The sequence below is a fragment of the Acidaminococcus sp. HCP3S3_G9_1 genome, from assembly GCF_052122455.1.
In the GTDB taxonomy this organism is placed as follows: domain Bacteria; phylum Bacillota; class Negativicutes; order Acidaminococcales; family Acidaminococcaceae; genus Acidaminococcus.
In genome coordinates this window covers 1-217651 of record NZ_JBQKCH010000002.1, presented here as the reverse complement: position 1 = coordinate 217651, position 217651 = coordinate 1, and the positions used below count along the sequence as shown (strand labels likewise).

Genomic DNA, 217651 nt, shown 5'->3' with positions numbered 1-217651 from the left:
TGGTAGAACCTCTGAAACTGAGAGGCATTATCTAATAGAACCCTACAAACGGAGCTTGTGCCCAGACGGCACAGCAAAACACCCCGGACAGTGGCTGTCCGGGGTGTTTTGCTGTATTTCTGCAGACGGGCGGCTCTGGCAACATTTTGCCAAAGGCAAAAGTCTTGAACCGACCCTGCGGATTCGGCTTATCCATTTCAAAAATTTGCCTGTAAATTTTTCGTTGGCTGTAGGCTGGTGACTGCTGACTAGTGACTGGAAGGGGGTATTCACACCTCCCTCGGATACACCGTCAAAAAATGGTTCTGGGCGTCTTTCAGGGCGGCGATCACCGCCTTCTGGGACAGGGCCAGGAACCGGCTGCGGAGTTCTTCCACCATCCGGTCCATGTCCTTCAGCAGGTTTTTCCCGATCAGGATGTCCTGGAGAAAGGCGATGGTGTCCGCCATGATCATGTTGGCGCTGCAGTGGAGGATCAGGCCGGTGTTCCGCTGGATTACCAGGCTCAGGGTGAAGGTGCCGTACAGGGTATTGATCACGTCTTCCCGGGATACTTTGGCCACCCCGGTGACAAAAATGGAATCAGAAGGATAGTGTTTGTCCATAGAGGAAAGCTCCTTTGCAATGAATTGATTTTAGGGTATCACAAAAAGCCGGCAGAGGTCAATGACAGGACGAAAAATTCACAAAATTCTGTTGCACTGCTGACGGGAATATGCTATACTAAACATGTTATGAAGAAAGTATAAGACAACTGGATAAATCCTTATGGATCTGGGAACAGTTTCCCCTGTTTCTGACCGTCTGTAAGGCCTGGATTGGCAGTCCTTCCCCATGGGACTGTCTGTTCAGGCCTTTTTTGTTTGAGTTCGGGAGGTAAAGTATTATGATGCAGGCAAAGCAACCCATTGGCGTAATCGATTCCGGCGTAGGCGGGCTCACCGTCCTGAAATGGCTCCAGGCCAAGCTGCCCCACGAAGATTTCATCTTTATCGGGGATACGGCCCGGACCCCTTACGGCAACCGGCCCCGGGAAGAAATCACCCGGTTTGTGGGAGAGATGACCGACTGGCTGGACAAACGGCACATCAAACAGCTGGTGGTGGCCTGCAATACCATTACGGTGCTGGGGCTGGACGTGATTAAGGGGAACCATTCCTTTGACGTGATCGGCATGGCCAAAGGCGCCCGGATGGTCCCGGGAGTGACGAAGAACAACCGGGTGGGCTTTTTTGCCACGGATTTCACCGTATCCACCGGGGCCCACAAACGGGAAATCCAGCGGATCAGCCCGGAAATCCAGGTATTCGGACAGGGGTGTCCCAAGTTCGTGCCGCTGATTGAAGGAGAAAAATTCGGCACGCCGGAACTGAAGGCGGCCATCCACGAATATGCGGACAAGCTCCGGGAACATCATGTGGATACGGTACTTCTGTCCTGCACCCATTATCCCTTTGTCCGGAAGGAAATCGAAGAGGAATTCGGTCCGGAAGTGACCATCCTGGATCCGGCGGAACGGACCGCCCAGGATGCTCTGGAAAACCTGGAAAAACGGGGGCTGGCACGGACGGATGGCCTGGGCCGGGCGGAAGTGTGCTTTACCGCCGACCTGGAACGGGGACGGCGGCTGGCGGCCCGGATGCTGGATCTGAGCAAGTGCAGCTTCCATCTGATCGATTTGAAAAAAGATCCGGAACAACCGGAAAAAGAAGGAAAAACGGCGTGAAAAATAAGGGATTGTTGCCTGGGCAACAATCCCTTATTTTTTCAAAACAAGATAAATTGTGATGGAATGTGGAATTTTTAGAAATGTTCGTATATAATAAAAAGAAATGAAATAATCATTATCAGGCGGGGAGTGAAAAATTATGGAAAACAAAGAACGACGGGATACCATCCTGGCCATGCTCCGAAAAGCCGACAAACCGGTGACCGGAACGGACATGGCCAGGGTATGCCAGGTAAGCCGTCAGATCATCGTAGGAGACATTGCCCTGCTGCGGGCCAGCGGAACCCCCATCATTTCCACCCCTCGGGGCTATCAGCTCCAGGAGTTCCGGAAACACGGGGTGCAGGAATCCTTCTTGTGCCGCCATGGGGCGGACCAGGTGGAGGCGGAACTGAACGCCATTGTGGATAACGGGGGAGTTGTCCACAATGTGGTTGTGGAACATGAGGTATACGGCTTCATGGAAGGGGAGCTGAACCTCCGGTCCCGGAGAGACGTGCAGCTGTACATCCAGCGGATGAAGGAGACAAAGGCACCGCTGCTGTCCACCATGTCCAACGGAATCCACACCCATCTGGTGGAAACCAACACCGAAGAAGAAATGGAAGCCATCCGCAAAGCCCTGGAGAAACTGGGGGTGCTGGTGGAATAAGCAAAAAGGCTGCTGCCCGTGTGAAACCCGCACACGGGCAGCAGCCTTTTTGTCAGCGGTCAATGGTCAAAGGGGCTGTTGCTCAGGCAGCAGCCCCTTTTGCATCCATCACCATCCCTGCCAGGATGATGGCGAAGCCGGCAAGGACCATGGGACCCGGGTACTGGTGGAGGAACAGGGCCACCCACAAAGGTCCCAGGATCATCTCCCACAGGGCCAGCACCGAAGCTTTCCGGGCAGGGATTTTCTGGACTCCCAGGTTGAAAAATCCGTAGCCCCCGGCCACCTGGACCACCCCCAGGATCAGCATCAGCCCCCATTCCTGGCCGTTCATGGACGGCAGGGCAGCCCGGGCGGTGGGGAACAGGAGAAAGACCGCCAGGGCGGTGAACAGGTTCCCGATGGCGGTGATCCCCAGAGCATTGGTCCGGGTGGCTTTCTTGGAGGCCAGGCTCATGCCTGCAAAGAAAATCCCTTCCGTGAGGGCAATCAGGTTCCCTAGAGGATGGGAATCCCCGCTGCCTCCGGAGAGCATGAAGCACAGGACCCCGGCCATGATCACCGCCACCGGCAGGAAGGCCCGGCGGCTGAAATACCGGGTCTGGAACCAGTACAGCAGGAACAGCCAGATGGTGGCGGTGTACTGCATGCCGATGGCAATGGCGGCGGAAGTCAGGGACAGGGAAACAATCACGCTGAGACACAGGGCACAGTAGGCCAGGACATAAGCCAAGAGGTACCGGTTCCAGGCGATTTCCCGGGGCCGCACAAAAGGCAGCAGCACCAGCCCGGCAATCAGGGACCGGAGTCCGCAGATCAGGAAGGGGTCCAGGGTCAGATACTTCACCAGAGGGGAATTCAGGCTCCAGCAGACAGCTCCCAGAAGGACCAGGGCGCTGCCGGACAGGGCAGGGAGACGGGGCATGGGGATACCCTCCTTTCCAATGAGGAAAAATTCGTACTTGACGTTTAATCACGATTAAAATATAATCATGATTAGAAATCAGCTATATTATAAAAGCGGCCTGAAAAATTGTCAACCATCTTCCCGGAACGGGAATCAGGATCAGCAGTCAGGAGGTGCCCTGCCCCATATGGAAAACCAAAATCAGGAAATCCAAAAACAACAGCGAAAGGAACTGACTCTCCGGCAGAAGCGGAACATGATGTATTTCGTGGAAGCTACGGAGAAAATCCTCAAGGAAGAGGGAATCCCCGGAGTGACCATCCGGCGGATCGCCGCCGAGGCCGGGTACAACAGTGCCACCCTCTACAACTATTTCCAGGACCTGGACGAACTGATCCTGTTCGGATCGGTGTGCTTCCTCCGGGATTACCTGCTGAGCCTGGCCAGGCACCTGGAACCGGAGATGGCTGCCCTGGAACGGTACCGGACCATCTACCGGTGCTTCAATGAAAGAGCCTTCCGGTTCCCGGAGATTTTCTACAACATGTTCTTTGGCCGGTACAGCGCCAAACTGGGCCATGTGATCCAGGTCTATTATCTGGACCTGTTCCCGGAAGAACTCCAGGGACTGCCGGCGGATGTCCGGGAAATGGTGGTCCGGGGCACCCTGGTGGAACGGGATCAGGTAATGATGAAGAGTCTGGTGGAAGAAGGGTATGTGGCCGGAAACCGGGCTTCGGAAACCCTGGAAATCATCGTGGCTCTCCATGGCAGCTACATCCACCGGGCCTGCCTTTTGGGCAGCAGCCTGGACCGGCCCCTTCTGGAAAAGCAGTTCCTGCACATTTTCGACTATGTCCTGGCAGCAGCCAGACCCGGGGAATCCACCCGGGGCAACCGTGATCAGACAGTCTGAAAAAGGAGTGGTACAAAATGGCGGAAGAAAAGAAAAAAGGCTTCAAGCTCCATGCTCTGAACCCCATGGTCCTTCTGGGCATCATCATGTTCCTGGCTTTCCTGGCCTCTTACATCGTCCCGGCCGGGGAATACAGCCGGGTGATGAACCCCGTCCTCAACAAGGAAGTGGTGGATCCCGCCACCTTCCATTACATCCAGCAACAGCCGGTGAGCCCCTTCTATCTGTTCCAGTCCCTGACCCTGGGACTCCAGAACGCAGCGGAAATCATTTCTTTCCTGTTCATCATCGGGGGCATGTTTGCCATTATGGACGCTACCGGAGCCATTAACGCCGGACTGTCCAATGTGGTGGAAAAAATGAAGGGCCGGGAACTGATGATGATCCCGGTGTGCATGGTGCTTTTCAGCCTGCTGTCCGCCTTTGCCGGCTGTTTTGAAGAATTCCTGGCCTTCACCCCTCTGGTAATCGGGGTTTCCGTGGCCATGGGGTTCGATTCTCTGACCGCCATTGCCATTGTGTTCTGTGCGGCGCCGGTGGGCTATGCGGGAGCCATGACCAATCCCTTTACCATCGGGGTGGCCCAGGGCATTTGCGGTCTGCCCATGTTTTCCGGTATGGGACTCCGGGCTGTGCTGTTTGTGGTGATGAACATCGTAACCATTCCCTATGTGATGTGGTATGCCAACAAAGTCCGGAAGAATCCGGAACTGAGTACGGTCCGGGAAGAAGACCTGCTGTACAACAGCCATCTGAAACTCCAGGAAACTCCAGTGATCACCCTCCGGCACAAACTGGTGCTGGTGCTGTTTGTGGCCACCATCGGCGCCGTGGTCCTGGGCGTACTGAAATTTGACTTCTACATCAACGAAATGGCCGGGCTGTTCCTGGTGTGCGGGATCCTGGCCGGGATCATCGGGGGCCTGTCCTCCGGGGAAATCGCCGATGCCTTCCTGGCCGGCTGCAGCAACATGCTGTTTGCCAACCTGGTCATTGGCATGTGCAACGCGGCGGTGCTGATCATGCAGAACGCCCACATTATGGATACGGTGATCCACTACATGGCCAGCCTGCTGAACGGGCTGCCGCCCACCCTCAGTGCCTGCGGCATGTTCATCGTCCAGGATCTGTTCAACGTGCTGGTGCCTTCCGGCAGCGGCAAGGCGGCCATTACCATGCCTCTGTTTGCCCCGCTGGCGGATCTCATCGGGGTCACCCGGCAGACGGCTGTGCTGGCCTTTCAGATGGGGGATGCCTTCACCAACGTGTTTGCTCCCACCAGTGGGGAAGTGGTGGCCGCCTGTGCCATGGCCCACATCTCCTTCGGGAAATGGTTCCGCTGGCTGGCGCCTCTCTTTGCCATCTGGTGCGTGGTGGCCATGGTGTTCATGGTGATTGCCGTCCAGATCCACTATGGTCCGTTCTGACAAGGAGGCAGTATGATGGAAAAAGAAAATTTCGGCAGCCTGGAAGAACTGCTCCGGCATCCGGTGTTCCGGCACTTTGCCAGGATCTGCCAGATCCCTCACCCTTCCTTTAAGGAAAAGGCCCTCAGCGATGCCCTGTTCCAGTGGGCCCGGGAAAAAGGCTATGCCGTCCGTCAGGATGAATGGAACAATGTGCTGCTGCGGAAGCCGGCTTCCCCTGGATACGAAAACCGGCCGGGGGTCATGCTCCAGGCCCATCTGGACATGGTCTGCCAGAAGGCAAAGGGGGTGGAACACGACTTCCTGCAGGATCCCATCCATCTGGAACTGGAGGGGGATATCCTGTCCACCGGAGGGCGGACCACCCTGGGGGCCGATGACGGCATCGGGGTGGCGCTGGCTCTGGCCCTTTTGGAAGACGGGTCCTTTGCCCATCCGGAACTGGAAGTGTTGCTGACCACCGCCGAGGAAGAAGACCTTAGCGGGGCCCAGAATGTGGACGCCAGTGATTTCCGGTCCCATTACCTGGTGAACATCGACAATGCGGTGGAACGCCATTCGGTAACCGGCAGCTGCGGAGGCTTCGGGGTGAACTTCCACCTGCCGGTGACCTGGGAAGCGGTGCCGGAAGGGTCCCGGTTCTTCCATCTGAAGGTGGAAGGGCTCCAGGGAGGCCATTCAGGGGAAGACATCCACCGGGGCCGGGGAAACGCCAATATTTTCCTGATCCGGATGCTCCTGTCCGCCCGGAAAGAAATGCCCCTCCGGCTGTCTTCCCTTCATGGAGGCACCTTCCGGCTGGCCATTCCCCGGGATGGGGAAGCGGTGGTGCTGGTGCCCCGGGGCAAGGAAGAAGCCTTCCTCCAGGCGGTGAACGCTGCAGCGGAAGACCTGCGCCGGGAATACAAGGCCGTGGCTGCCAATCTGAAGATTTCCGTGGAAGAGACCCAGGGACCGGACAACGGACTGGTGGTGTCCCGGGAAGTGACGGACAAGTTCATCCAGGTGCTGGTGCTGTCTCCCAACGGAATTTCGGAAATGAACGCCGCCGTGCCCGGGGTGGTCCAAAGCTCCGACAACCTGGGAGAAATCCGTCTGGAACGGGAACAGAACCGGCTGGTGGTGGTCTACGAAATCCGCACCTCCTTCCGGTCCAAGGCGGAATACATCTGGGACAAAATCCATCTCCTGGCCCAGATGGTGGGGGGGACCTGCGAGAAATTCGCCGCCTATCCCGGCTGGCCCCATGATCCGGATTCCCGGCTGACGCCCCTGGTCCAGCAGGTGTATGAGGAAACCTTTGGAGAAAAAATGGACGCCACTCCCATCCATTCCGGCCTGGAGTGCGGATGCCTGATCGAGAAGAAACCGGACCTAGACGCCATCTCCCTGGGCCCCGACTGCTGGGACCTCCATTCTCCCCAGGAAAGGCTCAGCGTAAAGAGCACCATCAGGATGTATGAGTTTTTGAAGAAGCTTCTGGAACAAATTGCATAAAAAATAAGGGGCTGTGAAGAAAGAAAAGATTCACTTCTTCACAGCCTCTCTGGTCGCAACCTGCGACCGGGGGTGTGGATTTTCCACACCCCCTTCTTTTATTTTCCCAGCAACTGGATAAAGGCCCGGACTGCGTATGGGGTAAATTCCCTGTCCGGCAGCAGGGCATGGAAGGTGCGGATGCAGTCCCGATCAGAAAGCCTGAAGAACAAAAGGGCTTCGCTGTCCCGGGAAACCATGGCATCACTGACAAAGGTGGCGGCCAGTCCATGCTCTGCCAGCCGGTAGGCGGTGGCCAGCTGGGAAAGCATCAGTTTGACATGGGGAGTGAAGCCGGCTTCCCTGAACAGGATCTGACAGCGCTGATGGAGGTTGTTTCCTGGGGTCAGAAGGATGAAGGGCAGATCCTGGAATCGGGCCAAAGGGAGGGAGGGGCAGTCCGGCTGACCGGCCCGGCCTTCCAGCACATCCTGGCAGGTCAGGGCACTGGGCAGCAGCGGATCAGGCAGTGGATAGGAACGGGGCACAGCCAGCAGGATCTGGTCCTGAAAAGCCCGGTAGTGATGGCTGTGGCGCCGGATGATGGTTGGATCGCAGCTGAAGGTCAGATCCAGGTCTTCTCTTTCCAGAAGGGATAGAAGGGCATCAGAACCTTCTTCAATGAGCTTCAGCTGAATCCTGGGGTATGTTTCTGCAAAGGCTGTCAGCAGGTTGGGGATTTTGTAAGAAAGGATATAATGGCTCCCTCCGATGGTGAGACTGCCTGTCTGGAGATCTTTCAGCTGCTGGACTTCCCGGTCCAGATCTTTTTCCAGGTGCTGCATTTTCCGGATGGCTTTCAAATAAAGGACACCGGCTGGGGTCAGCTGTATCGGGCGCCGGTTCCGGATGAACAGAGGCATGCCGATCCGGGCTTCGATCTTCCGCAGGGCGATGCTCAGGGCAGGCTGGGTGATAAACAGTTTTTCTGCGGCCCGGGTAAAACTGCCTTCCCGATAAATGGTGTAGATGTATTCATAGTCGGCATTCATGGAATCCACCTCTTCTTATAAAACTAGTTTATAGAATTATATATATGATAAATTGGATTATATAGCAAAAGAATGATATTGTAAATATAAGAAAAATCAAGGAATTCCGAAGGGGAGGAAAAGTATGAAAATCAATGGACTGCTGATGGACGACCAGGACAATGTGGTCACCTGTGTGGCCGAAATCCGGAAAGGGGATCAGGTGGTTTATCAGAAAGATGGAAAAATGGAAACGCTGGAGGCAAAGGAAGACATTCCGTTCTGTCATAAAATCGCCCTGGTGGATCTGCCCAAGGATGGTTCGGTGATCAAATATGGAGAATTGCTGGGAAAGACCCGGGAACCCATCGGGAAGGGCCATTGGGTCTCTGACAAAAATATCTTCAGTGTGCCCAGAGATTATGAACAGGAATTTGTAAAGGAATAAGGAGTGACAATCATGGAATTTTGGGGATATAAGAGAAAAGAAGGAAGAGCCGGGATCCGCAATCATGTCCTGATCCTGCCCACCTGCGCCTGCGGCAGTGAAACGGCCCGTATCGTAGCCAGCCAGGTCAAGGGAGCCGTAAACATCATTTTCAATACCGGATGCTCCGATGTGGCGGCCAACACGGCCATGTCCCAGAAGGTGCTCACAGGATTTGCCTGCAACCCCAATGTGTACGGGGTGGTGATCATTGGTCTGGGCTGTGAAACCGTACCTCATCTGAAACTGAAGGAAAAAATCCAGCAGATGACCTCCAAACCGGTTGTTTCTTTTGGCATCCAGGACGAGGGAGGCACCCTGAAGACCATCGAAAAAGCAGTCCGGGCGGCCCGGGAAATGGCAGCGGAAGCAGCGCTCCAGCAGAAAGAACTGTGTGACATTTCCAATCTGCTGCTGGGCATCGAATGCGGCGGATCCGATGCCACCAGCGGCATTGCCAGCAACCCGGCTGTGGGAGAACTGAGTGACCTGCTGGTGGACCTGGGGGCTTCTACCATCATGAGCGAATCCATCGAATGGATCGGTGCGGAACATGTACTGGCCAAACGGGCAGCCACTCCCCACATCCACAACCAGATCATCCAGATCTGCAAAGACTATGAGGCCCATCTGATGGCCGCCGGCCAGGACTGCCGGGCCGGGCAGCCTACCCCGGGGAACAAGGCAGGGGGACTTTCCACCCTGGATGAAAAGAGCCTGGGCTGCATCCGCAAAGGCGGTACCCGTCCCATTGTGGAAGTGCTGGAACAGGCAGCACGGCCTTCCTGCCAGGGCGCCATTGTGATGGATACGGCAGGGTACGACATTTCTTCCGTAACCTCCATGGTAGCCGGGGGCTGCAATGCGGTGATCTTCACCACCGGCCGGGGGACTCCCACCGGGAATGCCATTGTACCGGTCATCAAGGTTACGGGCAATGAACGGACCTACCGGAAAATGGAAGACAACATGGATGTGGATGTAAGTGCCATTGTCCGGGGCGAAAAAACCTTCAAGGAATGCGGCAAAGACATGCTCCAGGTGATCCAGGATGTGTGCAACGGCAAGATGACCAAAGCGGAAGCTTTTGGCTTCTCGGATATTGCCGTGGATCATGTGTGCCGGTTTGTCTGATGGAAAAAGGGAAAAGGAGAGCGATGAAAAATGGGATTTATTTGTAAACCGTGGAATCGGCTGAGCCTTTTCACCCGGATCATGATCGGGTTTGTCCTGGGGATTGTCCTGGGACTGGTCCTGGGACCCCGGGCCGAAGTACTGAAGCCCCTGGGGACCATCCTGACCAATCTGCTGACCATGGTGGTGGCTCCTCTGGTATTTACCCTGCTGGTCTGTGCGGCAGCAGATGTGGGAGACGGCAAACGGCTGGGACGGATCGGCATCAAAACGGTCATCATCTTCCTGGTCAGCACGGCATTGGCCATTGTCCTGGGGCTGGTGGTGAGCAACATGATGAACATTGGTGCCGGGGTGGAACTGAGCAATGTGGCAGCTCCTCAGCCCAAGGGACAGGCACCGGCTTCCATGCTGGATACGGTGATCAATATCATCCCGGTGAACATCTTTGCTTCACTGGCCAAACAGAATCTGCTCCAGATCATCTTCTTTGCCCTGATCATGGGTTTCGCCCTGCTGAAACTGGGTGACAAGGGCAAGCCCCTGCTGGATTGCTGCCGGGCAGGCCAGGAAGTAATGAAGGAAATCACCAACATGGCTCTGGAATTCACTCCCTACGGGGTGCTGGGACTGATGGCCTCCGTTGTGGGGAAAAACGGGACGGCCATCCTGATCCCCTACATCAAGACCATCGGGGCTATGTATCTGTGTGCTGTGGTGTATCTGCTGGTGGTCCAGGCTGTTCTGATGGTGGGCGTATTCGGCCGGGTCAGTCCCCTGAAATTCCTGAAGAACATGAAGGAAGCCATGACTTTTGTGTTTGCCACCTGTTCCAGTGTGGCCACCATCCCCCTGAACCTGGCCTGTGTAAAGAAAGTGGGGGTGGATGAAGAAACCGCCAATTTTGTGATTCCCTTCGGCGCTGTCATGAACATGAACGGGACGGCCATTTATGAAGCGGTTGCTGTGGTGTTCACGGCCCAGATCTTCGGGGTGGAACTGACCTTTACCCAGCAGGTGATGATCATGCTGACTGCCACCCTGGCCTCTATCGGGACGGCGGGAATTCCCGGGTCCGGGCTGGTCATGCTGACCATTGTGCTCAGTTCGGTGAATCTGCCCATGGAAGCCATCGGCCTTTTGGCAGGGATCGACCGGATCCTGAACATGGCCCGCTGCGTACCCAACATCGTGGGAGATGCGGCAACAGCGGTCATCGTGGCCCAGTCGGAAGGAACGCTGAAAAGATAAAAAAAGAAGAGGGTGCTGTACCTTGCGTGCAGCACCCTCTTCTTTCATTCTGCTGTTTTGGCTGCTTTTTCCACGGCTTCCGGCAGGGTCACGTCTTTACCCTGCTGGTAGTCGAACTGGAAGGCGAAGACCAGGGTGGAGCTTCCCAGCAGGCTGGTGAACATCTGCTGCTGCTCCGGGGTGATCTTTTTGGTCTTGGCGGCGGCATCCAGGATGTAACCGCCGGTGGTCTGGAGCACCGGGGTCATGTCCATGCCCAGCCGTTTCATCCGCCAGGTCTTTTTATCCAGCACCACTGTGTAGGGCACGTCCTTTACCTGGGCCACCAGGGACTGGATCTGTTCTGCATCCTTCTGCTTTTTGAATTCCGGATCCTGGGCCAGCTTATTGGCCAGCTTCTGGCCGTCCAGGGTGAATTCCAGGGTCTTTTCCCGGCTGGTTTCCTTGGTTACCTTGGCGGAAGACAGGTACTCCAGCAGTTCCTTTTCGGCTTTTTTGCTGTCCGGATTGGGCAGGAGAGGCAGGGTGTAGGGACGGACACTTTTGGCCCAGCCTTTGCCGCTGTTGATGTACTGGGTCAGCTGGCCTTTTTCCGCAAAGAAATAGGCGTCAATGGGCTGGCTGGCGGTCTGCTGGCCGGTGAGCAGGGTCAGCTCCCCGGTGCCGTGGAGATCTCCGCTGAGCTTTTCCATCCGGGTATTCTTTTTGTCTGTTTCTTCCACTCCGTTCCCGGTAAGGGACAGGTTCCCCACTCCGATGGGGCTGAACAGGGTGCCCTTCATTTCGTACTGGATGTATTTTTCCTTGGCCATGACGCTCTGGACACGGACCATGTCTTTCACCACAGCCTTGTCTACGGGAGAAGCAGCCTGGGCCAGGGAGCCGGCGGAAAGCACCAGCAGCAGGGACAGGCCTGCCGCACGGATTTTCGATAACAATGCCATAAAAAAAGCCTCCTTTTCAGATCAACGTCTGTTTGTTCCTTATTCTATCCTCTTAGCATGTCACATTCAAGGAGGAAAGTCAAAGGAAAAAGTTTTGAACTTTTCGGGAAGAACCGGTGCGAGGGCCGGGGGATATGGTATCATGACAGCAGATAACTGGAAAAGGAGAGGATACCATGAACAACGAAGTACTGGAAGCCATGCAGCTCCGCAGGAGCATCCGCAGTTTCAAACCGGACCCGGTGCCGGAAACCGATCTTCAGGAAATCATCAAGGCAGGACTCTATGCCCCCAGTGGCAGAGGCAGCCAGGATACCATCATCCTGGCCATTACCAACCCGGCCATGGTGAAGCGGCTGAGCCGGCTGAACTGTGAAATCGGCGGCTGGGCTCCGGATTTCGATCCTTTTTACGGGGCACCGGCCGTGCTCATCGTACTGGCGGACAAGACGAAGCCCACGGAAGTGTATGACGGGTCCCTGGTCATGGGGAATCTGATGCTGGCCGCCCATTCTCTGGGCCTGGGCAGCTGCTGGATCCATCGGGCCAAGGAAGAATTCGAACGGCCGGAAGGCAAAGCTCTGCTGAAAACCCTGGGTATCACCGGCGAATGGGAAGGCATCGGCCACTGCGCAGTGGGCTATGTAAAGGGAGATATCCCCATCGCTCCCCTGCGGAAGGAACATCGGGTGTATTGGATGAAATAAGGAGCATATTGCAGAGGCAATATGCTCCGGTCGCGGGTCGCGACAAAAGGGGTGCTGCGTCAGCAGCACCCCTTTTAAAATACTTCCGATTCCGCCGTCCTCTGGTAATTCTTCTCCAGCATGGCTTTGTGGGAGAGAAAGCGGGGATCGTCGAAATATTTGGCCCCTTTGGGACAGTATTTGATGCAGGCCTGACATTTGATGCAGATGCCGGGGACTTCATCGGTGTTTTCCGGATTGATGGACCCCATGGGACACACCTGGGCGCATTTGCCGCAGTGATCGCATTTGGTCAGGTCCGTTTGGGGCTTGGCTTTCAGGAACTTGGCAGGCTGGCCGTCTTCTCCCAGAGGGATGTAGTAGGGGGCCACCGGGGCGTCTCCGTTGATGCTCACTCTTTCCAGAGGCTCTCCGCTCCGGAGTTTTCCTTCCACCCGGTCCAGCAGTTCCTGGAATTTTTCTTTGTCTTGAACCGTGGGATGATCCCGGCCGATGGCGGCAAAGGCGTGGGGAGCGGCAAAGGCACCGGCAGCGAACACCCGGAAATCCTTCTTTTCCAGTTCATCCCGAAGTTCCGTCAGAGAGCTGTCGTAACTCCGGTTGCCGAAGGTCACCAGGGCCACAGCCGGGGTCTTGTTTTCCGGATCTCCGGAAAACAGCTGCTGGACAAAGGGCAGGGCCTTGTTGGGAATCCGGCCGGCATAGGTGGGCATCCCGAAGATCACCAGGGTGGCGGGACCGAAGGTATGGAGAGTCTGCTGATCCTGGGGCAGGGTGAAGGAATGATGGGACAGGGTGACCCCTTCTGCCTGGAAACGGCGGGCCAGCTGTTCCCCGAATTCCCGGACCAGGGCTTCCGTCTGACCGGTGGGACTGAAAGAAATGGCGGCAATATGGGTAATCAAGAACAAGACCTCCCTAAAGAACTGAATTTTCAGCCAATGGATTTTCTTTTTATCATACCCTATTTTCAAGAGAAAAGCCAGTGCCAGGGCCTTCCTTTCAAAAAATTTGCTACCGGTCCCGGAAATGGCCTATAATAAAAACAGCAAACCTACCAAAGACAGGGGGAATACCCATGAGTGAACTGATGATCCGGGAGGCCACGGCGGAGGACGCAGCGGCCATCCGTTCTGTTTATGCACCCTATGTGGAAAGCACGGTGATCACCTTTGAATACCAGGTGCCCAGTGTGGAGGAATTCCGGCGGCGGATCGCCCATACCCAGGAACGCTATCCCTATTTTGTGGCGGTGGAGGACGGCCGGGTGCTGGGGTACGCCTATGCCGGACCCTTTGTGGGCCGTCCGGCCTATGACTGGTCCGCGGAACTGAGCATCTATGTGGACTGCCATCTTCGGAAAAAGGGACTGGGAAAGAAACTCTACGGCGCCCTTCTGGAAGCCCTGAAAAAAATGGGGATCCTGGATGTGTACGCCTGTATCGGCTATCCGGAACAGCCGGACGAATACCTGGACTTCAACAGCGCCCAGTTCCATGCCCATCTGGGGTTTGAACCGGTGGGGCTCTTCAAAAACTGCGGCTACAAGTTCAACCGCTGGTACCATATGATCTGGATGGGGAAGAACATCGGGGAACACGGGAAGAACCAGCCGGCTGTCCGGCCCTATCCGGAAGTCCAGGCCGGGGAATAGAAAGGGAGGGGGAACCATGGAACAGCAGGTGGTGCTGGTCACCGGGGCCAGCAGCGGCATCGGCCGGGAAACCGCCATCCTTATGGCCCGGACCGGCCATGTGGTGTACGGGGCAGCCCGGCGCCTGGACAAACTCCAGGAACTGTCCAAATACGGGGTCATCCCCCTGGTGCTGGACGTGACCAAAGACTATTCCTGCCAGAACGCCCTCCAACAGATCCTGAACCAGCACGGGACCCTGGACATCCTGATCAACAATGCCGGCTACGGATCCTATGGAGCGGTGGAGGACGTGCCCCTGGCGGAGGCCCGACATCAGATGGAAGTGAACGTGTTCGGGGCCATCCGGCTCACCCGGATGGTGCTGCCGCTTTTCCGCCGGCAGCACCAGGGACGGGTGATCATGGTTTCGTCCATTGCCGGACGGGTCACAGGTCCTTTCGGGGGCTGGTATCATGCCAGCAAATATGCCCTGGAAGCCCTCAGTGACGCCCTGCGGATGGAAACCGCCGGCCAGGGAATCCAGGTGAGCATTGTGGAACCGGGGCTGGTGCGGACGGCCTGGGGCCACATTGCCGCTGACCATCTGGCAGAAGTGTCCCGGCAGGGAGCCTGCAGGGCCTGGGGAGAGAAAATGGCCCGGGGGCTCCATCGGCTCTACGACCAAAAGTGGCTGAACACCCCCCAGGATGTGGCCAAAACCATTTTCCTGGCGGCCAACGCCTCCCAGCCCCAGGCTCGGTATCTGTGCGGCAAGGACGCCTGGCTGCTGCTTTTGGCCCATACCCTGCTGCCTACCGGACTGTATGATATGGCGGCCCGGTGGGTCATGAAAAAACTGTCCTAGGGAGGCGGTGCCATGGATATCTATCGACTGGGGAATCTCCAGCTGTCTCTCTTCCTGCTGATTCTCATTGGTCTGTACCTGCGGAAAAAGAATATTGTGGATGAACCGGGGAAACGGTGTCTCACCGATGTGTGCGTCTATGTGATCATTCCCTGCAACATCATCAAATCCTGTCTCATGCCCTTTGAAGGAAATATCTTCCTGACCTGCGGCCGGATCCTGGGGGCAGGGGCTGTGCTCCAGGTGCTCTTCATGATCCTGAACCATTTCCTGTTCAACCGGTATCCGGATACCCGGAAAAAGGTGCTCCAGTACGGCACCCTGGTGTCCAACAGCGGCTTTCTGGGCTATCCGGTGGCGGAAGGGGTCTATGGGGACCTGGGGCTGTTCTATGCCTCTGTGTTCCTGATTCCCCTGCGGCTGGTCATGTGGTCCGTGGGCACCGGATATTTCATGGCCCGGCAGGAAAGCCGGAAAGAAGTGCTGAAAAAGGTCCTGACCCATCCCTGTCTGATCGCTGTGTACATCGGGATCGTATTGATCCTGACCCAGTGGCGGCCTCCGGCTTTTCTGGACATGACCATCCGGTACATCGGGGGGTGCAATGCGGCCATTACCATGTTCATCGTGGGGACCATCCTGGCGGATGTGCCGCTTTTGACCATCTTCAACCGGGACAGCATCCTCTACAGCATCCTGCGGCTGATCCTGCTGCCCGGGCTGGCCTGGGGGGTCAGTGCCGCACTGGGGCTGGATCCGGTGGCCACCGGGATCGCGGTGCTCATGACCGGCATGCCTGCCGGAGCCACTACCGCCATTTTCGCCGCCCGGTACGGCAGCGACGCTCCCTTTGCCACCAAGCTGACGGTACTGTCCACCCTGCTCAGCATGTTCACCATCCTGTTCTGGTGCATGGTGCTGCCGGAGCCGTGAGACAAGGGGCTGTTGCATGCGCAACAGCCCCTTTGTTCATCCTTTTGCCTCTTTTCTGCCTTATTTATTCTGCATCTTGGGATTATAATGTATAGTCAGTATTCTATGCATCACAGAAAGGCGAAGAAGGTATGCGTTTCCTTTGGAATTTCATCAAATATCTGGTGTTCCTGACCCTGCTGCTCCTGCTGGGAGCCGGATTCTATGCCGGGAATGCCGCGTACACCCAGCTGTTCACCCAGCCCTGGGACAAACTGCTGGCCATCGAGAACCATCGGAATGACCTGGACATGATCCATGGGCTGGAACGGAAATACGGCTGGGAACGGGTGGCCGTCACCTCCAAGGACGGTACCCGGCTCCAGGGCACCTACATTGAAAGCCCTACAGGAGGCCATAAAACCGTTATCCTGCTCCACGGCCTGTACCAGAACCGGACCATGTGCGTTCCCTATGCCCGGATTTACCTGGCCCGGGGATACAATGTGCTGATGCCGGACATCCGGGGCCATGGGGAAAGCGGCGGCAATACCAATGACTGGGGAATCCACGATCCGGAAGACATGGACAGCTGGGTGGCTCTGCTCCGGCAGCAGGATCCTCAGGTATCCATCGGGTTCCACGGCATTTCCCTGGGGGCCGCCATGAGCCTGATCTATGCCGGCACCCCTCAGGGCCGGGACATGGCTTTCTACGTGGCAGACAGTTCCTATGGCAATGTACTGGAACTGGGCCGGGAAAAGCTCATGAACTATACAGAGGACCAGCGGATCCTTACCGGCATGGAAGTACTGGATCCCTTTTTCCAGGCTTCCATGTACTACCATACCCGGAAGACCCTCCGGGATGTGGACCCGGCTTCCTGCGTCCAGAGGATGACCACTCCGGTACTGTTCCTCCACGGAGATGTGGACCGGCTGATTCCCCCTCACATTGCGGAAGAACTGATGGACCGGTGCACCAGTCCCCATAAAAAGCTGGTCTATTTCGAAGGATCCGGCCACGCCAATGAAATAGTAGACAATCCGGAAGGATATGCCCAGGCAGTGGGAAGCTTTTTGGAGAGCTTGTAAAAGGAGCTGTGAAAAAATGATTCTTCATTTTTTCACAGCCCCTTTTTTACGCGTATTTCTTCAACAGTTCCAGGAACGCCTCTTCATGGTCCGGATACCACTGGGTAAAGGGCTGGCCGGCTTCCAGGAGGATCTGGTTCAGGTCCAGGAAGAACTGGGGCAGCCGGGCGGTGGCAATCAGGCCCAGAGGCTCGCTGATCTTTTCCTTTCCGTAGGCGTAGCTGCCTCCCGCGTACACCTGGAAGGCACTGGCCCGTTCCCCGTTCACCAGGGTGAAGGCCCCACGGAAGCCCAGCGCCGCCAGGGATTGGACAGTGCAGGTGGAAGGGCAGCCGGAGAAGTGGCATTTGGGCAGATACCGGGTATCCACGCCCTTTTCCTTCAGGAAGGAGGCAATCCGGGCCAGGGTCCCATGGGAATCACACAGGCCCTGCTGGCATACAGCTGCGCCGATGCAGCTGACGGAATGTTCAAAGAGGGTGTGGGCGGTGTCCTTTTCTGTCAGGGCGGCCACCTGCCGGGCTTCTTCCGCCGTCAGGTTGATGATGTAGCAGGTTTCGTCTGCGTTGAGCCGCAGCTGGGCGCCTTCCATCTGAGAAGCTTCTCCCAGCAGCTGCCGGAACACCTGGATATCCGGCACCCCGCCCAGGGGCTTGTATTCCACATAGTACAGCCCTTCCTGTTTCTGGCTGTGGATCCGGGGATCGGCCAGGACGGAATCATCTTTTCCGGATTTGGTCAGGGGAGGGATGGGTTCCAGTTCCAGACGGGGGATCCCTTCTTCCCGGCACCGGGCCACGGCATCCCGGACCGCTTTCCGGAAGGGTTCTTTTCCCATTTTGGTCAGGATGAACCGGGAACGGGCGGTCCCCCGGTGTTCATAGTCCCCGTATTTCATGTACACGTCCCGGGCATAGCCCAGGATATACCAGGACAGGTCATGGGGATCCACCTGGGTGTCAATGAGCACCCCGAACCGGCTGCCGTTGACCCCGAAGCCCCCGCCGGCGTAGGCATCGAAGGTGCCGTCAGGACGGGCTACAAAGCCCAGGTCCTTGAAAGTGGCATGGCCTTCATTGTCGATGCCGTTGGAAAAGCTGATCTTGTATTTCCGGGGCAGTTTCAGTTCCGGGATCAGGCTGATGACGAAATTGGCGGCTGCCCGGATGGCCGGGGTCATGTCAAAGGGTTCTCCCTTTTCCACCCCGTGGAGAGGGCTGGCCGTGATGTTCCGGGGATTGTCTCCGCCGGCGCCTGCGCAGTAGATTCCATGGTCGAAGCAGTCCTGGTACAGCCCCAGTACTTCCTGTTCCTGGAGATGGTGGAGCTGGAGGGCTTCCCCGGTGGTGAAATGGGCCAGGGTCACATGGTATTTGTCGATGGCCTGGGCCAGGAAGGCCATATGGGCCTGATCGATGGCCCCGCCGGAGAAGCGCAGCCGGAGCATGCTGCTGTTCGCGCCCCGTTCTCCATAGGAACCGAATTTGCCGGAAGTCCCTTTATATTTTCCGGGAGCCAGCTCTTTGGCATAGAAAGCCCGTGCGGCTTCCTGGAAGACCGGGAACTGGCTTCGGATCTTCTCTTTGGCAGTTTCAGAAATCTGAGTCATGGACGGATTCCTCCTTTGTGTGCTTGTAAATCCGGATGGATGGAATAGAAAAAGAATAACACATCCTAATTCATAGTGCAATAGTGTGATATAAGCAGCAGCCCCTCCTACCGCAGGGTCAGCAGACACACGGTCTCCACATGGCTGGTATGGGGGAACATGTCCACGGGCTGGACTTTCCGGACCACGAAGCCTTTGTCCCGCAAAATGGCCGCATCCCGGGCCAGGGAGGCCGGGTTGCAGGAAACATACACCACCCGCTGGGGACGGACTTTGGCAATGGCGTCCAGCACCCGTTGTTCACAGCCGGCCCGGGGAGGATCCAGCACCACCACATCGGGGCGGCTGCCCTGGCGGACCAGTTCGGGCATTTCTTTGGCCGCATCTCCGCACAGGAACTCTGCATTAGTCACCTGGTTGTCCCGGGCATTCTGCCTGGCATCCCGGATGGCCGGAGCCACGATTTCGATTCCCAGGGCCCGCTGAGCTTTCTGGGCCAGGAACAAGGTAATGGTGCCGGTGCCGCAGTAGGCGTCGATGACCTTCTCCTTTCCTGTAAGGGACGCGTACTGGAGGGCTGTTTCATAGAGCTTTTCCGCCTGGAGGGTGTTCACCTGGAAGAAGGAATGGGGAGAAATGGCAAAGGTGAATTTTCCCAGCCGGTCATGGATTACGCCCGGCCCCCAGATCACTTTGTTTTTGGGGCCCATGATCACATTGGTATGACGGGTGTTCAGGTTCTGGACCAGAGTGGTGAAGCCGGGGATTTCCTGCCGGAGCATGGCCGTCAGATCCTTCAGATGGGGGACCTGAGGTTCGTTGGTCACCAGCACGGCCATTACTTCCCCGGTACGGACTCCCACCCGGCCCATAATGTGCCGGACAATGCCCCGCCGGGCATCTTCTTCCAGAGCCGGGATCCGGAATTTTTCCATCCAGGCCCGGACCACCTGGACGATTTTGTTGTTGGTCTGCTGCTGGATCAGACAGTCTTTCACATCAATGACCCGGTGGGTGCCCTGGGCGTAGCAGCCAATGGCCAGGGTGTGGTTCCGTCCCTGGGCAGCCGGTACCTGCATTTTATTCCGGTAATGCCAGGGGTCCTCCGCTCCCAGGGTTTCCTGGACGCAGAGTTTGGAAAAATGGCCGATCCGTTCCATGGCATCCACCACCGTCTGGCGTTTCAGGGCCAGCTGGGCCGGATAGGACAGGTGCTGGAGCTGGCAGCCGCCGCACTGGGCATACACCGGGCAGGGTGGGGTCACCCGGTCTGGAGAAGGCACCAGCAGTTTCAGCAGCCGGGCCTGGCCGTAGCTTTTCTTCAGCAGGGTCACCTGGGCCTGGATCCGCTCTCCCGGCAGGGCTCCAGGGACGAAGAAGGTAAAGCCGCTGACTTTGCCCACCCCTTCTCCGGAGCTGCCCAGACCGGTGATGGTCAGTTCGATGTTCTCTTTGATTTTGAAGGGTAATTTGTTTTCTTTCATAATACTGTCATTATACCGTTGTCCCCGTTCCGGTGCAATGTTTCCGGCTGAAAAGTCGGGAAAGAGAAGGAAAGGATGGATAAAGAAAGAGAAAGAATCTTTTTGAACAATTTTCAAATGAATTGACAAAATAAACGGTTTTTACTATCATATTATTATGGAAGGACGCTGGTAGTGGATTCAGCGCCCGTTTTTTCAAATGGGGAAAAAGAGTCCAGCAGGGAGGCGTGATTTTACTGTTATTTCTATTGAGGGGGAGAAGTTTATGATGTGGAAAGAAGATGCATTGCTGCTTGTCTATGTGGCTTTGGGCGGCGCCCTGGGATCGGTGGCCAGATACCTGGTGGCTGGGGCCCTGAAGGGAGTTTGGAGCAATCATTTTCCTTGGGAAATGGTCTTTGTGAATACCTTCGGATGTATCCTGGTAGGCTTTTTCGCTGCCTTCCTGTATACCAAATTCCCACACCCCAAATGGGCCATGCTGCTGTACTGGGGGTTTATCGGCGGCTTTACGGCCTTTTCTTCCTTTATTAAGGAAGGGCTCCATTTCTTTCTCCACGGGGAACATGTAACCGGGTTCCTGTATCTCCTGCTCCAGAATACCCTGGGCCTTCTGGCAGCCAGTGTGTCCTTCTGGGCGGGAAAAACGCTGTTGTAAAGGGATGATGTTCTCGTGAAATCCTTCTTTGTGACCCTGCTGCTGGTGGGACTGGGTGGCTCCATGGCCATCTGGGCCATGTACCGGGCGGGGCTCTCTTTTTTGCGGTCCTGGTGGACTCTGGTGCCTTTTTGGGTACTGCCTTTGTGTTTTGTGTTCAGCAATGTGTATCTGAATGCGGTGCCCCGGCCTCTTTTGCGGTTCCTGGCCTGGGCAGGGGGCCTGTGGATGGGCTTCCTGTACTATTCCGTGCTGGGGATGGTTCTGTTCCTGGTGGCTTTTCTTGTAGGGAAACTGGGGCACTGGCCGTTTCTGGCGCCCCGGGCAGCCCAGGTGCTTTTTGCGGGGACGGTGCTCCTGGTGGCTGTGGGCTGCTGGCAGGCCCTCCACCCGGTGGTCCGGAAGCTGGAATATGCCACGGATAAAAACATCCCTGGCCCCTATCGGATCGTGTTTGTGTCCGACCTTCATTTTGGCGGTCTTTTCGGCACCTCCTATGGGGAAACTCTGGTCCGGAGGATCAATGAGCAAAAGCCGGATCTGGTCCTTCTGGGGGGCGATATGGTGGACGGGGACCTGCCCTTTGTGCTCCAGGAAGGGAGCCTGGGCACGTTCCGGAAGCTGCGGAGTACCGACGGGGTCTATGCGGTGTTTGGCAACCATGACAAACGGCTGGGTTCCGGAGCTGTGGAACGGGAATTCCTGGAAGAGGAAGGCGTCCGGTTTGCCGTGGATGAAAACCGGATGGTGAATCCCTGGCTGAACCTGACGGGGATGGACGATTACCTGTTTGGAAACCGGCGGGCGGACTATCATCCGGAACCCGGGAAGTTCAACGTGTTCATGGAACATGAACCCCGAAGGATCCCGGAAGCGGCGGGTAAAGGATACGATCTGTATTTTGCCGGCCATACCCATGCAGGCCAGATGGCTCCCAACCGGCTGATCACCCGAAAAATGTACTTCCTGGATTACGGATCAGAAATGGTGGAGGGGATGCTGGCCACAGTCTCCAGTGGCTACGGCCTCTGGGGCGTCCCGGTGCGGACGGGCCCAAAACCGGAAATCGTCGTTGTTGACATCAAAAAAGCAGATTGAGCGGCAGGCTCAATCTGCTTTTTTCCTTTGGCCGCTGACCGTTGAACGTTGACAGCTGACGGGCGGTGCTGCTTCAAGCAGCACCGCCCCATACATCTCCGCTTTCTTTTCCAGCTTCATGGGATAGGCCCGGGAAGTGGAGGGGAGCCGGGAAAGAAGCAGTTCCCGTCCGTCCAGGGTAATGGGCAGGGTGGTGCCGGTCCGGGGCAGTTTGGGAGGATTTGTGCACTGGCCAAGGAGGATTTCCGTAGCCTTTTCTCCGGTGGTGATCAGATGGCGGCAGTTCGGGATCTGCCGGACCATGGCGGCCAGGGAGGCTTCTTCCACCACATGGAGGAGTTTGTCCGAGGCATTGCCTTTCTGCCGCTGGGCCCGGAGCACCGTGGGCCCCAGGGCGATGCCCGTCCGGGTCAGGAAGGCCTTGATGGCTTTCGGGTCAAAGGCTTTTTCCGTCCCTTTCCGGAAATGGTCCGGGTCTTTGAAATATATCATTCCCATGATCCGCCAGATGTCGTTCTGGAAATTGGGATAGTAGAAATCCATGGCCCGCTTTTCCGCTGCCGGGGGAAATGTCCCCAGGATCAGCACTTTGGCTCCCTCCGGCAGGAAAGGTGGAAAAGGATGCTCCTCCACCGGGATCCCCGGCAGGATCTTTCCTGTAAGTTCCATTTGCTCCATAGCAACCTTACTCCTTTATATCATTCAGAACCGGCTGAAAGCCGGCTTCCAACGGCCATTGACAATTGACCATTGACTATTGACAGTCCTCATTCTTCTTTCAGCAGCTTGAAGCTTTCCTTGTGGTATTCCAGGAGGCCTTCCTTCTGCATCTTGCTCAGTTCGTTGCTGAGGGCACTCCGGTCCACACTCAGATAATCCGCCATCTGCTGCCGGTTGAAGGGGACGGTGATGATCTTCCGCTTCTGCTGGGCTGCCAAAAAGGACAGGTAGGACAGCACTCTCCCCCGGATGGATTTGGAGGAGGTGTGGAGAATCCGCCGGGCCAGGGACAGGTTCTTCCGGGCCAGGATGTGGAGCAGGTTGTCGCTGATCTGCTGGTGCTGGGGACAGCTCCGAGAACAGGTGTGGAACACCTTGGACAGGTCCATCATCAGCACGGTGGTGGGCTCCACCGCCAGCACATTGATCAGCAGGGGTTCGTTTTCCGCACAGGCATAGGCTTCTGCAAACAGCTCCCCGGGGCCCATCTGCCCCAGCAGGTTCCGGTTGCCCCACAGGTCGTCGTTTTCGATGATGACCCTTCCTTTCAGTACCATGCTTACCGTGTGGACCACATCCCCGGCGTAATGGATGTAGGTTCCCTTGTCGTAGGAGCGGACTACACCTCCCAGACAGTGTATCCGGACCTGGATCTCTTCCGGGGGAACATTTTTGAACAAAGCCGTTTTGGCCAGAAATTCCGTATCCATAGTTTTCCTCCGTTGTTTTAACAACATCAAATCTGCATCCAGTATACGGCCAAAAGGAGAAGATTGCAAGGGGGAAACCTCTTGACGAACCGGGTTTTCTGTGCTAAATTGAAAGCAATTTGATAGACAAACCTGCAATGAAAAGAAGAGTACCCTTTGCAGGCCGGCACAGAGAGCTTCCATTTGGGTGAAAGGAAGAGCGGCGGAGAAGGGGAACATGGCCTTGGAGCAGATGATTGAACGGCAGTAGGTCATCCGGGGGTGCCCGTTACAGCACTGGAGCATCCGCCTTGCGTGTGCTCGAGAGGCCTGGGCAACCAGGCGAAGCCGGGTGGTACCACGATGCTTTCGTCCCTGCAGGGGCGGAAGCTTTTTTTATTCATGAAGAAGGAGTGATTTCCATGCCAATCAAAATCGACAGCCATCTTTCCGCCAAGGAAAAGCTGCGTGAAGAAAATATCATCACCATCGACAATGACCGGGCCCTGACCCAGGACATCCGTCCTCTGAAGATCCTGATCCTGAACCTGATGCCTTTGAAGAAGCCTACGGAAGTGCAGCTGCTCCGGCTTTTGGGGAATTCTCCCCTCCAGCTGGAAATCGATTTCTGCCGGCCGGTGAGCCGGGTGGGGACCCATACGGACAATTCCTACCTGGAATCCGCCTACCTGGAATTCAGCGATGTCCAGGACCGGTATTACGATGGGCTCATTGTCACCGGGGCTCCTGTGGAAAAACTGGAATTCGAGGATGTGGAATACTGGGGAGAAATCGAGGAATACCTGGAATGGGCCCGGACCCATGTGTATTCCGTGCTCCATTACTGTTGGGGCGCCCAGGCCGGCCTGTACTATTATTATGATGTGCCGAAGATCATGTTCCCCCAGAAGCTCTGCGGCATCTATCCCTATGGGCTCACGGTCCGGAACCATCCGCTGCTCCGGGGCTTTGACGACCGGTATTTCATTCCCCAGTCCCGGTACACCACCGTGGATGACGCCAAGGTGTACAGCAATCCGGATCTCCAGGTGCTCAGCCGCAGCGTGGAAAACGGTATCAACATCTGTGCCACGGAAGACATGCGCCGGATCTTCGTCATGGGCCATTTTGAATATGACCGGATGACCCTCCGGGATGAATACGTCCGGGACCGGGAAAAGGGCCTGAACCCTTCCCTGCCCAAACACTACTATCCCACGGACGACACCACCCAGGAACCGCTGTTCAAATGGTGCAGCTATGCCCATCTGTTCTACCTGAACTGGCTGAACGTGGTGTACCAGGATACTCCTTACGATCTGCACAAGCTGACCAAGAGGGAGTAGGAGGGTTTGCTGCACGGTCCGCCTGCCGCCCCAGTGGATCTTTGGAAAAGGAGAAAAAACAAGATGGCGCAGATTACCAAGAACTCGCTTGCCGGACAGACCGATGTTCATTTCATGGAAATGGCCCTGGAGGAAGCCCGGCAGGCAGCCCGGGAGGGGGAAATCCCCGTGGGGGCTGTGCTGGTCCGGGAGGGCCAGGTGCTGGCCCGGAACCACAACCGCCGGGAGCAGGACCGGGACGCCACGGCCCATGCGGAAGTGCTGGTGCTCCGGGAAGCCTGCCGGCAGCTGGGCCGCTGGCGGCTCAGCGACACCGCCCTCTATGTGACTCTGGAACCCTGCCCCATGTGCGCCGGAGCCATCTGGAATGCCCGGGTGGGCCGGCTGGTGTACGGGGCCTGGGACAGTGCCGCCGGGGCCTGCGGATCCCAGTTCAACCTGCCTGCCCATCCTTCTCTGAACTTCCGGACCCAGGTAACGGCCGGAGTAATGGAGGAGGAGTGCCGGAAAATTTTGCAGGATTTTTTGAAAGCACGGCGGTAAGTATGGTATAATAAAATTCTCATGGATGGGTGTCCGAGTGGTCGAAGGTGCTTGACTCGAAATCAAGTGTACCGCAAGGTACCGAGGGTTCGAATCCCTCTCCATCCGCCAGCCATGGGGCTGCTGCTCGTGCAGCAGCCCTTTTTTACTGTATAAAAACTGCAGAGGCCGCGAAAGAAGGAAGGAAGCATGAAAATCTATCAACCCATGACCGGGAAAGTCCTGGACGCACTGCGCAGCATTGTAGGAGAGAAGTATGTCTGGACGGATCCGGATCACCTGGAACAGTACAAGACCGATGAGGAAACCGACCCCCGGAAGTTCCATCTGCCGGAGGCAGTGGCTGCTCCCGGCTCTACGGAAGAGGTTTCCGCCATCCTGAAACTGGCCAACCGGGAACAGTTCCCGGTGACGCCACGGAGCGGGGGCACCAGCGTATCGGACGGGGCCATTCCCGTGTGCGGCGGCCTGGTGCTTTTAATGGAACGGATGGACAGGATCCTGAAAGTGGATCCGGAAGGCATGTATCTTGTGGCCCAGGCCGGGGCCCGTACCGCAGCCGTCCAGCAGGCCGCCAGGGAAAAGGGCCTGTTCTATGCCGGGGATCCCTGCAGCGCCGACAGCTGCCTGATCGGCGGGAACCTGGCCACCAATGCCGGGGGAGACAAGGCCGTCCGGTACGGCACCACCCGGAACCAGGTCCATGCCATCGAAGTGGTGCTGCCCAACGGGCAGATTGCCCGTCTGGGCACCCGGAGCAAGAAGAACACCACCGGCTACTGCCTGGATCAGCTGGTAATCGGCAGCGAAGGTACCCTGGGCATCATTACGGAAGTGACCCTGAAGCTGCTGCCCCAGGCTCCCTATAAAGCCGATGTGCTGGCCATTTTCACCGACCAGGCCAAGGCTACAGGCATTGTGCCCGTACTGCTCCGGGAAGGGCTGAATCCCACCAGTGTGGAATTCATGGACAATGCCTTCGTCCGGTCCGCCAGCGACTATTCCCAACTGGACCTGGGCCATTATGAGGATGGGTCCTATGTGATCCTGACTCTGGAAAGTTTCGACGAGGACGAACTGGATAAAAAACTGCTGAAACTGGACGAATTGTGCCGGAGCCACGGAGCGGCCGATGTGTCCATGGCCGATGAACGGGTGTGGACCCTCCGGAAGAACTGTCTGGAATCCGCCCGGGTGCTGAGCAAGGTCATGACCAGTGACGACTTTGTGGTGCCCCTGGACAAAATCGCCCAGGCCCTGGACGAACTGTCCGCGGAAGCCAAAAAATATCCCTTCCGGGTGTTCACCTTGGCCCATGCCGGGGACGGGAACCTTCATTTCGCCATGCTGAAGGGAGATCTGTCCGACCGGGAATGGGAAGAGGCCCTGGATGCCTTCCACGAAAAGGCCTATCAGTACATCTATGCCCTGGGCGGCAAGCTCAGCGGGGAACACGGCATCGGGGCCAAAAAGGTGAAGCAGCTGGCCCAACTGGCGGACCCGGGAGAACTTTATATGATGGAAACCATCAAGCGGGCCCTGGATCCGTTGGATATTTTGAATCCGGGGAAGGTACTGGAGGTGTTTTAAGGGCCTTCTTGTGTGCAGGGAAGCAATCGTTGACCGATGACAAAAAAAGAGCCGCCGCCCCAAGGGGCGGCAGCTCTTTTTTCTTTATTTTCCCGGCGGGCTGCAGGGGCAGGCACCCCTGCGGCACATGGGGGTATCCGCTTATTGCTGCTTCCTTCCGGACCTGACAAGGTTCACAGGCCTCCATTGCGCAGGACCCACTCCTGCAGTCCGCCGGAAAAATAAAAGCCGCTGGACGCGGCTGATTGGATAAAAAATGGCGGAGAGTGAGGGATTCGAACCCTCGATACGGTTATCCCGTATACACGCTTTCCAGGCGTGCTCCTTCAACCACTCGGACAACTCTCCAGGTTGAATTGCTGACAGACAGCTATTCAGTTTTCAGCTGCCTGAACGACAACTGCGAGATTTAGTATAACGAATTTTACATTCTTTGTCAAGGGATTTTTGAAAAAAGAAAAGAATCCTGTTGAAAGCGTCCATGGAAAAAAGGTATAATAGCAAAGAAGCACTGCAGAAAGGATGGGAAAGATGGCATACGTAGCATTGTACCGGACCTGGCGTCCCCAGGATTTTGACGATCTGGTGGGCCAGGGTCCCATCAAGAAGGCTCTCACCAACGCCCTGGAAACCGGGCGGATTTCCCATGCCTATCTGTTTGCCGGTCCCCGGGGTACCGGGAAGACCAGTACCGCCCGGATCCTGGCCAAGGCACTGAACTGCAGGGAAGGCCCCACAGCCCATCCCTGCAACGACTGTGAAAGCTGCCGGGAAATCACCGAAGGCACCTGCCCGGATGTGGTGGAAATCGACGCGGCTTCCAACCGGGGCATCGACGAAATCCGGAAACTCCGGGAGCAGGTGTATTTTGCGCCCTCTTCCTGCCGGTACAAGGTGTACATCATCGACGAAGTCCACATGATCACCACCGATGCCTTCAATGCCCTGCTGAAAACCCTGGAGGAACCGCCGGAGCATGTGGTGTTCATACTGGCCACCACCGAGCCCCAGAAGATCCTCAATACCATCCTGTCCCGATGCCAGCGGTTCGACTTCCGCCGGGCCACTGTGGACGAGATTGCAGCCCATCTGGCCAAAGTGGCCAACGGCAGCAAAATCCAGGCGGAACCGGAAGCCCTGCGGCTCATGGCCATCCAGGCGGACGGGGGACTTCGGGATGCCCTGAGTCTCCTGGACCAGTGCAGTGTCATGGCCAGTCCTGTTACGGCGGAAACGGTCCGGCAGGTGCTGGGCCTGGTGGGCCGGGAAAAACTCCGGGAACTGGTGACCCGGATCGGCCAGAAGGATCTGTCCGGGGCCCTGGATGCCCTGGGCCAGCTGTTGGAACAGGGCAAGGAAATGGAGCAGATCCTGGCGGAACTGATGGAATATTTCCGGGCCCTGCTGCTGTACCAGGCAGACCGGGAGTATCAGGAAATTTACCTGACGGATACCCCGGAAGCCCTGGGGGAGACGGCGGCCCTTTTTACTTCCAGCCAGATTGTGGCCAGTGTGGAGCGGATCCACGAGGCCATCCGGGAAAGCAAATTCTCCCTGCGGAAAAAGATCGTAGGGGAACTGTGCCTCTTTGACCTGTGTGAAACCCGGGGCCATACGGAGGCGGCTCTCCTGGCCCGGATCGACAGTCTGGAACAGCAGGTGGCCGCCCTCCGGCAGGGAGGCATCACGGCGGCACCGACTGCAGCCCCGGTAATCCGGCCGGCAGCCGTACAGGCCTCCGTATCCCGGCCGGCATCTCCTGGCCCCACGGCTGTCAGGCCGAATTCCGGGGTGAAGGATGCCTTTGCCCGGATGGCGGCAGCCGCCCGGCAGGAAGAAGCCCGGCGGCCCCAGGAGACAGTTCCCGCTGCTCCCGCGGCGGAACCGGCTGCGCCCCCGGCACCACCGGCCCCGGCTGTACAGCCGGCCCGGCCGGAACCTGCTGCCGGGGAAGTGCAGTTTGACGGCAGCGGACGGGCCAAGGCCCAGCAGCTGTGGCAGCTGGTGCTCCAGGGTCTGAAACGGCGCCGGAAGCGGACGTTCCTGGTCTATGCGGAAATGGCCCAGGCAGCGGATTACCAGGACCAGGAACTGCTCCTGGCCGTCAGCTCCGCCTATGGAAAGGAAAAAATGGAAGAACCTTCCTTCCGGAATCTGATCCAGGATATCTTGAAGGAAGCGGTGGGGCAGCCTATCGGGCTCCAGGTGGTCCAGCAGGAAGGAGAGATTTCCCTCCACCGGCCCCAGGAGAAACCGGCGGCTGCACCGGCACCGGTCCAGGCGGCACCGCCGCCTCCTCCCGTGCCGGATCCCATGCCGGAACCTCCGGCGCCTCCGGAGGAGGAAATCCCGCTGCCCCCTGAACCGCCGGAGGAAGAGGAAATACCGGAACCTGTTCCGGCCCCTTCCCCGGCCAGCCAATCAGCAAGTCCCGCCCCTCACCCGGTCAAACCAGGGGAACTCCCTGAGGGTGTGAAGAAAGCCATGCAGGTTTTCGGCGGAGAAGTCTATAAAGAATAAAACAAGGTCCCTGTTGGGACATAAGGAGGAAACCAAATGTTCAAAGGTGGAATGGCAATGAACGGCATGCAGGGCATGCTGAAGAAAGTACAGAAGATGCAGAGCGAAATGACCAAGCTCCAGGAAGAACTGAAGGAACGGGAAGTGGAAGGCACCGCCGGCGGCGAAGCCGTCAAAGCTGTGGTCAACGGGAACAAGAACCTGGTGAGCCTGACCCTGTCCCCGGATGCAGTGGATCCGGAGGATGTGGAAATGCTCCAGGACCTGATCGTCACCGCTGTCAATGATGCCATGAAGAAAGTGGACGAAATGACGGAAAAGGAACTGGGCAAAGTGACTGGCGGACTGAAGCTGCCGGGGATGTTTTAAGGAACGGTCTCAGGCATGCGGATGGTAAAACCCCTGGCACGGCTCCACGAACAGCTGCGGCGCCTGCCGGGAATCGGCTCCAAATCGGCCCTGCGTCTGGCCTACCATGTGCTGGACATGAAGCGGGAAGATGTGGAGGAACTGGCCCGGGCTCTCCTGGACGTAAAGGACAATGTCCATCTCTGCCGTCAGTGCTTTGACCTGTGCGAAGGGGATCTGTGTGAAATCTGTCAGGATGAAAAACGGGACCGGAGCCTGGTGTGCGTGGTGGAACAGCCCCAGGATGTGGCGGCCATGGAAAGGACCCGGGGCTACCAGGGCCTGTACCATGTGCTCCACGGGGTCCTGTCTCCTCTGGACGGGGTGGGCCCGGATCAGCTGAAGATTCGGGAACTGCTGCTCCGGCTCCAGAAGGGGACGGTGAAGGAAGTAATCATTGCCACCAATTCCGATGTGGAAGGGGAAGCCACAGCCAACTATCTGGCCGGGCTGATCCGCCCCACCGGGGTGAAGGTGAGCCGGATCGCCCATGGGCTTCCGGTGGGCGGGGATCTGGAATATGCCGATGAACTGACTTTGTACAAAGCTCTGGAAAACCGGCGGGAAATCTGATCCTTTCCGGCAGGCAGAAGACTGCCTGGAAAAAACGGATTATGCAGAAAAGGCGGTTAAACAATATGGAAATATGGCTGGTGGGCGGGGCAGCCCTGGTTGTCCTGTTCCTGATCATCAATATGTTCTCTCTTTCCCTGAAGCTCCTGTGGAACGGGATCTGCGGGGTGGTGCTGCTGTGGTTGTTCAACATCCTGGGAGGCCTTTTCGGAGTGACCATTCCCATCCACTTCATTTCAGCTCTGGTGGCCGGCTTCTTCGGAATCCCGGGAGTGGTGGTCATGCTGCTGTATCAGCTGATGGGGCACTGAAATGCTCCAGAAATCCAAAAGTGAAAAGATCCGTGTCCTCTGTTATCTCTGCATCGGGGGCACGGCTGCTTTGTTTGAGTGGGCCCTGGTCTATCTGTTCAACAGTCACTGGGGCTGGAACTATCTTGTAGCCACAGCGGCGGCTTACCTTTGTTCCACGGTGTGCCACTACATCGCCACCAACATCTGGGTGTTCACCAGCGGAGTCCGTTACAGCAAAGGAAAGGAATTTTCCCTGGTACTCCTGGTGTCCACCCTGGGGCTGTTGTACAACGTGCTGCTTATGCGGCTGTTTGTAGGCAGCCTGGGTCTGCCGGTGATGGGATCCAAAGTGGGGGCTTCGGCACTGGTGACGGTTTGGAATTATTTTTCAAGGAAAAAATGGATTTACACGGAATAATGGAAGAAAAAGAGTAGGTGGAGATGCACATGCTTCGTCATAAAGTCGATATTGAAGGATTCCAGAAAGTCCTTCTGGTCCACAACCGCAACTCCGGAAAGCAGACCCTTTTCAGCGGAATCCACAGCAATGTGGAAAGCATTGCCCGGCAGCTGATGCGGCTGTACGGTGCGGAAAAGTTCCAGTATGTGACCGTGGGCACCTTTGCGGAAACCCAGGCTGTGGGAAAAAAGATCTGTGCAGAACAGATCCAGTGGGTGATCGTGGCTGGGGGAGACGGCACCCTCCGGGCCCTGGTGGAAGAATGCGTGGACCAGGACTACTGGCCCTATGTAAGCATCTATCCGGCAGGAACCGTGAACCTGGTGGCCAAGGAACTGATGCAGAAAACCGATGTGCACAACTGGATGTACCGGGTTTCCAAAGGAGTCACCACCCCGGTGTGCCTGGGCAAGGCCAACGACCGGATCTTCCTCACCGTGGCCGGGATCGGGGTGGATTCCATGGTGGTCCAGCAGGTGACCCCCAAACAGAAAAAGTACCTGTCCACCCTGGCCTATGTGCGTCAGAGCGGCCGGGTGCTGGGGAATGAAATGCTGCTCCACAACTGGAAATACCGGTTCCAGGTGATGATCAACGGGGACGGGGTGTGGCACCAGGCCAGTTCGGTGATCGTCACCAAAAGCCGGTACTATGCCGGCCGGTTCTCTCTGGTCAACGGAGGCTCCCTGTCCAATCCCACCATGCATGTGTGCCTGTTCACCAAGGGCCGCTGTGTGGACTTCCTCCGGTATACGGCACTGATTGCCGCAGACATGCTGACCCTGGACAAAAGCGTGGAAATCTATCCCGCCACCCAGGTGGATGTCCGGTGCAATGTAAGTAAATTCGCGGCGGAACTGGACGGGGATGCGGTGGTCAATTCCCCTCTTTCCATTGTCCTGCTGCCCAAATCCCTGCAATTCATATCCTGAGAGGCTGCGTTGTGAAAAAGAAAATCCTGTACGGAGTCTTTGTGCTCCTGAGTTTTCTGGCGGAAGCCGGGTACCGCTGGAACTTTTTGAAAGAAATCGTACCCTTTCCCTGGGCGGAATTCTGGTACCACACCCTGAACTATTTCTGCCGGGACCTGCTGCTGTCCTGGGTGGTCCTGTTCCTGTACGCCCAGCGCCGGCGGATCCGGGACCGGGTGAAACGGTATTTCCCGGTGGTGGTGGTGGGCACCCTGTATCTGATCGATGCGGTGTTCATGGTCAGCTATCTGGAACTGGACCCCGGGTTCATGACGGTGCTTTCGGTGCTGGCCGGGCTGTTCAACAACATCGTGTTGGTGCTGCTGGCTGCCATGTGCTACCATCACTGGCCCAACCGGGCCATGAAGGCGGTCTATTTCCTGGTCTACTATGTGACCTGCCTTCTGATCCTGGGAGACGGGATCTATTTCTGGAACACCTCCATGCACGTGGAAAGCGTGCTGTTTGACAACCTGAACATCTACGCCGCCAAAGGGATCCTGAGCACCACGGAAAACTGGCAGCTGGGTCTGATCGCTGCCGTGATGCTGGTGTTCGTCCCCCTGTTCCGGGTGGTCCATCCCCGGCGGCACAAGCCCAACCTGCCCTGGTCCCTTTTGTGCGTGGTGCTGTTTGCCATGGGCCTCAACGGCTCCTACCTGCTGCTGGCAGAAGGGGTCTACCATGCCACGGACAGCGTCAGCGGCCTGGACATCGAAGTGGATATGGAAAAGAGCCGGAAACCCACCCGGGCCATGGTGTCTTATCCCATCAACGTGAACTTCTTCCAGAAAGCCTTCTTCAAGACCGACAAGGTGGTCCATGATCCCTGGAAATACCAGGAACGGACCCTGACGGACAAGGACCAGGCAGCCCTGACGGAATTGGGGATCCTGCCCAAACAGGAAATCGTGCCCCGGAAGCAGCCGGCCTACGACCGGGTGGTGATGCTGATCCTGGAAAGCGTCCATCGGGACTACCTCCATCACTACAACCCCAACATCCCGGCGGATGCCACGCCCTATCTGGATTCCCTGGTGGAGAAGTATCCCCGGATCGATCATTACTATTCTTCTGCGGTGCCCACTACCCAGGGGCTCAATGCTACCTTCCGGTCCCAGCTGATCTATGACAAGGACCTGCCCGGCGAAAAGCAGCCCTCCCTGTTCCGGAGTCTCCAGCAGGCCGGCTATGAAGGGTACTTCATCAATGCCTCCAGCCGGTACTATGCCAACGAATACCGGGAATATCCCGCCCAGTTCGGCATGGAACACTACCTGGCCAAGGAGGACCTGGGGAACATGGGCTACAAGGGGGCCAGCGGCTGGGGCTTCCACAACGACGTAATGTACGATGTGGCTCTGAAGACCCTGGCGGAACACCGGGACCAGAAACTGTTCCTGGTGTGCAAGACCCTGGACATGCACCAGCCCTATCCCTATTACGGGTACACCTATGCAGAGATGCCGGAAGATGTCCGGGACCACGGGACCGCCACAGTCTGCGGCATGTACTGGGTGGACAAGACCATCCAGCATTTCTTTGAGGAAGCCTCGAAGCAGGGACTGATGGATGACCGGACCCTGTTCATCATCACTTCGGACCATAACCCCCATTCCGGCGGGGAATACAAGACCCTGGTAAGCAATCCCCAGGACAAACAGAGCGTGGCTCCCATTCCGGTGATCTTCGTTTCCAAAAATCTGGCTCCTCTGGCGGACCTGGATGAAACCATGTACGCCAGCCAGGAAGACATGGCACCCACTCTGCTGACCCTGCTGGGCCAGCCAGTGCCGGCAGAATTTTTGGGCCGGGATCTGCTCCAGCCAGTGCCCCATCCCTATGCCCTGGGATATTTCGGAGGCAAGGCCTACTATTATTCCGCCGACCGGAATTTCGTGGCTACCCTGGACGAAGAAACCCCGGATACAGAAGAAAAAAACGCCCTGGCCAACTACATTATGTACGGCTATGTGAAAAGGCATATTGAGTTTATGAAGTGAAAAAGGAGGCTGCTGCCCGGGCAGCAGCCTTTTGATTTAAAGGAGTTGATTTGTTGACTGCAATGACCATGGCGGGTAACGGGACCTTCCGTTCCCGTCTGAAAAAGATCCTGGGGGTGATGATCCCCATCCTGATCACCCAGCTGTGCATCACCGGCATGAGCCTGTTCGACACGGTGATGAGCGGCCATGCAGGCACTGTCCAGCTGGCCGGGGTGGCTATCGGTACCAATGTTTGGATGCCGGTGTTCACCGGTCTCAATGGCATCCTCCAGGCCCTGACTCCCATTGTGGCCAATTACCGGGGCGCCCGGGAATTCCACAAAATCTCCGGCGCCGTGGTCAGCGGCCTGGCCCTGGCCTGCGCCCTGGCGGTGACGGTAATCGGGGCCGGCTCCCAGCTGCTGCCCCGGATCCTGGACACCATGAGCCTGGCTCCGGAAGTCCGTACCGTGGCCTTCCGGTATCTGGGCTTTGTGGCCTGGGGAATCCTGCCCCTGTTCTGTGCCAGCATCCTCCGATCTTTTGTGGATACCCTGGGCTACACCCAGGTGACCATGAAGCTGTTCCTGCTCACCATGCCGGTGAACGCCTGCATGAACTATATCTTCATCTTCGGCAAACTGGGAGCCCCTGCCCTGGGCGGTCCGGGAGCCGGGGTGGGGACGGCCATTACCTGCTGGCTCCTTTGCCTGTCCTTTGCCCTGCTGGTGCTTCGGCTGAAGGTGTTCCGGGATTTCCACGTGTTCCGGACTTCCGGCTTTTCCTTCCATCATGTCCGGGAACATCTCCGGATCGGCATTCCCATGGGGCTGGCCATTTTCCTGGAAACCAGCTTCTTCGGGGTGGAATGTCTCCTGGTGTCCCGGTTCGGCACCATTGCCGTGGCGGCCAACCAGGCGGCCATGAGTTTCTGCAACATGCTGTACATGGTGCCCCTGAGCTTTTCCCTGTCCCTTACCATTATTGTGGGGGCCTATGTGGGAGCCCGGGATTTTGTTCAGGCCAAGGCCTATGCGGACACGGGACGGCTGTCCAACATCCTGATCGGGGCTTTTTTCGGCTGCTGCCTGTTTTTGGGACGGGGGCTCATCGCCCGGCTCTATACCTCCGACCCCAATCTGCTGGAACCCATCATGCACTTCCTGACCTTTGCCGTGGCCTTCCAGTTCTTTGACAGCACCGCCGCTCCCATCCAGGGGGTGCTCCGGGGGTACAAGGACGTAAAAGCCACTTTCTATTCCGCTCTGGCTGCCTATTGGGGCATCGCCCTGCCCTTCGGCCTGTTCCTGGACCATGGGCTGGACAAGGGTCCGGACGGCTACTGGCTGGGGCTCATTACCGGAATCTTCTTCTCCGCCGCCTTCCTGAGCCTGCGGCTGAGATATATGGAAAAGAAAAAAAGAGAGGCTGTCTGAGGCAGCCTCTCTTTTTCTGGTGTTTAAAAGCCAGCGGTGCTGGCTTCCTTTGCCCGTTGCCCGTTGACAGCTGACCGCTGACAGGTCTGTCGCTCTTGCGACAGACCCTTCCAATTCACAAACCCCAGCCCGGTGAGGATATACACCGCTCCCAGGATCCCGGCGGGGCCGAAGGTCTCTCCCAGGACCCAGTGGCCCAGGAGGCTGGCGAACAGAGGATTGATGGCACAGTAGAGACCCGCTTCTTCCGGGGTCAGATACCGTTGGGCCTTGGGCTGGAAGGCAAAACCGAAGCAGCTGCACACCAGCACCTGGAAGGCCAGGGACTGCCAGGTAAGAGCCGCCTGGGGCACCGGGATCCCTCCGTCCAGCACCAGGGCCGCACCGAAGCTCATGAGTCCCATGATGCCCATCTGGAGGGTGCCCAGGGCCAGAGGGTCAGCGGAATGGGACAGTTTCCCGATGGCGATGATGTACCCGGCGTAGAAAACCGCCGCCAAAAGGGCCCAGCCTTCGCCGCCTGCCAGGGTGAACCCGGCGGTGCCGATGGTAAGGGCCGCCACCCCCAGCAGGATGAAGCCCACTCCCTGGAGGATCCGGTCACCGGGGAGCCGACGGTACCACAGGGCCAGGAACAGGGGCACCAGGGCCAGGGACAGGTTTTCCAGGAAGGCTACGGTATGGATTTCCGCCGTAAGCAGGCTGCGCATTTCGCATCCCATGACGGCAAACAGCAGGAGCCCCAGGAGCAGGCTCTTCCGGCCCAGGCTTCGGTGTTCGTCCCAGGCCCGGACCAGAGGGCGGCGGAGCACCAGGGCCATCACCAGGAATGCCAGGGTGAACCGGTACCCCAGAGCCTGGAACGGCGTCAGTTCCTCCATGATGAATTTGGAAAAGAGAAAGGCACTGCTCCGGGTCAGGATGATCAGCGCCATAAGGATTTTGGCGGCAGTGGGTTTCATACTAAGACCTCCCTGTAATTTTTTTCTTCTTTCTGGTTCCATTATAAAAAGAAAAAGGCGTTGCAGGAAGCGCATATTCTGCAATATACTGTTGCTGAATATGCAATACGAAAAGCAGAACAGGAGGGATTTCATGGATACGGAAAAATACCAGGCCCTGGTCCAGGCAGCAGAGCAGGGGAGCATTACGGCAGCGGCCCGGTCGCTGGGCTATTCTCCCTCCGGGCTGACCCGGATGCTGGACAGTCTGGAACGGGAAGTGGGCTTCCCGCTATTGGCCCGGACCTCCCAGGGGGTACGGCTGACCCGGGAAGGGGAGGGACTGCTGCCGTCCATCCGGGGACTGCTCTACTGGAGCCGGCAGATCCGGGAACAGTGCAACGGGATCCTGGGCCTGGACCAGGGGGAACTGTTCGTGGGCAGCTATTACAGCATTGCCTCCTGCTGGCTGCCGGGGATCCTCCGGGAGTTCCAGAAGGATTATCCGGGGATCCGGGTCCATGTCCAGGAAGCCGGGAACCAAACCCTGCTGGAGGGTCTCCGGGAACACCGGCTCAGCTGCTGTCTGTTCAGCCGCCATCCCGGGTACCAGGGGGACTGGGTGCCTCTGTATGAGGATCGGCTGGTGGCCTGGGTGCCGGAAGACCATCCTCTGGCACAAAAAAAGGCCCTCCTGCCGGAGGACCTGGAAGGCCAGCCTTTTATCGAACCCCTGCCCCAGCAGGAAACAGACACAGACCTGTTCCTGGATAAATACCAGGTCCATCCGGATTTCCGGTTCACCACCAGCAACATGTACACCTGCTGGACCATGGTGGAGGCGGGACTGGGGCTGTCCATGGACAACGCCTTCAGCAGCCGCCGGTGGAACGGAAAGGTAAAGGTGCTGCCCTTTGCCACCCCGGACCGGCTGGAACTGGGCATGGCTCTTCCCAGCCTGGCCCAGGCTTCCCCGGCCCTGAAGAAGTTCCTGGAGTATGTGAAGAAAGGGGTGGGGTGATCCTTTCTTACTGTCCAAACCCGAAGACCACGCCCACTACAGCCGAGGCAGCCAGGAAGGCGATGGGGTGGACCTTTTTGTATTTCCCGGTAAGGAACACCAGCACCAGGGCCAGAAGGAGGGAACGGCCATTCAGCACCCCGGCCAGGTCACCCTGCTTCCAGGCTTCCGGATGGAGCAGGGTCACCCGGGCCACCATGAGCCCCGCTGCGGCGATCAGACCGGCGGAAGCGGCCCGGAGCCCGTACATTACCGCTTTCACGTATTTGCTGTCCCCGAACTTCTTCAGGAACTGGGACACGATGATGATCACGATTACCGACGGGGTGATCAGTCCGAAGGTGGCGTCCACTGCCCCGGGGATCCCGGCAATGTGATAGCCCACATAGGTGGCGGTATTCACCCCGATGGGGCCGGGAGTGGATTCAGATACGGCGATCATGTTCAAGAGATCCGTTTCTGTGAACCAGCCGGTGGCAGTAGCCAGCTTGGCCAGGAAGGGAATGGTGGCCATGCCGCCGCCGATGGCGAACAGGCCGATTTTGAAAAATTCCCAGAACAGCTGCACAAAAAGGCCCATTACAGCTCACCTCCCGCTTTTTTGGCCAAAAGACCCACCACGCCGGCCAGGACCACCAGCCAGGCGGGAGAAATGCTGGAGAACAGGTTGATCCCCATGACCAGAAGGAACAGACCTATGGTCAGTTTATCCACCAGAGCCCCTTTTGCCAGTTTTTTGATGGCGTTGAAAATCAGCACACAGACGCAGACCCGGATCCCGGCAAAAGCGTCCCTGACGAACTGGAGCTGGGCAAAGTTGGACAGGAAGGCGGCGATTACCGTAATGATCACCAGAGAAGGGAACACTACCCCCAGGGTGGCAATGATCCCTCCGGTTACCCCTTTCCGTTTCATGCCGATGAAGGTGGCCGTATTCACCGCAATGACCCCAGGGGTACACTGGCCCACCGCATAATAGTCCGCCAGTTCTTCCTCGCTGGCCCAGTGGTATTTTTCCACCACTTCCGCCTGGAGGATAGGGAGCATGGCATAGCCGCCCCCGAAAGTGACCGCCCCGATCCGGGCGAACACCGTAAACAGCTGGATCAGTTCATTCATGGAAACACCTCCGATTCTTTTCAGTGTAACACGGAGCAAAGAGCCTGTAAACAAACTGGCACCAAATGGCTGGAGGAGAAAAAGAACGGGAAGAAAAATGGAGAAAATGTCACAAAGGAAACAGGGGAACAAATTGTAGATTTTCCAAAACTGTACTATAATAACTTTGTATGAGCAAAAGTGCAGAGAAAATTTTCCAGGAAAAGGGAAAGCAAATTTCCCTGGGCGGGCAATCCGCAGAAAGGCTTGTTTTGTGAAAACGTATTTACTGGCATTGAGCATTTCCCTGATCATCAGTTGGGTCCTGACTCCTTTTGTGAAGAAGCTGGCTTTCCGCATCGGCGCTGTGGACCGGCCCAACGCCCGGAAGGTGCACCACAGGATCATGCCCCGGATGGGGGGCCTGGCCATTTACATCGGGTTCATGGCTGCGGCTGTTTCCACCATGGAACTGACCCGGGACGTGGTGGGCATCCTCCTGGGAGGTACGGTCATTGCCATTGTGGGTATATTGGATGACATGTTCCAGCTGGCCGCCAAGGTGAAGCTGGTGGGCCAGATCATTGCGGCCCTGGTGCCGGTGTTCTTCGGAGTCCGGATCGAATGGCTGAACAATCCCTGGGGCGGGTATTTCTATCTGAACTACCTGTCCATCCCTTTTACCGTGTTCTGGATCGTCAGCTTCACCAATGTGGTGAACCTGATTGACGGGCTGGACGGCCTGGCAGCCGGGGTGTCCGCCATTGCCTCTGTCACGGTGATCATGGTGGCCCTCCAACAGGGACTGTATCCGGTGGCGGTGATCACCGCGGCCCTGGCCGGAGGCATCATCGGCTTCATCCGGTACAACTTCAATCCGGCCACTATTTTCATGGGGGATACCGGGAGCCTGTTTCTGGGCTACATGCTGGCAGCCATTTCCATTTTCGGCGCTGTGAAAAGCGCGGCCACCATTGCTCTTCTGGTGCCGGCCATTGCCCTGGGGCTGCCCATTATGGACACGGCCTTTGCCATTGTCCGCCGGTACCGGAACGGACGGCCTATTTTCAGTCCGGACAAGGGACATATCCATCACCGCCTGCTGGCCATGGGCTTCAGCCAGCGGCAGGCAGTGATCTTCATGTATCTGATCAGTGCAGGACTCTGCCTTACGGCAGTGCTCCTGACGGAAATGGAGGGGATTTATGCCATTGCACTGCTGGTATTCCTGCTGGCGGTGATCTTCATTGGCGCAAGAAAAATCGGGATTTTACAGGATAGATCATGAAATAGGGGCGAAGGAAAATGAAAAAATTGAAAGTCATGACGATTTTTGGGACCCGGCCGGAAGCCATCAAAATGTGTCCCCTGGTGCTGGAAATGAAAAAGTACCCGGATATGCTGGAACCCATTGTGGCAGTTACCGCCCAGCACCGGGAAATGCTGGACCAGGTGCTGGAGCTGTTCCAGATCAAACCGGATTATGATTTGAACATCATGACCGCCGGTCAGACCCTGTACGATGTGACCAGCCGTGCCCTTATGGGGCTGAAGGAAGTACTGGAAGAAGCCCAGCCGGATCTGGTGCTGGTCCATGGGGATACCACTACCACCTTTGTGGGGGCGCTGGCTTCTTTTTACAAACAGATCCCCGTTGGCCATGTGGAAGCAGGACTGCGCACCGGCAACAAATATTCTCCCTTCCCGGAGGAAATGAACCGGAAACTCACCGCAGCCATTACCGACTGGCATTTTGCTCCCACCAGCAACGCCAGAGCCAACCTGCTGAAGGAAAACATCAAGGAAGATGACATCTACGTCACCGGGAATACGGTAATCGATGCCCTCCAGGCCACGGTGAAGGATCATTTCGATTTCCACAACCCCAAACTGGAGGAAGCCATCCGTTCCGACCACAAGCTGATCCTGATGACCACCCACCGGCGGGAAAACCTGGGGGCTCCCATGCGCCACGTATACCAGGCTCTGAAGGAAGTGCTGAAGGACAATCCGGAAGCGGAAGCCATTTTCCCCATGCACAAGAATCCCAAGGTCCGGGAAGTGGCAGAAGCGGTCCTGGGCAAAATGGAACGGGTCCATCTGCTGGAACCCATGGACTATGAACCCTTTGCCAACCTGATGGCCCGGGTGGACATTGTCCTCACCGATTCCGGCGGCATCCAGGAAGAAGCACCGGCCCTGGGGAAACCGGTGCTGGTGCTCCGGAACACCACGGAACGGCCGGAAGCCGTTACCGCCGGCACGGTGAAGCTGATCGGCACCGGCAAGGAAGATGTGTATGCTGCCACCTGCCGGCTGCTGAACGATGAAAAATACTACCGGTCCATGGCAGAAGCCGTGAATCCCTATGGGGACGGCCAGGCTGCCAAACGGATCGTCACCTATCTGCTCCATACCCATGGGTATCCGGTGGATCTGATGCCGGAATTCCATGGGGGACAGGAAAAGTAAGACCCTATGGAAAACCTGTTCCAGCGCCTGGGCCGTCAGCTCCGGTCGCTGTTTCTGAAACAGCTGGCTCTGGGGCTGGCCTTTCTGCTGGCGGTGCTCCTGCTGGGAGGAACCCTGCCCGGGGCCCTTCTGGGCTCCGCCGCCGGCCTGGCGGACACGGCCCTGTTCCTCTGGGGCGTCCGGCGGGGGATGGAAAAGGAACCGGCCCAGGCCGCCCTTTCCATGCACCGGCTCATGTTCCTGCGGATCGCCGTACTGCTGGGGTTCACCCTGGCGGCGCTCCGGGGAAAATGGCAGCCGGTGCTGGTCCTTTCCGGTTTCCTGATCCTGAATCTTGGCTTGGTCATCCAGCTGGCCCGCAGCCGGCCCGGATGCCGGAAACCCTGAATTGTCAGAGTTTCCTATAAAAAACAAGAAATAATACAAAGGAAGTGATAAGTCTATGGGAATTGCAGAAGCTGCCGGTTCAGAAGTCATCCACTACGGGACCACACAGGTCCTGCCGGGGATCACCCTGAACATGCAGACCATCTATATGTCCTGGCTTACCATGCTGATTGTGGCAGCCATCGTCTTTGCCGCTACCCGGCGGGTGCAGGAGATTCCCTATGGAATCCAGAACCTGGTGGAAATGATCGTGGAGTGGCTGGAAAAACTGATGGATGCCAACCTGGGGGTGGAAGGCCGTCGGATGGCCACGCCCTTCATCCTGACCCTGTTCCTGTACATCTTTGTGGGGAACGAACTGGGCCTGATGCCTTCCCTGGGGGTCCATCTCTCTTCGCCCACCAATGACATTAACGTGGCCCTGGGGCTGTCCATTACCGTGGCTGTGGCCACCTACATCATCGGGATCATCCAGCAGGGGCCCAGCTATTTCAAGCATCTGGTGACACCCTTTGCCCTGATGCTCCCTCTGAATATCATCGAGGAGCTGGCCAAGCCCCTGACCATGGCCTTGCGTCTTTTCGGGAATATCCTGGCCGGGGAAATCCTCCTGGCCGTGCTGTACATGCTGGTACCCTGGGTGGTGCCCAACCTGTGGATCGGATTCAGTCTGGTTATCGGTTTCCTCCAGGCCTTCATCTTTACCATGCTGACGGTAATCGCCCTGGCGCCGATCTTCAAACAGGTCCATTCCAAAAAATAAGAATCTGGAAAACAGAAAGGATGTAAAAAAATGATAGACAACAATACCCTGATCATCGTGGCTTCCATCCTGGGAGCAGCAATCATTGGCGTAGGGGCTTCCCTGGGGGCCACCAAAGGGGACTCCACCGTGGCTTCCAAGGCTCTGGAATGCATGGCCCGTCAGCCGGAACAGGCAGGCAGCTTCCAGGTGAACATGCTGATCGCCATCGGCCTGGTGGAATCCATCCCCATCATCGCCTCCGTTATCGCCATTGTGCTGGTGTTTGCCAACCCCTTTGTAAAATAAGAGGCATGCACCCCTTTGGGGAGAAAGGAAGCGATAGGGAATGGTAAGTATCAATTATACGCTGGTGGCCCAGGTGGTGAACTTCATCATCCTGCTGTGGGTCCTGGCCAAATTTGCCTACAAACCCCTGCTGAAGGCCATGGATGACCGCCGGACCAAGATCGTCAAGGATATGGACCAGGCGGATCATGCCCGGAAAGAGGCGGAAGCCCTGAAGCAGGAATATGTGCAGCAGCTGCAGAACGCCAAGAAGGAAGCCAACGACATTGTGTCCAAGGCCAACGCCATGGCCCAGCAGCTCCATGATGAAGCCCTGGCCAACGCCCAGAAGGAACGGGAAGAACTGCTCACTTCCGGACGGCAGGCTGTGGAAATGGAACGGAAGAAAGCACTGCTGGACGTGCGGGAGCAGATCATCGCCCTGAGCACGGAAATCGCAGGCCGGGTTCTCCAGGAAAAGCTGGATTCTGCAGAAGACCAGCAGCGGATCACCCGGATTACCGATGAAACCCTGGCAGAACAGAAAAAATAAAAGTCCCTTCAGAGGAACTGTGGAGGCAGTATCAACCTATGAACAGTAAAAACAAGGAAGCTCTGTGGAAACAGATCCTGGACCGGCTGACCCTCACCGAGGACGACCAGGCTCTTTTTGCAGGAGAGTCTCTCCTCTCCCTGACGGTGACCACGGCCCAGCCTCTGGCTCCGGAAGAAGCCCAGCTGCTCCAGGAGCTTCTGGCAGAGAAATTCGGAAAACCGGTCCGGCTCCAGGAACAGAAAGTGGATGCCCGGCTGGTGGGTGGCGTACTGATCCAGTACGGCGACCATATCTTTGATGCCACCATGAAACGGCAGCTGGAAAAGATGGATGCCCTGATGAAGGAAATCCATCTCAGCGACCAGGATCTGGACCATACCCAGAACATCACCCAGGCCCTGACCCAGGGGGTCCAGTCCTTTAAGGACGACGTGGACCTGGAAGAAATCGGCGTGGTGGAAAAAGTCGGTGACGGCATCTGCACGGCCTCCGGGCTGGGCGGTGCCATGAGCGGGGAACTGGTTGCCCTCCATGACGGGGTGTACGGCATGGTCCAGAACCTCCGGGAAAAGGAAGTGGGGATCGTCCTTCTGGGCGGCGCCACGGAAATCAAGGAAGGGGACCTGGTCCGGCGTACCGGTGAAATCATGGAAATCCCCGTAGGGGAAGCCATGCTGGGCCGGATCGTGAACCCTCTGGGCCAGCCCCTGGACGGGAAAGGGGCCATCAAGACCTACGCCCATTATCCCATCGAACACCAGGCACCGGGCATTGCCGCCCGGCAGCCGGTGGATGTGCCCCTCCAGACCGGCCTCAAGGCCGTGGATGCCCTGGTGCCCATTGGCCGGGGCCAGCGGGAACTGATCATCGGGGACCGGGGCACCGGGAAAACCGCCATTGCGGTGGATACCATCCTGAACCAGAAGGGGAAGGGTGTGATCTGCATCTATGTGGCCATCGGCCAGAAGGCCTCTTCCGTGGCCCGTCTGTTCCATACCTTTGAACAGTACGGGGCATCGGATTATACCATGATCGTGGCGGCCACCGCCGCGGATACGGCCCCCATGCAGTACCTGGCTCCCTATGCCGGGGCGGCTGTGGGGGAATATTTCATGGACCAGGGCAAAGATGTACTGATCGTCTATGACGACCTGAGCAAGCACGCGGTGGCCTACCGGGCCATGAGTCTGCTGCTCCGCCGTCCGCCGGGACGGGAAGCCTACCCTGGGGACGTGTTCTACCTCCATTCCCGGCTGCTGGAACGGGCCTGCCGCCGGAATGCCAGACACGGCGGCGGCTCCATGACCGCTCTGCCCATTATTGAAACCCAGGCTGGGGACGTGAGCGGGTACATTCCCACCAACGTGATTTCCATCACCGACGGCCAGATCTATCTGGAAACGGACCTGTTCAACTCCGGTGTCCGGCCGGCCCTGAACTCTGGGCTGTCCGTATCCCGGGTAGGGGGCGCAGCCCAGACCAAGGCCATGAAATCCGTGGCCGGCACCCTGCGGCTGTCTCTGGCCCAGTACCGGGAACTGGCGGCTTTCGCCCAGTTCGGTTCCGATCTGGACCGGGAAACCAAGGCCCAGCTGGACCGGGGCGCCCGGGTGACGGAAATGCTGAAACAGGGTCAGTACCAGCCCCTGTCCATGGCCCAGGAAGTTATTTCCCTTTACGCTGTGAACAACGGGTTCCTGGATGAGATCCCGGTGGAGGATGTGACCCGGTATGAACATGAGATGCTGGGGTATCTGAACAACCACTGTTCCATCATCCTCACCACCCTGGAAAAAGAACAGAAATTCACTGATGAACTGAAGGCCCAGCTGGACGACGCCCTGGATGACTTTGGCAAAATGTTTGCGCCCGGCAGCGCAGACGGCATGTAAGGCAGGTGATCCCTGATGGCAAATACCAGCGGCATCCGTGCCCATATGAAAACCGTCGGCAGCATCAGCAAGATCACCGGGGCCATGCAGATGGTGGCCTCTGCCCGGATGCATCAGGCCCAGCAGCGGGCTGACGCCAGCCTTCCCTATGCGGAGAAACTCAAGAGCCTGCTCCAGGAAGCCGTCAGCGATCCTTCAGTGATGGCCCATCTGGACATGAAATCCAATCCCCTGCTGGAAAAACGGCCGGTGTACCGGACCGCCTATGTAATCATGGGCTCCGACAAGGGGCTGGCAGGCCCCTACAACAACAACGTGGTGAAATACGCCGGAGTGGAGCTCCGGGGCCGGGAGGATTCTCCTCTCCTGGCGGTGGGGAAGCAGATGAAGATCGGGCTGAACCACTGGGGCTACCACATTGCCAAAAGCTGGAGCGGATTTTCCGAAAAGCCCACCTTTGAGGCGGCGGAAGACATTGCAGACACGGTGGAATCCATGTTCATCCACGGAGAAGTGGACGAAGTGGACGTGATCTTCACCTATTTCAAATCTGCCATGATCCAGATCCCCAAAACCGTGCAGCTGCTGCCGGTCCAGCCCAAGGCCAAGGACAGCCTGGAGGTACAGGCCCAGGAAGTCTGGGAGGACGATGATCCCACCGATTATCCCACCCTGATCTTCGAACCGGAACCGGCCCAGATGCTGCCCTACCTGGCCCGGTATTATCTGCGCAGCCAGATTTTCACGGCGCTGATCCAAAGCTCCGCCTGTGAACTGGCTTCCCGGATGACGGCCATGAGCACGGCCACGGACAATGCCCAGAACCTGTTGGGCAAGCTCCAGGTCTATTACCAGAAGGTGCGGCAGGCCAGCATCACCACAGAAATCAATGAAATCGTCAGCGGCGCGGAAGCGCTGAAATAAGGGAGGCACCCATCGTGTCGGAAGAGCAGAAACAAGCAATCGACAGGGCCGTTGCCCATCTCTCCGCCAAACAGCGGGGCCATGTGGGCAGAGTGGTCCAGGTCATGGGCCCGGTGGTGGATATCCGGTTCCCGGATAAGGAACTGCCGGCCATTTACAATGCAATCGTCATCGATGCCCAGGCATCGAAAAATATCCATGTGCATCTTACCGCGGAAGTGGTCCAGCACATCGGGGATGATGTGGTCCGTACCGTAGCCATGAGTTCCACCGACGGGGTTACCCGGAACATGGAAGCCAGGGATACGGGGAAACCCATTACGGTCCCGGTAGGCAAGGGCTGTCTGGGCCGGGTGTTCAACGTCCTGGGAGAAACCGTGGATGATGATCCCACCCCGGTCCAGGCAGCGGACCACTGGCCCATCCACCGGCCGGCTCCGGCTTTGGCGGACCAGGCCACGGAAACCAAGATCATGGAAACCGGCATCAAGGTGGTGGACCTGATCGCCCCGTATTCTCTGGGGGGCAAGATCGGTCTGTTCGGCGGGGCCGGCGTAGGCAAAACCGTGCTGATCATGGAACTGATCCACAATGTGGCCACCAACCACGGGGGCTATTCCGTATTTTCCGGGGTCGGGGAACGGACCCGGGAAGGGAATGACCTGTGGGGAGAAATGAAGGAATCCGGGGTCATCGACAAAACGGCCCTGGTGTACGGACAGATGAACGAACCCCCGGGAGCCCGTATGCGGGTGGGGCTCACCGGTCTTACCATGGCGGAATATTTCCGGGATGTGGGAGGCCAGGATGTACTGCTGTTCATCGACAACATCTTCCGGTTCATCCAGGCCGGGTCTGAAGTCTCCGCCCTGCTGGGCCGTATGCCTTCCGCCGTAGGGTACCAGCCCACCCTGGCCAACGAAATGGGTGCCCTGGAAGAGCGGATCACCTCCACCCGGAGCGGCTCCATCACCTCCGTCCAGGCCGTCTATGTGCCTGCCGACGACCTGACTGACCCGGCACCTGCCGCCACCTTCGCTCATCTGGACGCCACCACGGTGCTCAGCCGTGAAATCGTGGAACTGGGCATTTACCCGGCAGTGGATCCCCTTTCTTCCACCAGCCGGATCCTGGATCCTCTGGTCATCGGCCAGGAACACTATGAAGTGGCCCGGGGAGTCCAGAAAATCCTCCAGCGGTACAAGGAACTCCAGGACATCATCGCCATCCTGGGGATGGAAGAACTGAACGAACAGGACAAACTCACCGTATCCCGGGCCCGGAAGGTCCAGCGGTTCCTGAGCCAGCCCTTCTTCGTGGCCCAGCAGTTCACCGGCCAACCGGGAAAATACGTTCCCCTGTCCGAAACCATCCGGGGCTTCAAGGAAATCCTGGAAGGCAAACACGACGATCTGCCGGAAAGCGCCTTCTACATGGTAGGGTCCATTGATGAAGCCGTGGCCAAGGGCAAGAAACTGAAAGGCGCATGATCATGGCCAGGTTAATGAAACTGGAAGTCCTCACACCGGAAAAAATTTTGGTGAAAAGGGAGGATATTTCCTATGTCTTGTTGAATACAGTCAATGGGGGAGTTGGCATCCTGGCCAACCATGGCCCCATGATTGCAGTCTTGGGGGAAGGTGCACTGAAACTGCAGGATAAAGACAATCAGGTGATCCTGGTCTATGTGGAAGGGGGATTCGCAGAGGTCAAGGACAACCAGGTTGTGATCCTGACGCCCAGAGCCCAAAGAGCAGAGAAAATCGATGTGGCCAAATATCAGCAGATCCGGGACGAGGCCCAGGCCAGACTGGACCATCCCGACGCGCTTACCGACGTGGCCCATACGGAGAAGATCCTGCGGCGGGCGGAAGCCCGGCTCAGGACGGCATCCCTGGTGGGAAAGGTACAGCCCTATCCCGTAGAAGGAGAATGATCCTGTAGCACAAAGTCACTGCAGCAGGCAGAGGGGGGATCCGCTGTGGACTTTATCAGCAAAATGGCTGCCAGTAAAATGGGGCAGCTGCGGCTGGAACTGGTCGAGCTCAATGAACGGCTGGAAGCCGCAACAGACGAAGAACAGATCCGCAAGCTACGAAAGACCATCCAGGAAAAAGAAGTCTACTACAACATCCTGGCGGATCGGCTGCGGACCCATACGAGGAATTTTTAAAGGGGGTGCCAGTAGGCACCTCCTTTGCCCGTTGACAACCGACCGTTGACGGGGCTGTTGCTTATGCAACAGCCCCTTTTTTTATTTCCCTCTATGGAAAACAGAACGTTCTATGGTATAATAATCTAGTTATAAAAATGGACAGAGAAGGGAAGTTCCGTAGACATTAAGGGGGGTGCCGTACGGTTTGTCCAATATGATTGTTTTGGTGGTCTGCTGTCTTGTGACCTGGGTGGTTTTTCTGGACAGCCACAGCATTGGCATGAAGCACAAGAACCTGTGGGTATTGGGAACCTTTCTGCTGATGCCGGTGGCGGTGCCGCTGTATCTGATCCGGCGGGCCCAGTTCTTGTATGACCATAAATTGACGCCCCGGCAGAAACGGGAAGCCCAGGAACGGGCCGCATCCCGGAAACGGCGGGAAAAGGCGGAACGGGAAAAACAGCAGTGGGAACAGCAGCAAAGGCAGCTGGCCCAGGCCGATCCGGAAGAAGTGGCCCGGGAAAGGGCCGCCCGGTATCGGGAAAAGCATGAAATGAGACTCCGTCTGGATGAACAGCTGAGCAATCAGCAGAAACGTCATGCCAGACAATGGGGCATCCATCGACAATAGAGGCAGGAAAAAGAGGGAAGCCCGGCTTCCCTGCAGGCAAGGAAAGGTGTGGAATCAGGCGTGGAGAAACTGGTGGTAAAGGGTGGTCATCGGCTGACAGGAACTGTGCGGGTCAGCGGGGCCAAAAATGCAGTGCTGCCCATCATTGCAGCATCCGTTCTGGGGACGGAGGGCAGTACAATTTTGGAAGTTCCGGAACTGGAGGATGTAAGCACCATCTGCAAAGTGCTGGAATGTCTGGGGCTGAAGGTGGATCATTCCATCCCCCATGTACTGAAAATCGACAGCCACAACATTACCGGCTGGGAAGCTCCCTATGATCTGGTCAGCACCATGCGTGCCTCTTTCCTGGTCATGGGATCCCTGCTGGCACGGATCGGCCGGGCCAAGATTTCCCAGCCCGGAGGCTGTGCCATCGGCACCCGGCCCATCGATATCCATCTGAAAGGGTTCGAAGCCCTGGGGGCCACCATCGAACAAGGTCACGGCTACATTGAAGCCTTTGCCCCCCACGGTCTGGTGGGCACCACCATCTACCTGGATTTCCCCAGTGTAGGAGCCACGGAAAACCTGATGATGGCGGCGTCCATGGCCAAAGGCACCACCATCATTGAAAATGCGGCCCAGGAACCGGAAATCGTGGACCTGGCCAACTACATCAACGTGATGGGAGGCAAGGTAAGAGGCGCCGGTACCACTGCCATCCGCATCGACGGAGTGGAAAGCATGAAAGGCGGGGAACACGCGGTGATCCCGGACCGGATCGAAGCCGGCACCTATATGGTGGCGGGAGCCATGACCCAGGGGGATATCCTGGTGGACAATGTGCTCTGCGAACACATGAAGCCGCTCATTGCCAAGCTCCGGGAAGCAGGGGCCATTGTGGAAGAAGACATCAGCAGCGTCCATGTGGTGGGACCTAAGGAACTCCAGCCCATTACCATCAAGACCCTGCCTTATCCCGGGTTCCCTACGGACATGCAGGCCCAGGTCATGGCCATGATGTGCATTGCCAAAGGCCAGAGCTCTGTATTGGAAACCGTGTTCGAGAACCGGTTCATGCATGTGGATGAACTGCTGCGGATGGGGGCCAATATCCGGACCAACGGCGGCCGGGCCGCCATTGTGGAAGGGGTTCCCAAACTGTACGGCTGCCAGGTACGGGCTACGGACCTGCGGGCCGGTGCAGCCATGGTGCTGGCCGGTCTGGTGGCAGACGGGGTGACGGAAATCACCGATATCTACCACATCGACCGGGGCTACGAAAACCTGGTGGACAAGCTGACCGGACTGGGAGCCGACATCCAGCGGGTTGGCTGATGCGCCATGAAGCACACTGAAAAAAGCCTGTTCGCCCGGCTGTTCAATCCGGTGGACGTGGGCATCGACCTGGGGACTTCCTCCACCCGGGTGTTCATGAAAAATCGGGGGATCGTGCTGGAAGAGCCTACGGTGGTGGCCATCGATCCGGCTACCGGGAAGACGGGTGCCATCGGTTCCCGGGCCCGGGAAATGAACGGCCAGGGCCAGTGGGAAGTGGTCTGGCCCTTGGAAAACGGGGTCATTGCAGATTTCGACGCTTCCGTAGGCCTTCTGGAAACAGTGTTGGACCGGGTGGTGGGGAAGAATCTGTTCTTCAAGCCCAGAGTCATGGTCTGTGTGCCCACGGGAGTCACCGGCGTGGAACGGCGGGCGGTGACGGAAGCGGCTCTTTTGGCGGGAGCCGCCCGGACTTATCTGATCGAGGGGCCTCTGGCGGCGGCCCTGGGGGCCGGGCTTCCCATCCAGGAACCCAGAGGCCGGATGGTGGTGGATATCGGCAGCGGTACCACCAGTGCAGCGGTGATGAGCATGGGACGGATCATCCAGGCAGCCTCACTCCGGATGGGAGGGGAGGCCTTCAACGAAGGGCTGATCCGTCATCTCCGGGACCGGCTGAACATCCAGATTGAACGGCCCCTGGCAGAAGATATCAAGCTGGAAATCGGTACCGTGAGCCGGCGGGGGCGCCGGAGCACAAAGATTATCCGGGGCCGGGACAACATTACCGGCCTGCCCACCAGCCTGCGCCTGTCCTCCCAGGATACGGTGGCCGGACTGGAGGAACCCCTCACCGCCATTTTGTCCTGCATCCATCAGGTGCTGGAAAAGACCCCGCCGGAACTGGCAGCGGACCTGCTGGAAGAAGGCATCGTCCTTACCGGCGGGGGCGCCCTGCTGGAAGGGCTGGATGAGTGCATCGAAGCCGGGACCCACGTAAGGACCCGGGTGGCGGCCCATCCCAGGGAATGTGTGGCCCGGGGGGCCGGCATGGCCCTGGATGATCCGGGGCTGCTGGAAATTTTGGAAGGAAAATAAAGGGGGTGTTGCCTGCGCAACACCCCCTTTTTACGAAAGGAACGCGATCAATCACAATGAACCACAGTTACAGACAATGGATGGCACGAATTCTTCTGGCGGGGGTGCTGCTGACGGCTTCTCTGCCGGCGGCCCAGGCAGCCCGGGTCAGCGCTCTCCGGGGCGGGGTCACCCCCAACCGGGCCCGGGTGGTCATGAACCTGGACAGCCCTCTTTCTTATACGGCCCGGGTCACCGGGAACCAGCTGATCGTTGACCTGAAGGGAAAGGCGGACCGGACGGAAATGGTCCGGCTCCGGGATCCCCGGATCCAGAAGGCCTATCTGGAACCCCAGGGAAAGAACAGCCGGCTGGTGGTGGTCTTCCGGAAGACGGTACCGGTGTACAAGATTTTCCTGCTGAAGAATCCCCAGCGGCTGGTAGTGGATTTTCCCCGGTCCGGAACCAGCACCGGTACGGCCGGAAAACCGGCGGCGGGAAGTTCCCAGTGGCTGGGAAAGGGGCTTACCTACCGGGAAAGCACCGTGAATCTGGGAGCCGGCCGGGTGAAGACTTATCTTTTGACCCTGGCCCCTTCCAGTGACTTCCGTCTGGATTTCATCCCCGGCTATGGGAAGACCATCCAGCGGGGGACCCTGTCCATGATCCAGAAACGGTCCGGGGCTGTGGCTCTGGTGAACGCCTCCTATTTCGACAGCGACATCTGGGTGGTAGGAAACCTGAAAATCCAGAACAAATGGCTGGGCATGGAAAGCACGCCCCGGACCGGGCTGGTGATTCCCCGTACGGGAACTCCTTCCATCCAGCCCGGGCTGTCCTATACCGGCACTGTAACCCGGCCGGACGGAAAAAGTTTCGCCATCGGCGGATTGAACCGGATGCGGCTGCAGAACGAACTGATCCTGTACAACGACGGGTATGACGACACGACGGACACCAATGCCTACGGCACGGAAGTCCTTCTGAATGGCGGGATTGTCCGGGATATCCGGAAAGGGGCCGGCAGCATGGCCCTTGCCCCCGGCACCACGGTGCTTTCCGGCAACGGCAGTGCCGCCTCCTTTTTGAACGGCCTGCGGACCGGAGACAAAGTCACGGTGACTCAGACCCTGGGAAACCAGGCTGCGGACAGTGCAGCTTCCGTAGGGTCCGCAGGGCCTCAGCTGGTCCGGGACGGCCGGGTCCAGGTGACCAGTGAGGAAGAAAAAATCGCCGATGACATCGCCCAGGGACGGGCTCCCCGGACCGGGGTGGGCATCAAAAAAGACGGCACTGTGCTGATTGTAGTGGCTGACGGCCGGTCCGACAGCAGCGTGGGCATGACTCTCACCGAATTCGGCCGGTACTTCGTCCAGCTGGGGGCTGACCGGGCTATGAACTTCGACGGAGGCGGCTCCAGCGAAATGGTGGTCAACGGCAAAATCATGAACGATCCCAGCGACGGCAGCGAGCGCCCGGTTCGGGTGGCTCTGGGGGTGTTCAGGAAATAAGTGCCGCCAGAGGCGGCACTTATTTCAGTCTTGAGTCGGGAGTCTGAAGTCTGGAGCCGAATGATAAATTTGCAGGCAAATTTTTGAATGTGTAAATCGGTACCGTAGGGGCTGCACGCCGGGCAGCCCGCCAAATCATCGATGATCTGCGCATTTTGCGGGGCGCCGGGCCTGCGCCCCCTACGGTTATATACAATAAGAAGAACCTGGCCGAAGGACAGGTCCTATCCAATGGCCCGAGACTCATGACTCGGGACCCGAGACCTGAAGAGGGGGCTGCTGCCCTACCGGCAACAGCCCCCTTGCATCTCCCCTCTCCTTCGGTATATAATAAACAAACGAAAGAAAAGAGGTGCTGATCATGTTACACAAAATCCTGAAAAACAGAAAAATATGGGCAGCAGCCTTGCTGATGGTATTGCTGGCTTTGGGCATTGCTCAGGCGGCAGGGGTGCAGTCCCAGAAAAGCAGTCTTTCCGGCCAGGTGGCAACGGTGGTTTCCGTGGGCACCCAGGTATCGGAAGGTTCTGTGCTGGTTACGGTGAAGACCCTGACCGGGACGGCACCGGCAGCCCGTGCCAACTGCAGCGGGAAAGTGGTTTCCGTGGAAGTGGCTCCCGGCAGCCAGATTGCAGCGGACCAGGTGGTGGCCACCATCCAGCCCTGATGCAGGCAGTTTTTTCCATTATTGATAATTACAGGAACCAGAGGGTGTGAAATACACAGTCACACCCTCTTTTTTACAGGAGGAATTATGCGTTGTTTCAAGTGGAAGCGGCTCCTGGTGCTGACCCTGGGCTGCCTTGTGGCGGCGGTTTCCCTGGTAAGTGCCGCCATTCCCACCATTGCCGTGGAAGAGCTGAAACCGGGCATGAAGGGATATGGGAAAACAGTGATCCGGGGAGCGGACATCGAAACCTTTGATGTGGAAGTCCTGGGGGTCACCGGTACGGAAACCGGGGGCTACAACATCCTGATCAAGGCGTCCGGCCCTCTGCTGAAGGAAAGCGGGGGCATCGCCCAGGGCATGAGCGGCAGCCCGGTGTACATCGACGGCCGGCTGGCCGGAGCCGTGGCCTATGGTCAGGCTTTTTCCGACCCCAACTACTGTTTCCTGACCCCCATCAACGAAATGCTCCGGCTCTTTGACGAGACCGATCCCCGGCCTTCCGTCTTCCTGCCCAAGAGCACCCCTCTCATGGTCAGCGGTTTTACCGCTGACGGGGTGGCCCATCTGAACGAAAACCTGTCTCCTTTCGGCCTTACCTCCTATGCCGTGCCGGGAGGGACGGAACAACTGGACAATGTGAAGCTGGAACCGGGAAGTTCCGTGGGGGTTTCCATGGTCCGGGGAGATATGGTCATCGGAGCCATCGGCACGGTGACCTGGACTGACGATGAAGGACGGATCCTGGCTTTTGGCCATCCCTTCCTCCAGCATGGAGATTCCAACTATTTCATGACCAATGCCTGGATCTTTGCTTCCGTGCCCAACATCCAGAGCGCTTTCAAAGTGGGGACCCTGGGCAAGACCCTGGGACGGATCAGCCAGGACCGTCTCAGCGGCATTGCCGGGAAAGAAGGAGAGAACGCTCCCATCATCCCCATGTACGTGTCCGTCACCGACAAGGACCGGGGACTGCACAAAAGCAGCAATGTCCAGCTGATCACCGATGAGGACCTGGTGCCCAGCCTGGTGGACGGGGTGACCTACAACACCGTCAGCATGGCCAAGGACAGAAAGGGAGGGGGCACCTCCCGGATCCGGTTTACCATCACCGCCCAGGGGGAAAAGGAAGGCCCCATCCGGCTCCGTCGGGAGAACATGTTCTACAGCGCTTCGGACATCGGGAAGCTTACCGATTCGGAACTGAACGTGGCTACGGATATGCTCATGAACAACAGGTTCGACAAGGTGACCATCCAGGACATCAATGTGGATGTGGAAACCACCTCCAGCTGTGAAGTGGCGGAGATGGTGGGAGCCTCGGCACCTCTCACGGCAGTCCAGGGAGGGAACCTGCCCATTACCCTGACCTTTAAGCCCTACCGGTCTGAGGAAATCACCCGGACCATCAACTTCAAGATCCCGGACAAGCAGCCGGCGGGCCCCATGAACCTGATCGTCCGCAGCGGCAATGCCACCACCTGGATCAGCAAGGCCCTGGCCAAGCGGAACAGCCGGAACGGGGCCAACACCGCCCAGGGACAGGATGCAGGGGACGGCACCGGAGAGGACGACAGCGCCATGTTCCAGTCTTCCCAGCGCCAGTTCAAGGATTTCCTGACGGAATTCAATGAAATGGATGCCAACAACGAAGTGGTGGTGGACCTGATGCCCTCCTACGGGGACAGCCGGCCCAGCAGACGGGCTGCGGCCCGGGCGGCGGGAACCACCTCCGGCAGCATGAGCAGCGCCATCACCGGCCTGCTGAAAGGCAGCAAATACAAGCAGAAATTCCCCCTGGATTTCATCATAACCGGGGAAAGCAGCATTACTGTGGATGTGAAGAAGAGATAGTAAAAGAGTTGCTGCACGTGTATGGATTCCACACGTGTAGCAACTCCTTTTTTCTACATTTTTTCATCCAGATAGGTTATAATAATCAGTAACGTATTTTTGAAATCATGCAGGGAAGGAGTTGTTTCCATGGGATGTCGTGATCTTTGCCGCTGGGTGGGCCGTAAAATGGTGGACCTGTGCGCCCGTACAGGCCGGGTGGTCAACCTGTTTCTGGCGGCCTGTCAGGCGGCCGGCAGTGCGGACCGGCGGGAAGTCCTCCGGCAGATGGCACGGCTGGGGGCTGATTCCCTGCCCATTGTGAGCATGACCATCCTGTGCACCGGTATGGTCATGTCCGTCCAGACCGCCAAGGAATTCGTCCGTTTTGGGGCGGCGGATTCCGTAGGGGGCATCGTGGCCATTGCTATGGGCCGGGAACTGTCTCCCATCCTGACCGGGGTGGTGGTGGCCGGCCGGATTGGGGCGGCCATTGCGGCGGAAATCGGGACCATGAAGGTCACGGAACAGATCGATGCCCTCCGGGTCATGGCCGTGAGCCCCATCCGCTATCTGGTGGTGCCCCGGCTCCTGGCCATTGTGCTCATGATGCCCGTGCTGGTGGTCTATGCCAACCTTGTGGGGGATGTGGGGGGCTGGTTCGTGGCGGAAAACTACGCCGGGATCAATTCCCACATGTTCCTGGAAAGCATCAGGGGATTTATTGAACCCTGGGACATTATCGGCGGGCTGATCAAAGGAGCCGTGTTCGGCGCCATCATCGCCATCATCGGCTGCCACAAGGGTCTGAACGCCCAGCAGGGGGCTGAAGGTGTGGGCATGGCCACCACCAAATCCGTGGTGCTGTCCATTATCCTGATCTTTATCGCCAACTATTTCCTGTCGGTGATCCTGTATGTCCATGGAGGCTGAAATGGAACGACCTGTCATTGAATTCCGGAATGTGGAGATGGCCTTCGGGCCCAAGGTGATCCTGGACCGGGTGAATTTTTCCGTGGCCAAAGGGGAGACCCTGGCGGTAATCGGTCCCTCCGGTACCGGCAAAAGCACTGTGCTGAAGCTGCTGATCGGCCTTTTGAAGCCCCAGGGGGGCCAGGTGCTGATCCAGGGCCAGCCGGTGGAAAAATATACGGAAGACCAGTGGAACCAGCTGCGCCAGCACATGGGCATGGTGTTCCAGTATTCCGCCCTGTTCGATTTCCTGGATGTGGGAGAAAACGTGGCCTTCGGCCTGCGTCAGCACACCAGCATGTCGGAAGAAGCCATCCAGAAGCGGGTCAGGGACCTGCTGGAAGCGGTGGGCCTTGCCGGCAACGAGCATGTGTACCCGGCCCAATTGTCCGGGGGCATGCAGAAACGGGTGGGCCTGGCCCGGGCGTTGGCTCTCCAGCCGGACATTATCCTGTACGATGAACCTACTGCCGGGCTGGACCCCATTATGGCCACCAACATCAGTCAGCTGATTCTGGATACCAAGAAAAAACTGGGCATCACCGGGGTACTGGTGACCCACGACATGGCTTCCGCCTTCCTTTGTGCGGACCGGATCCTTATGCTCAGCCATGGGCACATCGTCTTTTCCGGCACGGTGGACGAAGCCAGACATACCCGGGAACCCCTGGTGCGGGCGTTCCTGCGCAGTGATATTTTGGAAGACAAGGAGTAAGATCATGAAAGCAGATGAAGTCAAAGTCGGTGCCGTCACCCTGGGGGGCATCGTGATCCTGGCCCTGATGCTCACCTTCCTGGGGGTGTTCAGTTTTGCCGGCCGGACCTACAAACTTAATGTAATGTTCGACGATGTAAACGGCCTGAAAGTGGGCAATGAAGTCCGGTTCGCCGGGGTCCCGGTAGGGAAGGTGGATGACATCATCGTGGACGGGTCCAAGGTGAAAGTGGTCATGAAGATGGACGAAAAACAGAAGATTCCCCGTAACTCCCAGTTCAGCATCGGTATGGACGGGGTCATGGGCACCAAATTCGTCACCATCGCTCCTCCCAAAATCGCCACCGGCCTGGTGTTCAAGGCAGGGGAAACCATTACCGGCCAGCAGGCAGGGGGCATCGACAAACTGATGGATTCCTCCGGCCGGGTGCTGGACAAGCTGGAAGTGGTGGTGGATGCCTTCAGCAATGTGTTCGGAGACAAGAACGTGCAGAAATCCATGCGGGAAGGCTTTGTCCAGACCGGGGAAGTGGCCAAGAACATGAACGACTTCACCAAGGCCCTGGCCACCATGGCCCAGCAGAACCAGGGTGATATCCGCACCATGGTGGGCCAGATGAAGGAAATGTCCGTCCATATGAACAGCATTATGGACAAGGCGGATGCTGATGGAGCCACCGGTCAGAACGTGGCAGCCATGGCAGCCAATATGGCGGATGCCAGCAAGAAGATCCAGAACACGGCGGAGGCCCTGCAGAATGTGGTCACCGACCCTCAGACTCAGCAGGACCTGAAGGAGACCATCCACCATGCCAAATCCACCACTGTGAAGGCGGACAAGATCCTGGGAGTGGTCACCGATGCCCAGGTCCAGGCGGATGTGCTGTACAATGACAAAAAAGGCAAATGGCGGACGGACATGGGAGTGAAGCTGCCCCTGAAGGAAGATACCTATGCCTATCTGGGGGTTTCGGACATCGGGGACCGGGACAAAGTGGACTTCCATTACAACAAAAAGCTGAACAAGTACATCTGGGGCCGGGCCGGTGTTATGGAAGGAGAATTCGGCGTGGGAGCCGACTGGATCCTGTCTCCCAAATTCAAGCTGTTCACCGATTTCTATGATTTCGATGATGCCAAACTGAAAGTGGGGGCGGAATGGGCCTTCAGTCCCAAACTTTCCCTGATCGGAGAGAGCATGGACGTGCTTGATCATGGTTCCGACACCACCTACCTGGGGCTTCGGGCCAGATTCTGACAAAAAGTTTAAAAAGTGTTTGGTTGACTTTACTTTTTCAACTGATTATAATAATAAAAGCTGACTAGGTAGTCAGAAAGTACAGGAGGGTCTGATTGTGAAGCATTTCCATACCAAAAGCATGATTCTGAGCGCTGTCATCCTGAGCGCCCTTTCTATCCATACAGTGGGGGCCGCCACCCCGGAAACCGTAAACCTGGATCTGGGGAAAACTGTCCGCATGGCCCTGGACAACAACTCCAGCGTCAAGATCTCTGCCGCTGAACTGGATGCGGCCAAGGCGGAACTGGACCAGGCCAAGGGGGCCCGGTGGGGGAGCATTGATTTCTCCCATACCAGCGGCCGTACAGAAAAATACCAGTCCAATGTCATCGGCAACAATCATTCCAATCAAGTGAGCATTACGGTGCCCATCTATACCGGAGGCCGTCTGGAAGGGGTCATCGACCAGGCCAAAAAGAACCTGGACTACTACCAGTATGGGATGAGCAGTTCCTACCAGACCACCCGGTACAATGCGGAAAAGGGGTACTATGATGTGCTCCAGGCCGCCAACACCGTGAACCTGGACAAGGAAACCGTGAACCGTCTGGATGAACATCTGAAGAACACCCAGGCCCAGTTTGCCGTAGGGGTAGTGGCCAAAGCCGACGTGCTCCGGTCCCAGGTGGAACTGGTCAACGCCCAGCAGACCTTGACCCAGGCGGAAAACAACTATGAAGTGGCTGTTTCCTCCCTGAACAACGTAATCGGGCTGCCCACTGCCACCCGGCTGAACCTGAGCCAGGGACTGGAATACAAACCCAACGACTACACCCTGGACAACTGCGTAACCTATGCCATGGCCAACCGGCCGGAAATCCACCAGGCGGAAGCCTCCGTGGGTATGGCTCAGGCCGCCCAGAAGATTGCCAACTCCGGCAGCCTGCCTCAGGTAAGCTTGGGAGCTTCCAACGCCTGGAGCAATGATACCTTCCCGGGCCAGAACCGGGACAACTGGACGGTGGGGCTCAACATCACCCAGAACATCTGGGACTACGGGGTCAACGCCGCCAAAGTCCGGGAAGCCAAGGCCAATGTGGTGAAAGCCCAGGAAAGCTACCGGCAGATCAGTGATCAGGTGCGCCTGGCCGTACGGACCAGTTACCTGAGCATGCGGGAAGCGGAAAAACGGATCAAGACCACGGAAGTGGCTGTGGCCCAGGCGGAAGAAGATTACCGTATCGCCCAGCTCCGGTACCGGGCCGGCGTAGGGACCAACACCGACGTAATGGATGCGTCCGTGGCTCTCACCACCGCCAAGAACAACTACATCCAGGCCCTGTATGACTACAATACTTCCACTGCCCTGCTGGAACAGAGCATGGGTGTTCCTGTGGAAAACGAATAAAAGAGCAAAGAAGAGGCTGTTGCGCAGGCAACAGCCCTTTTCTTTTTCCCTCTATACCTGTTATACTTATGTTGTGTATGATAAATTAATTAATTTGCATTTCCCTTGTAAGCGCCGGGCAGCAGCCCGCGCTTTATATCCGCCCTTTTCAAGGGCGGGGGACCATGCGCAGCATGGTGGTGGGTTTCGCGATGAACGACCCACGATTCACGACAATCGATATGGAGGCCCTGATGGGTACCAAAGGTAAAAAACGGCTGGCCGTTCTGGCCGGAGTGCTGGTCCTGCTGTACCTGGTCCTGTGGAAGCTGCTCCTTCCTACAGGGCTGGAGCGGGCCGTCCCTCTGGTGGAAAACGCCGCCGGGGAATACATTAACGGACAACTGCAGATGGAAACCATGGAAGTGAGCCCGGACCTGACCTTCACCGCCCGGAACCTCCAGCTGACCGATGCCGGCGGGAACCTGGTGGCCAAAATCCCGGCCCTGTCCCTCCAGGTGGATCCTTTGAAGTTCCTTTCCGGGAGCAGTTCGGTGGGGATCCTGACCCGGATCACCCTGGATGAGCCGGAATTGTACCTGGTCCAGGACGACAAACAGGAATGGAATGTGGCCCATCTCCTGAAGGAAAGCCAGAGTTCCAGCACCGATTTCAAAGCTCTCATTGCCATCCATAACGGCCGGGTGGAACTTCATCTGCCTTATGGCACCTGGGATGCCAGGGTGGAAGGGACCATCGATCCGGCCCGGAACCCGGACTTTGCCCTGGATCTGACGGTGACCCGGAAAAATCAGTCCATCCATGTAGCCGGTAACCTGGACACGGACCGGCAGGGAACCCTGACCGCCCAGACAGATCTCATGGGACTCCAGGATTTCAGCCCTCTGGCGGAACAGTTCCTGCCGGTGACGGAGCTTACCGGGGCTTTGACGGATGCTTCCATCACCTGGACCAACAACGCGGCAGGCAGCCAGCTTTCCGGCCGGGCCCAGCTGCGCCAGGTGGGGGCCGTCTACAGCTGGAATGGCCATGATCTGGCTCTGGGAGCCGATGGGGGCCTTTCCTTTGATCAGCTGCGGCTGAAGGCCCGGGATCTGGAAGTGACGGTGGACGGGCAGAAAATCCGTGTATCCGGGGGCGTGGATCTGACGGATCTCCAAAATCCCCGGGCGGAAAAACTCCAGGCGGATCTGGACGATTTTGACCTGTCCGCTCTGCCTCTGGATCTGCCTGTAACCGGCACTGTCAGCGGCACTCTGGCTGTGGACGGGACCAAAGAGGATCTTACCGGCAGCGGCACCTTCACCAGTCCGGCCCTGACGTTCCAGGGCTATGAGGCGGACCAGGTGACCCTGCCCTTCTCCTTCCGGGATCACCGGGTGGAAACCGATGGGGCCAAAGCCAGCCTGGGAGGGGGTTCTGTTACGGTCGAAGCCTCCTATGACTGGGAAGCCCAGGAGGGGCAGGCGGCCCTTACGGCAGACCAGGTGGACGCCGGAACCTTTGTACCCCGGTTGGGCAGCCTGATCCTGGACGGCACCCTTTATGCCGCAGGAAAGTATCAGGACGGGACGCTCCAGATGGAAACCCTTTCCAGTGATCTGTCCCTTGCCTGGGGGAACCTGAAGCTCCAGCAGATTGCCCTGGATGGATCCGTGGACGGCAGCAATTTCACCCTCAGCCGGATTTCCGGCTATACGGAAGAAGGGGGCGCCCTGGCCGGCACCGCCAGTCTGAAGGGGGGGCAGCTCCAGGGAGATATCTATATTACCGACCTGCCGGTGGATCCTCTCCTGGCCGCTGTGGGCCAGGAAGGCAAAGGTCTGCTTTCCACCCACCTGCTCCTGTCCGGTACCGCCGACGCACCGGGAGCCTTCGGGGCCTTCTCCTTCCGGGAGGGAGAACTGCTGGGCCAGACCATCCAGGAAGCCCACGGAGCTCTGGAATGGAAGGACCGGAAAGCCAGCTTCCACAAGGTGGAAGTAAACCTGGCCCAGGGCACCCATGCACTGGACGGCAGCGTGGACCTTTCCGGCAGCGAGCCTCAGCTGGACCTGACCCTGGAAACCCGGGGCATCCGGCTGGAGCCCTTCAGCGAAGCTTTCCATTCCCCCTGGCCGGTTACCGGGAATCTGACCAATACCATTGCCGTGAAGGGGCCCCTGTCCAATCCTTCTTTCACCGGCCATGTCCACGCCTGGGACGGGTCCGTAAACAAATTCCTGGTGGACGAAGTGGACGGAGACTACACCTATGACGGGAAGCTCCTTCTTCTGAAAGATTTCCATGTCCAGGCTCTGACCTGCGCTGCCCAGTTCAGCGGCACCGTCAGCCGGGACGGGTTCCTGGATCTGGGGATGGACGCCAAAAACATCAACCTGCTCCGGCTGCCCTGGCTGAAGGACAGTGTGGACCTGGCCGGATTCGTGAACTTCAGCGGCAGCATTACCGGCCACACCAGCCGGCCCCTGTTCCAGGGGGTCCTGTCGTCGGATTCCGTGCTGATCAACGGAGTGGAATTCACCGGGCTGGCCCTGTCCTTCCAGAGCCAGGCCGGCCATGTAAACACCTTCCAGGGAACCTTCCAGCAGAAAACCGGCGGGGACTATGCCCTGAAAGCCAAATTCGACTTTGACCGGAAGCTGTTCCAGTGGACCGTGGACGTAACCAAAGGCAATGTCCGGTCCCTGCTCCAGATGGGGGGCATCAAAGCGGACGTGGACGGCTATCTGTCCGGACGTATTGAAGCCAATCCGGACGGCCCCCGGACTGGCATGACCATCATCGGCAAAGTGGAAGACGGGAAAGTGGCCGGAGTGCCCTTTGCTTCGGCGGATTTCGATATTTACACCCATATGGGTCTGTGGCAGATCCGGAAGCTCCAGGCCCAGGAAAGCGGCGGCGGGCTCCTGGCCGCCCAGGGGAACTTTGACATGCGGAAACGGACTATCGACCTGGAACTGGCCACCAGTGACGCCAATGCCAAGCTGCTCACCGTGGGCATGGACAATCCTCCGGATGTGAACGGAAAACTGAACATTGTGGCCCAGCTGAAAGGGAACCTGGACGATCCCAACGGGAACTTCTCTCTGGAAATGAAGGAGGGAAGCATCAGCGGAGTGGCTTTTGACAATGTGTACGGCATGGTTACCCTCCGGAATGACATGTTCCATCTGGACCAGTTCCTGATCCAACGGGATGTGTACAAGATCAGTGCCTACGGCACTTTCCCCATGGACCTGCTCCGGCCGGTGGCCAAACGGAAGAATCCCCAGTCCCGGATGAACCTGGAAGTCCGTCTGGACAACGGGAACCTGGCCATCCTGCCCACCCTGACCAAATGGGTCCAGTGGGCGGACGGCCCCACCAGCGGCCGGGTGGATATTACCGGTACCCTGGAGGACTACAGCCTGAACGGATCCATTGATCTGGACGGGGGTACCGTAAAGTTCCGGGGCCTGGACAATACTTTCGACAACATGAAGTTCCATGGGGAATTCAGCGGCAAGACCATTACCCTGAAGGAATTCTCCACCACTACCGGGAAAAACGGCAGCATCACCGCATCCGGTTCCTATCTTCTCAATGATGTGTCCGGGAAACCCTACCATCTGAATCTGGCCATCAAGGATGTGGAACTGGTCTCTTCCATGGTGAAGGGGAAACTCAACGGGAACTTCGACCTGGAGCACAAGGAAAACAAACCCTTCCTCAGCGGGAACATCAAACTGGACAAAGGGTATCTGGGGCTGTCCGCCATCCCGGAATTCGGGGAGGGAAATTCGGACATCGGACTGGATATCGACGTGGACCTGGGGAACAATCTCCATTTGTACAATGCAGCCTTTATGGACCTGTGGCTGAAAGGCCAGTTCCACATTATGGGCAGCACGGCCTTCCCCCAGATCAACGGCAGCATCCGGGTGAACCGGGGCAGCCGGCTGAAATATCTGGGCACTCCGTTCAACATCGGGTTCGGGGAAATCTACTGGCCACGTCCCGGGACCTTTGTGCCCAATGTGAACATGTCGGCCTTTACCCGTCTGGGACAGTACAATATCCTGGCCAAGGCCAGCGGGCCGCTCAGCCTGGACAACATTGTGATCAAACTGTCCAGTGATCCGCCCCAGGATGAAAACACCCTGAAGCGGTTCCTGACCCTGAAAACCGACGACGCCAGCCTGGGGGACGATGCCTGGAGAGGTTTGGTGGATGCCGGGCTCCAGATGACCTTCCTGGCGGATGTGGAAGACGCCATCAAGGACGCCCTGGGTCTGGACGAACTGCGGATCTACAGCGGCAATGTCCAGAACCTGGTATCCTTCTCCGCAGATACCAACCGGGCCAACGAAGCCACCGGTCAGGAACGGCGCCAGTACAACGTGCTGCTGAGCCGGTATTTCGGCCGGAAGCTGCTGCTGGGCTATACCACCAGCTTCGACGGAGAAGAACATAACCTGTACGCCGGGTACCGGGTGGCTCCCAAAGTCCATCTGGGTGTATCCATCGATGAAGACAACAACCGGTGGTATGGGGTACAGTATCGGACGAGGTTTTAAAAGAAGGGACTGTTGCCTTTGCAACAGCCTGTGACCGGGGTGTGAATTTATTCACACCCCTTTTTTCACACTCCAGGACTGGAAATATTATCCCATAGAAGGTATAATAAACGGGATATGGTATAATTAATCGTTGATTTTCAAGTAGATACTGACAGCAAAAACCTGTACGGAGGGTACTCTATGAAAAAACATGTAAACTGGCGGCAGCTGTCCGTCGCTGTCCTGGCATCTCTGGCCATGACCACTCCGGTCTATGCCGCAGAAATCACCCACAGCCAGGAAGTGGAACTGGGGCCGCACAAAACGGCCGCCAAAGAAGGACAGGGCATCGGAACCATCGAGGTGGCTCCGGAGAGCCAGACTGCTGCCCAGCCGGCGGGAGCGGCTGCTCCAGCAGCTCCTGCTGGAGAAGAACAGCCCAGATATCGGGAAGTCCGCCGGAACGGTGTCACTTATATCGAAAAGGTCGGCAAGAAGAAACTGGAACAGGAACAGGAAAAGGCCCAGGCTGATGAAGAACAGCTGGAAGCCCGGATGACCCAGCAGAAGGAAATCCAGGAAGCCCAGAACAAGCAGCTGCCGGGCCGGAGCATCCTCCAGCAGTCCGTCCTGTCCGACTATGATATCACCACCCAGGAAAACCAGTATGCCAAAGTGGAAAAGGAATCCCTTCCCTTTATCGGCCAGACAGTGACCAAAGTGACCCTGGAAGGCGCCTCCCATGAGGATCCGGCCAAACTGGCAGACGTGCTGAAGATGCCGGCCGGCACCAAGTTCACCAAGGAAGGGCTCCAGGATGATATCCGGGCTCTCTACGAAACCGGCTGGTTCTACGATATCCGTCCGGTGTTCACCAAAGTCCCGGAAGGGGTCCAGATCAAATACCAGCTGGAAGAAAATCCTGTGCTTACGGACCTGGATATTGAAGGAAACACGGTGATCTCCACCGGGGACATTAAAAAAGAACTGGATCTGCCCATCGGGAAGGTCCTGAACTCCCGGGATGTGAACATCGGCGCCCGGAAGGTGGAAAGCCTTTACAGCCAGCAGGGCTACATCCTGGCCAAAGTGGCCGATGTGCGGATGCAGCCGGACGGACGGCTTATCGTCCAGGTGGCGGAAGGGGTCATCGAAGATTTCCGGGTGAAGGGCAACACCAAGACCAAGGATTACGTGGTTATCCGGGAAATGCGCATGAAGAAGGGCGAACCCTTCAATGCCAAGAAAGCCCGCCGGGCCATGCAGAAGATCTACAACCTGGGCTTCTTTGAAGACGTGAACATCCGTCTGAACCCGGGCCAGATGCCCAACACTGTTTCCGTGGAAGTGTCCGTGGTGGAAACCAGCACCGGTACCTTCGGGATCGGCGCCGGCTACAGTGATGCCGACGGCTTCCTGGGTATGGTCAGCATCGGGGACAAGAACTTCATGGGCACCGGGGACAGTGTCAGCGCCCGTTGGGAATTCGGCGGCGACTCTGAAACCAAGGCCAACTTCGAAGTGTCCTATGTGAAGCCCTGGATCGATGACAAGGAAACTACTGCCGGCTTCACCTTCTACAACATGACCAACGAGTACGTGGACTACAATCGGGACGGGGATGAAATCGCCCGGTACTACAAGAAACGTACCGGTGAGGAACTGTTCTTCAGCCGGGTCACCGACAACGAATTCATCACCAACAGCATCACCCTGAAGAACCGGGACGACAAATACAAGAAACCCGTCAGCGGCTACGGCACTCAGTGGTTCGAAGCCGGACAAAATGGCTATGACTATATCCACGAATATCCTGACGACTTCGATTGGGACAAACACGAACGGATGAAGAAGAACTTCGGGATCACCCGGAGCATCACCTTTGCCCGTACCCTGGATACCCGGGACAACATCTACGATCCCCGGGAAGGGAAACGGACGGCCTATTCCGTGGAAGTGGCCTCCTTCGGCGGGGACTTCAACTTCCAGAAATACCAGGCCGACTACCGGTACTACTACCGGATGGGCAAGGACAATGTGTGGGCTCTCAACCTGGGAGCCGGCTATGCCAACGGGGATATGCCTCTGTCCCAGCGCTTCAGCTTAGGCGGCAGCGACATCCTCCGGGGTTACCGGGATGACCAGTTCAAGGGCAACAGCATGGTGAAGGGATCCCTGGAATTCCGGTATCCCATCATCAAGAAAGTCCAGGGGGTATTCTTTACCGATGCAGGCTACGCCTGGAGCAAGGAATACGACGAATCCAATTACGACCTGGGCAAACTGAAGAACTCTGTGGGTATCGGTCTCCGGATCAATTCCCCGCTGGGTCCCATTAAGCTAGACTATGGCTACCGGCTGGAAAGCAGCGACCGTGGAGGCCGCTTCCACTTCAGCTTTGGCGGTCAGTTCTGATAAACAAATTGCATAACAAGGAAGCAGGGATAGTAAAATGATGGAATTGGCCCACAAGAAAAATGTCAAGGTCATTTCTCTGGCTATTGCGGCCATTATGGTGGTTGGGATCTTCGTCCTGGCCATCCAGGGCAAGAACCTGGGAGGCGGTGACGCCACCATGAATTCGGCCATCGGCAAAGTGAACTACAACCAGGTGATGGCTGCGGCTCCCGGTCTGGCAGATGCCCAGACCCAGCTCCAGCAGGCTGCTGAAGACAGCCGGAAGGAGTTTGAAGAAAAGTCCAAGAACATGAGCGATGCGGACAAACAGAAACTGGCTGCGGAATACCAGAAAAAACTGGAAGACAAGCAGAAGGAACTGATTGAACCGGTCAAGAAAGAAGTGGATGACGCCATTGTGGCCGTAGGCAAGACCAAGGGCCTCACCGTGGTGGTCAACCAGGGTGCTGTGGTCTATGGCGGTCTGGACGTTACGGCGGATGTAACCGCCCAGCTGAAAAAAGCCAAGAAATAATTCCGGGACAGGAGGGGATGGCTCATGGGCAGATGGCTCAGTCTTCTGCTGGCAGGTCTTCTTCTCCTGTCCGGCTGCGGTTTTTCCCGGTGGCAGCTTCCCTTCCGGCAGGACAAGCCACGGTTCGCCGTGGTGGACTGGGACCGGCTGGTGGAACAGCACCCCAAGTACAAGGAATGGCAGCGCCGGAAGGAACAGCTGGAAACCGCCAAATGGCTGCGGGAACGGCAGAAGGAAAACGGCCAGCAGCAGCTGGCTCTCCTGGGACAGATGAAGAAAGTCCGGGAAGCCGGCAAGGGCCAGTTCCAGTCAGCCCAGTGGTCTGCCCAGGTGGCGGAGAAACGGGCCCAGGAACAGGACCTGCTCCGGAAAAAACGGGCAGCCTTGAAAGAGGAAGCGGAAAGCCGGGTGAAGGCGGACCGGGATGCGGTGGAAGAAAAATACCGGATCCCTCTGTTCAACCTGCGGCTGAAGCTGAGCAGCGTGAAAATGAGCGATGAAGCCCAGAAAGCGCTTCTCCAGGAACAGCAGGAACTGTTGGACAAACGCCAGAAGGACCGGGCGGATGTGGAAGCGGAAAAGGAGCAGTGGCTCCAGCAGCAGATGGCTGCGGACGTGGCTGCTTCCCAGGCACGGCTCCAGGCCTTTTCCAAGGAACTGGCCGTTCAGGTGGTCCAGGAACAGACAGGGCTTTCTCTCACCGGGAAAACTCCCCAGAACCAGGAAGGCCAGCCGGAACTGGATAAACTGCTCCAGTCCATGGACAAGGAGATCCAGCAGCAGGAAGACAAGGAAAAACAGATGCGGGAGGAAATCGACAGTGATATCCTCAGCGCCATTAAGAAAGTCAATCTCAGCCGGAAATACACGCTGATTTTCCGGAATCCGAGAGCCAATATCAGCGCCGACGACATCACTGACGAAGTGAACATGGTCGTCCAGCAAATTGTTTACTAAGAGGGATGGAACAACATGAAAAAAGCAATGATTCTCTGTGTAGTGGCAGCAGCCATGCTGTCCTTTGGCTGCGGGCGGAACGCCCAGTTCGGTGTGGTGGACATGAATAAGGTCCAGACGGAAAGCCAGGTGTTCAAGGATGCCACCCAGGACCTCCAGACCAAGGGCAAGGCCATGGAAGAGGAACTGAACCAGGAAACCGCCGGCAAGAGCCAGGAAGAAGCCCAGAAGATTCTGACGGAAAAGAGCCAGAAGATGCACAGCCTCCAGGCAGAAGCCCAGGCCAAGGTGAAAGGCAGTTTTGACGCGGCCGCCGCATCCGTTGCCAAAGAAAAGAACCTGAGCGCCATCCTGGTGAAGGAAGCCGTCCCTCAGGGCGGTGTGGACGTCACCGATGACATCATCAAAGCAATGAAATAAGATTCGATAAGGGCGGACACTGTTCGCCCTTTTTCCCGTACCATCATGAAATGGAAAGGATGCTGGAAATGGAAAAAACCTTACAGGAACTGGCAACATTGTTGAAAGGGGAAATCCTCCAGGGTGACCCCGGAATGGTCCTCAAGGGGGTCAATGGACTGGAAGAAGCCCAGAAGGATCAGATTTCCTTTGCGGTGCCTCCCTATCTGGAAGTGGCCGGACGGTCCCGGGCCGGGGCCATCATGATTCCCCGGGGAGCGGAATTCAGGGGAGAACAGGCTGTACTGGCCGTGGAAAATCCCCGGGCCGCTTTTGCGGTGCTGCTCCAGATGTTCCGTCCCCCGGAAGCGGTGAAAAAGGGCATCAGCCAATACGCCTTCATCCATCCCACGGCCAAAGTGGGGAAGAATGTGGCCATCCTGCCCTTTGCCTATGTGGCGGAAGATGCGGAAATCGGGGACAACACGGTGATCTATCCCCATGTGTACGTGGGACGCCATGCGAAGATCGGTGCTGACTGCACCCTGTATTCCAACGTGACGGTGCGGGAAGACTGTGTGGTGGGGGACCGGGTGATTCTCCAGGCCGGCTGTGTCATCGGCGGAGACGGCTTCGGGTACATCACCGCCAACGGCAAACACACCAAAGTGCTCCAGACCGGGAACGTGGTCCTGGGAGACGATGTGGAAATCGGCTGCAACACCTGCATCGACCGGGCTACCGTGGACAGCACGGTGATCGGCAAAGGCACCAAGATCGACAATCTGGTCCATGTGGGCCATAATGACATCATCGGCGAAAACTGCATCCTGGTGGCCCATGTGGGCATTTCCGGCAGTGTCACTGTTGGGAATAACACCACCTTCGGGGGCCAGGCTGCTACCGCCGGCCATCTGAAAATCGGCAGCAACTGCACCTTTGCCGGCCGTACCGGGATCATCAGCGACGTGCCGGACAATGTGGTGTGGGCCGGCTTCCCTGCCCAGCCCCATGTGGACTGGCTGCGGCAGACCGCCAATGAACGGAAGCTGGGAGCTGCCCTGAAACGGCTCCGTCAGCTGGAAAAAACCGTGGAAGCACTGGAAAAAGGAAAGAAGGAACAACCATGAAGAGACAACTGACCGCTGCCCTGCTGTGTGCCCTGGCGGCGCTGCCTTTTGGGGCTGCAGAAGCCAAAACCACTCCCAGCGGCACCAGCGGCATCATCAATGCCCCTTCCGGCTACGTCCGGATGCCCGGCCATGTTTCCGCCGGTCTGGACTGGACCAAGGAAGGCCGGAATGTACGGGGCAACATCGCCCTGCCTCTGGGCATCGAAGTGGCCGGCAGCCATGTGGATACCAAACATGACGGATCCTACGGCACCGTCAGCGCCAAACTCCAGGTGCTCCGGGAAACCCCGCTGACCCCTGCTATCGCCATTGGCGTGGAGGATATCGGAGACCGGAATGACCGGCGGGGCTATGTGGCTGTCACCAAGGCCCTGGCCGCCGGCTGGAAGATCCACGGCGGGGTGGGCACCGGAGACCAGTACAAACACGGTTTCTACGCTGTGGAAAAAGAAACCAGACTCCTGGGTCTTTCCATGAATCTCATGGGAGAATATGACGGCAGCCATTTCAACTACGGCGCCGGCATCCCGGTGGGGAAATTCATCCAGGCCCAGGTGGGTGTGAGAGACCATCACCTGTACGGAGGGATGGACCTTACCTTTTAAGGAGGATGCAGGATGGCTGCGTACAAGCTCATGGAGTTCATCAGCTGGCTGGTGTGCCACCAGCCGGACTGTCTGAACCGGGCCCTGGCCTGGGTGCTGGGGCATTTGGGATGGCGGGTGGTGCCGGCCTGGCGCCGGTACATGGCCCGGGAAAACATCCGGGACTGCCTGGGGGTGGATGAAGCGCAGGCGGAACAGATCGCCCGGGAAAGCGTCTACCGCTTTGGCCGGATGCTCATCGAAGTGCTGAAATATCCTCTGATCACCAAAGACAATTTCCGGCAGCTGGTCCATTTTGAAGGACTGGAGAACCTGGAAAAGGCCTATGCCGAAAACAAAGGGGTGATCATGTGCACTGCCCACTACGGCAACTGGGAGATGCTGGGGGCTTCCATGGCCCTTCTGGGCTATCCCATCCTGTCCATTACCCGGAAGCAGAACAACGGGGCCATGGATAAATTCATCAACGACTACCGGCAGATGGTGGGGCAGCATGTAACCTACAACCATGGGGAAAACAGCATGCTGGCCATCGGCCGCTATCTGAAAAAGAAACATCTGGTAGGAATCCTGTACGATCAGGATTCCGCCCATACCGGAGAACATCTGCTGTTTTTCGGCAAACCTTCCCGGGTTCCCCAGGGGGCAGCTCATCTGTCCCGGATGTTCGGTTCTCCCATTGTGCCCTTGTTCATGCACAACAATCCTGACGGAACCCTGACCGCCCGGATCTATCCGTCCCTCCATACGGAGAAAACGGCTAACCGTTCAGAGGACGTCCGTGTTATAATGGAAGAACTGGTAGCCATCGCTGAGCGGGAAATCCGGTTGGATCCGGCCATGTGGTTCTGGGTCCACGACCGCTGGAAGGATGGCCGCAAACGGTATGAAAAGTATAAGAAAGGCGTGTGATTTATGACCATTGAAAAACAGCACACCCTGAAACAGGCGGCTTCCTGTGACGGCATCGGGCTCCATTCCGGGAAGCTGGTGGAAATGACCCTGCGCCCGGCGCCGGTGGATACGGGGATCGTGTTCATCCGCACAGATATGGAAGGCCGGCCCCAGGTCCGTGCCGTGGCCTCCAACATTACAGCCACCACCAGGGCCACCACCCTGACAGAAAATGGAGCCAGCGTCACCACCATCGAACATCTCATGGCGGCTCTGGCCATATTGAAGATCGACAACTGTTACGTGGAAATGTCTTCTGCCGAACCCCCGGTGGGGGACGGCTCCGCCCAGGCCTTCATCGATGAGATCCTGAAGGCGGGCATCGAGGAACAGGACGGGGAACGCCAGGTGTACCATGTGGACCGGGCCTTCTCCCATTATGACGGAGACCGCTCCATTGTGGTGCTGCCCTACGAGGGCTTCCGGATCACCTTTACCTCCATCAATCCCCATCCTCTCCTGGGAACCCAGGTGATGGACGTGGAAGACAAGGGAGATAATTTCCTGAAGGAAGTGGCTTCCGCCCGGACCGTGGCCTTTGAAGACGAAATCGCCCAGCTGCGGAAAATGGGCCTGGGCCTGGGAGGCAACCTGGACAATGTGGTGGTGTTCGGCAAGGAAAAGATCCTGTCCACCCCCCGGTTCCCGGATGAACTGATCCGGCACAAGATCCTGGATGTGATCGGGGACATGTACCTGTTGGGCCCCATCCATGCCCATATCATCTGCATGAAGAGCGGTCACGCCTTCAACGACAATGTGTCCCGGCAGATCGATGAATATCGGCGGCTCCATGAATATCATCCCAGACATACCCCGGTTTCCGGAAAAGAGAAAAAAGAAATAAGGAGTAAGGATATGATTACATTAGACATTCAGGAAATCCAAAAGATTCTGCCCCATCGGTATCCCATGCTGCTGGTGGACCGGATCATCGAACTGGAACCCATGAAGCGGGCCGTGGGAATCAAGAACATCACCATGAATGAGCCCCAGTTCATCGGCCACTTCCCTGGGAATCCCATTATGCCCGGGGTGCTGCTGATCGAAGCCATGGCCCAGGTGGGCGGCGTTACCCTGCTGTATCCGGAAGAAAACCGGGGCAAGATCGCCGTCTTCGGGAAAATCGACAAGGTGCGTTTCCGCCGTCCCATCAAACCGGGGGACCAGCTGGTGACCACCGCCATCATCACCAAAATCAAAGGCAATATGGGTGTGGCCCACTGTGAAGGTACAGTGGACGGAGAGCCGGCCTGCGAAGGGGACTTCTTCTTTGCGCTGGCGGAAAATAAACAATAAAGGTGGAGTGAAACAATGACAGCAGATTCTAGTATGATACATGAGACAGCCATTATTGCACCGGGTGCGGAAATCGGCCCCAACGTGAAAATTGGCCCGTACTCTGTTATCGGTGAACATGTCAAGATCGGTGAAGGTACCATCATTCATCCCCACGTTGTGATTACCGGCCGGACCACCATCGGGAAGAACTGCGAATTCTTCCAGGGTGCCAGCATCGGCGAAGTCCCCCAGGACCTGAAATACAAAGGCGAAGATACGGAAACCATCATCGGTGATCACGTGACCATCCGGGAATGCGCCACGGTCCATCGGGCTGTGGGAGAAGGCAATGAAACCCGGATCGGCAACAATGTGTTGATGATGGCCTATACCCACGTGGCCCACAACTGCATCGTAGGCAACAACGTGATCATGAGCAATGTGGCCACCCTGGCCGGCCATGTGATCGTGGAAGACCGGGCCGTCATCGGGGGACTTACCGCTGTGCATCAGTTCACCAAAATCGGCCGGAACTGCATGTGCGGCGGCATGAGCCGGATCTCCCAGGATGTTCCGCCTTTCGTCATCGTGGCCGGGAACCCGGCCTATGTGGCAGGGCTCAACAGCGTGGGAATCTCCCGGGCAGGCATTCCCATGGAAGTCCGCCGGGAGCTGAAGAAAGCCTACAAGATCCTCTACAAGAGAGGCCTGTCCCTGTCCGATGCCATCAAGACCATGGAACTGGAACTGGACAGTTACGAAGAAGTGGAACACTTCATGCGCTTCCTGCGCACGGTGGAAAGAGGCATCTGCCGGGCTTCCGCCCACGGTATCCGGGAGTAAGCCTATGGGGAAGACCTTAGGGGTGCTTTCCGGGGTGGGCCATCTGCCGGTGGATGTGGTCCGGGGGGCGAAAAAGGCCGGTTATCGGACGGTGGCTGTGGCCCTGGTCCCCGGCACCCATGAAGACCTGGAAAAAGAGGCGGATGCTTTCTATGCCATCAACATCGGCAAAGTGGGGAAAATCTTCAAGACCCTGAAGCAGGAAGGGGTGGATGAAGTCACCATGATCGGCAAGGTGACCAAGGAAATCCTCTATTCCGGAGGTATCCTGGTCCCGGACTGGCAGGCCATCAAGATCCTTATGTCCCTGCCGGACCGGCACGATGACACCATCATGAACGCCCTGGTGGCCAAGCTGGAAGACATGGGGATCCATGTAATGGACCAGACCCTGTTCCTGACGGATCTCATGCCCCTGGAAGGGGTGCTGAGCAAACGCCAGCCCACACCGGAAGAATGGGAAGACATGAAGTACGGCTTTGCCATGGCCAAGAAGATCGGAGGCCTGGACATCGGCCAGACTGTGGTGGTGAAGAACAAGGCCATCATGGCTGTGGAAGCCATTGAAGGCACCGATGCCTGCATCCTCCGGGGCGGCAGACTGGGCAAAGGGGCCATTGTGGCCAAAACCGCCAAACCCGCCCAGGACAACCGGTTCGACATGCCGGGAGTCGGGGTGAAGACCGTGGAATCCATGATCGAATCTGGCTGTGCCGGCATCGTCATGGAAGCCGGACGGACCCTCCTGGTGGAACGGGAAAAGGCCCTGGACCTGGCCAACCGTCACAAACTGACGGTGGTGGCCATGAAGGATCCGGAAGGAAAATAAAAATGGGCTGTGAAAAAATGATCTTCATTTTTTCACAGCCCATTTTGGCTTCGGTGGAGGGGGTGTGAATTTTTTCACACCCCCTTTTTTGTTATGTGATATAATAAACTGTACATTTATGTTCAGATGAGAGAGGAGACAACAGGGTGACAAAAGTTTTCATTTCTGCGGGGGAGGCCTCCGGCGATCTTCATGCCGCTGCACTGACCCGTGCCATCCTGCAGCAGGACCCCACGGCCCAAGTCTTTGGCATGGGCGGTGATGCCCTGGCAGCAGCCGGTGGGCAAGTGGTGTTCAATTATAAAGATTACAGCGTCATGGGCTTTGTGGAAGTCCTCCAGGCCCTGCCCCGTCTGCTGGGGCTGAAGAAGGCTTTCCGCCGTCTTATGGAGGAACGGAAGCCCGATGTGTTCGTAACTGTGGACTACCCGGATTTCAACATGCGGGTAGCCAAAGAAGCCAAAAAGCTGGGGATCCCGGTATTTTCCTACATCCCTCCTTCCGCCTGGGCCTGGCGCCGGGGGAGGGCCAAAGACGTGGCCCGGCTGGCCGCCAAAGTGGCCTGCATCTACCCCTTTGCAGCGGAAGTCTACAAAGCAGCGGGAGCCCCGGTGGAATTTGTGGGGAATCCGCTGGTGGATATTGTCCAGCCCACCCTGAGCCCCCAGGAGGCGGAAGCCCTGATCGGCAAACGGCCCGGCCATCCGGTGGTGCTGCTGCTCCCGGGCAGCCGGGTGAAGGAAATCACCGGGGTGCTGCCGGTGATGCTCCGGGCCCTGCCGAAAATCCGGAAGCAGCGGCCGGAAACGGAATTCGTCCTCCAGAAGGCCCCGTCCATTGACGCCGGCCTGCTCCAGTCCATCCTCCAGACCAGTCCTGTGCCGGTGAAAGTGGTGGAAGGACACAACTATGATGTGATGGGGGCCTGCGACGTGGCCCTGGCCACCAGCGGCACCGTGACCCTGGAAGCGGCTCTCTGCGGGCTGCCCAGCGTTATCTGCTACACCGCCAGTCCTCTCAGCATGTGGATCGCCAAACACATGGTCTATGTGAAATACATCGGCCTGCCCAACATCCTGGCCGGGAAGGAAATCCTTCCGGAACTGATCCAGGAAAACATGACCCCGGACCACATGGCTGCCGCCGTCCTCCACTTCCTGGAGCCGGCCAACGCCGCCGCTGTCCGGGAAGAAATGCAAAAGGCCGTTGCCAAGCTGGGTCAGCCCGGTGCCGTGGAACGGACCGCCCGTCTGATCCTTGAAACAGCAAAGGAGAATCCATGAACCTCTATCTGCGAATTTTGCGCTTTATCAAACCCTATCTGCCCCGTCTGGCCCTGGCAGGGGTCTGCACCGTGCTCACCTCCGCCGCCAACCTGTACGTGCCCTGGATCGTCCGGGACGTAATCGACAAGGTGTTCATCAACAACGATGCCCAGCTGCTGAACCTGATCGCTCTGGGAATCGTGGTGATCTTCTTTGCCCGGGGCATTACCTACTACGGTCAGAACTACCTGATGAACTATGTGGGGGAAAGCGTGGTCATCGACATCCGGGGCCTGGTGTTCAAAAAGATGATGGAACTGGATACCCGGTTCTATGACACCAACAAACTGGGCACCATCATGAGCTATGTGACCAACGACGTCCAGGCCATGCAGAGCGCCATGGTGGACAACTCGGTGGAAATCATCACGGAAACTTCCGTCCTCATCGGCTCCATCTGTGCCATGGTCTATCTGGACTGGAAACTGACCCTGTTCGCTTTCTGCACCTTCCCGGTGGTACTGTTCTTCATGGATTTCTTCGGCAAGAAGATCCGGAAGACCGGCCACCGGATCCAGCAGGCCACCGCCGACATCACCTCCGTGCTCCAGGAAACCCTGTCTTCCAGCCGGGTGGTGAAGTCCTTCGTCCGGGAGCCTTATGAAATCGCCCGGTTTGAACGGACCAACCGGAAGAACTTCGATGCCAACATGAAAAGCGTCCGGCTCATGGGCACCCTGTCCCCGGTGATCGAATTCATCGCCGCCCTGGGGGTCACCGCCATTATCTGGTTCGGGGGCCGGGGGGTGCTCAGCGGTGACATTACCGCCGGGTCCCTGATTGCCTTCCTGGTCTATGCCGTGAATATCTCCAACCCCATCAAGCGGATCGCCCGGGTGCTGGGGAACATCCAGAAAGCCCTGGCCGCTGCAGACCGGGTGTTCAGCATCCTGGACCTGGACGAAAAGATCCCGGAAAAGGCCGATGCCATTGCCCTGCCTCCTGTAAAAGGGAAGGTGGAATTCCGTGACGTGTCCTTCTCCTACAATCCGGATGAACCCATCCTGAAGCACCTGACCTTTACCGCCCAGCCCGGCCAGGCCATTGCCCTGGTGGGGCCCAGCGGTGCCGGCAAATCCACCATCGCCAACCTGCTGCCCCGGTTCTATGATGTGACCGAAGGGGCCATCCTCATCGATGACCACGACATCCGGGACGTAACCGTATCTTCTCTCCGGGAACAGGTGGGCATTGTGCCCCAGGAAACCAACCTGTTCAACGATACGGTGTACAACAACATCCTCTACGGGCGGCTGGATGCCACCCGGGAAGAAGTGCTGGCCGCCGCCAAGGCCGCCAATGCGGACGAATTCATCCAGAACCTGCCCCAGGGGTATGACACCTACCTGGGAGACCGGGGCATCAACGTGTCCGGGGGACAGCGCCAGCGCATTGCCATTGCCCGGGCCATCCTGAAGGATCCCCGGATCCTGATCCTGGACGAAGCCACTTCCGCCCTGGATACGGAAAGTGAACGGATCGTACAGGAAGCCCTGGACCGGCTCATGGTGGGCCGTACCTCTTTTGTGATCGCCCACCGGCTGTCCACCATCCAGAACGCCAGCAAGATCCTGGTACTGGATCATGGGGAAATCGTGGAAGCCGGCACCCATGAGGAACTGATGGCCCGTCACGGGCTTTATGCTCACCTACACGATATCCAGTACCGGGAAAAAGCCGAACAGGCGGAAGTCCGGAAACTGGAAGACCAGGAAACGGCACCGGCCGGGACGGAGGTCCCTGCCCGCTGATCAGCCGCTTTCCTTCCAAGCAAGCCAAGCCCAATGAAAACGAGGTCAATGTATGTACTATATTTATAACTTCCTGGCCACAGTTTTGTTCATCTTTGTGATCCTGCCCTACTTTACCTGGCGGTATTTCCGGGAAAAAGGCTTTCCCCGCCGGTTCCGTCAGAGCCTGGGGTTCATCCGGGATGAAGAAATCGCAGCCGTTGCCCATAAAAACTGCATCTGGATCCACGGTGCTTCCGTAGGGGAAATCGTGGCCACCAGCCCGCTGGTGAAAGAAATCCGCAAGGCCATGCCCGATGCCAAGATCCTGGTGTCCGCCGTGACCACCGGGGGCTACAACATGGCCCACCAGATCATCCCGGAAGCCGATGCCATCATCTACTTCCCCCTGGATCTACCCTTTGTGTCCGAATCCTTTGTGAAGCGGATCATGCCCCGGATCTTCATGCCGGTGGAAACGGAACTGTGGCCCAACTTCCTCCGGGCCATCAAGCTGCGTCGGATCCCGGTGATGATGGTCAACGGCCGGATCTCCGACAAATCCGTGAAAAGCTACCGGTATCTGTTCGGCATCCTGGCCGACATGATGGGCAGCGTCACCCGGTTCTGCATGCAGTCCTCCATCGATGCGGAATACATCCAGCATCTGGGGGCGGAAAAACGCCGGATTTTTGTGACCGGCAACACCAAATTCGACCAGACCTATGCGGAAGTGACCCCGGAAGATCTCCAGCAGTACAAGGATGAACTGGGGCTGGAAGAGGACTACCCGGTGATCGTGGCCGGCAGTACCCATCCTACTGAAGAGGAAACCCTGTTCCAGAGCTTCCTGGACATTCGGAAGGAATTCCCCCAGGCCCGTCTCATCATCGCTCCCCGGAAGCCTGGCCGGATCCATGAAATCACCCGGCTGGCGGAAAAATACGGCCTTTCTCTGGGCCTTCGGTCCTCTCTGAAGGCCATGAGCAATCCTCGTCCCAAATACCAGGTGGTCCTGATCGACACCATCGGGGAACTGGGCCGGATCTATGCAGTGGGGGATGCGGTGTTTGTAGGCGGCAGCCTGATCAACCACGGCGGCCACAATGTGCTGGAACCGGCAGCCCATGCCAAACCCATCATTGTGGGGCCCAGCATGTCCAACTTCAAGGATTCCTTCGCCCTTTTGAGCAAAGTGGGGGCCTGTGTCCAGATCCATGACGGCAAGGAAATGACGGACATGTTCCTGAAGATCTTCAAAGACGATGCCCTGCGGAAAAAGATGGGGGATGCCTCTCTCCAGGTGATCCGGGAAAACCGGGGCGCCGCCGTGCGGACCATCGGCTACCTGAAGGAGCTGCTGGAACTCACTGCTACCGAAAGCATGGTGAACACCCATTACAAGATCAATACCCGGAACATCAACGACGAAGTGAGCCCCCGGATGCGTCCCGGGGATGCGGTGACCCAGTACCTGATCCAGCTTTCCCACGGGGAAGACAACGGAATCCTGGACTGGTGCGTCCTGGCCTTCCTCCGGATCCTGTCCGTGCTCTATGAAGCCGGGGTCCGGCTGAAGCTGTTCTGTTACAACGCCGGGCTGGTGCCCCGGACCAAATTGGACTGTTGCGTGATCAGCATCGGCAACATTACCGTAGGGGGCACCGGCAAGACCCCCACCGCCCAGAAAGTGGCCCTGATGATCCAGAAACTGGGCTACCGGGTGGTGATCCTGAACCGGGGCTACCGGTCCCACTGGGAAGAAAAGATCGGGGTGGTGTCCGACGGGAAGAAAATCTACATGACCGCCTATGAAGCCGGGGACGAAGCGTTCCTCATGGCCAAGCAGCTGCCGGGGATCCCGGTGGTCATCGGCAAGGAACGGGCCATTACCGGCCAGTTCGCCGTGGACAAGTTCAAGGCGGAAGTGATCATCCTGGATGACGGCTACCAGCACTGGCAGCTGTACCGGGACCTGGACGTGGTGCTGGTGGATACCCTCAACATGTTCGGCAACGGCTGCATCCTGCCCCGGGGCACGCTCCGGGAGCCCCTCAGCAACCTGAGCCGGGCAGGGCTGTTCCTCCTGACCAAATGCGACCAGAGTTCCCCCATTTCCCGGGCCACTCTCTGCGACACCCTGCACAAATACGCTCCGGCGGCTCCTATCGCCGAGAGCATCCATAAACCCTGCGACTACATCGAGATCGCAGACTGGTACAAGAACGACATGTCCAAGGCCCTGCCTCTGGAAGCCCTCCGGGGCAAGCATGTGATGGTGTTTTCCGCTATCGGCAACCCGTCTTCCTTTGAGCAGACCATGAACGCCGAAGGCCTGAACATCGTGGAAGCCATCCGGTATCCGGACCACCACGATTACGGCATGGTGGAAATGCAGTACATCATGGACCGGGCCATCAGCCGGGGCGTCAAAGCCCTGGTCACCACCGGGAAAGATGCGGTGAAAATCCCCACAGAGTTTATTTACCTCCACCGGGATGTGCCTCTGTACATCCTGGATATGGAAATCCAGATTACCAGCGGCGAAGAAGCCTTTACCGATACCATCAAAGCCGCCATTAAAAAGGAGAATCCGTCCAAATGAAAGTACTGTGTGTAATTCCGGCCCGTTACGGGTCCACCCGTCTGCCAGGGAAACCCCTGGCCCTGATCCATGGCAAACCCGTGATCCAGCGGGTCTATGAACGGGCCGCTCTGGCCCGGATCCCTGATGAAGTGCTGGTGGCCACCGACGACCAGCGGATCCTGGACTGCGTCAATGCCTTCGGCGGCCGGGCTGTGATGACCTCCGAAGATCATCCCAGCGGCACCGACCGGCTGGCGGAAGTGGCTCTCAACTTCGAGGATGTGGATGTGATCGTCAACGTCCAGGGCGACGAACCCATGATCCCGCCCCAGGTCATCGACGACCTGGCCCAGGCCTTTGCAGACAATCCCGACCTGGAAATGGCCACCTGCAAAACGGAAATGAATCCGGAGGACTACCAGAACCCCAATGCGGTAAAGGTGGTCACCGACCAGAACGGCTACGCCTTGTATTTTTCCCGGAGCCTGATTCCCTATCCCCGGAATGAAGAACCGGAAGTGAAGGTATGGAAGCATATCGGCATCTACGCCTACCGCCGGGACTTCCTGCTGAAGTTTGCGGCGCTCCTGCCCACGCCCCTGGAACGGGTGGAAGGGCTGGAACAGCTCCGGGCCCTGGAAAACGGCGTAAAGATTAAAGTCCTGGCTACGGACTTCCAGGGCGTGGGCATCGACACCCAGGCTGATCTGGACCGGGCCAACGAAATCTTCGCCCAACTGGACCAGGAAGGAAAGGAGTAATCCCATGGAAATCGTCAAGATCGGACCCTACCAGGTGGGACAGGGTCACCCGCTGCTGATCATGGCCGGCCCCTGCGTGCTGGAAGGCTACGAACGGAGCCTGGCCATCGGGAAACGGGCCAAGGCCATCTGTGAAAAGCTGGGCCTGCCCTATGTGTTTAAAGCTTCTTATGATAAAGCCAACCGGTCTTCCCTGGATTCCTTCCGGGGCCCGGGCATCGAAGAAGGTCTCCAGATCCTGGCCCAGATCAAGAAAGATCTGAATGTGCCGGTGATCAGTGACGTCCACGAAACCTGGCAGGTGGAAAAGGCTGCCGAAGTCCTGGACATCATCCAGATTCCCGCCTTCCTGTGCCGGCAGACGGACCTGCTGGTGGAAGCTGCCCGGACCGGGAAAGTGGTCAATGTGAAGAAAGGCCAGTTCCTGGCACCCTGGGACATGAAAAATGTGGTGAACAAGATCGTGGGTTCCGGAAGCCGGAATCTGATGCTCACCGAACGGGGCGTTAGCTTCGGCTACAACACCCTGGTGACGGATATGCGCAGCCTGCCCATTATGCGGGACCTGGGCTTCCCGGTGATCATGGACGTGACCCACAGTGTCCAGATCCCCGGCGGACAGGGCACCAGCTCCGGGGGCCAGAGCAAATATGCGCCCCATATGGCCCGGGCGGCAGCTGCTGTAGGGGTTGACGGGCTCTTCATCGAAACCCACGACAACCCGAAAGAAGCCTTGTCCGACGGCCCCAACATGATTGCCTTGGATGATCTGGAACAGGTCCTGGCGGACGCCAAAGCCATCGACGCCATCGGCCGCAGGGAGGCGTAACCGGTATGTTTGAAAAAGCCAAAGAAGCACTGCAGATCGAAGCGGATTCCATCCTGGAGCTGCTGCCCCGGGTGGATGACCATTTCGGCGCCGCGCTGGAGATGATCCTCCACTGCAAAGGCCGGATCATCGTCACCGGCATGGGCAAATCCGGGATCATCGCCCGAAAAATCGCTGCCACCCTGGCCAGCACCGGCACCCCGGCCTTTTTCCTCCATCCGGCGGAAGGCATCCACGGGGATCTGGGCATGGTCACGGACATGGATGTGGTCCTGGCCCTGTCCAACAGCGGGGAAACGGGAGAAGTCCTGAACATCCTGCCCTCCATCCGGCGGATCGGCGCCAAAGTCATCGCCATGGTGGGGAATCCGGAATCCACCCTGGCGAAAAATGCGGATATCGTCCTGAACGTGGGTGTGAAACGGGAAGCCTGCCCCCTGGGCCTGGCTCCCACCAGCAGCACCACGGCAGCCTTGGCCTATGGGGATGCCCTGGCCATGGAACTCCTCAGCGCCCGGAAATTCACCCCGGAAGAATTCGCCATTTTCCATCCCGGGGGCAGCCTGGGACGGAAGCTGCTGCTTACGGTGGACGATGTGATGCACAAAGGGGACGAAAATCCCCTGGTCCATGCGGACATCAGCGTCAAGGATGCCCTGTTCATCATTACCGACAAGGGCGTGGGGGCTGTCTCTGTTGTGGATGACAACCAGCATCTTCAGGGACTTTTGACCGATGGGGACATCCGGAGAGGCATCGCCAAGGATCTGGACTGCCTGAACCGGCCGGTTTCCCAGATGATGACCCGAAATCCCAAGACCATCCTGGATCACAAACTGGCCGCCGAAGCCCTGCACCTTATGGAATCCAACAAACCCCGGCCCATTACCGTCCTGCCCGTAGTGGATCAGGACCGGAAAGTGGTGGGGCTGCTGCATATTACTGATCTGGTACACCAGGGAGTGGTATAAATGATTACAGAAGAACAACTGGCCAAGATCCGTCTCCTGGCCCTGGATGTGGATGGGGTCATGACCGATGGCAGCATCATCATCGGACAGGAAGGAGAACTGTCCAAGCATTTTGACGCCCGGGACGGCATGGGCATCAGCCTGGCCCTCCGCCACGGCATCCAGGTGGCCCTCATTACCGGCCGCCACAGCGAAATCGTTCTCCACCGGGCCATGGAACTGGGCATCAGCTCCATATACGAAAACGTGGTCTACAAAGGCAAAGTGCTGGAGCAGGCTTCCAACGAACTGGACATTCCGCTGGAAGAAACCGCCTTTATGGGGGATGATCTCAACGACCTGCCCGCTTTCGGACGGGCGGCGGTGACCTTTGCTCCTGCGGATGCCGCCCCGGAAGTCCGGGAACGGGCCATGCTGGTTTCCGCCTGCAACGGCGGCCACGGGGCCGTCCGGGATGTGATCGAACGGATCCTCAAGGCCAAGGGCCTGTGGGATGGCATCGTCCGCAGTTACGAAATCCAGGGACAGGGAGACAGACAGTAATGCTTTACGGATTTTTGAAAGGCCTGAGCCGGTTCCTGTCCCTGCTGCCCTACAAATTCGTAGTGCGGCTGGGACGGAATTGTGGTAAACTATACTGGCATATTGCCAAAAAACAGCGGGTGCGGGCGGAAAAAACCATCCAGGAACGGATGGGGGTCACGGCCCGGGAATCCCGAACCATCATCCACCGGCTCTTTTTGAACCTGGGCATGACCGCCATGGAGATCCTCTACATGCCGGCTCTCAACAAGGACAACATCCGGGGTCTTGTAAGCTTCGACCGGCCGGATATCCTGTGGGAGGCCCTGGCCAAAAAGCGGGGGGTCGTGATGCTGGCCTGCCATATGGACAACTGGGAATGGCTGGGAGCCGCTCTGGCCCTCAACGGATTTCCCCTCAGTGCCGTGGAGAAACCCCAGCCCAACCCGGTATACAGTGATTTCCTCAATGAGCTCCGCCGGGGCGTGGGACAGGAAATCTTCGCCCGGGGCACCAACGAGATCCTGGGCTGCGCCCGTGCCATGAAAAAGGGACGGATGCTGGGGCTCATCGCCGACCAGGACGGAGGCTATCACGGGATTTTCGTTCCCTTCTTCGGGAAGATGGCTTCCACCCCGGAAGGGCCGGCCTATTTCGCCCGGAAGTTCAAAGCTCCGGTGGTGCCCATCTTCATGGTCCGCAAACCCAGCGGCTACGGCCACCAGGTGTTTGTGAAAGAACCCATTTACTATGAAGATACCGGCAATCGGGAAAAAGATGATTATAAGATTACCCTGAAAATGACCCAGGAAGTGGAAAAGATCATCCGCCAGTATCCGGACAACTGGATCTGGTTCCAGCACCGCTGGAACACTCCCTGGAACGGGTAAAGAAAGGATGTCTCCATGCTCGCAGAAAAACATCGTACACTGCTGGTGATCGCAGCCGCTGTGCTCCTGATGGGGGGCGTCATTGCCTGGCTCCTGAGCAGCAAGCCCACCGCGGGCACTGTAAAGGACAACGGCAAGGATGTGCTCCAGGAAGTGAACGGTTCCACCATCCAGGAAACGAAAAACGGGAAAAAAGTCTGGGAACTTACCGTCCAGTCCCTGCTCTATGACAAAAAAGCCCAGCTGGCCCACATGAAGGGCATCAGCGGGACCTTTTACCAGGACGACGGCCGGACCATGACCGTGACTGCTGACGAAGGGGAAGTCCACATGGATACCAAGGACGTGGTCCTTACCAAGAATCCTCACGGCACCACCTCCGATGGAGGGGACGCAGTGGCGGACAAATTCACCTGGATTAACAAAGATCAGATGGTGGTGGGTGAGGGCAATGTCCGGCTGAAGAAAGACGATACGGTGGCCACGGCGAAAAAGGCAACCTTCAATGTTGCCCTGGACCAGGCCAAACTGGAAGAGGATGCTCACGTACAGAAGGGAGAATTTTAATGCTGAAAGTGAAAAAATTTGCAGTGCTGGGACTCCTGGCAGGCCTTCTGTCCGTTACTTCTGCCTGCTGGGCGGCATCCGCCATCAGCGGGGACCAGGTCCAGTACGATTTCAAGACCGGCCAGGCTGCTGCCGTGGGGAATGTGAAGATCCGTCACGATGACGGCACCGCCAGTGCGGAAGAAGCCGATTACAACACCAAGACCGGGGAAGGGAAACTTACCGGGTCCGTGGTGGCGGACCAGAAGGATGCCCATCTGACCAGCTCTGAACTGATCATCAAAAACAAGGGAAAGTTCCTTTCCGCCATTGGCAATGCGGTGCTCCGGAAAGAGGATAAGACCCTCCGGGCCGCCCAGGTGGATTACGATTCCGATGCCCAGTTTGCGGAGACCATTGGATCCTGGGCCCAGCTCACCATGGATGACGGGTCCAGCCTGGATGCCGCCAACATGAAATACAACATGGGCACCGGCGTGGCCAACGCCGACGGCAACGTGCGGCTGATCAGCCCGCCCCGGAACCTGACTGCCAGAGCAGACCGGGCCATCTACAATACCAAGGAAGCCGACGGCACCATCCGGCTCATCGGCCATGCCACCGCCACCCAGAATGACGACACCGTCAGCGGGGATACCCTGACCATTACCGGAGCCGGCGGCAAAGTGGCCATGGGCGAAGGGAACGTGAAGATGGTGGTGATGCCCCAGGACAGCACCTCCCAGAAGGAGGAGAGCGGGGCACAGCCGGTATTCAGCCTGGCAGGGCTGGCCAATGTGCCGGAATTCCTGTATAAGTTTTACAACTGGCCCGGCCATCTCATGACCATCGGCCAGACTGAAATTGGATAAAGGGAGTCAAGAGTGAAGATACGTGCGGAAAAACTGGTAAAAGAATACGCCGGGCGGCGGGTGGTCAACGAAGTCAGCCTGGAAGTGGAACAGGGGACCATTGTGGGACTTTTGGGGCCCAACGGTGCCGGGAAGACCACTTCCTTCTACATGATCGTAGGACTGGAACATCCGGATACCGGCCATGTGTACCTGGATGACGAGGACGTTACCGCTCTTCCCATGTACAAACGGGCCCTGAAGGGCATTGGCTATCTGCCTCAGGAAGCCTCCATCTTCCGGAAACTTACCGTGGAAGAGAACATCATGGCCATCCTGGAAGAAATCGAACCGGACAAGGACAAACGCCGGCAAAAGATGGAAGACCTGATCCAGGAATTCCACATCGGCCACATCCGGAAAAGCAAGGGCAGTGCCCTGTCCGGAGGCGAACGGCGGCGGGTGGAGATCGCCCGGGCCCTGGCCACGGACCCCGGCTTCATCCTGCTGGACGAACCCTTTGCGGGCATCGACCCCATTGCGGTGGCGGATATCCAGGTGATGGTGGCCCATCTGGCCAAACGGGGCATCGGGGTGCTGATCACCGACCACAACGTCCGGGAAACCCTCAGCATCGTGAACCGGGCCTATATCCTCAGCGCCGGGAAGATCCTGGTGGAAGGCACCAGCCAGCAGGTGGCCGAAGATCCGGTGGCCCGGAAGTTCTATCTGGGCGATAATTTCAGAATGTGAGGCTGCTCATGTCCATTTTAGATAAGTACATTTTAAAACAGATGATGCAGCCCTTCCTGTTCGGGGTGGCTGCCTTTTCCACCATTTTTGTGGCCAGTTCCTTCCTGTTCCGGGTGACTCAGTACATCACCCAGTACGGGGCTTCCTATTCTTCCCTGATCCGGCTGTTCCTGTGTCTCATGCCGGAAGTGATCAACTATACCTTCCCCATGTCCATGCTGCTGGCGTCCCTGCTCACCATGGGGCAGCTGTCCAGCAACAGTGAGATCACCGCCATGCGCAGCGGGGGGCTCAGCTTCCGCCGGATTGCCGCTCCCATCCTGGCTGCCGGGTTCGTGGTGAGCCTGTTTTCCGTGGTGTGGGCCGAAAAGGTGGTGCCTCCTGCCAAAAGCGAATATGAACGGATCATCAAAGTGGAGATCAAGCGGGACACCAAGCCCCGGACCCAGAACCATGTGCTGATCAAGCAGGTGTCCAAGGGCCAGCTGGTACGGCTTACCTATGCCCGGACCTTCGACGAGAAGCAGGGGATGATGAAGGACATTACCATCGAAGACTGGGACAACGGAAAAGTGGCCCGGATCCAGCGGACCCCCCAGGCCAAATGGACCCAGGGGACCTGGATCATGGAAGGGGGCACCATCACCGACCTGACCGGGAAAGACGGGGTGGCCCGGACCATGACCTTCGACAAACAGGTGCTGCCCATCAGCGAGACCCCCAAGGCCATTACCCTGGACCAGAAAGATCCGGACCAGATGACCATTGGGGAACTGAAGATGTACATCGACATCCTGAAACGCCAGTACATGCCCACCAGCAAGTATGAAATGGAAATCTACCGCCGGTTCACCGTGCCTCTGGCCAGCTTCTTCTTTGCCCTCATCGGGGTGCCGTTGGGGGTCCAATCCCAGCGGACCGGGGCGTCCATGGGCCTGGGCTTCTCCGTGGTGCTCATCTTCATCTATTATTCCATCATGACCTTCATGACCGGACTGGGCCAGGGCGGCGTGATCCCGCCCCTGTTGGCCGCCGCCACCCCCAACCTTCTCTGCGGAGCCTTTGGGTGCTGGATGATTTATAAAAAGGATAATGTATAGCAAAAAGCTGCCGGAAGGCAGCTTTTTTGCGGTCGCGGGCCCTGAGCCGCGGGCCGCGGGCCAATTGTTCTGCAAATCCGAATGAAACGTGAACTTTTGTTCACGGTATGATATAATAAATACCATATATGGACAAGCAGCCGTACTTCCGGCTGCACCAACAAAGTCCGCAACCCGCGACCTGTGGCTCGCGACCTGCCAAGGAGGGAAATCCCATGCTTCTCATCACTGCCGTCGATGATTCCGGCGGCCTTTTGTTCAACCACCGGCGCCAGAGCCAGGACCGGCTCCTCCGGGCCCGTATCCTTGCTTTCACAGGGGATGCACCTCTGTGGATGGATGCATATACCGCCGGCCTTTTCGACCCGCCAGCGGCCAATATCCGCGTGGCGGAAGATTTCCTGGACCAGGCCGGACCCGGGGAATACTGCCTGCTGGAGGACCGTTCTGCGGCTCCCTATCTGGACAAAATCGAAAAGATCATCCTCTACCGCTGGAACCGGGCCTATCCCGGGGACTTTTTCTTCGACATCGACCTGAATCAGGGCTGGCAGAAGGTGTCCACCGCCGATTTTGCCGGTTCTTCCCATGACAAAATTACAGAAGAGGTATACGTAAAATGAAAAAACTCACAGCGTTCCTGTCCGCCCTCCTGGTTTCCCTGTCCCTGGTCTTAACCGCCTGCGGATCCACCAAACCTGCCGCCAAAAAAGCGGCTCCCAAAAACAGCACAAAGGTGACCCAGCAGGTGGGGAAGAATCAGCCCTCCTTTGACCTTTCTTCCATCCCTGCCTTTACCAACAAGCCCTATGTGGTGCTGAACAACAATGTGCCTGATTTTCCCGACAAGGACAAGACCAAAAAGTCTTTTGAACGGTACAGCGACCTGGACAGCCTGGGCCGCTGCGGCCCCGCCTATGCCAATGTAAGCCGGCAAACCATGCCTACGGAGAAACGGGGCCCCATCGGCAGCGTCAAGCCCTCCGGCTGGCAGACCGTGAAGTATGAGGGCATTGATGGGAAATATCTGTACAACCGGTGCCATCTCATCGGGTATCAGCTGACAGCGGAAAACGCCAACCCCAAAAACCTGATCACCGGCACCCGGTATCTCAATGTTACCGGCATGCTGCCCTTTGAAAATATGGTGGCCGACTACGTAAAAGAAACCAACCATCACGTGTTGTATCGGGTAACTCCCATTTTCCAGGGGAATGATCTGGTGGCCCGGGGCGTACAGATGGAAGCATGGAGCGTGGAAGACAAAGGGGCCGGCGTCCAGTTCAACGTGTTCGTCTACAACAACCAGCCCGGCATCACCATCGATTACAAGACCGGGAAGAGCCGGAAAGGGTGATCTGATTCCTTGACTGTGAAACCCGCAGGCCGGGAAGGGCGTGCCTTTGGCGCGCCCCTACCTGGTTGGGATCAGATGTTCAATCCTACGGTCCGGGAAACGGATTTTTTGCTGCATCTTTGACACCAACGTTGTAGGGGCTCCCCGCAGGCCGGGAAGGGCGTGCCTTTGGCGCGCCCCTACCTCGTTGGGATCAGATGTCCGATCCTACGGTCCGGGAAACAGATTTTCCGCTGTATCTTCGACACCAACGTTGTAGGGGCTCCCCGCAGGGGAGCCCGTCCCGGCCGCCCGGAGGGCAGATATATTCAAAAGCAGATGCGGCAGCATCTGCTTTCCATTGGCCGCTGACCGCATAAAACCGGAGCTCATCCACGAGCCCCGGTTTTATGCTATAATGTACAGGATAATATACACACGAAAGGAGAGCGCATCCCATGACCGGCATTACCCTGATCCTGGTTCTGGCCCTGATGGGCGGACTGATCGCCTATCTGGGAGACAAACTGGGAAGCAAAATCGGCAAAAAACGGCTCCGGCTTTTTGGCCTGCGCCCTCATGACACCTCCGTGGTCATGACAATTGTCAGCGGCATGCTGGTTGCCGCCCTGACCATCACCGTCCTGACCATTGCCTCCAAGGAGGTCCGCACGGCTCTGTTCGGCATGAAGCAGATGCGGGCGGAAATTGCCTCTCTTACCGCCACCCGGGACAAGGCTAACGAAGAACTGTCCGCCCAAAGTGCCAAAATCGAAGAACTGGACCAAAAAATTAGCGAAGCCACCCAGGCTGCGGAACAGGCACGGCAGCAGAAGGCTGCTGCTGAAGCCCAGATGAAGGACGCCCAGGCCCAGATGCAGCAGGCCCAGGCCGACCTGGGACAGCTCCAGGCCCGGTATGCGGAAGCCAGCACCCGTCTCCAGGAGGCCCAGGAACAGGTGCGCCAGGCAGAAGCCGCCCGTGACCAGCTCCAGCAGGACGTGAAATCCCTGGAAGACACCGCCAAAAAACTCCGGGAAGGCATTGTGGCCGTCCGGGAGGGCCATGTGGTGTTCCGCAGCGGCGAAATCCTCTATTCCGGGGTGCTGAAAAGCGGCCAGAGCGAAGAAAACACCCAGAAACAGCTCCAGGAATTCCTGAACCAGGCCAACATCCAGGTAGCCGGCCGCATCGGGATGGATCCTTCCACACCGGTGATCTGGCTCAGCCGGGAAGCGGTGGAGAATGCTGCTTCCAACCTGGAAAAAGCCAAAGGGGACATGTACGTCCGGCTCTGCGCCGCCGGCAACATCCTGTCTGGAGAAGTGGTGGTATCCCGCCTGGAAATGGTGGGGGACAAGGTGGTCTATCCGGAAGATACCCTGATCCTTACCCAGTCTATTACCGTGGATCCCAATTCCAACGAATCCGACCTGGCCCTCATGGCCTTCCTGAAGGCCGTGAACCGGGCAGCCCAGGCCGACGGGGTGATCCCCAATCCCATTACCGGGGACGTGGGGGCCATTACCAGCACCGAACTGTCCAACGCCAGCGAAAAGATCCGCAGCCTGGGCGGCAAAGTGGTAATCACCGCCAAGGCCCGCCGGGATATTACCGTGGCCGGGCCTGTATTGCTGGATCTGGAAATCCGTCCCGTGGGAGGTCTGCCTCGTGAACAAAACTGAGCTTTATCTGGGGGTGGATCCGGGCCGGGACAAAACTGGGGCCGCCCTGGTGGCCGGGGATGGAACCCTGGTCCGCCAGGCCATCCTGCCTACGGCAGGGTTCCTGGACCATCTGAAGGATTTTCTGGGCGATGACCGTCCTTCCGGCTGCGTGCTGGGGGATGGCACAACTTCAAAGACCATGCATCGGCAGCTGGCGGAGGCGTTTCCCCAGCTGCCCCTTTATGAAGTGGATGAATACGGCAGCACCCAGGAAGCCAAAAAACTCTACTGGCAGCTGAATCCGCCCCGGGGATGGAAAAAGCTGCTGCCCACGGCCCTGCTTTCTGAACCGTCCGCAGTGGATGGACTAGCAGCCGTGGTACTGGTCAAAAGATTCCTTTGTGATAAAACAGTGAAACAACGGACTGGTAAGTCACAAAAATGACTCCTGTAAAATACGAAGAAACAAGGCATAATCAGGCGAAAGTGGAAACTTTCCCCCAGGTGTCTTGTTTCTTTTTTGTCCAAATGCTACACTGGCAGTGTGAAGAAATTCACACAGTCCCGCTGATGGGCCAATGGATGGAAGAATCCGGAATGTGTACGTAGAGGAAACAAGGATACTCGCACGGAAAAATCTGGAGGATGCCGGAAAGGAAACCCGGGGGCAGGACAAATATCATTCAAGGGAGTGTTTTCCTATGAAAAAATCCTTAGTATTTGCCATGGCTATGGCTCTGGGCGTAAGCGCTACTGCTTTCGCTGCCAACCCGTTCTCCGACCTGCCTGCTGGCCACTGGGCTTACGGCGCTGTTGCCAAACTGGCTGCTGCCGGCGTAGTTGACGGTTATCCTGATGGCACCTTCAAAGGCGACAAGACTATGACCCGTTATGAAATGGCTCAGATCGTTGCCAAGGCTCTGGCCAAAGGCGCTATCGGTGCTGATGACAAACTGGTCAGCGAATTCGCTGACGAACTGGACAACCTGGGTGTTCGCGTTGCCAAACTGGAAAAGAACGCTGACAACGTAAAGATCACCGGCAACGTCCGTGCCAGCTACTACAACAATGAAGGTGGCAAGACCACCGGCAAAGCCGACAAATCCCAGTCCCGTCTGCGTACCCGTCTGTTCCTGACCGGTGAAGTCAACGACAACTGGCATTACGTTTCCATGCTGGAAAACAACCAGTACTTCCAGGGCAAGAACGAATCCGGCGATTCCGACACCTCCTTCCAGAGAGCTTACCTGGACGGCAACATCGGTGTCTGGAATATCCAGGCCGGCCGTTTCAACAAGACCATTGCTGAAGGCAATGTGTACGATGACCGTGTAGATGCGGTTCAGTTTAAAGTTCCTTTCGGCCAGGCTTATTTGAGCGCTGCCTACGGCAAGATGGCCAGCAAGGATACCTATGGCTGGACGGATGGCGATCTGGGAACCATCGCTGGCCGTAAATGGACCAAAGATGATTCCGTAGCAGACAAGTTCTGGAATGCCGAACTGGGCGGCAGTATCGGCAACCTGGACCTGGCTGCCACTTACACCAAGGCCGATGATGTAAACCCGTACATCGACAACGGCCTCACCGGGGACAACAAGATCTGGACCGTTGGCGCCAACTACAAAGCCGGCGACTTCAAGATCGGGGCCATGTACCTGAAGGGTGACGATGACACCCTGGCAAACAGCGACTACAAGAACGGCGATGATGACGGTTATGTAGTATCCCTGGGCTACAAGGGTGCTGCTGCTTCCAAACCTGGTTCCTGGGGCCTGTTCGCCAAGTACTATGATCAGGGAGCTCCCACCATCATTTACCATACCATGAACGGTATGTGGGATTCCTTCAACGGGGAAGGCTTCAAAGGCTACAACGTTGGCGGCAACCTGACCCTGGCCAAGAACATGGTGGCTCAGGTGGAATACTACGACCTGAAGGGCAAAGAATCCGATCAGCATGCCCGGACCCTGTGGTCTCAGATGGTAGTAACCTTCTAATTCAATCATTCCTCCTTGGGTATCCATCCCTTTAGGATGGAACCCAGCCAGTCCCTCTATATCCGCCCTTTTTAAGGGCGGGGGACCCAGCCAGTCCCTTCTATATCCGCCCTTTTTAAGGGCGGGGGATCATGCGGAGCATGGTGGTGGGTTCTCCATCACCAATACAAAAAGGACGATTCTTTGGAATCGTCCTTTTTTCGTGCTATAAATTTTAAAATGTGTGATAAAAACATGAACTATAAAGAATAAAATAAATAATAATGTAATCTATAGCCAAAATAAGTTCACAAATTTGCTTTTTTCTGTAATCTTGTGTTAAAATAACACCGTGACAAGAAGTTGTCACAATAGTATTGTGAATTTCACAGGGACAGAGTGCTGAAAGAGCCAGAGGAAACAAGGATACTCGCGGCAGAGGTCAGCCGGACGTTCCAGGGGAATTCACTCTGTGATTCCTAAGGAGGAATATCCCATGAAAAAATCTTTAGTATTTGCCATGGCTATGGCTCTGGGCGTAAGCGCTACTGCTTTCGCTGCCAACCCCTTCTCCGACCTGCCTGCTGGCCACTGGGCTTACGGCGCTGTTGCCAAACTGGCTGCTGCCGGCGTAGTTGACGGCTATCCTGATGGTACCTTCAAAGGCGACAAGACCATGACCCGTTATGAAATGGCTCAGATCGTTGCCAAGGCTCTGGCCAAAGGCGCTATCGGTGCTGATGACAAACTGGTCAGCGAATTCGCTGATGAACTGGACAACCTGGGTGTTCGCGTTGCCAAACTGGAAAAGAACGCTGACAACGTAAAGATCACCGGGAACATCCGTACCCACTATGCTCATACTACCGGCGACTTCGGTAAGAAGAGTGTGACCAAGACCCGGTCCCGTCTGTTCTTCACTGGCGAAGTGAACGACAACTGGCATTATGTTGGCATGCTGCAGAACGAACAGCAGTGGAACAACAAAGGTACCAATGATTCCGGCGATAACGACACTGACTTCCAGCGCGCTTACCTGACCGGTAACATCGGCGTTGTGAACATGACTGCTGGCCGTTACAACGGCACCTATGCTGAAGGTAACGTTTATGATACCCGTGTGGATGCTGTAAACGCCAACACCAAATTCGGTGCTACCTATCTGGGCGCAACCTGGGGCAAGATGGCCAACAGCGATACTTATGGCTGGACTGGCTTTGATAAGACCACTGCTGCTGATAAAGCCAAAGCTAAAGAATCCAAAGCCGGCGAATTCACCCAGGCTGTACTGGGCGGCGACATCGGCAACCTGAATCTGGAAGCCAACTACCTGCATGTAAAAGACCTGGATACCAACTGGGTTAAAGGTTCTGACAACATCTGGACCGCTGCTGCCAACTACAAAGCCGGCGATTGGAAGATCGGCGCTATGTACCTGCACGGCGATGCCGATGAAAAGATTGATGGCGTAGAACCCGACAATGATGGCTGGGTAGCTACTCTGGCCTACAAGGGTGCTTCTGCTGCTAAAGCTGGTTCCTGGGGTCTGTTCGGTAAATACTACGATCAGGGCGGCGCTACCTACATTGCCCACACCATGAACGGCAACTATGATGCTTTCGGTCCGGACGGCTTCAAAGGCTGGATGGTCGGCGGCAACCTGACTGTTGCCAAGAATATGGTGGCTCAGGTTGAATATTATGATCTGAAAGACAAAGGTTCCACCAGCGATCACAACAAGACTCTGTGGTCTCAGATGGTTGTTACCTTCTAATTACAGAACAAACCAGAAGACGGTTCCTTCGGGAACCGTCTTTTTTTATAAAAATACATGCAAAATTGTTTCAAACAGTATAATAAACAACTTCTGTAATATCATTTACCTTGCTTCGTTGCATTCACATTCAAAATATGGTAAATTTATGAAAGATGACAAATAATTCACACTTGCTTTATCCCGGTCAGGGACCGGAATTTTCTGCCAGGAACAGAGGAAACAAGGAGACTCGCGGGAATGGAGAAAACAGAAGGAACTGCCTGGATAAAAATAACATCAGGGAGGAATCTCCAATGAAAAAATCCTTAGTCTTTGCCATGGCCATGGCTCTGGGCGTAAGCGCTACCGCTTTCGCTGCCAATCCCTTCTCCGATCTGCCTGCTGGCCACTGGGCTTACGGCGCTGTTGCCAAACTGGCTGCTGCCGGCGTAGTTGACGGCTATCCTGATGGCACCTTCAAAGGCGACAAGACCATGACCCGTTATGAAATGGCTCAGATCGTTGCCAAGGCTCTGGCCAAAGGTGCTATCGGTGCGGATGACAAACTGGTCAGCGAATTTGCCGATGAACTGGACAACCTGGGGGTCCGGGTGGCCAAACTGGAAAAGAATGCGGACAACGTACAGGTGACCGGGGCTGCCCGTATCAGCTATGCAGATCGCAGAGGCGGCGGCTTCAAGAATTGGGATGACAAATCTGAAGCCCAGTTGCGGACCCGTCTGTGGTTCACCGGTGAAGTGAACGACAACTGGCATTACACCGCTATGATCCAGAACCAGCAATACTTCGAAGGCAAGAACGAATCCGGCGACAGCGATACTGACTTCCAGAGAGCTTATCTGACCGGTAATATCGGCGCTGTGAACATCACTGCCGGCCGGTTCAACGATTTCATCGCCGATGGGAACGTATTTGATGACCGGGCTGATGCTGTCCGTGCTGATGTGAAATTCGGCCAGGGCTATCTGTCCGCTGCCTATGGTAAGCTGGCCAACGCTGATCGGTATGGCTGGCAGGATAAAAATGGTTCCGTAGGGGATACCTACTGGAGCGCAGCCCTGGGCGGCAACTGGGGCAACCTGCACGGCGAAGCCACTTATACCAAGATCAATGACCAGGACTTCGGCGCCATGAATGAAGGGGAAAGCACCCTGGATAAGACTGACAACAAAATCTGGACCGTTGGGGCCGATTATACCGCCGGCAAATGGAATGTGAACGCCATGTACCTGAAGGGTGACGCTGATTCCAAGAACAACAGCTGGGTCAACAATGTGGATGATGATGGTTATGTAGTGGGGCTGGGCTATGCCGGTGCCGATGAAAAGAAACCGGGCACCTGGGGCCTGTATGCCAAATACTATGACCAGGCTGCTGTGACCGTGGCCTCCCACACCATGAACGGCGACTGGTACGTATTCCCGTACACCGGATTCAAGGGCTACATGGTGGGCGGCAACCTGACCGTGGCCAAGAACATGGTGGCTACCGTGGAATACTATGATCTGAAGAATAAAGATGCAGAAAACGGCATCGATGCAGGCAACAAACACGCCCGCACCCTGTGGTCCGAACTGAACATCACCTTCTGATCAACCGATTGGAAGCAAAAAACGGCTCTCCCCAAAGGAGGGCCGTTTTTATATGCCGAAAAACCAGTGCAGCCGGTTCGCCCGTACCGGGCAACAAACGGCGAACACCGCTGTTGTCGTCTGTTAGACAGCGACGGCGTAGGGGCTGCCCGCAGGGAAGCCCGTCCCGGCCGCCCGGAGGGCATGACAAGAAACCAGAAACGGCCCTGACGTCTTACTATAAATCCGGAGTCCGGGAAGGGCGCGCCCTACAGATGGCAATCGGCTAATCGATGAAAATTTCTTCGGTGTGAAATGAGGGAGAATCCAATGGTACCGTTGGTTTTGCTTGGTGATTTTGCTATAATGGAAGAAAAGGGGGGATGACCAATGCCTGAAATCAGTTTGTTTTTTGGAATTCGGATTACCATATATTACAACGACCACAATCCTCCACATATCCACGCCGAATATGCTGGTCAGAAGGCTTTGATTGATATTCAGAATGCATCGGTATTAAAGGGATTTCTGCCAGGTAGACAATTAAAAATTGTCCTTGCCTGGTGTGTTTTGTATCAGGATGAATTGATGCAGAATTGGGAACTGGTGAAAGAAGGAAAAGAACCCAATCCGGTACCTCCAATGCGGAAGGGGTGATACAATGGAAAAACAGTTGATACCTGAAGTCTTACAGGTGGTTCCAGGAAAAGGATACAGTTTTTACGCGTATTTTAATGACGGAACGGTTCATTATTATGATGCATCGTCCCTGGTACAGAACCCCGGAGTATTTCAAAAATTGAAGGATCAAAAGGTGTTTCACGACTGCCTTACGGTCATGAATGGCACAGCCGCGTGGGACTTGGAAGGAAAACGGAATCCGCGAAGATGCATAGATTTGGATCCTTATGACGTCTATGAGGCCCCTGTTGTAAAGGATCCGCTGGAGACGGTTGCATAAGAGATAAAAGAAAAGGGGGTGTTGCACGTCCTGTGCAACACCCCCTTTCTGTCGCCTGCCGTTGACCGCTGACTGCCGACCGTTGACAGCCTCATTCCCTTCTTGCCAAATCCATTGGCAGATTGTATAATTTATGACGTGAAGTTAGAAGAAACTAACTAAAATTCAAGGAGGGTTTTCCAATGAACAAGAAACTGATCATGGCCCTGGCTATGGCCCTGGGGGTCAGCGCAACGGCTTTTGCGGCCAATCCTTTTTCCGATCTGCCGGCAGGCCACTGGGCCTATGGGGCAGTGGCCAAACTGGCGGCGGCCGGAGTGGTGGACGGGTTCCCTGACGGCACTTTCAAAGGGGACAAGTCCATGACCCGGTACGAAATGGCCCAGATCGTGGCCAAAGCCCTGGCCAAAGGGGCTATTGGCGCCGATGACAAACTGGTCAGCGAATTTGCCGATGAACTGGACAATCTGGGTGTTAGAGTATCCAAACTTGAAAAGAATGCGGACAATGTCCAGGTCACCGGAGAAGTCCAGATGAGCTACCGGAATGATTCTGGGGCCGCCACCGGCAAGGGCAGCGAATCCGACCTGCGGACCCGTCTGTGGTTCACTGGGGAAGTGAACGACAACTGGCATTATGTGGCCATGCTGGAAAACCACCAGTACTTCGGCGGCCGGAACGAATCCGGGGACAGCGACACGGACTTCCAGAGAGCTTTCCTGGACGGCCGGATCGGGGCTCTGGAACTGAAGGCCGGGCGGTATGATGAGTTCCTGGCGGACGGGAACATCTATGACAGCCAGGTGGATGGAGTGAAGGCAAAGGTGAATCTGGGCCATGCTTCCTACCTCCAGGCAGCCTACGGGAAAATGGCGGATGTATCCGGATTCGGCTATATGAGCGATGACGAAAAAATTTCCGTGGCTGACAAATTCTGGACGGCGGAACTGGGCGGGGATACGGGCAACCTGCACCTGGCGGCCACCTACACCAAGGCGGACAACATCACCTTCCTGGACGGGGCAGACAATGAAATCTGGACCGCCGGGGCCGGGTACCAGGCCGGGAAGCTGGGCATCAACGCCATGTACCTCCGGGGCAGCAATGACTACGAAAAAGCCCGTGACTGGGACAAGGACGGCTGGGTGGCTGGCCTGACCTACGGCGGGGCAGAAAGTGACAAACTGGGCAGCTGGGGCCTTTTGGCCACTTATTATGACCAGAGCGCTTCCACGGTGATCGCCCACACCATGGACGGCAGCTGGGATGCTTTCATTCCCGGAGACAACGGAGTCACCAACGGGTTCAAAGGCTGGAAAGTAGGGGGCAACCTGACCCTGGCCAAGAATATGGTGGCCGAAGTGGACTATTATGATCTGAAAGGCAAAGAAGGGGACCAGAACGGCAAACACGCCCGGACCCTTTGGAGCCAGCTGGTAGTGACGTTTTAACGGTCTGCAGCCAAGCAGCAGACCGTGTCAGCGGTCAACGGTCAATTGTCAATGGCCGTTGGAAAGAAAAACGCAGCCTATGGCTGCTAACCCACCACCATTGCGCAAGCGCAACGGTCCCCCGCCCTTGCAAAGGGCGGATATACGCTCGGGCTAGTGCCCATTGCTTTCCGTGACACTCGGGCTACGCTTTTACCCTGTCCGTAAAAATCGGGTTGAGCCCTTGCTTTCCGTGACACGCGGGCTACGCCCTAGTGTCACTATCCGTCCCTTTTCAAGGGCGGGGGACCATCCGCAAGGATGGTGGTGGGTTAGCAGCGTCAGCTGCGTTTTCTTTCATTAAAATTTGCCTGCAAATTTTATCATTCGGCCGTTGACCGCTGACCGTTGACAGAAATAAAGCGCCCTGCGCTTTATTTCCATGTATTGCATTGTGTCATCTGATCCACCAGGGGCGTTCCGCTGCCGGCCAGCAGATCCACTTTGCTGACCACCACCTGCATGATCCGGTTCTTTACCACGCCGCTGGAAGTCTCCATGCCGTAGGAGGCCAGGGAATGGATCATGTAGGGAGTGCCGTTGTAATTCCCCAGCACCATCATAACATGGTAGGGGGTGAACAGGAGGGACCCCGGTGCGGCGGTTTTGATGTAGGCCAGCTTCTCTGCATGGGTCATGCCCTGGAAGCTTTTCCCCGGGAAGGACTGGGCCTGTTCGTCTCCGTTCCGGGGCAGCTGGATTCCCATGGTCTTGTACACATCCTGGACAAAGGCGGAGCAGTCCACACTGTTGTGCATGCCGCCCCAGCCATAGGGGGCCCCCAGATGCTTGAAGGCCATTTCAATGGTGTTGTTGGCGGTGTAGGGCAGGTAGCCCTGATGGAGATCAGCCCCGTAGGCGGCTTTCACCGGGACAATCTGGAGATAGCCCTGATGGTTCCGGGTGGGCAGCAGCAGGTTCCCGCCCTGGGTGGGAATGGCGGTGCCCATCTGGTACAGCTGGGGCTGGGTGCCGGCCTGGAGGGTCAGTACCCGCCCGGTGACTACAGCAGGAGAGGCAGGGTTGGCGTAGGTCTGCCAGGTCTTGGCATCGGTGATGGCTACCTTGTTCCGAGGGACCCATCCCCGATAATGGGGGGTACGGACGAAAATGAAGTTCCCTTGGGGATTGGTGTGGTACACCCGCACCGGAGTGGCCGGATCCACGGCGGTTTCCTGCCAGTTGTCGAACTGGGTGTCGGAGGCGGAATCAAAGGCCCGCTGAAGGGTGGGGAAGGAGCGGAGATCCACCCGGTCCACCACCACTCCGTATTTTACTGTATTGGTGGGACGGATATTGGCTTTGGCATCTTGGACCAGCTGGGAAGCAAAAGAGTGGCTGATGGGAGCCCTCTGGATGTACTGGTCTTCATCCATGCCGAAGGAATTCACATAGCCGGTGAGCTTGTCGCCGGAAATGGAGGCTCCCAGGTCCTGGATGGAATCGCCAAAGGTGGCCTTGTCCATCTGGGCGTTCATGGCTTTAATCCGTTCCGGAGTGGCCAGGACGGTGTTCCCGGCAGCCGTGGTCCAGGCGGAAGCTTTGGTGAGAGCAGCCGGTGTGCCAGGCATGGCCGCCGCAGCCAAAGCCACGGAAGCGGACAGGCAAAGGGCACCGGTCAAAAGGGATATACGATGAAAAGCATGCAGCAAAATGATGACCTCCTTTATATAGCGTTCCTATTATACCATAAGAAAAGGGGACCGCGGGTAGGGTGAAAAACGGCGGGCCGTTTTTCAGTCTTGCGCTTAACGTCTCACGCCGATGGAAACCATCTGCCCCAGGCAGATGCTGTTGATTGAAAACGCAGCCCCAAGGGCTGCTAACCCACCACCATTGCGCAAGCGCAACGGTCCCCCGCCCTTGCAAAGGGCGGATAGATTGCATGGCAGGCCGAGACCATGGATAAGCAATGGGCCAGCGGCCCGAGCGTATATCCGCCCTTTTCAAGGGCGGGGGACCATCCGCAAGGATGGTGGTGGGTCAGCTGGCAAATTTTTTCCATCAGCCGTTGACCGTTGCCCATTGGCCGCTGACCGGGTTTCTTATGGTATAATATCCCCTGTGATACACCTAACGGAAAGGACGGAAACGGCAATGGGAAAATATGTGATCGCCCGGCCTGTGGTCAGTGAGCTGGTGGTGGAAAAATCCCGGTTCCTGTGCACCTTGGCCCGGGTAGAAACGGAAGGGGAGGCCCAGGAATTTGTCCGGGCCATGAAAAAGAAATACTGGGACGCCACCCACAACTGTTCTGCCTATATCGTAGGTCCTGACAACCGGGTGGAGCGGTCCAATGATGACGGGGAACCCAGCGGCACAGCCGGTTCTCCCATGCTGGAAGTCCTCCGCCGGAAGGAGCTGTACAACACGGCGGCAGTGGTGACGAGATATTTCGGGGGCATCAAGCTGGGAGCCGGGGGCCTGACCCGGACCTACGGGAAATGTGTGGCCCAGGCCGTGGAGGAAGGGGGCCTGGCGGAAATGGTGCCCATGGGGGACTATGCCTTCCTCTGGACCCTGGACGATGTGGGCCGGGTGCTGAACCTGCTGTACCAGCAGGACCTTTTTGCCGTGGGGGACGTAGAATACGCCAACCGGGCCAAAATCCACTTGGTGATGCCCCGGGACCGAAAAGAGAAGGCGGAAGCCTGGCTCACTGAGTCCCTCAGCCGTCCGGTGGCCTTGGACGAAGAGAAAACTTTCTTTGAAGAATGTCCGGTGGAGCCGGCCCAATCTTGATTTTCCCTCCGGATTACAGTACACTTATACTTATTGTACATCATGAGATGATGGGGAAAGAATATGGTAGAAAGCAGGCATGATCAATGCTGAAAAAAACTTGTGCTGTCCTGATGAGCTGTCTGGTCCTGGGGGCCGCTACAGTTCCTGCATGGGCGGCGGAAACCGGCGTATCCGTCAAGACGGTGAGCCGTACGGAAAATAAAGTAGATGTGGAATGCCCTCAGGTCAGCGGCGGCAGCCGCACGGCAGATGACAAAATCAACCGGGCCCTCAGCAGCCAGGTGGCTTCTTTTGTCAGTGAAGCCTCCACCCTGGGAGGGGGCAAAGTCCATTACGATGTGCACAAATCTGACGAGGATCTGGTCAGCTTCACCCTGGTGATGACTCCCAATATGGGTGTGGAAGAAAGCGTGGGCATGACCTTTGACCGGAAAACCGGTGAACTGCGGCCTCTCAGCTATTACTACACCAAAGACCAGCTGGCTGTGCTGGCCCAGAACGGGCTCCAGTATCTGTATGATGTGGATCCGGCCAAACTCCAGACCATTCCGGATACCTATTATGTGGACCGGGACGGGAGCCTGATCGGGGTATACCATGCCGGGGCGGTGCTGGATAAAAGTGAAGGGGAAATCGAAATCAACCTTTCGGCAGCCGGTATGGATGCGGAAGGGAATGTGACCGAAGCCCCCATCGACCACAGTGATGGGACGGCCGGAGAAACGGCGGCTCCCGCCGACACAACGGCCAAACCGGCGGAAAAACCGGCAGTCGGAGAAAGCACCGGCAAGGGGCTGGAACGGATCCGGGCCCGTCTGGCGGCCAAAGAAAAAGCCCAGGATGAAGCCAAAGCCAAGGCGGAGGCCAAGGCCAAAGCCAAAGCCAAAGCCAAAGCAGAGAAAGCCGCCAAAGCCAAAGCGGAAGAACAGGCAAAAATGGATGCCCAGGCCAGGGCAGAAGCTCAGGCCAGAGCGGAGGCCAGAGCCAAAGCACGGGCAGAAGCCAGAGCCAAAGCTGAGGAACAGGCCCGGAAAGAGGCTGCTGAAGCTGCCAAGGCAGCGAAAGCCAAGTCTGCCAAAGAGAACAAGGCGGCTGAAGTGGCAGCCGGCAGCCTGACGGCGGTGGCCAAAGAGGCGGAAGCAGCCGGGAAAACTGCTGCTGCCGTGAAACCGGCGGTACCGGAAACCAAACCGGAAGCCAAAAAGGCGGAAGCTTCTCAAGAAGCTCCCCAAGAAACGGCCAAACCGGCGGAACAGAAGGCTGCTCGTCCCATGACCGTAAAGGAAAAAGTGGCAGCCATCCAGGCCCAGGAAGCCAAAGAAGAGGCGGCCCGGGAAGAAGCCCGGATGAAGGAACTGGTGGCCATAAAGGAAGCTGCGGAGAAACGGGCGGCAGAAGAAAAGGCCCGCCGGGAAGCGGAAGAACGGGCGGCTGAAGAAGCCCGCCGGCAGGTGGAAGCTGCGGCGGAAGCCGAACGGCAGGCTGAGGCGGAACGGCAGGCAGAAGCTGCCAGAGCCGCGGCTGCAGCTCTCGATACGGATGTAAGCGGTGCCGGGGTGATCACCGGCACGGACGTGCGGATGCGGGACGGCGCCGGCCTGGACAGCAGCGTCATCGGAGTCTTTGGCCAGGGAGAATCGGTCCAGGTGCTGGGCAGCACCCGGGCTGACGGCATGACCTGGTACAAGGTGAGCCGCAGTGACGGATCCACCGGCTATGTGGCTGCGGATTACTGCAGCATGGGCAGCGGGGATGGTGACGGAAGCAGTGCTTCCACCGGAACCATCACCGGCACGGACGTGCGGATGCGGGCCAGCTACAGTACGGACAGTGCTGTGCTGGGCTACTTCGACAACGGAGAAACCGTGACCATCCTGGACGATGTGACCAGTGACGGGCAGCGGTGGCTGAAAGTCCAGCGGAGCGACGGTTCCGTAGGCTGGGTATCGGCTGATTTCTGCGCCCAGAACTGATTTACTGGCAGTACTGGCAGGGAACGGGCGCTTGTGATACAATGACTTCAATAAGAGGAGAGGAGGCAGACCATGATGAAAAAAATGGGACGGATTCTTGCCGCGCTGTGCTGTCTGCTGGGTCTGACATTCCCCATGGAACGGAAAGCGGATGCGTCCGCAGCCGGAACCATCATTGGTACGGAAGTGCGGATGCGGAAAGGCGCTGGGACGGATACAGAAATCCTGGGCTATTTTGAAGACGGTGAAAAGGTGGAAGTCCTGAAAAGCAATGTAAATGAAGGACGGAAATGGTATGAAGTGACCCGGAAGGACGGGTCCCAGGGCTGGGTGGCCGGGGAATACTGCCGGGTGCCGGAAGGCTCCCTGATCCCTTCGGTGACCCGTCTGGAAGACCGGAAGGGCAGGATCACCGGCACGGAAGTGCGGATGCGCAGCGATCCCAACCAGAACGGGGATGTGCTGGACTACTTCACCAAAGGGGAAATCGTCACCATCCTGGATGCTGCCGACGGCGGCGGCCTCCATTGGACCAAGGTCCAGCGGGAAAATGGGGATATCGGCTGGGTGGCTTCTGCCTATTGTGAGGAATTGTAATTTTCTGGCCAAAGAGCTCCCCCTTGTGATAAAATAGATGAAATGACAAGAAAAGACAACTAGGAGGTTACAGCAATATGAAAAAAATCTGGCAAACCCTGTCTGCCGTCGCTTTCAGTGCGGCGCTGATCCTGCCTGCCCTCCAGCAGGCGGACGCCGCTACCTTTACCTATACCCCCACCAAACCGGCGGAAACCACTGCCCAGCAGCAGACCCCTGCAGCAACGCCTCAGGTAAAATCCCTGAAACTGGCTGTGGTGCCCCTGATGATCGGAGAAAAAGTGGAAGACAACGAAGGGATGAAACCCATCGTGTTCAGCAACGAAATCGCCAAGGCTTTCCAGTATCCGGAATATGACATGGTGGATTCCGACATCGTCCGGAAAGTGGCCCTCCAGGAACAGGACAACCTGTTCACCCAGGCTGGCCTGGAAGCCGTAGCCAAAGCCAGCGGCGCTGACGTGGTCATTGTCATGGCTGTGGACAAGTTCGACGTAACGGAAGACAACTTCCGCCGGGAACCCATGACCATCCTGGATTACCGGGGACGGTTCGCCACGGTGAACATGCTGAACCACAAGTTCAAACTGGACCGCTGGAGCTATGGCCGTGAAATGGAATCCGGAGCCATCAATCCCCGGTCCGACTGGCCCCATCACGAATTCGGCCTGTTCTGCCGGAGAGAGCTGAAGAAGGTTATTAAGAACAACAAGTAAGGTATGCTGCCAAGGCAGCATACTGTCAGCTGTCAACGGTCAGCGGCCCAAGGAAGCCAGCGCGGCTGGCTGTGAACAATGGCAAAAAGATTCGGCAAACAACGTCTTTTACAAGTTCAAAATCAATTTACGAAAATTGATTTCCAACGGCCGTTGACCGTTGACCATTGACCGCTGACAAAAAGGGGTGTTGCTGTGCAACACCCCTTCTTATTGCAAAGAAGGGAACTACACCAATGGATTGGGCAGAAATCAAGGCGGCAGGCCTGGCCTGCTACAATATCAGGCATCTGAAGGAACGGAAGCGCTACTGGGTGTATCTTCTCCGCTGTGCCACCCACCGGAGCCAGATGGAAGGACTCCAGAAATTTTTCCATGGGGATCCTCTGCGCCGGGAGGTGCTCCAGGGCATGCCCTGCCTGCTGGAGCAGGAAACCCGGGCATTCTTTTACAAGGGCGCCGGCTGGGCAGAACGGGAAAAGGTGATCACCTATACCATCTATGCCCTTCAGCAGCGGATGACCCCGGAATTCCTCCGGGAAATCTACGTCCGCCACGGCCGGGTGAACCTGTGGACCGACGAATTCCAGGACAAGCCCCTGACCCTGGACCTGCTGTTCCATCCGGGCCAGCGGAAGGAAGGGTGTCTGTCCCTGGTGCTCCACTGGGGGGACCTGGACTTTTACCAGATCATGTTCTGGTTGGGACCGGATCCGGAAAGCGGCAGACCCTGCATCTGGGTGGGAGCCCTCCAGGGCACCAGCCTGGGGAATGATGCGGTGAAGGCCATGACCAAGAAATTCTTCGGATACCGGACCAAGAACCTGATCTTCTACGGGCTCCGGACTCTGGCGGATCTGGTGGGCTGTGAGGCTATCTATGCAGTGACCAATGAGGGCTACTACGCCATGAACCATGTGCGGGTGGACCGGAAACTGAAGACCAATTTCGGGGACTTCTGGGGAGAATGCGGCGGGGAACCCACCCAAGATCCCCGGTTCTACCGGATCCCCCTGGAGGAAAAGCGGAGGGATCTGTCGGAACTGAAACCCTCCAAACGGGCCAATCACCGGCGCCGGTACGAACTGATGGATCGGATGCGGGCAGAGATGGAAGAGAAACTGAAACCTTTCTTCGCTTCCTGATTTATGTTACAATAAAACCGATAGTTTCTGAAAATTACCCTGACGGAGGTGTCTGGATTGAAGAAAAAAATCATCAGCCTGTTTTTGACAGCCCTGCTGTGCCTGACCTGCCTGGTTCCGGCTTTTGCCGAGGAAATGGCGGCCACCAACACGGTAGCGGGCAAACTGGAAATTGCGGAAAACTTCCTGTATGGCGCTGTCCAGACCGGGTCCCTGGTATCCCGGGTGGACAAAATGGAAACGGACATGTACGGCCAGAAAAGTTCCGGTTCTGTGATGAGCCGGGTGGACAAGCTCTACAACAATTTGGAAGGGGCCCCGGTAAACGGGAAGCTGTCCATGGCCACCATGATGAACGTGATTGAATGGCAGTTCTCTGACCGGATGTCCATCGACGCGGCCAAAACCCGTCTGAGCCATCTGGAAACCCAGATCTTCGGCACGGAATATGCCAAGGATTCTTTCACCAGCCGTCTGAACCGGCTGACCAAGGCCGCCTTCCCCAACGGCAGCCTCACTTCCAGCACCGTGGTCCTGCCCAAGGATTCCCTGATCAAGGTGAAATTCATGGAAGACATCAACAGCAAGACCAACCAGCAGGGGGATACCATCGACTTTATTGTGGATGACAATGTGTATGTGGGGGATGCTCTGGTGCTGCCCAAAGGGGCCAAAGGCTATGGCCAGATCAAAAAGATCGTCCAGCCCCGGATCTTCGGCCGGGATGCCCGGATCGATCTGGACTTCTCCCATGTGGTGGCTGTGAACGGGGGCGCTGTCCCTGTTACGGTGGGCGACCTGGCCAAACAGCAGGCCAAGACCGCTGCCGGTGCCGCCGGTGCCTCCATCGGAGGGATGATCCTCTTCGGGCCGGTAGGCGTTGTGGGCGGCGCTTTTGTGAAGGGATCTTCTGTGACCATTCCGGCAGGGACCAACACCTATGTGCAGGTGGCGGAAGACACCAGCGTGGACGGCGTGATCCTGGCGGGCAGTGCAGTAGCTGGTCAGCAGCTGGACGGCAATACCCAGGAAGGCGGCCCCCAGACGGCTCAGCCTGCCTCTGCGGTAACCAAGGAACCGGCCGGTGAAACGGCTGCCGAACCGGCTGCGGAAGCCCAGAAGGAACCGGCCGCCGCTCTTCAGCCCAAGAAAAACACCGGGGTAGCCCTGGATGAAACGGAACCGGAAGCCGCCCAGCCGGCTGATGACTCCCAGACCGTCCAGGAACCGGCTGCCAAGACCGGGGAAGACAAGGCGGATGCAGAAACGGAAGCCGCTCTGGCAGAAGCCCAGAAACGGGACGAAGAAGCCAAGAAGCTGGCCAAAAAGGATAGCAGCAGCCAGCCTATGCTGGATGAAGACGACGGAAGCGCCTACGATACGGCTACTCTCTGAGACGGAAACCAGGGCCTCTCTCTTTCACACAAAGTTGCGGAAGAGAGGGGCCTTTTGTGTTATAATATTGAAGAGTGTAACTGTTTTCCGGGCAGGGAACTGCCGGGACACTGCAAGATTTGATGAGGAAATTTATCCACTGGAGGACAGAATCCTATGAACAAAAAGGCGTTGGCCTTAGGAATTACATTGGCGGTATCGCTGCCGGGCATGGCCAGTGCAGCGGTGACCTATGACGGGGGAAAACTGAGCAGCAAGGACGGTCCGGCTTTCCAGCCGGCTATCCAGAGCCTGGATGAAGTGGAATCTCTGGCCCGGACCAAGGAAGGGGTCCACCGGATCCAGGACCAGCCGGATGCCAAGACGGAAACCATCACCCGGGCTGGACGGGAAACAGCCAAGGAACAGAAGCTCCGTGAGAAAAAGGGGGAAACGGTTCCCAGCGAATCCACCCTGCCCATTACCATCTATGGGGATCAGGTCCAGTACAATTCGGAAACCGGTGATTTTGAAGCCAAGGGGAACGTGCGTCTGTACCAGGGCAACCAGAAGCTGTACACTGCCCAGGCCCAGGGCAATTCCAAAACCGGGGATGTGTACCTTCTGACCGGGGGTCGGATCGTGGAAGAGACCGGCAGCGGCACCAGTGTCACCAACGGCCAGTGGGGCCATTACAACTTCCTGGACAAAACCGGTACGGTGAAGAACATTTCCGGCTACAACGGCAAGGATATGTACCGGGCGGATATCGGGGAAATCTATCCGGACCGGGTGGAACTCACCAGCGGCGGCAGCACCACCCGGTGCCCGGCAGTGCTCCATCCCCCTTGTGTGGAAGTGAAGGCGGACAAAGTGGTGATCTATCCCAAGGACAAGATCATCGCCTACAATGTGAAGGTGTTCGTCAAAGGCAAGCACGTCTATTCCCGGGACCGGTGGATCAACCGGATGGGTGACAGTGACGAAAAACAGAGCCTGCTGCCCCATATCGGGTACGATACGGACCATGGAGTGAAGATCCGTTACAACCTGGATGTGCCCATCAGCAACAAGAACAACCTGGATGCGGAACTGAAGTACTATTCCAAGATCGGCTGGCGGCCTCTCTTTACGGACCGGCAGGAGGAAAAGAACTTCTATGTCCAGATCCAGGACGGGCATATGGAAGACTCGGACAACAACTGGATCCGGAAGGAACGGGATGTGAAGTTCGTCTACAAGGCCCACAAGTTCGACGACCGGGTGCCGATGAACTATTCCGCCTACATCAGCCATGGTCTGTGGAAGGACAACTGGAAGCGGAGCTGGCATACGGAATACGGGTTCTATCTGAACCATGATCCCATCCGTCTCACCCACGAAAAGATGCCCCTGTACCTGAACCTGGGGATGGGCCATAAATGGGTCCGTGAAAGCATTAACGATGAAACCAAAAAGACCATGCTGTATTCCGCCACCCTGAACAAAAACTTCGACGGGGGCTGGAACACCTGGCTGGGCTATTACTATGAAAAGGAACACAGTTCCGTATTCTCCTATGCGGATCCGGACATGGCCAAGGAAATCCAGTGGGGACTGGGCAAACGGCTGGGCCCCAATGACTGGGTGAACTTCGTCATGCGGTATGACCAGGGCAAGAGCAGCGTCTACGAATACATCTACCGGTGGTACCATGATTTCTGCTGCTTCCGTCTGGGACTGGAATATCGGGACAAGAAGTACAACAATGATCATGAATGGAGTGTGACATATGACCTCTATCGGTGGTAAGGCACAGGAACTGATCGGAGCCCGTCTCCTGGAACATGAAAAACTGGTCCACAAGGTCATGGGCAGCAAACGGCTGCTGAAGGCCATTGAGGAGGCGGCGGGGATGATTTCCCTGACCCTGGCTTCCGGGGGCAAAGTGATGTTCTGCGGCAACGGGGGATCGGCGGCGGACGCCCAGCACTGGGCGGCGGAAATTGTGGGCCGGTTCCAGAAGGAACGGCCGGGGATGGCAGCGCTGGCTCTCACCACGGATACCTCCATCCTGACGGCCATCGGCAACGACTACGGCTATGACCGGATCTTCGCCCGGCAGGTGGAAGGCCTGGGCCGGGAAGGAGATGTGCTGGTGGGGATTTCCACCTCCGGCAACAGCGGCAATGTATTGGCGGCCATCGAGACCGCCCGGGCCAAAGGGATCCGGGTCATCGGCTTTACGGCCAAAGGGGGCGGCAAAATGGCGGACCTGTGCGACGTGCTGCTGGACGTGCCCGCGGTGAATACCGCCCGGGCCCAGGAAATCCATGAAATCATGGGACATATCATTTGCGAGCTGGTGGAAGACTATGCGTAATACCAAAAGTACCCAATTCCTTACAGAAGACATCCAGAAGCTGCGGATCGCGGTGATCGGGGATGTGATGCTGGACCGGTACGTGTACGGGGAAGTGAAGCGGATCTCTCCGGAAGCCCCGGTGCCGGTGAACCGGGTGCGCCGGATGGAAAGCGTCCTGGGGGGCGCCGGCAATGTGGCGGCCAATCTGGCGGGACTGGGCGTGAAAGTCTATGCCGCAGGGGTCACCGGGCTGGATGAGCACCGGGAAGCCCTGGAGGAAAAAATGGCAGCGGCGGGAATCGATTTCAGCGGTCTTTTGCCCATGCCCGGCCGCAGTACCATTACCAAAATGCGGATCATCGGAGCCCGGCAGCAGATGCTCCGGCTGGATTTCGAAGAGCCGGGAGACCTGAACCCGGAAGAGGAAAGCCGGCTGCTGAGCTGGCTGGAACAGCGGCTCCAGGACGGCCTGGACGGCATCGCTCTCAGCGACTATGCCAAAGGGGTCTGTTCCGACCATTTCTGTCAGACGGTGATCGACCTGGCCCACAGTGCCCAGGTGCCGGTGCTGGTGGACCCCAAGGGAGCGGACTGGCGGAAGTATGCAGGGTGTGATTTCATCACCCCCAATGTGAAGGAAATGTGCGAAGCCGGGGGCAAAGTGGTGCCCAACGAAACGGAACCTCTGGTGGAACTGGCGGCCAAAGCCCGTGATGCTTTCCACATCAGGAATGTGGTGGTGACCCGGTCGGAAAAAGGGGTTTCCCTGATCAACCGACACGAAGTAATCACGGAAGCGGCCACTGCCCGGGACGTGTTCGATGTGTCCGGGGCCGGGGATACGGTGGCGGCGGTGCTCCTGGCGGCGGTAGCCGGAGGCCTGCCTTTGGGAGAAGCCCTGAATCTGTCCAACAAGGCGGCGGGGATCGTGGTTTCCAAAGTGGGGACCTATCCGGTGCACCGGGAGGAACTGCTGAAGGAAGTGCTGGCCAGCGAAGAACGGGAAGGACGGGACTACCGGCCTCTCAGCTGGGACGAAGTGACCAGCCTGGCCCGGACCTGGCAGGCGGCCGGGGAGAAGATCGTCTTCACCAATGGCTGCTTCGACATCCTCCACACCGGCCACGTAACCTATCTGGAACAGGCGTCCCGGCTGGGACAGCATCTGATTGTGGGGGTCAATACCGATGCATCGGTGAAACGGCTGAAAGGAGAGACCCGTCCCCTGAACCAGGAAAATGACCGGGCCCGGATCCTGGCTGCCCTGGGCTGTGTGGACGCAGTGGTGCTCTTTGGAGAAGACACGCCCACGGAACTGATCCGCCGGATCCGGCCGGATATCCTGGTGAAAGGCGGAGACTACAAACCGGAAGAAGTAGCCGGACGGGAATACGCCGGCCGGGTGGAGATCCTGCCCTTCAAGGAAGGCTATTCCACCACCGGGGTAATCCGGAAAATCGCAGAACTGGTCAAGGAGGGTAAATTATGATCATTGTAACCGGGGGTGCCGGTTTTATAGGCAGCAACATCGTCAAGGGACTGAACGAACAGGGCCGGGATGACATCCTGGTGGTGGACAATCTCACCAATATGGTGAAGTTCAAGAACATCCAGGGGCTGAAGGTCATGGACTACCTGGACAAAATGGACTTCATCCAGCGGGTCCGGGACGGGAAGTTCGACCATGAACCCATCGAAGTGATCTTCCATGAGGGAGCCTGCTCCGATACCATGGAATACAACGGCAAGTACATGATGGAAAACAACTTCGAATACACCAAGACCCTTATGCACTTTGCCCTGGACCGGCGGATCCAGTTCCTGTATGCTTCTTCCGCTTCCACCTACGGCAGCGGGAAGAACGGGTTCCGGGAAGAACCGGCCTGTGAAGAAGCCCTGAACGTCTATGCCTTCTCCAAGCTGTTCTTCGACAACTATGCCCGCCGGTACTTCGACAAGGCGGAAAGCCAGATCGCCGGGTTCCGGTATTTCAACGTGTTCGGGCCCCAGGAAAACCACAAGGGGAAAATGGCCTCCATGGTGCGCCAGATGTTCCTCCAGTGGCAGGGGGAACACAAGGTGAAGCTGTTCGGGGAATACGACGGCTACGGGCCGGGGGAACAGACCCGGGACTTCATCTATGTGAAGGACGTGGTGAAGGTGCTGTTCTATTTCTGGCAGCATCCGGAACTGAAAGGGGTCTACAACCTGGGGACGGGTCATGCCCATACCTTCAATGACATGGCCAGAGCGGTGCTGGAATTCTTCGGCAGCGGAGAACTGGTCTATGTGCCCTTCCCGGAAGTGCTGAAGGGGAAATACCAGAGCTATACCCAGGCCGATGCCACCAAGCTGCTGGCCACCGGCTACGACGGCGGGTTCACGGATTTTGCCCAGGCGGTGAAGGAATACTGCCAGGTGCTCCGGGATTCTGACGGCTATTACAAGGCATGAGCGGGAAATGGAAAGCGGTGTTCCTGGACCGGGACGGGGTCCTGGACATCGACAAGGGATATATCTGCCGTCCTGACCAGGTGGAATGGGTGACCGGCGCCAGAGAGGCGGTGGCCGCCCTGGTCCGCCGGGGCTATCAGGTGTATGTGGTGACCAACCAGAGCGGTATCGCCCGGGGTTACTACACCCAAAAGGACATGGAGCATCTCCATGCCTATATGGCGGAAAAAATCAGGAAAGCCGGCGGCCAGATCGACGGCTTCTATTTCTGTCCCCACCATCCCACCAAAGGGGTGATCCCGGAACTGACTGTGGCCTGCAATTGCCGGAAGCCCAAACCGGGGATGATCCTGCAGGCCCTGGCAGACCATGATCTGGACCGGGAAGGATCCTTCCTGATCGGGGACAAGGAAAGCGACGTGCAGGCGGCCCTGGCGGCGGGAATCCCGGGCTACCGGTTCACCGGGACGGATCTGCTGGCCTTTGTCCGGCAGGTGCTGGCCCGGCAGGAGGGGGCAAAGTGACCTACAAGAACATCCTGATCATCAAAATGAGTTCCCTGGGGGACGTGATCCATGCCCTGCCCTTTGCGGCGGCCCTCCGGGAAACTTTCCCGGACAGCCGGATCAGCTGGCTGGTCCATCCCCAGTTCAGCGCCTTTGTGCCGGAACCGCCCATCATCGACGAAGTGCTGTATTTCGACAAGAAGGCCTTCGGGAAAATGGGCTGGGGGGACAAGTGGAAGACCCTCCGGAAAACCCGGGCGCTGCTCCGGTCCAAAAATTTCGACCTGGTGATCGACCTCCAGGGGCTGTTCAAAAGTGCGGTGATGGCCTGGCTCACCGGCTGTCCCAACCGGATCGGCTACTGTGAGATGCGGGAAGGGAGCCGGCTGGTATCCCGGCCCATTGCGGGGGCCCATGCCCACGATCATGTGATCGAACGGTACCTGGATGTGGCCCGGTATCTGGGGGCAAAGGTGGAGAAGATCACCTATCCCATGCCGGCGCTCCGGGAAGAAGGGGAAACGATCCGGCAGAGACTCCGGGAAGCCGGGGTGCCGGAGAAAGAAAAAATGCCCTATGCGGTGCTGGTGCCCGGGGCCCGGTGGGAAACCAAGCGGTGGCCCCTGGAGCACTATGCCGCCCTGGCCCGGAAGTTTCTCCAGGACGGGACCTGGGTGGTACTGGCAGGGGGTCCGGAAGACAAGCCCCTGGGAGAAAAGATCCGGGACCTGGTGGGGCCGGAACCCCGTCTGCTGGACTGGATTGGGAAGACCAGCCTCCGGGAACTGGGGGCCCTGATCAAAGGGGCCCGGTGCTATGTAAGCGGGGATACCGGGCCTCTCCACATTGCCACGGCGCTCCAGAAGCCCCTGGTGACCATCTACGGCCCTACACGGCCGGACCGGACGGGTCCCTACGGCAATCCACGGGCCACGGTGCTGGTCAGCCCGGCAAAGTGTGCCGGATGCCTGAAAAAGCACTGTGACCACTGGACCTGCATGGGGGAAGTGACCCCGGACCAGGTGTATGACCTGTACCGGAAAAAGGAGGAAAAAGCCTGTGACTGAACTGGCAGGAAAGAAAATCATCGTAACCTTCCTGATGCATCTGGGGGATCTGGTGCTTACCACCCCCTTCCTCCATGCTCTGCGCCAGGCGGCGCCTGGAGCGGACATCACCTATCTGGTGGATGAGAAGCTGAAGGAAATCGTGGAATACAATCCCAACATCGACCATGTGTGGACCATCGACAAAAAGGGGAAGGACAACAACCTCCGGGCCCTGTGGGCCATGAGCCGGCGGATCACCGACGCCCATTTCGATCTTTTGATCAACCTGCACCCCAACGAACGGTGCTCCTTCATCGATGCCATGGCTGTGGTGCCGGAAAAGGTGGGAGCGTCCCATTTCCTGTTCCGGGGGTTCTTCCATCCCTGGCTGAAGCTGAATCGGACCATCCATGCAGCGGACATGTACCTGGACGTGCTGAAGCGGATCGGGGTGGAGGACCTTCGAAACAACGGTCTGGAAGTGTTCCCGGGACCGGAGCACAAACAGGCGGCAGAGGCCTACTGGGCGGCCCAGGACCTGAAGCCGGGAGAAAAAGTGGTGGGGTTCAACATCGGCAGTGCGGTGGTCACCAAACGGTGGGCCCCGGAACGGTTTGCCCAGGTGGCGGATACCCTGGCCAAAGAAGGATACCGGACGGTGTTCTTCGGAGGGTCCATGGACGAGGATATGGTCCGGGAGGCAGTGTCTTTCATGAAAAGCAAACCCATGGTGGCCACTGGGAAATTCTCCCTGGGAGAACTGGCGGCGGCCATGAGCCGGTGCAGCCTGATCATCACCAACGACAGCGGCCCCATGCACGTGGCCATCAGCCAGAAGGTGCCCATTGTGGCCATGTACGGCCCCAGCCACCCGGAACTGTACGGACCCTATACGAAACGGGCCACCATTGTCCGGGCCAATCCACCCTGTGACGGGTGCCAGAAGGGGATGAAACACCACTGTGACGACATGCGGTGCATGCGGGATCTCACGGTGAAACAGGTGCTGAAAGCGGCCCATCACTGGCTGAAAGAAAAAAAATGAAGTTTTTTTCAAAAAGGGCTTGCAAAATTTCGTATTATCTTGTATACTAACAAAGTCAGCGGTTGAGAAAACCAAAGACATGATGGTCCGCTAGCTCAGCTGGTAGAGCACCTGACTCTTAATCAGGGTGTCCAGAGTTCGATCCTCTGGCGGATCACCATTTTTTTTGGCCGGATGGTCAAGCGGTTAAGACACCGCCCTTTCACGGCGGTATCGAGGGTTCGATTCCCTCTCCGGTCACCAACTTATGGGCGCTTAGCTCAGCTGGGAGAGCGTCTGCCTTACAAGCAGAATGTCAGCAGTTCGATCCTGTTAGCGCCCACCACAAAAGAAGACGATACATGCGTAACGCTGTATCGTCTTTTTTATTGCGTTTTTTGAGGGAGCGGGCGCACCGGGCGGGATTGCAGGGCAACCCCTGGTGCGCGCCCTGCGGAGATTGATCAACCACCAAACCTCTCAATAAGCAGGGATTTCCCCTTTTATCTCGAATAATACTTACCAATCCCTTTTTATCCTGAGGAAAGGAGGTCCCTATGGAACTGCAGCTTTTGTTTCTGGGTGTGGTGCTGCTGCTTGTGGAGGGGTTCATTCCCGGCTTTGGCCTGTTCGGCATCACCGGCATCCTGTGCCTGTTGGGGGCATTGTATTTCTTTCTGGGGGCCACGGCCCAGGCGGCGGCCCTAGTGGGCGGTATTCTGCTGGGGCTGGCGGTGCTGGGGTTCTGGGTGGTCCGCCGGGGACCCAAAAGCTGGCTGGGCCGGCAGGTGACCCTCCATCTCCGGTCCACCGCTGCCCAGGGCTATACGGGCAACGAAGACCGGAAGGACCTGGTGGGCAAAACCGGTGTGGCCCAGACGGTGCTCCGTCCTTCCGGACGGGCCCTGATCGATGGGGAACTGGTAGATGTGATCACCGAAGGGGAATTTTATGAACCGGGGACGGCCATCCGTGTGGTGGCAGCCACCGGAGGCCGGACCGTAGTCCGGAAGGAGGAAAACCCATGATTGCAATTTTAGGCAGTACCGTATTCCTGGTGGCCATCCTGGTCATCATTGTCCTGTTCCTGCACTTTGTTCCTCTGGGCCTGTGGATTTCCGCCATGGCCGCCGGGGTCAACGTGCACATCTTCACCCTGGTGGGCATGCGGCTCCGCCGGGTGATCCCTTCCAAGATCATCCTGCCTCTGGTGAAGGCCAACAAGGCCGGCCTGGATGTGAACGTGGACCAGCTGGAAGCCCATTATCTGGCCGGGGGGGATGTGGACCGGGTGGTGGATGCCCTGATCGCCGCGGAACGGGCGGCCATCCCTCTGACTTTTGAACGGGCGGCGGCCATCGACCTGGCCGGCCGTGACGTACTGGAAGCGGTCCAGATGAGCGTCAATCCCAAGGTTATCGAGACCCCGCTGATTTCTGCCGTGGCCAAGAACGGCATCGAGCTGAAGGTCCGGGCTCGGGTCACTGTCCGGGCCAACATCGACCGGCTGGTGGGGGGCGCCGGGGAAAGCACCATCATTGCCCGGGTGGGCGAAGGCATCGTCACCACCGTGGGGTCTTCGGAAGAACACACGGATGTGCTGGAGAACCCGGACCACATTTCCCGGACCGTGCTGAGCAAGGGACTGGATGCCGGCTCAGCTTTTGAAATCCTCTCCATTGATATCGCCGATGTGGACGTGGGACGGAACATTGGGGCCCAGCTGATGACGGACCAGGCGGAAGCGGACAAGAACATCGCCCAGGCCAAGGCCGAAGAACGCCGGGCCATGGCTGTGGCCAAGGAGCAGGAAATGCGGGCCTACACCCAGGAAATGCAGGCGAAAGTGGTGGAAGCCCAGGCTCAGGTGCCGGAAGCCCTGGCCCAGGCACTCCGGGAAGGCCATCTGGGGGTCATGGACTACTATCAGATGAAGAACCTGCTGGCGGACACCAAAATGCGGGAAAGCCTGGTGGCTGGCGGCCAGGAAGAACTGCCGCCCACCCGGAAACCGGAAAAATAACGGGAGGGGCCTATGAAAAGCGATTTGCTGCTGTTCCTGGTGTGGATTTTGTTCCTTCTGGGAAGCCAGCTGCTGAGAAAAAAGAAACGGCCCCTGAAAAAGTCCTCCCAATCGGTCCGGAAACCGGATCCGGGACCTTTCGTCTGTGAGGAGGCTCAGGCTCCTGCCCAAAAAGAGCCGTCCCTCCAGCCTACGGTAAAGCCCGTACGCAGTGACCTGGTGGAAGAAATCCGGGACCTGAAGCCCACAGTGGCTCCCCAGGTGGTGGAAAGCCGGGAGCGCCAGGCCAGACCTTCCGGTCACCCGGTGCTTTCCGGGGACCTGCGCCAGGGGATGCTCTGGTCCCTGGTACTGGGGGAACCCCGAAGCAAAAAGAGCTGGGCCCGGGAACAGAGAGAAAAAAGGGGCTTTTGAAGTGGGGGAGCTTAGGCTATAATTATAAAATATATAAGTAAAACATAAACCGTAGGGGCGCAGGCCGGTTGTCCCGCAGGATGTCAGGACAAATGGTGAATGGGCGGGCTGCCCGGCGTGCAGCCCCTACGGGTACGTTTGACACAGTTACAGGAAAAGGAAGGGATAAGATGAAGGAAGAAACGCAGCAGGCCCGGGGCAGCTGGGTGGACCGGTTTTTGAACGGAGTGGAGAAGGTCTGTGACAAACTGCCCCCTCCGGCCATTTTGTTCTGCATTCTGTTTGTCATTACAGCTTTGGCCGGAGCGGCTCTTTCTGCTTCCGGAATGAGCCTGGTGAACCCGGCCAACGGCAAGGCGGTCATGGCCCAGAATCTGTTTACCAAAGAGGGGATCAACTGGCTTTTGAGCAACATGGTGAAGAACTTCTCCGGGTTCGCCCCTCTGGGCCTTGTGATCACCATGACCCTGGCCATCGGTTTCTGTGAGGAAAGCGGCCTGTTGGTAAGCCTGCTCCGGCGGAGCATGAAGAACGTGCCCCCGGGAGTGGTGCCCTACCTGATTGCCTTTGTGGGCACCATGGGGAACATTGCCTCGGATACGGCTTCCGTGGTGATTCCCCCTCTGGCGGCCCTGGTGTACATCGGGGTGGGGAAGAACCCTCTGGTGGGGATGATCGTAGGATACGCCGGAGCCAACGCCGGCTTTACTGCCAACCTGATGATCGCCGGCACTGATACCCTGATGCAGGGGCTTACCAACCAGGCCCTGGACGGATTCCTGGGCAAAGGGGTCTACGCCGTGGACGTCACCTGCAACTGGTACTTTATGGTGGCTTCCACCTTCCTGGTGGCCCTGGTGCTGGGGTACACCTCCAAGCATCTTATCGAACCCCGGTTCGGGAAGTATGAAGCCAAAGAACTGGAAGCGGTCCAGGACCTGACGGAAACGGAAACAAAGGGGCTCCGCCGGGCCGGCTGGGTGAGCCTGGTGTACATTGCCATCATCGCCGTTGGCTTTTTCACCGGCATCCTGTCCAAGGACGGCCATACCCTGGTGGGTTCCCTGCTGCTGAAGGGGCTGATCCCCATCCTGTTCTTCCTGATGAGTTTTGCCGGGATCGCCTATGGGATGACCACCGGCAAGTTCAAGACTGTAAAAGATATCAACGGGGCCATGGTGAAGCAGATGTCTCACATGGGGTCCTATGTGGTGTTCTGCTTCTTCTGCGGCCAGTTCCAGGGACTGTTCAACTGGAGCAAAATGGGGACACTGCTGGCCATCGGCGGAGCAGATTTCCTCCAGAGCATGGGATTTACAGGCCTGCCTTTGTGCGTGACCTTTGTGCTGGTCTGTGCCTTCGTGAACATCTTCATGTCTTCCGGATCCGCCAAATGGGCCATCTTTGCTCCTATCTTCGTGCCCATGTTCATGCTGCTGGGGTACCATCCGGCTTTTGCCCAGCTGCTGTACCGGCTGGGGGATTCCCCGGGGAACAGTGTGACTCCCATGATGCCTTATCTGTGGATGATGCTCAGCGTGGCCCAGGAAAAATATGATCCGGACTGCACGGTAGGGACTTTCATCTCCAACCTGATTCCTCTGGCGGCGGTGCTCCAGGTGGTGTGGATCCTGTTCATGCTGGTGTGGGTTGCCCTGGATATCCCTCTGGGACCGGGTGTAACTGTCCATCTGCCGGCGGGAATTTTGTAAACCCGGTTGTTTCTTTGGACGGCAGCACGTATAATAAAGACAATAGTTTCATGAGGGGAGCATTCTATACGATGATCGAAACATCCAAGGGGGCGGAAAAGGCCGCAGAACTGAAACACAGCACTGATGTGCATACCAACTGTGCCCAGGCCGTGCTCCTGGCTTACCAGGACAAACTGGGCAAATCCACCGAAGAACTCCGGGCCCTGGGGTCCGCCTTCGGGGGAGGCATGGGAGGCATGGACGCCACCTGCGGTGCCCTCACCGGGGCCGCTGTGGTGCTGGGGCTGCTGGACAAAAGCGGCAAGCCGGCCAAGACGGTGATGAACGAAATCCTCCAGGAGTTCAAAGAAAAAGCCGGCGCCACCATCTGCCGGGACCTGAAAGGCGTGGGCACCGGGAAGATGCTCTGTTCCTGCGACGACTGCGTACGGCTGGCCGTCCTGGGACTGGAAAAACACCTGGGCTGAGGAACCAAAGGGGAAAATGTTGATAAAGCGGGGAGTTATCCACGAAAAAGTGGATAACTCCCCACTTGTCAACACAGGATAAGGAGGGCAAAATTGGATAAAAAGAATAAAGTGGACCAGGTCGATGAACAAATCATCCATATTTTGCGTCATCAGGGAAGGATTACGCTGCAGGAATTGGGTGAAAAAGTCCATCTTTCCGGGCAAGCCGTAAAAAATCGCATTGAAAAGCTGGAGGACAAAGGAATCATCCAACAGTATACGGTCAATGTAAATTGTCCTGTCTATGGTTATCCGCTTCATTCCCTGATCCGCCTGGAAGCAGGGATACCGCAAAAGACTCCTTTGGTAGTATTCTTGGCTCAATGCGGTTGTCAAGTACTCCATTGTTATCAGATTACTGGACGTCAGGTTTATGTTCTGGACATGTTTTTTCAGTCGGTGGAAGAACAGGAAAGAATTCTGGTGCAGCTTCAAAAATATGGCATTTGTACGGTTGATATGGTGCTAAAGAACCTGGAACTGCCGGAAACTTGAATTTTTCAACTCCGGACAAGAAAAGACTTGTTTTTTTCCATGGAGCGGGATTTCCTTTTTTTTTATAATTTTCTCATACAGCCAAAGTATCAAGGAGGAAAATGCAATGGAAATCCAGCAGATTCGCAACGCAACCAATAAAATCAAATTCGGAGGAGTGACCTTTCTTCTAGATCCATGGTTAGCTGACAAAGGGAGCATGGGATCCTTTGACGACATTACCCTAGAAAACTACCAGGTCCCGGACCCGGTAAAAATGGTGCTGCCCATGCCTTTTTACGGCTTGCCCCTGTCCAGAGAAAAAATCAGGGAAGGAGTGGATGCTTATATCGTTACCCATATCCATCCAGATCACATTGATGTGGCGGCAGATGGTACGGTAGGAAAATTTTTGGACAAGACTGTTCCCGTATTCGTCCAAAACGAAACAGATGCGGCCGTATTCCGGAAATCCGGGTTCCAAAGAGTACAGGTGCTCTCTGCAGAAGGGACCGTGTGGAAAAATGTAACGCTGACCAAAGTGCCGGCCAAACATGGAACTATGGTCTCCTGCGGCAATGCCATGGGCGTGGTTTTTCAGGCCCAGGGAGAAAAAACATTGTATGTGAGCGGAGACACTGTATGGTATCCTGGCGTGAAGCAAACGCTGGAAGCTTATTCTCCGGAAGTGGTTACAGTCAACGCCTGTGCAGCAGAGCTTGTGGAATTTGGCCGGCTGATCATGAATGATGAGGATGTGGAGTGTGTGGCCCGGACCGTACCCAGGGCAACAATCTTTATAACCCATATGGACAATGTGGCTCATGCTTCTTTGACCCGCTATGACATGAAAGGCAGGTTGGCCGGAAGAGGAGTCACCAATTATGTTATGCCACAGGATGGAGAAACGGTTTTGTTTTGAGTGGCAGCCCCCGGGCCTGGGGCCCCTCTGTGCGTTTGGTGATTTCTGGAGCGGGCCGCCGGGCCTGCGGCCCCTACGGTTCCTCTCTTCGCTCTGCACTCTTCCCTTTCTGTCCCGTATACGGTATAATTTAATTTTGTGAGTCCGCTCGGAACTGTTTTTTTCGACTGCGGGTTTTCCAAAACTGTACTTTTTGGAGGAATGACCATGAGAACAAAAGAAGAACTGCAGGGGGTCACCGAACTGGGCAGCGGCCATACGGTGTACCAGAATACCTATGCGCCGGAAGTGCTGGAATGTTTCCCCAACAAACATGAAGAGGCTCCCTACATGGTGAAGTTGAATTGCCCGGAATTTACCAGCCTCTGTCCCAAAACCGGCCAGCCGGATTTCGGCCGGATCGTGATCAGCTACATCCCGGACCATAAGCTGGTGGAAAGCAAATCCCTGAAACTGTACCTGTTTTCTTTCCGGAACAACGGGGATTTCCATGAGGACTGTGTGAACATCATCAAAAACGACCTGGTGAACCTGCTCCAGCCCAAATATCTGGAAGTGGCCGGCTATTTCAATCCCCGGGGCGGCATCAGCATCCTGCCCTTTGCCGTGTATTATCAGCCGGAATACAAAGACATGGCCCAGCGGAGAATGGAGGCCTTTGTCCATGAATAAGAAAGCACTGGTGCTGTCCAGCGGCGGGGTGGATTCCACCACCTGCGTCTCTGTGGCAGTGGAAGAATTCGGCAAAGGAAATGTGTCCACTGTATCCATTTTTTACGGCCAGAAACACCGGAAGGAACTGGAATGCGCCCGGAAGGTGGCGGACTACTACGGCCTGCCTCATTACGAGCTGGACCTGTCCAGGATCTTCCAGTATTCCAACTGTTCCCTGTTGGACCATTCCACGGAAAAGATCGTCCACAAAAGCTACGAACAGCAGATCGCGGAAAATGGAGAAGGAAAGGTATCCACCTATGTGCCCTTCCGGAACGGGCTCATGCTTTCTGCAGTGGCCAGCCTGGCCATGAGCATCTACGAAAAGGATGATGTATCCATTTTCATCGGAGCCCATGCAGATGATGCGGCCGGCAACGCCTATGCAGACTGCAGCGAAGCCTTCCTGGACGCCATGGGACGGGCCATTTCTCTGGGTACGTACAGCCAGTGCCATATTGTGGCGCCTTTTGCCAGCTGCAGCAAGGCCGGCGTGGTGAAACGGGGACTGGAGCTCCACACCCCCTATGAACTGACCTGGAGCTGCTATGAAGGCGGGGACAAACCCTGCGGCACCTGCGGTACCTGCATCGACCGGGCACGGGCTTTTGCCGCCAACGGGGTCAAAGACCCGGCACTGGAGGATTGATCATGTATACGGTAACCAAACGGATGGAAGTCAGCGGAGCCCACTGTCTCCAGCTTCCTTATAAAAGCAAATGCACCCATCTCCACGGGCACAACTGGATCATCGACGTGACCTGCCAGCGGGAAACCCTGGACGAAAACGGCATGGTGGTGGATTTCACCCACATCAAGGACGTGGTGATGCAGCTGGACCATGTCTTCATCAATGATATTGTGAAGACCAATCCTACGGCGGAAAATATTGCCAAATGGATCCACGATCAGATCCCCTTCTGCACACGGGTCTCCGTCCAGGAATCGGAAGGGAACGTGGCCATTTATGAAGACTGAAACATTTCCTGTGGTGGAGCTGTTCGACTCCATTGAAGGGGAGGGGAAGCGCACCGGCTATATGGCTGTGTTTGTCCGGTTCGCCGGATGCAACCTCCGGTGCAGCTACTGCGACACCGGCTATGCCCTGGAACGGTCCAATGCCCGGGATCACCTGACGGAAGGGGAACTGCTGGAACGGATCCGCAGCTATCCCTGGAAAAAGGTGACCCTCACCGGGGGAGAACCGCTGCTCCAGCCGCTGGATGGCCTGTGCCGGGCCCTTTCCCGGGAAGGGTATGAAGTGAACATCGAGACCAACGGGGCGGTCCCCCTGCTGGAGGAACGGCCCAAGGGCCTGTTCTACACCATGGACGTGAAATCTCCTTCTTCCGGGATGCGGGGACGGATGCGGATGGAAAACCTCACCCGGCTCACCGGAGACGATGTGGTGAAGTTCGTGGTGGGCAGCCGGGAAGATTTGGAGGACATGGACCGGGTGCTCCGGGAGTACACCCTCCGGAGCCAGGTGTATGTATCTCCGGTGTACGGAGCCATTGAGCCCAAAGAACTGGTGGAATTCGTCCGGGACCACAAGCTGGCCCAGGTCTGCATCCAGGTCCAGCTCCACAAGATCATCTGGGATCCGGAGATGAGAGGGGTGTAAAAAAAGGGGCTGTTGCTTATGCAACAGCCCCTTTTTTACACCCTGAACCGGGTGGTGCTTCCCTGATTGGTGGGGATGATTTCCAGCTGGGCGGAAATCCTTTCCTTTAATTCGGCCACGTGGGAGATGATGCCCACCAGCCGGCCGCCTTTCTGGAGTTCCAGCAGGGCGCTGATGGCACTGTCCAGGGTTTCCGGATCCAGGGACCCGAACCCTTCGTCCACCAGGATGGTGTCCAGGTGCAGGCCTCCGGCGTAGGATTCCAGCACATCGGACAGCCCCAGGGCCAGGGACAGGGAGGTGAAGAAGATCTCCCCTCCGGACAGGGTGGTCACCGCCCGGGCCTGGCCGGTAAAGGCGTCCATGATTTCCAGTCCCAGCCCCTGTTCCTTCCGGGCATCCACAATGTCCTGGCTCCGGTACAGACTGTACCGTCCCTGGCTGATCTTGTTCAGCCGCAGGTTGGCGGTTTCCAGCACATCGTCCAGCACCGCCTGGAGCACAAAGGAGGAGAAGGTCAGCTTCCGGCTGTTGTCCCCTTTGGCAGTGGAGGCCAGAAGGCCGATGGGTCCGTAGGCTTCCTGGAGCCGGGACAGGTCCTTTTCCAGTTTTTCCAGCTGCTTCAGGCTGGCTTCTTCCCGGCGGAGGGTTTCCTGGAGAGCCCCGGTCCGGGTGGCCAGGGTGTGGGCAGAGGTGCCGGTCTGCCGGACCGCTTCCTGGAGAGGTGCCAGGTCCGGAGGGGTCTTGTCCTTCAGCTGGTCCCCCAACAGCTTCAGTTCTCCCTGGAGGCTGTCCGTCTGCTGCCGGTACCGGTCCACCTGTTCCTGCCACAAGGGCTTGCTGGGTAGGGCTTTGTGGGCGGCCACAAAAGAATGCTGGTCCGGGAAGGGAGACTGCTCCAGAGCGGTCTTGTAGGCCTCCCGGTCCGCCTCGAAGGCCTTTTGGGCGGCAGCCAGGTTTTCTTCAGCGGTTTGGCAGGATCCGGCCGCCTGATCCGCTTCCGTCTGGGCCTTTTCCAGGGCTTTCTGTTTCCGGTTCAGCTGGGCGATTTTGGCTTCCATGGCCTGGGTCTTCCGGGCCAGTTCCTCCTGGGCCTGGCGGGTCTGGGTGGCAGGGTGGGGATGGTCCGGGGAACCGCACACCGGGCAGGGCTTCCCGGGAACAAGGGCCTGGGCCATCCGGACGGTTTCCCCTGAAACAGCGGTCATCCGGGCCAGCTGTTCCCGGACCTGGGCCATCTGTTCCTGGAGGGCATGGGTGTTGGTTTCCGTGGCGGAAGCCAGCTGCTGCCGGAGGGTTTCCTGGGCGGCTTTCAGGGTCTCCCGGGCCCGGGCCAGCAGCCCTTCCGCCGCATCCAGCCGGGCCTTGGCCTTCCGGGTCCGGTCGTAGATGGGGTGGAGCTTCAGGGCCTCTTCCAGCCACTGGAGCTTCTGTTGGAGTTCCTGGATGGCCGGTGCCTGCTGGAGCAGGGTTTCCTTCCGTTTCTGGCCCTCCTGCCAGCGCTGGAAGGTGTGGGCCAGCTGCTGGGCCTGCTGGAGGGCTTCCAGGGCGGCGGCTGAGGCTTTCTGGGCTTCGGCGGCCTGGGCTTCCAGGGCTTTGGCCTGCTGCTTTTCTTCCTGGATCCGTTCCTTCAGGGCGGCAGGATTGTTGGTACCGGCACTTTCCAGCAGCAGCTGGTATTTCTGCCGGCATTCCTCATATTCCTTTTTCAGGGTCTTGGCACGGGCGTCCAGGGCTTCTTCCAGGGCGCTGTACTGGCCGGTCTTGAACAGGGTTTCCAAGATGGTTTTCCGTTCCTTGGAATCTGCCACCAGGAACCGGCGGAATTCTCCCTGGGGCAGCACCATCAGCTGCCGGAACTGCCGGGCCTGGAACCCCAGGAGCTGTTCCACCGCCCGGGTCACGGAGCTGTTGGAGGTACCCAGCACCTTCCGGTCCCCTTCCGGGAGAATCTCCACCAGGGAGGCACCGGCAGGCACGGTCCGGGTTCCTTCTCCCCGCTGTTTGTTCAGCACCTGTTCCGGGGTCCGGGTCACTTCATACGCCCGGTCCCGGTTCCGGAAGGTGAACCGGACTTCTGTTTTCCGGTCCGGGGTGGCATAGTCGCTGCGCAGGGACCGGTTGTCCCGGAGATCCCCGCTGGGGGTGCCATAGAGAGCAAAGGTGATGGCATCCAGGATGGTGGTCTTGCCGCTTCCGGTGGGGCCGGTGATCAGGAAGAACCGGTTGTCTCCCAGCCGGGTAAAGTCGATGGTCTCTTCGTTGGCGTAGGGACCGAAGGCGGTCATCACAAGTTTCAGCGGGCGCATCAGGCTTTCCTCCCTTCCTGGTTCACGGCATCGGCAATCTGGTGGAACAGGGCTTTTTCTCCCTCTGTCAGATCCCGGCCCTGGACTTCCTGGAAAAAGGCCTGGAACAGGTCGTCGGTGGAAAGCCCCTTCCGCTGGGCGGTGGCGGCTGCTTCTGTTTCCACAGGCTGGAGCCGTTCATAGCCCAGCTGGAGGATCTGGGGGTACACCTGTTCCAGCCGGTGCTTGGCATCCAGGATGGGCACCCGGTCCGTAAGCTGGATCTGGAGATAGTCCTGGAGATGATCGGTCCGGGGGTTCTCCAACAGGTCCCGGAATTCTCCCTTCAGTACCGCCAGTTCGTGGGGAGCCTTAAGGGGAACGGTTTCCACGGAAATGTCTCCTTTGCCGTCCAGGTCCACAATGTGGACGGCTTTTTTCTGGCTGGCTTCTGCAAAGGAATATTTCAGCAGGGAGCCACAGTACCGGACCCGGGGACTGTTGTTCTGGCAGGCGTGGAGATGTCCCAGGGCCGTATAGTGGAAGTCTTTGAAGCAGTCGATGCTCACGGTGGTGGCCCCGCCGGCGGCCAGGGGCCGTTCGCTGTCCGGGGTGGTCTGGGCCCCGGTGAGGAACACATGGGCCAGGGCCACTTTCCGGGCCCGGGTAGGGATCTGCCGGAGAATCCGTGCCACCTGCCACTGGAGGGCGGCTTCATGGGTGGGCTGCTTTTCCCCGCTCAGTTCTGTGGCGGTGAGAGGTTCGCAGTAGGGGAGGGGAGCAAAGTATACGGGCCCGTCCCCATCTTCCAGCACCACCGGATGGGTATCCGGATCCACCGGTCCGGTGATGTACAGCTGCCGGGCGGCAAAAAGGGCCTGGCCAAAGTTCAGCCGGTCCGGGTTGTCGTGGTTGCCGGCAATGAGCAGGGTGGGAATCTTCAGATCCAGCACCAGATGGCGGAGGGTTTCGTCCAGCAGGTTTACCGCTTCCGTGGGAGGGACGGCCCGGTCGTACACATCCCCGGCCACCAGAAGGGCATCCACCTTGTATTCCCGGGCCAGGTCCAGGATCTGGTCCAGGGCGGCCCGCTGGTCCTCCAGCAGGTGGAGACCATGGAAGATCCGGCCCAGGTGCCAGTCAGAAGTATGTAAAAATCGCACAGCAAAGCCTCGCTTTCGTGAAAGTTGTTTTTATCATCATAACACGAAGGGGAGTGCAGAGTGAAGAGCGAAGAGATGGAACGGCGGCAATCAGACGAATGGCTGCAATGCCGCAGGATGCGCGCCCTGATTGAACTCCCAGTCACTAGTCTCCAGCTGAATGAGAAATTTGCAGGCAAATTTTTGAACGTGTAAATCGGTACCGCAGGGGCTGCACGCCGGGCAGCCCGATTTCTTGTACCATACTTCGGGGCAACGGCGTAGGGGTTCGCCGCAGGCAAACCCATCCCGGCCGCCTGGAGGGCAAAAACTTCTATACTCATCCACCCGTGAGGGCTCTCCGCCGGGAGGGCAGACCCGTTCGTCCCTGGCGGGAGGCTCACAGCCTATCGCCTTGCCCTGTCGGTCAAAGGCTGCGGCTACGGACCAGGAAGCCGGACCCTATCGCCCGCGTGCTCCACCCCAGGAGCGACAACACCCGATGTTGTCCCGCCGACTCCTCCTGGGCCTGCCCTCCCAGCTCCCGAAGAATCGACGTATACTCACACAGAATACCAGCAAGGCCGATTCCTCTACCAACTTGTGTCCCCCTGAAAGGGGGAAAGGACCCGTGCTTGCACGGGTAGGGGGGGGCCTGGGGGCCAGGAGTTTCTAACGGAAGAAAGTACAAAGCTTCTGGCCGAACCCCACCACCATGCTGCGCATGGTCCCCAGCTACGGCATAAGCGACCTCGCTATCCGCTAAAGCGGATGCTCCCTGCTTACGCCCCTTTCAGGGGACGGACAGAAACAAAACTATAAATATAAGTTCAATGCTCCTGCCAATCACTCCTTTGTTGTCGGCAGGTCCTGCAAAATATTGGCTGTCGCCGATGCCACCACCATCCTGAGATTGACTGAAAAGAATCAATCGTTTTAAAATAATGAGAGAATGGGGAGGGAGTTATTATGAAAAAAGCATTGGTGATCCTTGTTGCTTTATTATCCACTCTGTGTCTGGCTGCACCGGCACTGGCCTATCTGGGCAATCCGCGGACGATGAAATTCCATAATGATAATTGCCGGACCATCAGGCATCGAGAAAATTTTGTTGAAATCGACAGCCGGGAAGAAGCCATTGAAGAAGGGTATGTACCTTGCCAGGTTTGTTATCCGTAAACAGATTTTAATGTTAGGCACGAATTAAATTTTATGAATTTGCCAAAAAGGAAGGCTTTTATCCTGCAGGTTCAGGCAGCATGCGCTACTGACAGGAGCGAAGGCCTTTCCTTATTTTTTGAAAGAGGATAGTCTTCCGGAGGAAAGAAAATCTAAAATTTTATCGATCCATGGGCGAGGCAGAAACGTATCATTCCTGCCCATCATTGGACAGCCAGGGACTTTGGTATAAGAGGTAAAAAATTGCCCTTCGGGAGGCCGGGAAGGGTTTGCCTTCGGCGCTCCCCTACGGCGTCTTCGGCGAAATAAGGGTGCTGTATTTTTATCCCGTTCCTGTATTCAGTATGGTGCTGGTTCTGTCCATTGGCCCGAGACTCGAGAACCTTGACCCCTATCCGAGACCCAATAAAACAGGACCTGCGATTTTAGCAGTCCAGGAATAAAAATTTCACCCCTCCCTCACTTCCATCATGTATAATAACAGGATATGGATGCAGGAGGGATTGTTATGCGCAGACTGTTTGGAATCCTGGCTTTTTGCCTTTTGATGGTGCTGCCGGCGCCCCGGAGCCAGGCGGCCATGATCAGCCAGAAACAGGAAATCGAAATGGGACAGCAGGTGGCTCAGCAGCTGGAGAACCACTACGGCCTGGTCCAGGATGACGAGATCCAGGACCGGGTGAACCGGATCGGCCAGAAGCTGCTCCAGAACGGCACCCGTCCCGGCCTTACCTATACCTTCAAGGTGCTGAACACCCCGGATGTGAACGCCCTGGCCTGTCCGGGGGGCTTCATTTACGTGTACAAGGGTCTCCTGGATTATATGACCAGTGACGACGAACTGGCAGCGGTGCTGGGCCACGAAATCGGCCATATCGAAAAACGCCACACGGTCCATCAGATGGAACAGCAGATGGCTCTGTCCCTCTTGACCCTGCTGGCAGGGGTGGTTTCCGGTGATCCGGGGGCAGGGATGGTGCTGGCCTCCACGGCCAGCCAGGCCCTGCTGGCCGGCTACAGCCGGAAGGACGAACGGGAGGCGGATCAGGAAGGCTTCCGGCTGTCCAACCTGGCCGGGTACAATCCCTACGGGTCCTATGTGACCATGGCCAAACTGGAGGATATGAGCAAGGATATGGGGAATCCGGGGTACGGGCTCTTTGCCTCCCATCCGGAACCGGAAGTGCGGATGGCCAAGGCCCTGAAATGGACGGAGCCCCTGAAAATCCCGGAAAAGGTCACAGTGAAGACCGACGGTACGGCTGCCGTCAGTCTGGGGGACTGGTCTTTTCCCATTACGGAAACCGCCGGCTACGACAAGCCGGAATACCGGGCACGGCTTATGGCCGGGGCCCTGTACCTGGCCTGGAAACGGGGAAACCTGGATGAATCCCATTTCATGACCGTGGACGGGGACCGGTGGTCGGATGTTTATTATGAAGACATCCGGGTGCTCCGGGTCTACCCCCAGGACAACCAGGAAAACGGGAACACCGGGGAACTGGCCCTGAAAATCGCGGCCCGGCTCCAGGCCTGGGCCAAAATCGCCAGGCAGCAGCCGGCTCCCCAAACAGCTCCGCCGGTCCCTCCGGCACCGGCGGCGGAAAAGGAAGGAACCAACCATGAAAAATCTTGAAGCACTGGATCAGGAACCCTATCTGTGGGACTATCTCCAGACGGTCCAAAAGCCCATTGTGCTCTACGGTATGGGCAACGGGGCGGATGCCATCCTGGACCGCTGCGGCCGGCTGGGCATCCCGGTGGCCGGGGTCTTTGCCAGTGATGAATTTGTCCGGGGCCAGGAGTTCCGGGGCTACAAAGTGAAGACCTATAAGGAAATGAAGGCAGAACTGGGGTCTTTTGTGATTCTCATCGCCTTTGCCAGTGAACGGCCGGAAATCCTCCGGCGGTTCTTCCATCTGGGGGAGGAACAGGAAACCTATGCCCCCCATCTGCCCCTGTTCGGGGACACCAACCTGGTGACTCCGGCCTGGATCCGGGAAAACCGGGGAGTGCTGGATCGGGTGTACGGCAAGCTGGCGGATGATGCCAGCCGGCAGGTAATGGAGGATATCCTTCGGTACAAAATCACCGGGAAGCTGGAGTACCTGTCCCGGACCACGGACCGGCGCCGGGATCTGGAGACCCTGTTTTCCTTTACGGATAAGGAAAGCTACGGGGACCTGGGAGCCTACAACGGGGACACCATCCGGGAATTCCTGGAGCTCACCGGGGGCCATTATGACCATCTGTATGCAGTGGAACCGGATCCGAAGAACTTCGCCAAGCTCCAGAAATACGTGGAAACGGAACAGCTGGGCCGGTGCAGCCTATCCCCGGAAGGAATCTGGGCCCAGCCGGCGGAGCTGCTCTTTGCCGCCCGGGGCGGCCGGATGTCCGCCCTGGAACAGAACGGAAAAAAGACCCTGCCGGTGACCTGTCTGGATGATCTGGTGGGGGACCGGCCCCTGACCTGTCTCAAAATGGATGTGGAAGGGGTGGAAAAGGAGGCCCTCTCCGGAGGGGCCCGGGTGATCCGCCGCTGCCGGCCCAAAATGCTCCTGGCAGGCTATCACCACGATGATGACCTGTGGGAGATCCCCCTGGAACTGTGGAACCTGGTGCCGGAGTACAGAATCTATCTCCGCCGCCATCCCTATGTACCCTGCTGGGAGATTAATTTTTTCGTGACTTTGTAAAATCTGGGGTGTATGTTACAAAATAAAAAGATGCACAGAAAAAAACGGGGCGAAATGCCCCGTTTCGTTGCTCCCGGGGCCGGGATATGTTAGAATGGAACAATAGACCAAACAGCAATCCCGGAAACAGCAAAGGGAAATCAGAAGGAAAGAAGGATGGAAGAGATGAAGCTGTGGAAGAAAGGGTTCCTCCTCCTGACGGCACTGGCCGTGGGACTGACGGCAGGCTGCGGGGGTACCCAGAAAACAGGGGACAAGAAGAACGTGAAGGTGGGGGTGGTCCAGCTGGTGGAACACCAGGCCCTGGACGCCGCCAACAAGGGATTTGTGGACGGCCTGGCCGCCGGAGGCTTCAAGGAAGGGGAGAACCTGACCCTGGACCGGCAGAATGCCCAGGCGGACCAGTCCAACCTCCAGACCATTGCTCAGCGGTTCGCCAACAACAAGGAGGACCTGATCTGCGCCATTGCTACCCCGGCGGCCCAGACTGTGGCCAATGTGACCCGTGACATCCCCGTTGTAGGCACGGCCATTACCGATTACAAGGAAGCCAAGCTGGTGAAGGATCCGGAAAAACCCGGCACCAATGTGACCGGTACCACGGATATGAACCCCATTGACAAGCAGCTGGATCTGCTGCTGAAGATCGTGCCCAAGACCAAGACCATCGGCATCCTGTACAATTCCAGCGAAATCAACTCCCAGATCCAGGTGAAGAAAATGAAGGAACTGGCGGAAGCAAAGGGGCTCACCGTACGGGAAGCCACGGTTTCCAGCGTCAACGATATCCAGCAGTCCGCCCAGAGTCTGGTGGGCCAGGTGGACGCCATTTACGTGCCTACGGACAACGTGATCGCCTCTGCCATGCCGGTGCTGGCAAAGATCACCAACCCGGCCAAGATCCCGGTGATCTGCGGGGAAGAGGGTGTGGTGAAAAGCGGGGCCCTGGCCACCATCGGCATCGACTACTACAAACTGGGGTATCAGACCGGTCTCATGGCAGCCAAGATCCTGAAAGGGGAAGCCAAACCCCAGACCATGCCCATTGAAAAACAGAAGGACATGAAAGTGACCATCAACGAAACCACGGCGAAAGAACTGGGAATCACCCTTCCGGAAGATGTGCTGAAGGGTGCCTCCCTTGTGAAGTAAAGCAGGAGGGGAAGAATCATGAAAAAAAGTTGGAAGGCAGCGGCCGCTCTGGCCATGATTGCCGTAATGCTGGGAGCAGCCGGCTGCGGCGGAGATACGAAACAGTCCGGGAAGAACAAGACCTATCAGGTGGGGGTCCTCCAGCTGGTGGAACACCCGGCTTTGGATGCAGCCAACAAGGGATTTGTGGACGGCCTGAAATCCAAGGGCTTTGAAGAAGGGAAGAACATCAAGTTCGACAAACAGAACGCCCAGGGGGATCAGTCCAATCTCCAGACCATCGCCCAGCGGTTCGTGAGCAACAAGGTGGACCTGGTGTGCACCATCGCCACCCCGGCGGCCCAGACCATGGCCAACGCCACCAAAGAGATTCCCATTGTGGGCACCGCCATCACCGACTACAAGGTGGCCAAACTGGTGAAGGACAACAACCAGCCCGGCACCAACGTCACCGGCACCACGGACATGAACCCGGTGGAGGCCCAGATCGACCTGCTGGTAAAGATCATGCCCAGAGCCAAGACCGTGGGCTTCATCTACAATTCCAGTGAAGTGAATTCCCAGCTCCAGATCGAACTGGCCAAAAAAGCCGCGGCGGCCCGGGGACTGAAGACTGTGGAAGCCACGGTGTCCAGTGTCAACGACATCCAGCAGGCGGCCCAGAGCCTGGTGGGGAAAGTGGATGCCCTGTACGTGCCTACGGACAATGTGCTGGCTTCCGCCATGCCCAACCTGATCAAGATCACCGACGAAGCCAAGATCCCCGTGTTTTGCGGGGAAGCAGGGATGACCAAGGCCGGCGGGGTGGCCACCCTGGGCATCGACTACTACAAGCTGGGCTTCCAGACCGGGGAAATGGCGGCGGACATCCTGTCCGGCAAGTCCAAACCTCAGAACATGGCCATCCAGTCCCAGAAAACCTTCACCGTGACTCTCAACGAAGCCCAGATCAAAAAACTGGGGCTGACGGTGCCCGATGATATCCTGAAAGAAGCCAAAGGAGCCAAATAACCCATGATCGATCTGTTACTGCCGACTGTTTCCCAGGGCCTTTTGTGGTCTCTCCTGGCCCTGGGTGTTTATATCACCTTCCGGGTGCTGGACATTGCGGACCTGACCGTGGAAGGATCCTTCCCCCTGGGGGCCTCTGTGGCCGTCACCCTTCTGGTGAAGGATGTGAACCCGGTGACCGCCATCCTGGCTGCCGCCCTGGCCGGAGGACTGGCCGGGGTGGTCACCGGACTGCTCCACACCAAACTCCGGATCCCTGCCCTGCTGGCCGGGATCCTCACTATGATCGCCCTGTATTCCGTGAACCTGCGGATCATGGGCAAAGCCAATGTGTCCCTGTTGGGGAAGGATACCGCCTTTACCCTGCTGGAAAGCGCTTTCGGAGTGGCTTATTCCCAGGCGGTGCTCCTGGTTGGCGTCCTGGCCTGTGTGCTGTTTTCCGTGCTCATGTACTGGTTCTTCGGTACGGAAATCGGGGCGGCCATCCGGGCCACCGGGTACAATCCCCAGATGATCCGGGCCCAGGGGGTGGACACCAACATCATGCTGCTCATTGGCCTGTTCTTCAGCAATGCCCTGGTGGCCGTGGCCGGTGCCCTGGTGGCCCAGAGCAACGGATTCGCTGATGTGGGCATGGGAGTGGGGACCATCGTCATCGGCCTGGCCTCTGTGATCATCGGGGAAGTGCTGTTCGGTACCCGCAGCTTCAAAAATTCCCTGATCTCCGTGATCCTGGGCTCCATTGTGTACCGGCTGGTGATCGCCATTGTGCTCCAGATGGGGATGCCGCCCAATGACCTGAAACTGTTTACGGCGGTGCTGGTGGCCATTGCCCTGAGCCTGCCCATGGTCAAAGGGAAGTTCCAAAGCAGAAAGGCGGGGATCTGATGCTGGACATCAAACATTTATCCAAAACGTTCTTCCCGGGGACGGTCAACGAAAAAAAGGCCCTTACCGATGTGAACCTGCACATGGAACCGGGAGATTTCATTACCATTATCGGAGGCAACGGGGCTGGGAAATCCACCCTCTTGAACTCCATTGCCGGGGTATTCCCCATCGATGGAGGACAGATTCTCATCGACGGGGTGGATGTGAGCAAGATGCCGGAACACAAAAGGGCCCGGTACATCGGCCGGGTGTTCCAGGATCCCATGATGGGTACGGCTGCCGGGATGATGATCGAAGAAAACCTGGCCATTGCTTCCCGCCGGGGTAAGACTCCCGGGCTTTCCTGGGCCCTGAAGGACAGCGACCGGGAAAGATTCCGGGAGATGCTGAAGGAACTGGACCTGGGCCTGGAAGACCGTCTCACCAGCCGGGTGGGGCTGTTGTCCGGAGGCCAGCGGCAGGCGCTGACCCTTTTGATGGCGGCCATGAACCAGCCCAGGATCCTGCTTTTGGACGAACATACCGCCGCTCTGGATCCCAAAACAGCAGAAAAGGTGCTGAACATGACCCAAAAGGTCATTGCACGGGACCATTTGACATCTCTTATGATTACGCATAATATGAGAGATGCACTGCGCTTCGGCAACCGGCTGATCATGATGAACGCCGGCCGGATCGTGGTGGATGTGAATGCAGAAGAAAAGGCCAAACTGACCATTCCGGATCTGCTGGCCCTGTTTGAAAAAGCGTCCGGCTCTGCACTGGACAACGACCGTATGATGCTCAGCTGAGACATCAGCCAAATTGAGGGGGTTTAAACCGATTATGAAAAAAATTCCATTTATCACCAAAGCACAGGTGGAAAAACTGGCAGAAAAATATCCGACACCGTTCTATGTCTATGATGAAAAGGGCATCCGGGATACGGTGCGCAGCATCAACAAGGCCTTTGCCTGGAATAAGGGGTTCAGAGAATATTTTGCCGTGAAGGCCACGCCCCTGCCCGGGATCCTGAAAATCATGAAGGAAGAAGGCTGCGGCACGGACTGCTCCTCCTATCCGGAACTGCTGCTGTCCGACGTATGCGGGTTCAAAGGCCATGAGATCATGTTCTCTTCCAACGATACCCCTGTGAAGGATATGCAGGAAGCCTACAAACTGGGAGCCATCATCAACCTGGACGATTTCACCATGATCGATTTCCTGGAACAGGTGGCGGCCATTCCTGAAACCATCTGCTGCCGGTTCAACCCCGGGGGTGTCTTTGCCCTGGGCAACGACATCATGGACAATCCGGGAGATTCCAAATACGGCATGACCCGGGATCAGCTCCGGGAGGCTTTCAAGATCCTGAAGGCCAAGGGGGTGAAGCATTTCGGCATCCATGCCTTCCTGGCCAGCAACACGGTGACCAATGAATACTATCCGGAACTGGCCCGGCAGCTGTTCCAGCTGGCGGTAGATATGAAGAAGGAAACCGGTGTGGCCGTGGACTTCATCAACCTGTCCGGCGGGGTAGGGATCCCTTACCGGCCGGAACAGACCCCCAATGACATTGCGGTCATCGGGGAAGGCGTCCGGAAGGTCTATGAAGAAGTGCTGACTCCGGCGGGCATGGGGAATGTGTCCCTGTTTACGGAAATGGGCCGCTTCGTCACCGGGCCTTATGGGGCGCTGGTCACCAAGGTCCTCCATTTCAAACACATCTACAAGGAATATGTGGGAGTGGATGCCTGTGCCGCCAACCTGATGCGTCCGGCCATGTACGGGGCCTACCATCACATTACGGTGCTGGGGAAGGAAAATGAACCCTGCGACCATACCTACGATGTTACCGGGGGCCTGTGTGAAAACAACGACAAATTCGCCATCGACCGGAAACTGCCGAAAATCGACAAAGGGGATTATCTCTTCATCCACGATGCCGGGGCCCACGGTTCTGCCATGGGATACAACTACAATGCCAAGCTGTGGTGTGCGGAACTGCTGCTGAAGGAAGACGGTTCTGTGGAACTGCTCCGCCGGGCGGAAACGGAAAAGGATTATTTCGCCACATTGGACTTCACCGGTCTTTTTAAGGATCTGTAATGAACGGGCAGGAAAAGGAGAAGACCCTCCAGGGTATGCTCCACATTCCCAACTTGAAACTGAAACTGGCTTTTGAAGGGATCCTGGTGGGAATCGCCACCGGTCTGTGCATAACGGTGCTCCGGCTGTGCCTGGGCTTTGTGGCTAAAAACCGGGCCAGGATGGTCACTTTCCTCCAGAATGTACCTCCTGCCTATACCCTGATCTGGGTGGCCTGCCTTTTGCTGGCGGCGGTGATCATCGCCGCACTGGTGCGCTGGGCCCCCATTGCCGGAGGCAGCGGCATCCCTCAGGTCCGGGGGATCGTACTGGGCCTGGAAAAAAGCACCCACTGGGCCCGGGTGATCCTGGTGAAGCTTCTGGATACCTCCCTGGGCATCGGGGCCGGGCTGTCCATGGGCCGGGAAGGACCTTCGGTGCAGATCGGGGCCATGACCGGCCAGGGCATCGGCAATGCCCTGAACAACACCAACCTGGAAAAACGGGCTCTCATCAGCAGCGGAGCCGGAGCGGGCCTGGCCGCCGCCTTCAACGCCCCCATGGCCGGGGTCATGTTCACCATGGAAGCCATCCACAAGAACCTGTCCGCCATTGTCATGGCACCGACGCTGATGGCCTGCATGACCACCACCGTGCTGGTCCACTGGGTTTTCGGGGTGGAGACGGTGCTGGCCATTCCCCCCATGCCCATCCTGCCGGTGGAACTGCTGCCCCAGGTAATCGGCCTGGGACTGGTGTCCGGGTTCATCGGGGTGGCCTTCAACAAAGGGTCCCTGGGCATCGGGAAGTTCTACAGCCTGCCGGTGTTCCGGAAGCCCTGGATGAAGATCGCCTTTCCCCTGCTGCTGACCATTCCCCTCACTTACCTGCTGCCCCAGGTGCTGGGAGCCGGGGACGGGATTATCGAAGCCATGGTGAGCCTGGAAGGGACCTTGAGCCTGGTGCTGGTGATCCTCATCGGGAAATTCATCTTCACCATCCTCAGCACCGGGTCCGGTGCCCCCGGGGGCAGCCTCCAGCCCATGCTGGTGCTGGGGTCCCTGGTGGGCAGCCTGTACGGGAACCTGCTGGTCCAGCTGGGAATCCTGCCGGAAGCCTACCGGCTGAACATGGTGGTGTTCGGCATGGCCGGCCTGTTCGCCGGGTCCGTCCGGGCACCGGTCACCGCCATCCTGCTGCTGCTGGAAATGACCGGACGGTTCTATCACCTGGTGCCTCTGGGCATCGTGACCCTGTTTGCCTATACGGCCGGGGAACTGGTCCATGACACGCCCATTTTCGATGCCATGCTGGAACGGGCTCTCCGGAGCAATCCCAAGGTGAAGAACATCCTGGAAGCTCCGGCGGAGCAGATGCTGGTGGAAATCGCCGTGGAAGGAGGCTCCCGGGTGGAAGGGAAGACCCTCCAGGAAATCCGCCTGCCGGGACGGGCCCTGGTGGTCTGCGTCCGGCGGGGGGATCAGGACATGATCCCTCAGGCGGATACCATGCTCCTGGGCGGAGATTACGTGTACATCATTCCCAACCACGCCCGGCTCTATCAGCTGAACCGGCTGTTCAAGACGAAGATGGGGGAGTAAGGGGACGAAGGAATCCGCCTGCGACCCAAGGGGACTGTTGCTCTGCAACAGTCCCCTTTTTCATGGTATAATAAAATTTAGAGTACACGGGAGGTGAATGCCATGGAAGAGGACAGTCTTTTTGCGGCTCCGGCGGAGGAGCCGCTGGCGGCCCGGCTGCGGCCCCGGAACCTGGACGAATTCGTGGGGCAGAAGCATCTTTTGGGGCCGGGGAAAATCCTCCGGAACCTGATCGAAGAGGACAAAATCTCCTCCATGATCTTTTGGGGGCCTCCGGGGGTGGGGAAGACCACCCTGGCCCAGATCATCGCCCATACCACAAAAGCCAATTTCATCAACTTTTCCGCAGTGACCAGCGGCATCAAGGACATCCGCACGGTGATGCAGCGGGCCGATGACAACCGGCGGTTCGGGGCCCGGACCATTGTATTCGTGGACGAAATCCACCGGTTCAACCGGGCCCAGCAGGATGCCTTCCTGCCCTTTGTGGAAAAAGGGGCCATCATCCTGATCGGAGCTACTACGGAAAACCCCTCCTTTGAAGTGAACGGGGCGCTCCTGAGCCGCTGCAAGGTGTTTGTGCTGAAGGCCCTGACCCAGGAGGACATCAAAGGGATCCTGCTGCGGGCCCTGAAGGATCCCCGGGGGTTCGGGAATGAAAGGGTCCATCTGGAAGAAAAAGATCTGGAGTTCCTGGCCCAATTGTCCAACGGAGATGCCCGGTCCGCTCTGGCTACCCTGGAAATGGTGGTCCTCAACGGGGAACGGAAACCGGACGGAATCCATATTTCCCGGGAACTGATTGAGCAGTGCACCGGGAAAAAGGCCCTGCTCTATGACAAATCCGGGGAAGAACACTACAATCTGATTTCCGCCCTCCACAAATCCATGCGGAATTCCGACCCGGATGCGGCGGTATACTGGCTGGCCCGGATGCTGGAAGCCGGGGAAGATCCCCTGTACATTGCCCGGCGGGTGGTCCGGTTCGCCAGCGAGGACGTGGGCATTGCGGATTCCCGGGGGTTGGAGATCGCGGTGGCGGCCTATCAGGCCTGCCATTTCATTGGCATGCCGGAATGTTCCGTAAACCTGACCCATGCGGTGATCTATCTGTCCATGGCCCCCAAATCCAACGCCATGGAACTGGCCTACAATGAGGCCAAAGCCGACGCGGTGCAGCATCTCAACGAACCGGTGCCCCTCCAGATCCGGAACGCTCCCACCAAACTTATGGGAGAGCTGGGGTATGGGAAGGGGTACCAGTACGCTCATGACACCAAGGAGAAAATGGCAGCCATGCAGTGTCTTCCGGACGGGCTGAAGGACCGGAGTTACTACCATCCCACGGAACAGGGGCTGGAGGCCCGGTACAAAGAGCGGCTCCGGCAGATCAAGGAATGGAAAAAGCAGCACGGTCTGTAAATGCAATAGAAATAGCACAGATTTGTCATGATTTTGTTACATCATTTCAATAAGATAGAAATTGCGTGAAAGAAGGAATGGTTATGATTCTTGGCATTGGTGTGGATATCCTGGAAGTGGGCCGGATGGAACGGGCCCTGAAGCAGCCTGGGTTCAAGGAAAAGACCTTTACCCAGGATGAAATCGCTTACTGCGAAACGAAAGGGGCCCACAGCGTGGAATCCTATGCGGCCCGGTTTGCGGCCAAGGAAGCCCTGGGCAAGGCCCTGGGCACCGGGATCCTGCCGGGACAGCTTCAGCAGGTGGAAGTGCTCACCGATGAAAAGACGGGAGCCCCCCGGCTCCATCTTATGGGCCAGCTCCGGGTGGCGGCTCTCACCCGTCAGGTGGAACGGGTCCATGTAAGTCTCAGCCATACGGCGGAAAATGCCATTGCCCAGGTACTGTTGGAGGAATAAGATGAAACTGATTGCAAGTGCAGCCATGAAGAAAGTGGATACCAAGGCCATCGGGGAAATGGGGATCCCGGAAGCCGTCCTGATCGAAAACGCCGGCCGTGCAGTGGCCGACGCCGCCCTGGAACTACTGGGGAATCCCCGGGAAAAACGGGTAATCCTGCTGATCGGCAAGGGGAACAACGGGGGAGACGGCCTGGCCGCCGCCCGGTTCCTGCTGAAGCGGGGAGCCCTGGTGACCCTGGTGCTGGCGGAAGCTCCGGAAAGTTTCGGCCCGGGAGCCGCTCTCCAGTACAAGATCTGCCAGAGCTTCCCCTTCACCATCCTCCGGTGGGAAAAGGACCAGAATGAGGTGCTCCAGGCCTGCGCCCAGGGTGATCTGTTCATTGATGCCCTGTTGGGGACCAGTTTCCACGGAAAAGTTCGGGAGCCTATCCGGTCCCTTCTGGAAACTCTCCAGATGGTGCCGGTGCCGGTATTGGCGGTGGACATCCCCAGCGGGGTGGAAGCGGACCACGGATACACGGACCTGGCCCTCCATGCCCGGGCCACCGTGACCATGATCGCCCCCAAACCGGGACTGTACCTGTATCCCGGTGCCGAATATACGGGAAAGATCATCCTGGCGGACCTGAATACGCCCCCTTCCCTGGTGCTGGAAGCGGAAAGCTCTGCGGAACTTCTCACGGAAGACCTGGTCCGCCATGTGCTGCCCAAACGGCCTCCCAATGCCCACAAGGGCATGAACGGCCGGGTGGGGATCCTGGCCGGGAGCCTGGGCTACGCCGGAGCGGCGGAACTGTGCTCCAAGGCGGCAGTCCGGGCAGGCGCCGGCCTGGTGACTCTCTACACCCAGCCGGAAGTGCTCCAGCCTCTCATCATCAAATCCACGGAAGTGATGGTGCGGCCGGTGACGGAAGCCAGCCTGAAGGCCTTCCGGGCCTATGATGTGGTGGCGGCGGGTCCGGGAGCCGGGAAAGCCCCGGAAACGGTCCAGTATCTCCGGGAACTGCTGCCCCAGCTGGACCAGCCCCTGGTGCTGGATGCGGACGGGCTCAATGCCCTGGCCGGGGATGATGTCCTGCTCCGTTCCCTGAAAAAGAAGATTTTCACCCCCCATCCGGGAGAAATGGCCCGGCTGCTGGGGAAAACAGCGGGAGAGATCCTCCAGGATCCTGTCCAGGCGGCCCGGGAAGGGGCGGCCAGATGGGACGCTGTGGTGGTGCTGAAATCCACTCCCACAGTGGTGGCCCTGCCCAACGGCCAGGTGTTCCTCAACACCACTGGCAATGAAGGGATGGCTACAGGAGGCTGCGGGGATGTGCTTACCGGCACCATCGCCGCCCTCCTGGGCCAGGGGCTGGATCTGGGCCAGGCGGCCTGCTGCGGGGTCTATCTCCAGGGGCTGGCCGGGGATCTGGCGGCCGGTCACGGGAAAATCGGCCTGGCGGCCGGAGACCTGGTGCTCCAGCTGCCGGCAGCTCTGGAAAAAGTCAGAAAGGGATGAAAAATGGCCGGCCCGCCCACAGCGGACGGCACGCCGGCCTGATTTGCATGAACCCTGGGAAAGTGTTACAATGGCCGGGTAGTCTGGGAGGCAGGGGAAACCGTCTGCGTCCCAAGAGGAGGTTCCAACGTGTTCAAAAAACTGCTGTTATTATTTTTCTGTCTGGTGGCATGCTTGGGAACGGGAAATGCACAGGCAGCATCCAAAATCCAGGATGTGGTGTACGGGGTCAATCCCAACGGACGGCTGCGGATTGTCCTGGATACCAACCAGGCAACGAAATATAAGACGGAAATGCTGGACAATGAACTGCGGGTCACCGTGTACGGCAACCTGAAATCATCCATTCCCCGTGTCACTACCCCCAAGAAGGCCACGTACGTTTCCAAGGTGTACCTGGAGCGGAAAGTCAATGCCACAGTGGTCCATGTGATGATGAAGAAGCCCCTCCAGAAGGGGATGTTCAACGTGTTCAGCCTGAAGGCGGACAAAGTGGCCAAACGGCCCACCCGGGTAGTGGTGGATGTGATTGCGGCACCGCCTCAAAAGACCTTCACCCCCAAACGGACCAAGCGGCCTTCCAGCTCGCCCTGGCAGCCCACCCGTCCCAAACCCAGTTTCGGGGACACCTACTCTGTGGTAGGGGGCATCAAGGGGAAACGGATCACCCTGGACGCCGGCCATGGGGGCACGGATCCCGGGACCCACGGGCTGGTCACCGGCACCTATGAAAAGGACATTACCCTGCCCATCACCAAAAAGGTGAAGGCCCTGCTGGAAAAGAAAGGGGCTATTGTCTACATGACCCGGACCACCGACGTGGATGTGTACGGGCCGGACGCCACCGATGCGGAAGAACTCCAGGCCCGGGTGGATGTGGCGGAAAACAGCCATTCTGACATGTTCATCAGCATCCACATCAACGCCAGTGAAAACACCAGTGTAGGGGGATTTTCCACCTACTACCATCCCAAGACCAAGTACGATATCCAGGTGGCCCAGTGCATCCAGGATCAGCTGATGAAAACCGCCGACGTGGATGATCTGGGAGTGCGGTACGCCAACTTCTACGTGAACAAACGGAGCACCATGCCCGGGGCTCTGGTGGAATGCCTGTTCCTGACCAACCGGCGGGAGGAAAAGCTCCTGATTTCCGACTGGTTCCAGAACAAGGTGGCCAACGCCATTGCCGACGGTATCGAAGACTTCTACAACCAGCATCAAGGAGGCTGATCCCATGGAAAAAAGACTGACCCGCTGGACGGCGGTGTTCCTGCTGCTGGGGGCCATGGCCTTTTTGGGAGGCTGCAGCAGCTCCAGTACCACCGTCCATCCGGACAACCAGAAGGAAACGGCGGCTGCGGGCCAGCAGGCCGGCAAAACGGCACCCCAGGCGGCATCTCAGACCCTGTACCGGGCGGGCAAAGGGGGCAAACTGAAGGCCCAGACGGTCCAGCTGTCCGGAAGCCGGGACAAGCTGCCCCTGCTGGTACTGAAGGAACTGGTGGAAAAGGCACCCCAGGGAGACACCACCTTCCCCAAAGGGACCAAGGTGAACAAGGTGACGGTGAAGGGCAAAACCGCCACCGTGGACTTCAGCCGGCAGTTCCAGACCCGGCGGGGGGACCATGACACCCTGCTGATGCTTTACGCCGTGGTGGATACCCTTACCGAGTTTCCGGAAATCCAGAGTGTGAAATTCACCGTCAAGGGAAAACCGGTTACGGTGCTGGGAGGCCAGGACCTGACGGATTCATTGAAACGGGACAAAAAGTATATACAGTGAGAAAAAAGAGGGTGTTGCACGTGCTGTGCAACACTCCCTTTTTGTCAGCAGCCCCTTGCTTCCATTCCCCTTTTTCCGGTATAATAAATATATTTGACACAATTCACTGCAGAAAAACTTGTGAAAGGGAGTGGAGCCATGCATATGGAATGGGGAACGCTGGCTGCTCTGGTTCTGTATTTCGGGGTACTGATCGGAATCGGTGTGGGCACCTACAAAAAAGACGAAAACATGGAAGGCTATGTACTGGGAGGACGGGGACTGGGACCCTGGGTCACCAGCATGAGTGCAGAGGCCTCGGATATGAGCGGATGGATGCTCATGGGACTGCCGGGCTATGCCTATCTGGCAGGCATCAGTGCCTTCTGGATCGCCCTGGGACTGATCCTGGGGACATGGGCCAACTGGGCCATTGTGGCCAAACGGCTCCGGGTGTTCACCCAGGTGCTCCACAATTCCATCACCCTGCCGGAGTACTTTGACAACCGGTTCCAGGACCGGCAGAAGAAGCTCCGGGTGGCTTCCTCTATTTTCATTTTCATCTTCTTCCTGATCTACACTTCCTCCAGCTTTGTGGCCGGGGGCAAGCTGTTCAACTCCGCCTTCGGGCTGGACTACCACACCTCCCTGTTCATCACCGGAGGCATCGTGGTGTTCTACACCCTGGTGGGGGGCTTTTCTGCCGTGTGCTGGACGGACCTGTTCCAGGGTTTCCTGATGTTCTTCTCCATCCTGCTGGTGCCGGTGACTGCCATGTACTATATGGGCGGGGTGGAACCCACCATGGCCCGGCTCCACACCATCAGCCCCAACTATTTCAGCCTGATCGCCGGGGCTGACGGCAGCCATCTGGACCTGGTGGCCATTCTGTCCCTTTTGGCCTGGGGCCTGGGGTATTTCGGCCAGCCCCACATCCTGGTGAAGTTCATGGCCATCAAGACCTCCAAGAGCATTCCCCAGGCCACCCGCATCGCCATGGTGTGGGTGGTGATCTCCCTGGCCATGGCAGTGCTGGTGGGGCTCACCGGCCGGGTGTACCTGGGAGACATCCTGAAAGGGACGGAAGCGGAAACCGTCTTCATCCGCATGAGCGACGACTTTTTCGACCCCTTCATCGCCGGGGTGATCACCGCCGGCATCCTGGGGGCCATTATGAGCACTTCCAGCAGCCAGCTGCTGGTCACCGCCTCCTCCGTGACCCGGGACTTCTATGAACCTCTCATCAACCCGGATGCCTCTCCGGCCACCATGGTCCGGCTCAGCCGCATTATGGTGGTGGTGGTGTCCCTTCTGTCCATGTACCTGGCCCTGGATCCCAACAGCATGATCCTGAACATCGTGTCCTACGCCTGGGCCGGGTTCGGCGCCGCCTTCGGGCCTATGATCCTCATGTCTCTGTACTGGCGGCGGATGACCATGAACGGGGCTTTTGCCGGGATTGTGGCCGGGGGCGTCACGGTGTTGGTGTGGAAGAACTTCTTTTCCTGGACCGGGATCTATGAAATCATCCCCGGGTTCCTCCTGTCCCTGGCCGCCATTGTGCTGGTGAGCCTTATGGACAAAATGCCGCCCCAGGAGATCCTGGACGAATATGACGAAGCGGACCGGATGTATCACCTGGAATAAAATCCTTGCCTTTTGGGCCGCTTTAATATAAAATAAACAAGAATAAGGCAAGACAATTTATATTTTTTGCTGACAGAGACTACATAACGAATCCGAATGAGGGCTTGCTCCTTCGCCGCGCTGATGGTGCTGGCTTGCACAGGGGCAACCCTCTACTTTTGTGGAGAAAGCCATGATACCTGTAAAGATTACCATCCACAGTGAAACCGTGGGAGCCGGCGCAGCAGACCCTGCCACCCTGGTGGCCTTCGGGCAGCTGGCGGAAAAAGACGGCACCACCTATGTCCGGTACGAGGAATCCGAAGTCACCGGCATGGAGGGAACCCGCACCACCCTGAAATGGACGGAGGATACCCTGACGGTAATCCGGCATGGCCGTTATGAACATCGGCAGCAGTATGAACGGGGCCGGAACAGTTCGTTTCAGTACAGGACCCCGTATTTTACTGTTCCCATGACGGTCTTCACCAGGGAACTGGCCATTGAAAAGCGGAACCATGGGTGGCAGGTCCGGGTCTTCTACGACCTGGAAATGGACAGCCAGCCCAATGGAAGCATTCGTTTGCAGATCGAGATTGAGGAGGAAGAAAAGCGTGGACATGAAGAAAGTACTGGCGGAGGCCGTGGCCGCCGCCGTCCGGAAGGCCATTGAGGCAGGGAAGCTGTCCCAAGGGGAGATGGCCCCGGTGGTCCTTACGGTACCGCCCCAGAAGGCCTTTGGTGATTTTGCCACCAACTTTGCCCTGCAGGCTGCCCGTAATTTCCACTGTGCACCCCGGGTGATCGCTGCTGCGGTGCAGGAATTCCTGGACTGCCCCAGTGTGGAAAAGGTGGAAGTGGCCGGTCCCGGATTTTTGAACTTCTACCTGAAGGAAGACTGGCTGGGTGAATCCCTCCGGGCCATCCTGGACAAGGGCGAGAACTACGGAAACCTGCCGGCCAAGAACGGGGAAAAGATCCAGATCGAATACGTCAGCGCCAATCCCACCGGTCCTCTCCATGTGGGCCACGGAAGGGGAGCGGCTGTAGGCAGCGCCCTGGCCAATCTGATGAAGGCCGCCGGCTACGATGTGACCCGGGAATACTACATCAATGATGCAGGGAACCAGATGCACAACCTGGCTCTTTCCGTGAACGCCCGGTACCTGGAGCTGTTCGATATCCCCTGCGAATTCCCGGAAAACGGATACCATGGGGAAGACATCAAGGTAACCGCCCGGCGGATCAAGGCCAAATACGGGGACAAATTCATCCATATGCCGGAAGCAGAACGGCTGGAACAGTTCCAGAGCATTGCCAAGGAAGAAAAACTGGCGGCTCTGAAGGAAGACCTGGAAGCCTTCCACTGTGAATTCGACGTGTGGTTCAGCGAACAGAGCCTCCACGATGCAGACAAGATCCATCAGGTGGTGGATGAACTCCAGGAAAAAGGCTATGTGTACGAAAAAGACGGAGCCAAGTGGTTCAAATCCACTGCCTTCGGAGACGATAAAGATCGGGTGGTGATCCGGGACAACGGGGTTTCCACTTATTTTGCCGCGGATATCGCCTATCACCAGAACAAGTTCCAGCGGGGCTTCGACCGGGTGATCAACCTGTGGGGCGCCGACCATCACGGGTACATTCCCCGGGTGAAGGCGGCCATGGAAGCCCTGGGCTATGATCCCAGCCGGCTGGAAGTGCTGATCCTCCAGATGGTGGCCCTGTACCGGAACGGGGAACTGGTGAAGATGAGCAAGCGTACCGGCAAAAGCGTTACCCTCAATGAACTGATCGAGGAAGTGGGCACCGATGCGGCCCGGTTCTTCTTCATCATGCGGAGCATGGACAGTCAGCTGGACTTCGACCTGACCCTGGCCACCGAACATTCCAACGACAACCCGGTGTACTATGTGCAGTACGCCCATGCCCGGATCTGCAGTATCCTGCGGCAGATGGAAGAAGAAAAGATCACCCTCAAAAAAGACTGTGACCTTTCCGTATTGAAGGAACCCATTGAAATCGACCTGATCAAGAAACTCAATGACTATGAGGAACTGATCGATACGGCGGCAGCCGAACGGGCACCCCACAAGATCGCCCACTATGTGTACGATCTGGCCGGGCTGTTCCATTCGTTCTACAACCAGTGCCGTGTCCTGGGCGTGGATCCTGCACTCCAGCAGGCCCGTCTGGCATTGATTACAGCTGTGGGCAATACCCTGCGCCACGGTTTGAAGATCCTGGGTGTCAGTGCACCGGACCATATGTAAAGTTGGGCGAAAGCCAGAAAAAGGGAGGAAGAAAATGACCAAGTATATTTTTGTAACGGGCGGCGTGGTGTCTTCTTTAGGGAAAGGGATTACGGCGGCTTCTCTGGGACGTCTGCTCAAGAGCAGAGGCTACAAAGTCACCATCCAGAAATTCGATCCCTACATCAACATCGACCCGGGTACCATGAGCCCCTACCAGCACGGGGAAGTGTTCGTCACTGACGACGGGGCGGAAACGGACCTGGATCTGGGCCATTATGAACGGTTCATTGACATCAACCTGACCCGGAACTCCAATGTGACCGCAGGCCGGATCTACCAGTCCGTGATCAACAAGGAACGCCGGGGCGATTATCTGGGCCGCACGGTACAGGTCATTCCTCACATCACCAACGAAATCAAGGAACGGGTCTACCGGGTTGGCCGGGAAGAAAATGCGGATTTCGTGATCACTGAAATCGGCGGCACCGTAGGGGATATTGAATCCGAACCCTTTATGGAAGCCATCCGCCAGGTCAAGAAGGATGTACCCAAGAACGATGTGCTCTACATCCATGTGACCCTGGTGCCCTACATCAGCGGCGCCGGCGAACTGAAGACCAAACCCACCCAGCACAGCGTCAAGGAACTCCGGAGCATCGGCATCACCCCGGATATCCTGGTGTGCCGGAGCGAAAAGGAAATCAGCAAGGAAATGCGGGAAAAGATTTCCCTGTTCTGCGATGTGGATGTGGACGCCGTGTTCCAGTCCATCACCGCTCCCAGCATCTACGAAGTTCCCATGCTGCTGGAAGACCAGGGCATGGACAAAGTGGTCCTGCGGAAACTGGACATGGAAGACCGGCCCAAGGACATGGACGCCTGGCACGCCATGGTGAAGAAGATCCTGGCTCCCCATTCCAAGAAATCCACCATTGCCGTGGTGGGCAAATATGTGGAACTGCCCGATGCCTACATCAGCATCGTGGAAGCCCTGAAACATGCCAGCTATTTCCATGACGCGGATGTGGACATCGAATACATCAACGCTGTGGACCTGGAAGATCCCAAAGCGGACTTTGCCCAGATCTTCAAAGGCGTGGACGGGATCCTGGTGCCCGGGGGCTTCGGCGACCGGGGCATCGAAGGGATGATCCTGGCAGCCAAATATGCCCGGGAAAACAAAATCCCCTTCTTCGGGATCTGCCTGGGGATGCAGTGCCTGGTCATCGAATATGCCCGGGACGTGTGCGGCATGGCCAAAGCCAACTCCACGGAATTCGACGAAAACACTCCGTACCCGGTGATCTACCTGATGCCGGAACAGATGAGTGTGGAAATCAAAGGCGGCACCATGCGGCTGGGGGCTTATCCCTGCAAGCTGTATCCCGGCACCCTGGCAGAAAAGGCCTACGGCACCGATATGATCAGCGAACGGCACCGTCACCGCTACGAAGTGAACAACGAACTGCGGGATGAACTGTTCAGCCATGGTCTGGTACTGGGTGGCACCCTGCCCAACGGGAAACTGGTGGAAATGGTGGAACTGCCTACGGATGTACATCCCTGGTACCTGGGGGCCCAGTTCCATCCGGAACTGAAATCCCGTCCCACCAATCCCCATCCTTTGTTCAAGGCCTTCATCGCAGCAGCGTTGAAGTATCATAACCATTGATTTCTGCAGGAATAGCGGTTACAATGATAAGGCAATGAAAATTGCCGAACAAAATTGGGAGGCGTATGGAATGAACAGAGAATTATCCATGGAATTTGTCCGTGTAACGGAAGCCGCAGCGATTGCCAGTGCCCGTGGCGTTGGCCGGGGCGACAAGAATGGCATCGATCAGCTGGCTGTAGATGCCATGCGGAAAATGTTTGATACCGTCCACATCAACGGCACGGTGGTCATTGGCGAAGGGGAAATGGATGAAGCCCCGATGCTGTATATCGGTGAAGAAGTAGGGGCCGGCGGTCCGGAAGTGGATATTGCCGTAGACCCGGTGGAAGGGACCAACCTGGTGGCCAAAGGCCAGAACGGTGCCATTGCCGTGATTGCCATTGCTCCCAAAGGCTGTCTGCTCCATGCGCCTGACATGTATATGGATAAAATTGCCGTAGGTCCCCGGGCCAAAGGCTGCATCAACATCGACGATCCGGTGAGCGTCAACCTGGAACGGGTGGCCAAGGCTCTGAATCGGAACGTGAACGACCTGACCGTAGTGGCCCTGGACCGTCCCCGTCACCGGAAGATCATTGAAGAAGTCCGTGCTGTAGGGGCCCGGATCCGTCTCATCAGCGACGGGGATGTGGATCCCATCATCGATGCCGGGATCGAAGGCACCGGTGTCCACATGTACATCGGCCGGGGCGGTGCTCCGGAAGGGGTACTGGCTGCCTGCGGGCTGAAATGCCTGGGCGGCGACATGCAGGCCCGTCTGGTTCCGGAAAACGAAGACCAGGTGGAACGGTGCCGGAAGATGGGCATCGAAGACACCAAGAAGATCCTGACCATCGACGACCTGGTCAAAGGGGATGACTGCATGTTCACTGCAACGGCCATCACCAACTGCGACATGCTCCGTGGGGTCAACTACTTCGGCAACGGTGCCCGTACCCATACCATCTCCATGCGGTATGCCACCGGGACTGTCCGTTTCATCGACGGTGTACATACCTTCGACCGGAACAACATCAGCATTAAACTGTAATGGAAGGGGGCTGTTGCATAAGCAACAGCCCTTCAAGCATTGACGGGGATTCTGCACATATTTTTTATGGGCAGAATCCCCCTTTCCCTATTTCCATAAAGAGAGAATTCTATGACAAATCAACTGACGAAATTGCTGCAGCAGGAAAAAAATGTCCAGGATGCAGCCGGGCTCTGGAAGAAGAAAGCCGGCCCCATCCAGCTTACCGGCCTCACAGGATCTGTGAAAGCCGGGTTTTTGTGCGCCCTGGAGGAAACCCTCCAGCCGGCCCGGCCTCTGGTGATCCTGACGGTGAACCGGGAAAGCATCCGGGCCCAGCGCCGGGAACTGGCCTATTTCTATCCGGATCTGGCCATGCGGGAACTGTATCCGGCCAGCCTGATCCACGGCCAGGTGGATACCCGGAACGAACAGATCATGGCGGAGCGGGCAGCGGCCCTGGAAATGATCGTCCGGAAAGAACCGGGGATCATCTTTGCCACCGCCGAAGCCGCCATCCAGAAACTGCCGGCCCCGGAATCCCTGGTCCGGGAAAACCTGAAACTGGCAGTGGGCCAGGAAATCGGCCAGGACCTGGTGGTGGAAAAGCTGGTGAAAGCCGGCTATGAACGGACGGAACAGGTGGATACCCTGGGCCAGGTGGCCGTCCGGGGGGACATCCTGGACGTGTTTCCCATCAACGGCAAGGATCCGGTGCGGATCGAATGGTTCGACAACACCATCGATGCCATGAAGCATTTCAACCTGGACACCCAGCGGAGCATCGGCGCCATCAAACAGGTGGGAATCATGCCCCTGGCGGTCCAGAGCCAGGAAGTCGGCGCCTCCCTGTTCCAGTACCTGTCCCCGGACCAGCTGGCGGTGCTGGATGAACCGGCAGCCTTTTTTGAAGAATGCCGGAAAAGCTTCGGGGACAACCGGGAATTTGCCGACCAGCTGCTGGAGGCGGAGACCATGCTCCTCCAGGCCGGGGAATGCCACCTGGTGACGGTCAGTGATCTGGGCCATCCCTATTTTCCGGAAGCCCCCAAACTCCATGTCCAGGTCCGGGCCATGGCCCCCTACAACAAGAACACCGACCTGCTCCAGAAAGACCTGAAGGGCTGGCTGGACCAGGGAGTCCATCCCCTGATCATGATGGGGACCCGGGACAAGGCGGCAGGCCTGGCGGAAAGCCTGAAAGGGGCGGGCCTTCCCATGGCCTTTGCCGGCCAGCTCCAGGAAGTGCCGGACCAGGGAGGAGTGGTCTTCCAGGGAAGCCTTACCAACGGGTTCTATTTCTGGGATGAAAAATGGCTGCTGCTTACCGAAAGCGACATTTTCGGCATGCAGAAAAAACGCCGTCTGGTGAAATCCAAGGGAAAGGGACCGGCTCTCAACTATTTCTCCGACATCAAGGTGGGGGATTACGTGGTCCACGATGTACAGGGCATCGGCCGGTACATGGGGGTGGAAACCATTGAAGTGAACGGGGTCCACCGGGACTATCTCCAGCTCCAGTATGCCAAGGGGGACAAGCTCCACGTGCCGGTGGAACAGGTGGGGCTCCTCCACAAATACGTGGGCAACGAGGGCACCCCTCCCAAACTGTCCAACATGGGCCGGAAAGACTGGCAGAAGACCACCCGGAAGGCCCAGAAGGCCATTACCATCCTGGCCACGGAACTGCTCCGGCTCTATGCCCAGCGGAAAATCACCCCGGGCCATGCCTTTGCTCCGGATACCCACTGGCAGAAGGAATTCGAGGACAGTTTCCCCTTTGAGGAAACCCCCGACCAGCTGAAAGCCATCGCCGAAATCAAGGCGGACATGGAAAAGCCCGTACCCATGGAACGGCTCCTGTGCGGGGACGTGGGCTATGGGAAGACGGAAGTAGCCATCCGGGCCGCCTTCAAGGCGGTCATGGACGGGAAACAGGTGGCGGTGCTGGCCCCCACCACAGTGCTGGCCCAACAGCATCTCCTGACCTTCTCCCAGCGGATGGGGTCCTTCGGAGTCCGGGTGGAAATGCTCAGTCGGTTCCGGACCCCCAAACAGCAGAAAGAGATCATGGAAAAGGTGGCGGAAGGCAAAATCGATGTGCTCATCGGAACCCACCGGATCCTGAACCCGGATGTGGAATTCCACGACCTGGGGCTTTTGATCATCGACGAGGAACAGCGGTTCGGGGTGGCCCAGAAAGAAAAAATCAAACAGCGCAGTGCCGGCATAGACGTACTGACCCTGTCCGCCACCCCCATTCCCCGGACCCTCCACCTGGCCCTGGTAAAGGGACGGGACATGAGTATCATCGAATCTCCTCCCGAAGACCGTCTGCCGGTGGAAACCTATGTGGCGGAATACGATGACGGGATGGTCCGGGAAGCCCTGGAACGGGAAATCCGCCGGGGCGGACGGATCTATTACGTCCACAACCGGATCGAAGGGCTCAGCCGGATCGCCGCCCATCTCCGGGAACTGGTCCCTGGGATCACCATCGGTATGGCCCACGGACGGATGAGCGAGGACGAACTGGAAGACGTGATGCTGGGCTTCTACCACGGGGATTTCGATGTGCTCCTGTGCACCACCATTATCGAAAACGGCCTGGACGTGCCTCTGGCCAATACCATCATCATCGACGGTGCGGAAAACTTCGGCCTCTCCCAGCTGTACCAGATGCGGGGGCGGGTGGGACGGTCCTCCCGGCTGGCCTACGCCTATTTCCTGTACAAAAAGGACCGGGTACTCAGTGAAGTGGCCCAGAAACGGCTCCAGGCCATCCGGGACTTTACGGAACTGGGGGCCGGGTTCAAAATCGCCATGCGGGATCTGGAAATCCGGGGCGCCGGGAACCTGCTGGGGGCGGAACAGCACGGCCAGATTGCCGGAGTGGGTTTCGACCTGTACTGCCGGCTGCTGGAAAAGACCATCAACACCCTCCAGAACGGGGGGAACCCGGACGAACCCATTGCTCCGGATCCGGTGATTGAAATGAAGCTGGATGCCTACATCCCCGACGACTACATCGACAATCCCCGGTACAAACTGGAACTGTACCACCGTCTGGGAGACATGAAGTTCGAAGACCGGAATGATCTCATGGACGAGATCATCGACCGGTTCGGCACTCCCCCCACCCAGGTGGAGAACCTGTGGCGGGTGGCGGCACTCCGGGATCTGTGCCGGAAGCTGCGGATCACCGGGGTGGCGGTGCGGCCGGGAGAAATCCGGATCACCTTCGATCCCCACAGCAAGGCCAATCCCGATGTAATCCAACAGCTGATCCGGGACTATGTGCCCCGGGCCACCATGAAGCTGGGGCCCCAGCCCCAGTTCGTGCTGAAAACCAAAGGCATGGAGGAACAGCCCCTTTCCTGGCTGGAAAAGAATCTTCCCCGTATGCTATAATCCTTTGAGTGAAGAGTGAAGAGTGAAGAGTGAAGAGTGAAGAGTGAAGAGTGAAGAGTGAAGAAAGGAGGCCGTGATGGCGGACCGGTTTATGAAAGGGACCCTGATCCTGACGGCGGCAGGGCTTATGGTGAAAATCCTGGGTTCGGTGAACCGGATCCTGCTGTCCCGGCTGCTGGGAGGTGAAGGCATCGGCCTGTACCAGATCGCCTATCCCCTGTATCTGCTGCTGGTGGCCCTGTCTTCTGCAGGGATCCCTGCAGCCATGTCCATCCTGATTTCCCGCCGGGCAGCCGCCGGAGACCGGCAGGGGGCCCGGCGGATCCTGGGGATTTCCGCCGGGCTCATGGCCCTGGCCGGAGTGTTTTTTGCCGCTCTGGCCTGGGCCCTGATCCCCTGGCTCATGGACGGGGGCATCGTCAAGGACGGACGGGCCCGGTACGCCATGCTGGCACTGGTGCCCGCCATCGGCATGTCCATTCCTGTGGCCTGCTTCCGGGGCTACTTCCAGGGGTTCCAGGAAATGACTCCTACTGCGGTGTCCCAGATCCTGGAACAGTTCACCCGGGTGGTGACCATGGTGCTCCTGGCCTGGGCCCTGCTTCCCTGGGGTCTTCCCTGGGGAGCTGCCGGAGCGGCTTTTGGGGCCGTGCCGGGAGCGGTGGTGAGCCTGGGGGCTCTGTTGTACTTCGTCCACCGGCAGCAGAAACGGTGGCAGCAGGAACCGGTGACGGCCCTGTCAGAAGAAAGACCCTCCCTGACCCGGACCGCCTGGCAGCTGGTGTCCCTGGCCCTGCCGGTGACCTGTGCCAATCTGATGGTGCCGGTGGTCAGCGGCATCGAAATGATCCTGGTGCCGGACCGGCTGCTGGCGGCGGGCTTTACGGTGGCGGATTCCACCCGGGCCCTGGGCTATCTGTCCGGCATGGCCATGCCCCTGGTAAACATGGGCACCATTCCCACCAACTCCCTGGCGGCTTCGGTGGTGCCTGCGGTGGCGGAAGCCAAGGCACTGGGGGACCGGCCCCTGATGGTGAGCAAGACCCGCCGGGCCTTCCGGTTCTTCCTGCTGCTGAATGTGCCGGCGGCGGTAGGGGTGTACCTGTTGGGGAACCCCATTTCCCAGGTGCTCTACGGCACTATCCATGCCGGGCGGGTCATTACGGCCCTGGCCCCGGCCATCCTGTTCCTGGGGCTCCACCAGGTGTCCACTGCCATCCTCCAGGGCCTGGGCCACACCCGGGTTCCCATGGTGAACATGTTCCTGAGTCTTTTTGTAAAAGTGGGGCTCCTGTGGACCCTCACCGCCAATCCGGTGTGGAACATCCAGGGGGCCGCCTGGGCCACCGATGCCAACCTGGCTGTGGCCGGTCTGGGGAACCTGCTGTGGATGCACCACAGTGACGGGCTCACCCTGCCCGGAAAGAACTGCCTCCGGATCGGCGTTTCCGCCGCCCTGATGGGAGCCGCCCTGTGGGTCATGGGGCCCGTCCTGGCCCGGCTTCCCCTGGGAAATGTGGTCCGGCTGGCCCTGGAGATCCTTGCGGGGGCACTGGTCTATGGCCTGTGCCTTTTGGCCACAGGAGAACTGAAACTCCGGGAACTGAAAAGAAAGAAAGAGGAAAAACGATGAAAACACTCCACGAAAAAGGGATCCACCAGCCGGGGGTCCTGGATCTGCGGCCTCTCATGGAACTGGTCCGGGTACTCCGGGAGCCGGGAGGCTGTCCCTGGGACCGGGTCCAGACCCATACTTCCATGCGCCGGGAACTGGTGGAAGAAGTCTATGAGATGCTGGAAGCCATCGACGACGGCAATGTAGCCGGCATGCGGGAAGAAATGGGGGATGTGCTCCTCCAGGTGGTGTTCCACGCCCGGCTGGCGGAAGAAGAGGGGCTCTTTGCCATGCAGGATGTAATCGATGATGTGGTGAAGAAGCTGGTCCACCGGCATCCCCATGTTTTCGGCGATACCAAGGTCACAGGGGCCGGGGAAGTGATGGCCAACTGGGAGACCCTGAAGGCTCAGGAAAAGACTGAACGGACCCATGCCCTGGATGGCATCGCCAAGGGGCTGCCAGCCCTGATGCGGGCCTACAAACTCAGCGCCAAAGCCGCCAAAACCGGGTTTGACTGGCCCGATGCCCCGGCTGCATGGCAGAAGGTGGAAGAAGAGAAAGACGAGCTCCAGGAGGCTGCAGCGAGCCGGGACAGGGACCGGACGGAAGAGGAACTGGGGGACCTGCTCTTTGCCCTGGCCGTCTATGCCCGGAAACTGGACCTGGAACCGGAAACCACTTTGAACCGGGCCAACAACAAATTCCAGCGCCGTTTTGAGCAGCTGGAAGCCCAGGTGAAGCAGGAAGGAAAAGAATGGAAAGACCTGACTCTGGAAGAACTGGAACACCGGTGGCAGGAGGCAAAGAGAGCAGTAGGGGACGGTCAGCGGTCAGCTGACCAACATGGGGGCACAGGTCGCGAGTCGTGACCCGCGACCGGGGCTGCGGCCCCTGCTCTGGCCCCTTGTTTTCAAGATTTTCCCAAAAAACACGTGCATTTTTCCTATGATTGTGCTAATATGACCATAGTCAGGCGCCAGCCATGCAGGCGCAATACCTATTTAGGAGGATTTATCTCATGAACAAAAGTGAATTGATTGCTGAAGTTGCGTCCAAAACCGCACTGCCCAAAAAAGATGCTGAAAAGGCTGTGAACGCTTTCATCGATACTGTTAAAGAAGCTGTTGCCAACAAAGATAAAGTACAGCTGATCGGCTTTGGTACTTTTGAAGCTCGCGTTCGGAATGCCCGCAGCGGCAAGAATCCTCGCACTGGCGAAACCATTGAAATTGCAGAAGCCAACGTTCCTGCTTTCAAAGCCGGGAAGGCTTTTAAGGATGCCGTAAACAAATAATTGGCAGATCCAGCAACCTGATGCTCCCGGTGTCAGGTTGCTTTTTTTATCCTCTGCAGGAGAGAATTTCCTTCCAGAGGTGGAAAGGCAAGAAAATGGGCCTTAAAAAGAAAAAGCGTTTGGACTGGGCGGTTATCGGACGTACCCTGCTTATCCTGCTGGTCGTCCTGCCTCCGGTGGCGCTGCTGGGTACAGCTCTCCAGCGGGGATACTGGATCTACCAGCTCCGTCAGGAAAGGATACGGACAGAAAACAAAGTCCAGCAGCTGAAAGCGGAAAACGACGCCCTGGCACAGGAAAAAGAGAACCTGGGCGATATCAAATACATAGAAAAAGTGGCGCGGGACGAGCATAATATGGTAGGGAAGAATGAGATCCCGCTGTTTATGGTGAAGAAGTGAAAAAAGGGAGCTGTTGCACATGCAACAGCTCCCTTTTTCTTACTTATCCTGTTCCACCACTTTATCCACAATGGCATCCAGCGCCTTTCGGCTGGCTTCACTGATGTTTTCCAGGGGATTGCCTTCGTCTTCGGCGGCCACCACCTGGGGATCGATGGGGATCCGGCCCAGGAAGGGCAGGCCTTTTTCTTCCGCCAGGGCCTTGCCGCCGCCAGCTTTGAAAATGTCCACTTCCTGTCCGCAGTGGGGACAGACGAATCCGCTCATGTTTTCGATGATGCCCCGGACAGGGATATGGCCCAGCTGGCAGAAGCTAAGGGATTTCCGCACATCGGCCAGGGCCACTTTCTGGGGGGTGGTGACGATGATGGCTTCCGCATCCTTGATGGTCTGGACCACGGTCAGGGGTTCATCCCCGGTGCCCGGAGGGCAGTCGATGATCAGGTAGTCCAAAGGATCCCATTTGGTGTCGCTCATGAACTGCCGGATGGCCCCCACCTTCAGGGGACCCCGCCAGATCAGGGCATCGTCCTGCTGGGCCAGGAAGCCCTGGGCGGACAAAAATTCCAGATGGTCGCTGTACCGGAAGGGAATCAGCTTTTCTCCTTCCACCTGGACGTGCTTGTCCATGAAGCCCAGCATGCCGGCCACGCTGGGGCCGTGGAGATCCACGTCCATCAGGCCCACATGGTAGCCCCGCTGGCTGAGAATCAGGGCCAAATCTACGGAAACCGTGCTTTTGCCCACGCCGCCTTTGCCGCTCATGACGACGATTTTATGTTTTACATGGGCCAGGAAATCGGCAATGGCCGCATCCTGGGGATTCTGCTTCGGATTGGATTCGCAGCCGGAGCAGTGGGAATGATCGCAGTGATCACATTCGCTCATTGAAAAAACCTCCCTCATAATCGATTGTCAACCTGTCCCTATTATAGATAAAAATCCAACTGAATGCAATCGGGTTACATTAGAATCAGTGAAGAGGGAAGAGGGAAGGACCTGGCGGGCCGCCGGTTGTGCGGCCCCTACGGATTTCCCCACCTGCTCCCTGAATTCCCCCTGACTCTTCGGTCAAAAACAGTGTATAATAGGGAAGAGAAAAATCCGGGTGCCTGGCACCCATAAGGAGTGAAAACCTATGATGTGGAAAAAAACCATGGCGGTGGCCCTTTTGGCAGCCCTTTGTGCGGCTCCGGCTTATGCTGCGGAACGGCCCAAACTGGCGGATGGAGAACTTTTTGTATCGGAACGGGTGGTGAAGGACGGCCGGGTGCTGTTCCAGGCGGCGGATGCCCACACGGACTGGGAACATGACAGTGAAAAGACCGTACCGGGCCTGGTGTGCACCGCCTTCATCCCTCCCAAGGGGGGAGCGGACGCTCCGGAACTGGCCAGCGTGAAAAAGCTGACCACCCAGCAGGAAAAGGTCCTCCAGGCCCGGCGCCGGTATTCCGGCCCCTCCTATGCCAACCAGCTGGTGCTCTATGCGGCTATGAACACCAACGGCCAGAACGGGAAGCTGGCCATTACCAAGGCGGAACTGTTCGGCCGGCTGCTGAATGTGACTGTGGCCATCCAGGATCCCACCGGTACCCAGGATGACGGCAGTGAAGCCCTGGCGGAAGAACATGTGGTGACCATCCCGGAAAAGAACCTGCCCCGATTCGGCAATCTCCGGGTCCGTTTCTCCGACGCCACCGGCCATGCCCTGGAAGATCTGGATGTGGCGTTGGAGAGGTAACAGCTCTTGTAACACCCATTACACATTCCCGTTTCAATCTGGCTCCAATTAATTCTCTATTGACGGATTTTGTAAACGGGAGTATTATAGATTCATTCCAATGGTTAAAGGCGGGTTGACAGATGACTCTTTCTTCTCTGAAATGGGAAACTGCATATGGCTTTACCTTTACCCAGAGCTATTATTTTGGCTTTGGTTATTTTGGCTGCCATGAACTGAACAGTTTGCCCATCGTGAAGAGAGACTGAGGCTCCGGCATTCCGGCGGTTTCCGTGAAGTGAAACCCTGAAGCAGACTCCTTGCGAGTCTGCTTTTTTTGTGGAGAGGCCCCCGTCAGAAAAAAAGTAGGATAGTAGGAAAGCAGGACAGGAGGAAAACAACATGATTATTGTAATGAAGAAGGGTGCACCCAAAGAAGCGTCTGAAAAACTGAAAAAGAGCCTGGAACAAAGAGGCTTCACCATCCATGACAGCATCGGGGAAAACCAGGAAGTCCTGGGGATCGTAGGGGATACCAGTATCCTGGATCCGGAAGATTTCATGGTGAATCCCTGGGTGGATAAGGCCATGCGGGTACAGGAACCTTTCAAACGGGCCAACCGGATGTTCCACCCGGATGATTCCATCATCGATGTAAGCGGCGTGAAAGTGGGGGGCAAAAAGCTGGCGGTGATCGCCGGTCCCTGCTCTGTGGAAGGCCAGGAACAGATGGATACCATTGCCGCCGCCGTGAAAAAGAGCGGGGCGGCCATGCTCCGGGGCGGGGCCTTCAAACCCCGTACATCTCCCTACTCCTTCCAGGGGCTGGGGGACAAGGGCCTGGATATGATCCGTCAGGCCGGCACCGCCAACCATCTGCCCATTGTAACGGAAATCATGTCCGCGGACAAAATCGATGAATTTGTGGAAAAAGTGGATCTGATCCAGGTAGGGGCCCGGAACATGCAGAACTTCACCCTGCTGAAGGAACTGGGGAAAATCAATAAGCCCATTCTGCTGAAGCGGGGTCTGTCCGCCACCATCGAGGAATGGCTCATGAGTGCAGAATACATTATGTCCGAAGGGAACGAAAATGTGATCCTCTGCGAACGGGGGATCCGGACCTTTGAAATCTATACCCGGAATACCCTGGACCTGTCCGCCGTCCAGGCGGTGAAGCGGCTGAGCCATCTGCCGGTGATCGTGGACCCCAGCCATGCCACCGGGAAGGCCTGGATGGTGCCCACCATGAGCAAGGCTGCCATTGCCGCCGGGGCTGACGGGCTGATCATCGAGACCCACAACGATCCCCAGCACGCCTGGTGTGACGGGGCCCAGAGCCTGTCCCTGCCGGAATTCGACCAGCTGATGAAGGACCTGAAGGTACTGGCTCCTGCGGTGGGCCGGGATCTGTAAGACGGAAGCGGGAAAGACATCATGAAGAAACTGCAGGATACTGTTGTTGCCATTGTAGGGCTGGGGCTCATCGGAGGCTCCTACGCCAAGGCCCTGAAAAGCCAGAAGGTGAAGCGGATCATCGGCATGGACCGGAACCACATCGTTTCTCTGATGGCCCTGGACGAAGGGTATGTAACGGAACTGGCCGATGAGGATCCGGAGCTCCTCCGGGAGGCGGATGTGATCATCTGCTGCATGTACCCCGGCGCCTTTGTACCCTTTGTGAAGGACCATGTCCGGTATTTCAAAAAAAATGTACTCCTGACCGATGTGATGGGGATCAAAGGCAGTATCCCGGACCAGGTGGATGCTCTTTTGGGACCGGAGATGGATTTCGTCCCCACCCATCCCATGGCAGGCCGGGAAGGCAAGGGATACAGCCAAAGCACCTCCCAGATCTTCCAGGGAGCCAATTTCATCCTGATCCACCGGGACAACAACCGGCCGGAACACCGGGAATGGCTCCGGAACATGGCCTATGAACTGGGCTGTGCCCGGGTGGTGGAACTGTCGGTGGAGGAACATGACAGCATCATCGCCTACACCAGCGATCTGCCCCATGTGATGGCGGTTTCCCTGATCAACAGCGATTCCATGCAGGAAAACACCAAGTACTTTGTGGCCGGGTCTTTCCGGGATGCCACCCGGGTGGCGGATATCAACGCCAAGCTGTGGAGCGACCTGTTCCTGTTGAACAAGGAACCGGTGCTCCGGGAGATCAACAAGCTGGAAATGCAGCTGGAACACTGGAAAAGCGCCCTCCAGCAGGATGACCGGGAAGAACTGGAGCAGATGATGGATCAGGCCAAAAAGAAAAGAAGGGACATGTTTTATGGAAAAAATCTTCGTTGATTTGGGGAAAGACTCCTATACCATCGAAATCGCACCTCATTCCTGGACCGGATTCGGGAAAAAGATCCGGGAACTGGCCCGGGGAAACAAGGCGGCGGTGATCACGGACCGGACGGTGGACAGCCTGTATGGAGCGGACCTGGAGCAGCAGCTCCTGGCCCAGGGGTTCCAGGTGCGCCGGGTGGTGATGGAACCGGGAGAAGACCACAAGAACCTGGACACCTACGGGAACATGGTCCGGGCCTGTGCGGATTTCGGCATGACCCGCAGCGATTTGGTAATCACTCTGGGGGGCGGCGTGCCGGGAGACCTGGGGGGCTTTGCCGCCGCCAGCTTCCTCCGGGGGGTGGACTTCATCCAGGTGCCCACCACCCTTCTGGCCCAGATCGACAGCAGCGTGGGAGGCAAGGTGGCGGTGGACCTGCCGGAAGGAAAGAACCTGGTAGGGGCCTTTTACCAGCCCAAAGGGGTGCTGATGGATCCGGAACTGCTCCGGAGCCTGGACCGGCGGTATCTCCACGATGGCCTGGCAGAAGTAATCAAATGTGCCGCCTTCGGGGATCCGGAGCTGTTTGCGGCCCTGGAAAATTTCTCCGGGGATGAGGACATCCTGGCCCATGCGGAAGAAATCAGCGCCGCCTGCTGCCGGATCAAGGTGAAGGTGGTGGAAGAGGACGTGCGGGACGTGGGCGCCCGGATGGTGCTGAACTTCGGCCATACCATCGGCCATGCGGTGGAGCGGTATTATCATTATGAAAAATACACCCATGGGGAAGGGGTGGCCATCGGCATGGTCCGGCTCACCCGGAACACGGAAAAAATGGGGATCACCCAGCCCGGTACCGCAGACCGGATCCGTCATCTCCTGGAAAAATACAACATTCCCACGGAAGATCCCATCAGCGATCAGCATATCCTGGAAGGGATCACCATGGACAAGAAAAAACGGGGGAACCAGATGACTCTGGTGATCGTTCCGGAAATCGGAAAGAGCCTGCTGAAAAAGGTGGACTTTGCCGATCTGAGACCCTATGTGAAAGGATGAGACCATGACCACACTGCGTATCGAACCTGGTTCTCTTTCAGGGACGCTCCGGGTGCCTTCTTCCAAAAGCATGGGGCACCGGGCCCTGATCTGTGCGGCCCTGGCAGGAGGCACCAGCCAGGTGGAAGGGGTCAGCCTCAGCCAGGATATCCTGGCCACCTGTGCCTGTCTCCGGCAGCTGGGGGCAAAAATCACTTCCCAGGAAGAAACAGGAGGACGGGCCCACTTTACCGTGGAAGGCTGCCGGCCCCATCAGACAGGGACGGTGCTGGACTGCGGGGAATCCGGGTCTACCCTCCGGTTCCTGATCCCGCTGGCTGCCCTGTGCCAGGAACCTTTTACCTTTGTGGGGGCCGGGAAGCTGGGCAGCCGTCCCCTGGAACCCTACGAAGCCATTTTCCGCCAGCAGGGGCTGGTGTTCCAAAAGGGAAGCGCTGAGGACAATTTTCCTCTGACGGTCCAGGGGCCGCTCCGTCCCGGCCATTTTTCCCTGCCCGGAGATGTGAGCAGCCAGTTCATCAGCGGCCTGCTTTTTGCTCTGCCGCTCCTGCCGGGGGATTCCACCCTGGAAATCACCGGGAAGCTGGAAAGCCAGAGCTACATTGCCCTGACCCTTTCCGCCCTGAAGCAGTACGGCATCAGCATTGAACACCAGGACTACCGGCAGTACCGGATCCCCGGGAACCAGCAGTACCGGCCCCGGGAAGGGGCAGTGGAAGGGGATTATTCCCAGGCCGCCTTCTGGCTTACGGCCGGGATGCTGGGCCGGACCATGACCCTATTGGGGATGGATCCGGAGTCTCTCCAGGGAGACAAGGCCATCATCCCCATTCTCCAGAAAATGGGCGGCCAGGTGGTCTTTGAAGGAGACAAACTGATCAGCCGGCCGGCGGACCCGGTGGGGACCACCATCGATGCCGCCGACTGCCCGGACATCATCCCGGTGCTGACCGTGGCCGCCGCTCTCAGCGAAGGCCATACGGAGATCATCCATGCGGAACGGCTGCGGCTGAAGGAATGTGACCGGCTGAAGGCAATGGCCACGGAACTGAACAAACTGGGCGCAAAAATTACGGAACGGCCGGACGGCCTTTCCATCGACGGGGTGGTGGAACTTACGGGAGGCACCGTGGACTGCTGGAACGACCACCGGATCGCCATGAGCCTGGCGGTGGCCAGCATCCTGTGCCGGGAACCTCTCACTCTGGTGGGGACGGAATGTGTGGCCAAATCCTATCCGGAATTCTGGCAGGACTTTGCAGCAGCAGGAGGACAGTATGAGCAGTGTAATGGGTGAACAGATCCGGCTGACCATTTTCGGGGAATCCCACGGACCCTCCATCGGCGTGGTGATGGACGGGCTGCCGGCCGGGATCGAACTGGATCTGGAAGCCATTGAAAAGGAAATGAAACGCCGGGCACCGGGAACCAGCAAACTGGCCACCCCCCGGAAGGAAAGTGACAGCTTTATCATTGAAAGCGGGTTCTTCAACGGGAAGACCACCGGCATGGCCCTGTGCGCCCGGATTCCCAACAGCAACACCCATTCCAAAGATTACAGCAAAATGAAGGAAATCATGCGGCCGGGCCATGGGGATTATGCAGGATATGTGAAATTCCACGGTTGCAACGACTACCGGGGCGGGGGCAGCTTTTCCGGACGGCTGACGGCGCCTCTGGTGTTTGCCGGGGCAGTGGCCAAGCAGCTGCTGGCCAAAGAGGGCATATTTATCGGGGCCCATGTGGCGTCTCTGGCCGGGATCCGGGACAGAAGGTTCAATCCTCTGGGAGAAGATCCGGAAACCTTCCGGGCCCTTTCCGGAGAGATCCTGCCAGTGCTGGATCCGGCGGTACGGGAGCCCATGGCCGCCCAGGTCACTGCTGCCCAGAAGGACAGGGATTCCGTAGGGGGCACCATTGAATGCATGGCAGTGGGCCTGCCTGTCGGCCTGGGAGAACCCTATTTCGATTCCGTGGAAAGCCGGCTGAGCCATGCCCTCTTTTCCGTACCGGCGGTGAAGGGCATTGCCTTTGGGGATGGATTCGCCCTGGGGACCATGCGGGGCAGTGAGGCCAATGATCCCATGGCATACCGGGACGGGAAAGTGGTGTGCACCACCAACCACAACGGGGGAGTCACCGGAGGCATCACCAACGGCATGCCCCTTTTGTTTACGGTGGTGATCAAACCCACCCCTTCCATCGGAAAGACCCAGCATACGGTGAATGTGGTTACCGGGGAAGACACCACCCTGGAAGTTACCGGGCGCCACGATCCCTGCATCCTGCCCCGGGCGGTGCCGGTGATCGAGGCGGTGACCGCCTGGACCCTGCTGGATCTGCAGCTTGTGGCACAGCGGAGGTAGAGCATGGGAGAACAAACCATTCCTGTGGGCTATCAGGGCGTCCCTGGGGCCTACAGCCACCTGGCCCTCCGGCAGTATTTCGCCGGACGGCCGGTGGAAGCACGGAACTATATGCTGTTTGAAGATGTAATCAACGCCGTGATGAAGGGGGAGATCCGCTATGGGGTCCTGCCCATTGAAAATTCTTCCACCGGAGGGATCACCGAGGTGTACGACCTGGTCCGCCGGTACGGCGCCTTTATTGTAGGGGAAAAGATCGTGAAGGTGGAGCACTGCCTTCTGGCCTGGCCGGGAGCGAAACTGGAAGACATCCGGGAAGTGTATTCCCATCCCCAGGGATTTTCCCAGTGCCGGACCTTTTTCAAGGAGCATCCGGCCATGCGCCAGTTCAACTATTTCAACACCGCCAAGGCGGCGGAACTGGTGGCAGAAAAAAAGACCGGGTACATGGCGGCGGTGGCCGGGGCCCAGGCGGCGGAACAGTACGGCCTTGCCATCCTGGCCCGGGGCATCAACACCAACCAGAGCAACTACACCCGGTTCATTGTGATCAGCCGGGAGCGGGAGCTGGTGCCGGAAGCGGACAAGATCACCCTGATCGTGAGCCTGAAGCATCAGCCCGGGTCGTTGTACCGGGTGCTCTCCCATTTTGCCCGGTACCAGATCAACATGACCAACATCGAATCCCGGCCTATACCGGGAAGGCCCTGGGAATATTATTTCCATATGGACATTACCGGTCACCTGACGGACCCGGCGGTCCGTCAGGCCCTGGCTGATCTGCCGGAAGACACCACGGAATGCAAGATTTTGGGGAACTATCCTGCAGACCACGGAAAGGAGCAGTAAAAGGATGAAATTCGGACTTTTGGGACGGGTGCTGGGGCACAGTCTGTCTCCCCAGATCCATCAGGCTATTTTCCGGGCCCTGGGGACCGGGGATACCTATGGGCTGCTGGAACAGGAACCGGAAGAAGTCCCCTGCTTTGTCCGGGAGAACCCGGAGGGGCTCCGGGGCAGCAATGTGACTATTCCCTACAAAGAAACGGTAATCCCTTATCTGACCGCCATTGCCCCGGAAGCGGAAAAAATCGGGGCGGTGAACACCCTGTCCTTTACTCCGGACGGGGTGAAAGGGTACAATACCGATTACCTGGGCTTTGACCGGATGTTACAGGCCGCCGGCATCGGGCTGGAAGGCCGGGATGTGACGGTGCTGGGGAACGGAGGGGCCGCCAAGGCGGTCCTCCAGGTACTGGCGGACCGGAAAGCGGCCTCCATCCGGATCCTGGTCCGGGACAGGGAGAAAGCTGGTCAGGCCCTGGCTCATTTCCTGGCCCAGCGGCCGGACACCCGGCTGGAGACCTATGAGGAAGCCCTGGAGGGCAGTGAGGGAGGCCAGGTGATCATCAATACCACCCCGGTGGGCATGTATCCCAAGGTGGAGGCCAGTCCGGTACCGGCGGAATTCACCGGCCGGTTCGCCGCTGCCGTGGACATTATCTACAACCCGAAAGAAACCTGGTTCCTGGCCGATGGCCGGAAGGCGGGAGCCAAAACCTGCAACGGCCTGTACATGCTGGTGGCCCAGGCGGTGGCTTCGGAAGAAATCTGGCAGGGAAAGACCCTGGATCCGGCCCTGATCCCTGCCATCATGAAACAACTGGAGGCAACTTTTCATGGCTAATATTGTACTCATCGGCATGCCCGGCGCCGGCAAGACCACCATCGGCCGGAAACTCAGCAAGGCCCTGGGACGGCCGGTGCTGGATGCGGACGACAAGGTGGTGGAACAGACCGGACGCACCATCAAGGACCTGTTCCAGGAAGGGGAGGACGTGTTCCGCCAAGCGGAAACAGAGGCGGTGAAGACCCTGGCCGCTCTGGACGGGATTATCATTTCCTGCGGGGGAGGGGTGGTGAAGCGGCCGGAGAACATCGCTTACCTCCAGCAGAACGGGAAGATCTTCTTTTTGAACCGGGACCTGGCGGCTATTGCCGGCAGCGTGGACAAAGTGACCCGTCCTCTGCTGAATTCCGCCGAAGACCGGCTCACCCAGCTGTACAAAGAACGGCTGCCCCTCTACCTGAAATACGCCGACTACACCATCCCCGTAGACGAAGACTTCGACAAGACAACGAAGTACATCATCGAACTGGTGAGGAAGGCAGGGCTGTAAGGCCGACCAAAAAGGACCAGCCGCTCAGGCGGCCGGTCCTTTTTCAATATACACGCTTGTACTGGGAAACGCGGCGCTGGTGCCGGTTTCTTCCAGGAGCTTCATCAGTTCCAGGTTGATCCGTTCTTTGCTCTTCATGAATTTATCGTAGCTGGTGTGCCGGCAGTAGCAGACGATGCTGATGTCCAGGCTGCTGGCTCCCATTTCCGAAAAGGCCACGGTAATCCCTTCGTCCACAATGTCCGGGTCTTCCTGGAGAAATTCCCTGATTTTCCGGACCAGTTCCTCCATCTGCTCTCGGGTGCTGTCATAGGTGACCCCCAGGGTCATTTCCAGCCGGCGCATGTGCCGGTTGGTGAAATTCTGGATGGGGGTGCTGATAATGAGAGAATTGGGGATGTACACCAGAGCCTGGGTAAAGGTCCGCACATTGGTGCTCCGGAAGGAAATGGATTCCACGATGCCTTCCACATTGTTGCAGATGATCCAGTCTCCCACGTGGAAGGGCTGATCCATGAGGATCACCAGACAGGCGAAAATGTTGGCCAGGGAGTCCTTGGCCGCCAGGGATACTGCCAGGCCGCCGATGGACAGCCCGGCAATGAATCCGCTGATGTTGACCCCCCAGGTGCTCAGCACGGTGGCCAGAGCAAAAAACAGGATCAGGGCATGGAAGAAGGACGAAAACAGTCCGCTGATGGCCGGATCCAGCTTTTTGCCGGATTTGCTGAAAAAGTGGTCGAACAGGACGCTGGTGGTGGAACTGAAATTGTACAGGATCCAGTAAAAGGCAATCACCAGCAGGGAAGAAACCGTATTGGATACAAGGGCCGTCTGGGCCAGTCTCTCCCAGGGAGAATTGGCAAGGGCCGTATAGCCCCCGAAGACGGCAATGGCCATGCGCCCGGGCCGGTACACCGCGGCAGAAATGTTTTCATCTGCCGCAAAGGGCAGTTTGTCCAGGATGAACCGGATCACCCGGATGCTGACGATCCGGAAGCCGATGTAAAACAGGATGGTAACGGCCAGGATCACCAGGGCCGGTACCCAGGCCATGAAATCATTGTACAGGGTCATGAAAAAGCTCCTTTTGCAGCTGTTTTGTCCTCATTGTACCATTGGGCCGGCGGCCGGTGCAAGAATATGCTATAATGAAACCAGTTCGCAATATTTTGAGGGGGAAAACACCATGACATTACGTACAGATGCAGAGACCATCATGGAGGAGGCCATTAGGGCTTCGCTTCCTGATGCGGCGGTAGCAAAAGCTTTGGAACATAAGGAGTTCGGCAGGGGGAAAATCGTGGTGGTGGCCATTGGGAAGGCCGCCTGGCAGATGGCCAAAACGGCGGTGGGGATCCTGGACGGACGGATCTCCAGCGGGATCGTGATCACCAAATACGGCCACAGCAAGGGGGAACTGGCCCCTCTGGAAATCTGGGAAGCCGGCCATCCGGTGCCGGATGAGAACTCCCTGAAGGCTACCCAGCGGGCCATCGACCTGGTCAAGGATCTGACGGCGGAAGACACGGTGCTGTTTTTGATCAGCGGCGGGGGCTCGGCTCTTTTCGAAAAGCCTCTGATTTCCCTGAAGGAACTCCAGGACATTACCTCGGACCTGTTGGCCAGCGGGGCGGATATCGTATCCATGAACACGGTGCGGAAACGGCTGAGCTCTGTAAAGGGCGGGAAATTCGCCCGGCTCTGCGCTCCGGCCCAGGTGTATGCCATTGTGCTCAGCGACATCATCGGGGATCCCCTGGACATGATCGCCTCCGGGCCGGCCTATCCGGATTCCTCCACCTGTGAGGAAGCCCTGGAGGTGATCCGGAAGTTCAAAATCATGCTGCCGGCAGATGCGGAAAAGGCCCTGGGGGAAGAGACCCCCAAGACCCTGGACAATGTGGAAACGGTGATTACCGGCAGTGTGACGGAACTGGCGGCGGCAGGCCAGAAGGCGGCGGAAAAGCTGGGGTATGAGACCTGGCTTTTGACCACCAGCCTGAACTGCCAGGCCAAGGAGGCAGGCAGCTTCCTGGCGGCTATCGGACGGCAGTACGCAGCCAGCGGAAAGAAGCTGGCGGTGCTGGCCGGGGGAGAAACGGTGGTCCATCTCCACGGCCGGGGCAAGGGAGGACGGAACCAGGAAATCGCTCTTGCCGCCGCTGACGGCATTGCCGGCCTGGACAATGTGGCGGTGTTCTCCTTTGGCAGCGACGGCACCGACGGCCCCACCGACGCCGCCGGAGGCTACGGAGACGGAACCACCAAAGCCCGGCTGGCGGAAGAAGGCATTGCCATTTCCGATGTACTGGACAAAAACGACGCCTACCATGCCCTGGAAAAAACCAAGGGTCTCCTGATCACCGGAGCCACCGGGACCAATGTAAATGATCTGAGTGTGCTGTTGATCGGGTAAAGCTGTCAAAGGCATCTTTCGCCTTCAAAAAAATTTGCCTGCAAATTTTATCATTCGGCCATTGACGATTGACAATTGACCATTGACAAAAAAAGAGGGTGCTGCTCTGCAGCACCCTCTCTTTTACACCTAAAACGTAACAAAAACGGTTACTTATGTAAAATAAAACAAAAATGTTGATAAAATAACAAAACAAGAGTATGATAAGTGCGTACAATAATTTTTCGTTAGGGGAGTGGAGATTACGGATAAGGAAGTACTGAAACAAAAAGTGTTCAAGATGATTGATGATTCTGCTCAGGAGCTGCAGGCCTATGCAGCGGATGTGGCTTCGGAACCGGAATTCGGGTTCAAGGAATTCAAGACTTCCGCCAAACTGGCGGCCCAGTTCGACAAACTGGGGATCCCCTACCGGAAGGGAATGGCCATTACTGCTGTCAAAGGGGTCCTGAAAGGGGGCAAGCCCGGTCCCACCATCGCCATCCTGGGGGAACTGGATGCCATTGGCTGCCCGGAACATCCCAAAGCGGATCCGGATACCGGGGCTGCCCACGCCTGCGGCCACCACATGCAGCAGTCTTCCATGCTGGCCGCTGCCTACGGCCTTGCCAAAACCGGGGTCATGAAGGACCTGTGCGGGAATGTGGTGTTCTTCGGGGTCCCGGCGGAAGAATACGTCCAGATCGCCTACCGGAAAAAGCTCCGGAAAGAAGGGAAGCTCCATTTCCTCCATGGGAAAGGCGAACTGATCTATGAAGGGGAATTCGATGACATCGACATGGCCATGATGATCCATTCCCAGAAACGGACCCCCAAACCGGTGGTGGCCATCGGTACCAGCAGCAACGGGTTCATCGGCAAGACCATCCAGTATGTGGGGAAGGCCGCCCATGCCGCCGACGCTCCGGACCAGGGTATCAACGCCCTGAACGCCGCCATGCTGGGGATCATGGGGATCAATGCCCTCCGGGAAACCTTCCGGGATGACGATGCCATCCGGGTCCATCCCATCATTACCAAAGGGGGAGACCTGGTGAACAATGTGCCTGACGATGTGCGGATCGAAACCTATGTCCGGGCCAAATCCATGGACGCCATCGACCGGACCAACGCCAAGGTGGATGCGGCTCTCCGGGCGGGGGGCGCCGCTATCGGGGCCAAGGTGAACATCGACACCCTGCCCGGCCAGCTGCCTCTCATCTGCAACCCGGAAATGAATGAACTGTTCGTCCACAATGCCCAGGACGCCTTCCCGGAGGTGGAAATCACCAACGCCGGCCACTTCAGCGCCTCCACGGACATGGGGGATGTGTCCCATCTGATGCCCGCCATCCATCCCTTCATCGGCGGGGTGGACGGACTGCTCCACGGACCGGATTTCAAGGTGGTGGATTTCCATGCGGCGGCGCTCCTGCCCGGGAAAGCCTTTGCCGGCATGGTCATCGACCTTTTGAGCGATGATGCCAAGGAAGCCAAGAAGATCCTGGCCGATTTCAAGCCGGCGCTTACCAAAGAACAATACATTGCCAAACTGGATGGCTATTTCAGCGAGGAGGAACCCGACCATGATTAACTGGAAACTGCACATTACGGCCCTGGCCCTGGTGGTCATCGCCGAACTGATCGGTATCAAATCCTTCAATCTGGGCCCGGGGAAAGTGGTGTTTGTCCCCATGCTCTATGCCCTGATCCTGGGGATCCTGACCACTCCCAACTTCTTTAAACTGACCAAACAGAAGGACATGGAAGACGCAGGCTCCCTGGTGGGCATTACCCTGATGCTGCTTATGGCCCGGTATGGGACCCTGGTGGGGCCCACCCTGCCGAAAATCATCAGTGCCAGCCCGGCTTTGATCCTCCAGGAATTCGGGAACCTGGGGACGGTATTTTTGGGGGTTCCCCTGGCGGTGGCCTTCGGGCTGAAACGGGAGACCATCGGGGCCGCCCATTCCATCGCCCGGGAACCCAACGTGGCTCTCATCGGTGAAAAATACGGCCTGGATACTCCGGAAGGCCGGGGGGTCATGAGCGTGTACATTGCCGGTACCGTGTGCGGCACTGTGTTCTTCGGGATCATGGCTTCCTTCCTGGCAGCTTTAAAGATCTTCCATCCCTATTCCCTGGCCATGGCCTCCGGGGTGGGGAGCGCCAGCATGATGTCCGCTTCCCTGGGGACCCTGACGGTGATGTATCCGGAAATGGCTGACCAACTGGCCGCTTTCGCCACCGCCTCCAACATGCTTTCCGGTCTGGACGGGGTATACATGGCCGTGTTCCTGGCCCTGCCTTTGACGGAATGGCTCTACAAGAAATGCTGCATCATCAAATACGGTCATGTGCTGACCAAGGAGGAGGAAGGAAAATGAGATCGTTTACTTTGCCTGAAACTACGCTGGTCCTCATTATCACGGCTTTCCTGTCCCTGGTGGCCAATACCCTGTCCAGCAACATTCCCTTTATGGACGCAGTCCCCGGCATGGTGATCCTCATCGCCATTTCCCTGGCAGGGATCGTGGCCGCCCGGGTGATCCCCGGAGGGATCCCGGCGGTGGCCTACATTACCACCCTGGGCTGTATCCTGACCTATCCCGGGTTCCCGGGCTCTGAAGTGGTCAACATGTATATGAAGAAAGTGGGCTTCCTGGCCCTGTGTACCCCCATCCTGGCCTACGCGGGGATCTCCATCGGCAAGGACATGGACGCCTTCAAGAAAACCGGCTGGCGGATCGTGGTCCTGGCCTGCGTGATCTTCATCGGCACCTACGTAGGGTCCGCCGCCATCGCCGAAGTGATCCTGAAAGCGCTGGGACAGATTTAACTGGTTGTCACTGGTCTCTGGCCAATGGAAAGAATCCGTGGCTGACGGGTTCTTTCGAATAAAAAAGACGTTGCTTTTCTTTTAATCTGTTGCTTGTTGTGAGTTCTTCTGAAGAGCAAGGACAAGCCAAAGGCGCGTCCGAGCCAGCTTCATACAATGAAAGACAGCCGCAGCCCGGCTGCCTTTCTTTATCCAGTGACCAGTGACAAGAGGTCAGTGACAGGGGGGTGTGAATTTTTCACACCCCCCTTTTTCTCTTGACAAATATCCCCCAACAGAGTATGATATGACCATGAAAGAAGGATACCCTGGTAGGGTATAGAAAGAGAGGATCGGTTATGAAACAATATATAGTAACAGGCATGACCTGTGCTTCGTGCCAGGCCCATGTGGAAAAGGCGGTGGCCGGGGTTCCCGGGGTCACCGGGGTATCGGTTTCCCTCCTGACCAACAGCATGGGGGTGGAAGGGACCGCCTCCGATGGGGATATTATCAAGGCCGTGGAGGACGCAGGCTACGGGGCTTCCGTCAAAGGAGCCGCCCAGGCCAAACAGGGAGTGGCGGAAAAGCTGGCCGCCGATGAAGAAGCCCTGAAGGACCATGAGACGCCCCGGCTCCGCCGGCGGCTGGTTACCTCCCTGGGGTTCCTGTTCCTGCTCATGTACATCACCATGGGCCACAACATGCTGGGGTGGCCGGTGCCCGCTCTGCTGGACGGGAACCATCTGGGACTGATGCTTACCCAGATGCTCCTGGCCATTATCGTCATGTACATCAACAAGGACTTTTACACCAGCGGTTTCAAGACCCTGTTCCACGGGGCTCCCAATATGGATACCCTGGTGGCCCTGGGTTCTTCCGTTTCCTTCCTGTGGAGCCTGGCGGTGTTCTATGATATCACCTTCCTGACCGCCCACGGAACGCCCTTCGAAGAACTCCACCACATGTACATGCACGACCTGTACTTTGAAACCGCAGCCATGATCCCTTCCCTGATCACCCTGGGGAAGATGCTGGAAGCCATGAGCAAGGGCCGGACCACCGATGCCCTGAAAGGGCTCATGAAGCTGGCTCCCAAGACCGCTGTGCTGATCCGGGACGGGAAGGAAGTCACCGTCTCCATCGATGAAGTCCAGAAAGGAGACATTTTCGCCGTCCGTCCCGGAGAAAACATCCCGGTGGACGGGGTGGTGGTCAAGGGCAATTCCGCCGTCAACGAAAGCGCCCTGACCGGGGAAAGCCTGCCGGTGGACAAGAAGCCCGGAGACAAGGTTTCCACCGCCACCATCAACCAGTCCGGGTACCTGGAATGTGAAGCCACCCGGGTAGGGGAAGACACCACCCTGAGCCAGATCATCAAACTGGTCAGCGATGCGGCGGCCACAAAGGCTCCCATTGCCCGGATTGCCGATAAGGTTTCCGCCGTGTTCGTGCCGGCCATCATCAGCATCGCCCTGGTCACCACCCTCGGCTGGCTGATCGCCGGAGCTCCTCTGGGCTCCGCCATTGCCCGGGGCATCGCCGTGCTGGTCATCGCCTGCCCCTGCGCCCTGGGGCTTGCCACTCCTGTAGCCATTATGGTGGGCAGCGGGGTAGGGGCCAAGAACGGCATCCTGTTCAAGACCTCCTCTTCCCTGGAAAACGCCGGGAAAGTGGCAGTGGTGGCTCTGGACAAAACAGGGACCATTACCAAAGGCCAGCCCAAGGTAACCGATGTGGTGCCGGCGGAAGGCTATACCAAAGAAAGCCTGCTCCAGCTGGCCTATGACCTGGAACAGAAATCCGAACATCCCCTGGCCAAAGCCGTAGTGGAAGAAGCGGAAGCCAAAGGTCTCAGAGCAGACGTTGTGGATGATTTCCAGGCTCTGCCCGGGAACGGACTCCAGGTGATCCAGAAAGGGAAGAAACTCATTGGCGGAAGCCTGAGCTTTCTGAAGAGCCTGGGGGCCCTGGATGACGCCATGGAAGCCAAAGGAGCGGAACTGGCCGGTCAGGGCAAGACACCCCTGGTGTTCGCCAAAGACGGGAAGCTGGCCGGGATGATCGCCGTGGCTGACGTGATCAAGGAAGATTCCGCCAAGGCCATCAAGGAACTCCAGAACATGGGCATCGAAGTGGTCATGGTCACCGGGGACAACCAGCGGACTGCCGAAGCCATCGGCCGTCAGGCCGGGGTGGACAAAGTGGTGGCCGGGGTCTTGCCGGAAGGCAAGGAAACGGTGATCCGGGAACTCCAGAAAGCCGGAGGCCTGGTGGCCATGGTAGGGGACGGCATCAACGATGCGCCGGCTCTCACCCGGGCAGACATCGGTATCGCCATCGGTGCAGGAGCGGACGTGGCCATCGATTCTGCCGACATCGTGCTGATGAACAGCCGGCTCACGGACGTATCCGCAGCGGTGCGGCTGAGCCGGGGCACCGTGACCAACATCCACGAGAACCTGTTCTGGGCCTTCTTCTACAATGTCATCTGCATCCCTCTGGCAGCCGGGCTGTTCAGCTACAAGATGAACCCCATGGTGGGGGCGGCGGCCATGAGTATTTCCAGCTTCACCGTGTGCATGAATGCCCTGCGGCTGAACCTGTTCAAGCTCCATGATGCCAGCCATGACAAGAAACGGAAGAACCCTGCAGCCGCTGTGGTGGAAAAAGCGGATCTGGCTCCTCAGCCTGCTGCCTGCCCGGTACCGGCTGCAGAGGGCACCACCGTGACCCTGAAAGTGAAGGGCATGATGTGCGCCCACTGCGAAGGCCGGGTGAAGAAAGCCCTGGAAGGCCTGGAAGGGGTCACCAGCGCCAAAGCCGACCACACCTCCGGCACCGTGGAAGTCACCGAAACCCGGAACGTCCCCGAAAACGACTTCAAAAGCGCCATCCTGAAGGCGGGGTATGAGTATGAGGGGAAGGAAGCATAAAGATGTCTGTTGACCATTGACCAAAGGGGCTGTTGCGCATGCGGCAGCCCCTTTTCCCTCTTGACGAAAATTCGTTAACAACGGTATAATGGTTAACGTAATACCCACTGATTAAAGGAGGATGTCTTTGACTTATGGCTTTGGAAAAAGGCGCAGTTGTTGATGGTATTGTCACCGGGATTACGAATTTTGGTGCTTTTGTGTCATTGCCCGAAAATAAGGTTGGTCTGATTCACATTTCTGAGGTTTCCAATGTCTTCGTCAAAGATGTACATGATTTCCTCAAGGTAAAGGATAAGGTTACCGTCAAGGTGGTTTCCATTGACGACAAGGGGAAAATCGGCCTGTCCCTGAAAGCCCTGATGCCTCCTGCTCCTGCACCGGAACGGAAACCGGCGGGAGAAAACAGACATTTTGAAAACAGACACTTCGAAAACAAACGGTTCGAAGGGAAGAAGCGGTTCGAGAGCAAACCCTTCCATGGAGCTCCCCGGGCCCAGGGTCCCATGAGCTTCGAGGACAAGCTTTCCCGGTTCCTGAAGGAAAGCGATGATCGTCTGCTGGATCTGAAACGGAATACGGAGTCCAAACGGGGCGGCCGTGGTGCTCGCAGAGGAGATTGATGAACACAAAAGGTACTTCCTCGGAAGTACCTTTTTTAATTAGAAGGTGAAAACGTTGAGTATTTTGGAAAACAGCCTGCGGCAGCTGGTGGCCCAGTCCCCCCTGTGGAAACCGGGGACGAAAGTCATCGCCGCCTTAAGCGGCGGAGCGGATTCCCTGTGCCTCACTGATGTGATGGCCTCCCAGGGAGAAGAAGACGGGGTGGATGTGCTGGCAGTTCATGTCCAGCACCATCTCCGGGGGGAGGAAGCGGAACAGGATGCCCGGCAGGCGGAAGAGTACTGCCGGAACCGGGGCCTGGCCTTCCGGCGGGTGGATGTGGATGTCCGGTCCCTGGCGGAAGGGGAAGGGCTTTCCCTGGAGGAGGCGGCCCGGAAGCTCCGGTATGGAGCCCTGGAAAAGGTCCGGCAGGAAACCGGTGCCGCTGCCATTTTCCTGGCCCATCATCAGGATGACCAGGCGGAAACCGTGCTCCTGAATCTGGTCCGGGGCGCCGGTACCCGGGGGATGCGGGGAATGCTGCCGGTAAGCGGATATCTGGCCCGTCCCTTTCTGGAAATCACCCGGCGGGATACGGAAGCCTACTGTGAGGAAATGGGCCTTGCCTGGTGTGAGGACAGTTCCAATGAGGACCAGAGCCTGAAGCGGAACTGGGTCCGGAAGACCCTGCTGCCCCTTCTGGAGACCCAGAATCCCCAGATTCGGAAGCAACTGGCCCAGGCGGCAGCTCTGGCTGCCAGTGATGAGGCCTATCTGGAAAAACTGGCCGGCCGTTACATCGGTGCCTATGGCCGGGAAGTGTTCGACACCTGGGATATCAAGGTGGAGAAGGATTTTGCCGCCCTGCCCCTGGCTCTCCAGAGCCGGGTGATCCGGATCCTGGTCCGTCGGGTGGGCGGAGCGGAAATGAGTTATGATCATGTCCGCAAAATATTGGAAATGATTGAACGGGGCGTGGGCAACAAGTCCCTAGATGTCCCCGGCGGTGTCCGGCTGATCTATCTGAACGGCCGGCTGATGGTGGGAAAAAACCAGCGGTCCCGGGAAGAAGAACGGGCCGCCAAGCTAGCACAAAAGGAGCGTCAGAGAAATGAACGAAAATCTTGAAAGAGTCCTGATTGATGAGAAAACCTTAAAAACCCGGATCGCTGAAATGGGCGCCCAGATCAGCAAGGATTATGCCGGAGAAGAACTGGTGGTCATCGGCCTTTTGAAGGGGGCTGCCTATTTCCTTACGGAACTGACCCAGCACATTACCGTGCCGGTGCGGATCGACTTCATCAAGGCTTCTTCCTACGGTTCCGGCACCAAATCTTCCGGCAAAGTGGACATCGACTATGATACCTCCCGGAACATCGCCGGCAAAAACGTGCTGCTTGTGGACGATGTGATCGACACCGGACTCACCCTGAAGGAAGTGGGAGAACTGTTCCGGAACCGGAACCCCAAGACCCTGAAAGTAGCAGCCATGCTGGACAAGAAGGAACGCCGGCTGGTGAAGGTGCTGCCGGACTATGCCGGGTTCGAGATTCCCGATGAATTCGTGGTGGGCTTCGGCCTGGATTACGACGAAGAATACCGGAACCTGCCCTATATCGGTATCCTGAAACGGTCCGTCTATGAAAAATAATTCCATGTCTGCCGGTCCTTCCCGGAATGGTTCAGACAGGAAAGGAGCTCTAGTGTGAGTAAGTTTATCCGTAATCTGGTATTTTACCTGCTCATTGTCATTGTAGGGGTCTGGATTTACGATTATTACAATGCCTCCAGCACTCCCAAGAACGAAATGAGCTACAGCAACTTCATCAAGGAAGTCCAGCAGGATGAAGTGAAGAGTGTAACCATTGTGGACAATTCGGTGATCAAAGGCAAGCTGAAAAACGGTGCCGACTTCACCACCATTGCGCCCCGGGATGACAAACTGGTGGACACCCTCCGGGCCCGGGATGTGGAAATCAAGGCGGAACTGCCGCCCCAGCCTTCCATGCTCAGCAATATCCTGACTTCTCTCCTGCCCATGGTGGTCATAGTGATCCTCTGGTTCTTCATGATGAACAACGCCCAGGGGGGCGGCAGCCGGGTCATGAGCTTCGGCAAGAGCAAGGCCAAGCTTTATGGGGACGGCAAGAGCCGGGTCACCTTCAAGGATGTAGCCGGGGCTGATGAAGCCAAACAGGAACTGGAAGAAGTGGTGGAATTCCTGAAGGCCCCCCAGAAGTACAACCAGCTGGGAGCCAAGATCCCCAAAGGGGTGCTGCTCTACGGACCTCCCGGTACCGGGAAGACCCTCCTGGCCAAAGCCGTGGCCGGGGAAGCGGGGGTGCCTTTCTTCAGCATCTCCGGATCTGACTTTGTGGAAATGTTCGTGGGGGTGGGGGCCTCCCGTGTCCGTGACCTGTTCGACCAGGCCAAGAAAAACGCTCCCTGCATTGTGTTCATCGACGAAATCGACGCCGTAGGCCGCCAGAGAGGCGCCGGCCTGGGCGGGGGCCATGATGAACGGGAACAGACCCTGAACCAGCTGCTGGTGGAAATGGACGGGTTCGGTGCCAACGAAGGGATCATCATGATCGCCGCCACCAACCGTCCGGATATCCTGGATCCGGCACTGCTGCGTCCGGGCCGGTTCGACCGGCAGATTGTGGTGGACAAGCCGGATATCCGGGGACGCCGGGCCATCCTCCGGGTCCACACCAAAGGCAAACCCATCGATCCTTCTGTGGATCTGGGAGTCATTGCCCGGCAGACCCCGGGCTTTACCGGGGCTGACCTGGCCAATCTGGTGAACGAAGGGGCCTTGCTGGCCGCCCGGCACAACCAGGTGACCATCACCATGAGCGACCTGGAAGAAGCCGCGGAACGGGTGATGATGGGTCCGGAACGGAAGAGCCGGGTGATCACCGACGAAGAGAAGAAGCTCACCGCCTACCATGAAGGGGGCCATACCCTGGTGGGGATGCTCCTGGACCATACGGATCCGGTGCACAAGGTGACCATCATCCCCAGAGGCCGTGCCGGTGGCTATACCTTGAGCCTGCCTACGGAAGACCGGTATTATGCCACCCGCAGTGAAATGCTGGATCAGCTGAAGGTGCTCCTGGGGGGCCGTGTGGCGGAAGCCCTGGTGCTCCATGAGATTTCCAGCGGGGCCAGCAGCGACCTCCAGCGGGCTACGGAACTGGCCCGGCGGATGACCTGCGAATACGGCATGAGCGATGTGCTGGGGGCTGTGACCTTCGGCCACCGGCAGGAACAGGTGTTCCTGGGCCGGGACATCGGTCGGCAGAACGACTACAGTGAAAAAGTGGCAGCCCAGATCGACGGGGAAATCCGCCGGTTCATCGACGAAGCCTACGAAGGCACCGTGAAGCTGCTCACCGACCATATGGACAAGCTGCACCTGATCGCCCAGAACCTGATGGAACGGGAGACCCTGGAAGGCCACGAGATCCAGGAACTGCTGAAATACGGCCATATCCTGGAAAAAGGCGAAGTGCCGCCTCAGGAAGAACCCAAGAAGCCCGCCGACGGTACCCCGGCTCCCATCGGACCGGTCCCAGCCGAAGAACCGGCCGAAGAACCCGTGATGGCGCCGGTACCGAAAGAAGTGCCTCAGGCGTAAAAAGGCTGTTGCCTTGGCAGCAGCCTGTCAACGGCCGCTGACCGCTGACTGTTGACTGCTGACAAGAAAGGGCTGTTGCTCAGGCAACAGCCCTTTATCCAAGCAATTGCGTTAACATACTTCTCCCAACAGGGAACGAAAGGAAGACTGTCATGCGTACTGAAATCCTGAACATCCTTCGTAAAAAAGCGCCGGAACCGGTTTCCGGCGAGGAACTGGCCAAACAGCTGGGAATCACCCGGACGGCCATCTGGAAGCATATCCAGACCCTGAAAAAGGAAGGCTACGGCATCGAAGCGTTCACCAAAAAAGGCTATGTACTCACTTCCGTGCCGGACAAACTGCTGCCTTCGGAAATCATGGCTCATCTCCATACCCGGTTCGTGGGCCGGTCCATCTGTTATGAGGAAAGCGTCACCAGCTCCAACGAAGTATTGAAGAAGCTGGCGGACAAAAACGCCGCCGACGGCACCGTCTGTGTGGCGGAAGAACAGACCGGGGGCAAGGGACGGCTGGCCCGGGGCTGGTTCAGCCCCAAAGGCAAGGGCCTGTGGTTCTCCCTGCTGCTGAAGCCCACCTTCCTGCCCCAGGAAGCCCCCAAAATGACCCTGCTCAGCGCCGTGGCGGTGGTCCGGGCCATCCGGGAAGTCTGCCAGGTGGATGCCAGGATCAAGTGGCCCAACGATGTGCTGCTGAACGGGAAGAAGCTGGTGGGGATCCTTACGGAAATGAGTGCGGAATTCGGCCACATCAACTATCTGGTGGTGGGCATCGGCATCAATGTGTGCGTGCCTAAAGAGATGGTGCCGGAAGAACTCCGGGCCGCCGCCATTTCCATTGCCGATGCAGCGGAAAAACCGGTGGACCGGGTGGCCCTCCTGGCCAAGGTGCTGGATTATCTGGAATACTATTATGACATTGCCTGCCGGGAAGGATTCGGCCCCATCCTGGACCAGTGGCGGAAATATTCTATCACCCTGGGAAAACAGGTGAAGGTGATCGCACCGGACAAGACCTATGTGGGGACGGCCCTGGACATCGATGATACCGGGGCTCTCCAGGTGAAGAAAGAGGACGGTACGGTGGAAACCGTCCTGGCCGGGGATGTTTCCATTCGTCCGGCCCAGGGAAAGGGGAAATACGCATGAACCGGACCAGAAACATGATGGGAGCCGGGCTGTTCACCGCTTTGATCATCCTCAGTTCCTATGTGACCATTCCCCTGGGACCGGTGCCGGTGACCCTCCAGACTCTGATGGTGCTCCTGGCCGGGTTCCTGCTGGGACCGGTGTGGGGACCGGCCAGCGTGCTGGTATGGATGGTCCTGGGCTGTGTGGGACTGCCCGTATTCAACCAGGGACAGGCCGGCATCGTCATGCTGGCAGGGCCCACCGGGGGCTTCATCCTCAGCTTCCCGGTGGTGGCCTGGCTGGCCGGGAAGATCAGCCGGGGATCCTGGGCCGGGGACAGGCTGTGGAAGAACTTCCTGGCCCTGGCCGGGGTGACGGTGGTGTGCTACATCATCGGAGCCATCGGCTTTAAACTGAGCTTTGCCTTTTTCCTCCACAAGCCCATGACCTGGGAAAAGACCCTGGCTCTGTCCGTGGCCCCCTTCCTGCCCCTGGACATCGTAAAAGCCCTGATCACCGCCTTCCTGGGCACCCGCATCCGCCGGGCCCTGAAGGCAGGGGGGATGTGGGAGTAAAGGCGGTCAATTGACCGTTGACTGCTGACTGCTGACAAAGGGGGTAATGCTGTATGTTCCATACAGCATTACCCCCTTTTCCTTGACAACTCCCCCCGTTGCCCCTATAATAAAGTCGTTTATGGACCGGACCTGTACGGAGAGAGAATGCCGGGAGCCCTGCTGCAGGGTGCTTCTGAGGGATTCCCAGGCCGGTCATTCTAGAAACCGATATGGAGGGTTTTCACCATGTTAATGGTCATGGATGTTGGCAACACCAACATCGTAGTAGGGGTTCACGACGGCAATACCTGGCAGGCACACTGGAGAATTTCCAGCAGCCGCTCCCGGACTTCCGATGAATTCGGCATCATCCTGGGCAGCATGTTTGCCTACAGCGGTATGGATATGAAGGATATCGAAAACATCATCATTTCCACCGTAGTGCCGCCTCTTCTGGTACCCCTGTGCAACATGTGCAAGCGTTTCTTCAGCATCACTCCCTTTGTGGTCACCAGCGAAATCAAAACCGGTCTGAAACTGGATTACGATGATCCCTCCCAGATCGGGGCCGACCGGATCGTCAACGCAGTGGCTGCCCACAACATGTACGGGGACAAGGGGAATCTGATCATCATCGACTTCGGCACCGCCACCACTTTCTGCGCCCTGACCCCTGCCGGGGAATACCTGGGTGGCGCCATTGCCCCGGGCATTGGCATTTCCACTGAAGCCCTGTTCCAGAAAGCGGCCAAGCTGCCCCGGATCGAACTGATCAAGCCCCCCAAGGCAATCTGCCGGGACACCATTCACGCCATGCGGTCCGGCGTGATTTACGGCTTTGTGGGCCAGATGGACGGCCTGATCACCCGGATGAAAAAAGAACTGGGAGGCCAGGCCTTTGTAGTAGCCACCGGAGGCTTTGGCAAACTGATGGCCAGCGAATCCGACCAGGTAGACGTAGTAGAACCCTTCCTCACCCTGGAAGGCCTGCGGATTCTGCATGAGATGAACAAATAAAGGCGGTCGCGGGTCACGGTCAGCTGTCAATGGTCAATGGCCGAAGGAAGCCAACTTTCGTTGGCTTTGAAAAATTGAAAACGGAATGACTGTTTCTGTCTGGAAGTGGAAACTCAGTTGTTATTGAGTTTTCGCCTTGGCTTTCTTTCAGACAGTTCTTTACAAGGAACAGATTCAAAAGCAGGAAGCAGTGAATTGCTGCTTCCTGCTTTCATTCGGCCATTGACAATTGACCATTGACAATCAGTAAAGGAGCACTCCTAAATGACAACTCACATCGAAAAAACGCTGCAAACCCTCCTCCCGACCCGGCTCCCCATCGCCCTTGCCCCTATGGCCGGGGTTACGGATCTTCCTTTCCGGGTGATCTGCCGGGAGCTGGGGGCGGATTACACGGTTTCGGAGATGGTCAGCGCCAAGGCTTTGCTGTTCAGGAACCCCAAGACCTTTGCCATGTTGGAAGTGGATCCCCGGGAGCATCCGGTGGCCATCCAGCTGTTCGGTTCGGTGCCGGAGGAATTGGCCCGGGGTGCGAAAATCGTGGCGGAACACGGGGCGGACATCATCGACTTCAACATGGGCTGCCCGGTGCACAAAATCGTGGCCAATGGGGAAGGGTCCGCCCTGATGAAGGACCCCGAACGGGCCTATGCCTGTCTGGCGGCTCTGGTGGATGCGGTGGACCTGCCGGTGACGGTGAAGTTCCGGGCCGGCTGGGATGAGGAACACCGGAATGCGGTGGAGATCGCACGACTGGCAGAAAAGGCCGGCGTGGCGGCAGTGGCAGTCCATGGCCGTACCCGGGGGCAGTTCTACAGCGGAAAGGCGGACTGGGACATTATCCGCCAGGTCAAGGAGGCCGTGTCCATTCCCGTACTGGGGAACGGAGATGTGTTCACCGCCCGGGATGCTCTGGCCCTGTGGGAGACCACCCACTGTGACGGAATCATGATCGCCCGGGGAGCCCAGGGAAATCCCTGGATCTTCCGGGAAGTGAAGGCGGCCCTGGCCGGGAAACCCATTCCAGCCGTGACCCTGGAGGAACGGTTTGCCATGGTCCGGCGCCATCTCCGGGACCTGATTGCCTTCAAGGGAGAAAAAGTGGCCATCCGGGAAATGCGCCACCATGGAGCCTGCTACTTCACTGGTCTCCCTCACAGCGCCCACTACCGGAACGCCATCAACCAGTGCCTGACAAAAGAAGCCTTTGAGCAGGTGCTGGAGGAGTATGAGGGGGAATTGGAAAAGGGACTGTGAAAAAATGAGAAATCATTTTTTCACAGTCCCTTTTTTCAAAAGAACGCCTTGTAACAAATGGCATTCATGATATTCTCTTCCCACACATAGTTCCCGCTGAATTTTCCTTCGCTCCTGGGGTCCTCGTCTTCGGCCACCGCTTCTCCGTTCATCATGTAGATGAACCCGTTTTTGGTGCCGGGGACCACGAACAGGCCGGACAGGAGGCCGTAGGCTTCCCCGGTGTGGCCCCACAGGTCCAGTTCATGGTCTTTCACCACCCGGGAGGTGCCGCTGCCCTTGATGGGATACATGGCCAGGCCGTAGGCCTCGATGGAGCCTCCGTAGGTGTTCCCGTTCTTCCTGGCCGGATCCCAGGTCCACTGGGTGGTCATCATTTCCCGCAGGGCCTCGGGCCGGAGCACCTGTCTACCTTTGTACTTCCCGTTGTTCAGGACCATCTGGAGGGCATGGCCCAGTTCGTCGTAGGAGATCCGCAGGCCCCCCTGCGGGGAGAAGAAGGTGGCGTTGGTGCCGGGCTGGTAGTCCTTCAGGCTGTAGAAGGCATCCAGGTCCCGGTGGTCCGGGTTCTGGACCTTCACCTGGTCTTTGGGAGGCTGTTTCCCCTGGTAGTCATCAATCTGAGGGATCCAGGGCCCCTGTTCATCCCATTTCCCATTGCTGTTCTTCTGGTAGATCACCCCCAGGTTTTTGAAGGCTCCTTTGGAAAGGTTCCCCACAGTGTAGTCCGCCTTGATGTCCAGGTCCTTCAGGATGTGCTTTTTCTGGTACAGATCGAACCGTTCCCCGGTGACTTTTTCGATGATGGTACCCAGAAGGCCGTAGTTGATGTTGGAGTACTTGAAGTATTCCCGGGGAGCCTGGCCGGCGGGAGCAAAATGGTCCCCGTTTTCATAGAACTTCCCGTCCTTCACGAAAAATTCCCGGACGGAGTATTCCGGGGGAATGGCATAGAGCTTCCCGTCCCGGAGACTGGAGGTGTGGCTTAGGAGCATCCGGACGGTAATGGGGGTGTCCGGATAGTTGGGATTCCGGAGAGGGAAGCCCAGGATCTCGCTTACATCCTGGTCCAGCCGGAGCTTCCCCTCATCCACCAGCTGCATGATGGTAAAGCCGGTGAACATCTTGGAGACGGAGGCCGCCCGGAACCGGGTATCCGGAGTGATGGGCAGGTCTTTCTGGCCGGGCTTTTCTGCAAAATACCGGTGTCCGGCAAAATGGGTGTAGACTTTCTTTCCGTTCTTGTACACTTCCACTCCCAGGCCGGGTACATGGGTGCCGTCATGGCCCACCATTTCATCCAGCTGGGCGGACAGGGCTTTGGCCGCCTTGGGATCCATGGCCTTCCGGGCCAGGGCGTACTGGGGCATGAGCACGGCGGCACACAGCCCCAGGGCCGCCAGCCATTTCAGATGGTGCTTCGTTTGCATAAAAAGACCTCCTTTGAACAGTTCCGGAATTTCGACGGAAAAATCAGGCTTTTCCGTCACTACCAGTACCCATTATACCGGTGAACAAAAAGACAGTCAACATGTATACAGCATACTATATAATGTTAAAAAATCGGAATACTTCATTGACAGCAGACGGGCGGATACGGTAAACTTAAGTTGTAAGACCCATAGAGAATGCTGTTTCATTTTGTGTGGGCTATGGCCAATAGCTCAGGGAGCATTGTGAGACCCAGCATGGGGCAGAGTGGTTTTGCTGCGCCTTTGCTGGGCTTTTTTGTACCCCGGCAGCAGGCTCTGAGGGAAAAACATCAGGAGGTCGTACAATGAATTTAGCAAAACTGGTAGACAACAATCGGGAAGCCATGGTGAAAACCCTGCAGGAAGCCGTCCGGATCAAAAGTGTCCAGGAACCGGCTGTGCCCGGCAAGCCTTTCGGGGAAGGTCCGGCCCGATGCCTGGCCTATATGCTGGAAGAAGCGGCCAAAATGGGCTTCCGCACGGAAAATGTGGACAACTATATGGGTTGGTGTGAATACGGGGAAGGACCGGAAATGGTAGCCGTCCTGGGGCATCTGGATGTGGTGCCGGAAGGGGACGGCTGGACGAAGGATCCCTACAGCGGGGAAGCGGACGGAGAAAACGTCTACGGCCGGGGCACCATGGATGACAAAGGCCCCACCACCGCCGCCCTCTATGCCCTGAAGGCCCTGAAGGACAGCGGGGCTCCCCTGAAACGGCGGATCCGGATCCTCTTTGGTACCAACGAGGAAACCGGCAGCCAGGACATGAAGCATTACCTGGAAAAAGGCGGGGAAATCCCTGTGTGCGGGTTCACCCCCGATGGAGAATACCCGGTGATCAACGGGGAAAAAGGCATCATCAACGTAACCTTTGAACGGGCCTACACCCAGGAGGGTGGTCTGGTTCTGAAGGAAATCAAAGGGGGCTCCGCCTTCAACGTGGTGCCGGCCCTGGCTTCCGCCACCATCCAGTGCGCGCCTGCAGAAGCCGCCAAGATCCTGGAAAAATATGGAGAAAAGGATCCCAAGGTCCAGTGGGAAGTAATCCCGGAAGGGTTGAAAGTCACTGCCCAGGGAGTCCAGGCCCATGCAGCTTCTCCGGAAAAGGGAGAAAATGCCATCGGCCGTCTCCTGGCTGCTCTGGCGGAACTGCCCTTTGGGGATGATCTCCATCAGGCACTGGCGTTCCTGGGTCAAAAGATCGGTACGGAGATCCACGGGGAATCCCTGGGCATCTGCCTGGAGGATCCGGATTCCGGGAAGCTGTCCTTCAACCTGGGGGTTATTGCCGGAGACGCTGGGAAACTGACCTTGAAGATCAACTACCGGTATCCGGTGACCAAATCCTATGAGGACTGTGCTCCCAAACTGGATGCCCAGTTCGCAGAAGCCGGGTTCCGGAAGGTCGGCGAAACCCACAAGAAATCCCTGTATGTGGATCCCAAAACCGACTACATCCAGACCCTGCTCCAGGTGTACGGAGAACTGACGGACTTTGAACCGAAGACCATCTGCATCGGAGGCGGCACCTACGCCAAGAGCATCCCCAATATTGTGGCCTTCGGGCCTATTTTCCCGGGGGATGCAGTGCGGGAACACCTGCCTAATGAATACTGGGAAATCGACAAACTGGTGCTCAACGCCAAGATCTATGCGGAGGCTCTGTACCGGCTGGCGAAATAAAGGCGGTCAGCTGTCAACGGTCAGCGGCCGGAGGAAGCCAGTCTCGCTGGCTTTCAATGAAGAACAATGGTTGTGCAATTAAGGAGGGAAAGCCAATGAAAATCACGAAAGTTCGCCTGGGACGGATTTCCGTTCCCCTTCGGGTACCGTTCAAAACCGCTTTGCGGCAGGTCAACAGTGTGGAGGATATCATTGTGGAGATCCACACGGATACCGGTGAGGTGGGATTCGGGGAAGCGCCCCCAACGGGAGTCATTACCGGAGATACCACCGGAGCCATCATTGGCGCCTTCCAGGATCATATCAGCAAGACCCTGGTGGGCCGGGACGTGGATGACTTCGAAGATATCACCCGGGCGGTCCAGGACTGCATCGTGAAGAATTCCAGTGCCAAGGCTGCGGCGGACATGGCCCTGTGGGACCTGTACGGCAAGAAGTACGGGATTCCGGTGTACAAAATGCTGGGAGGCGCCCGGAACAAGATCGTTACGGACATCACCATCAGCGTGAATCCCCCAGAAGAAATGGCCCGGGATGCAGTGAATGCCCTGGAACGGGGCTATGACACCCTGAAAGTGAAGGTGGGCATCGATCCGTCCCTGGATGTGGCCCGGCTGGCCGCCATCCGGAAGGCTGTGGGGCCGGACATCCGGATCCGCATCGATGCCAACCAGGCCTGGAGCCCCAAACAGGCAGTACGCCTGCTGAACCAGATGCAGGAAAAGGGCCTGGATATCGAACTGGTGGAACAGCCGGTAAAGGCCCACGACCTGGAAGGGCTGAAATACGTCACGGAACGGTCCTATGTGCCGGTACTGGCCGACGAAGCGGTGTTCTCCGTAGAGGACGCTCTGAAAATCGTCCAGATGCAGGCGGCGGACCTGATCAACATCAAATTGATGAAATGCGGCGGTCTTACCAACGCCCTGAAAATCGCCACCCTGGCGGAAGTCTGCGGGGTGGAGTGCATGATCGGATGCATGCTGGAGGCCAAGGTCAGCGTCAATGCGGCGGTGCACCTGGCCTGTGCCCGGAAAATCATTACCCGGGTGGATCTGGACGGGCCGGTGCTCTGTTCCGAAGATCCGGTGGAAGGCGGCGCCGTCTTCAACGAAAAGGAAATCACGGTCAGCGACGGGCCGGGGCTGGGTGTCACCTGGGTCCGGGGCATCCGGTATCTGGACGACTAGCCTCCTGACGGGGAAAAGAAAGGGGAGATTTCTATGGTCATCACCAACGGTTTTACCTACATTGCCTTCCTCATGTGCCTGGCAGGGGTCCTGCTGGCACTGGAAAAGTATACCAAGTGGAAGATCTTCAACCTGGTGCCCCCTCTGGTGTGGATCTATGTGCTGAACATGATTTTCTGCACCATGGGCCTGTACCATTCCAAGGAAGTGTCCGCAGCCTACAAGGCCCTGAAGAACAACCTGCTGTATGCCATGATCTTTGTGATGCTGCTTCGGTGCGACTTCCGGAAACTGGCCAAACTGGGAGGCCGGATGGTGGCCATCTTCCTGGGCTGCTCCGTGACATTGTTCATCGGCTTTGTGGTGGGCTACCCCATTTTCAAAGGCTTCCTGGGCCATGACACCTGGGGCGCTGTGGCGGCCCTGTACGCTTCCTGGGTAGGGGGCTCCGCCAACATGGCGGCCATGCAGGCGGCACTGCCGGTGGATGCGGGTGCCTACAGCTGCGCCCTGGCCCTGGATACCGTGTGCTATTCCGTGTGGATCGCCCTGCTGCTCCTGATGGTGAAACATGCGGACAAATGGAACAACTCGGTGAAGGCGGATACGTCCAAACTCCAGGCAGTGGCTGATGCAGCAGCTGCGGAAGTGGCCAAGGAAAAGAAAAAGGCATCGGCGGCTGACTGGATCTTCCTGATCGGTGTTTCCCTGCTGGTGTCTGCCATTGCCCAGAGCGTGGGGGCTTCTCTCAACACCATGCTGAAGGGTGTGGGACTGGCCATGTTCGACAAAGGGACCATGACCACCGTGTTCGTCACTGTCCTGGGCCTGATTTGTGCCATGAGCCCTCTGGGCAAGGTCCCTGCTGTGGAAGAACTTTCCAGTGTGTACCTGTATGCAGTGGTGTCCCTGCTGGCTTCCACTGCTTCCGTAACGGACCTGTTGAGTGCTCCCATGTGGGTGGTGTACGGGTTCTTCATCCTGGTGGTCCATGTGATCGGCATGTACATCCTGTCCAAGCTGTTCCACTGGGATCTGTGCATGGTTTCCACCGCCTCCCTGGCCAACATCGGCGGGGCGGCCTCCGCACCTATCGTGGCGTCCGCCTACAACGAATCCTATGCCGGCATCGGGGTCCTGATGGGGGTCCTGGGGGCTGCCATAGGGAACTTCGCCGGACTGATCTGCGGGTATGTTTTGAAAATGATGGCGTAATTGGTATAATAAAGGGGTGCTGCACGTTGGGTGCAGCACCCCTTTATTTGTCAGCGGTCAGCGGCCGGATGTAAAAATTTGCAGGCAAATTTTTCGAATGGAAACGCAGCCAGCGGCTGCTAACCCACCACCATTGCGCAAGCGCAACGGTTCCCCGCCCTTGAAAAGGGCGGATATCTGCCGGGGCTGACGCCTGCTGCCTTTACAGTACCAGTGCAACCAAAGGAGCACAGTCACATGGACAAACGAACCCTTTACCTTACCGGGGAAGCCCGGACCAATATGGACAATGCCATTACCAAGATCTACGGGGTGTTCTACATGGCCTTTGAGGTGGTGGAACAGACCGGGGAAATCGTGGAGGTGGACTGCAACGCCACCCTGGAGCTGACCCGGAACTTCATCCGGAAACTGTTCCTGAACCATTCCATCCTGGAGGAATCCCAGTTCCTGGAACAGGAAGTGACCCGGCGGTATTTCGGCTCCTCCGGAAAGGCCATCCTGGCCGCCTACCGTGACGCCCGCCAGCATTACCGGCAGATAGTGGGGAAGTAGTGGCCCGCGACCGGGGCTGCTGCATTGCAGCAGCCCCTTTTTACTCTGCTAAAGTTCGGAGTTCTCCCTATTCGACCTCTTTTTATCCTGAAAAAATTGTAAAAGTTCTCTTGAAAAGACATAAATTCGAACAATCATATATTGCTGAATAAAATTATTCGAGAAAATCCCATTTTCCTCTAGGCGATGGGAAACTTTTGTGTTATAATAAACCACGTAATCAAAGACCAAAGGATACAGGTTTTGGTAAGGCAAGATTCAAAAGGGATGGAGACACACCTGCAAACAGGGGCTCTGTTCCAGTCCAGGCCAGGTATTCAAAAAGAACTTTCGAGGGGAAAGGGGTACATGATTATGTACGAAAAAGATCTGCTTTACGTGATTAAACCCAGTGAATTGGAACCGGAAACCTTACGCGTACTGCTCGCTCAACATCCTGAGATTAAATTTGTGTCCTTCATGGGCATTGACTTCGCCGGCAACGACACCGACGAAAAGGTACCCATCAGCGCACTGCTGAACAACATGGAAACCATGCTCTACAGCCATACCGCCCAGACTGACGGTTCTTCCGTAGTGCTGCCCGGGGTTGCCTCTCTGAACGATGCCCGGGTGGACATGGTGGCAGACCTGTCCGTGAACTGGTTCGTGGACTACAACATGGAACACATCGATCCGGAGACCGGGAAAATGGTGGGCACCCTGCGTGTTCCCTGTTTCCTGAAACACAATGGGGAATTTGTGGATTCCCGGTACCTGCTGAAGGAAACCCTCCGCTATGTAGGGGATGAAATCCTGAAAGCCATGAAAGCCGAAGGGAAAGTCCCCGGCCTGGCCTTTGCCCCGGAAGATGTGGAAAAGATCACTTCCACTTCCGCTACGGAACTGGAATTCTGGGTGAAGACCCCTACGGAAGACGTTTCCACCGAAGCCCTGTCCTCCTCCCAGATCATGCAGGAACAGTACTGGGCCCGTACCCGGGGCAACGTTCGTACCGCTCTGGAACAGGCTGTGGAGATCCTGGGCTACTATGGCCTGGAACCGGAAATGGGCCACAAAGAAGTGGGCGGTGTCCGGGGTCAGCTGGATGCCAACGGCAACATGACCCATGTCAATGAACAGCTGGAAATCGACTGGAAATATTCCACCGGCCTCCAGGCTGCTGACAACGAAATCCTGGTTCGCACCATTGTGAAGGAAGTGTTCCGTGCCAACGGACTGGAAGTTTCCTTCCTGGCCAAACCCATCGTGGGGGTTGCCGGCAGCGGCGAACACACCCATGTGGGCCTGGGCTGCCTCACCAAGGATGGCAAATTCTACAACCTGATGAGCCCGGCCGACATGACCAAAGATTTCCTGTCCGCTGTAGGATATGGGGCACTGATGGGCATCCTGAAGAACTATGAAGTGCTGAACCCCATCGTTTCCTGCACCACCGACGCTTTCAAACGGCTGAAACCCGGGTTCGAAGCTCCTATCTGCATCGTAACCTCCCTGGGCATCGCTCCGGACGTCCCCTCCCGGAACCGTACCATCCTGGCCGGCCTGATCCGCGACCTGGACAACCCCAAGGCCACCCGTTTCGAAATGCGGGCTCCCAACCCCTTCACCAACACCTACATGGCTCTGGCAGGCTTCTACATGGCTGCCCTGGACGGCATCAAGGCTGCCCTGGCTTCCGGCAAGAGCACGGATGAACTGTGTGCGGAACTGTCCAAGAAGTCCGGTGAAGACGGCTTCTATCTGGAAAAAGACAGAGAATACCGTTCTGAAAACGATGTATTCGAAGACTACACCGAAGAAGAACGGAACAAATACTTCGGAGCTCCCCCTGCAACGGTTTGGGAAAACTGCAAGGCTTTCGACAAGTATCCGGAAAAGGTGGCCGTGCTCACTGCCGGCGACATCATCAAACCGGTTTACCTGAAATCCTTCGAAGAGGGTGCCCTGATCCGTTGGCAGACCGAACTGCTGAAACACATCATCCCTGACTACCGGGCCAAAGTGGTGGCCATGAAACCGGTGACCAGCGAAAGCAGCACCGCCTGGGATGACGGCATGTGGCAGAGAGTCCAGGAACTGCGGGTCCTGATCGCCAAAGATACGGACACCAGCACCAGCCTGTTCACCCAGATTGCCAAAGCCTTTGCTGCCGGTGACTTTGACAAGGCTTCCGACCTCCAGAAGACTCTGGATGCCAAGATGGAAGAACTGGAAGGCCTGTACACCGATTATAAAAACAACATCCTGTAAGATCATGGAAAAGGAGGCTGCCGCGCTGTGCAACGCAAGACCTTTGGTCTCCTGCTGGCGCTCCTGCTTCTCTTCCTGATGCCCCTGACTGGCAGGGCTGCCGCCGTAAAACCGGTGGCAGTCCTGGGGTCCAAGGGTCAGAAGGTGGAAGAAGTACAAGCTATGTTGTCCAAACTGCACTACTACAACGGCGATATAGATGGAGAGTTCGGAACAGGGACACAGATTGCAGTAAAAAAATTCCAACAGAAGAATCGGAAACCGCAGACCGGGGATGTGACCTGGTCCATTTACAATTTAATGAGCAAACAGAGTGGCCTGAGTTTCGGTCATTTCCGGAAAATCTGGATCATGGAATCCACAGGATACAGTCCTCAGGATCCCGGGGTCACAGGAGTCACCTACACAGGTGCCATGATGCGCCGGGGTGTGGTGGCAGTGGATCCGGTACTGATCCCTCTGGGCACAAGACTGTACATAATGGGCTACGGCGAAGGACTTGCCTGTGATATTGGCTCTGCCATCAAGGGCAACAAGATCGACCTGGCTTTTGACAACCGCGGACAGGCGCTGGAATGGGGCCGTCGGCGGGTACGTGTGTATATACTGTAAAAAGCGGACAAAACAGCAGGAATAAAGGAGTGGAACCAGTGCTGACAGCAAAAGAAATCCCCAACTGGATGGTCAAAAAATTCGAAGAAAACAGCTTCATGAAACTGGCTGACGTGAAACTGGAAAAAGTGGAGTGCGGCTACTGTGAACTGAGCATGGACGCGGACCCGGAACACAAACACGGGAACCGGTACGGAGTGATCCACGGAGGAGCCCTGTTTACCCTGGCGGATACGGCCATGGGGGCGGTGGGCTACAGCATCGGCTGCAAGGTGGTCACCCTGTCCAGTTCCATCAACTTCATCAGCAATTCCAGTGCCAAAGAAAAGGTCTGGGCCAGAGCCTCCCTGATCCATGCCGGCCGTTCCACCCTGGTGACCCGGGTAATGATCTATGACCATACCGGGAAGGAAATGGCCGATGTAACAGGGACCATGTTCGTCATCGGTCATTTTGACGAAATACCCAAAAAGTGGTAAAATATTCATACATTTAGGCTTAAAATTGAGAATAAACCATAAAACAGGAGGACCCTTATGGATTTCGCATTAACCGAAGAGCAACAGGAATTGCAGGCGATGGTGAAGGATTTCGTGGATAAGGAAATCGTTCCCTATACCGAAGAAATGGACCGGGAAAATCATGCAAGACCGGAAATCTTCAAGAAGGCAGGGGATATGGGCCTGCTGAACCTGGTTGTTCCGGAAGAATACGGCGGGCCTGGACTGGACAGCATTACTATTGCCACCATCTATGAAGAACTGGGCAAAGGCTGCGCCGGCATCGCCACCTCCATTGCCGCCAATGCACTGGCTTCCTATCCCATTCTGCTGGCTGGCAATGAAGAACAGAAAAAATATCAGTGCGACCTGCTCAACGACGGGAAACTGGCCGCCTTCGCCCTTACCGAACCGGGAGCCGGTTCTGATGCCGGGGCTGTGGCCACCAAAGCCGTGAAAGACGGGGATCACTATGTACTGAACGGGAACAAAGTGTTCATCACCAACGGGGGTATTGCCGACAGCTTCCTGGTGTTCGCCAACACCCGGAAAACCGGCGGCATCCGGGGTCTGACCGCTTTCATCGTTCCCAAAGACACTCCGGGCTTCAGCGTGGGCCGGAAAGAAGACAAAATGGGGATCCGTCCCTCCAACACCTGTGAACTGATCCTGGAAGATGTGGTGGTTCCGGAATCCATGCGGGTGGGCCGGGAAGGCCAGGGCTTCCGCATTGCCATGAACACTCTGGACAGCGCCCGTCCTTTCGTGGCCGCTGTGGCTGTGGGGCTGGCCCAGTCCTGTCTGGACATTGCCGCCCATTACGCTCGGGAACGGAGACAGTTCGGCCAGCCCATCGCTTCCTTCCAGATGGTCCAGGCCATGATCGCCGATATGGCCATGAAAGTGGAAACCGCCCGTCTCATGGTCCACAAAGCCTGTTGGATGCGTGACCAGGGCGTGGAATTCGGCAAGGAAGCAGCCATGAGCAAATGCTTCGCTTCCGATGTGGCCATGGAAGTGGCTACCGATGCGGTCCAGATCATGGGCGGCTACGGCTACATGAAAGATTATCCCATGGAAAAGAAAATGCGGGATGCCAAGATCCTCCAGATCTACGAAGGCACCAACCAGATCCAGCGGATGGTCATTGCAAACAAGATCCTGTACTGAGGAAAAGGGGTTGCTGCGTGGGCAGCAGCCCTTTTCTGCTGTAATTTTCTGAATACCGCTGTTGTCAAGGCAGGCAAAATATCTTATAATGTTCTATGTATACAATAAAGCGGCTCCTCCGTCTATGGAGTCCAATCGATGGATATAGGAGAGGAAAAAACAAATGATCAGTGCCGGATTGTTAGCGGAAGCGAAAGAAACTGTAAGAGATTTGAGCGTTCGTGAATTGATTGAAGAAGCCATCCGTAACGGAGAAGGGACCTTTTCCGACCGGGGTGCGCTGCGGGTAACCACCGGGACCCATACGGGCCGTTCTCCCAAGGACAAATTCATTGTGGACACCCCTCTGACCCATGATGTGGTGAACTGGAACAACAACCAGCCCTGCAGCCAGGAAACTTTCGACCGGCTCTATGCCAAATGCGAAGAATTTATCAAGACCCACAAGGTCTATGTGAAGAACGTGAAGGCGGGGGCAGACCCCAAATACCAGATCCGGGTGAAATTCATCAACGAAATGGCCTGGCAGACCGTTTTCGTCAGCCAGCTGTTCATCAAGACCGATGAACCCAGCACCGTCCAGGAAGATTTCACGGTAATCTCCCTGCCCAGCGTGGAAGCGGATCCGGCCACGGACCATACCCATTCTGAAACCTTCATCATCCTGAACTTCGACAAGAAGGTGGTCCTGATCGGCGGTGGCATGTACGCCGGGGAACTGAAGAAATCCATTTTCTCCGTGATGAACTACCTGCTGCCCCGTCAGGGCATCCTGACCATGCACTGTTCCTGCAACGAAGGGAACAAAGGAGATGTGGCCCTGTTCTTCGGCCTGTCCGGTACCGGCAAGACCACCCTGTCCGCCGATCCTCAGCGTTCCCTGATCGGGGATGACGAACACGGCTGGGGAGACAACGGGGTGTTCAACATCGAAGGGGGCTGCTATGCCAAGTGCATCGACCTGACGGAAGACAGCCAGCCGGAAATCTACCGGGCTGTCCGGTTCGGTGCGGTAATGGAAAACGTGGTGGTGGATCCCAAGAACGGGGTGCCGGATTTCTCCGACAACAGCATTACGGAAAACACCCGGGTGGCTTATCCCCTGAACTACATCCCCAACGCCAAGCTGCCCAGCATGGCCGGCCATCCCAAGAACATCATCTTCCTGACCGCCGATGCCTTCGGGGTGCTGCCTCCCATCTCCAAACTCACCAAAGAACAGGCCATGTACCATTATCTTACCGGCTACACCAGCAAGGTGGCCGGTACGGAACGGGGAATCACGGAACCCCAGGCCACCTTCTCTACGGCCTTCGGGGCGCCTTTCCTGCCGCTGCCTCCCCTGACCTATGCCAAGCTGCTGGGAGAACGGATCGCCAAGCATGAAACCAACGTGTACCTGGTGAACACCGGCTGGAGCGGCGGCCCCTACGGGGTTGGCAAACGGATGAAGCTGGCCTACACCCGGGCCATGATCCACGCGGCTCTGGACGGGGAACTGGGCAAGGAAGGCTGGACCACCATGCCCATGTTCGGGGTCTCCATCCCCAAATCCTGCCCCAACGTGCCCAGCAACGTGCTGAATCCCCGGAGCACCTGGGAAGACAAGGGCGCTTACGACGAAACCGCCCGGAAACTGGCCCGTCTCTTCCAGGAAAACTTCAAGAAATTCCAGGGAGAAGTAACCGAAGACATCGCCTCCGCCGGACCGGTGGTGAAATAAGCGGGAAGGGGGAGCTTTCCCCTATTGACCATTGACAAAAAAGAGGGACGCAGGTGCGTCCCTCTTTTTTTTATGCTATAATTATAAATTGCAATGAACTGGAAGGACGGTGAGTGTATGGCGGAAACTGTCTATTGTGCGGATACGGCGGCCACGGAGACTCTGGGACGGAACCTGGGGGCTCTGTGCCGGGAAGGGGATGTGTTCCTGCTGAACGGAGACCTGGGGACCGGCAAGACCTGTCTGGTGACCGCGGCCTCCACGGCTCTGGGAGTGGATCCTCAGGAAGTCACGTCCCCCACTTTTTCCCTGATGAATGTGTACCATGGGAAGGCGCTGAACATCAAGCATTTCGACCTGTACCGGATCAACTGGCCGGAAGAACTGGAAGACATCGGGTTCTCTGAATATGCCGGGGGAGACGGGGTCACATTCATCGAATGGGCGGAACTGTTTCCGGACTATATGCCGGAAGAAAATCTGGAACTGAAATTTACCCGCAAGGGTGAGGGACGGGAAGTGGAACTGCTCCCTCACGGCAGACGGTATGAGGAATTGGCCCGGGCGCTCCTTGCTCCCAAGGGCCGGGAAGGTTGAAATCGTGCTGACATTGGGAATTGATACGGCGACCCGGGTGTGTTCCGTGGCCGTCTGTGACGGAAAGAAAATCCTGGGGAGCCTGGATGTGAATGTGGGGCTTACCCATTCTGAAGGTCTGGTGCCCCAGCTGGAAACCCTGCTGGCCATGGCCCGGGTGAAAAAAGAGGAACTGGATCTTTTGGCGGTAAGCCGGGGCCCGGGTTCTTTTACCGGTCTGCGGATCGGCATGGCCACTGCAGAAGCCATGGCCTACGCCCTGGAACGGCCTCTGGTGGCGGTGGATACTCTGGCAGCCATTGCCTATAACCTGCCGGTGGCCGGAGTCCGGCTGACTCCGGTGCTGGATGCCCAGAAGGGGAATCTGTATGTGGGCAGCTACCGGTGGACCGGGGACCATTTGGAAGAAATAGAACCGGTGCGGATCGCTCCTGCCAAAGAACTGGCCGCCCAGCTCCAGGAGGGCTCGGAGCCGGCCATCCTTATGGGAGAATGCCACCGGGTGCCCGGGACGGAAGCCTGTGACCGGGTGACCCTGGCCCCGGAAAGCGCCCGCCTGCCCAGAGGGTCTTCCGTGGCCATCCTGGGTGCGGCCCAATATGTGCCGGAAGGGGACATCCACAGCTATTTCGGCATGGATCCTTTCTACATTCGTCGGTCGGAAGCGGAGGAACTATGGGAAAAGAGACATCCGGAAGGACGGTAAGACCTCTGACCCGGGAAGATCTGCCCTGGCTGCTGCCCCTGGACGCAGGATCCTTCGGAGAACCCTGGACAGAAGAAACCTGGGGGGACGAACTGGAAGGCCGGCTGAGCCATTACATCGCCCTGGAAGAAGGAGGAGTGCCGGTGGCTTTCGGGGGCTTCTGGCTGGTGGCGGGAGAAGCCCAGGTCATGCGCCTGGCGGTGGATCCACGGCGCCGGGGAGAAAAACTGGGGCTGGCCCTGGTGGAAGCCATGGTGGCGGAAGCCCTCCGTCTGGAAGCGGTGGAAATGACTCTGGAAGTCCGGGAAGGGAACACCCCGGCCCGGCGGACCTATGATCATCTGGGCTTTACCGAATGCGGCCGGCGGCCGGGGTATTATGGAGACAACGGGGAAGCGGCAGTGCTTATGCGCCGGGACCTGTAAATCGAGGAGATTATGACGGAAAAAGCAATCAATATATTGGGAATCGAAAGCAGCTGTGACGAAACGGCGGCAGCGGTGATCCGGAACGGACGGGAGGTATTGTCCAATGTGGTATCCACCCAGATCCTGGTCCACCGGAAGTTCGGGGGCGTGGTGCCGGAAATCGCATCCCGGAAACATATCGAACATGTGATGCCGGTGATCCACAAGGCCCTTACCGACGCCAAAATGACCCTCCAGGACGTGGACGCCATTGCCGTGACCTACGGACCGGGGCTGGTGGGCGCCCTGCTGGTGGGCCTTTCTGCCGCCAAGGGGCTGGCCCTGGGCAGCGGGAAGCCTCTCATCGGGGTGAACCATCTGGAAGGCCATGTATTCGCCAATTTCCTGGCGGATCCGAATCTGAAGCCTCCCTTCCTGGCCCTGGTGGTCAGCGGGGGACACACCTCCCTTCTGGTGGTGGAAGATTACAACACCTTCCGGCTCCTGGGCCAGACCCGGGACGATGCGGCAGGGGAGGCCTTTGACAAAATCGCCCGGTTCATGGGGCTGCCCTATCCGGGAGGCCCGGAAATCGAACGGCTGGCCAAAAACGGGGACCCGGCAGCGGTGGATTTTCCCCGGCCTTTGCTGCCCGGCTGCTATGATTTCAGCTTCAGCGGCCTGAAAAGCGCCGTGATCAACCACATCCATACGGAAGAACAGCGGAAAAGCGGCTTCCGCCGGGAAGATGTGGCGGCCTCTTTCCAGCAGGCCATTGTGGACGTGCTGGTGAAGAAAAGCCAGGAAGCCATCCAGGCCACAGGCCTGAAAAAGATTGTCCTGGCCGGCGGGGTGTCCGCCAACAAATGCCTCCAGGAAGCCCTGGCCCAGGGGGCCCGGGAAGCGGGAGCAGAACTGGTCCATCCCACCCCCATACTCTGCACCGACAACGCGGTGATGATTGGCGTACGGGGCTACTACCAGTATCTGAACCAGGACTTCGCCAACCTGGACCTGAACGCAGATCCCAGTTTGAAGCTGGGGGAATAAAAAAAGGGCTGTTGCATAAGCAACAGCCCTTTTTTCACGCTTCTTTCATGGAATTCAAAATGGCATCCACCAGATCGTTCATGCTCCGTTCCTGGCCTCCGGTCATCCGGGAGTTGATGGTCACCCCGTCCTGGAGGACGGTCATGGCCTTCATGTTGTTTTCCAGGAATTCCGTCATGAGACCGCCTACGGTGCAGGCCCAGGATCCGTTTTCGATGATCCCCACGATCCGTTTCTGCAGGTTCAGGGCCTTCATGTCTTCCAGGAAGTTCAGCATCTTGGGATAGATTCCCAGGTTGTAGGTGACGGAAGCCAGCACCAGATGGCTGTATTTGAAGGCATCGGAGATCAGGTAGGAAATGTCCGTTTTGGACACATCGTACATATGGATATTGGTCATGCCCTTTTCCGCCAGCTTGGCCGCCAGTACGGAAGCAGTGCTTTCGGTGTTGCCGTACATGGAGGCATAGACCAGGAGTACGCCTTTTTCTTCCGGTTCATAGGTGGCCCAGTGGATGTACTTGTCCACGATGTATTTGATGTTGTTCCGCCATACCGGCCCGTGGAGAGGGCAGATCATCTTGATGTCCAGCTGGCTGGCCTTGCCCAGAAGATCCATGACGAAGGGCCCGTATTTCCCTACGATGTTGGTGTAGTACCGGCGGGCATCATCCAGCCAGTCCCGGTCGAAGTTCACTTCGTCGTTGAAAATCCGGCCGCCCAGGGCTCCGAAGGAACCGAAGGCATCGGCGGAGAACAGAGTACCGGTGGTCAGGTCGAAGGAGACCATGGCTTCCGGCCAGTGGACCATGGGAGCGGCCACAAAAGCGATGGTGTGTTTTCCGAACTTCTGGGTGTCGCCCTCTTTCACCACGATCTGTTTTTCCCCTTCCACCCGGTAGCCGAACTGGTCCATCAGGGTGAAGGCCTGTTCATTGCTGATCACCGTGGTTTCCGGGTGCCGGAGCAGCACTTCTTCGATGGAAGCCGCATGGTCCGGTTCCACATGGTTGATGATCAGGTAGTCCAGTTTCCGGCCTTTCAGGACACCTTCCACGTTTTCCAGGAACTGCTTGCATACGGACCAGTCCGCAGTGTCGAACAGCACGGTCTTTTCGTCTAGCAGCAGATAGGAGTTGTAGGAAACGCCCCGGGGAATGGGATGGATGTTTTCAAACAGTGCCAGCCGGCGGTCATCCGCCCCTACCCAGTATAAGTCATTGGTTAATTTTCTTACACATTCCATAGTTATGCTCCTTTTCTCACTTTACGGGTACGAATTCAGTCTTGGCGGAGTTGCACAGCGGGCATACCCAGTCTTCCGGCAGATCCTGGAACTTGGTTCCCGGCTTCACATCCGCATCCGGGTCGCCCAGATCCGGGTTGTATTCATAACCGCAACCCTTGCAGACATAACGGCCTTCCGGCATGTCTTTCAGGATCAGAGGTCTCTTCATCTTGACCATGGGAGGAGCGGGTTTCTTGGGCTGGCCGTTGTTCAGGGCCTTGGCCAGGAGCGGCAGGATCACCTTCACGTCCCCTACGATGCCGTAGTCGCAGTTCTTGAAGATGGGGGCCCCGGCGTTGATGTTGATGGCTACAATGGTGGTAGCGTTCTTGATGCCCTTCAGGTGCTGGACTGCACCGGAGATGCCGCAGGCAATGTACAGGTTGCCGTTGAACTTCTGGCCGCTCATGCCCACATACCGGTCAATGGGTACATACTGGAGGGTTTCCGCCACAGGACGGGAGGAACCTACCGCAGCCCCGGCCTGGCGGGCCAGTTCTTCGATCAGCTTCATGTTGGCCTTTTCCCCGATGCCCTTGCCGGCGCTGACCACCCGTTCCGCATCGGAGATGGGAGTATCCAGAGGGATGCCCACGGTAAAGTCATAGCCGTCGTTCTTCAGGGCTTCCACCAGGGCAGCCACCTGTTCTTCCGGGGTGCCGTCCTTGAAAATCTGTTTCTTCCGGGCCCCGGTAATGGCTGCATTCTGCTTGGGAGCGCCCCCGTGCTTGGCCACGGACATCTTATCCGTAATGTGGGAGGCAATGACCACCCGCTGGATTTCGTTGGTGCCTTCGTAGATGGTGGTAATCTTGGCATCCCGGTAGAACCGTTCCACATCCATGCCTTTCAGGTAACCGGTGCCGCCGAAGATCTGGAGGGCATCGTTGGTGATGGAGACTGCCGCATCGGAAGCGTACATCTTGGCCATGGCGCTTTCCATGCCGTAATCCTGGTGTTCCTGCTTCAGTTCCGCAGCGCTGTATACCAGGAACCGGGCAGCCCGGAGTTTGGTGGCCATATCCGCCAGCTTGAAGGAGACACCCTGGTTCTGGCAGATGGGAGCATTGAACTGGATCCGTTCCTTGGAGTAGTTCAGAGCCGCTTCATAGGCACCCTGGGCGATCCCCAGGGCCTGGGCCGCGATCCCGATCCGGCCGCCGTCCAGGGTAGCCATGGCAATCTTGAAGCCCTGGCCCCGTTTGCCCAGCAGATTTTCCTTGGGCAGCTTCACATTGTTGAAGATCAGTTCCGCCGTGGCAGAGGAACGGATCCCCAGTTTGTCATAATGGTCACCGAAGGTGAAGCCCGGCATGCCTTTTTCCACGATGAAGGCGCTGATGCCCCGGGTGCCTTTCCCCGGTTCAGTGACGGCAAACACCACATAGGTATCGGCTTTCCCTGCATTGGTGATGAAAATCTTGTTCCCGTTGAGGATCCAGTGGGTCCCGTCGAATTCCGCCGTAGTTTCCGTTTCCCCGGCGTCAGAACCGGCGTTGGGTTCCGTCAGGCCGAAAGCCCCGATTTTTTTCCCGGAAGCCAGGGGCACCAGGTATTTCCGTTTCTGTTCTTCGGTGCCGAAGGCGAAGATGGGATAAGAGCCCAGGGACACATGGGCGGAAAGGATAACACCGGCGCCTCCGTCCACCCGGGCCAGTTCTTCCACGGCAATGGCGTAGCTGATGTAGTCCAGCCCGGCACCGCCATATTCTTTGGGGAAGGGGATGCCCATCCATCCCAGTTCGCCCATTTCTTTGACCTGTTCATCAGGGAACTTGTTTTCCTTGTCCAGCATGAACGCAATGGGTTTGATCTTGGCTTCCGCAAACCCCCGTACTTTGGCGCGGAATTCTTCATGTTCCTGTGTGGTGGTGAATAACATACGCGTACCTCCTCTGTCTTGGAAAATCAGGTTGTCAGTCCTTCAAGTTAGTCACAACATACCAATTTAAAAATAAAATTATTTTAATAATAATTCTATCCTTGTATGACTCAATGGTACACTTTTCATATACGTTTGTCAATGGGAAAAATCAGAAAGTTTTTGCTTTAATCGGTCCAGGAAAACCTGGCTGGACCGGGACAGGAGACGGAATTTCTTCCAGGCCACCAGGCTGCCGGCGGATAGGGGCGGATCCAGAGGAATGAATTTCAGCCCCTGGGTTTCGATTTGGAGCAGATTGTCCAGACCCAGAGCATTGATCTGACCGGTCCGGACCAGCAGGGAAGCGTTGCCGATCAGGTCGAACCGGCCTGCCACCTGGAGATTATCCAGGGTCACCTGGCCGCCGGACCAGCGGGAAAAATCAAAGGTCTTCTGGGTGGTCCGGGAGGAAATGAGAAGGGGCATGGCCAGGAGATCTTTGGGGGTCACTTTTTCCAGATGGGCCCAGGGACTGTGGAGACTGGTGACGATGCCCACCCGGTCCGGTTCCGGGAGATGGAGAAAGTTGTATTTTTCCGGGTTGAAGGGTTCGATGAACAGACCAAAATCCAGCAGTCCGTGTTCCAGCCGTTCCTGGACCCCGTCCGCGTTGTTGGTGAACAGTTCGATGGTGAGACTGGGATATTCCTGATGGAGTTCCCCAAAAGTGTCGGTGATCCAATGCATGGCCCGGGTTTCTCCGGCACCGATCCGGATGCAGCCGGAAAGGTCCATGTCGTCTTCCCGGATCTCTTCTTTGGTCTGGTCCACCAGGGCCAGGATCTCTTCTGCCCGCTGGCGCAGGTGCATCCCTTCTTCCGTCAGGGTAGTGCTCCGGTTGGTCCGGACAAAGAGCTTTTTGCCCAGTTCCTTTTCCAGGTCCGCCATCTGCCGGGACAGGGTGGGCTGGGTGACGAACAGCACATTGGCGGCTTCGGTCATGTTCTGTTCCCGGGCCACCGCCAGAAAATATTTCAGGGTACGGATTTCCATGGTTCCCTCCTGCAATAGAAAAAACACATTTGTAAGTAGTTGCTATAAGCATTATACATCTTAAAGAGTTTGGAATACAATACAGGAAGAACAGGAAAGGAGAGATCAACCTATGGATCTGGAAGAACTGGAAAAAATGAGCCCCTTTGCCCTGGGGGAAGAAAATACGGGCTATGCCCAATATTTTGATGGAAAGAGTTATCTGAATATGCTGACCCTGGAACAGGTGCCCACTGCTGTGGTGACCTTTGAACCGGGCTGCCGGAACCACTGGCACATCCACCATGCAGCCAAAGGAGGGGGACAGATCCTCATCGTCACCGCCGGCCGGGGCTATTACCAGGAATGGGGGAAACCTGCCCGGGAGCTGAAAGCCGGAGACGTGGTGAACATCCCTCCGGAAGTGAAGCACTGGCACGGGGCGGCCCCGGATTCCGCCTTCCAACACCTTGCCCTGGAAGTGCCCGGAGAAGGCACCAGCAATGAATGGTGTGAAGGGGTGGATCCAGAAGAATACGGGAAACTGAAATAAAAGGAGGCCCCATGGAACGGAAACAATGGTTTTGGCACATGACAGCAGGGATTCTGGCGGTTGTGACGATAAGCGGAATTGGATTGCAGACAGGGGAGGTTTTGGCCATGGAACAGAAAAAAGAACCGGTCAAGGTGGTACAGACTGCAGGACGGGATCAGCTGGGGAGTTTTGCCCCGGATTTTGCCCGGTACAATGATGACATCCTTTTTGGAGAAGTGTGGAGCGCCAACGATAAATTGAGCCTCCACGACCGGAGCCTGGTGACGGTGACGGCTCTTATCGCCCAGGGGCTGACGGACAGCTCCCTCCAGTATCACATGGCCACCGCCAAAAAGAACGGGGTGACCCGGGAAGAAATGGTCCAGGCCATCACCCAGCTGGGGTTCTACGCCGGCTGGCCCAAAGCCTGGGCGGCGTTCCGGTATGCCAAAGAGGTATACGGAAATGAATGAGAAGGAGGCGGAAAGCCTCAAAAAGACGGCACTGAGCCAGGCAGAGCTCCAGGCGGCAGGCTGTCCGGAAGAGACCATCCGGAAGATCCTCCAGGAAAAGAATGACCGGTGCCAGTGCCGGTGTCTCCGCCAGTACCGGAAGGAAATCCTGGCCAAGCTCCACCGGGAGCAGGAGAAACTCACCAATGTGGATTATCTGCTGTACCATATGGAAAAATGACAGCAGGGAGAAGAATAAAGGAAAGCGGGAAAAATATGTCCAAGATGCTGATTGTCTATTATTCCTGGTCCAACGGGAATACGAAAAAGATTGCGGAAGAACTGCAGAAGGCAACCGGGGCCGATCTTGCCAGGATCGATACCCTGAGTGCCTACAAGAATCAAAGCTACGATGAAGTAGTCCGGGAATCGGAAAAGGATATCGCCAAAGGGTACAAGCCGGAACTGGCCCCTCTGTATTTCCACCTGAAGGACTACGACACGGTGGCGGTGGGCACCCCTACCTGGTGGTATACCATGGCTCCGGCCATGAAGACCTTCCTGGAAAGCCAGGATTTCACCGGGAAGAAAGCGGCCTTTTTTGCCACCCACGGAGGCTGGCCCGGCCATGCCCTGAAGGATATGGAAAAAGCCTGTAAAGGGGCTTCTTTCGGTCCGGAACTGACCATCCAGTTCGATTCCACCGGCGGCAGCCGTCAGGTGACCAGCCAGGACAAAGTGGAAGAGTGGATCCGGAAAGTACAGGGATGGAAGTAAGCATCCCATTGGCCGCGGTCTGCGCCGCTGGATGTAAAGCAAACAGAGTAAAGCTGTGAAAGGGGAAAGCATCATGGAAAGAAAAATACTGCCCGGCCTGGAAAAAAAGGCCCTGGGCATGAGTCTTCTGGCACTGGCGGCCGTTCCGGTGATCCTGGTCAGTTCCTGTACGGTGCGCCGGGCAGCAGGGCTTTCCCCTGTGGCAGCGATGAACCGCCAGGCAATGGTGGAAGCGTCCCGGGCGAATCTGGGCCTACTCACCTGGCCGGAACAGTTGGATGCTGTCCGGTATGAACTGGAACTTTTGGACGGGATTCCTCTAAATCTGGATCCCGCCCGGGAAGCAGACCATGCCTTATATCGGAACAGCCGGGTCTATTCCGCCCAGGCCCTGCTGCCTCTGGAGGAACTACGGAAGAAACAGACGACCGGCGTCCTGTATTACCGGGTACGGGCTTTTGACCTGGATGGCCGGCCTCTGGGGAACTATTCCCAGCCGGCGGCCGTTGAGAGCAGCCTGCGGAAAGTGGAACGGAATGCCCCGGTGCCTCGGAGCCGGATGGAGGATACCAATGGCTCCCTGCTGCTTTATCCTGTCTATGCCTATACCGGGAACCCGGGAGCAGTCCAGTACGAAGTGGAAGTAACGGACCGGATGCCAGAGAATACGGAAGGGACCGCACCTTCCCGGTATCGGGTCTTTGCCCAGGTCACCTCTCTTACGGATCTGTATGACGAGGCACCCCGGCTGGGGACCTATTACTGGCGGGTCCAGGGCATGGACAAGGAGGGGAATCCGGTGGGCCAGTGGAGCCTGCCCCAGAAGTTCACCACCCTGCCTTCCCGGAAAATCCGGGTGGGCATCTACGGTGACAGCATTTCCCACGGAGGAGGACATCTTTCTTTCAGTCCCGTGGATTATGCCTACAGCTACAGCCATTATCTGGCCTTTCCTACAGTGAACCTTTCGGAAAGCGGGGATACCAGCGCCATGATGGTGGAGCGGTTCGAACGGGATGTGCGGTCCTTCCCTCTGAAGTACCTGCTGATCCTGGGAGGCACCAACAGCCTCCGGGCAGGGGTGCCGGCAGAAGAAGTGATCCATGATCTGGACGAGATCGGCCGGAAGGCGGAAGCCCTGGGTATCCGTCCCATCTATCTCACCCTGCCGCCCATCAATCCCGCCAACATCCAGAAAGCTTTTGACGAACCCACCGCCGACAATTGGCGTCAGTCCTTTGCCCAGGTGAATGCCTACATCCGCAACCGGGACCATATCGACGTGGCGGCCTCCTTTGAAAATGGGGGAGACCTGCCTACGGAACTGGCCCTGGACGGAATCCACGGCGACTGGAATATGAAACAGGAAATGGCTCAGGTGATCAATGAGGGGATGAAAAGATTCGGTGTGTAGGAATCCTAAAACGTTCCTTCTCATGGCAGTGACTGCCGGTATACAATAAAAATAACGTGGAGAAGGTAAGGAGGAAAACAATATGAAGTGGAAAAAAGCAATCTCTATCGTCTGCATGGCGCTGTCTCTGCTGGCGGTTACGGCCTGCGGCGGACAGCAGGCTGCCCAGAATGGCGGGGGCAAGGCAGTGGGTACGGCGGCTGCGGAAAAGGCCCCGGCCAAGGCCAAAAAGGTGCTGGTGGTCTATTACACCAATACCCACCGGACGGAACAGGTGGCCAAGACCATTGCCGGGGAAACCGGCGGGGATCTGTACCTGCTGGATCTGGAAAAGCCCTATACGCCGGCAGATCTGGATTACAACAACAAAAGCGCCCGGGTCTACAAGGAACATGATGACGCCAGTCTGCGGAACGTGGCTCTGAAGAACGCCAAACCGGCCAACTGGCAGGACTATGACACCGTATTCGTGGGCTATCCCATCTGGTGGGGCATTGCCGCCTGGCCCATGGATACCTTCGTAAAGAGCAACGATTTTACCGGCAAGGCGGTGATCCCCTTTGCCACCGCCTACAGTTCCGGCCTGGGCAGCAGCGCCGACCAGCTGAAGGAAATGGCCGGCAGCAAAGGCACCTGGCTCCAGGGACGCTGTTTTACCGGCACCATCCAGGACAGCCAGGTGAAGGACTGGGTGAAGAGTTTGGGAGTGAAATAAAAAACGGGGCTGTTGCTTATGCAACAGCCCCGTTTTTTATTTCTTCCCCCTGCAAAGTCCACAGCTTCCGCAGTTTCCTCCGCAGCAACTTTTCCCTGCCTTGTGGTCTTTGTACATCTTGCGGATCACTGCCGCAACGATGAGAAAGAGCACCAGGCCCACAACAAATGTACCCATAGGTCATTTCTCCTTTTATGCATTGGCAGACGCTTTGCATCTGCCTTCCTTCGGTCGCTGACCGTTGACAGCTGACTGTTGACAAAACGGGGGTGTGGAATCCCCACACCCCCATTATACCTTATTCCGTTACATCCGCCGCATCTTTGATCTGGATTTCTCCGTTGTACTTGGGAGCCGGACGGCACAGCAGGTAGACCATGATGGCCAGTACCACACAGGCGGCTGCCGTACCCAGGGTGAAGGTGCCGGTGGAAACGAAGCTGCCGAACTGATAGAACATCAGGGCCATGCAGTAGGCGAAACCGCACTGGTAGCCGATGGCGATCAGGGTCCAGCGGCCGTTGTTCATTTCCCGTTTGATGGCGCCCATGGCAGCCACACAGGGAGCGCACAGCAGGTTGAACACCAGGAAGGAGTAGGCGCTGAGCACCGAGAAGTCCTGGGCAAAGGTGCCCCAGAATTCCTGGCCGTCTTCTGCGGCATCTGCCAGCCCGTACAGGATCCCGAAGGTCCCTACCAGGTTTTCCTTGGCAATCAGCCCGGTGAAGGCAGCCACAGCAGCTTTCCAGTCACCCCAGCCCAGGGGAGCGAAGATCCAGGCCACTTTGGAACCAATGAAGGCCAGGATACTTTCGTTCAGGGCATCTTCCTCCAGCATGGTGAAGGCACCGTCGTCCCAGCCAAAGCTGGACAGGAACCACACCAGGATGGTGGACAGCAGGATCACAGTGCCGGCCTTCTTGATGAAGGAGGAGCTCCGTTCCCAGACGCTGCGGCCGATGTTCCCCAGGGTGGGCATGTGGTAGGGGGGCAGTTCCATAACGAAGGGAGCCGGATCACCGGCAAACAGTTTGGTCTTTTTCAGGATGATCCCGGAAAGGATGATGGAGAAGATCCCCACAAAGTAAGCGGAAGGAGCCACCCACCATTCTCCGTGGAAGTAAGCCCCGGCGATCAGGGCGATAATGGGCATCTTGGCGGAGCAGGGGATCATGGTGGTGGTCATGATGGTCATCCGCCGGTCGGATTCGTTTTCAATGGTACGGGAAGCCATGATCCCGGGCACGCCGCAGCCGGAGCCGATCAGCATGGGGATGAAGGATTTCCCGGACAGGCCGAACTTCCGGAAAGCCCGGTCCAGGATGAAAGCGATACGGGCCATATAGCCGCAGGCTTCCAAAAAGGCCAGGAAGATGAACAGCACCACCATCTGGGGCACAAAGCCCAGCACGGCGCCCACCCCGGAAATGATTCCGTCCACGATCAGCCCGTCCAGCCAGTCAGCCACTTCCAGGCTTTCCATCAGATCATGGGCAGCCGGGATGATCATGTCTCCAAACAGGGTGTCATTGACCCAGTCCGTAGCATCCGTCCCGATGGTGGTCACCGATACGTAATAGACCAGGAACATAATGGCGGCAAAAATAGGGAGGGCCAGCCACCGGTTGGTGACGATCTTGTCGATTTTATCGGAGGTGGTCAGTTTGCCTTTGCTCTTTTTGATGTTGCATTCATGGATAATGGAGCTGATGTATTTGTACCGTTCGTTGGTGATGATGCTTTCCGCATCGTCGTCCATTTCCTGTTCCACCGCTTCAATGTCCCCGTCGATGTGGTCGATGACGGACTGGGGCAGCTTCAAGGCTTCTTGGACTTTTTCATCCCGTTCGAACAGTTTGATGCCATACCACCGTTCCTGATGGGCCGGGAGCATTCCCTGGGTGGCTTCTTCAATGTGGGCCAGGGCGTGTTCCACAGGGCCGTCGAAGGAATGTCTGGCCACCATCACCTGCTGGTGTTTGGCCACCTTGGCGGCCAGGTCTGCGGCTTCCTTGATCCCTTCCCCGGTACGGGCGGAGATTTCGATCACCTGACAGCCCATTTTCTGGGACAGCTTGTCGATATTGATGATGTCCCCGTTTTTCCGGACCATGTCCATCATGTTTACGGCCATCACCATGGGGATCCCCAGTTCAGCCAGCTGGGTGCTGAGATACAGGTTCCGTTCCAGGTTGGTCCCGTCCACAATGTTCAGGATGGCATCCGGCCGTTCCTTCACCAGGTAGGTCCGGGAAACCACTTCTTCCAGAGTGTAGGGGGAGAGGGAATAAATGCCGGGCAGGTCCTGGATGATCACATCCGGATGGCCCATGAGTTTTCCTTCTTTTTTCTCCACGGTAACCCCGGGCCAGTTCCCGACGAACTGATTGGAACCCGTCAGGGCGTTGAACAGGGTGGTCTTGCCGGTATTGGGGTTCCCGGCAAGGGCAATCTTGAATTCCATAAATCGTGACCTTCTTTCCCATCTATTACTAATTTTAAAATCAGTTAGAAAAAGCTAATAAAAAGATAAAAAATTACAGCTCTTTCACTTCCACCATTTCCGCATCGGCTTTCCGCAGGGACAGTTCATAGCCCCGCACGTTGAGTTCCACCGGATCTCCCAGAGGCGCCACCTTCCGGATGTGCACCGGAGTCCCTTTGGTGATGCCCATATCCATGATCCGGCGCTTGATGGCTCCGGTGCCATGGAGTTTTACCACTTCGTAATCTTTGCCTGTCAAGGCGTCTTTCAGAGTTGTCATTGTGATGTTCCTCCTGCTGTTACTGTACTGTGATTTTGGCGGCCATTTCCATACTGATGGCCACCCGGGATTCCCGGATGTTCAGGATCAGCCCGCTGGGGGTATGCTGGACAATGGAGATCAACGCACCCTGGGTGATGCCCAGGTTTTCCAGGTGGGTACGGACCTTGGGGGAACCGCCTACCCGCAGGACGGTCAGGTCCCTGCCAGCGTCGGCAAATGTCAAAGGCATGATGCTACCTCTTTTCACAATTTATTTATGAAACCTAATCTTCATACGTGATATGTTAGCACACACTAACGAAAGAGTCAACAAAAATAGCAAAAAAGGGCTGTTGCTCATGCAACAGCCCTTTTTTATTCCTCCGGCTTCAGTTTCTTTTCCGTAAACGCCTTCAATCCATTGAGGGCTGCCAGGAACACGCCGCCCATGAGGAACCAGAAAATGTGGAAAGTTTCCCAGGTCATGGCAGGCTGGGGCACTTTCAGGGTGGTGGGGCCCTGGGCAATGGCGTACAGGGATCCGACCATCAGCCCAAGGATGAAGTACACCATGGCGGCCCGGTGGTTGTCCAGGGCGTTCTTCACCAGCTTGATGATCCCTACGATCCCGGCCAGCACCCCAAATCCGAAGATGCACAGCACCGGGAAATAGGACAGGTTCATGTGGAGGAATTCCTTGATGGCGCTGATGATGGGCACATACAGCCCGAAAATAAGCAGCATGGTGGATCCGGAAATCCCCGGCAGCACCATGGCACAGATGGCGATCATGGCGCAGACGAAAATGTATCCGCCCAAAAAGGGCGTCAGATGGGCGATTTCCACATTGGTACCCTGGCCACCGGTGGGGTTCACCGCAGCGATCACCAGTACCAGCACGATCCCCAGGATCATGTAGATGATCCTGCTGGTACGCCGGAGGCATTCCTTTTCTTCCTTGATAATAAGGGGCAGGGAGAAAATGGAGAAGCCCAGGAACAGGGAACTGAGCTCATAGATCCGGCTGGTGAACAGACTGGCAATCACCAGCACCGAAGATCCCATGCCGATGAACCAGCCCATGCCCAGCTTGGCCAGGAACCGGATGCCCTCCCGCTTCAGCTCCCGGCTGCCGTGGGTGAGTACATACAGGGAACTGATGAATTCATCATAGAAACCCAGTACAAAGGCGATGGTACCGCCGGATACCCCGGGGACGCTGTCGGCCAGGGCCATGCAGAAGCCCCGGACCATGTTCAGGAACAGATCCATAGTAGTTCATCCTTTCTGGGGCCAGGCCCCTCTGTCTTTTCCTTATTATAAGCAATGGGGTTAAACAATTCCGAAACAAACAGGAAAAAAATCGGCAAGATTTGTGTTATAATGATTCATCGGACTGACTGTTTAGCCGGTCCGGACAATGAGACTCTATTATATCGTATTTTGGAAGAAAATAGAATAGCGCAGGGAAATCTCTTTTCCGCGCAAAGGAGGATGCAGGTTGGACAGAAGCGAACTGAAACTGAAACTGATGGAATATGCCGCCAAAGGCTATGAAGTGCCCCGGATGGACATGATCAAGACTCCGGAACAGATCGAAGGGATCCGGAAAGCCGGAAAGGTGAATTCAGAAGTGCTGGATGCGGTGGAAAAAAACATCAAAGTGGGGATGACCACCGACGACATCAACACCATTGTGTATGATACCACGGTGAAGCTCCACGCCATTCCCGCCTGCCTGAACTACGAAGGGTTCCCCAAATCCGTGTGTACCTCCGTCAACGATGTGATCTGCCACGGAATCCCGGATCCCAAACAGGTGCTGAAAAGCGGGGACATTGTGAACGTGGACGCCACCACCATTTTCGACGGTTATGTGGGGGATGCCTCCCGGATGTTCATGCTGGGCCGGGTGCCGGCGGAACGGAAGAACCTGGTGGGCATTACCAAAGAATGCCTGAAGCGGGGCATGGAAAACGCCGTAGGCTGGAAGAACACCCTGGGGGACATCGGGGCGGCCATCCAGAGCTTTGCCCAGAAACACGGATGCAGCGTGGTCCGGGAATTCGGCGGTCATGGTGTGGGACTGGAAATGCACGAAGATCCCTTTGTGTCCCATGTGGGGAAACGGAAAACCGGCATGCTGCTGGTGCCGGGCATGGTGATCACCATCGAACCCATGATCAACGCCGGCACGCCGGAACTGTGGATCGACGAACTGAACGGCTGGACCGTCCACACCGCCGACGGCAAAGACAGCGCCCAGTGGGAACACACCCTCCTGATCACAGAAGGGGAACCGGAAGTGCTGAGCTGGTAAGCCATCAAAAAACGAAAGGATGAAAGAAAATGACCTTCATGGACCTGGCCAAAGCCAGATATTCTGTACGGAAATTCAGTGACAAACCCATCGAAAAAGAAAAAATGGACGCCATCCTGGAAGCGGGACGGATCGCGCCCACCGGCCACAATTATCAGCCCTACCGGGTGTACGTGCTCCAGAGCCCAGAAGCCCTGGAAAAGATCCGGGGACTGAGCCGGTGCGCCTTCAATGCACCGGTGGTGCTCATGGTCACCGTCCGGAAGGACGAGGAATGGGTGAACCCCTTTGAACACAGCATCCGTGCCGGGGAACAGGACGCCAGCATCGTGGCCACCCATATGATGCTGGAAGCCTGGGAACAGGGCATCGGGTCCTGCTGGGTGAACTACTTCCCGGTGACCCAGACTGCCGATGCCTTCGGCCTGGAACTGAACGAAGTACCCCTGCTGCTCATGCCCATGGGCTACGCCGCAGAAGGAGTCCACGCCGCCCATCTCCACACGGAACGGAGAAGCAACGAGGAATTGGTGAAGGTGTTGTAAAAAATGGGGCTGTTGCGTATGTGCAACAGCCCCATTTCTTTTTTTTATTCCACCACCACCTGACAGCTCCTCATGGTGGCGAGGGCCGCCTGATGGCTTTCTTCCGTTACTCCTGCACAGCATTGGCTGTCCACCCGGATCTCCACTTCCGGCAGGGCTGCCTTCAGCAGCAGGGCATTGCTCACTACGCAGATGTCCGTGCACAGGCCGATGAGCTCGATGCTCTGGATGGGCTGCTTCCGGTTCAGTTCCTTCAGGTCTTCCGCCAGTTTCACCGAACCGAAGGAGGGCTTCTGGATCACCGGCCAGTGATGTTCCTGCTGGAGTTTTTCCAGGGCCGGGATCAGTTTCCAGCCTGGGGTCCCCTTGATGCAGTGCTTCACCGGCAGCCGTTTTCCTTCCTGGGTCTCCAGGTAATCCTCCCCGTGGGTATCCTGGGTGAAAATCACCTTCCCGGGGAAATGGGCCACCTTCCTCAGCACCGCCGGGGTAATGGCCTGGGCCGCTTCCGACCCCAGGCTCCCGCCCACAAAGTCATTCTGCATATCCACCACGATCAAAAAACGGTTTTCCATACCAACCACATCCTTTTCATTCACTCTTCACTTTTATCCTTCTTCACCGGCCGCACTTCCACGATGATCTCCTGGACCCGGTGCTCATTGGCCTGGGTCACCGTCACGTGGAGGTTCCGGCAGTCGAAGGTATCGCCCTTTTTGGGAATGGTCTCCAGGGTATCCACCACCCAGCCGCTGATGGAATTGTTCTCCAGGCCGTAATCATCGATATCCAGATCCAGATACTTGAACAGGTCGAACAGGTTGGCGTTCTGGGAATTGGAGGAGCAGGAAACCAGGTACCGGTTCTTCCCCAGTTTCCGGAAGGAAGAAACCGCCTTGTCGTGCTCGTCCCAGATTTCGCCCACCAGTTCCTCCACAATGTCTTCCGTGGTCACCAGCCCCCGGACGGTGCCGTAGCTGTCCATCACCATGGCCATTTCCACCTTGGCCTCCTGGAGGGTCTTCAGCACTCGGGAAATCTTGGTGGACTGGTGGACCAGGGCTGCCTTCTTGATCAGCTTCTGCAGGCTGCAGTGGGGGTCCTGGAGATAGGCTGCCAGGAAATCCTTGGCGTGGAGGATCCCCACAATCTCGCTGTAGTCATCCTTGAATACCGGCAGACGGGAAAAACCGTGGCTGCCAAACAGCTTCAGGGCTTCTTCGCTGCCTTCCGAAATATCCATGGCCACCATGTCCACCCGGGGCGTCATGATTTCCCGGACCCGGATGTCGCTGAATTCGATGGCGCTTTTGATCAGCAGGCTGTCCTGCTTGTTGATGCCGCCCCCGTGTTCCACTTCGTCCACCATCAGCAGCAGTTCATCTTCCGTGGCGAACCGGTGGGAAACCTTTTTCCGCAGGCACCGGTTGAAAAGGTTCTTCATGATCCGGAACAGAAAATTCAAAGGAGCGAACAGCACCACCAGCACACTGAGCAGGCCGGAACAGTCCATGGCGTATTTTTCCGGGGCATCGCTGGCCACGCTTTTGGGGATGATTTCCCCGAAAATCAGGATCACAATGGTGGTGAACACCGTGGCCAGGGCCAGACCGGAAGGACCGAAGGCCGCCGTGGAAACCGCCGCCGCCAGGGAAGCGGTGGCAATGTTCACCACGTTGTTCCCGATCAGGATAGTGGACAGGGCGTCGTCAAAATGGTCCAGCAGCCGAAGAGCTTTCCGGGCCTTTTTGCTGCCGCTTTTGGCCTGGTTCTTCAGCCGCAGCTTGTTGGACCCGGTAAGAGCCGTCTCTGAAGCGGAAAAAAAGGCGGACAGGGATATAAACACAATCAGGATCAGCGTCAGGGCTGATGTGGGTATTTGCAGATCATCCATAGTATTACACTTCCTCCGTATAATACTGATATTATAGGAGAAAGTATGACAGTGGTCAATGTTCTATGCTATAATAGGAAAGCTATGGTTGCTGAATCTTTACTGAAAAATGCCCGGATCATCCAGTCCTTCCGCCGGAGCATCGGCTTCGAGGTGGTGGAGGACGGCACCCTGGTGCTGCGGGTCCCTTACGGGATCTCCTCCCAGGAACTGCTCCGGATTGTGGCAAAAAAAGAAAAATGGATTGCCGGGGCCCAGGCCAGGGTCCGCCGGGAACGGGAAGAGCATCACACCCTGCGCCTTCAGGACGGGGAAACTTTCCTGCTCTTCGGCCGTCCCTGCACCCTCCGTCTCCGGCCCGGAACCGGGTTCTCTTACCGGAAAGAAGAAGGCCTTTTGGAGATGGGGGACCAGGAGACACGGGAGAACCTGGCCCGGTTCCTGATCGGCCAGCTGCGTCCGGTGCTTGGGGAACTGGTGAGCCGGTATGCCTCCCAGATGGGTCTCAGGCTGCCGGTGGTCAAATGCAGCCGGGCCAAAAAAAGATGGGGGTACTGTAACTGGAAGGGGGAAATCGGGTTCTCCTGGCCCCTGGTATTCTGCCCCCGGGAAGTCATAGCCTATGTGGTGGTCCATGAACTGTGCCACATCCGGAATATGTCCCACAACAAAGCCTTCTGGCAGGCGGTGGCCCAGGTGCTGCCGGATTACCGGGAACGGGAAAACTGGCTGAAGGTCCACAGAAAGGTCATGAGTACATTATGAGCATCAACAAAAAAATCATCCTTTGTTTCATTGCCCTGGTTGTGGTGGGGACGGTCTCTCTGACCCTTCTCCACCGGAGTCCCAAATATCAGGAACAGCAGCAGGCCCAGAATGCCCAGACGGTCCATTCCCAGGACACCAAGCTGCCCTATGACTATCTGAACAACGTGATCGCCCAGAGCGGTGCCGCCTGTTCTGTGTACTACCATTCCCTGGAAAATGACGATGTATTCTACAACTATTCCGGTAAAATGCCCGCCGGGGATCTGGCCCGGCTTTATGTGGCCGCCGGGGTCCTCCGGCAGGTGGAAGACGGGGACCTGTCCCTGGACGAAGTGTACACCATCCGGGAAAAAGACCGGAAGCCGGCCAGCCCGGTACTGGGGAAAGTCCCTGCGGGCAGCCGGGTCACCATCCGGAACCTGCTGGAAGACATGGTGCTCCAGAATGATACCACCGCCCTGTACAAGTTGATCTGGATTGCCGGCCGGGAAGACCTGAACCAGTGGCTGTCCAAAGAGGGGTATGCGGATACGGAAATCGGCACCACCCAGCTGCCCCAGGGAGAAAACAGTCAGGATACCCTGGCTCCCGGGGAAAAACGCCGGCTCAGCTACACCTCTGTCAACGATACAGTGAATCTGCTCACCCGGCTGTACCAGGGGAAGGCGGTTTCCCAGAAGCAGGATGCCTACCTGATGGAACTGCTCCGGAAACAGCCGGACCGGAACCTCCTGGGAGCCCTGCTGCCCAAAAAGGTGAAGATCGCCGGGGTTCAGTCCGACCAGAATCAGCAGCTGGGCGCCGCAGGAATCGTCTATGCCAAGGAAAAATACGTGCTGGTAGTCATGATGGACAAGGCCGTCCGTCCGGAAGAGAGCCGCAAGACCATCAATCAGCTTTCCTCCATTATCTTCAATACCGTCAACGACAAAGAGGTGTTCAAAAAATGATGAAAAAAGTCGATGTAGCAATTATTGGCGGGGGTCCTGCCTCCATTTACGCCGCTTATGAATTTGTCCTGAAATACCCCAAGGCCCAGGTGCTGATCCTGGAAGAAGGCCATGCCATTGATTTCCGCAGCTGTCCCATTATCGCCGGGAAAGTGGAAAAATGCGTCCGCTGCACCCCCTGCAGCATTATGCGGGGATTCGGGGGCGCCGGGGCTTTTTCCGACGGCAAGTACAATTTCACCACTGAATTCGGAGGCTGGCTCAGTGATTACATCCCCAAAAAGACCGTGATGGATCTCATCGACTACGTGGATGAAATCAACCTGAAGCACGGGGCGCCCGGAGAAGTGTATTCCACCAAGAACTGCAAAATCGGACGGCTGGCCCTGGGCCATGACCTGCACCTGCTGAACGCCAAAGTGCGGCACCTGGGTACTGACAACAACCGGAAACTGATGGCCAGCATCTACCGGTTCCTGCTGGATCACGGAATCCAGATCCAGTGCGACACCCAGGTGGATACCTTCCATCCCTGTGAAGAGGGCTATGAGGTGGTGCTCAAGGACAGCCCGGACACCATCCGGTGCACCTATCTCATCGGGGCTCCCGGCCGGGCCGGGGCGGAATGGTTCTCCGGCCAGTGCGAAAAGCTGGGGTTGGAACTGACCAACAACCAGGTGGACGTGGGGGTCCGGGTGGAAGTACCGGCCGCCGTGTTCCAACACATTACCGACGAAGTGTACGAAGCCAAGCTGGTGTATCGGACCAAAGGGTACGGGGATCGGGTACGGACCTTCTGCATGAACCCCAACGGCTATGTGGTGGCAGAAAACACCGACGGCATCGTCACCGTTAACGGCCACAGCTTCAGCGACCCCAAAAAGAACAGCGGCAACACCAACTTTGCCCTCCTGGTGAGCAACCGGTTCACGGAACCTTTCAAGGAACCCCACCGGTATGGCAAACACATCGCTTCCCTGTCCAACATGCTGGGAGGCGGTGTGCTGGTCCAGCGGTTCGGGGACCTGATCAAAGGCCGGCGGACCAACGCCCACCGGCTGAGCCAGAGCTTCCTCCGGCCCACCCTCAATGCGGTGCCCGGGGATCTGAGCCTGGTGCTGCCCAAACGCCATCTGGACAACATCATCGAAATGATTTACGCCCTGGACAAAGTGGCGCCGGGTACCGCCAACGACGACACCCTGCTCTACGGGGTGGAAGTGAAGTTCTACAGCGCCCGGCTGGAACTGGATGACCAGCTGGAAACCAAACTGCCCAACTTCTTCGCCATCGGGGACGGGGCCGGCATCACCCGGGGCCTGAGCCAGGCCAGCGCCAGCGGCGTCTACGTGGCCCGGATCATCGGGGAGAGAATGAAGGGTTCATCAGGCCATTGACAATTGACTATTGACCATTGACGGGGTGCTGCGCAGCAGCACCCCATTATTCTATATTCTGCCTCTTCAAACTCTCCCGCAGCTCCCTGGACCGGTGCTTGGACAGGGGCAGGACGCTGCCGTTCAGCAGGGTCACTTCACGGCCCCACACATTCCGCACCCACTGGAGATTAAGCACATAGCTCCGGTGGATCCGCATGAAATTGAACCGGCCCAGCTGCTTTTCCAGCCCGCCCAGGGTCTCCCGGTACTCATAGTTTCCCAGGGCGGTCACCACCTGGATCCGGGACCCCAGGGCCTTGAAATAGATCACGTCCTTCAGGGGGAACCGGTGGAGTCCCTGCCAGTTGGAAAAAACAAAGGTATAGCAGCTGTTCCGGCGTTTCCGGATCAGTTCCTGCAGGTCCCGGTGGAGAATCCGGGGAGGAAAGGGGTGGGGGTAGCACCGGTACAGGGGCACCTCATACCCGGCCAGAGAATCCTGGAAACTGTTGGAAATCAGGGAAATGGGCATCTGGGGATCAAAAGAACGGATTTTCCGGGCCAGGGCCAGATTCCGGTGGTCCTGCTGGAAGGGTCCCAACAGCACCAGGTTGTAGCAGCACCCCTGGCGGCAGTCCCGGAGCAGCGCCTGCTCCCCCAAAAAGGTATGGATGCTCAGGACATCGGATGGATTGGGCAGTTTGAGAATGTTGTCAGTGAGCTGGGTGAGAATTTGGGGATTGCTGTCACAAATGGCAATGTGGAACATGATGGGGCCTCCGTTCTTGAAAATTGTAAAAAAGTAGACACTTGTACAGTATAACACGAATGTTCTAAAAAAGCAGAAAATTATTTTATTTCATGGATTCCCCGAGCATTTTTTTGACGGGTACGGTATAATAACTGGTGGAATACTCCAGGCCACCCCGGAAAGGAAACCTGGAAGAAAGAAGGCGCACCATGTCCACCTGTCAGGAAGATCAGATGATTTACCACTATTGCTCCACCAGCGGATTCTTCAATATTCTGCGCAACCAGTGCCTCTGGCTGACGGAAGCCTCTTTTACCAACGACGCATGGGAAAACAGGATGCTGGATCCCATTTTCGAACAGGCCCTGGAGGACCTGGCAGAAGAGGGGGAAGTCCGGCGGGATCAGCTGGACACTGCCCGGGATCTGTATTATCACCATTCCGCCTGCTTCATCTACCTGGGCTGTTTTTCCGAGGCCGGGGACATCCTGCCCCAGTGGCGGTCCTATGCGGACGACGGCCAGGGTTTTGCCATCGGCTTTTCTTCCCGGGAAATGGATTTCGACTGTTCCACCGTCCACCTCAATGCGGACTTCGCCAACAAGTACTACCTGAAAAAAGTCATCTATATGAAAGAAGGGTATGCAGAACACTTCCTGCCCCTGGCTAGGAACTGGATCCGCATGCGTCTGAACCGGGGAAAACACCTGAACGAACGGGAAATCCGCCGGGCCATTGCCGACGATGCGGCCTTTTCTTCCCTCCGGTACTACTGCAAGGACGCCAGCTTTGCCTCGGAAAAAGAACTCCGGGCCCTGTGGCTGCCGGTGCTGCTGAAGGACGAAGAGGGGAACATGGCCGCCGGGAACCGGAAAGCCTACCGGCAGATCCATTTCCGTCCGGAAGCCAGCCGGCTGGTGCCTTATACGGAAATGCCCTTTGCCAAAAGTGCCGTCCGGGAAGTGGTCCTGGGCCCGAAAAATGACATGAAAGACCATCCGGATATCCTGAAGATGTTCCTGGCTGCCAACGGCTATGACGACCGGAACGTCCGGATCCGGGTATCCAAAAGTTCCTATCGATAAAAGGAGAACCTATGCAGAATTTTGATTTTACCCAACCTTCCATCCTCCAGCGGCTGTATGATGCCCTGGATGAACGGGGCCGCCTGCCCCGGGAGTTTTCCCTCCGCCAGGCCATGGAACCGGAAGGTCCGGCCCAGGGGTTTTATTACAGTGACGGCTTCATGGAAGGGAACCTTACCGGGCTGGACAAGGGGGAAGAAGAAAGCCCGGAACTCCAGGAAATCCTTGGGCAGATCCTGGCCGGAGCATATGACCAGGCTGTCCAGGGGCTGAAAGCCTTCTTTGGAGAGGGAGAAGACCATCTGATGAATGCCTTTGTGCTGCCCCTCCAACAGGCGGTGGATGCTCAGCGGGAAGCCCTGGACCCGGAACCCCTTATCTGGTTTGCCCACCGGTTGCTCCAGGAGGCGGATCAGCCGGAAATCGTTAAATTCGCCCTGTCCCTGCTGGAATTCTTCGACCTCCAGGAAGAGGAAGATGTGGCGGAAGACATCCGGCTCCTGGCCCGGTGCAACGAATTTACCCTGTTCTGCGTCCGGAATTTTCTCCAGTGGACCGACGGCCAGGAAGAAATCTTCCGCACTGCCCGGCAGGTATACGGCTGGGGCCGGATCGCCGCCCTGGAACATCTGGATCCCCGGACTGCCCAGATCCGCCAGTGGATGCTGGAAGAAGGCTGGGACAACGATGTGAACCCGGAATACACCGCCCGGCTCCTGGCGGACCATGTGGATCTTTTGGGAGTGCTGGAACGGCCCACCCTCACCGCCAAAGCCTTTGAAGGGGCTGAAGCCCTGGTGGATGCCCTGCTGGTGGATGAACCGGTACCCGGGATTTCAGAGATGGCCCAGCCGGTGAAACTGCTTACGGAATTCCTCCGGCACTGTGGGGAACAGGAAAAAGAACTGGAAGACTACCAGGTGATCCTCCGGATCCTCCAGTATGCCACCAACAAACTGGAAGGCAAAGCCGGGGAAACGGTGAAACAGGCCTGCGGCAAGCTGCTCCTGTCCTTTGCCTGCGCCCAGACCGTCCAACAGGCCATGAAAAAAGGGGAAGGGTTCGACCTGGCCCGGACCCTGGATCTGCCCTATGCCCAGCAGGCGGTGGAACTGGTGCTCCAGGCCCCACTGGACCATGTGGACCTGCTGCCCTATGCCCTTACCGGGGACAGCCACCACGACCATCATGTGATGGAACTGTATGAAGACCTGATTCCCGGGTTCGAAGAAGTCTTTGGGCAGTGCCAGGAAGGGGAAGTGTCCCTCCAGGAACAGCTGGACGGGGTGTACATGGACCTGAACCGGATCCTCAGCCAGCTGTACGGCTTCCCGGGCACCGGAGAAAAGCTTTTCCAAACCGCTCTGAAATCTCCGGCCCTGATGAACCGGAACACCGCCCTGGAAATCCTCAACCAGTGGAAAGACCTGGGATACACCCTCAGTGATCCCATCCGGGAAGGTGTGGAACAGCTCCTGGTCCGGGAGAAAAACCAGGACGTAAAGGAAAAAGCGGAAAGGCTGTTAAAATAGTTGACAGCCTTTCCAATCTTTGCTATACTATACAAGCTTTCTCCTTGAGAAAGCAACAGACAATCGATTCTGCAGCAACGAAATGTTTCAACTGAAACACTGAAAGAAAAAAGTTGTTGACAAAGGAACGAAAGTCTGGTATTATATAGAAGCTGTCGCTGAGACAGCGAGACGAACTTTGAGAACTGAATATTGTTGACAGATGTGCGGGTCAAGTCACTTTTAGTGATGAGATCG

206 protein-coding genes, 5 tRNA genes, 1 other RNA gene, 1 pseudogene and 1 other annotated feature are annotated in these 217651 nt (G+C 57.4%); of the genes and pseudogenes, 182 read left to right on the top strand and 31 right to left on the bottom strand.

Annotated features, from left to right (window positions below; translation table 11 throughout):
* A partial coding sequence (locus ACTQY1_RS02545; protein ID WP_441373757.1) for a hypothetical protein occupies positions 1–241 on the top strand: 241 nt, incomplete at its 5' end.
* 28 nt (positions 242–269) lie between these two features.
* Here ACTQY1_RS02545 and ACTQY1_RS02540 read toward each other — a convergent pair.
* Positions 270–605, bottom strand: coding sequence for a DUF3870 domain-containing protein (locus tag ACTQY1_RS02540; protein ID WP_022487582.1), 336 nt, complete (start codon positions 603–605; stop codon positions 270–272).
* A gap of 284 nt (positions 606–889) precedes the next feature.
* Between ACTQY1_RS02540 and murI the strand changes: the two genes are divergently transcribed.
* Together murI and ACTQY1_RS02530 are read left to right on the top strand one after the other, a co-directional pair.
* Complete coding sequence (murI, locus tag ACTQY1_RS02535; protein WP_118287216.1) at positions 890–1726, top strand: glutamate racemase; 837 nt, start codon at positions 890–892, stop codon at positions 1724–1726.
* Positions 1727–1868: 142 nt separating this feature from the next.
* On the top strand, positions 1869–2381 hold the full coding sequence (locus ACTQY1_RS02530) for a transcription repressor NadR (RefSeq protein ID WP_022487580.1): 513 nt from the start codon (positions 1869–1871) through the stop codon (positions 2379–2381).
* 82 nt (positions 2382–2463) lie between these two features.
* Here the strand turns inward: ACTQY1_RS02530 and ACTQY1_RS02525 are convergent, their stop codons facing one another.
* Positions 2464–3306, bottom strand: a complete 843-nt coding sequence (locus ACTQY1_RS02525; protein WP_288310405.1) for a DMT family transporter — start codon at positions 3304–3306, stop codon at positions 2464–2466.
* Between the two features lie 169 nt (positions 3307–3475).
* Between ACTQY1_RS02525 and ACTQY1_RS02520 the strand changes: the two genes are divergently transcribed.
* The 3 genes from ACTQY1_RS02520 to ACTQY1_RS02510 are packed head-to-tail and all read left to right on the top strand — an operon-like array spanning position 3476 to position 7128.
* On the top strand, positions 3476–4204 hold the full coding sequence (locus ACTQY1_RS02520; RefSeq protein ID WP_441373756.1) for a TetR family transcriptional regulator: 729 nt from the start codon (positions 3476–3478) through the stop codon (positions 4202–4204).
* A 17-nt stretch (positions 4205–4221) separates the two neighbouring features.
* The gene (locus ACTQY1_RS02515) at positions 4222–5631 is read left to right on the top strand and encodes a YfcC family protein (protein ID WP_022487466.1); all 1410 of its coding nucleotides are present in this window, start codon (positions 4222–4224) and stop codon (positions 5629–5631) included.
* A 15-nt stretch (positions 5632–5646) separates the two neighbouring features.
* Positions 5647–7128 carry an aminoacyl-histidine dipeptidase gene (locus ACTQY1_RS02510; RefSeq protein WP_441373755.1) on the top strand — a complete coding sequence of 494 codons (1482 nt, stop codon included), beginning with the start codon at positions 5647–5649 and terminating at the stop codon, positions 7126–7128.
* A 98-nt stretch (positions 7129–7226) separates the two neighbouring features.
* On the opposite strand, the gene ACTQY1_RS02505 is transcribed toward ACTQY1_RS02510, so the two are convergent.
* Positions 7227–8159: a LysR family transcriptional regulator gene (locus ACTQY1_RS02505; protein WP_441373754.1), complete on the bottom strand. Its 933-nt coding sequence runs from the start codon at positions 8157–8159 to the stop codon at positions 7227–7229.
* A 124-nt stretch (positions 8160–8283) separates the two neighbouring features.
* Between ACTQY1_RS02505 and ACTQY1_RS02500 the strand changes: the two genes are divergently transcribed.
* The 3 genes from ACTQY1_RS02500 to ACTQY1_RS02490 are packed head-to-tail and all read left to right on the top strand — an operon-like array spanning position 8284 to position 11010.
* Positions 8284–8586 (top strand): UxaA family hydrolase, encoded by a 303-nt coding sequence (locus ACTQY1_RS02500; protein WP_022487463.1) that lies wholly within the window; start codon positions 8284–8286, stop codon positions 8584–8586.
* A gap of 12 nt (positions 8587–8598) precedes the next feature.
* Positions 8599–9759 carry a UxaA family hydrolase gene (locus ACTQY1_RS02495; RefSeq protein ID WP_022487462.1) on the top strand — a complete coding sequence of 387 codons (1161 nt, stop codon included), beginning with the start codon at positions 8599–8601 and terminating at the stop codon, positions 9757–9759.
* A 30-nt stretch (positions 9760–9789) separates the two neighbouring features.
* Positions 9790–11010, top strand: a complete 1221-nt coding sequence (locus ACTQY1_RS02490; protein WP_022487461.1) for a dicarboxylate/amino acid:cation symporter — start codon at positions 9790–9792, stop codon at positions 11008–11010.
* A gap of 44 nt (positions 11011–11054) precedes the next feature.
* Here the strand turns inward: ACTQY1_RS02490 and ACTQY1_RS02485 are convergent, their stop codons facing one another.
* Entirely contained in the window at positions 11055–11954 is a 900-nt protein-coding gene (locus ACTQY1_RS02485; RefSeq protein ID WP_022487460.1) for a hypothetical protein, read from the bottom strand.
* 176 nt (positions 11955–12130) lie between these two features.
* Here ACTQY1_RS02485 and ACTQY1_RS02480 point away from each other — a divergent pair, with 176 nt between their 5' ends.
* Positions 12131–12661: a nitroreductase gene (locus tag ACTQY1_RS02480; RefSeq protein WP_022487459.1), complete on the top strand. Its 531-nt coding sequence runs from the start codon at positions 12131–12133 to the stop codon at positions 12659–12661.
* A 74-nt stretch (positions 12662–12735) separates the two neighbouring features.
* Here ACTQY1_RS02480 and ACTQY1_RS02475 read toward each other — a convergent pair whose 3' ends face one another.
* A complete protein-coding gene (locus ACTQY1_RS02475; RefSeq protein ID WP_329778164.1) occupies positions 12736–13566 on the bottom strand; it encodes a 4Fe-4S binding protein in 831 nt (276 codons plus the stop codon).
* A 173-nt stretch (positions 13567–13739) separates the two neighbouring features.
* On the opposite strand from ACTQY1_RS02475, the gene ACTQY1_RS02470 reads away from it, so the two are divergent.
* The 4 genes from ACTQY1_RS02470 (at position 13740) to ACTQY1_RS02455 (ending at position 17168) form a co-directional block, all read left to right on the top strand.
* Entirely contained in the window at positions 13740–14315 is a 576-nt protein-coding gene (locus ACTQY1_RS02470) for a GNAT family N-acetyltransferase (RefSeq protein ID WP_022487457.1), read from the top strand.
* 16 nt (positions 14316–14331) lie between these two features.
* Entirely contained in the window at positions 14332–15162 is an 831-nt protein-coding gene (locus ACTQY1_RS02465) for an oxidoreductase (protein ID WP_329778163.1), read from the top strand.
* 12 nt (positions 15163–15174) lie between these two features.
* On the top strand, positions 15175–16095 hold the full coding sequence (locus ACTQY1_RS02460) for an AEC family transporter (protein ID WP_308664254.1): 921 nt from the start codon (positions 15175–15177) through the stop codon (positions 16093–16095).
* A 131-nt stretch (positions 16096–16226) separates the two neighbouring features.
* Positions 16227–17168 (top strand): alpha/beta hydrolase, encoded by a 942-nt coding sequence (locus ACTQY1_RS02455; protein ID WP_288310414.1) that lies wholly within the window; start codon positions 16227–16229, stop codon positions 17166–17168.
* Between the two features lie 46 nt (positions 17169–17214).
* Here ACTQY1_RS02455 and ACTQY1_RS02450 read toward each other — a convergent pair whose 3' ends face one another.
* Together ACTQY1_RS02450 and rlmD are read right to left on the bottom strand one after the other, a co-directional pair.
* A complete protein-coding gene (locus ACTQY1_RS02450; RefSeq protein ID WP_441373753.1) occupies positions 17215–18777 on the bottom strand; it encodes a nitrite/sulfite reductase in 1563 nt (520 codons plus the stop codon).
* 107 nt (positions 18778–18884) lie between these two features.
* Entirely contained in the window at positions 18885–20261 is a 1377-nt protein-coding gene (gene rlmD, locus ACTQY1_RS02445; protein ID WP_022487453.1) for a 23S rRNA (uracil(1939)-C(5))-methyltransferase RlmD, read from the bottom strand.
* Between the two features lie 265 nt (positions 20262–20526).
* On the opposite strand from rlmD, the gene ACTQY1_RS02440 reads away from it, so the two are divergent.
* Together ACTQY1_RS02440 and ACTQY1_RS02435 are read left to right on the top strand one after the other, a co-directional pair.
* The gene (locus tag ACTQY1_RS02440) at positions 20527–20919 is read left to right on the top strand and encodes a fluoride efflux transporter FluC (protein ID WP_022487452.1); all 393 of its coding nucleotides are present in this window, start codon (positions 20527–20529) and stop codon (positions 20917–20919) included.
* 15 nt (positions 20920–20934) lie between these two features.
* A complete protein-coding gene (locus ACTQY1_RS02435; protein WP_302157147.1) occupies positions 20935–22017 on the top strand; it encodes a metallophosphoesterase in 1083 nt (360 codons plus the stop codon).
* 9 nt (positions 22018–22026) lie between these two features.
* On the opposite strand, the gene ACTQY1_RS02430 is transcribed toward ACTQY1_RS02435, so the two are convergent.
* Both ACTQY1_RS02430 and ACTQY1_RS02425 read right to left on the bottom strand, forming a co-directional pair.
* Positions 22027–22695 carry a uracil-DNA glycosylase family protein gene (locus ACTQY1_RS02430; RefSeq protein ID WP_308664253.1) on the bottom strand — a complete coding sequence of 223 codons (669 nt, stop codon included), beginning with the start codon at positions 22693–22695 and terminating at the stop codon, positions 22027–22029.
* 89 nt (positions 22696–22784) lie between these two features.
* Entirely contained in the window at positions 22785–23447 is a 663-nt protein-coding gene (locus tag ACTQY1_RS02425; protein ID WP_022487449.1) for a Crp/Fnr family transcriptional regulator, read from the bottom strand.
* 128 nt (positions 23448–23575) lie between these two features.
* Positions 23576–23806 (top strand) — a binding site (T-box leader).
* A 42-nt stretch (positions 23807–23848) separates the two neighbouring features.
* Here ACTQY1_RS02425 and ACTQY1_RS02420 point away from each other — a divergent pair.
* From ACTQY1_RS02420 to ACTQY1_RS02405, 4 genes are all read left to right on the top strand, one after another.
* On the top strand, positions 23849–24772 hold the full coding sequence (locus ACTQY1_RS02420) for a homoserine O-succinyltransferase (RefSeq protein ID WP_022487410.1): 924 nt from the start codon (positions 23849–23851) through the stop codon (positions 24770–24772).
* Between the two features lie 63 nt (positions 24773–24835).
* Complete coding sequence (gene tadA, locus ACTQY1_RS02415; protein ID WP_302574013.1) at positions 24836–25315, top strand: tRNA adenosine(34) deaminase TadA; 480 nt, start codon at positions 24836–24838, stop codon at positions 25313–25315.
* A 23-nt stretch (positions 25316–25338) separates the two neighbouring features.
* Positions 25339–25426 (top strand) — tRNA-Ser (locus ACTQY1_RS02410).
* 78 nt (positions 25427–25504) lie between these two features.
* Positions 25505–26905, top strand: coding sequence for an FAD-binding oxidoreductase (locus ACTQY1_RS02405; RefSeq protein ID WP_302157154.1), 1401 nt, complete (start codon positions 25505–25507; stop codon positions 26903–26905).
* Positions 26906–27008: 103 nt separating this feature from the next.
* On the opposite strand, the gene ffs is transcribed toward ACTQY1_RS02405, so the two are convergent.
* Both ffs and ACTQY1_RS02395 read right to left on the bottom strand, forming a co-directional pair.
* An RNA gene (ffs, locus tag ACTQY1_RS02400) (signal recognition particle sRNA small type) lies at positions 27009–27108 on the bottom strand.
* 54 nt (positions 27109–27162) lie between these two features.
* Positions 27163–27253, bottom strand: a tRNA-Ser gene (locus ACTQY1_RS02395).
* 183 nt (positions 27254–27436) lie between these two features.
* On the opposite strand from ACTQY1_RS02395, the gene dnaX reads away from it, so the two are divergent.
* The 8 genes from dnaX to ACTQY1_RS02355 all read left to right on the top strand — a co-directional run bounded on the left by dnaX (position 27437) and on the right by ACTQY1_RS02355 (position 35551).
* Positions 27437–29425: a DNA polymerase III subunit gamma/tau gene (gene dnaX, locus ACTQY1_RS02390; RefSeq protein ID WP_441368892.1), complete on the top strand. Its 1989-nt coding sequence runs from the start codon at positions 27437–27439 to the stop codon at positions 29423–29425.
* Between the two features lie 36 nt (positions 29426–29461).
* Positions 29462–29794 carry a YbaB/EbfC family nucleoid-associated protein gene (locus ACTQY1_RS02385; protein WP_022487406.1) on the top strand — a complete coding sequence of 111 codons (333 nt, stop codon included), beginning with the start codon at positions 29462–29464 and terminating at the stop codon, positions 29792–29794.
* Between the two features lie 15 nt (positions 29795–29809).
* Entirely contained in the window at positions 29810–30406 is a 597-nt protein-coding gene (recR, locus tag ACTQY1_RS02380) for a recombination mediator RecR (RefSeq protein WP_022487405.1), read from the top strand.
* 65 nt (positions 30407–30471) lie between these two features.
* Complete coding sequence (locus ACTQY1_RS02375; protein WP_022487404.1) at positions 30472–30717, top strand: pro-sigmaK processing inhibitor BofA family protein; 246 nt, start codon at positions 30472–30474, stop codon at positions 30715–30717.
* 1 nt (position 30718) lies between these two features.
* On the top strand, positions 30719–31117 hold the full coding sequence (locus ACTQY1_RS02370; protein WP_022487403.1) for a GtrA family protein: 399 nt from the start codon (positions 30719–30721) through the stop codon (positions 31115–31117).
* A gap of 29 nt (positions 31118–31146) precedes the next feature.
* A complete protein-coding gene (locus ACTQY1_RS02365) occupies positions 31147–32091 on the top strand; it encodes a diacylglycerol/lipid kinase family protein (RefSeq protein WP_154487808.1) in 945 nt (314 codons plus the stop codon).
* A gap of 11 nt (positions 32092–32102) precedes the next feature.
* Positions 32103–34133 carry an LTA synthase family protein gene (locus ACTQY1_RS02360; RefSeq protein ID WP_441368891.1) on the top strand — a complete coding sequence of 677 codons (2031 nt, stop codon included), beginning with the start codon at positions 32103–32105 and terminating at the stop codon, positions 34131–34133.
* 62 nt (positions 34134–34195) lie between these two features.
* The gene (locus ACTQY1_RS02355) at positions 34196–35551 is read left to right on the top strand and encodes an MATE family efflux transporter (RefSeq protein WP_279128004.1); all 1356 of its coding nucleotides are present in this window, start codon (positions 34196–34198) and stop codon (positions 35549–35551) included.
* 23 nt (positions 35552–35574) lie between these two features.
* On the opposite strand, the gene ACTQY1_RS02350 is transcribed toward ACTQY1_RS02355, so the two are convergent.
* Positions 35575–36513, bottom strand: coding sequence for a DMT family transporter (locus ACTQY1_RS02350; RefSeq protein ID WP_279127847.1), 939 nt, complete (start codon positions 36511–36513; stop codon positions 35575–35577).
* A 133-nt stretch (positions 36514–36646) separates the two neighbouring features.
* On the opposite strand from ACTQY1_RS02350, the gene ACTQY1_RS02345 reads away from it, so the two are divergent.
* Positions 36647–37513 carry a LysR family transcriptional regulator gene (locus tag ACTQY1_RS02345; RefSeq protein ID WP_022487398.1) on the top strand — a complete coding sequence of 289 codons (867 nt, stop codon included), beginning with the start codon at positions 36647–36649 and terminating at the stop codon, positions 37511–37513.
* A 7-nt stretch (positions 37514–37520) separates the two neighbouring features.
* Here the strand turns inward: ACTQY1_RS02345 and ACTQY1_RS02340 are convergent, their stop codons facing one another.
* Both ACTQY1_RS02340 and ACTQY1_RS02335 read right to left on the bottom strand, forming a co-directional pair.
* Positions 37521–38093, bottom strand: coding sequence for a chromate transporter (locus ACTQY1_RS02340; RefSeq protein ID WP_154487804.1), 573 nt, complete (start codon positions 38091–38093; stop codon positions 37521–37523).
* On the bottom strand, positions 38093–38632 hold the full coding sequence (locus tag ACTQY1_RS02335) for a chromate transporter (RefSeq protein WP_308664250.1): 540 nt from the start codon (positions 38630–38632) through the stop codon (positions 38093–38095). The genes ACTQY1_RS02340 and ACTQY1_RS02335 overlap by 1 nt, the downstream gene beginning before the upstream one ends.
* Before the next feature lie 253 nt (positions 38633–38885).
* Here ACTQY1_RS02335 and ACTQY1_RS02330 point away from each other — a divergent pair, with 253 nt between their 5' ends.
* The 54 genes from ACTQY1_RS02330 (at position 38886) to ACTQY1_RS02065 (ending at position 97422) form a co-directional block, all read left to right on the top strand.
* Entirely contained in the window at positions 38886–39899 is a 1014-nt protein-coding gene (locus tag ACTQY1_RS02330) for a glycosyltransferase family 4 protein (RefSeq protein ID WP_288310428.1), read from the top strand.
* A gap of 17 nt (positions 39900–39916) precedes the next feature.
* Positions 39917–41083, top strand: a complete 1167-nt coding sequence (gene wecB / locus ACTQY1_RS02325; protein ID WP_022487394.1) for a non-hydrolyzing UDP-N-acetylglucosamine 2-epimerase — start codon at positions 39917–39919, stop codon at positions 41081–41083.
* A 6-nt stretch (positions 41084–41089) separates the two neighbouring features.
* Positions 41090–41470 carry a hypothetical protein gene (locus tag ACTQY1_RS02320; RefSeq protein ID WP_441368890.1) on the top strand — a complete coding sequence of 127 codons (381 nt, stop codon included), beginning with the start codon at positions 41090–41092 and terminating at the stop codon, positions 41468–41470.
* Positions 41471–41525: 55 nt separating this feature from the next.
* Positions 41526–42233 carry a F0F1 ATP synthase subunit A gene (gene atpB, locus ACTQY1_RS02315; protein WP_279127840.1) on the top strand — a complete coding sequence of 236 codons (708 nt, stop codon included), beginning with the start codon at positions 41526–41528 and terminating at the stop codon, positions 42231–42233.
* Between the two features lie 30 nt (positions 42234–42263).
* On the top strand, positions 42264–42521 hold the full coding sequence (gene atpE / locus ACTQY1_RS02310; protein ID WP_022487392.1) for an ATP synthase F0 subunit C: 258 nt from the start codon (positions 42264–42266) through the stop codon (positions 42519–42521).
* Positions 42522–42561: 40 nt separating this feature from the next.
* A complete protein-coding gene (atpF, locus tag ACTQY1_RS02305) occupies positions 42562–43053 on the top strand; it encodes a F0F1 ATP synthase subunit B (RefSeq protein WP_279127838.1) in 492 nt (163 codons plus the stop codon).
* Between the two features lie 38 nt (positions 43054–43091).
* Complete coding sequence (atpA, locus tag ACTQY1_RS02300) at positions 43092–44948, top strand: F0F1 ATP synthase subunit alpha (RefSeq protein ID WP_022487390.1); 1857 nt, start codon at positions 43092–43094, stop codon at positions 44946–44948.
* A 15-nt stretch (positions 44949–44963) separates the two neighbouring features.
* Positions 44964–45872, top strand: a complete 909-nt coding sequence (gene atpG, locus ACTQY1_RS02295) for an ATP synthase F1 subunit gamma (protein ID WP_022487389.1) — start codon at positions 44964–44966, stop codon at positions 45870–45872.
* Between the two features lie 38 nt (positions 45873–45910).
* Positions 45911–47362 carry a F0F1 ATP synthase subunit beta gene (gene atpD / locus ACTQY1_RS02290; protein WP_347567404.1) on the top strand — a complete coding sequence of 484 codons (1452 nt, stop codon included), beginning with the start codon at positions 45911–45913 and terminating at the stop codon, positions 47360–47362.
* Positions 47363–47364: 2 nt separating this feature from the next.
* The gene (gene atpC, locus ACTQY1_RS02285) at positions 47365–47808 is read left to right on the top strand and encodes an ATP synthase F1 subunit epsilon (RefSeq protein WP_154487801.1); all 444 of its coding nucleotides are present in this window, start codon (positions 47365–47367) and stop codon (positions 47806–47808) included.
* Positions 47809–47853: 45 nt separating this feature from the next.
* The gene (locus tag ACTQY1_RS02280) at positions 47854–48045 is read left to right on the top strand and encodes a hypothetical protein (protein ID WP_012939048.1); all 192 of its coding nucleotides are present in this window, start codon (positions 47854–47856) and stop codon (positions 48043–48045) included.
* 187 nt (positions 48046–48232) lie between these two features.
* Positions 48233–48658 carry a hypothetical protein gene (locus ACTQY1_RS02275; RefSeq protein WP_302157167.1) on the top strand — a complete coding sequence of 142 codons (426 nt, stop codon included), beginning with the start codon at positions 48233–48235 and terminating at the stop codon, positions 48656–48658.
* Between the two features lie 60 nt (positions 48659–48718).
* Entirely contained in the window at positions 48719–49978 is a 1260-nt protein-coding gene (murA, locus tag ACTQY1_RS02270; protein ID WP_302157168.1) for a UDP-N-acetylglucosamine 1-carboxyvinyltransferase, read from the top strand.
* A gap of 6 nt (positions 49979–49984) precedes the next feature.
* Positions 49985–51016, top strand: coding sequence for a rod shape-determining protein (locus ACTQY1_RS02265; RefSeq protein ID WP_441368889.1), 1032 nt, complete (start codon positions 49985–49987; stop codon positions 51014–51016).
* Positions 51017–51096: 80 nt separating this feature from the next.
* The gene (locus ACTQY1_RS02260) at positions 51097–52506 is read left to right on the top strand and encodes a phosphodiester glycosidase family protein (RefSeq protein WP_441368888.1); all 1410 of its coding nucleotides are present in this window, start codon (positions 51097–51099) and stop codon (positions 52504–52506) included.
* A gap of 361 nt (positions 52507–52867) precedes the next feature.
* Positions 52868–53173 carry a hypothetical protein gene (locus ACTQY1_RS02255; RefSeq protein WP_441368887.1) on the top strand — a complete coding sequence of 102 codons (306 nt, stop codon included), beginning with the start codon at positions 52868–52870 and terminating at the stop codon, positions 53171–53173.
* A gap of 87 nt (positions 53174–53260) precedes the next feature.
* Entirely contained in the window at positions 53261–55027 is a 1767-nt protein-coding gene (locus tag ACTQY1_RS02250; RefSeq protein ID WP_154487798.1) for a SpoIVB peptidase S55 domain-containing protein, read from the top strand.
* A 129-nt stretch (positions 55028–55156) separates the two neighbouring features.
* Entirely contained in the window at positions 55157–55939 is a 783-nt protein-coding gene (locus ACTQY1_RS02245) for an MlaE family ABC transporter permease (protein ID WP_302158176.1), read from the top strand.
* Position 55940: 1 nt separating this feature from the next.
* Positions 55941–56693: an ABC transporter ATP-binding protein gene (locus tag ACTQY1_RS02240; protein WP_022486870.1), complete on the top strand. Its 753-nt coding sequence runs from the start codon at positions 55941–55943 to the stop codon at positions 56691–56693.
* A gap of 4 nt (positions 56694–56697) precedes the next feature.
* Positions 56698–57951, top strand: a complete 1254-nt coding sequence (locus ACTQY1_RS02235) for an MlaD family protein (RefSeq protein ID WP_279127822.1) — start codon at positions 56698–56700, stop codon at positions 57949–57951.
* 97 nt (positions 57952–58048) lie between these two features.
* Positions 58049–59341: a TolC family protein gene (locus ACTQY1_RS02230; protein ID WP_022486873.1), complete on the top strand. Its 1293-nt coding sequence runs from the start codon at positions 58049–58051 to the stop codon at positions 59339–59341.
* A gap of 233 nt (positions 59342–59574) precedes the next feature.
* Entirely contained in the window at positions 59575–63900 is a 4326-nt protein-coding gene (locus ACTQY1_RS02225) for a translocation/assembly module TamB domain-containing protein (protein WP_441368886.1), read from the top strand.
* 183 nt (positions 63901–64083) lie between these two features.
* Positions 64084–66297, top strand: a complete 2214-nt coding sequence (locus tag ACTQY1_RS02220; protein ID WP_441368885.1) for a BamA/OMP85 family outer membrane protein — start codon at positions 64084–64086, stop codon at positions 66295–66297.
* A 37-nt stretch (positions 66298–66334) separates the two neighbouring features.
* Entirely contained in the window at positions 66335–66814 is a 480-nt protein-coding gene (locus ACTQY1_RS02215) for an OmpH family outer membrane protein (RefSeq protein WP_022486876.1), read from the top strand.
* A 24-nt stretch (positions 66815–66838) separates the two neighbouring features.
* On the top strand, positions 66839–67771 hold the full coding sequence (locus ACTQY1_RS02210; protein WP_441373752.1) for an outer membrane chaperone Skp: 933 nt from the start codon (positions 66839–66841) through the stop codon (positions 67769–67771).
* 15 nt (positions 67772–67786) lie between these two features.
* A complete protein-coding gene (locus ACTQY1_RS02205; protein WP_012939033.1) occupies positions 67787–68191 on the top strand; it encodes an OmpH family outer membrane protein in 405 nt (134 codons plus the stop codon).
* A gap of 68 nt (positions 68192–68259) precedes the next feature.
* The gene (gene lpxD / locus ACTQY1_RS02200; RefSeq protein ID WP_022486878.1) at positions 68260–69300 is read left to right on the top strand and encodes a UDP-3-O-(3-hydroxymyristoyl)glucosamine N-acyltransferase; all 1041 of its coding nucleotides are present in this window, start codon (positions 68260–68262) and stop codon (positions 69298–69300) included.
* A complete protein-coding gene (locus tag ACTQY1_RS02195) occupies positions 69297–69908 on the top strand; it encodes a YjbH domain-containing protein (RefSeq protein WP_022486879.1) in 612 nt (203 codons plus the stop codon). The genes lpxD and ACTQY1_RS02195 overlap by 4 nt, the downstream gene beginning before the upstream one ends.
* 12 nt (positions 69909–69920) lie before the next feature.
* Complete coding sequence (locus ACTQY1_RS02190; RefSeq protein ID WP_308664185.1) at positions 69921–70820, top strand: lysophospholipid acyltransferase family protein; 900 nt, start codon at positions 69921–69923, stop codon at positions 70818–70820.
* Positions 70821–70823: 3 nt separating this feature from the next.
* Positions 70824–72161 (top strand): UDP-3-O-acyl-N-acetylglucosamine deacetylase, encoded by a 1338-nt coding sequence (gene lpxC / locus ACTQY1_RS02185; protein WP_302157073.1) that lies wholly within the window; start codon positions 70824–70826, stop codon positions 72159–72161.
* Between the two features lie 15 nt (positions 72162–72176).
* Positions 72177–72986 (top strand): acyl-ACP--UDP-N-acetylglucosamine O-acyltransferase, encoded by an 810-nt coding sequence (gene lpxA, locus ACTQY1_RS02180; protein ID WP_022486882.1) that lies wholly within the window; start codon positions 72177–72179, stop codon positions 72984–72986.
* A gap of 4 nt (positions 72987–72990) precedes the next feature.
* Positions 72991–73815, top strand: coding sequence for an LpxI family protein (locus tag ACTQY1_RS02175; RefSeq protein ID WP_154487790.1), 825 nt, complete (start codon positions 72991–72993; stop codon positions 73813–73815).
* A gap of 146 nt (positions 73816–73961) precedes the next feature.
* A complete protein-coding gene (gene lpxB / locus ACTQY1_RS02170) occupies positions 73962–75098 on the top strand; it encodes a lipid-A-disaccharide synthase (protein WP_441373751.1) in 1137 nt (378 codons plus the stop codon).
* A complete protein-coding gene (gene msbA / locus ACTQY1_RS02165; protein WP_154487789.1) occupies positions 75095–76891 on the top strand; it encodes a lipid A export permease/ATP-binding protein MsbA in 1797 nt (598 codons plus the stop codon). Before lpxB ends, msbA begins: the two co-directional genes overlap by 4 nt.
* Before the next feature lie 52 nt (positions 76892–76943).
* Complete coding sequence (gene lpxK / locus ACTQY1_RS02160) at positions 76944–79475, top strand: tetraacyldisaccharide 4'-kinase (protein ID WP_022486886.1); 2532 nt, start codon at positions 76944–76946, stop codon at positions 79473–79475.
* Positions 79472–80218, top strand: a complete 747-nt coding sequence (gene kdsB / locus ACTQY1_RS02155) for a 3-deoxy-manno-octulosonate cytidylyltransferase (protein WP_022486887.1) — start codon at positions 79472–79474, stop codon at positions 80216–80218. Before lpxK ends, kdsB begins: the two co-directional genes overlap by 4 nt.
* A 4-nt stretch (positions 80219–80222) precedes the next feature.
* Positions 80223–81047 carry a 3-deoxy-8-phosphooctulonate synthase gene (gene kdsA, locus ACTQY1_RS02150; protein WP_022486888.1) on the top strand — a complete coding sequence of 275 codons (825 nt, stop codon included), beginning with the start codon at positions 80223–80225 and terminating at the stop codon, positions 81045–81047.
* Between the two features lie 5 nt (positions 81048–81052).
* Positions 81053–82018 (top strand): KpsF/GutQ family sugar-phosphate isomerase, encoded by a 966-nt coding sequence (locus ACTQY1_RS02145; protein ID WP_022486889.1) that lies wholly within the window; start codon positions 81053–81055, stop codon positions 82016–82018.
* Complete coding sequence (locus ACTQY1_RS02140; RefSeq protein WP_441368882.1) at positions 82019–82561, top strand: KdsC family phosphatase; 543 nt, start codon at positions 82019–82021, stop codon at positions 82559–82561.
* The gene (locus tag ACTQY1_RS02135) at positions 82561–83430 is read left to right on the top strand and encodes a lysophospholipid acyltransferase family protein (RefSeq protein ID WP_441368881.1); all 870 of its coding nucleotides are present in this window, start codon (positions 82561–82563) and stop codon (positions 83428–83430) included. The genes ACTQY1_RS02140 and ACTQY1_RS02135 overlap by 1 nt, the downstream gene beginning before the upstream one ends.
* A 15-nt stretch (positions 83431–83445) precedes the next feature.
* Entirely contained in the window at positions 83446–83997 is a 552-nt protein-coding gene (gene lptC / locus ACTQY1_RS02130) for an LPS export ABC transporter periplasmic protein LptC (RefSeq protein WP_279127788.1), read from the top strand.
* Positions 83997–84848, top strand: coding sequence for an LptA/OstA family protein (locus ACTQY1_RS02125; RefSeq protein ID WP_302574069.1), 852 nt, complete (start codon positions 83997–83999; stop codon positions 84846–84848). The genes lptC and ACTQY1_RS02125 overlap by 1 nt, the downstream gene beginning before the upstream one ends.
* Positions 84849–84860: 12 nt before the next feature.
* Positions 84861–85580, top strand: coding sequence for an LPS export ABC transporter ATP-binding protein (gene lptB / locus ACTQY1_RS02120; protein WP_302574071.1), 720 nt, complete (start codon positions 84861–84863; stop codon positions 85578–85580).
* An 8-nt stretch (positions 85581–85588) separates the two neighbouring features.
* Positions 85589–86680 (top strand): LptF/LptG family permease, encoded by a 1092-nt coding sequence (locus tag ACTQY1_RS02115; protein WP_441368880.1) that lies wholly within the window; start codon positions 85589–85591, stop codon positions 86678–86680.
* Positions 86681–86895: 215 nt separating this feature from the next.
* Entirely contained in the window at positions 86896–87303 is a 408-nt protein-coding gene (locus ACTQY1_RS02110) for a ribonuclease Z (RefSeq protein WP_441368879.1), read from the top strand.
* Positions 87300–88037: a DNA/RNA non-specific endonuclease gene (locus tag ACTQY1_RS02105; protein WP_441368878.1), complete on the top strand. Its 738-nt coding sequence runs from the start codon at positions 87300–87302 to the stop codon at positions 88035–88037. The genes ACTQY1_RS02110 and ACTQY1_RS02105 overlap by 4 nt, the downstream gene beginning before the upstream one ends.
* A gap of 437 nt (positions 88038–88474) precedes the next feature.
* Complete coding sequence (locus ACTQY1_RS02100; RefSeq protein WP_441368877.1) at positions 88475–89701, top strand: DUF3084 domain-containing protein; 1227 nt, start codon at positions 88475–88477, stop codon at positions 89699–89701.
* Positions 89688–90128, top strand: coding sequence for a Holliday junction resolvase RuvX (locus ACTQY1_RS02095; RefSeq protein WP_441368876.1), 441 nt, complete (start codon positions 89688–89690; stop codon positions 90126–90128). Before ACTQY1_RS02100 ends, ACTQY1_RS02095 begins: the two co-directional genes overlap by 14 nt.
* 256 nt (positions 90129–90384) lie before the next feature.
* Complete coding sequence (locus ACTQY1_RS02090; protein WP_302574080.1) at positions 90385–91683, top strand: S-layer homology domain-containing protein; 1299 nt, start codon at positions 90385–90387, stop codon at positions 91681–91683.
* A 475-nt stretch (positions 91684–92158) separates the two neighbouring features.
* The gene (locus ACTQY1_RS02085; protein WP_441368875.1) at positions 92159–93436 is read left to right on the top strand and encodes an S-layer homology domain-containing protein; all 1278 of its coding nucleotides are present in this window, start codon (positions 92159–92161) and stop codon (positions 93434–93436) included.
* 296 nt (positions 93437–93732) lie between these two features.
* Positions 93733–95031: an S-layer homology domain-containing protein gene (locus tag ACTQY1_RS02080; protein ID WP_441368874.1), complete on the top strand. Its 1299-nt coding sequence runs from the start codon at positions 93733–93735 to the stop codon at positions 95029–95031.
* 369 nt (positions 95032–95400) lie between these two features.
* Positions 95401–95667: a DUF4160 domain-containing protein gene (locus ACTQY1_RS02075; RefSeq protein WP_288174839.1), complete on the top strand. Its 267-nt coding sequence runs from the start codon at positions 95401–95403 to the stop codon at positions 95665–95667.
* Positions 95668–95671: 4 nt separating this feature from the next.
* Positions 95672–95971 carry a DUF2442 domain-containing protein gene (locus tag ACTQY1_RS02070; protein ID WP_154488661.1) on the top strand — a complete coding sequence of 100 codons (300 nt, stop codon included), beginning with the start codon at positions 95672–95674 and terminating at the stop codon, positions 95969–95971.
* A gap of 182 nt (positions 95972–96153) precedes the next feature.
* Positions 96154–97422, top strand: coding sequence for a porin (locus tag ACTQY1_RS02065; protein WP_441368873.1), 1269 nt, complete (start codon positions 96154–96156; stop codon positions 97420–97422).
* A 413-nt stretch (positions 97423–97835) separates the two neighbouring features.
* Here the strand turns inward: ACTQY1_RS02065 and ACTQY1_RS02060 are convergent, their stop codons facing one another.
* On the bottom strand, positions 97836–99113 hold the full coding sequence (locus ACTQY1_RS02060; RefSeq protein WP_022488156.1) for a C40 family peptidase: 1278 nt from the start codon (positions 99111–99113) through the stop codon (positions 97836–97838).
* 445 nt (positions 99114–99558) lie between these two features.
* Between ACTQY1_RS02060 and ACTQY1_RS02055 the strand changes: the two genes are divergently transcribed.
* The 27 genes from ACTQY1_RS02055 (at position 99559) to queE (ending at position 121783) form a co-directional block, all read left to right on the top strand.
* Complete coding sequence (locus ACTQY1_RS02055) at positions 99559–100203, top strand: YigZ family protein (RefSeq protein WP_022488155.1); 645 nt, start codon at positions 99559–99561, stop codon at positions 100201–100203.
* Between the two features lie 86 nt (positions 100204–100289).
* On the top strand, positions 100290–102179 hold the full coding sequence (locus ACTQY1_RS02050) for an SH3 domain-containing protein (protein ID WP_441368872.1): 1890 nt from the start codon (positions 100290–100292) through the stop codon (positions 102177–102179).
* Between the two features lie 72 nt (positions 102180–102251).
* The gene (locus ACTQY1_RS02045) at positions 102252–102776 is read left to right on the top strand and encodes an SH3 domain-containing protein (RefSeq protein WP_022487300.1); all 525 of its coding nucleotides are present in this window, start codon (positions 102252–102254) and stop codon (positions 102774–102776) included.
* Between the two features lie 77 nt (positions 102777–102853).
* Complete coding sequence (locus ACTQY1_RS02040; RefSeq protein WP_441368871.1) at positions 102854–103492, top strand: hypothetical protein; 639 nt, start codon at positions 102854–102856, stop codon at positions 103490–103492.
* A 236-nt stretch (positions 103493–103728) separates the two neighbouring features.
* On the top strand, positions 103729–104637 hold the full coding sequence (locus ACTQY1_RS02035) for a VirK/YbjX family protein (protein ID WP_154488658.1): 909 nt from the start codon (positions 103729–103731) through the stop codon (positions 104635–104637).
* Positions 104638–104685: 48 nt separating this feature from the next.
* Positions 104686–106032, top strand: a complete 1347-nt coding sequence (locus ACTQY1_RS02030; protein WP_326831143.1) for a hypothetical protein — start codon at positions 104686–104688, stop codon at positions 106030–106032.
* Positions 106033–106188: 156 nt separating this feature from the next.
* A complete protein-coding gene (locus tag ACTQY1_RS02025; protein WP_154488656.1) occupies positions 106189–107802 on the top strand; it encodes an organic solvent tolerance protein OstA in 1614 nt (537 codons plus the stop codon).
* Entirely contained in the window at positions 107783–108373 is a 591-nt protein-coding gene (gmhA, locus tag ACTQY1_RS02020) for a D-sedoheptulose 7-phosphate isomerase (protein ID WP_022487295.1), read from the top strand. The genes ACTQY1_RS02025 and gmhA overlap by 20 nt, the downstream gene beginning before the upstream one ends.
* Positions 108366–109844, top strand: coding sequence for a D-glycero-beta-D-manno-heptose-7-phosphate kinase (gene rfaE1, locus ACTQY1_RS02015; protein WP_329778129.1), 1479 nt, complete (start codon positions 108366–108368; stop codon positions 109842–109844). Before gmhA ends, rfaE1 begins: the two co-directional genes overlap by 8 nt.
* The gene (gene rfaD / locus ACTQY1_RS02010) at positions 109841–110809 is read left to right on the top strand and encodes an ADP-glyceromanno-heptose 6-epimerase (protein ID WP_022487293.1); all 969 of its coding nucleotides are present in this window, start codon (positions 109841–109843) and stop codon (positions 110807–110809) included. Before rfaE1 ends, rfaD begins: the two co-directional genes overlap by 4 nt.
* Positions 110806–111333, top strand: coding sequence for a D-glycero-alpha-D-manno-heptose-1,7-bisphosphate 7-phosphatase (locus tag ACTQY1_RS02005; RefSeq protein WP_441368870.1), 528 nt, complete (start codon positions 110806–110808; stop codon positions 111331–111333). Before rfaD ends, ACTQY1_RS02005 begins: the two co-directional genes overlap by 4 nt.
* On the top strand, positions 111330–112382 hold the full coding sequence (gene waaC, locus ACTQY1_RS02000; protein WP_441368869.1) for a lipopolysaccharide heptosyltransferase I: 1053 nt from the start codon (positions 111330–111332) through the stop codon (positions 112380–112382). The genes ACTQY1_RS02005 and waaC overlap by 4 nt, the downstream gene beginning before the upstream one ends.
* Positions 112383–112416: 34 nt before the next feature.
* Entirely contained in the window at positions 112417–113409 is a 993-nt protein-coding gene (locus tag ACTQY1_RS01995; RefSeq protein WP_441368916.1) for a glycosyltransferase family 9 protein, read from the top strand.
* An 84-nt stretch (positions 113410–113493) separates the two neighbouring features.
* Positions 113494–113569, top strand: a tRNA-Lys gene (locus ACTQY1_RS01990).
* Between the two features lie 8 nt (positions 113570–113577).
* Positions 113578–113652 (top strand) — tRNA-Glu (locus ACTQY1_RS01985).
* Between the two features lie 6 nt (positions 113653–113658).
* Positions 113659–113734: transfer RNA gene (locus tag ACTQY1_RS01980), tRNA-Val, on the top strand.
* A gap of 211 nt (positions 113735–113945) precedes the next feature.
* A complete protein-coding gene (locus ACTQY1_RS01975) occupies positions 113946–114416 on the top strand; it encodes an NfeD family protein (protein ID WP_441368868.1) in 471 nt (156 codons plus the stop codon).
* Positions 114413–115411 carry a flotillin-like protein FloA gene (gene floA / locus ACTQY1_RS01970; RefSeq protein WP_022487288.1) on the top strand — a complete coding sequence of 333 codons (999 nt, stop codon included), beginning with the start codon at positions 114413–114415 and terminating at the stop codon, positions 115409–115411. Before ACTQY1_RS01975 ends, floA begins: the two co-directional genes overlap by 4 nt.
* A 12-nt stretch (positions 115412–115423) precedes the next feature.
* Positions 115424–115825, top strand: coding sequence for a hypothetical protein (locus ACTQY1_RS01965; RefSeq protein WP_441368867.1), 402 nt, complete (start codon positions 115424–115426; stop codon positions 115823–115825).
* Positions 115826–115995: 170 nt separating this feature from the next.
* Complete coding sequence (locus ACTQY1_RS01960) at positions 115996–117537, top strand: AbgT family transporter (RefSeq protein ID WP_441368866.1); 1542 nt, start codon at positions 115996–115998, stop codon at positions 117535–117537.
* Between the two features lie 71 nt (positions 117538–117608).
* Positions 117609–118007, top strand: a complete 399-nt coding sequence (locus tag ACTQY1_RS01955) for a C-GCAxxG-C-C family protein (RefSeq protein WP_441368865.1) — start codon at positions 117609–117611, stop codon at positions 118005–118007.
* Between the two features lie 93 nt (positions 118008–118100).
* Positions 118101–118544, top strand: a complete 444-nt coding sequence (locus ACTQY1_RS01950; protein ID WP_022487284.1) for an Lrp/AsnC family transcriptional regulator — start codon at positions 118101–118103, stop codon at positions 118542–118544.
* 106 nt (positions 118545–118650) lie between these two features.
* Complete coding sequence (locus ACTQY1_RS01945; RefSeq protein WP_441373750.1) at positions 118651–119445, top strand: MBL fold metallo-hydrolase; 795 nt, start codon at positions 118651–118653, stop codon at positions 119443–119445.
* 201 nt (positions 119446–119646) lie between these two features.
* Positions 119647–120117 (top strand): preQ(1) synthase, encoded by a 471-nt coding sequence (queF, locus tag ACTQY1_RS01940; RefSeq protein ID WP_347567399.1) that lies wholly within the window; start codon positions 119647–119649, stop codon positions 120115–120117.
* Positions 120110–120808, top strand: coding sequence for a 7-cyano-7-deazaguanine synthase QueC (queC, locus tag ACTQY1_RS01935; protein WP_154488651.1), 699 nt, complete (start codon positions 120110–120112; stop codon positions 120806–120808). The genes queF and queC overlap by 8 nt, the downstream gene beginning before the upstream one ends.
* Positions 120809–120810: 2 nt before the next feature.
* Positions 120811–121137, top strand: a complete 327-nt coding sequence (locus tag ACTQY1_RS01930) for a 6-pyruvoyl trahydropterin synthase family protein (RefSeq protein ID WP_441368864.1) — start codon at positions 120811–120813, stop codon at positions 121135–121137.
* Positions 121127–121783 carry a putative 7-carboxy-7-deazaguanine synthase QueE gene (gene queE / locus ACTQY1_RS01925; RefSeq protein ID WP_441368863.1) on the top strand — a complete coding sequence of 219 codons (657 nt, stop codon included), beginning with the start codon at positions 121127–121129 and terminating at the stop codon, positions 121781–121783. The genes ACTQY1_RS01930 and queE overlap by 11 nt, the downstream gene beginning before the upstream one ends.
* A gap of 35 nt (positions 121784–121818) precedes the next feature.
* Here the strand turns inward: queE and ACTQY1_RS01920 are convergent, their stop codons facing one another.
* Both ACTQY1_RS01920 and ACTQY1_RS01915 read right to left on the bottom strand, forming a co-directional pair.
* Positions 121819–124092, bottom strand: a complete 2274-nt coding sequence (locus ACTQY1_RS01920) for an AAA family ATPase (protein WP_441368862.1) — start codon at positions 124090–124092, stop codon at positions 121819–121821.
* The gene (locus tag ACTQY1_RS01915; RefSeq protein WP_302157560.1) at positions 124092–125234 is read right to left on the bottom strand and encodes an exonuclease SbcCD subunit D; all 1143 of its coding nucleotides are present in this window, start codon (positions 125232–125234) and stop codon (positions 124092–124094) included. Before ACTQY1_RS01915 ends, ACTQY1_RS01920 begins: the two co-directional genes overlap by 1 nt.
* 948 nt (positions 125235–126182) lie before the next feature.
* Between ACTQY1_RS01915 and ACTQY1_RS01910 the strand changes: the two genes are divergently transcribed.
* The 24 genes from ACTQY1_RS01910 to ACTQY1_RS01795 all read left to right on the top strand — a co-directional run bounded on the left by ACTQY1_RS01910 (position 126183) and on the right by ACTQY1_RS01795 (position 154251).
* Entirely contained in the window at positions 126183–126392 is a 210-nt protein-coding gene (locus ACTQY1_RS01910) for an Ada metal-binding domain-containing protein (protein WP_022487276.1), read from the top strand.
* Between the two features lie 508 nt (positions 126393–126900).
* Positions 126901–128028: a M48 family metalloprotease gene (locus tag ACTQY1_RS01905; protein WP_441368861.1), complete on the top strand. Its 1128-nt coding sequence runs from the start codon at positions 126901–126903 to the stop codon at positions 128026–128028.
* Positions 128015–129091 carry an FkbM family methyltransferase gene (locus tag ACTQY1_RS01900; protein ID WP_441368860.1) on the top strand — a complete coding sequence of 359 codons (1077 nt, stop codon included), beginning with the start codon at positions 128015–128017 and terminating at the stop codon, positions 129089–129091. The genes ACTQY1_RS01905 and ACTQY1_RS01900 overlap by 14 nt, the downstream gene beginning before the upstream one ends.
* Positions 129092–129247: 156 nt before the next feature.
* Positions 129248–130243, top strand: coding sequence for an ABC transporter substrate-binding protein (locus ACTQY1_RS01895; RefSeq protein WP_288174255.1), 996 nt, complete (start codon positions 129248–129250; stop codon positions 130241–130243).
* Positions 130244–130261: 18 nt separating this feature from the next.
* Positions 130262–131254 (top strand): ABC transporter substrate binding protein, encoded by a 993-nt coding sequence (locus ACTQY1_RS01890; RefSeq protein ID WP_441368859.1) that lies wholly within the window; start codon positions 130262–130264, stop codon positions 131252–131254.
* 3 nt (positions 131255–131257) lie between these two features.
* Positions 131258–132142 carry an ABC transporter permease gene (locus ACTQY1_RS01885; RefSeq protein ID WP_441368858.1) on the top strand — a complete coding sequence of 295 codons (885 nt, stop codon included), beginning with the start codon at positions 131258–131260 and terminating at the stop codon, positions 132140–132142.
* On the top strand, positions 132142–132936 hold the full coding sequence (locus tag ACTQY1_RS01880) for an ABC transporter ATP-binding protein (RefSeq protein ID WP_022486743.1): 795 nt from the start codon (positions 132142–132144) through the stop codon (positions 132934–132936). The genes ACTQY1_RS01885 and ACTQY1_RS01880 overlap by 1 nt, the downstream gene beginning before the upstream one ends.
* Positions 132937–132970: 34 nt before the next feature.
* Entirely contained in the window at positions 132971–134233 is a 1263-nt protein-coding gene (locus ACTQY1_RS01875) for a diaminopimelate decarboxylase family protein (protein ID WP_441368857.1), read from the top strand.
* Entirely contained in the window at positions 134233–135813 is a 1581-nt protein-coding gene (locus ACTQY1_RS01870; protein WP_441368856.1) for a chloride channel protein, read from the top strand. Before ACTQY1_RS01875 ends, ACTQY1_RS01870 begins: the two co-directional genes overlap by 1 nt.
* Before the next feature lie 102 nt (positions 135814–135915).
* Positions 135916–137235 carry a replication-associated recombination protein A gene (locus ACTQY1_RS01865; protein ID WP_308664199.1) on the top strand — a complete coding sequence of 440 codons (1320 nt, stop codon included), beginning with the start codon at positions 135916–135918 and terminating at the stop codon, positions 137233–137235.
* 83 nt (positions 137236–137318) lie between these two features.
* Positions 137319–137693 carry a holo-ACP synthase gene (acpS, locus tag ACTQY1_RS01860; protein WP_022486739.1) on the top strand — a complete coding sequence of 125 codons (375 nt, stop codon included), beginning with the start codon at positions 137319–137321 and terminating at the stop codon, positions 137691–137693.
* 1 nt (position 137694) lies between these two features.
* On the top strand, positions 137695–139197 hold the full coding sequence (locus ACTQY1_RS01855) for an NAD(P)H-hydrate dehydratase (RefSeq protein ID WP_288311429.1): 1503 nt from the start codon (positions 137695–137697) through the stop codon (positions 139195–139197).
* A gap of 129 nt (positions 139198–139326) precedes the next feature.
* Positions 139327–140430: an N-acetylmuramoyl-L-alanine amidase family protein gene (locus ACTQY1_RS01850; RefSeq protein ID WP_022486737.1), complete on the top strand. Its 1104-nt coding sequence runs from the start codon at positions 139327–139329 to the stop codon at positions 140428–140430.
* A gap of 4 nt (positions 140431–140434) precedes the next feature.
* On the top strand, positions 140435–140983 hold the full coding sequence (locus ACTQY1_RS01845) for a GerMN domain-containing protein (protein ID WP_154488704.1): 549 nt from the start codon (positions 140435–140437) through the stop codon (positions 140981–140983).
* A 138-nt stretch (positions 140984–141121) separates the two neighbouring features.
* Positions 141122–142609, top strand: a complete 1488-nt coding sequence (gene putP, locus ACTQY1_RS01840) for a sodium/proline symporter PutP (protein ID WP_022486735.1) — start codon at positions 141122–141124, stop codon at positions 142607–142609.
* Positions 142610–142781: 172 nt separating this feature from the next.
* Positions 142782–143261, top strand: a complete 480-nt coding sequence (locus tag ACTQY1_RS01835; RefSeq protein ID WP_022486734.1) for a DUF1934 domain-containing protein — start codon at positions 142782–142784, stop codon at positions 143259–143261.
* A complete protein-coding gene (argS, locus tag ACTQY1_RS01830; RefSeq protein WP_022486733.1) occupies positions 143203–144861 on the top strand; it encodes an arginine--tRNA ligase in 1659 nt (552 codons plus the stop codon). Before ACTQY1_RS01835 ends, argS begins: the two co-directional genes overlap by 59 nt.
* A gap of 34 nt (positions 144862–144895) precedes the next feature.
* On the top strand, positions 144896–146515 hold the full coding sequence (locus tag ACTQY1_RS01825; protein ID WP_022486732.1) for a CTP synthase: 1620 nt from the start codon (positions 144896–144898) through the stop codon (positions 146513–146515).
* A 70-nt stretch (positions 146516–146585) separates the two neighbouring features.
* Positions 146586–147548 carry a class II fructose-bisphosphatase gene (gene glpX, locus ACTQY1_RS01820; RefSeq protein ID WP_022486731.1) on the top strand — a complete coding sequence of 321 codons (963 nt, stop codon included), beginning with the start codon at positions 146586–146588 and terminating at the stop codon, positions 147546–147548.
* Positions 147549–147659: 111 nt separating this feature from the next.
* The gene (gene mfd, locus ACTQY1_RS01815; protein WP_441368854.1) at positions 147660–150938 is read left to right on the top strand and encodes a transcription-repair coupling factor; all 3279 of its coding nucleotides are present in this window, start codon (positions 147660–147662) and stop codon (positions 150936–150938) included.
* 76 nt (positions 150939–151014) lie between these two features.
* Positions 151015–152571: a putative polysaccharide biosynthesis protein gene (locus tag ACTQY1_RS01810; protein ID WP_154488542.1), complete on the top strand. Its 1557-nt coding sequence runs from the start codon at positions 151015–151017 to the stop codon at positions 152569–152571.
* Positions 152568–153425, top strand: coding sequence for a nucleoside triphosphate pyrophosphohydrolase (gene mazG / locus ACTQY1_RS01805; protein ID WP_022487367.1), 858 nt, complete (start codon positions 152568–152570; stop codon positions 153423–153425). The genes ACTQY1_RS01810 and mazG overlap by 4 nt, the downstream gene beginning before the upstream one ends.
* 149 nt (positions 153426–153574) lie before the next feature.
* Complete coding sequence (locus ACTQY1_RS01800) at positions 153575–153850, top strand: HU family DNA-binding protein (RefSeq protein ID WP_012938958.1); 276 nt, start codon at positions 153575–153577, stop codon at positions 153848–153850.
* 95 nt (positions 153851–153945) lie between these two features.
* Positions 153946–154251 carry an FtsB family cell division protein gene (locus ACTQY1_RS01795; RefSeq protein ID WP_022487366.1) on the top strand — a complete coding sequence of 102 codons (306 nt, stop codon included), beginning with the start codon at positions 153946–153948 and terminating at the stop codon, positions 154249–154251.
* A 39-nt stretch (positions 154252–154290) separates the two neighbouring features.
* Here ACTQY1_RS01795 and ACTQY1_RS01790 read toward each other — a convergent pair whose 3' ends face one another.
* Positions 154291–155139 (bottom strand): Mrp/NBP35 family ATP-binding protein, encoded by an 849-nt coding sequence (locus ACTQY1_RS01790; protein ID WP_154488544.1) that lies wholly within the window; start codon positions 155137–155139, stop codon positions 154291–154293.
* Between the two features lie 250 nt (positions 155140–155389).
* On the opposite strand from ACTQY1_RS01790, the gene ACTQY1_RS01785 reads away from it, so the two are divergent.
* The 9 genes from ACTQY1_RS01785 to ACTQY1_RS01745 all read left to right on the top strand — a co-directional run bounded on the left by ACTQY1_RS01785 (position 155390) and on the right by ACTQY1_RS01745 (position 163872).
* Positions 155390–155992, top strand: a complete 603-nt coding sequence (locus ACTQY1_RS01785) for a hypothetical protein (protein WP_022487364.1) — start codon at positions 155390–155392, stop codon at positions 155990–155992.
* 381 nt (positions 155993–156373) lie between these two features.
* Positions 156374–157387, top strand: coding sequence for a 3-deoxy-7-phosphoheptulonate synthase (gene aroF / locus ACTQY1_RS01780; RefSeq protein ID WP_441373749.1), 1014 nt, complete (start codon positions 156374–156376; stop codon positions 157385–157387).
* A gap of 21 nt (positions 157388–157408) precedes the next feature.
* Positions 157409–158281: a prephenate dehydrogenase gene (locus tag ACTQY1_RS01775; RefSeq protein WP_022487361.1), complete on the top strand. Its 873-nt coding sequence runs from the start codon at positions 157409–157411 to the stop codon at positions 158279–158281.
* Positions 158262–159326, top strand: a complete 1065-nt coding sequence (gene aroB / locus ACTQY1_RS01770) for a 3-dehydroquinate synthase (RefSeq protein ID WP_022487360.1) — start codon at positions 158262–158264, stop codon at positions 159324–159326. Before ACTQY1_RS01775 ends, aroB begins: the two co-directional genes overlap by 20 nt.
* A gap of 4 nt (positions 159327–159330) precedes the next feature.
* On the top strand, positions 159331–160623 hold the full coding sequence (gene aroA / locus ACTQY1_RS01765) for a 3-phosphoshikimate 1-carboxyvinyltransferase (RefSeq protein ID WP_022487359.1): 1293 nt from the start codon (positions 159331–159333) through the stop codon (positions 160621–160623).
* Positions 160604–161692 (top strand): chorismate synthase, encoded by a 1089-nt coding sequence (gene aroC / locus ACTQY1_RS01760; RefSeq protein ID WP_441368853.1) that lies wholly within the window; start codon positions 160604–160606, stop codon positions 161690–161692. Before aroA ends, aroC begins: the two co-directional genes overlap by 20 nt.
* 3 nt (positions 161693–161695) lie before the next feature.
* The gene (gene pheA, locus ACTQY1_RS01755; RefSeq protein ID WP_022487357.1) at positions 161696–162541 is read left to right on the top strand and encodes a prephenate dehydratase; all 846 of its coding nucleotides are present in this window, start codon (positions 161696–161698) and stop codon (positions 162539–162541) included.
* A 4-nt stretch (positions 162542–162545) separates the two neighbouring features.
* Complete coding sequence (locus tag ACTQY1_RS01750) at positions 162546–163379, top strand: shikimate dehydrogenase family protein (protein WP_154488547.1); 834 nt, start codon at positions 162546–162548, stop codon at positions 163377–163379.
* Positions 163372–163872, top strand: coding sequence for a shikimate kinase (locus tag ACTQY1_RS01745; RefSeq protein ID WP_154488548.1), 501 nt, complete (start codon positions 163372–163374; stop codon positions 163870–163872). The genes ACTQY1_RS01750 and ACTQY1_RS01745 overlap by 8 nt, the downstream gene beginning before the upstream one ends.
* A 24-nt stretch (positions 163873–163896) precedes the next feature.
* Here the strand turns inward: ACTQY1_RS01745 and ACTQY1_RS01740 are convergent, their stop codons facing one another.
* Entirely contained in the window at positions 163897–164949 is a 1053-nt protein-coding gene (locus ACTQY1_RS01740) for a mechanosensitive ion channel family protein (RefSeq protein ID WP_022487354.1), read from the bottom strand.
* Between the two features lie 112 nt (positions 164950–165061).
* Here ACTQY1_RS01740 and ACTQY1_RS01735 point away from each other — a divergent pair, with 112 nt between their 5' ends.
* From ACTQY1_RS01735 to dusB, 13 genes are all read left to right on the top strand, one after another.
* Positions 165062–166291 carry a glycerate kinase type-2 family protein gene (locus ACTQY1_RS01735; protein ID WP_022487353.1) on the top strand — a complete coding sequence of 410 codons (1230 nt, stop codon included), beginning with the start codon at positions 165062–165064 and terminating at the stop codon, positions 166289–166291.
* Positions 166292–166526: 235 nt separating this feature from the next.
* A complete protein-coding gene (locus ACTQY1_RS01730) occupies positions 166527–167864 on the top strand; it encodes an amidohydrolase (protein ID WP_022487352.1) in 1338 nt (445 codons plus the stop codon).
* Positions 167857–168657, top strand: coding sequence for a DUF3100 domain-containing protein (locus ACTQY1_RS01725; protein ID WP_022487351.1), 801 nt, complete (start codon positions 167857–167859; stop codon positions 168655–168657). Before ACTQY1_RS01730 ends, ACTQY1_RS01725 begins: the two co-directional genes overlap by 8 nt.
* Positions 168654–169109 carry a hypothetical protein gene (locus ACTQY1_RS01720; RefSeq protein WP_022487350.1) on the top strand — a complete coding sequence of 152 codons (456 nt, stop codon included), beginning with the start codon at positions 168654–168656 and terminating at the stop codon, positions 169107–169109. Before ACTQY1_RS01725 ends, ACTQY1_RS01720 begins: the two co-directional genes overlap by 4 nt.
* 338 nt (positions 169110–169447) lie before the next feature.
* Positions 169448–172024: a heavy metal translocating P-type ATPase gene (locus ACTQY1_RS01715; RefSeq protein WP_441368852.1), complete on the top strand. Its 2577-nt coding sequence runs from the start codon at positions 169448–169450 to the stop codon at positions 172022–172024.
* 134 nt (positions 172025–172158) lie between these two features.
* Positions 172159–172647, top strand: a complete 489-nt coding sequence (locus ACTQY1_RS01710; RefSeq protein ID WP_022487348.1) for a S1 RNA-binding domain-containing protein — start codon at positions 172159–172161, stop codon at positions 172645–172647.
* Between the two features lie 55 nt (positions 172648–172702).
* Positions 172703–173755, top strand: coding sequence for a tRNA lysidine(34) synthetase TilS (gene tilS / locus ACTQY1_RS01705; RefSeq protein WP_154488550.1), 1053 nt, complete (start codon positions 172703–172705; stop codon positions 173753–173755).
* Complete coding sequence (hpt, locus tag ACTQY1_RS01700; protein ID WP_154488551.1) at positions 173739–174278, top strand: hypoxanthine phosphoribosyltransferase; 540 nt, start codon at positions 173739–173741, stop codon at positions 174276–174278. Before tilS ends, hpt begins: the two co-directional genes overlap by 17 nt.
* Before the next feature lie 54 nt (positions 174279–174332).
* Positions 174333–176270, top strand: a complete 1938-nt coding sequence (ftsH, locus tag ACTQY1_RS01695; protein WP_022487345.1) for an ATP-dependent zinc metalloprotease FtsH — start codon at positions 174333–174335, stop codon at positions 176268–176270.
* 152 nt (positions 176271–176422) lie between these two features.
* Positions 176423–177418 carry a biotin--[acetyl-CoA-carboxylase] ligase gene (locus ACTQY1_RS01690; RefSeq protein ID WP_303226188.1) on the top strand — a complete coding sequence of 332 codons (996 nt, stop codon included), beginning with the start codon at positions 176423–176425 and terminating at the stop codon, positions 177416–177418.
* On the top strand, positions 177415–177975 hold the full coding sequence (locus ACTQY1_RS01685) for a biotin transporter BioY (RefSeq protein WP_441368849.1): 561 nt from the start codon (positions 177415–177417) through the stop codon (positions 177973–177975). The genes ACTQY1_RS01690 and ACTQY1_RS01685 overlap by 4 nt, the downstream gene beginning before the upstream one ends.
* 228 nt (positions 177976–178203) lie before the next feature.
* Positions 178204–178974, top strand: a complete 771-nt coding sequence (locus tag ACTQY1_RS01680; RefSeq protein ID WP_154488552.1) for a type III pantothenate kinase — start codon at positions 178204–178206, stop codon at positions 178972–178974.
* Positions 178975–179238: 264 nt separating this feature from the next.
* The gene (dusB, locus tag ACTQY1_RS01675; RefSeq protein ID WP_302157603.1) at positions 179239–180231 is read left to right on the top strand and encodes a tRNA dihydrouridine synthase DusB; all 993 of its coding nucleotides are present in this window, start codon (positions 179239–179241) and stop codon (positions 180229–180231) included.
* A gap of 35 nt (positions 180232–180266) precedes the next feature.
* Here dusB and ACTQY1_RS01670 read toward each other — a convergent pair whose 3' ends face one another.
* A complete protein-coding gene (locus ACTQY1_RS01670) occupies positions 180267–181661 on the bottom strand; it encodes a serine hydrolase domain-containing protein (protein ID WP_441368848.1) in 1395 nt (464 codons plus the stop codon).
* Positions 181662–182008: 347 nt separating this feature from the next.
* On the opposite strand from ACTQY1_RS01670, the gene pepV reads away from it, so the two are divergent.
* The 13 genes from pepV (at position 182009) to tsaD (ending at position 195366) form a co-directional block, all read left to right on the top strand.
* Positions 182009–183388, top strand: coding sequence for a dipeptidase PepV (gene pepV / locus ACTQY1_RS01665; protein ID WP_022487339.1), 1380 nt, complete (start codon positions 182009–182011; stop codon positions 183386–183388).
* Positions 183389–183483: 95 nt separating this feature from the next.
* Positions 183484–184578, top strand: coding sequence for a dipeptide epimerase (locus tag ACTQY1_RS01660; protein ID WP_441373748.1), 1095 nt, complete (start codon positions 183484–183486; stop codon positions 184576–184578).
* A gap of 33 nt (positions 184579–184611) precedes the next feature.
* A complete protein-coding gene (locus ACTQY1_RS01655) occupies positions 184612–185793 on the top strand; it encodes a DUF819 family protein (protein WP_022487337.1) in 1182 nt (393 codons plus the stop codon).
* A 237-nt stretch (positions 185794–186030) separates the two neighbouring features.
* A complete protein-coding gene (locus ACTQY1_RS01650) occupies positions 186031–186348 on the top strand; it encodes a DUF3870 domain-containing protein (RefSeq protein ID WP_022487336.1) in 318 nt (105 codons plus the stop codon).
* A 354-nt stretch (positions 186349–186702) separates the two neighbouring features.
* A complete protein-coding gene (locus ACTQY1_RS01645) occupies positions 186703–188601 on the top strand; it encodes a glutamine synthetase (protein WP_288174503.1) in 1899 nt (632 codons plus the stop codon).
* 27 nt (positions 188602–188628) lie between these two features.
* Entirely contained in the window at positions 188629–189213 is a 585-nt protein-coding gene (locus ACTQY1_RS01640; protein WP_022487334.1) for a 3D domain-containing protein, read from the top strand.
* A gap of 38 nt (positions 189214–189251) precedes the next feature.
* Complete coding sequence (locus ACTQY1_RS01635; protein WP_022487333.1) at positions 189252–189692, top strand: PaaI family thioesterase; 441 nt, start codon at positions 189252–189254, stop codon at positions 189690–189692.
* 57 nt (positions 189693–189749) lie between these two features.
* Positions 189750–190883, top strand: coding sequence for an acyl-CoA dehydrogenase family protein (locus ACTQY1_RS01630; protein WP_022487332.1), 1134 nt, complete (start codon positions 189750–189752; stop codon positions 190881–190883).
* A gap of 163 nt (positions 190884–191046) precedes the next feature.
* Positions 191047–192606 (top strand): phosphoenolpyruvate carboxykinase (ATP), encoded by a 1560-nt coding sequence (pckA, locus tag ACTQY1_RS01625; RefSeq protein WP_154488554.1) that lies wholly within the window; start codon positions 191047–191049, stop codon positions 192604–192606.
* 117 nt (positions 192607–192723) lie between these two features.
* Complete coding sequence (gene tsaE / locus ACTQY1_RS01620) at positions 192724–193203, top strand: tRNA (adenosine(37)-N6)-threonylcarbamoyltransferase complex ATPase subunit type 1 TsaE (protein ID WP_308664460.1); 480 nt, start codon at positions 192724–192726, stop codon at positions 193201–193203.
* 4 nt (positions 193204–193207) lie between these two features.
* On the top strand, positions 193208–193909 hold the full coding sequence (gene tsaB, locus ACTQY1_RS01615; RefSeq protein ID WP_441373747.1) for a tRNA (adenosine(37)-N6)-threonylcarbamoyltransferase complex dimerization subunit type 1 TsaB: 702 nt from the start codon (positions 193208–193210) through the stop codon (positions 193907–193909).
* Entirely contained in the window at positions 193879–194334 is a 456-nt protein-coding gene (gene rimI / locus ACTQY1_RS01610) for a ribosomal protein S18-alanine N-acetyltransferase (protein ID WP_022487327.1), read from the top strand. Before tsaB ends, rimI begins: the two co-directional genes overlap by 31 nt.
* Before the next feature lie 12 nt (positions 194335–194346).
* On the top strand, positions 194347–195366 hold the full coding sequence (gene tsaD / locus ACTQY1_RS01605; protein ID WP_308664458.1) for a tRNA (adenosine(37)-N6)-threonylcarbamoyltransferase complex transferase subunit TsaD: 1020 nt from the start codon (positions 194347–194349) through the stop codon (positions 195364–195366).
* Between the two features lie 34 nt (positions 195367–195400).
* Here tsaD and ACTQY1_RS01600 read toward each other — a convergent pair whose 3' ends face one another.
* From ACTQY1_RS01600 to ACTQY1_RS01590, 3 genes are all read right to left on the bottom strand, one after another.
* Positions 195401–196612 carry an FprA family A-type flavoprotein gene (locus ACTQY1_RS01600; protein WP_154488558.1) on the bottom strand — a complete coding sequence of 404 codons (1212 nt, stop codon included), beginning with the start codon at positions 196610–196612 and terminating at the stop codon, positions 195401–195403.
* Positions 196613–196628: 16 nt separating this feature from the next.
* Positions 196629–198536: an acyl-CoA dehydrogenase family protein gene (locus ACTQY1_RS01595; RefSeq protein ID WP_367996930.1), complete on the bottom strand. Its 1908-nt coding sequence runs from the start codon at positions 198534–198536 to the stop codon at positions 196629–196631.
* A gap of 138 nt (positions 198537–198674) precedes the next feature.
* On the bottom strand, positions 198675–199571 hold the full coding sequence (locus tag ACTQY1_RS01590) for a LysR family transcriptional regulator (RefSeq protein ID WP_154488560.1): 897 nt from the start codon (positions 199569–199571) through the stop codon (positions 198675–198677).
* Between the two features lie 112 nt (positions 199572–199683).
* Between ACTQY1_RS01590 and ACTQY1_RS01585 the strand changes: the two genes are divergently transcribed.
* From ACTQY1_RS01585 to ACTQY1_RS01560, 6 genes and pseudogenes are all read left to right on the top strand, one after another.
* A complete protein-coding gene (locus ACTQY1_RS01585) occupies positions 199684–200103 on the top strand; it encodes a cupin domain-containing protein (protein ID WP_022487322.1) in 420 nt (139 codons plus the stop codon).
* Between the two features lie 107 nt (positions 200104–200210).
* A pseudogene (locus ACTQY1_RS01580) lies at positions 200211–200546 on the top strand (carboxymuconolactone decarboxylase family protein); the annotation flags it as partial.
* 4 nt (positions 200547–200550) lie between these two features.
* The gene (locus ACTQY1_RS01575; RefSeq protein ID WP_022487320.1) at positions 200551–200778 is read left to right on the top strand and encodes a hypothetical protein; all 228 of its coding nucleotides are present in this window, start codon (positions 200551–200553) and stop codon (positions 200776–200778) included.
* Between the two features lie 35 nt (positions 200779–200813).
* Positions 200814–201314, top strand: coding sequence for a flavodoxin family protein (locus ACTQY1_RS01570; protein WP_276693213.1), 501 nt, complete (start codon positions 200814–200816; stop codon positions 201312–201314).
* Positions 201315–201387: 73 nt separating this feature from the next.
* Positions 201388–202728 (top strand): SGNH/GDSL hydrolase family protein, encoded by a 1341-nt coding sequence (locus ACTQY1_RS01565; protein ID WP_441373746.1) that lies wholly within the window; start codon positions 201388–201390, stop codon positions 202726–202728.
* An 82-nt stretch (positions 202729–202810) separates the two neighbouring features.
* Positions 202811–203443, top strand: coding sequence for a flavodoxin (locus tag ACTQY1_RS01560; RefSeq protein WP_022487317.1), 633 nt, complete (start codon positions 202811–202813; stop codon positions 203441–203443).
* A gap of 36 nt (positions 203444–203479) precedes the next feature.
* On the opposite strand, the gene ACTQY1_RS01555 is transcribed toward ACTQY1_RS01560, so the two are convergent.
* The 5 genes from ACTQY1_RS01555 to ACTQY1_RS01535 all read right to left on the bottom strand — a co-directional run bounded on the left by ACTQY1_RS01555 (position 203480) and on the right by ACTQY1_RS01535 (position 207462).
* On the bottom strand, positions 203480–203620 hold the full coding sequence (locus ACTQY1_RS01555) for a FeoB-associated Cys-rich membrane protein (protein ID WP_022487316.1): 141 nt from the start codon (positions 203618–203620) through the stop codon (positions 203480–203482).
* Between the two features lie 121 nt (positions 203621–203741).
* Positions 203742–205907 carry a ferrous iron transport protein B gene (feoB, locus tag ACTQY1_RS01550; protein ID WP_022487315.1) on the bottom strand — a complete coding sequence of 722 codons (2166 nt, stop codon included), beginning with the start codon at positions 205905–205907 and terminating at the stop codon, positions 203742–203744.
* Between the two features lie 73 nt (positions 205908–205980).
* Positions 205981–206208 (bottom strand): FeoA family protein, encoded by a 228-nt coding sequence (locus ACTQY1_RS01545; RefSeq protein WP_022487314.1) that lies wholly within the window; start codon positions 206206–206208, stop codon positions 205981–205983.
* 19 nt (positions 206209–206227) lie between these two features.
* Positions 206228–206440, bottom strand: coding sequence for a FeoA family protein (locus ACTQY1_RS01540; protein WP_288310951.1), 213 nt, complete (start codon positions 206438–206440; stop codon positions 206228–206230).
* Between the two features lie 125 nt (positions 206441–206565).
* The gene (locus ACTQY1_RS01535) at positions 206566–207462 is read right to left on the bottom strand and encodes a DUF368 domain-containing protein (RefSeq protein ID WP_022487312.1); all 897 of its coding nucleotides are present in this window, start codon (positions 207460–207462) and stop codon (positions 206566–206568) included.
* A gap of 229 nt (positions 207463–207691) precedes the next feature.
* Between ACTQY1_RS01535 and map the strand changes: the two genes are divergently transcribed.
* Together map and ACTQY1_RS01525 are read left to right on the top strand one after the other, a co-directional pair.
* Positions 207692–208510: a type I methionyl aminopeptidase gene (map, locus tag ACTQY1_RS01530; protein ID WP_288310950.1), complete on the top strand. Its 819-nt coding sequence runs from the start codon at positions 207692–207694 to the stop codon at positions 208508–208510.
* Between the two features lie 29 nt (positions 208511–208539).
* The gene (locus tag ACTQY1_RS01525) at positions 208540–209055 is read left to right on the top strand and encodes a nitroreductase family protein (RefSeq protein ID WP_288310949.1); all 516 of its coding nucleotides are present in this window, start codon (positions 208540–208542) and stop codon (positions 209053–209055) included.
* 44 nt (positions 209056–209099) lie between these two features.
* Here ACTQY1_RS01525 and ACTQY1_RS01520 read toward each other — a convergent pair whose 3' ends face one another.
* Together ACTQY1_RS01520 and ACTQY1_RS01515 are read right to left on the bottom strand one after the other, a co-directional pair.
* Positions 209100–209630, bottom strand: a complete 531-nt coding sequence (locus ACTQY1_RS01520) for a cysteine hydrolase family protein (RefSeq protein WP_022487309.1) — start codon at positions 209628–209630, stop codon at positions 209100–209102.
* Positions 209631–209650: 20 nt separating this feature from the next.
* Positions 209651–210949, bottom strand: a complete 1299-nt coding sequence (locus ACTQY1_RS01515) for an HlyC/CorC family transporter (protein WP_022487308.1) — start codon at positions 210947–210949, stop codon at positions 209651–209653.
* Positions 210950–211033: 84 nt separating this feature from the next.
* Between ACTQY1_RS01515 and ACTQY1_RS01510 the strand changes: the two genes are divergently transcribed.
* The 3 genes from ACTQY1_RS01510 to ACTQY1_RS01500 are packed head-to-tail and all read left to right on the top strand — an operon-like array spanning position 211034 to position 214064.
* Complete coding sequence (locus ACTQY1_RS01510) at positions 211034–211714, top strand: M48 family metallopeptidase (protein WP_195839651.1); 681 nt, start codon at positions 211034–211036, stop codon at positions 211712–211714.
* Positions 211711–212667: a serine hydrolase gene (locus tag ACTQY1_RS01505; protein ID WP_441368842.1), complete on the top strand. Its 957-nt coding sequence runs from the start codon at positions 211711–211713 to the stop codon at positions 212665–212667. The genes ACTQY1_RS01510 and ACTQY1_RS01505 overlap by 4 nt, the downstream gene beginning before the upstream one ends.
* Positions 212664–214064, top strand: coding sequence for an NAD(P)/FAD-dependent oxidoreductase (locus tag ACTQY1_RS01500; protein ID WP_022487305.1), 1401 nt, complete (start codon positions 212664–212666; stop codon positions 214062–214064). Before ACTQY1_RS01505 ends, ACTQY1_RS01500 begins: the two co-directional genes overlap by 4 nt.
* Before the next feature lie 46 nt (positions 214065–214110).
* Here the strand turns inward: ACTQY1_RS01500 and ACTQY1_RS01495 are convergent, their stop codons facing one another.
* Complete coding sequence (locus ACTQY1_RS01495) at positions 214111–214815, bottom strand: LytR/AlgR family response regulator transcription factor (protein ID WP_022487304.1); 705 nt, start codon at positions 214813–214815, stop codon at positions 214111–214113.
* 191 nt (positions 214816–215006) lie between these two features.
* On the opposite strand from ACTQY1_RS01495, the gene ACTQY1_RS01490 reads away from it, so the two are divergent.
* Both ACTQY1_RS01490 and ACTQY1_RS01485 read left to right on the top strand, forming a co-directional pair.
* Complete coding sequence (locus ACTQY1_RS01490) at positions 215007–215882, top strand: DUF2971 domain-containing protein (protein WP_022487303.1); 876 nt, start codon at positions 215007–215009, stop codon at positions 215880–215882.
* An 11-nt stretch (positions 215883–215893) separates the two neighbouring features.
* The gene (locus ACTQY1_RS01485; RefSeq protein WP_022487302.1) at positions 215894–217414 is read left to right on the top strand and encodes a hypothetical protein; all 1521 of its coding nucleotides are present in this window, start codon (positions 215894–215896) and stop codon (positions 217412–217414) included.
* Positions 217415–217651: the final 237 nt, after the last annotated feature.

Bases quoted from the DNA above. Each gene is read 5' to 3' on its own strand.
- ACTQY1_RS02055 (WP_022488155.1), top strand. From the start codon at position 99,559: ATGGGAAAATATGTGATCGCCCGGCCTGTGGTCAGTGAGCTGGTGGTG.
- lptC (WP_279127788.1), top strand. From the start codon at position 83,446: ATGCTCGCAGAAAAACATCGTACACTGCTGGTGATCGCAGCCGCTGTG.
- ACTQY1_RS01500 (WP_022487305.1), top strand. From the start codon at position 212,664: ATGATGAAAAAAGTCGATGTAGCAATTATTGGCGGGGGTCCTGCCTCC.
- ACTQY1_RS02005 (WP_441368870.1), top strand. From the start codon at position 110,806: ATGAGCGGGAAATGGAAAGCGGTGTTCCTGGACCGGGACGGGGTCCTG.
- ACTQY1_RS02050 (WP_441368872.1), top strand. From the start codon at position 100,290: ATGCTGAAAAAAACTTGTGCTGTCCTGATGAGCTGTCTGGTCCTGGGG.
- ACTQY1_RS02220 (WP_441368885.1), top strand. From the start codon at position 64,084: ATGAAAAAACATGTAAACTGGCGGCAGCTGTCCGTCGCTGTCCTGGCA.
- ACTQY1_RS02455 (WP_288310414.1), top strand. From the start codon at position 16,227: ATGCGTTTCCTTTGGAATTTCATCAAATATCTGGTGTTCCTGACCCTG.
- queE (WP_441368863.1), top strand. From the start codon at position 121,127: ATGAAGACTGAAACATTTCCTGTGGTGGAGCTGTTCGACTCCATTGAA.
- ACTQY1_RS01690 (WP_303226188.1), top strand. From the start codon at position 176,423: ATGCGTACTGAAATCCTGAACATCCTTCGTAAAAAAGCGCCGGAACCG.
- ACTQY1_RS01630 (WP_022487332.1), top strand. From the start codon at position 189,750: ATGGATTTCGCATTAACCGAAGAGCAACAGGAATTGCAGGCGATGGTG.
- ACTQY1_RS02025 (WP_154488656.1), top strand. From the start codon at position 106,189: ATGAACAAAAAGGCGTTGGCCTTAGGAATTACATTGGCGGTATCGCTG.
- ACTQY1_RS01895 (WP_288174255.1), top strand. From the start codon at position 129,248: ATGGAAGAGATGAAGCTGTGGAAGAAAGGGTTCCTCCTCCTGACGGCA.
- ACTQY1_RS02115 (WP_441368880.1), top strand. From the start codon at position 85,589: ATGTCCATTTTAGATAAGTACATTTTAAAACAGATGATGCAGCCCTTC.
- ACTQY1_RS01540 (WP_288310951.1), bottom strand. From the start codon at position 206,440: ATGCCTTTGACATTTGCCGACGCTGGCAGGGACCTGACCGTCCTGCGG.
- ACTQY1_RS02485 (WP_022487460.1), bottom strand. From the start codon at position 11,954: ATGGCATTGTTATCGAAAATCCGTGCGGCAGGCCTGTCCCTGCTGCTG.
- ACTQY1_RS02470 (WP_022487457.1), top strand. From the start codon at position 13,740: ATGAGTGAACTGATGATCCGGGAGGCCACGGCGGAGGACGCAGCGGCC.
- kdsA (WP_022486888.1), top strand. From the start codon at position 80,223: ATGGAAATCGTCAAGATCGGACCCTACCAGGTGGGACAGGGTCACCCG.
- ACTQY1_RS01845 (WP_154488704.1), top strand. From the start codon at position 140,435: ATGGAAAAAAGACTGACCCGCTGGACGGCGGTGTTCCTGCTGCTGGGG.
- ACTQY1_RS02265 (WP_441368889.1), top strand. From the start codon at position 49,985: ATGAAGCACACTGAAAAAAGCCTGTTCGCCCGGCTGTTCAATCCGGTG.
- ACTQY1_RS02480 (WP_022487459.1), top strand. From the start codon at position 12,131: ATGAACAACGAAGTACTGGAAGCCATGCAGCTCCGCAGGAGCATCCGC.
- putP (WP_022486735.1), top strand. From the start codon at position 141,122: ATGCATATGGAATGGGGAACGCTGGCTGCTCTGGTTCTGTATTTCGGG.
- ACTQY1_RS01870 (WP_441368856.1), top strand. From the start codon at position 134,233: ATGAACGGGCAGGAAAAGGAGAAGACCCTCCAGGGTATGCTCCACATT.
- queC (WP_154488651.1), top strand. From the start codon at position 120,110: ATGAATAAGAAAGCACTGGTGCTGTCCAGCGGCGGGGTGGATTCCACC.
- ACTQY1_RS01865 (WP_308664199.1), top strand. From the start codon at position 135,916: ATGGAAGAGGACAGTCTTTTTGCGGCTCCGGCGGAGGAGCCGCTGGCG.
- dnaX (WP_441368892.1), top strand. From the start codon at position 27,437: ATGGCATACGTAGCATTGTACCGGACCTGGCGTCCCCAGGATTTTGAC.
- aroF (WP_441373749.1), top strand. From the start codon at position 156,374: ATGATTATTGTAATGAAGAAGGGTGCACCCAAAGAAGCGTCTGAAAAA.
- lpxC (WP_302157073.1), top strand. From the start codon at position 70,824: ATGACCATTGAAAAACAGCACACCCTGAAACAGGCGGCTTCCTGTGAC.
- ACTQY1_RS02215 (WP_022486876.1), top strand. From the start codon at position 66,335: ATGATGGAATTGGCCCACAAGAAAAATGTCAAGGTCATTTCTCTGGCT.
- glpX (WP_022486731.1), top strand. From the start codon at position 146,586: ATGAACAGAGAATTATCCATGGAATTTGTCCGTGTAACGGAAGCCGCA.
- ACTQY1_RS01645 (WP_288174503.1), top strand. From the start codon at position 186,703: ATGTACGAAAAAGATCTGCTTTACGTGATTAAACCCAGTGAATTGGAA.
- lpxA (WP_022486882.1), top strand. From the start codon at position 72,177: ATGACAGCAGATTCTAGTATGATACATGAGACAGCCATTATTGCACCG.
- ACTQY1_RS02065 (WP_441368873.1), top strand. From the start codon at position 96,154: ATGAACAAGAAACTGATCATGGCCCTGGCTATGGCCCTGGGGGTCAGC.
- ACTQY1_RS01545 (WP_022487314.1), bottom strand. From the start codon at position 206,208: ATGACAACTCTGAAAGACGCCTTGACAGGCAAAGATTACGAAGTGGTA.
- ACTQY1_RS01825 (WP_022486732.1), top strand. From the start codon at position 144,896: ATGACCAAGTATATTTTTGTAACGGGCGGCGTGGTGTCTTCTTTAGGG.
- pckA (WP_154488554.1), top strand. From the start codon at position 191,047: ATGATCAGTGCCGGATTGTTAGCGGAAGCGAAAGAAACTGTAAGAGAT.
- ACTQY1_RS01685 (WP_441368849.1), top strand. From the start codon at position 177,415: ATGAACCGGACCAGAAACATGATGGGAGCCGGGCTGTTCACCGCTTTG.
- mfd (WP_441368854.1), top strand. From the start codon at position 147,660: ATGACAAATCAACTGACGAAATTGCTGCAGCAGGAAAAAAATGTCCAG.
- ACTQY1_RS01725 (WP_022487351.1), top strand. From the start codon at position 167,857: ATGATTAACTGGAAACTGCACATTACGGCCCTGGCCCTGGTGGTCATC.
- ACTQY1_RS02190 (WP_308664185.1), top strand. From the start codon at position 69,921: ATGGCTGCGTACAAGCTCATGGAGTTCATCAGCTGGCTGGTGTGCCAC.
- atpC (WP_154487801.1), top strand. From the start codon at position 47,365: ATGGCCAGGTTAATGAAACTGGAAGTCCTCACACCGGAAAAAATTTTG.
- ACTQY1_RS01975 (WP_441368868.1), top strand. From the start codon at position 113,946: ATGGAACTGCAGCTTTTGTTTCTGGGTGTGGTGCTGCTGCTTGTGGAG.
- ACTQY1_RS02460 (WP_308664254.1), top strand. From the start codon at position 15,175: ATGGATATCTATCGACTGGGGAATCTCCAGCTGTCTCTCTTCCTGCTG.
- ACTQY1_RS02405 (WP_302157154.1), top strand. From the start codon at position 25,505: ATGAAAATCTATCAACCCATGACCGGGAAAGTCCTGGACGCACTGCGC.
- atpA (WP_022487390.1), top strand. From the start codon at position 43,092: ATGAACAGTAAAAACAAGGAAGCTCTGTGGAAACAGATCCTGGACCGG.
- ACTQY1_RS02490 (WP_022487461.1), top strand. From the start codon at position 9,790: ATGGGATTTATTTGTAAACCGTGGAATCGGCTGAGCCTTTTCACCCGG.
- tsaD (WP_308664458.1), top strand. From the start codon at position 194,347: ATGACGGAAAAAGCAATCAATATATTGGGAATCGAAAGCAGCTGTGAC.
- ACTQY1_RS01495 (WP_022487304.1), bottom strand. From the start codon at position 214,815: ATGTTCCACATTGCCATTTGTGACAGCAATCCCCAAATTCTCACCCAG.
- queF (WP_347567399.1), top strand. From the start codon at position 119,647: ATGACCATGAGAACAAAAGAAGAACTGCAGGGGGTCACCGAACTGGGC.
- ACTQY1_RS02350 (WP_279127847.1), bottom strand. From the start codon at position 36,513: ATGAAACCCACTGCCGCCAAAATCCTTATGGCGCTGATCATCCTGACC.
- ACTQY1_RS02075 (WP_288174839.1), top strand. From the start codon at position 95,401: ATGCCTGAAATCAGTTTGTTTTTTGGAATTCGGATTACCATATATTAC.
- ACTQY1_RS01595 (WP_367996930.1), bottom strand. From the start codon at position 198,536: ATGTTATTCACCACCACACAGGAACATGAAGAATTCCGCGCCAAAGTA.
- ACTQY1_RS01570 (WP_276693213.1), top strand. From the start codon at position 200,814: ATGTCCAAGATGCTGATTGTCTATTATTCCTGGTCCAACGGGAATACG.
- ACTQY1_RS02070 (WP_154488661.1), top strand. From the start codon at position 95,672: ATGGAAAAACAGTTGATACCTGAAGTCTTACAGGTGGTTCCAGGAAAA.
- ACTQY1_RS01790 (WP_154488544.1), bottom strand. From the start codon at position 155,139: ATGAGCGAATGTGATCACTGCGATCATTCCCACTGCTCCGGCTGCGAA.
- ACTQY1_RS01885 (WP_441368858.1), top strand. From the start codon at position 131,258: ATGATCGATCTGTTACTGCCGACTGTTTCCCAGGGCCTTTTGTGGTCT.
- ACTQY1_RS02205 (WP_012939033.1), top strand. From the start codon at position 67,787: ATGAAAAAAGCAATGATTCTCTGTGTAGTGGCAGCAGCCATGCTGTCC.
- ACTQY1_RS01515 (WP_022487308.1), bottom strand. From the start codon at position 210,949: ATGGATGATCTGCAAATACCCACATCAGCCCTGACGCTGATCCTGATT.
- ACTQY1_RS01525 (WP_288310949.1), top strand. From the start codon at position 208,540: ATGACCTTCATGGACCTGGCCAAAGCCAGATATTCTGTACGGAAATTC.
- ACTQY1_RS02125 (WP_302574069.1), top strand. From the start codon at position 83,997: ATGCTGAAAGTGAAAAAATTTGCAGTGCTGGGACTCCTGGCAGGCCTT.
- ACTQY1_RS01745 (WP_154488548.1), top strand. From the start codon at position 163,372: ATGGCTAATATTGTACTCATCGGCATGCCCGGCGCCGGCAAGACCACC.
- ACTQY1_RS02385 (WP_022487406.1), top strand. From the start codon at position 29,462: ATGTTCAAAGGTGGAATGGCAATGAACGGCATGCAGGGCATGCTGAAG.
- ACTQY1_RS02210 (WP_441373752.1), top strand. From the start codon at position 66,839: ATGGGCAGATGGCTCAGTCTTCTGCTGGCAGGTCTTCTTCTCCTGTCC.
- pepV (WP_022487339.1), top strand. From the start codon at position 182,009: ATGAATTTAGCAAAACTGGTAGACAACAATCGGGAAGCCATGGTGAAA.
- ACTQY1_RS02370 (WP_022487403.1), top strand. From the start codon at position 30,719: ATGCTCCAGAAATCCAAAAGTGAAAAGATCCGTGTCCTCTGTTATCTC.
- ACTQY1_RS01590 (WP_154488560.1), bottom strand. From the start codon at position 199,571: ATGGAAATCCGTACCCTGAAATATTTTCTGGCGGTGGCCCGGGAACAG.
- wecB (WP_022487394.1), top strand. From the start codon at position 39,917: ATGAAAAAATTGAAAGTCATGACGATTTTTGGGACCCGGCCGGAAGCC.
- ACTQY1_RS02245 (WP_302158176.1), top strand. From the start codon at position 55,157: ATGGGATGTCGTGATCTTTGCCGCTGGGTGGGCCGTAAAATGGTGGAC.
- ACTQY1_RS02440 (WP_022487452.1), top strand. From the start codon at position 20,527: ATGATGTGGAAAGAAGATGCATTGCTGCTTGTCTATGTGGCTTTGGGC.
- gmhA (WP_022487295.1), top strand. From the start codon at position 107,783: ATGACCTCTATCGGTGGTAAGGCACAGGAACTGATCGGAGCCCGTCTC.
- ACTQY1_RS01555 (WP_022487316.1), bottom strand. From the start codon at position 203,620: ATGGGTACATTTGTTGTGGGCCTGGTGCTCTTTCTCATCGTTGCGGCA.
- ACTQY1_RS01485 (WP_022487302.1), top strand. From the start codon at position 215,894: ATGCAGAATTTTGATTTTACCCAACCTTCCATCCTCCAGCGGCTGTAT.
- ACTQY1_RS01740 (WP_022487354.1), bottom strand. From the start codon at position 164,949: ATGACCCTGTACAATGATTTCATGGCCTGGGTACCGGCCCTGGTGATC.
- atpB (WP_279127840.1), top strand. From the start codon at position 41,526: ATGGGAATTGCAGAAGCTGCCGGTTCAGAAGTCATCCACTACGGGACC.
- ACTQY1_RS02250 (WP_154487798.1), top strand. From the start codon at position 53,261: ATGCGTTGTTTCAAGTGGAAGCGGCTCCTGGTGCTGACCCTGGGCTGC.
- ACTQY1_RS02540 (WP_022487582.1), bottom strand. From the start codon at position 605: ATGGACAAACACTATCCTTCTGATTCCATTTTTGTCACCGGGGTGGCC.
- ACTQY1_RS02420 (WP_022487410.1), top strand. From the start codon at position 23,849: ATGCCAATCAAAATCGACAGCCATCTTTCCGCCAAGGAAAAGCTGCGT.
- mazG (WP_022487367.1), top strand. From the start codon at position 152,568: ATGAAAACACTCCACGAAAAAGGGATCCACCAGCCGGGGGTCCTGGAT.
- ACTQY1_RS02240 (WP_022486870.1), top strand. From the start codon at position 55,941: ATGGAACGACCTGTCATTGAATTCCGGAATGTGGAGATGGCCTTCGGG.
- ACTQY1_RS02260 (WP_441368888.1), top strand. From the start codon at position 51,097: ATGGCACGAATTCTTCTGGCGGGGGTGCTGCTGACGGCTTCTCTGCCG.
- ACTQY1_RS02525 (WP_288310405.1), bottom strand. From the start codon at position 3,306: ATGCCCCGTCTCCCTGCCCTGTCCGGCAGCGCCCTGGTCCTTCTGGGA.
- ACTQY1_RS02450 (WP_441373753.1), bottom strand. From the start codon at position 18,777: ATGACTCAGATTTCTGAAACTGCCAAAGAGAAGATCCGAAGCCAGTTC.
- ACTQY1_RS02530 (WP_022487580.1), top strand. From the start codon at position 1,869: ATGGAAAACAAAGAACGACGGGATACCATCCTGGCCATGCTCCGAAAA.
- ACTQY1_RS01775 (WP_022487361.1), top strand. From the start codon at position 157,409: ATGAAGAAACTGCAGGATACTGTTGTTGCCATTGTAGGGCTGGGGCTC.
- ACTQY1_RS01890 (WP_441368859.1), top strand. From the start codon at position 130,262: ATGAAAAAAAGTTGGAAGGCAGCGGCCGCTCTGGCCATGATTGCCGTA.
- dusB (WP_302157603.1), top strand. From the start codon at position 179,239: ATGACAACTCACATCGAAAAAACGCTGCAAACCCTCCTCCCGACCCGG.
- lpxD (WP_022486878.1), top strand. From the start codon at position 68,260: ATGGAAAAAACCTTACAGGAACTGGCAACATTGTTGAAAGGGGAAATC.
- ACTQY1_RS02495 (WP_022487462.1), top strand. From the start codon at position 8,599: ATGGAATTTTGGGGATATAAGAGAAAAGAAGGAAGAGCCGGGATCCGC.
- ACTQY1_RS02355 (WP_279128004.1), top strand. From the start codon at position 34,196: ATGACCATGGCGGGTAACGGGACCTTCCGTTCCCGTCTGAAAAAGATC.
- ACTQY1_RS02080 (WP_441368874.1), top strand. From the start codon at position 93,733: ATGAAAAAATCCTTAGTCTTTGCCATGGCCATGGCTCTGGGCGTAAGC.
- ACTQY1_RS01490 (WP_022487303.1), top strand. From the start codon at position 215,007: ATGTCCACCTGTCAGGAAGATCAGATGATTTACCACTATTGCTCCACC.
- aroC (WP_441368853.1), top strand. From the start codon at position 160,604: ATGAGCAGTGTAATGGGTGAACAGATCCGGCTGACCATTTTCGGGGAA.
- ACTQY1_RS01800 (WP_012938958.1), top strand. From the start codon at position 153,575: ATGAACAAAAGTGAATTGATTGCTGAAGTTGCGTCCAAAACCGCACTG.
- ACTQY1_RS02045 (WP_022487300.1), top strand. From the start codon at position 102,252: ATGATGAAAAAAATGGGACGGATTCTTGCCGCGCTGTGCTGTCTGCTG.
- hpt (WP_154488551.1), top strand. From the start codon at position 173,739: ATGAACGAAAATCTTGAAAGAGTCCTGATTGATGAGAAAACCTTAAAA.
- atpG (WP_022487389.1), top strand. From the start codon at position 44,964: ATGGCAAATACCAGCGGCATCCGTGCCCATATGAAAACCGTCGGCAGC.
- rfaE1 (WP_329778129.1), top strand. From the start codon at position 108,366: ATGCGTAATACCAAAAGTACCCAATTCCTTACAGAAGACATCCAGAAG.
- tsaE (WP_308664460.1), top strand. From the start codon at position 192,724: ATGGCGGAAACTGTCTATTGTGCGGATACGGCGGCCACGGAGACTCTG.
- ACTQY1_RS02465 (WP_329778163.1), top strand. From the start codon at position 14,332: ATGGAACAGCAGGTGGTGCTGGTCACCGGGGCCAGCAGCGGCATCGGC.
- ACTQY1_RS01680 (WP_154488552.1), top strand. From the start codon at position 178,204: ATGTTAATGGTCATGGATGTTGGCAACACCAACATCGTAGTAGGGGTT.
- rlmD (WP_022487453.1), bottom strand. From the start codon at position 20,261: ATGAAAGAAAACAAATTACCCTTCAAAATCAAAGAGAACATCGAACTG.
- ACTQY1_RS02340 (WP_154487804.1), bottom strand. From the start codon at position 38,093: ATGGGCCTTTTTGTGCAGCTGTTCTGGGAATTTTTCAAAATCGGCCTG.
- ACTQY1_RS02320 (WP_441368890.1), top strand. From the start codon at position 41,090: ATGGAAAACCTGTTCCAGCGCCTGGGCCGTCAGCTCCGGTCGCTGTTT.
- ACTQY1_RS02510 (WP_441373755.1), top strand. From the start codon at position 5,647: ATGGAAAAAGAAAATTTCGGCAGCCTGGAAGAACTGCTCCGGCATCCG.
- ACTQY1_RS01795 (WP_022487366.1), top strand. From the start codon at position 153,946: ATGGGCCTTAAAAAGAAAAAGCGTTTGGACTGGGCGGTTATCGGACGT.
- ACTQY1_RS01930 (WP_441368864.1), top strand. From the start codon at position 120,811: ATGTATACGGTAACCAAACGGATGGAAGTCAGCGGAGCCCACTGTCTC.
- ACTQY1_RS02110 (WP_441368879.1), top strand. From the start codon at position 86,896: ATGCTTCTCATCACTGCCGTCGATGATTCCGGCGGCCTTTTGTTCAAC.
- rimI (WP_022487327.1), top strand. From the start codon at position 193,879: ATGGGAAAAGAGACATCCGGAAGGACGGTAAGACCTCTGACCCGGGAA.
- atpE (WP_022487392.1), top strand. From the start codon at position 42,264: ATGATAGACAACAATACCCTGATCATCGTGGCTTCCATCCTGGGAGCA.
- ACTQY1_RS01565 (WP_441373746.1), top strand. From the start codon at position 201,388: ATGGAAAGAAAAATACTGCCCGGCCTGGAAAAAAAGGCCCTGGGCATG.
- ACTQY1_RS02145 (WP_022486889.1), top strand. From the start codon at position 81,053: ATGTTTGAAAAAGCCAAAGAAGCACTGCAGATCGAAGCGGATTCCATC.
- ACTQY1_RS02035 (WP_154488658.1), top strand. From the start codon at position 103,729: ATGGATTGGGCAGAAATCAAGGCGGCAGGCCTGGCCTGCTACAATATC.
- ACTQY1_RS01710 (WP_022487348.1), top strand. From the start codon at position 172,159: ATGGCTTTGGAAAAAGGCGCAGTTGTTGATGGTATTGTCACCGGGATT.
- ACTQY1_RS02515 (WP_022487466.1), top strand. From the start codon at position 4,222: ATGGCGGAAGAAAAGAAAAAAGGCTTCAAGCTCCATGCTCTGAACCCC.
- ACTQY1_RS02040 (WP_441368871.1), top strand. From the start codon at position 102,854: ATGAAAAAAATCTGGCAAACCCTGTCTGCCGTCGCTTTCAGTGCGGCG.
- aroB (WP_022487360.1), top strand. From the start codon at position 158,262: ATGGAAAAAATCTTCGTTGATTTGGGGAAAGACTCCTATACCATCGAA.
- ACTQY1_RS01785 (WP_022487364.1), top strand. From the start codon at position 155,390: ATGATGTGGAAAAAAACCATGGCGGTGGCCCTTTTGGCAGCCCTTTGT.
- ACTQY1_RS01535 (WP_022487312.1), bottom strand. From the start codon at position 207,462: ATGGATCTGTTCCTGAACATGGTCCGGGGCTTCTGCATGGCCCTGGCC.
- atpF (WP_279127838.1), top strand. From the start codon at position 42,562: ATGGTAAGTATCAATTATACGCTGGTGGCCCAGGTGGTGAACTTCATC.
- ACTQY1_RS01835 (WP_022486734.1), top strand. From the start codon at position 142,782: ATGATACCTGTAAAGATTACCATCCACAGTGAAACCGTGGGAGCCGGC.
- aroA (WP_022487359.1), top strand. From the start codon at position 159,331: ATGACCACACTGCGTATCGAACCTGGTTCTCTTTCAGGGACGCTCCGG.
- ACTQY1_RS02425 (WP_022487449.1), bottom strand. From the start codon at position 23,447: ATGGATACGGAATTTCTGGCCAAAACGGCTTTGTTCAAAAATGTTCCC.
- ACTQY1_RS01900 (WP_441368860.1), top strand. From the start codon at position 128,015: ATGAAAAATCTTGAAGCACTGGATCAGGAACCCTATCTGTGGGACTAT.
- ACTQY1_RS01670 (WP_441368848.1), bottom strand. From the start codon at position 181,661: ATGCAAACGAAGCACCATCTGAAATGGCTGGCGGCCCTGGGGCTGTGT.
- ACTQY1_RS02175 (WP_154487790.1), top strand. From the start codon at position 72,991: ATGGGGAAGACCTTAGGGGTGCTTTCCGGGGTGGGCCATCTGCCGGTG.
- ACTQY1_RS01715 (WP_441368852.1), top strand. From the start codon at position 169,448: ATGAAACAATATATAGTAACAGGCATGACCTGTGCTTCGTGCCAGGCC.
- rfaD (WP_022487293.1), top strand. From the start codon at position 109,841: ATGATCATTGTAACCGGGGGTGCCGGTTTTATAGGCAGCAACATCGTC.
- msbA (WP_154487789.1), top strand. From the start codon at position 75,095: ATGAACCTCTATCTGCGAATTTTGCGCTTTATCAAACCCTATCTGCCC.
- ACTQY1_RS02505 (WP_441373754.1), bottom strand. From the start codon at position 8,159: ATGAATGCCGACTATGAATACATCTACACCATTTATCGGGAAGGCAGT.
- ACTQY1_RS01750 (WP_154488547.1), top strand. From the start codon at position 162,546: ATGAAATTCGGACTTTTGGGACGGGTGCTGGGGCACAGTCTGTCTCCC.
- kdsB (WP_022486887.1), top strand. From the start codon at position 79,472: ATGAAAGTACTGTGTGTAATTCCGGCCCGTTACGGGTCCACCCGTCTG.
- ACTQY1_RS01655 (WP_022487337.1), top strand. From the start codon at position 184,612: ATGGTCATCACCAACGGTTTTACCTACATTGCCTTCCTCATGTGCCTG.
- ACTQY1_RS01510 (WP_195839651.1), top strand. From the start codon at position 211,034: ATGGTTGCTGAATCTTTACTGAAAAATGCCCGGATCATCCAGTCCTTC.
- ACTQY1_RS01910 (WP_022487276.1), top strand. From the start codon at position 126,183: ATGAAAAAAGCATTGGTGATCCTTGTTGCTTTATTATCCACTCTGTGT.
- ACTQY1_RS01575 (WP_022487320.1), top strand. From the start codon at position 200,551: ATGAATGAGAAGGAGGCGGAAAGCCTCAAAAAGACGGCACTGAGCCAG.
- ACTQY1_RS02345 (WP_022487398.1), top strand. From the start codon at position 36,647: ATGGATACGGAAAAATACCAGGCCCTGGTCCAGGCAGCAGAGCAGGGG.
- lpxK (WP_022486886.1), top strand. From the start codon at position 76,944: ATGTACTATATTTATAACTTCCTGGCCACAGTTTTGTTCATCTTTGTG.
- ACTQY1_RS02090 (WP_302574080.1), top strand. From the start codon at position 90,385: ATGAAAAAATCCTTAGTATTTGCCATGGCTATGGCTCTGGGCGTAAGC.
- ACTQY1_RS02430 (WP_308664253.1), bottom strand. From the start codon at position 22,695: ATGGAGCAAATGGAACTTACAGGAAAGATCCTGCCGGGGATCCCGGTG.
- ACTQY1_RS02140 (WP_441368882.1), top strand. From the start codon at position 82,019: ATGATTACAGAAGAACAACTGGCCAAGATCCGTCTCCTGGCCCTGGAT.
- ACTQY1_RS01955 (WP_441368865.1), top strand. From the start codon at position 117,609: ATGATCGAAACATCCAAGGGGGCGGAAAAGGCCGCAGAACTGAAACAC.
- ACTQY1_RS02255 (WP_441368887.1), top strand. From the start codon at position 52,868: ATGTTACACAAAATCCTGAAAAACAGAAAAATATGGGCAGCAGCCTTG.
- acpS (WP_022486739.1), top strand. From the start codon at position 137,319: ATGATTCTTGGCATTGGTGTGGATATCCTGGAAGTGGGCCGGATGGAA.
- ACTQY1_RS01810 (WP_154488542.1), top strand. From the start codon at position 151,015: ATGGCGGACCGGTTTATGAAAGGGACCCTGATCCTGACGGCGGCAGGG.
- floA (WP_022487288.1), top strand. From the start codon at position 114,413: ATGATTGCAATTTTAGGCAGTACCGTATTCCTGGTGGCCATCCTGGTC.
- ACTQY1_RS01855 (WP_288311429.1), top strand. From the start codon at position 137,695: ATGAAACTGATTGCAAGTGCAGCCATGAAGAAAGTGGATACCAAGGCC.
- ACTQY1_RS02085 (WP_441368875.1), top strand. From the start codon at position 92,159: ATGAAAAAATCTTTAGTATTTGCCATGGCTATGGCTCTGGGCGTAAGC.
- tadA (WP_302574013.1), top strand. From the start codon at position 24,836: ATGGCGCAGATTACCAAGAACTCGCTTGCCGGACAGACCGATGTTCAT.
- ACTQY1_RS02135 (WP_441368881.1), top strand. From the start codon at position 82,561: ATGCTTTACGGATTTTTGAAAGGCCTGAGCCGGTTCCTGTCCCTGCTG.
- ACTQY1_RS01875 (WP_441368857.1), top strand. From the start codon at position 132,971: ATGAAAAAAATTCCATTTATCACCAAAGCACAGGTGGAAAAACTGGCA.
- ACTQY1_RS02105 (WP_441368878.1), top strand. From the start codon at position 87,300: ATGAAAAAACTCACAGCGTTCCTGTCCGCCCTCCTGGTTTCCCTGTCC.
- ACTQY1_RS02225 (WP_441368886.1), top strand. From the start codon at position 59,575: ATGGGTACCAAAGGTAAAAAACGGCTGGCCGTTCTGGCCGGAGTGCTG.
- ACTQY1_RS01560 (WP_022487317.1), top strand. From the start codon at position 202,811: ATGAAGTGGAAAAAAGCAATCTCTATCGTCTGCATGGCGCTGTCTCTG.
- ACTQY1_RS02375 (WP_022487404.1), top strand. From the start codon at position 30,472: ATGGAAATATGGCTGGTGGGCGGGGCAGCCCTGGTTGTCCTGTTCCTG.
- ACTQY1_RS01995 (WP_441368916.1), top strand. From the start codon at position 112,417: ATGCATCTGGGGGATCTGGTGCTTACCACCCCCTTCCTCCATGCTCTG.
- ACTQY1_RS01660 (WP_441373748.1), top strand. From the start codon at position 183,484: ATGAAAATCACGAAAGTTCGCCTGGGACGGATTTCCGTTCCCCTTCGG.
- feoB (WP_022487315.1), bottom strand. From the start codon at position 205,907: ATGGAATTCAAGATTGCCCTTGCCGGGAACCCCAATACCGGCAAGACC.
- ACTQY1_RS01960 (WP_441368866.1), top strand. From the start codon at position 115,996: ATGAAGGAAGAAACGCAGCAGGCCCGGGGCAGCTGGGTGGACCGGTTT.
- ACTQY1_RS01650 (WP_022487336.1), top strand. From the start codon at position 186,031: ATGGACAAACGAACCCTTTACCTTACCGGGGAAGCCCGGACCAATATG.
- ACTQY1_RS02520 (WP_441373756.1), top strand. From the start codon at position 3,476: ATGGAAAACCAAAATCAGGAAATCCAAAAACAACAGCGAAAGGAACTG.
- ACTQY1_RS01920 (WP_441368862.1), bottom strand. From the start codon at position 124,092: ATGCGCCCGCTGAAACTTGTGATGACCGCCTTCGGTCCCTACGCCAAC.
- ACTQY1_RS01945 (WP_441373750.1), top strand. From the start codon at position 118,651: ATGGAAATCCAGCAGATTCGCAACGCAACCAATAAAATCAAATTCGGA.
- ACTQY1_RS01585 (WP_022487322.1), top strand. From the start codon at position 199,684: ATGGATCTGGAAGAACTGGAAAAAATGAGCCCCTTTGCCCTGGGGGAA.
- ACTQY1_RS02335 (WP_308664250.1), bottom strand. From the start codon at position 38,632: ATGAATGAACTGATCCAGCTGTTTACGGTGTTCGCCCGGATCGGGGCG.
- ACTQY1_RS02235 (WP_279127822.1), top strand. From the start codon at position 56,698: ATGAAAGCAGATGAAGTCAAAGTCGGTGCCGTCACCCTGGGGGGCATC.
- ACTQY1_RS01520 (WP_022487309.1), bottom strand. From the start codon at position 209,630: ATGGAAAACCGTTTTTTGATCGTGGTGGATATGCAGAATGACTTTGTG.
- ACTQY1_RS02500 (WP_022487463.1), top strand. From the start codon at position 8,284: ATGAAAATCAATGGACTGCTGATGGACGACCAGGACAATGTGGTCACC.
- ACTQY1_RS02100 (WP_441368877.1), top strand. From the start codon at position 88,475: ATGACCGGCATTACCCTGATCCTGGTTCTGGCCCTGATGGGCGGACTG.
- ACTQY1_RS02365 (WP_154487808.1), top strand. From the start codon at position 31,147: ATGCTTCGTCATAAAGTCGATATTGAAGGATTCCAGAAAGTCCTTCTG.
- ACTQY1_RS01720 (WP_022487350.1), top strand. From the start codon at position 168,654: ATGAGATCGTTTACTTTGCCTGAAACTACGCTGGTCCTCATTATCACG.
- ACTQY1_RS01505 (WP_441368842.1), top strand. From the start codon at position 211,711: ATGAGCATCAACAAAAAAATCATCCTTTGTTTCATTGCCCTGGTTGTG.
- ACTQY1_RS01965 (WP_441368867.1), top strand. From the start codon at position 115,424: ATGAAAAGCGATTTGCTGCTGTTCCTGGTGTGGATTTTGTTCCTTCTG.
- ACTQY1_RS02195 (WP_022486879.1), top strand. From the start codon at position 69,297: ATGAAGAGACAACTGACCGCTGCCCTGCTGTGTGCCCTGGCGGCGCTG.
- ACTQY1_RS01600 (WP_154488558.1), bottom strand. From the start codon at position 196,612: ATGGAATGTGTAAGAAAATTAACCAATGACTTATACTGGGTAGGGGCG.
- ACTQY1_RS01735 (WP_022487353.1), top strand. From the start codon at position 165,062: ATGACATTACGTACAGATGCAGAGACCATCATGGAGGAGGCCATTAGG.
- ACTQY1_RS01880 (WP_022486743.1), top strand. From the start codon at position 132,142: ATGCTGGACATCAAACATTTATCCAAAACGTTCTTCCCGGGGACGGTC.
- ACTQY1_RS01905 (WP_441368861.1), top strand. From the start codon at position 126,901: ATGCGCAGACTGTTTGGAATCCTGGCTTTTTGCCTTTTGATGGTGCTG.
- pheA (WP_022487357.1), top strand. From the start codon at position 161,696: ATGGGAGAACAAACCATTCCTGTGGGCTATCAGGGCGTCCCTGGGGCC.
- recR (WP_022487405.1), top strand. From the start codon at position 29,810: ATGCGGATGGTAAAACCCCTGGCACGGCTCCACGAACAGCTGCGGCGC.
- murI (WP_118287216.1), top strand. From the start codon at position 890: ATGCAGGCAAAGCAACCCATTGGCGTAATCGATTCCGGCGTAGGCGGG.